Source organism: Enterobacter sp. E14S, assembly GCF_055666685.1.
This window is the reverse complement of record NZ_JBVODQ010000003.1, coordinates 398,791-608,742: the sequence shown is the minus strand read 5'-3', so window position 1 is coordinate 608,742 and position 209,952 is coordinate 398,791. Positions and strand designations below refer to the sequence as shown.

Genomic DNA, 209,952 nt, shown 5'->3' with positions numbered 1-209,952 from the left:
TTTTTTTTGTTCACTTTTTGTTTTATACAAAAATATTAGAGTCTTCCCTGTTATTTATAATGTGAACTGTTATGAAATGTATCTTAAGTTTTTCAAAGTTAACTCTTTTTTTATTCTTAATAACGAAGCTCTCCTTGGTTTACGCTGTTGGTGGTTCTGAAACATGTTTGTTTCAACAAGGTGTACAAAGTGTAATGAATATTAAAATAAATCCTGGTTTGATCAAGGCTGATGCTGTGGTTGGGTCGGTGCTATTCAAACAAGACTATCTGTATGATAATGTTTCTTCTCATCAGGCAATATATTGCGGTTCTGATGGTTCTTACTCCTTTAGCTTTATTTCAGCTATGGTGGGTAATTCTTCGTATGGTAGTCACGTTTACGATACGAATATTCAGGGTGTTGGTGTTCGTGTTTCAATGTATTCATCGCAAAACTATCACTCTTTCCCAACATCTCCCACGGCTTCCCCATTTAATGTGGGCATTACTTTTATAAATGAACCTTTTGGTGCAACTTTTGGTACGGGTTATCTTCATGTAATGGTCGAGTTGATAAAAACAACAAATTATATTGGCTCAGGCACATTGAATTATTCAGTAGGTAAATATTTCTATGCGAAAGCAGGTAATGAATTGCTCATGTCCGATCTAAATATAACTGCTAGCATTGAACCGGAGGCTTCTTGCAAGTTTGACCAATTAACGCCAAAATTGATTGAACTAGGTAATGTCGATGCGAATTCTTTATCTGCTCCTGGCTCCACAGCAAACGCAAAAGCTTTTTCTTTAGGGCTTAATTGCGATAAACCCGCTAACGTTAGCCTGGCTATTTCGGGGACCAGCGATCCTGCGGCTTCTGATGATGGTGTACTGAAACTTGATGGCTCAAGCAAAGCAAAAGGAGTAGGGGTGCAAATTTTACATGATGGAAAAGGCGTTGCTATCAATGGCAATCTTCCCTTAGGCCAACTCAACAGTGGAGCGTCTTCAGTCTCTTTGCAGGCCAGGGTTTACAGGACAAACGAAGCGCTGGTAGCAGGCCCATTTAGTGCTGTAACAACTGTCTCTATTGTTTATCAGTAAAAGATTGGGAATAAACGGGCAGGATGCCCGGCCGCGTATTCTTTACCCGCTTTTTATCGATTAACGCCATTAATTTTTTCAATTTTCGTAACTTACGAAGCGCCATCGCCGATACCACCTCTTTTATTTCTTGCTTCTCTACTTCGATAAACCTGCAAAACTGTGGCCCTGCGGCAAATGAGGCGACGGTGACATTTTCGGGGACACCTGATAGCGAAAATGGAGATCTATTTGCGCTTGAAAACGGGACTGACGCTGCGAAAGGTCTGGCGCTGGGAATTTATGACAATGATGGAAAGAGAATAGCCCCTGGTGGTACCAGCAGGGGGTTGTCCTGACAGCCGATCAAACATCGGTTTAGTTACGGTTCAGTGCCCGCTATGAGGCCGTGACGGAGGGGGTAACCGCCGGGAGAGCTGATGCGACGGCGACGTTTATTGGGAATTATAACTAGTTGATTATATTAATTTAGGTCTTGTTTGTTTTCGATTGTCCTAATTAAGATTTTTTATCGCTTTTTATTTTTTTTAAAAAATAATAAGGTTTCCATCTCGTTTGTAATGCGAAATAAATATGAAATATATATCAATTTTTTTTAAAGCTGATGTTTTTTTTGGCGATATTAATGAAGTTACCCTTTGCTTATGCTGTCGGTGGAACGGAGAAGTGTGTGTTCAACCAGGGGGCTTCAAGCGTAATAAATATAAGTCCTACTCTTAATGTGCTTAGCACCACTATCCCTGTTGGGGGAACAATCTATAGTCAAGCCTATTGGTATGATTCCATAGCATCACATCAGGCAATACTTTGCGGAACAGATCCTAATTATAACTTCAATTTTATAACCGTCATGAACGGAACGTCTTCCTTTGGAAGTAAGGTATATGATACAAATATTGAAGGCGTTGGTGTTAGGGTATCAATGTATTCTTCGCAATCCTACCATTCTTTTCCAACGTCAATAACCCCAGCGCCTTTTAATGTCTTGATTAACTTTTCCGGAGTGCCAGGCGCAACTTTTGGTACTGGTTATCTGTGTGTTTATTTCGAGTTAATCAAAACGTCTTCCTATGTAGGGACTGGTACACTGAGCTATTCAGTACCAAACTTCTTTTATGCACAGGGTAGTAATCAATTAACAATGGCTGATCTCAATATACGTGCTAACATTGAAGTTGATGCCTCCTGCAAGTTTGACCAATCAACACCGAGATCGGTTGAGTTAGGTAATGTCGATGCTAATTCATTATCTGCTCCAGGAACCACAGCAAACGCAAAAACTTTTTCTTTAGGGCTTAATTGTGTGAAACCCGCTAACGTTAGCCTGGCTATTTCGGGGACCAGCGATCCCGAGGCTTCTGATGATGGTGTACTGAAGCTTGATGGCTCAAGCAAAGCAAAAGGAGTAGGGGTGCAAATTTTACATGATGGAAAAGGCGTTGCTATTAATGGCAAGCTTCCTTTAGGTCAACTCAGCAGTGGATCGTCTTCAGTCTCTTTGCAGGCCAGAGTTTACAGGACAAACGAAGCGCTGATAGCAGGCCCATTTAGTGCTGTAACAACTGTATCTATTGTTTATCAGTAAAAGACAGGGAATAACCGGGCAGAATGCCCGGCCTCGTATTCTTTACCCACATTTTTTCTCGATTGACACCATTAGTTGTTCAATTTTCGCGACTTACGAAGAGCCATTGCCGATACCACCTCTTTTATTTCGGACTTCTCTACCTTTGGCAGCGCCGTCACCACCATTCTTCCCTCCTCAACGACAATCTCCACCTGCGTGCGGCAGTCGAAACCTGCCTCCAGCAGCCACTTGCCTTTGATACGTCATGAAGCAAATGGCATACAGCCTGGATAACTCGTCGCAGAACTCACCGTAAGTCGGCGGGGTTTATGCCCGGTGGTTTGATAGCGGTGCGGTGGTATTGGTGCAACGCCGTATCGAGCTCGTTACTGGATTTAACGACATGTAATTATAGCAAGAGGGAAAGGCTAGTCTGTTAAAAAATACTCAAACCTGAATTTTGGACCAACCTGAACATATAAAAAAGCCGCGTTAATAAACGCGGCTGAAAGAGATTGTGATCCTCTATGGTTTAAAACGGTCGTCCCACGGCATTAACCGATGCGCCCGTTGTTTTAATTTCTCTGCCTCAACCTTACGATCTAAAAAGAATAAGATATTAACCTCATCGTTCCAGGCATCTCCTTCCATATGCCATCTAATCCACTCGCCATTTTCTGTGGCATATCTTTCCAGCTCATCAATATCGCCCGCCTGGTTGAAATGCAATAAATGAAGCTGGCTAAGATCGCGCTGATAGCGCATCTGCATTAATTCCGGCACGTGCAAATTGATAATGCGCTCAGGTGAAGCAAGTCGTCCCGTTTCAAAATTGCCCAGCACAATACTGGTGTAAAAAAGCTGAGCAGACAGCACGACGCCATACAGTGCTATGAATGTCAGCTGCCAACGTAACCGCGAAGTGCATACCTGCAGTGTGCGGATCTGCCCGTCTGCTGAGGCCATCAAAATCAGAATGGCAAAATAGTGTGCCACGGAGTAGTAGAGTGGAAACTCTACCTGGGTGTGCAGCAGAATCGGTAGAGTGGCGAGCAGTGCCGCCCATTGCCACAGGCTTTTACGTCGAACGCAAAGAATTATCCAACCCCACAGCAGACATAGCCCGCCCACAAGCGCAAGCGCGCCGCCCTCCGCCCAAATAAACAGTGTTTCGTTGTGCGGATGCTGCATCATCTCCCGACTCGGGTTGTCGCCAGGTAACGCTGCCATGAAATGCTGAAAAGCCGATTCGAACGTTCCCAGCCCCCAGCCCTGCCATGGGTGAACCCAGATCATACGCAGCGTGTACTCCAGGGTCAGCCAGCGCTGCTGGTTGGAGCCTTCATGGATAAGTGAATTGACTACGGGCTGCTGAAGCATCAGTACACCGAGCAGACCGCCGAACGCGGGCAGGATCAGAATCAACACCCGTCGCCAGCGGGTGGTTCGATGTAGAAAACGGGGCTGAGCGAACAGCACAGACGAGCAACCCACTGCGGTGAGCCCGCCGAGCCAGCCGATGCGGGAATGGAACATCACCATTGTTGCTGTCAGCATCATGATGGCTATGCTTATCGCCACAAACCGTATGCGCTCGGCTCGAGGCCGATAAAGCCTGCGTCTTGCATCGGCGAAAAGATAGAGCAGGGCGGCAAACCCCGTCACAAGAAACGAGGCGGTCACGTTTACCTGTTGGAAGATGCCGGGTGCGTAGCCGGCATACTTTTCCGCCAGTGAATTCAGCGGGAAGGGTAAATATTGTGGGCAGTAAAAACCAGCCAGAGAGAGTACACACTCAATAACCGCTGCGGTAGCCAGCAGATAAAACAGAGCAACGGTTTCTTTTTCTCTGATGGGGTGCTGCAGGAGGGTAAGGTAAACGAAAACACCGCCCCAGATGCCGGCAAGCCTCGGCAGGGCGATGGGCAAGGCTTCGCGAGGCGACCAAAGAGCCGGGAGGGTAAACAGCAGCGCGCTTGAAAACAGCATTAAAAAGGTGGGGGTAACACGCACCGTTTTTGTAGCCAGAAACAGCCATACGATGAGTCCTGATAGCGAGATAATGGCCCAGCTCAACAGATTTGTCGGCAGGTTCATGCCGTAATCGCCGCTGTTTGGCCAGGGGATATGCATTATTATCAGCCAGTAAAGGCTGAAAACAATGATAAGCGGCAGGTGCGCAACGCGTTTGATACCGGTCTGCTGTAATAATACGGATGAATGAAGATGCATAATCATTAAAGGGGTAAAGCTTTATTCTATTTTTACCTGAGTAGGTCGCCTAATGAACTTGAGTCCAATTTAAGATTAGCTATCTGTCTTCTTTAATAACCATTTCCCGCAATAAATGTCTCGCATAATGACAATTAACTTTGAGTTGCAGGAAATGTATACGGTGTTATTCTCAGGGGGATGTTTTTTTGATGAATGATTCATATCTGGGTGTTATGATTTACGTAATCAATTTCCTTCATAATTAACTTTAATGACAGATCGTCGTTTACCCCAAGTTTTTTCATGATCCTTCGCTTGTGCGAACTGATGGTTTTTTGACTTCGGAAAAGTTCATAAGAAATTTCCGTTCCTCTTTTACCAGAATGTAGTCCTGAAAGTATCCGCATTTCTGCTGCTGTAAACTCTATGTTTTTATACAGCTGCGCATATTTATCGACCATCTTAACGGTCATTGTACTTGTAAAACGACGTTTTTTAAGACTGCTTTCTACCAGTTCGCGAATGTGAAACTGTAATTCGTCTACGCAGAGCATAGAACAGGTGTAGTAGTTTTGTAACGTATAGGCTAGTGCCGATTGTTCACCTTTCAGTAGAACAAGGGTTTTATATCCCTGTTTTTTTTGAATAAGTTTATTTTCTTCCGGCGTTATTTCTCTAATGCTCTCGTAATTTGTGAAGTCAATAAGTGTTAAATGCGCTTTTTCAGATGCTGGCTCTGCTTTATTAATTAATGAATAGCTCCATCCAGGGTTGTTTTTTAATAAATTATTTAAGGCGATAGTGAAGCCGTAAAGATAAATATGGTTTGATAGAGTATTTTGTATTTTATAAATAAACATTTTCGCCTCAGAAAGTAATGGATTTGATTTGTGATATTGTGGCTAATATTCCTAACCATTCAGGAGCATCCAATCCAATCCGAGTGCAGGCGTTCCTTTTTAAGGAGTAAATGGTTTTTTGACTGCAGCGTCTTAGATTGGCTATGCTGGCAATGTTCATACCTTTCGATATATCCAGAAGTGTGGCAAGCTCGTTATTTGTTAACTTCGTCCTGTGGAGGTTTTGGGCTGTTCAGGACAGCGTGTCGGGAAAGAATATTTAGCAGCAAAGTCAGTTAATTCTTCATATAGCGTAGTCTCTGTAAAAATATAACTGACCCCAAGAGAAATTAACAATTTTTTAAAAGCATCATCCTGTTTGGACATCCATACTACAATTTGATAATCCATGGATGAGAAGTGATGTATTGCTCGTAAAAAAGGAATAATATCCTTCCCTGTACCATCAATGCCGAGAGCAACCAGCGCAGATTGATCTGCAATGCTACAAAAATCTTCAATAAACATCTCGGCTCTGATGTCAAAGACATCCCATCCATATTCATCGAAAATATGGGTTACAGCGTTATGTAATAAAAGTCGTGGCTCATAGAGCACGACTTTGGGTCTCGATTCATGAGGAAGTGTATTCATCGGTATAATAGTCCATATGTGGTTAGCGCTTCCTAAGTATCCTTTTTTTGGCACTATTTTTTGTTAGTGTCTCATTGTTATTTAATGAAATGAAGAAAAGCATTGAAAAAAAATACTCTTCGTCTACTTAGTAGAAAGGCATAAAGTATTATTGTAAATTTCCTCCGATTTGAGTGTCTAATTAACTCGGGTCCAATTTAAGATCTGGTTTCATGATCGCCAATCAAATCATCCAGTGGTACGTCTATCAGCGGGAAGAACAATTTTTCTGCTGCGGATGTTTATCAGGAATACGCAAGATATGCCCTCAGCTGAACTTCGTGTGGCATTGAAACGACAGCAGGTGATGTTGGCTGAGAGAGAAGAATTATCGACTGGAATGAATTCGGAGCTGAACTGTTAAGCGCTTCAGAGGTTAAGGCTTCCTTAACGCGCTATGCGCCGGTGTGGGGGTTAAACATCCGCAGATTACAGTTTATTGAAAACAGGCACGCCGGAACCCAGCGTGCCGGTATGATCAGCACTCAGTCACAATCGTGCTCAGGGGCAGGCGAGACTTCGGCAGCGTGGCGTTGAAATCTTCCATGCTGTGGTGCCCAACCGGTACCACGACCAGACTGGTAAAGCCTTTCTCTTTCAGGCCAAATTCTTCGTCGAGAATGGCGGCGTCGAAACCTTCAATCGGTACCGCGTCCAGGCCCATCGCGCCTACGCCCAGCAGGAAGTTACCGACGTTCAGGTAAACCTGCTTCGCCATCCACTCGTCGTCATCTTTCAGATCCACGCGGTGCATGTCGGCGAAATAGGTGCGGCCCTTATGGTTTGCGGCTTTGGCTTCCGGCGTGTTGAAACGGCCATCGGCCTCTTCCTGATCCACGACGCGCTCCAGCCAGGCGTCATCCATCGCGGTTTTTGCGCAGAACACCACCACGTGGGAAGCATCCAGCATTTTGCGTTCGTTGAACACATAGGTGCCCGCGGCGGATTTTGCCACGCGCGCTTTTCCTTCCTCGGTGCTGGCTACAATGAAGTGCCACGGCTGGGAGTTGGTGCTGGACGGGCTGTACTGCAGCAGGGTTTTGATTTTTTCCGCTTCTTCCGCGGTCAGTTTTTTGCTTGCGTCGAACGCCTTGGTCGAGTGGCGTTTCAGGGCGACAGAAATGATATCCATAACAACTCCTGGTGATGAAATTCGCCCGCTCGCGGGCGCGAAAAGAATGCAGATTACAGCGGGACGCGGAAAAAGATAAGTGCAATTCGAGCGCTTAATCTGTTCGTCTCAGACGAACAATCAGACCGGCCGGATCCACTTCTGGTCTTTTTTCGGCAGCTTGTCTACCACCAGATTCCACGAGTCATTAATGAGGTCGGTCACCAGCTCCGGCGTCACGTCGTCGGTGCCGTAAAGGGAAATCCAGTGCTTTTTACTCAGATGGTAGCCCGGCTCTATCCCGCGATAGATCTGCTGATTTAACAGCGATTTCTCCGGGTCTGACTTCAGGCTGACGTGCGGTCGCCCGTGCGCGACCGCGACGATCATGAAAATCTTTCCGCCCACTTTAAACACGTCAAACTCCGGCCCAAACGGCCAGCAGTGTTCGGTGAAGGGCAACTCAAGGGCCACGCGCATTGCGTGTTCCTGCAAGGATTTACTGTCCATCGCTCTCTTCCTGGGCCAGCCCGCGCCACATCACTTCAAACCCGAGCGCTTTAAAATCAACGGCGCGGGAAGGGTCGCGAGTGGCAAATTCCATCGTGGATTCGGCCAGCGATAGGAAAAGCGCATCGCCAAACGTTTTAAATTCATCTGACATAAACACCTGACGCACCGAGCGGCGGCACAGCTCGTGGAGTTCCGGGAACATCTCTTTCACCGCCTGTTCCGTTTCGGCGCTCAGCTTTTCACTGACGCCGATCTGGCGGATAGCCGCATGAGAAACGGGGTTACGAATACCCCAGTCCACGTAGCTGTTCCAGATATTGCGGGTATGTTCTTTAGGCAGCGTGATGGTGCGATCGAGGTTTGCCAGCATGGCCTGGCAGAGATCCTGCTTCAGGTGCAGATAGAGGGCATTCAGCAGATCGTCTTTAGTGGGAAAGTAGCGAAACAGGGTCCCTTCGGCGACGCCCGCGTTACGGGCGATTAACGACGTTGAGGCGGCAATACCTGACTGTGCAAACGCCACCGTTGCGGCTTCCAGTAAGGCCTGTTTTTTATCTTCACTCTTCGGACGTGCCACTAAATTTTTCCCCCTGTCAATTATAAAAACCCTGATTGAAACACGTGCTTTGACACGCTGCAACGCGGAATGTCAAAGATCGAAAACGTCTTGACGACTTTATCATCATATCTATAATGAGTGCTTACTCACTCATAATCAAGTTTACCCCGCGCAAACTATCGGATGGGGCGCGTTTTCGGGTCTGGATATGAAAAAACCTCTCTTCATCTGCGTGGTGTTAATCATGATTATTGCTTCAGCCGCGAGTTTACCGTTTGTACTGAACGCCGGATTTGGTCAGCCACCGCAGGGTGAGCAGCTCACCGAAGTGGAGGCCTCCCCCCAGTATCGCGAGGGGAAATTCCACAATACGCTGCCGACGCCGGGTTATAACGGCGACAAAAACATGCTGGTCGCGACGTGGGATTTTCTGACCAAAAAAACCGAAAACGCGCGCCCGGCCCAGCCGCTGCCGCTGGTGAAAACCGATCTTGCGAGCCTGCCGCTGGAGCAGGACACCCTGGTGTGGCTCGGTCACTCCTCGTGGTACCTGCAGCTCGCGGGCAAACGCATCCTGATTGACCCGGTGCTCAGCAACTATGCCGCGCCGTTCTCGTTTCTGAATAAAGCCTTTGCCGGAGAGTATCCGTGGCGCGCTGAAAGCATGCCTGAAATCGACCTGCTGATAATCTCGCACGATCACTACGATCATCTGGATTACGCCACCATCCGGGCGCTACTGCCGAAGGTGAAGCGCGTGGTGACGCCGCTGGGAGTGGGATCCCATCTGCGCTACTGGGGGATGAAGCCTGAGATTATTGACGAGCGCGACTGGAACCAGTCGGTACGCATCAGCGATGAACTGACGGTGCATGTTCTGCCGGCGCGCCACTTCTCGGGGCGCGGCATCAAGCGCGATCGAACCCTGTGGGGCAGCTTTATGTTCGTCACGCCAGAGCAGAAGGTTTATTACAGCGGGGACTCCGGCTACGGCCCGCACTTTAAGGCCATCGGCGAGCAGTTTGATGGCGTGGATGTCGCCATCATGGAAAACGGCCAGTACGACCAGGACTGGAAGTACATCCACATGCTGCCGGAGGAAACGGCGCAGGCCTCGGTGGATCTGAACGCGAAAGCCGTGGTGCCCGGGCATAACGGACGCTTCGTGCTGGCGAAACATACGTGGAACGATCCGCTGATCCAGCTGGCTAAAGCCAGCAAGGATAAAAACTATCGGCTACTGACACCGGCGCTGGGCGAGCCGTCCGGGTGAGTGACGCCACGCAAACCTTTCGCGCGTGGTGGGAATAATGTTTAAGCGAGAAGCAGAGGGGGACAGCAGCATGACCATTTCCGCTCAAGTCATCGATACTATCGTCGAATGGATCGACGACAATCTGCACCAGCCATTACGTATAGAAGAGATTGCCCGCCACGCGGGCTACTCGAAGTGGCACCTGCAGCGGTTGTTTATGCAGTACAAAGGGGAGAGCCTGGGGCGTTATATCCGTGAGCGCAAGCTGCTGCTGGCGGCGCGCGATCTGCGTGAATCCGACGCTCGGGTCTACGACATCTGCCTGCGCTATGGGTTTGACTCGCAGCAGACGTTTACCCGTATCTTCACCCGGACGTTCAACCAGCCGCCTGGGGCGTACCGTAAAGAGAACCATAGCCAGACACATTAACATGTCGCGTGTAGGCCGGGTAAGGCGAAGTCGCCACCCGGCTTTTTTATTGGCTTACGAGGCCAGTGAAAACCAGCGGCGCCAGACGAAACGCAGGACGAAGAATTCGATGGCACCCAGCAGTAAAAACCACACGCAGAACAGAATGGTGTAAAGCTGGTTCAGATCGACCATGTGAAAGGTCTGAACCAGCTTCTGCGCCAGCACCAGACCCAGCGACGGCGCGGGCAACAGCAGGCAGGAGAGCAGGGCCAGCAATAAAATGCCGCCTGCCGTAAGCAGCGATTCTAACGGGTGTTTCATCGTAATGTTAATCGTCAGTTAAAAATGTCATTGTCCGGCATCCTGTAACGTAAAGCAATATCAGCGACTCAGGCGTTATTGAATAAAACGAAGATATTATTTAGCGAATAAATAACAAAATACGACCCGGCATTTATATTAATATCGCGTTATGTAAATAAACATCTTTATCAGGAAAATAATTTTACAAATGTATAGGTGCTATAACCAATTAACGTGGCAATAACAATGGCCGCGATAACGTATAACACCAGTCGGCGTCCGCGATAAATACCCCACATGGTTCCCCCTCGTTTAATGTTGGTTTAGAAATATTTTGTAAAAATCAGGCCATCGAAATAGTTTTAATCAGTTTTGAATAACCGAGAAGTCATTATATTGCGGTAGATCAATTTTACCCGCAAGACTTTAAAATGAATTTATTTAAGCCAGAAAGGAATTCAGGCTTCTGTTCACCGGATATTGAAGGAAAAATACGATGACCGAAAAAAAATTGTCCCCAAACATGCCGCCTTCCGGCGGGCTGGCATACCAGCAGACCGTAGAGCAGGTGCTTACCCACACGCAGAGCCAGGCCAGCGGCCTGGATCGTGCAGAGGCGCAGGCGCGTCTGCAAAAATCAGGTCCGAACGCGCTGCCGGAGAAAAAAGGCAAACCCGCCTGGCTGCGTTTCCTGGTCCATTTTAATGATGTGCTGATTTATGTCCTGCTGGCCGCCGCCGTATTAACAGCAGTAATGGGCCACTGGGTTGATACGCTGGTAATTCTGGGCGTGGCGGTAATCAATGCTTTAATTGGCCATATTCAGGAAAGCAACGCGGAAAAATCCCTGAAGAGCATTCGCAATATGCTCTCCAGCGAGGCGCGCGTTATTCGTAACGGCAATCACGAAACTCTACCCACAACTGAAATAGTCCCGGGCGATATTATTGTATTACGCGCGGGGGATCGTATTCCGGCGGATATGCGTTTAATCGAGGCGCATAATTTACGCGTGGAAGAGGCGATTCTGACCGGTGAATCTACCGTGGTGGATAAACATATTAATCCGCTGAGCGGCGAACTGCCGCTGGGCGACCGCACCAATATGGTCTTCTCCGGGACGACCGTAAGCGCGGGCGGTGGCGTCGGCGTGGTCACCGCAACCGGTAAGGACACGGAGCTCGGCCACATCAACCAGATGATGGCGGGCATCGAAAAGCACCGCACGCCGCTGCTGGTGCAGATGGACAAACTGGGTAAAGCGATCTTCGCGATTATTCTGGCGATGATGGCCGCGCTGTTTGTCTTCAGCCTGGTGTTCCGCGAGATCCCGATGGGCGAGCTGCTGCTCTCTCTGATTAGCCTGGCGGTGGCCTCCGTGCCGGAAGGTCTGCCGGCGATTATCTCCATCATCCTCTCGCTGGGCGTGCAGGCGATGGCGCGCAAGCGGGCGATTATCCGCAAGCTGCCGACGGTTGAAACCCTGGGCGCGATGACCGTGGTCTGCTCGGATAAAACCGGCACTCTGACTATGAACGAGATGACGGTCAAAGCCATTATCACCGCTGACGCCTGCTACCGCGTGGACGGCAACAGCTACGAGCCGGTCGGCAACATCTACCTGGAAGGCAGCGACGAGCCGGTCCACATCCAGCCGGGCACCGTGCTGGAGCACTACCTGCGCACCATCGACCTGTGTAACGACAGCCAGCTGATTCAGGACGAGCGCGGCCTGTGGGGCATCACCGGTGGGCCGACCGAGGGCGCGCTGAAGGTGCTGGCGGCGAAGGCCAGCCTTGAGCCGGTCATGACCACGCTGGTTAACAAGATCCCGTTCGACTCGCAGTACAAGTACATGAGCACCCACTACCAGATTGGCGGTGAGGAGCAGATCCTGATCACCGGCGCGCCGGACGTCATTTTCGCCCTGTGCGCGCAGCAGCAGACCCGCAACGGTGCGGAAGCCTTCAACCGCACGTACTGGGAAAGCGAGATGGAGCGTTACGCGCGTCAGGGGCTGCGCATGGTCGCCGCGGCGTTCAAGCCGGCGAACGGCGAGCAGGAACTGACGCACGACGACCTGAGCCACGGCCTGATCTTCCTCGGCATCGCCGGGATGATGGATCCGCCGCGTCCGGAAGCCATTGATGCGATTAACGCCTGCCAGCAGGCGGGGATCCGCGTGAAGATGATCACCGGGGATCACCCGCAGACGGCGATGAGCATCGGCCAGATGCTGGGGATCGCCAACAGCGAGCAGGCGGTCACCGGCTACGAGCTGGAGAAGATGGACGACGCCGCGCTGGCGGAAGCCGCGGTGAAGTATGACATCTTCGCCCGTACCAGCCCGGAGCATAAGCTGCGCCTGGTGAAAGCGCTGCAGGATAAAGGTGAAATCGTCGGCATGACCGGTGACGGCGTGAACGATGCCCCGGCGCTGCGTCAGGCTGACGTCGGCATCGCGATGGGCATCAAGGGCACGGAAGTGACCAAAGAGGCGGCGGACATGGTCCTGACGGACGATAACTTCGCTACCATCGCCAGCGCGGTGAAAGAGGGGCGTCGCGTTTACGACAACCTGAAGAAGACCATCCTGTTCATCATGCCGACCAACCTCGCGCAGGGGCTGTTGATTGTGATTGCGCTGCTGGCGGGGAACATCATTCCGCTGACGCCGGTGCTGATTCTGTGGATGAACATGGCCACTTCCGCCACGCTCTCCTTCGGCCTGGCCTTCGAAGCCGCCGAGCGCAACATCATGCGTCGTCCGCAGCGTCAGACCGGGCAGCACGTGATGGATGCCTACGCCGTCTGGCGCGTGGCCTTCGTCGGCACCATGATTGCCATCGCCGCCTTTGCGCTGGAAGCCTGGCTGGCCCCGCGCGGCCACAGCGCGGAGTTCATCCGCACCGTGCTGCTGCAGATGCTGGTCTGCGCCCAGTGGGTGTACATGATTAACTGCCGTAACACCGAAGGGTTCTCTCTGAACCGCGGTCTGCTGGCGAACAAAGGGATCTGGCTGGTGACGGGCGTGCTGTTCCTGCTCCAGGCGGCGATTATCTACCTGCCGTTTATGCAGATGCTGTTCGGCACCGAAGCTCTGCCGCTGCGCTACTGGTTTGTGACTCTGGCGGTGGCGGGCGTGATGTTCTTCGTCGTCGAAATCGAGAAGCGACTGACCCGCAGGTTCCGTAAGGCTGCATAACCTTTTGCCCTCACCCTAACCCTCTCCCACGGGGAGAGGGGACTGTGGCCTCCCTCTCCCTGTGGGAGAGGGCCGGGGTGAGGGGAGAAACAACGCTGAGGTACTCCCATGAAACTCCCACTCCTGTTCGCGCTCCTCGCCTGCACCTTGCAACCCGCATTCGCCGCCGCCATCCCCGTTCGTGTCGCCACCGTGGAGCAGACCGCCCACGCCGCCGAGCGCCAGATCCCGGGCCGCATCGAAGCCATCCACACCGTTGAGCTACGCGCGCGTACCGAAGGCGCGATCGCCAAAATCCACTTCCGCGACGGGCAGTACGTGAAAAAAGGTGACCTGCTGTTCGAGCTGGACGACGCCGAGCCGCGCGCCGCCCTGCGTCTGGCGCAGGCTGAGGTGAGAAGCGCCGAAGCCACGCTGCGCCAGGCGCAGCAGCAGCTGTCCCGCTTTGAAAGCCTGGGCAGCAGCAACGCCATTAGCCGTCACGACGTGGACAACGCCCGCATGCAAAGGGACGTGGCGAGCGCCGCGCTGGAGCAGGCTAAAGCCCGGCTCGAAACCCGTAATGTCACCCTGAACTACACCCGCATCACCTCACCGATCGATGGTCGCGTAGGGCACAGCCGGTTTCACGTCGGCAGCCTGGTCAACCCTGCCAGCGGCGTGCTGGTGGAGGTAGTACAGCTCGATCCCATCCGCATCGCCTTTGCGCTGGAAGAGGGCGCGTTTGCCACCAAAGCCGGACAGCATGCGGATATCAGCGCCATGAAGCAGGCCTGGCAGGCGTTCATTGACAGCAACGGCCAGCGCGTCAGCGGCGAGCTCACCTCAGTGGACAACCGCATCGATCCGCGCACCGCCAGCGTGATGCTGCGCGCCGAGTTTGCCAACCCGCGCCATCAGCTGCTGCCCGGCGGCAGCGTGAACGTGACGCTGCGCCCGGCCAGCGAGCTGCCGGTTCTGACCCTACCCGCGGCGGCGGTCCAGCAGAACGGCGACGGGTTCTTTGCCTGGGTGGTTAACGCCGACGGAAAAGCCGAAATGCGCCCGCTGAAGGTCGCCGGACAGATCGGCCAGCAGTTTCAGATTGCCTCCGGCGTGAAGTCCGGTGAGCGAGCGATTACTGACGGCGCGCAGCGCATGCAGCCAGGCGCGGCCGTCCAGATACTGAATTAAGGAGCCATCATGCTGACGTTTTTCATCAAACGCCCGCGCTTCGCGATGGTGATTGCGCTGGTCATCACCCTGGTGGGGGCCATTGCGCTGAGGATTATCCCGGTGGAGCAGTACCCGCAGATCGCGCCGCCGGTGGTGAATGTGTCTGCCAGCTGGCCGGGCGCCAGCTCGGCTGACGTGGCGGAGGCTATCGCCACGCCGCTGGAGACCCAGCTGAACGGCGTGGATCACATGCTCTACATGGAGTCCACCAGCTCGGACGAAGGCTCGTATAGCCTGAACATCACCTTCGCGGCGGGCACCGATCCGGACCTCGCCGCCATCGACGTGCAGAACCGCGTCTCGCAGGCCGTGGCGCAGCTCCCGACCGAAGCACAGCAAAACGGCGTGCAGGTGCGCAAGCGCGCCACCAACCTGATGATGGGGGTAAGTCTTTACTCACCGAACAACACCCATACGCCGCTGTTCGTCAGCAACTACGCCAGCACCCAGGTGCGCGAGGCGCTGTCCCGCCTGCCGGGCGTCGGGCAGGTGCAGATGTTTGGCGCGCGCGACTACAGCATGCGCATCTGGCTGCGTCCGGACCGCATGAACGCCCTGAACGTCACCACCGACGACGTGGCGCAGGCGCTGCGCGAGCAGAACGTGCAGGGGGCGGCAGGCCAGGTCGGCACGCCGCCGGTGTTTAACGGCCAGCAGCAGACGCTGACCATCAACGGCCTGGGGCGCTTAAGCCAGGCCGAAGACTTTGCCGACATCATCATCCGCGCGGGCGAGATGGGCCAGCTGGTGCGCCTGAAGGACATCGCCACCATTGAGCTCGGCTCGCGCAGCTACAGCTCCGGCGCGCGGCTGAACGGGCACGACTCCGCCTATCTCGGCATCTACCCGACGCCGTCCGCCAACGCCCTGCGCGTGGCCGACGCGGTGCGGGCGGAGCTGGAACACCTCTCGACGCGCTTCCCGGACGATCTGGTCTACGAGGTGAAATTCGACACCACTTCCTTTGTGGCTGCCACCATTAAAGAGATCGGCGTCTCGCTGGCGCTGACGATGCTGGCGGTGGTGGTCGTGGTGTCCCTGTTCCTGCAAAGCTGGCGCGCGACGCTGATTGTCGCGCTCGCTATTCCGGTATCGCTGGTGGGCACCTTCGCGGTGCTCTACACGCTCGGCTACTCCGCCAACACCCTCAGCCTGTTCGCCATTATTCTGGCGCTGACCATGGTGGTGGATGACGCCATCGTAGTGGTGGAGAGCGTCGAAACGCTGATGGCGGAAGGGCAGAGCCGCACGGCGGCGACCGCACTGGCGCTGCGCCAGATCGCCGGGCCGGTCATCGCCACGACGCTGGTGCTGCTGGCGGTGTTTGTGCCGGTAGCGCTGCTGCCGGGGATTGTCGGCGAGCTGTACCGCCAGTTCGCGGTGACGCTCTCGACGGCCGTGACGCTCTCAAGCCTGGTGGCGCTGACCCTGACGCCCGCCCTGTGCGCGATGCTGCTGCGTCCGCGCCCGGCGCAGCCCGCGGCAATTTTCCGTGGGTTCAACCGGGGGCTGGAGGCCACGCGTGGCGTCTACACCCGCATCGTGACCATCTTCAACCTTCGCCCGTGGCTGGCGCTGCTGGCCACCGCAGGCGCGGCGGCCGTGGTGGCGTTCAGCTTTACGTCGATGCCAAAAGGCTTCCTGCCGCAGGAGGATCAGGGCTACTTCTTTGCCAGCGTTCAGCTGCCTGAGGCGGCCTCGCTGGAGCGCACCGAAGCGGTGATGACCACGGCACGCGAACTCATCGCTAAAAATCAGGCGGTGGAGGACGTGATTCAGGTCTCCGGATTTAACATTCTCAACGGCACCGGCGCCTCCAACGGCGGGTTTATCTCCATCATGCTCAAGGACTGGAGCGAGCGTCCGCCGCTGGATGAGGTGATGGGTACCCTGCAGCGCCAGCTGCTGGCCCTGCCGGAAGCGACCATCATGACCTTCGCGCCGCCGACGCTGCCGGGGCTGGGCAACGCCTCCGGCTTCGACCTGCGCATACAGGCGCAGGCGGGGCAGAGCCCGGCAGAGCTGGAGCGCGTGACGCGTGAAGTGCTGGCGAAAGCCAACCAGCATCCGCAGCTGAGCCGCGTGTTCACCACCTGGAGCAGCAACGTGCCGCAGCTGACGCTGACCGTTGACCGCGAGCGCGCCGCGCGCCTCGACGTGCCGGTGTCGCGCATCTTCAGCAGCCTGCAAACCGCCTTTGGCGGCACACGCGCCGGGGATTTCAGCGTCAACAACCGCGTCTACCACGTGGTGATGCAGAACGAGATGCAGTGGCGCGAGCGCGCCGAGCAGATCGGCGAGCTGTTCGTGCGCAGCAACAGCGGCGAGCGGGTGCGCCTGAGTAATCTCGTCACCATTACGCCGACCGTCGGCGCGCCGTTCCTGCAGCAGTACAACCAGTTCCCGTCCGTGTCGGTGAGCGGCTCGGCGGCGGACGGTGTGAGCAGCAGCACCGCGATGGCGGTGATGGGCGAGATCCTGGCGGAAAACCTGCCAGCCGGGTACGACTATGCCTGGAGCGGCATGTCGTACCAGGAGCAGCAGACCGGCAATCAGGCGATATGGATTGTGCTGGCGGCGGTGGTGATGGCGTGGCTGTTCCTCGTTGCCCAGTACGAGAGCTGGACGCTCCCGGCGAGCGTGATGCTCTCGGTGCTGTTCGCCATCGGCGGGGCGCTGGTCTGGCTGTGGCTGGCGGGCTACGCCAACGACGTGTACGTGCAGATAGGTCTGGTGCTATTGATAGCCCTCGCCGCCAAGAACGCGATCCTGATCGTGGAGTTTGCCCGCGCGCGGCGCATGGACGGAATGGCGATTGTCGATGCCGCGCGGGAAGGGGCATCGCGCCGCTTCCGCGCGGTGATGATGACCGCCGTGTCGTTCATTATCGGCGTCCTGCCGATGATGCTGGCGACCGGGGCGGGTGCCCAGAGCCGTCGCATCATCGGCACCACGGTGTTCAGCGGCATGCTGGTGGCGACCGTGGTGGGGATTGTGTTTATCCCCGCGCTGTTCGTGCTGTTCCAGCGCCTGCGCGAGTGGGGGCACGGCCTTACGGACTCGTCGCCCACAGCTCGCAGTGCTTCTGAACCAGAGAAATCAGCGAGCCGCCGTCAGCGATAAACTCCCGCATGCGCTGCGCCTCGCTCTTGCCCTGCTTTAACAGCAGGGCAATTTCATTGATTGCGCTCGTCGCGCCAAGCTTCTCGGCCGACGGCGCAACCTGCTCCAGCAGCCACGCAATGTCTTCCGCCACGGTTTTGTGCTCGCCGGTATGCACGTCCGTCAGGATCCCCTCCAGCCCGTAGCGACAGGCCTGAAAACGGTTAAAGCGGTACAGCAGAAAATCTTTTTCCTGATGCTTATAGGGCCGCGCGGTCAGCAGCCAGTGCGACGTCGCCTGAATAAGCCCGGCGATGTTAATGGCGTGGCCGAGCGTCAGCGGCGTATCCATCACCCGCACCTCGACGGTGCCGAAGTGCGGGCTGGGGCGAATATCCCAGTGCAGATCCTTAATGCTGTCGATCATGCTGGTCGAACTCAGGCGGCGGAACAGCCCCTCGAACTCCTGCCAGCTGTTGACCCACGGCATCTGGCCGTTATCCGGAAATCCCGAGAAGATGTTGAGCCGCGACGAGGAGAACTTCGTGTCCGTGCCCTGCATGTACGGCGAGGCCGCCGCCAGGGCGATAAAGTGCGGCACGAATCGCGACAGGCCGTGCAGCAGGTAAATCGCGTCGTCCCCGGTCCGGCAGCCGACGTGCACGTGCTGGCCGAACACCGTCGCCTGCAAAATCAGGTAGCCAAAGCGCTCCAGCGTGACGTTATAGCGCTCGTCGTCGCACACCTCCTGCCGCTGCCACTTCTGGAACGGGTGAGTCCCGCCGCCGCAGATCTGGATATGCTGCTCCGCTGCCGCGCGCAGGATGCTCTGCTGCATCACCGAGAACTGCGCCGCCGCCTGGTCGATGTTCTGGCACACGCCGGTGGCGATTTCGAGCATGCTTTCGGTGATGTCGTGTTTGACCTCGCCGCCTTTGATGTCGTCTTTGACGGCGGCGATGAGCGCGGAGGAGTCCTGGCTCAGATCGTAACCCGGCGGGTTAACCACCTGCAGTTCGAGTTCGATGCCGAGGGTGAAAGGTTCAGAGGACTTAAAATCGGGTAAAGGCATGGCGCACTCCGTTGTCTGTTGTGTGTTGAGTATAGACAACGACGTGGCGCTCACTTTTCAGGGTGGTATAACTGTTAGCAGGCTTAGCGAAAAGGGGAGTTAACCATGTCTGACAATCCAGTGATTGCGCTGATTGGGCCTGGCGCAATTGGGACCACCATCGCCGCGGTGCTGCATGACGTTGGCCGCACGCCGCTGCTGTGCGGACGCACCGCGCACCCGGAATTACGCCTGCGCCACGACGAGGGGGAAACCGTGGTGCCCGGTCCGGTATTAACCGATCCGGCCGTCATCAGGCAGCCAGTGGCTCTGGTTTTCATCGCAGTGAAAACTACCCAGAACGCCGACAGCGCCGGGTGGCTGCGCGCGCTGTGCGATGAAAACACCGTGGTCTGCGCCCTGCAAAACGGCGTGGAGCAAAAAGCCCAGCTTGAGCCGTGGGTTAACGGCGCGACGGTGCTGCCGTCGGTGGTCTGGTTCCCGGCCCAGCGCGAGCCGGATGCCTCCGTCTGGCTGCGCGCCAAACCGCGCCTGACCCTGCCGGACGTGCCGCAGGCGCAGCGGGTGGTGGAGGCGCTTCGCGGTACGCGCTGCGCGGTTGAGCTCTCGACAGATTTCGCCTCCGTCGCCTGGCGCAAGCTGCTGCAAAACGCGGTCGCCGGGCTGATGGTGCTTTCTAACCGCCGCGCCGGGATGTTCAGGCGCGAAGATATCAGCGAGCTTGCGCTGGCCTACCTGCGTGAGGGGCTTGCCGTTGCCCGCGCCGAAGGGGCGAAGCTGGACGATGACGTGGCGCAGGAGATCCTGGCGAACTTCCAGCGTGCGCCAGTAGATCTGGGCACGTCGATCCTGGCCGACCGCCAGGCCGATCGCCCGATGGAGTGGGATATCCGCAACGGCGTGATCCAGCGCTACGGCCGCAAGCACGGGATTGCGGTGCCCATCAGCGATGTGGTGGTGCCGCTGCTGGCGGCGGGGAGCGAGGGGCCGGGCTAACGGCCGCTGTTTTTCCGTTCGGCAAAGTAGTGGGCGGGCGTGCTGCCCATCGCTTTTCGGAACATGGTGATAAACGCATTCACGGATTCGTACCCGAGCGTTGCCGCCACGTTCTGGACGGGTACGCCGCTTGCCAGCTCCCGCAGGGCAATAATCAAATGCAGCTGCTGGCGCCAGCGCCCGAAGCTCAGCCCGGTCTCGCGCTGCATCAGGCGGGCAAACGAGCGCTCGCTGAGGGCGAGCCGTTTCGCCCAGTCCTTCAGGGTGCTTCTGTCCTCAGGGCGGCTAACCAGCGCGTCCGCCATGGCGCGAATTTTCGGATCGGTTGAGACCGGCAGGCTTAGCTTCTGCTGCGGCATGCTGGCGAGCTCGTCCAGCGTGACACGGGTCAGCCTCGCGACGTGGCCGTCGGGGGGATAATCCACGCTTTCGCGCGTCAGACGATCGACCAGCTCCTTAATCAGCGGCGAGATCGCCAGCGTGCAGCATCTCTCCGGCAGCGCCGCCGCGCCGGGCTCAATAAACAGATAGTTAAGATGCGCGTTCCAGGTCGCCCTGGCGCTGTGCGGGATCCCGCCGGGGATCCAGACGGCGCAGTCCGGCGGCACGATCCAGATATCATTATCCGCGTAACAGCTGACCGCGCCGTATCGGGCAATGATCAGCTGGCCCTTGCGGTGGGTATGCACCGGCACTTCCGCGGCGTAGTCCACGAAGTCCAGATGACGAGCCACGGCAGGGGAGGCGGTGGCGTCAGGGTCATACAGCGTATGAGCGAGTTGAGGCTTCACGATTCTGGCAACATTTAGGTATTTTTTGACAGAATAGAGTATTTAAGCGGGTCTGCAAGCCGGTAATAATCCCGGCATGAATAAAATCTTCTCTCATCCCGTGCGTCTCCCCGCCGCGCTGCGAAACGATGCGGGCGCGCTGATCTACTCTGCGAAGAGCTTTGCCGCGGCGATGCTGGCTTATTATGTTGCGCTGTCGATCGGCCTCGAACGCCCCTCGTGGGCCATTATTACGGTTTACATCGTGTCGCAGACGTCGGTCGGCGCATCGTTGAGCAGAAGTCTCTACCGGCTGGCCGGTACCGTGGCGGGTGCCAGCGCGACCGTTGTGATTGTGCCCGCCTTCGCAAATACGCCAGTCCTGTGCAGCGTGGTGCTGACGGGCTGGATCGTATTCTGCCTGTGGCTCTCCCTGCTGGAACGCACGCCCCGGGCTTACGCATTTGTGCTGGCAGGCTACACCGCGAGCCTGATTGGTTTTCCGGCGGTGTCCGATCCCGGCGGCATCTTTAACGTCGCCATCGTTCGCGTGCAGGAGATCGCGATTGGGATTTTCTGCGCGGCGCTGATCCACCGCTACGTGCTGCCCGCGCGCGTATCGGGCCAGTTCAACGCTAAATTATCCCAGACGCTACAGGCCGCGCGCGGTCGGGTGGCGGATACCTTAGCAGGCAAACCCGACGCGGCTTCCGGCCCCCTGCATCTGGCCCTGGCGCTGCAGTTCCTGCAGGGCATCAGCCACCATATTCCGTATGATTTTGCCCTTTCAGCCCCGGTGCGGCAGGCCAGAAAAGCGATTCACGATCGGCTGGCGCGGCTGGTTATCGTCAACTGTGAACTACACGATCGCCTGCCAGCGATCGGAACCCTGCCCGCCGACGTGCAGGCGTTGATGGGCGACGTTCAGGCCTGGCTTGCCGCTGAAGGCGCTGATGCCGGCAGTACGGCAGAGTCGCTGCGGCTCCGCTGTACGCTTCTCATCGATCGGTATGCCGCGCAGGCGCAGACGTTTGACGACGCGCTGCAGGTCAGTTTTATCCGCTACCTCTCGGAGGCGATCGCGCTTCTGCAGCAGTGCGAACGTCTTTCCGGGGCCGTCCACCGTGCAAAACCCGTGTTTGGGGAGGTGCAAACCCGCGCGGTGAAAGGCTACGTTTTCCATCGCGATCCTCTTACTGCCGCCCGCACGGCGCTGGGGGCTTTCGCCATCATCCTGAGCGGCTGTCTGGTCTGGATCTTCTCGGCGTGGCCGGATGGCGGTACGGCGGTTTCGATACTCGGCGTCTGCTGCACGCTGTTTGGCAGCTTCGACACCCCGGCGCCGCACATCGTGAAATACATCATTGGCTCATTCTGGGGCATGGTCATTAGCCTGTTCTACAGCTTTGCGCTGCTGCCGCAGGTAAGCGATTTCCCGGTGCTGGTGGCGGTGCTTGCCCCGGCGTATCTGCTGGCCGGGTCGCTTCAGGCGCGCCCGCCCACCACGTTTATGGCGATGGGCATCACCCTGACCCTGCCCATTCTGTGCGAGCTGGGGGCGCACTACAGCGGAGACTTCGCCGTTGCGGCCAACACCGCCATCGCGCTCTTTGCCGCCACCGGCTTTGCCGCCGTCAGCATGAGCCTGCTGCAAACCGTGCAGGCGGACGGCGCCATCGCGCGTCTGCTGAACCTCTGCCAGCGCGACATTCGCCGCAGCGTGAAGGGCACGCTGCGGGTTGATGAAACGCACTGGATCAACCTGATGATAGACCGAACCGCCCTGTTGCTGCCGCGTTTGCAGCGCAGCGCGCGCGCGCCGGAGCAGGCGCTCGATCGGCTGCTGCACGCGCTGCGTCTGGGGCTGGCGGTCATGCATTTACGCCGCAGTGACGCACCGCCCGGCAGGGAGGTTGACGCGCTTTTTCATCGGATAAACGCTGCGGACCGCAACGCCTTGCGCGAACGCATCGCTGCCCTTATCGAACGTCATCTGCCTGCAGCAGATGAACATACGCGCCAGTTTGTCTTCAGGCTGGTGGATCTGCACTGTGCATTACGGGGGCCAGACCATGGTTAACGATCTCAATATCGGCGGGGTTTTTATTCCGGGGTTACTGATGGTCGCCCTCGCGGCGCTGGTCTGCACGCTGGGCCTCGTCGCGCTTTTCTCTCTCAGCAGGCTCTACCGTCGCTTGCCGTTTCGCCCGCTGATGGATGTTTCAACCTGGATTGTCACCTTTTTCCTGCTGATGCAGGGTCTGACCGCGTTGGGGTTATTGTCATGAAATCACTGCTCTCTTTACTGGCTCGCTATGCGCTGACGTTGAGCGCCGTCGCGGCGGCCACGCTTCTGGCCTTTATGATGTGGAAACACTACGCGCAAACGCCGTGGACCCGCGACGGCCGCGTGCGGGCGGACGTGGTGCAGATTGCGCCGGACGTCTCCGGGCCGGTCATCAGCGTGGCCGTGCGTGACAATCAGTGGGTGAACCGGGGCGATGTGCTTTACACCATCGATCCGCGCTGGCTTAAGCTGGCGGTGGTCAGCGCGCAGGCGGACGTCGAATCGAAACGCCATGAGATGCTGATGCGCCAGGATGCGGCCCATCGCCGCACGCTGATTAAAAACGCCATCTCGAGCGAGGATTTACAGCAAACCGGCAGCGCGGCGAACGTCGCGGCGGCCAATTATCAAGGCGCGCTGGCCGCGCTGGATCTGGCAGAGCTGAATCTGGCGCACGCCACCGTCCGTGCGCCGGTCTCGGGGTACGTCACGCACCTGCGGCTTCGCCCCGGGGACTACGCGACGGCGGGGGAGACGAAGGTCGCCATCGTTGATGCCCACAGCTTCTGGGTGGTGGGGTACTTTGAGGAGACCAAGCTGCGCCATATTCGCATCGGGGATGCCGCGCAGGTGGTGCTGATGGGTTACGAGCCGGTCATCACGGGCCATGTGGAGAGCATCGGGCATGGGATCGGGGACAGCAACGACGAAACGGGCGGGCTGGGTCTGCCCGACGTCGAGCCCACCTTTAGCTGGGTGCGCCTGGCGCAGCGCGTGCCGGTGCGCATTCATATCGACAGGTTGCCGGAGGGGGTTGAGCTGGTGGCGGGGCTGTCGGCGAGCGTGGCTGTAGGGAGATAGGGAGGGAAGGTGATAGATGTGAGTATGAATGTCTGTGTTGTGCCAGGAGCAGACGTTAAGGAAAGTATTATTTAGATGTGAAATATTTGCGTAATATTTTTTCTAATAGCGAGAAAACGACCGTGACCCTTTTGGGAGTAATCAGCTGGTAAGGTCGATATAAATAAAATTGCCATTTCTCCTGTCGCAGTTCTGGCAGTGGGGGAACAAGTTGGCCGCTTGCTAAGTACTCCCTACAGATAAAATCGCTGGATTGTACAACCGTTTTTCCGGCCAATGCAGCCTGAATTTCGGCGTATGGGTCTGTAGTATAAAACTCAATATGACGAGGGACAAAAGTATTCACTGCGTCACTCATAAACTCAAATGATTTCCCCGTTTCAGGATTAATTAAACCACTAAATGGATAACGCTGTCGAAGATCTTCTAAATCAGTTGGTGCTCCCAGGCGCGCAATGAGTTCAGGGGATGCAACCAAAATATGTTCAACTTGCCCGATATTTTTAATGATAAAGTTTGGATTAGGCTCTCGCCCTACGCGTATGCCTATATCGATACGATGCTCGATAGTATCAAGTTTCATCATATCTAAACGCCAGTCGATAAATAACTCAGGATATGGACGCAGTGCAGTCAACAGTTCATACAAGATTTGCTCGTGTTTTGGAAATCGAAGTAATGTGATACGAACAATACCTTTCATTTCATTATCATCTTTCGCCATCAGAAATAACTTTTCAGAATCTTCCAGCAGTCGCTTCGCTTGGGGTAAAAATAACTCACCGAAACTGGTGAGAAAGATCGACCGAGTATTGCGTTTGAAAAGAGGTTCACCAAGCTGTTTCTCCAACTCAGCGACTGTTCGGGTTACTACTGATGGTGAAACCGACAGCTTTATGGCTGCTTCGCGGAAGTTCAGGGTTTCAGAGGCAATGATAAAAAACTTTAGGGCATCAAGTTTGTTCATGATTGTTGTGAAAATTGCAATAATGTATTTTGATAATAGCAATTAATTTGCAACTATTCCACTCATATAATCGAACAATCAAATAAGTAACCTGTCTTAATTTTTATCAGAACTCAAAAGAGAAAATTATGTCAATTCAACCAGTAGAGTTAAACAAAGCCTATCGTTTATTGCAGGTCGGGCCAACGACGATGATATCAGCTAAAAATGATGGCATTGAAAATGTCATGGCAGCGGCCTGGGTGGGGTTAGTAGGAAATAATAAAGTAATGGCTTTTATAGGTCCACAGGCATTTACTCGCGGACTTGTAGAAAAAAGTGGATATTACGTTGTCCAGATCCCAGTAGTAAAACAGATGGAAATGGTTTTATATGCTGGAGGCCACAGTTATTCTGACACACCCGATAAAAACAGTAAAATTCCACTGTTTTATCAGAAAGAGTTTGACCTTCCTTTAGTTGAAGGTTGCGCTGGCTGGCTAGTCTGTAAGGTCATACCCAATGTAGAAAATGAAAAACAGCACAACTTGTTCATGGGGGAAATTGTCGGAGCATGGAGTGATGACCGCGTTTTCAGAAATGGGCACTGGATTTTTGATGATGCGCCTGATGAATTACGTACTGTCCATTACGTAGCTGGCGGACAGTTTTACGCCATTGGTAAAGGTACAAAATTCAATTATGGTCCAGGAAAAGACTAATCCTTACTGCTGTATAAATGTAGCCATATAACATGGCTACATAGAGGTAATAGTATAAATAAAAACAACCGACTTAAGATGTCCGCTTTTTGCTCTTAACGGACATTCAACAAACAACTTTGTACTTTGAGTAAGGCCGAAATCCTGCTTATTACCTCGCATATTTCCGGCCTTCAGTCACCCGCCTCAGTGCGCCGTTATATAAGGCTCCTTCACAAATTCAGCCAGCAGCCAGACCATATCATGCAGCAGCCCGGTGAGTTCTTTCGCCACGCTCGCAGGCAACGTTCCGCCCATCACCGCCAGCGTTAACGCCACAGCATAATCCACCTGCAACGCCGTTTCCTGCCAGCAGTCCGGCACACAGGAGGTAATCTTTTCCCCTGCGATCAACTGTTCAACCAGATACGACGGAAGCTCCGAGTCACAGCACTCACGCAGCCGCTTAAGCGCAGCCAGCAATCGCTTGCAGAGTGTGGCAAACGTCACCGTATCGTCAGTGTCCACCAGCACGCTAACATACGCAGTGCAGGCGTCAGCCAACTCAAAGAGATCAGCAGAATCGGGAAGTTGCAGGTGAAGAAGGTGATGAACAGCACTTTCCTCAGAAAGCGCGTAAGACAGGGAAGGGATAGTTGTCATGTGATTTTCCTTTTTAAACTTACTCCAGACCACCACATAAGTTCCTACGCTCATGGGTGGTAGCGCTGACGGAGGTAGGAATACCGCACATGACAAAGCGGCCAACCTTTCGGTTGCTCCGCCAGCGCGACCGTATTTTAACGGGATGAACGCTGTCGCGACAAAAATAATTGCCGAGTCATGTTAAACGGGTTCCTACGCCCGGTTACGGATGTGCCGCAACGCAGGCACTTTACGACCGCGAAGAAGGGATGAAAAGGGATCCTCCTGGATTACATAAGGTTACTTGCAGGTTTGCGAGGAGTCTTCCAGAAAGCCCTGTCATCAATATCTTTCCAAATGCCACTCCATGCGTTTATGGTGTTACTTCCCCTTCTACTTTATCAGGTTGCACATATGCCGAGCGCCAGCGAGAGCAAAGACTGGGTCAAATTTGCGCAAACGCCAGGGAAAATAGAGCGCATAGAGGCGTATTTCAGCGGACATGGCTATGAGCCACATCGGCATGACACCTACGCGATAGGCAGAACCTTGTCCGGGGTGCAGAGCTTTCACTATCGGGGCAGTCAACAACACAGCCTTCCGGGCGGGACGATGGTTCTGCACCCGGACGAAGTGCATGACGGAGAGGCGGGGACGACTGAAGGATTTCAGTATCGGATGCTGTATATCGATCCGGCGTTAGTTCAGAAAATCCTGGGCGGAAAACCGCTGCCGTTTATTCCCGGCGGGATCTCATCCGATCCCCGGCTTTTTGCGGCGACCGAATCCTTGCTAAAAGCACCAGAAGAACCTGTCGATACGCTGGAAGAAGAGGATGCGCTTTACGATCTGGCCAACACGCTGGCCATGGTGGGAGGACAACGCTTTCGTCGATGCGCATTCGATTATCGTCGCGCAGAGCGTGCACGCGAGTATATTCAAACAGAATTCAGCCAGGACATTACGCTCGACACGCTATCCGAGGTCAGCGGCAGGGATCGCTGGAGCCTGAGTCGGGATTTTCGTGCACTTTACGGAACAAGCCCGTATCGCTATGTGACGATGCTGCGTCTTGAATATTGCCGACGTTTGATTGAAAAAGGCCTGTCTCTTGCTGAAGCGGCCGTTGAGGCCGGGTTTTCTGACCAAAGTCATATGACTCGCCAGTTTATCAAAACGCTGGGGATCTCACCGGGACGCTGGCAGAAAATCATCCAAAACAGCCGCACCTGAGCTGCACAATCGTTCAAGACCGGCGCAACGGCCTTACTCTATCCTGGACACTTCTCAACCATAGGGAGTGTCACCATGTATCAACCCATTAATCTGGAAAATAAATTTTCCCTCTTCGACGCGCACTGGCAGCCGAAGGTCATCGCTCAGATGAATGACTACCAGTTTAAGATTGTGAAAATAGAGGGAGATTTTATATGGCACGCGCATCCTGAAACCGACGAAGCATTTATCGTGGTTGAGGGTGTGATACGTATTGATTTTCGTGACGGGCACGTGCTCGTTAATCCGGGGGAATTGTACGTTGTGCCGAAAGGCGTTGAACATAAGACGTCTGCTGAAACGACGGTAAAAATGATGATGATAGAACCTTGCGGGGTTCTGAATACGGGACACGAAGGCGGGGATCGCACCGCAGAGAACGATGTCTGGATTTGAGGACGAAGGATGACTTGCCGGGTGGCGGCTGCGCCTTACCCGGCCAACAAACCCTCAAAACCCCTATAAGCCGCTATGATTCCTCGCTCATCATCGTCAAAAACCGCTTCACCGTCCGCGAGCGTTCAAAGCGTCGCCAGCAGAGCGCGATATCGGTATAAAGCTCCGGCGAGCTCAGCGAGTGATAGGTCACATTCGGCGGTGAAATGGCCGCCATGGATTTGGGCACCAGCGCGAACCCGCCGCCCGCGGAGACCATGCTCAGAGAGGAGGAAAGCTGCGACGACTGCAGCGCGTGCTGCACGTCGATCCCGGCCCGCTCGCAGCAGCCGTGAACCCGTTCGTACAGCCCCGGCGCGACCTCCTGCGGGAACAGCACCACCGGCGTATCCCGAAGCTGCTCTAACGCCAGCGAATCGCACGCCGCCAGCGGATGATCGCGATGCAGCGCCACCACCATCGGCTCCCGGTCGAGGATTTTTAACTCGAACGCCTTGCTGCTCTCGCACGGCAGGCGCACGAAGGCGATATCCAGTTCACCCTCCGCCAGCATTGTCGTCAGCGACGACATATTGGCTTCCACCTGGTGAACCTGCACCGCCATGTTCTGCACCTGAAACTGGCGGATCAGCGCGAAAATTTTGGGATGAAAAGCGTCGGAGCTGGTGATGCCAATCGACAGGTTCCCGTTCAGCCCGCGCGCGATGCCGCGGGCCTTTTCCAGCGCGGCATCGCTCAGCGCCAGGATCTTGCAGGCGTCCTCGTAGAAGGCTTCTCCCGCTTCGGTCAGCTCCACGCCCCGCGTCAGGCGTCTGAACAGCGGCGTGCCCACTTCCTCTTCGAGCCGTTTGATCTGCTGACTCAGAGGAGGCTGTGAAATACCCAGCGCTTCGGCCGCCCTGGTGAAGTGTCGCTCGCGTGCAACCGCGACAAAATACCGCAGATAACGAAGTTCCATATCTAAAACGTCTCAAACCAGCATGGTTTCTATATTGGAACTCTCTGCTGAATCGGGTCAACATTTATTTAACCTTTCTAAATAAAGTTGAAGAGGACGAGCACGATGATGCATTCATCTGCCTGCGACTGTGAGGCCAGCCTGTGTGAGACCCTGCGGGGGTTCTCCGCCCGGCATCCTGACAGTGTGATCTACCAGACATCGCTAATGAGCGCCCTGCTAAGCGGCGTGTACGAAGGGGAGACCACCATCGCCGATCTGCTGGCACACGGTGATTTTGGCCTGGGCACCTTCAACGAGCTGGACGGCGAAATGATTGCCTTCAGCAGCCAGGTGTACCAGCTGCGCGCCGACGGCAGTGCGCGTGCCGCGAAGCCGGAGCAGAAAACGCCGTTCGCGGTGATGACCTGGTTCCAGCCGCAGTATCGTATCACTTTCAATGCGCCGGTCAGCCGTCAGCAGATCCATGACGCGATCGACCAGCAGGTCCCCTCCGACAACCTGTTCTGCGCGCTGCGCATTGACGGCAATTTCCGCCACGCCCACACCCGCACCGTACCGCGCCAGAAGCCGCCGTACCGCGCGATGACCGACGTGCTGGACGACCAGCCGGTGTTCCGCTTTAACCAGCGCGAAGGGGTGCTGGTCGGGTTCCGCACGCCGCAGCACATGCAGGGCATCAACGTGGCCGGCTATCACGAGCATTTCATCACCGACGACCGTCAGGGCGGGGGCCATCTGCTCGACTATCAGCTGGAGAGCGGCGTGCTCACCTTCGGTGAAATTCACAAGCTGATGATTGACCTGCCCGCCGACAGCGCGTTCCTACAGGCCAACCTTCACCCCAGCAATCTTGATGCAGCGATCCGTTCCGTCGAAAACTAACAGGAGAACTACCGTGAACAGTGAGAAACAGTCACGTCAGTGGGCGCACGGCGCCGATATGGTTGTCGGCCAGCTGGAAGCGCAGGGCGTGAAGCAGGTGTTCGGGATCCCGGGGGCGAAAATCGACAAGGTCTTTGACTCCCTGCTGGACTCCTCTATCGAGATCATTCCGGTACGCCACGAGGCCAACGCGGCGTTTATGGCGGCGGCGGTCGGGCGGCTGACCGGCAGGGCCGGGGTGGCGCTGGTCACCTCCGGGCCGGGCTGTTCTAACCTGATCACCGGCATCGCCACCGCCAACAGCGAGGGCGACCCGGTGGTCGCGCTGGGCGGGGCGGTGAAGCGGGCGGATAAAGCCAAGCTGGTGCACCAGAGTATGGACACCGTCGCCATGTTCAGCCCGGTCACCAAATACGCCGTGGAGGTCAGTTCACCGGACGCGATTGCCGAGGTGGTATCGAACGCGTTTCGCGCCGCCGAGCACGGCAGGCCGGGGGGGGCATTCGTCAGCCTGCCGCAGGATATTGTCGACCAGCCCGCGACGGGCGCGATTTTACCCGCCAGCGGCCCGGCGCTGATGGGCCCGGCACCGGAGTCAGCGATTAACGACGTGGCGAAGCTTATCGAAAACGCCAAAAATCCGGTTATCTTACTCGGCCTGATGGCCAGCCAGCCCGCGAACAGCGCCGCGCTGCGCAAGCTGCTGGAGAAAAGCCGCATTCCTGTCACCAGCACCTATCAGGCCGCCGGGGCGGTAAACCAGGAGCACTTCACCCGCTTTGCCGGCCGCGTCGGCCTGTTCAATAACCAGGCGGGCGACCGGCTGCTGCATCTGGCGGACCTGATTATCTGCATCGGCTACAGCCCGGTGGAGTACGAGCCGTCCATGTGGAACAGCGGCGACGCGACGCTGGTGCACATTGACGTGCTGCCCGCCTATGAAGAACGCAATTACGTGCCGGATCTGGAGCTGGTGGGGGATATCGCCGAAACGCTGAACCTGCTCGCTAACCGGATCGACCGTAAGCTCGAGCTGAGCCAGCGGGCCTCCGAAATTCTGGTCGATCGCCAGCATCAGCGCGATCTGCTCGACCGCCGCGGCGCCTCGCTCAACCAGTTTGCCCTGCACCCGCTGCGCATCGTGCGCGCCATGCAGGACATTGTGAATAACGACGTGACGCTCACCGTGGACATGGGCAGCTTCCACATCTGGATCGCCCGCTACCTCTACAGCTTCCGGGCGCGTCAGGTGATGATCTCCAACGGTCAGCAGACCATGGGCGTCGCGCTGCCGTGGGCGATTGGCGCGTGGCTGGTGAACCCGGGCCGCAAGGTGGTTTCGGTCTCCGGCGACGGCGGCTTCCTGCAGTCGAGCATGGAGCTGGAAACCGCGGTGCGCCTCAACGCCAACGTGCTGCACATCATCTGGGTGGATAACGCCTACAACATGGTGGCGATTCAGGAAGAGAAAAAATACCAGCGCCTTTCCGGCGTCGAGTTCGGCCCGGTCGATTTCAAAGCGTATGCCGACGCCTTCGGTGCGAAAGGCTTTGCCGTGGAGAGCGCCGAGGCGCTTGAGCCGACGCTGCGTGCGGCGATGGATGTGGATGGCCCGGCCGTGGTGGCCATTCCCGTCGACTACAGCGATAACCCGCTGCTGATGGGTCAGCTCCATCTCAGCCAGATTTTGTGACTCAATATAAGGACAGAGAAATGCAAAAAGTTGCTCTCGTAACAGGCTCAGGCCAGGGGATTGGTAAAGCGATCGCGCTTCGCCTGGTGAAAGACGGCTTTGCCGTCGCCATCGCCGACTATAACGTTGAGACGGCAAGAGCCGTCGCCGATGAAATCATCCGTAACGGCGGCAACGCCGTTGCCGTGAAGGTCGATGTCTCTGACCGCGAGCAGGTGTTTGCGGCGGTGGAGAAAGCCCGCACCGCGCTGGGCGGCTTCGACGTGATCGTTAACAACGCCGGGGTTGCGCCGTCCACCCCAATCGAATCCATCACCCCGGAGATTGTTGACAAGGTCTACAACATCAACGTGAAAGGGGTGATCTGGGGGATCCAGGCCGCGATTGACGCGTTTCGCAAAGAGGGGCACGGCGGCAAGATCATCAACGCCTGCTCCCAGGCGGGCCACACCGGCAACCCGGAACTGGCGGTCTACAGTTCCAGCAAGTTCGCAGTGCGCGGCTTAACCCAGACCGCGGCACGGGATCTCGCGCCGCTGGGGATCACCGTTAACGCCTACTGCCCGGGCATCGTCAAAACGCCGATGTGGGCGGAGATCGACCGTCAGGTGTCCGAGGCGGCGGGTAAACCGCTCGGCTACGGGACCGAAACCTTTGCCAAACGCATTACGCTTGGCCGTCTGTCCGAGCCGGAAGATGTCGCCGCCTGCGTCTCATACCTGGCAGGCCCGGATTCCGACTACATGACCGGCCAGTCGCTCTTAATCGATGGTGGAATGGTGTTTAATTAAATTCTAATAAGCTCTGACATGAGTTTTCCCCTGCACCCATGCAGGGGCTTTTTTTTGTCTCCTCCTTCATTGTGCATTACACTGCGCGCTGCAAAACTTTAGTCATTACGATCTGACAGGCGGTAACAGCGATGAACGGTACAATCACAACGTGGTTTAAAGATAAAGGCTTTGGATTTATCAAAGATGAAAACGGCGACAACCGCTATTTTCATGTGATTAAGGTCGCGAACCCCGATCTGATTAAAAAAGATGCCGCGGTGACCTTCGAGCCAACCACCAATAACAAAGGCCTTTCCGCCTACGCGGTGAAGGTGATCCCCGAAAGTAAGCACCTCTATATTGCGGGCGAGCGCGTGAAGCTCACCTCGATCAAATCCTTCGTGGTGTTCAGCGAAGAAGAGCCGGTTGATGCCAAAATCGACAAAGAGAACGCGGTGCTGTCGGTCGGGCTGCTGATGAACAGCATCAAGCCGAAGTCCGATAAAAAGCCGGGCGAAACGCGTTCGGTGAAGAAGCTGGCGATCACCACCTTCCAGAACACGACGCTGATCTTCACCGAAGATGAGATCGACATCGATGCCACGGTGAAGCTGCTGAAGTGATTTTTTGCCGGGTGGCGGCGACGCCTTACCCGGCCTGCGAAACCCGCGCGGCGCTCGCCGCCGCACGGTTTACCCCATCCTGTGCTCGCCCCTCAACATCGCCTCACGGTCAAACACCCTCTGGATCTCACCGTGCGCCATAAACGCCGCCCGGTCGGACATATGCGCAACCACGTCCGCGTCGTGGCTCACCAGCAGATAGGTCATGCCGTGCTCGGCTTTCAGGCGGTTGAGCAGGTTCAGGATTTCCGCCTGCACCGACATATCCAGCGCCGAGGTCGGCTCGTCCAGCAGGAGTAGCTGCGGGCGCAGCAGCAGCGCGCGGGCAATGGCAACGCGCTGGCGCTGCCCGCCGGAAAGCTGATGCGGATAACGCCTGCCCGCGTCGGCGGAAAGCCCCACCTGCTGCAGCGCATCCGCCACCTTTTCGGCAATCCGCGTTTCGCCGTGGATGTTTAACGGCTCCGACAGGGTGCGCGCAACGGTGTGGTTCGGATGCAGCGAGGCCCACGGATCCTGAAACACCATCTGCACGTTGCGGCGAAGCTCGCCTTCAAAACGCCGTCCTGGCCGTAGCGCGTCTCCCAGGATCGAAATGCGGCCGTTCCACTCGCGCTGCAGCCCCGCCAGCACGCGTAGAATAGTTGATTTCCCGCAGCCGGATTCACCTATCAGGCTGAAGGTTTCCCCTTTTTCAATGGCAAAGCTGGCGGCGGACACCGCCGTTTTCTCCCCGAATCTCACCTGGAGATCCTTAACTTCAACGAGCGCCATTATCGGCCTCCTTCCACGGCTGCGTGCGGTCCAGCGTCGGCAGCATCTGGCCGAACGTTTGCGCATTGGGTCGGCAGGTCCACAGGGTGCGGGTGTACGGATGCGTCGCCTGCGGGAGCCGGCTTGCCGCCATCTCATCGACCTTCTCGCCCTGGTACATCACCAGCACGCGGTTGCAGTGTTCCGCCACCAGCGGCAGATCGTGGCTGATGAGCAGCATCGCCATCTGGCGCTCTTCGCTCTGCTGCACCAACAGCTCGAGGATCTGATTGCGCAGGCGGGCGTCCAGCGCGGAGGTGGGTTCGTCGGCAATCAGCACCTGCGGGTTGTTGATCAGCGCAATGGCGATCATCACCCGCTGGCCCATGCCCCCGGAGAGTTCGCCGGGGTAGCGCGTGAGGGCGTGTTCGTTGAGCCCGACGGCGCGGATGATGTCGTGAATGCGCGCCAGGCGCTCGGGGCGGGGCAGACGCTGGTGCAGGGTCAGCGCTTCATCAAGCTGAGCGGCGACGTTTTTCGCCGGATTCAGCGCGTAGCGCGGGTCCTGCAGGACCATCGCAATCCCGTTGCCGCGCAGCGCCTGCCAGCGGCGGGTGTTCAGGGTCAGCAGGTCGTTGCCGAGCACGTTAAGCCGGTTCGCGCTCACGATGCCGGGCTTACGCACCAGCCCCATCAGGGCGCGGGCGGACATTGACTTGCCCGAGCCGGATTCCCCCACCAGCGCCAGCCGCTCGTTGCCCAGCGTGAAGCTCAGGTTGTTGACCACGCGCGCGGCGGGGTAGTCGATATTCAGCGCATCGACGATGACGCGTTGTTCAGTCATGCTGTGGCTCCAGTACGTCGCGCAGGCCATCGCCCAGCAGGTTAAAGGCCAGGCTGGCAAACAGGATCGCTCCGCCCGGAATGGCGGCAATCCACCACTGGTCGAAAATCACCTGCATGCCGTCGGCAATCATCGCGCCCCATTCGGCCATTGGCGGGCGTGCGCCAAGGCCGAGGAAGCCCAGCCCGGCGGCCGCCAGAATAATGCCTGCAAGATCCAGCGCCAGCCGCACAATTGCGGACGGCAGACACAGGGGCAGAATATGGCCGACCAGCAGGCGCGGGCCGCGAATGCCCATCATCCCGGCGGCGGCGAGGTAGTCGCTGTGGCGCAGGCGCTGAATTTCACTCCGCGCCTGACGCGCGTAGGCGGGCCAGGTGGTTAAGGCCAGCGCCAGCGCGCCGTTGACCAGCCCCGGGCCAAGCATCGCCACAAACGCGAAGGCGAGGATCAGGCGCGGCATCGACATCACCACGTCGGTAAAGCGCATCAGGATGCGCTCCATCCAGCCGCCGTAGTAGCCGGACAAAATCCCCACCAGCAGCCCGGCGGGCAGGGTGATAACGGTGACTAATGCCACCAGTCCGAGCGCCGGTCGCGTGCCGTAAATCAGGCGCGAAAGCAGGTCGCGCCCGTAGCTGTCGGTGCCCAGCCAGTGCTGGCTGTTCGGTGCCTGCAGGCGCGCGGCGGCGTCCTGCCAGTTCGGGTCAAGCGGCGCGAGCCACGGCGCGAACAGGGCGATAGCCACCAGCAGCGCGATAGCAGCCAGCCCGCAAAACGCGGCAGGGGAGCGGCGCAGGCGGCGTAAGAAAAGATAAAACGGCATCAGCGCACCCTGGGATCGGTCGCCCGCACGAGCAGGTCGGTAAGGTTATTGATCAGCACAAAGCAGACGCCAATCAGCAGCGTGCCGCCCATGACGGCGGTGGTATCTCCGGCGAACAGGGCGGTGGTGAGGTAGCGCCCGATCCCCGGCCAGGAGAAGACGGTTTCGGTCAGTACCGCGCCTTCCAGCATGCTGGTATAGGCGAGGGCGATCACCGTCAGCAGGGTGCCGCGAATGTTCGGCAGCACGTGGCGCAGCAGGATGGCCATCTCCCCGGCGCCCTTGGCGCGGGCAAGCAGGATGTACTCTTTGTTCATTTCGCTCAGGCAGGCGGATCGCGTCAGGCGCGTGATGCTCGCCAGCGAGTAATAGGCCAGCAGCAGCACCGGCAGCACCAGGTGGCTGAGGGCGTTGCGGAACGCCTCGCGATCGCCGGAAAGCCAGGTATCCACCAGCGCAAAGCCGGTGTGCGGCTCGACGGTGAACTGCCAGATATCGTCCAGCCTGCCGGGACCCGCGCTCCACTGCAGCTTCGCGTAGAACAGGGCCAGCATCAGCAGGCCGAGCCAGAAAATCGGTACCGAGTTGCCGAGCAGGGTGAGCGTTCTGATGGCTAAATCGAGCGGCGAACCGGCGTAGCGGGCGCACAGCACCCCGGCAATCACGCCGAGCACGGCGCCGATGATTAACGCCAAAGTCGCCAGCTCCAGCGTGGCGGGGAACGCGTGCAGCAGATCCTGCAGCACCGGCTGCCCGGTGGCGCTGGCGGTGCCTAAATCACCGTGGGCAAGGTTTTGCAGGTAGTGCCAGAACTGCACGGGCAGGGGACGATCCAGCCCAAGCTGGTGGCGAACCTGATCGTAGGTTGACTGGCTGGCGTGATCGCCCACGATCTGCAGCACGCGATCGACCGGTGAGAATGCCGAGAGCGCAAACGTGACGAGCAGCAGCCCGAGGAGCGTGAGCAGCAGGGTCAGCAGACCCTGGAGCACGCGGGTGGAAAGATGTGGCATGGGAAAATCGTTATCCTGAAAATATGCACGGACGACCCCCTCTCCCACGGGAGAGGGAGAAGCAGAAGGGCTACTTCGTGACGCGATCGTACCAGACCATATCCGCGTTCAGCCCCTGCTGATACCCCTTCACGTTATCGCGCACCACGATCTGGGTTTTACCCTGATCGACGAACACGTACGGCGAATTCTGCTGCAGCTGCTCCTGCATCTTCTTGTAGAGATCAAGACGCTTCGCCGGATCCGGCTCGGCTACCGCCGCCAGCGTGGCTTTGTTCAGCTCCGGGATTTTCCAGCCGTTCAGCCCGGCCACGGTGCTGGATTTACCGTCGTTCCACGCGAAGGCGCTGGCGTTAGAGTGCGCGTCGAAGTAGTCCGGGATCCACAGACGAATCGCCGCCTGATGCTGCTTTGCGCGCACGCGGGCATAGACCTGGCTCCCGGCGGCAGGCAGCAGATCGACCTTCACCCCCCCCTGAGCAAAGCTCGCCTGCATCGACTGGGCGATGGTGATAAACGGCGGCTTGTTCTCCACGTCCAGCGTGAAGTGCGCGTCTTTAATGCCCGCTTTGGCGAGAATGGCTTTCGCTTTTGCCGGGTCAAATTTAAACGGGTTGTCTTCCAGCGCGCCCGGCAGGCCGACCGGCAGGAAGCTCTGATGAACAAAGTACTGGCCTTTCAGCAGATTTTTGGTGATGCCTTCATAATCGACCAGCCAGCGCGAGGCTTCCCAGAACGCCGGGTTGTTCAGCAGCGGGTTGGCGCTGTTGCCAGTGTTAAACACCAGGTAATTTTGCTCGGCGGACGGAATGCTCAGCACCTTCACGCCCGGCTTGCCGTCGAGCGCGCTAATCTGGTCTGCGCCCAGATCGCGCGCCACGTCCGCATCACCCTGCTGGATCAGCAGGCGGCGTGAAGCCGGATCGGGGACGTTTTTAATGATGATGCTTTTGAGCTTCGGCGCGCCGCCGGGCGCTGATTCGTTAGCTTCCAGCACGATAGCCTGATGCGGCTGATAGACGCGCATTTTGAACGCACCGCTGCCCGCCGAGTGCATTTTCAGCCAGGCGTTGCCGAAGTCATTATCCTTCACGTTTGCCGCGACCTGCTTTTCATCCACTATGGAGGCAATCGGCGTGGAGAGAATATTCAGCGCCACCGACGGGCTAACGTCCGCCGTCCAGTGAAGCTGGAGGGTATGGTCGTCCACCTTTTTCAGCTGGCTGGCGATGTTGCTCGCGTCCCAGCCCAGCACGTTGAGGATAAAGGCCGGGGATTTGTTCAGCGTCACGGCGCGGGTGTAAGAGAAAATCACGTCTTCCGGGCGCAGAGGGTTACCGGAGGCGAATCTGGCATCGGGCTTAAGCTTAATCGTCAGGGTTTTTGCTGCCGCGTCCGCTTCCCAGCTTTCTGCCAGAATCGGGGTGATTTTTTCCGGGTTATCGCGGTCCGGCTGGACCAGACGCTGATACAGGCTCGGCACGGTCTGGATGCTGGAAAGCTCGTTGGCTTCGGCCGGGTCGAGGCTCACGATGTCATCCAGCCCCTGGGCAACAACCAGCGTGTTGGGCGGAGTAGCGGCGTGGACAGCGCCTGAGAGCGCAGCCAGCACCAGTAACGGCAACAGTTTTTTCGTCATAGCGATCCCTGAGAAGAATATATTGTGATTGTTTTATGCTCCGCTACGTTAGGGCGACTCTTAAATTCCGCAAAGTCGAAATTCAGCTTTGCTTATATCTTGCGGGAATATCGCATGCGCTCGGGCTATTAAAATACGCTGCTTTTCGCCCGCTTTTTAACCTGCTATAACAAACTCCTTACCTTTCAGGGAGTCACCACCGTGCCCGAAATCAATCAACATGGTCAAACCGTTAACGATATCGTTCCCGACTGGAGAGGCGCGCGCGTATTAACCCGCACGCCGCTGTTCGGCCAGTATTGCCGCCTGGAGCCGCTGGATGCCGATCGTCACGCGGCCGATCTCTATGAGGCCTACGCGCTGGGCGACGACAGCGACTGGACGTGGCTTGCCAGCACGCAGCCAGCGAGCGTGGAAGCCACCGCCCACTGGATCGTGGCTAAGGTGATGGACGATGAGCTGGTGCCGTTTGCCGTCATTGATTTACGCACCGAACGCGCGGTGGGGCTGGTGAGCTATATGGCCAACGAGCGGCTGCTGGGGTCGGTGGAAATTGGTCACGTGACCTGGTCGCGCAGGATGAAAGGAACCCGGATGGGCACCGAAACGGTGTGGCTGCTGCTGAAAAATGCGTTTGAGCACGGCTACCGGCGCGTCGAGTGGAAGTGCGATTCCATGAACGTTGCGTCACGCAATGCGGCGGAGCGGCTGGGGTTTGTCTGGGAAGGACGCCTGCGCCAGAAGCTGGTGCGCAAAGGGCGCAACCGCGACAGCGATATGCTTTCTATTATTGACGCCGAGTGGCCGCAAAGAGACGCCGAGCTGCGCGCCTGGCTGGCGGCGGAGAATTTTGACGGAGAAGGGCGGCAGATTAAGCGGCTTGAGGCGTTTCGGTTATAAGTGTTTTATGTAGGGTACATCTGAAACGGTCGATCAATCTGCGGAAATGGCAATTTCAATCAAATTGGTTTTTCCTGACTGTAGCCCCTGCGTCACCGCCGTGGCGATATCCGCGGTCTGGGTCACCCGGCAGCAGCGGATACCCATCGTGGTGCCCAGCGACTGGAAATCAATTCGCGGGTTAATCAGATCCATCCCGATAAAACGACCCAGCTTTGTCGAACTGTAGCCCGGCTGTCCTTTCATGAAGTTTTTCAGGATGTTGTACTCCAGGTTATTCATCACGATAAAGGTGACGGGCAGATTTTCGTGCGCCGCCGTCCAGAGCGCCTGCGGCGAGTACAGGGAGGCGCCGTCGCCAACCAGACACACAACCGGCTCGCGCCCCAGCCCCAGCGAGTGACCTACTGCTGCAGGCATTCCCCAGCCCAGACCACCGCCGCGCATAAAGTAGTAGCGCGGGTGCTGCTGGTCGGAGATAAACCGGCGAACGTGTCTGGCCGTTGCAATCGCTTCGTCGACAATCGTTATGCCCGGTGGAACAGACTTTATCACCTCGTAGGCCGCGACCATCGGCGAAATCGCCGGCCGCAGCCGCTCGGCTGCCAGACGTTCTTCCTGCAGTTGCCACTCTTTTTCACGTTCAGCGCGTGCCGCTTTGAGCAGCCGCTGATGCGTCAATTTGCTTGCCACCCGGCGCTGCTCAAGCTTCGGCAGCAGTTCCTTCAGGGAGAGCTTTATATCCCCCATCACCGAGAGGCGGGTGGCGTAGGTGCGGCCAAGTTCGTTCATATCCGCCGAGAGCTGATACACCGCGCAGGTTTCCGGAATCGCCTCGCCCTCGCTATACAAAATGGTAATCAGGCTTCTGCCGCCGATGATAAACACCGCATCGTAGGCATTAACGACGCTGGCGATTTCATTTGCGGTGGTGGGCATATTGCCTCGCCAGAGCGCGTGCTGCGTGGGGAAGGGCAAATTCAACGGCCAGGAGGAGCCGTAGACGTGAGCGCCGAGCGCTTCAGCAAGCTGGACAATCTCCTGCGTCGAGCCGCTGGAGTGAACTTCATCCCCCGCCACAATCATGATCCTGCCGGGGGTGACTTCGCTTAGCGCCTGCGCCAGTTCGTCCAGCGAGCCCGCCACGGTGTGGTAGTTCACTTTAGAGGCCGTTTGTATCCCGGCGTCGCTCAGCTCTTCCATCACGTTCATTGGCAGGGATAGCAGCACCGGACCGGCCGGAGGATAGCTGGCGGCATGAAACGCCCGACGCACCAGCACCGGAAGCTGGTCGGCGCTGGTGACCTCCTGCGCCCATTTCACCACCGGCGATCCAATGGAGACAATGTCATCGTACAGGAGCGGGTCGCGCACGTAGTGCCGCGTGTCCTGCTGCCCGACGGTGACAACCAGCGGCGTTTTCATGATCCGCGAATTAATGAGATTCCCCATGCCGTGCCCAAGACCGCTGGCGGTATGCAAATTGATAAAACCGGTCTTGCCGGAGGCTTTCGCGTAGCCGTCGGCAATGGCGACCACGCTGCTCTCCTGGAGTGCCAGAATATAGTGAATATTTTCATGGCGAAGAAGGGCATCAATGAGCGGAAGTTCGGTGGTGCCGGGGTTGCCAAAAATATATTCCACACCTTCACTCTCCAGCACTTCAAGGAGAATGTCGGCACCCGAACGCATATTTAAATCTGATATGGACGTTAATGATTTAATCATAATGACACCTCAATCAGCGTTATTTAACTCATGCTAAAATTCTTCCTGAGTAGGACGGACAATTATTTCATTTACATCAACGTCTCCAGGCTGTTCGATAGCAAATAATACGGCTCTGGCAATCGACTCTGCCGGAATAGCCTGCTTATAAAATTCATGCAGGAACTGTTTGCTCGGGGCATCAGAGCTGCCAAACTGCAGCTCGCTTTCAACGGCGCCGGGTGAAATAAGGGTCGTCCGAACGGTTTTCCCCGCTTCCTGACGTAACCCTTCACTCAGGGCGCGGACGGCGAATTTCGTGGCGCTGTACACCACGCCGCCGGGGGCAAGGACCTTGATACCCGCCACGGAGGCCACGTTAATAAAGTGTCCGCTCCTCTGGCGCTGGAATACCGGGAATGCCGCTGCGATCCCGTACAGCACGCCTTTGATATTGGTATCGATCATCCGGTCCCACTCGTCGGTTTTCAGCTCGCTGAGGGGAGCAATCGCCATAAAGCCCGCGTTGTTGATCAGCACGTCGACGCGCTGGTATGCGGCAACGGCAGCGTCAATCGCGCGCTGAACCTCCTCCTGTCGGGTCACGTCCGCCTTTACGGCAATCGCCTGGCCGCCCTGCTGAATAATGCGATCCACCAGGGCGTTAATTCTCTCCAGACGACGGGCAACCAGCACCAGTGAAAACGGTTTATTTGCCAGATGAAGGGCAATGGCCTCACCAATACCGCTACTGGCACCGGTGATAACAACAACTTTGTTTGCACTATTATTCATGATCTTATCTCGCCGTTGAGTGATGCAAAAATAAAGGCAGGGAAGAATTAAAGAATAATGACAATATCTTTAATTTTGGATTTGAATATATTGTATATTTCGAATGGAACCACATTCGATTAAACATAGATGAGTTGCAGGAACAGTGTCAATACACTTTTAAATAATCAAAATAATAGCAGAGTAATATTTATTTCTTATAGCTAACGAAAAATATTATCGTAATGAAGGGAAGTATTGAAAACCCTCCCCTTTTACAGAGAGGGCAGGATATTAAACTTTCTGTCGCGCCTGACGAACCGGCGCCCCGTTCGCCACATAATACGCCGCCGTGCTCTTCGCCAGCGGCTCGCGCCCGCGGATCGCGTCGGCAATTTTTTCTCCAATCATGATGGTGGTGGCGTTCAGGTTGCCGGTAATAATCTGCGGCATAATCGACGCATCCACCACGCGCAGCCCTTCCAGCCCGTGAACGCGGCCTTCGCCGTCGACCACCGCCATCTCGTCATAGCCCATCTTGCAGGTGCCGCACGGGTGGAAGGCGGTTTCGGCGTGGTTACGCACGAACTCGTCGAGCTGCTCGTCGGTCTGGCATTCGACGCCCGGGCTGATTTCGCGACCGCGATATTTGTCCAGCGCGGGCTGGTGCATGATCTCACGGGTGATGCGGATAGCGTCGCGGAACTCCTGCCAGTCCTGCTCGTGAGACATATAGTTGAACAGGATCGCCGGATGCTGGTGCGGATCGCGCGACTTGATGCGCACGTGGCCGCGGCTCGGGGAGCGCATGGAGCCAACGTGGCACTGGAAGCCGTGCTCTTTAACCGCGTTCGAGCCGTTGTAGTTAATCGCTACCGGCAGGAAGTGGTACTGAATGTTCGGCCACTCGAACTCTTCGCGGCTGCGGATAAAACCGCCCGCTTCGAAGTGGTTGCTCGCGCCCACGCCGGTGCCGCCAAACAGCCACTCGGCGCCAATCTTCGGCTGGTTCCACCACTGCAGGGCAGGGTAGAGGGAGACCGGCTCTTTGCATTCGTACTGGAGGTACATTTCCAGGTGATCCTGCAGGTTTTCGCCCACGCCGGGCAGGTCGTGCACCAGCGGGATATCGAACTGCTTCAGCAGCTCCGCGCTGCCCACGCCGGAGCGCTGGAGGATCTGCGGGGAGGCAATCGCGCCTGCGCACAGCAGCACCTCTTTATTTGCCGTCGCTCTGGACGGGATAGTGCTTTCGCCCTCCAGCCACTCGACGCCCGCCGCGCGCTTGCCGTCAAAAATAATATGATCGGTCATGGCGTGGGTGCGGATGGTCAGGTTCGGGCGCTTTTTGGCCTGGTCCAGATAGCCGCGCGCGGTGCTGGCGCGTCGGCCCTGCGGCGTGACCGTGCGGTCCATCGGGCCGAAGCCTTCCTGCTGATAGCCGTTGAGATCGTCGGTGCGCGGGTAGCCCGCCTGCACGCCCGCTTCCACCATCGCCTCAAACAGCGGGTTCACGCCCGGTTTCGAGGTGGTGACGCTCACCGGACCGTCGCCGCCGTGGTAGTCGTTCGGCCCCACGTCGCGCGTCTCCGCCTTGCGGTAGTAGGGCAGGCAGTTGAGGTAGCTCCAGTGCTCAAGGCCAGATTCTTTGGCCCAATTGTCCAGATCCATGGCGTTACCGCGCACGTAGCACATACCGTTGATCAGCGACGAGCCGCCCAGCCCTTTGCCGCGTCCGCACTCCATGCGGCGGTTGTTCATGTACGGCTCTGGCTCGGTTTCGTACGCCCAGTTGTAGCGCTTGCCCTGCAAAGGGAACGCCAGCGCGGCGGGCATCTGGGTGCGGAAGTCAAAGCGGTAGTCCGGCCCGCCCGCCTCAAGCAGCAGGACGGTGGTATTCGGATCTTCAGTCAGTCGCGTTGCCAGTACGTTGCCGGCAGAGCCGGCCCCGATAATGATGTAGTCAAATTGCAAATAAACCTCCCGGTTAAAATATGGACTGGAATTTACCCATCTCAACCTGGATGGACTTCACCTGGGTGTAGCTCTGCAGCGTCATCACGCCGTTCTCGCGGCCAATGCCGGAGTGTTTGTAGCCGCCAACCGGCATCTCTGCGGCGGATTCACCCCAGGTGTTGATCCAGCAGATGCCCGCTTCGAGCTGATGAATGGCGCCGTGCGCGCGGTTCAGGTCGGCAGTGACGATGCCCGCCGCCAGACCGTAGTCGGTGTCGTTGGCGCGGCGAATGGCTTCTTCATCGGATTCATAGGTGAGGATGGACATCACCGGGCCGAAGATCTCTTCGCGCACGATGGTCATTTCGTCGGTGCAGTCGGTGAACACGGTCGGGGCGACCCACGCGCCGTTGTCGAAGCCTTCGCCCTTCAGCACGTCGCCGCCGCACAGCACGCGCGCGCCTTCCTCTTTACCTTTGGCGATGTAGCGCAGCACGCTGTCGCGGTGCGGGAAGCTGACCATCGGGCCAAAGTTGGTGCGTTCATCGAACAGATCGCCCGCGCGGATGCGGCCCACGCGCTCAACGATTTTCTGCTCAAACGCGGCCTTGAATTTCGCGGGCACGAACACGCGGGTGCCGTTGGTGCACACCTGGCCGGAGCTGAAGAAGTTCGCCATCATGGCGATGTCTGCCGCGAGATCCAGATCGGCGTCGTCGAAAACGATCAGCGGGGATTTACCGCCCAGCTCCATCGTCACCTCTTTCAGGGACGAGGCCGCCGAGTTGGCCATCACCTTTTTGCCGCTGGCGACGCCGCCGGTGAAGGAGACTTTCGCGATGCCCGGATGCTCGGTCAGGTACTGGCCGGTCTCCGCGCCCACGCCCGGCAGGACGTTAAACACGCCGTCCGGCAGGCCCGCTTCGGTGTAGATTTCTGCGAGCTTCAGGGCGGTGAGCGGCGTCACTTCGCTCGGCTTGAAGATCATCGCGTTGCCCGCCGCCAGCGCCGGGGCGGATTTCCACAGGGCGATCTGGATCGGGTAGTTCCACGCGCCGATGCCCGCCACTACGCCCAGCGGCTCGCGGCGGGTGTAGACGAACGAGGTCTCACGCAGCGGGATCTGGCTGCCTTCCAGCGCCGGGATCAGCCCCGCGTAGTACTCCAGCACGTCCGCGCCGGTGATGATATCGACGGTGGAGGTTTCGGAATACGCTTTACCGGTGTCGAGGGTTTCCAGCTTCGCCAGCTCATCGTTGCGCTCGCGCAGGATATCGACGGCGCGACGCAGAACGCGCGAGCGCTCCATGGCGGTCATCGCCGCCCAGATTTTTTGCCCGCGTTTTGCGCTTTCAACGGCGCGATCGACGTCTTCGCGTCCGGCGGCCTGTACGCTCGCCAGAACTTCACCGTTGGCCGGGTTGATGGTCTCGAAGGTGCGACCGCTGGTGGCGGAGGTATAACCACCATTGATATAAAGCTGCTGTTCTGCCATTCGGGACATAAATTCTCCTCGGTTATTCGGTCGGTAAATGCTGGCTGATGAAGTGGCTGGTGAGCGACTGCGCCAGGGTTTTATCCAGCGGCTTGCCGCTCAGCGCGGCGCGCAGCCACAGCCCGTCGATCAGCGCCGCCAGGCCGTAGCCCGCCTCTTCTGCCTGTTCGCGCGGCAGCTCACGGCGGAACTCGTACACCAGGTTTGACAATAAACGACGGCTGCTCACCTGCTGCAGGCGGTAGAGCATCGGCTGGTGCATGCTGCTCGCCCAGAAGGCCAGCCAGGCCTTCATTGCCGCGCCGCTGACCTGGGTTTCATCGAAGTTGCCGCTGACAATCGCCTGCAGGCGCTGCTCCGCGCTGCCGCCCGGCAGGGCGCGTAAGCGGCTCAAAACCGCGTCGCGCAGCTGGCCGGTGATGTCGCGCATGGTCGCTTCCAGCAGACCGTTTTTGTCTTTGAAGTAGTGACTGATGATCCCCGTGGAAACGCCCGCCCGACGGGCGATCTGCGCGATCGTCGCGTCATGCATTCCCACTTCATTTATTGCTTCCAGCGTGGCGTCGATAAGCTGCCTGCGCCGGATCGGCTGCATCCCCACTTTGGGCATTTTTGCCACTCCATTCATCAGCGTTGGTAATACATTAAAGCGGTTTTTGATTGGACGTTCAATATAAAATGTGTCTTAATTGTTGCGGATTTGGATTTTAATAGTTACAAAAACAGTGGGGATACTGGATGACAGACCTTTCACAAGACAGAGAAAAAGACAAAATCAACCCGGTCGTTTTTTATACGTCCGCCGGGCTGATTTTGTTGTTTTCCCTGACGACCATCTTCTTTCGTGATTTTTCTGCCGAGTGGATTGGGCGCACCCTCAACTGGGTGTCGAAGACCTTCGGCTGGTATTATCTGCTGGCCGCGACGCTCTATATCGTCTTCGTGGTCTGCATCGCCTGCTCGCGCTTCGGCTCGGTGAAGCTCGGGCCTGAGCAGTCCAAGCCCGAGTTCAGCCTGCTGAGCTGGGCCGCGATGCTGTTTGCCGCGGGCATCGGCATCGACCTGATGTTCTTCTCCGTGGCGGAACCGGTCACGCAGTATATGCAGCCGCCGGAAGGGGCAGGGCAGACGATGGAGGCGGCGCGCCAGGCGATGGTCTGGACGCTGTTCCACTACGGCCTGACCGGCTGGTCGATGTACGCCCTGATGGGCATGGCGCTCGGATACTTTAGCTATCGTTATAATTTACCCCTCACCATCCGCTCCGCGCTGTATCCGATTTTCGGTAAAAAAATTAACGGCCCGATTGGCCACAGCGTCGATATCGCGGCGGTGATCGGCACCATCTTCGGTATTGCGACGACGCTCGGGATTGGCGTGGTGCAGCTCAACTACGGGCTGAGCGTGCTGTTTGATATTCCGGATTCGATGGCGGCCAAAGCGGCGCTGATTGCGCTCTCCGTCATTATCGCCACCATCTCGGTGACGTCGGGCGTGGATAAAGGCATCCGCGTGCTGTCCGAGCTGAACGTGGCGCTGGCGCTGGGCCTGATCCTGTTCGTGCTGTTTATGGGCGATACCTCGTTCCTGCTCAATGCCCTGGTGCTCAACGTGGGCGACTACGTAAACCGCTTTATGGGCATGACGCTGAACAGCTTCGCCTTCGACCGTCCGGTGGAGTGGATGAACAACTGGACGCTGTTCTTCTGGGCGTGGTGGGTGGCGTGGTCGCCGTTTGTCGGCCTGTTCCTGGCGCGTATTTCGCGCGGGCGCACCATCCGCCAGTTCGTGATGGGCACGCTGATTATCCCGTTCACCTTTACCCTGCTGTGGCTGTCGATTTTTGGCAACAGCGCGCTGCATGAGATCATCCACGGCAATGCAACCTTCGCGCAGGAAGCGATGGCGCACCCGGAGCGCGGCTTCTACAGTCTGCTGGCGCAGTACCCGGCGTTTACCTTTAGCGCCTCCGTGGCGACCATCACCGGCCTGCTGTTCTACGTTACCTCGGCGGATTCCGGCGCGCTGGTTCTGGGCAACTTCACCTCGAAGCTCAAAGACATCAACAGCGATGCGCCGAACTGGCTGCGCATCTTCTGGTCCGTCGCCATCGGCCTGCTGACGCTCGGCATGCTGATGACCAACGGTATCTCGGCGCTGCAGAACACCACGGTGATCATGGGCCTGCCGTTCAGCTTCGTCATCTTCTTCGTGATGGCCGGGCTGTATAAATCGCTCAAGGTGGAAGACTACCGCCGCGTCAGCGCCAGCCGCGACACCGCGCCGCGGCCGATGGGCGCGCAGGACAGGCTGAGCTGGAAGAAACGCCTCTCGCGCCTGATGAACTACCCGGGCACGCGCTACACCAAACAGATGATGGAGACGGTCTGCTTCCCGGCGATGGAAGAGGTCGCGCAGGAGCTGAAGCTGCGTGGTGCCTACGTGGAGCTGAAAAACCTGCCGCCGGAGGAGGGCGAGACCCTGGGGCACCTGGATCTGCTGGTGCACATGGGCGACGAGCAGAACTTTGTTTATCAGATCTGGCCGCAGCAGTATTCGGTACCCGGGTTTACCTACCGGGCGCGCAGCGGGAAATCGACCTACTACCGGCTTGAGACCTTCCTGCTGGAAGGGAGCCAGGGGAATGATTTGATGGACTACAGCAAGGAGCAGGTGATCACGGACATTCTGGACCAGTATGAACGGCACCTGAACTTTATCCATCTGCACAGGGAAGCTCCGGGGAATAGCGTGATGTTCCCGGATGTTTGAGATTTGAGCTGAATAACCTATAAAGGCATCGCCGTCGCCCTCAAGCCGGGTGGCGGCGATGCCTTACCCGGCCTACAAAACCGGTTTACCGCAGGCCTGATAAGCGCAGCGCCATCAGGCATTTAGCAGCGTCCACACGTTCCCGTTATCATGCTGCCAGACGAGGGTGAAGCGTTTACCCTCAGGATATTGTCCAGCCGGGCGCGAAAGCGCCAGCGTGATTGTTTTTTCCGTTAACTCTGTGACTCTCGCCCACTCAAACCCCATGTAAATTTTTACCTTCGGAAAGAGGGCTTTAAACAAACTCTCTTTGGCGCTAAAAGCGAGCGTCAGCGCCAGCGCAAAGGGGGAGCACGAGTGCGTCAGGCACATTGCTTCCTGCGCATCAACGATGCCGTCCTGGATTTCGCGGGCTTCGTGGTCTGGAAGAATGGCTTCGCAATCAATACCTACGAGCGCATCTGGATGACGGACGACAACCGCCATGGCCTGCGTGCCGCTGTGGGTGATGCTGCCGGAAATACCGTCCGGCCAGAGCGGTTCGCCGCTGGGGCCGATGCCGGGGATCGCGCGTTCATTTATCGCACCGAGCGCATGCGCGGCGGCGATGCGGCCTGCCAGATGCTCGGCTTTGCGTTTGTGTCCGGCGTTTGCAAACTCAGCGTAGTGGGGGAGCCAGAGAAGGTCGGCGTCGGTGAAGGTGGTGGGATCGAAGGTGACGTGGTGGACGGTGTGGCCGGCAAGAGAAAATGTGCTGTGGATGGTGTGCATGGTTTTCCTCTATCAGCAAATAGTGCGGCCTGATGCCCTCACCCCGGCCCTCTCCCACAGGGAGAGGGGGGAGTTACTGCCTGTATCAGAATCGCGTATTCACGCTCATGTACCAGGTACGGCCAGGTTCATTATATGTGTATGCCCCCGCACCGTACATATACGCACCGGTGGTGGAATTTCCGGTCGTCTGGGCATTACCCGCGCGCCACTGGCGTTTGTCGAAGACGTTATCAACGCCGCCGGTCAGACTAACGTTTTTGGTCATATCCCAGGTCGCGCTCAGGCCAACGATGCTGTAAGGGCTGACTTCGTCTTTCTCAGACCCGGTCACCGGCTGGCCTTTGTAGTTGTACTTCTTCGGCTGCTGCTTGCCGTACCAGGTAAAGGTCGACTGGAGCGAGACGTCCTGATGCACCTGCCAGCTCAGGGTTGAGTTCAGCGTGTACTCCGGAATGATCGACAGACGGTCGCCGGTCTCCTTGTTCTTGCTCTGCAGCATCCAGGTGATGTTGTTGGTCCAGTTGATCGTGTCGCTGACCGGCACGTTCAGGGAGCCTTCCAGCCCTTCGACGACTGCTTTCGGAACGTTTTCCCACTGGTAGATATCCGTCTGCACTTTACCGGAAGAGGTATGGCCAATCGGCGCGTAGCCCGCTTCAATCTTGTCGCGGTAGTCGTTGCGGAACCAGGTCACACCCGCCAGCCAGCCGTCGCGTTTCCACTCCAGGCCAATCTCTTTGTTGATGCTGGTTTCGGCTTTCAGGTCGTCGTTGCCCATCATGTAGCAGCCCACGCCGTCCGAGCTGGCGTAGCAGCCCTGGCCTTTGCTGTACAGCAGGTAGTTCGGGTTGGTCTGGTACAGGCTCGGCGCTTTATAGGCGCGCGCGATCCCCATCTTCAGCGTGAAGTCATCCCCCAGCCCCTGCGACAGGTTAAGCGACGGGCTCCAGTTGTTGCCGACGATGGTGTGATGGTCGAAGCGCAGGGCAGGGGTCAGCATGGTGCTGTCGGTCAGCTCCATGTTGTTTTCGGCGAACAGGGAGAAAATCTCCGCCGAGGTGTACGGGCTGCGGTCGTTGCTCATGCCCGGAATGGTGCCGCCCTGCAGGGTTTGCGTAAAGGAGGTGGAGTCCTTCATGCGCTGCTGGTTCCACTCGGTGCCGAGAGTCAGGTTCTGGTTGACGAGGAAATCGATCGGCAGGTTGATTTCGCTGTGCAGCATCACGTCGGCCAGGTCGGTGTCTGTGAATTTATCGCTGTTGAACAGGCCTTCCGTACCGCCCGCTAGCCCTTCGCCCAGGCGGGAGTTGCGGGTGTGTTCGTACTGCGCCCAGCTGCTGGTGGTAATGCCGTTGTCCCAGCCGCCGTTCCAGGTCACCGCGAAGTTCTGGCGATAAATACGGTTCGTCTCTTTGCCGTAGTTCTTCTTCACCAGCGCGCTGTCGTTGTTGGTGTTCTGCGTATCGCCCGCATAGAGGTTGTTCTGGCGGCTGTAGCCCGCCTCAAACTCCAGAGACTGCATCGGCGCGAAGTCCCAGCGCACCACGCCGTTGATGTCTTTGTTCTCCACCCCTTCACGGCCCGCAGGGAGGGTGTTGGCGTAAGCGCCGGTACGCTCAGACTGGTGGCCCTGGTTGATGTCCCACGCGTCGGCCTGGGTCTTATCCAGGTTACCGAACATGCGGAAGCTGAAGTCGCCGCCCAGCGGGCCGCTCAGGCTGAAGTTGGTGCGTTTGGTGGAACCTTCGTCCTTGTGTTCAGGCGCGTTCAGGTAGGTGTTCCAGGAACCGTGCCACTGGTCGTCGAATTTTTTGGTGATGATGTTTACCACGCCGCCTGCCGCGCCGTTGCCGTAGCGCGCGGCGGCCGGGCCTCGAATGACCTCAATGCGCTCGATCATCTCCGGCGGCACCCAGCCGGTATCGCCGCGCGTATCGCGCTCGCCGCGCCAGCCCAGACGGATGGAGTTACGGCTGGTGACCGGCTTGCCGTCGATCAGGATAAGGGTGTTTTCCGGGCCCATGCCGCGAATGTCAATCTGGCGGTTGTTTCCGCGCTGGCCGCTGGTGGAGTTACCGGTCAGGTTAACGCCCGGCATGGTACGGATGATTTCCGCCACGTCGCGCGCGGGCGGATTTTTGCGGATCTCGTCGGCGGTGATGGTCGACACGCCCGGCGCCTGTAAATTCTGCTCGGCGGCAGTGATCACCATGGTGTCTTCGTGCTGCGCAGAGGCGGTGTTGTCGTCTGCCACGGCGGGCAGCGCGACACCATAAATCCCTAAATTGACCAGCAAGGCCAGAGAGTGAATCTTCTTATTCATTGTACGTCCCGCTTTTATGGTTATTTAATGAGCGCGCTTCCCACAGCGCGGGCATTACGCTATTGCAAATGCAAATAGTTATCAATAATATTATCAATAAAATTTGCTCTGAAACAAAAAAGACTGTGAAACATGGGGTTATAAGGGTGACGACGTTAACAACCGGAAGTGAAGCGTGGTGGCAGTCGAAAAATGGACCTGAATGGGAACGTCAGAAGGAGAAGTGTTGCGTCACCTTCTGGTGGCGGGATCCGGCAGGAACGAAGAAAACCTCATCGGTCAAACGCGTCTGGCTCTACGTTACCGGCGTGACCGATCACCATCAAAATGCCCGCCCGCAGTCCCTCGAGCGCATCCCGGATACCGACGTCTGGCAGTGGCAGGGCGAATTCAGCCCCGAGTGGCGCGGGAGCTACTGTTTTATCCCTTCTGTAAATGAAAACGATTTTGCCGATACCGTGTTTGAAGGCGAGCTGCCGGACCGCATGGCGCTGCGCGAAGGCTGGCGCAAGCTGCTGCCGCACGCGGTTTCCGACCCGCTGAATCGGCAGAGCTGGCGCGGCGGGCGCGGTCATGCCGTCTCGGCGCTGGAGATGCCGGACGCGCCCGTTCAGCCCGGCTGGAATCAGCCCAAAACGCCCTTCAAGGCGCCGAGTTGCATTGAATGGGAAAGCGCGCGCCTGAAAAACCACCGTCGCGTCTGGATTTTCACCACCGGGGATGACGGCCCGGAACGTCCGCTGGCGGTGCTGCTCGACGGTCAGTTCTGGGCCGAAAGCATGCCCGTCTGGCCCGCGCTGGCGTCGCTTACCACCGAGCACAAACTGCCGCCTGCGGTCTACGTATTAATTGATGCGATCGACATGGAACACCGCAACCGCGAATTGCCCTGTAACCGCGATTTCTGGCTGGCGGTGCAGGAAGAACTTCTCCCTCATGTAAAACAGCTCGCGCCTTTCAGCGACCGCGCTGACCGTACCGTGGTCGCGGGCCAGAGCTTTGGCGGACTCTCTTCGCTTTATGCTGGCCTCAGCTGGCCGCAGCGGTTTGGCTGCGTGCTGAGCCAGTCCGGCTCGTACTGGTGGCCGCACCGCGGCGGGCAGCAGGAAGGGCGCCTTATCGAACAGCTCAGAGCCGGTGAGCTAACCGCGAGCGGGTTGCGTATCGTCCTCGAAGCCGGGCGCAACGAGCCGCTGATTTTCAATGCCAATCAGGCGATTTATGCCGAACTACACGCGCAGCAGGTGACCTGGCGTCAGGTTGACGGCGGACACGATGCGCTTTGCTGGCGCGGTGGGCTGACGCAGGGGCTGATGACCCTCTGGCAGCCGCTCATTCACTAACGGAGTCTGTATGGAATTCAGCAATCCTTTCGATAATCCGCAGGGACAGTTCGCCATTTTGCAAAACGACCAGGGGCAGTACAGCCTGTGGCCGCAGCAGTGCGAATTGCCGGCGGGGTGGCGCGTGGTGTGCGAAGCGCAGTCTCAGGAGTCGTGCCAGCAGTGGCTGGCCGGGCACTGGCGCACGCTTGAACCGTCCCATTTTGCGGAGGGGAGCGCATGAACCGTCTTCCTCTCGTCGCCGCCCAGCCGGGTATCTGGATGGCGGAACAGCTTTCTTCCCTGCCAAACGCCTGGAGCGTGGCGCACTACACCGAACTGAAAGGCGATATCGACGCGCCGCTGCTGGCAAAAGCCATCGCTGAGGGCATGACGCAGGCCGATACCCTGCGGATGCGTTTTGCCGAGGAGAACGGCGAGGTGTGGCAGTGGGTGGATGACACCTACGTTCTGCCGGAGCCGTCCATCGTTCGCGTTACCTCTCATGAAGATGCCGTGGCGCTGATGGAGGCCGATCTCAATCAAAACCTGCGCGTCGACAGCGGCCAGCCGCTGGCGTTTCACCAGCTGATTCAGGTGGGTGAAAGCCACTGGTACTGGTATCAGCGCTATCACCATCTGGTGGTGGATGGCTTCAGCTTCCCGGCCATTACCCGCCAGATCGCCGCGATTTACGCCGCGTGGAAAAAGGGTGAACCGACTCCTGACTCCCCGTTTACGCCATTTGCCGAAGTGGTGGAGGAGTATCAGCGCTATCGCGACAGCGAGGCGTATCAGCGCGACGGCGCCTTCTGGGCGGAGCAGCGCAGGCAGCTTCCTTCTCCGGTCTCGCTCTCTTCCGCGCCGCTGCCGGGACGCGCCGCTACTACCGATATCCTGCGCCTCAAAATCGCCGCCGACGACCGCGCCTTTAGCCAGCTTGCGCAGGCGGCAGGGCAGGCGCAGCGTACCGATTTGGCCCTTGCGCTGGTGGCGCTGTGGCTGGGCCGTCTGACCGGAAGGCTGGACTACGCCGCCGGGTTTATCTTTATGCGCCGCATGGGCTCCGCCGCGCTGACCGCGACCGGGCCGGTGCTCAACGTCCTGCCGCTGGCGGTCAGTATCAACCCGCAGGAGAGCCTGCCGGAGCTGGCGCTGCGCCTGGCCAACCAGCTGAAAAAAATGCGCCGCCACCAGCGCTATGACGCCGAGCAGATCGTGCGCGACAGCGGGCGTGCCGCAGGCGACGAAGCCCTGTTTGGCCCGGTGCTGAACGTGAAGGTATTCGATTATCAGCTGGATATCGACGGCGTGGAGGCCATCACCCACACGCTCGCAACCGGCCCGGTGAACGACCTTGAGCTGGCGCTGTTCCCGGACGAACAGGGCGGATTGAGCATTGAGATCCTCGCCAGTAAGCAGCGTTACGATGAGGCGACGCTTTCCCGTCACGTCGCGCGCCTGAACGCGATGCTGATGCAGTTTGCGGCCAACCCGGACCTGCGCTGTGGCGACGTGGAAACCGTTTCAGAGCAGGAATATCAGCAGCTGGCGCGCATCAACGATACCGGACTGGCGCTGCCGGCCACCACGCTGGCGGATCTGGTGGCAGAGCAGGCGAGTAAACGCCGGACGCCCCCGCGCTGGCGGACGCGCATATTGAGCTCAGCTATCGTCAGATGCGCGAGCAGGTGGTCGCGCTGGCAAACCTGCTGCGCGCGCGCGGTGTGAAGCCGGGCGACAGCGTGGCGGTGGCCCTGCCGCGCTCGGTGTTCCTGACGCTGGCGCTGCACGGCATCGTCGAGGCCGGTGCCGCGTGGCTGCCGCTCGATACCGGCTATCCGGACGACCGCCTGAGGATGATGCTGGAAGACGCGAAGCCATCCCTGCTCATTACCACCGACGAGCAGCTTCCGCGCTTTAGCGATCTGCCGATTACTGCCTTTAGTTACAACACCCTTTTACGGGCTGCGGGTGCTGAACCGCTGCGCCTGGCGACGCCGGAGCAGACGGCGTACATCATCTTTACCTCCGGTTCGACGGGCCGCCCGAAAGGCGTGATGGTCGGCCATACCGCCATCGTTAACCGCCTGAAGTGGATGCAGGACCACTACCCGCTGGACGTGACTGACGTGGTGGCGCAGAAAACGCCGTGCAGCTTTGACGTGTCGGTGTGGGAGTTCTGGTGGCCGTTTATCGCCGGGGCGAAGCTGGTTATGGCCGAGCCGGAGGCGCACCGCGACCCGCAGGCGATGCAGAGCTTCTTCGCCCGGTACGGCGTGACTACTACCCACTTCGTGCCGTCGATGCTGGCGGCGTTTGTCGCCTCGCTGACGCCGGAAAACGTCGACTGCTGCAGGACGCTTAAACAGGTGTTCTGCAGCGGCGAAGCGCTGCCGACCGAGCTGTGCCGCGAGTGGGAGCAGTTGACCCATGCGCCGCTGCACAACCTCTATGGCCCAACCGAAGCGGCGGTTGACGTCAGCTGGTATCCGGCGTTTGGCTCCGAACTGGCGGCGGTGGAAGGCAACAGCGTGCCGATCGGCTTCCCGGTTTGGAACACGGGGCTGCGCATTCTGGACGCGATGATGCGCCCGGTGCCGTTCGGCGTGGCGGGCGATCTGTATCTCACCGGCATTCAGCTGGCGCAGGGGTATCTTGGCCGTCCGGATCTCACCGCCAGCCGCTTTATTGCCGACCCGTTCGCCCCCGGCGAGCGGATGTACCGCACCGGCGACGTTGCCCGCTGGCTGGACAACGGCGCGGTGGAATATCTCGGCCGCAGCGATGACCAGTTAAAAATTCGCGGACAGCGCATCGAACTGGGCGAAATCGACCGGGCGATGCTGTCGCTGCCGGACGTGGCCCAGGCCGTGGCGCACGCCTGCGTGTTCAACCAGGCGGCGGCCACCGGCGGCGATGCCCGCCAGCTGGTGGGCTACGTCGTCTCCGAATCCGGCTTACCGCTGGATCGCGACGCGCTGCGGGAATCGCTCAAAGCGCAGCTGCCGCCGCATATGGTCCCGGTGGTGCTGCTGCAAATCAGCGCGCTGCCGCTCAGCGCGAACGGCAAGCTTGACCGCAAGGCGCTGCCGCTGCCGGAGCTGACGAGTAAATCCTCCGGCCGTGCGCCGGAGACGGAAACCGAAGTCGCCGTCGCGCAGGCGTTTTCCGCCCTGCTGGGCTGCGAGGTCAACAACATTGAGGCCGACTTCTTTGCCCTCGGCGGACACTCGCTGCTGGCGATGCGCCTGGCGGCACAGCTTAGCCGCGCGTTCGGGCGAAGGGTGACGCCGGGGCAGATTATGGTCGCCTCCACTGTGAGCAAGCTCAGCGCGCTGCTGGACTCGCAGATGAGCGACGAGCAGGCGCAGCGACTGGGGTATGAAACACTTCTGCCGCTGCGCGAAAGCGACGGCCCGACGCTGTTCTGCTTCCACCCGGCCTCCGGCTTTGCCTGGCAGTTTAGCGTGCTGGCGCGCTATCTCAGCCCGCGCTGGTCTATCGTCGGCATTCAGTCGCCGCGTCCGGACGGGCCGATGCAGCAGCGTGCGGATCTGGATGGAGTCATTGAGCATCACCTGGCTACGCTGCGTAATCAGCAGCCGCAGGGGCCATATTATCTGTTCGGCTATTCTCTCGGCGGCACGCTGGCGCAGGGCATTGCCGCCCGTCTGCGCGAGCAGGGTGAAGAGGTGGCCTTCCTCGGCCTGCTGGACACCTGGCCGCCGGAAACCCAGAACTGGTCGGAGAAAGAGGCCAACGGCCTCGACCCCGAGGTGCTGGCGGAAATCGAACGCGAGCGTCAGGCGTTTATCGCCGCCCAGCAGGGGCAGGGCTCCAGCGAGCTGTTTAACGCTATCGAGGGCAACTACGCCGACGCGGTGCGGCTGCTGACCACGGCGCGCAGCGCGCGGTTTGACGGCAAAGCGACGCTGTTCGTCGCCGAGCGCACCCGAACGATGGATCCGCAGGTCGCGTGGGCGCCGTGGGTGGCGGAGCTTGAGGTGTACAGCCAGGACTGTGCCCACGTGGATATCATTTCACCGCAGGCGTTTGAAAAGATAGGGCCGGTGTTGAGGGAGATATTGGGGTAACGTCAAAAGCGCCTCCCAAAGGGCGAGGAGAGGGGTTGCTCCCTCTCCCTGTGGGAGAGGGCCGGGGTGAGGGCATCAGACCGCACGCCTGCCCAACGGCACCACCAGCGGCGTACCCGCCACCGGATCGTCAATAATCATGCAGCGCATGCCGTAGATCCGCTCGATCAGATCCGGCGTCACAATCTCTTTCGGCGCGCCCTGCTCCACGATCTCACCGTCGCGAAGCGCAATCAGATGCGTGGCGTAGCGGCACGCCTGGTTTAAGTCGTGCAGCACCGCCGCCAGGGTGTATCCCTGCGTGCGGTTCAGCTCGCTCAGCAGCTCCAGCAGGTCAATCTGATGGCTGATGTCGAGCCAGGTCGTCGGCTCGTCCAGCAGCATGATCGACGTTTCCTGTGCCAGCACCATCGCGATCCACGCCCGCTGACGCTGCCCACCGGAGAGGGTGTCCACGCTCTGCTGGGCGAGATCGGTGATGCCCGTCGCCTGCATCGCGCGGTTCACCGCCTCGTCATCCTCTTTACGCCAGCGGGTAAACAGCGGCTGGTGCGGGTAGCGCCCGCGCGAGACCAGCTCCTGCACCGTGATGTCTCCCGGCGTGGTGGCGTTTTGCGCCAGCAGACCGATGCGTCTGGCCACCTCTTTGCTGGCGAAGCGCTGGATCTGCTCCCCGTCGAGGAACACGCTGCCCTCAGCCGGCGTCATCAGGCGGCTCATCGTCCGCAGCAGGGTCGATTTGCCGCAGCCGTTCGGGCCGATAATCGCGGTGAAATGGCCGTCCGGAATGGCGACGGATAAGTCACGGGCAATGATTTTTTTGCCGTAGCCGAGGGTGAGGTTTTCGCCGCGCAAGCGGGTGGTTGTATCTGTCATTTCCTGCGTGACTCCTGAACGAGCAAGACGATGAGGTAAATCCCGCCGAGGCTGACGGTCACGACGCCCACCGGCAGTTGATAAGGCATAAACAGCCGCTGGGCGCAGAGATCGGCGGCCAACAGCAGCAGCGCACCGCACAGCGCCGCCTGGGTTAATCCCCAGCGCGCCGTGCCGCTAAGTCGCCGGGCGATGTGCGGTGCCACGAGGGCGATAAAGGAGATTGGCCCGGCAATCGCGGTGGAGGCGGCGGTCAGTAGTACGGCGACCAGCATCAGCATCAGGCGCGAGCGCTCGACGCCCACGCCCAGCGCGCAGGCGCTGTCGTCGCCCATCTCAAGCAGACGCATGCGCCGCACCAGCAGCAGCGCGCCGATAAACATCAGCAAAATCAGCGGCGCGGCGGGCCAGGTTTTGCCCCACGTCAGGCCGTTGAGCGACCCGGCGTACCACAGCCCGGCGGAGAGCGCGGTTTCCAGCGAGGCCTGCAGTAAAAGCCAGGTGTTAAAGGCCATCAGCATGGCGCGGATGCCGATCCCGATGATGATCAGGCGAAAGGTGTCGATACCGTTGCGCCAGGCCAGCGTCCAGATCAGTAATGACGTCAGAATGCCGCCCGCCATCGCCGTAAAGGTAATGGCCGTCAGGTACTGACCAAACAGCACCATTGCCACCAGCACGCCGCTCCAGGCCCCGGTGTTAAGGCCCATCACGTCCGGGCTGCCGAGCGGGTTGCGCATCAGCGACTGGAATATCGCACCGCTCACGCCGAGCGCCGCGCCGACCAGAATCGCCATCGCCACGCGCGGCAGTCGCCACTCCGTCACCACCATGGTGATGTTGCGCGGCGCGCTGCCGAGCAGGGCGTCAAAGACCTGGACAAAATCGAGCGTCACCGCGCCGCTGCGCAGGCTCCAGACCGCCAGCAGCAGAATGACAATAGTCAGCAGGCATACGCTGGTGAGTAAACGCCGGGACGGGGCCATCATGCGCCACCTCCGCGTTTACGGCGTACCAGGAAAATCAGCACCGGCGCGCCGATAAAGGCGCTGACCACCGAGACGCGCAGCTCGCCGGGCACCAGCAGGCGACCGAGCACATCGGCAAACAGCAGCAGGGCAGGGGTGGCAAGCAGCGTCACCGGCAGCGACCAGCGGTGATCCGCCCCCACCAGCCAGCGCGCCATGTGCGGCATCATCAGGCCGATAAAGGCGATCGGACCGACCACGGCGGTCGCGCTGCCGCACAGCACGGTGATGGCGAACAGACCAATCAGCTGCGTGCGCGCCACCCGGTTGCCGAGGGCGGTCGCGGTGTCGCTGCCGAGGCTCAGGCTGTTGAGCGACCGGCTTAAAAACAGCGCCATGGCGGCGGCGATAATGACCGGGATCGCCACCACTTTTAGGGTTTCAAGGGTGCGGATATCCAGCGAACCGGCCTGCCAGAAGCGCAGCTGGTCGTAAACGTCCGGGTTGAGCAGGGCGATGCCGTTGGACAAGCCTTCCAGCACCGCCGCGAGCGCCACGCCCGCAAGCGTCAGGCGTACCGGGCTCAGCTGCCCGCCGCCCTGGCTGCCGGTAAAGGCGACCACCAGCGAGGCGGCCAGCGCGCCGCAGAAGGCCATCACCAGCTGTTCGGAGGGCGAGGTCAACCCGAACAGCGCCGCGCCGAGCACGATGGCAAAGCTGGCGCCGGAGTTAACGCCGAGGATGCCGGGGTCCGCCAGCGGGTTACGGGTGAGGGTTTGCATCAGGGCGCCGGCAAGGCCCACGCGCGCCACCGGCCAGCAGTCCGGCAAGCGTGCGGGGCAGTCGGGCGTCGAGCACGATGACGCAGTCGGCGCTCTGGCAGGTGCCGGAGAGCGCATCAACGATAACGGACGCGGGCAGCGGCTTCGCGCCGACCAGCAGGCTGAGTGCAGTCGCAAGGATCAACAGCAGCAATAAAACGGGCACGGCAACGGCGCGCACCGAAGAAGAGGAAAACGACATAGCAACATCCATGATTTGATAATGATAGTGATTATCGTTATCTATCTTATTTGGCTATGTTAGCATGTGCGCCCATGGAATGGGTAGAAATAGACTCAAGGCTTTGTCATGAATCAAAAATCCTGGCTGCTCAACCTCAGCCTGCTTAAAACGCATCCGGCGTATCGCGCCGTTTTTATCGCTCGCTTTATCTCAATATTGTCCCTCGGGCTGCTCGGCGTGGCCGTGCCGGTACAGATCCAGACCATGACGCACTCCAGCTGGCTGGTGGGGTTATCCGTCACCTTAACCGGCGGGGCGATGTTCATCGGCCTGATGGTCGGCGGCGTGCTGGCGGACCGCTACGAGCGTAAAAAGCTGATCCTGCTGGCGCGCGGCACCTGCGGCGTGGGCTTTATCGGGCTGTGCCTTAACGCGATGCTGCCGGAGCCGTCGCTGATCGCCATTTATGCCCTGGGGCTGTGGGACGGCTTCTTCGCCTCGTTAGGCGTGACGGCGCTGCTGGCGGCGACGCCCGCGCTGGTCGGGCGTGAGAATCTGATGCAGGCGGGGGCGATTACCATGCTCACCGTGCGTCTGGGCTCGGTGATTTCGCCGATGGTGGGCGGCCTGCTGCTGGCGACCGGCAACGTGGCCTGGAACTACGGGCTTGCGGCGGCGGGGACCTTCATCACCACGCTGACGCTGCTGCGCCTGCCGCTGCTGCCTCCTCCGCCGCAGCCGCGCGAGCATCCGCTGAAATCGCTGATGGCCGCGATTCGTTTCCTGTTCAGCAACCCGCTGATTGGCGGGATTGCGCTGCTCGGCGGCCTGCTGACCATGGCGAGCGCCGTGCGCGTGCTCTACCCGGCGCTGGCGGGAGAGTGGCAGATGAGCGCCTCGGAGATTGGCATTCTCTACGCCGCCATTCCGCTCGGCGCGGCGTGCGGGGCGCTGACCAGCGGCAACCTGGCGCAGAGCGCGCGTCCGGGATTCATTATGCTGCTTGCCTCGCTGGCCTCGTTTATCGCCATCGGCTTCTTCAGCCTGATGCCGGCGTGGGCTCTCGGGGTGCTGTGTCTGGTGATTTTCGGCTGGCTGAGCGCCATCAGTTCGCTGCTGCAGTACACCCTGATCCAGACCCAGACGCCGGAAGGGATGCTCGGGCGCATTAACGGCCTGTGGACGGCGCAGAACGTCACGGGGGATGCGATTGGCGCGGCGATCCTCGGCGGGCTGGGGGCGATGATGACTCCAGTGGCCTCGGCGAGCTGCGGCGGGTTTGTACTGGCAATTATTGGCGTGATTTTGTTAGTGGCGCTGGTGGAATTGCGGCGGTTCAGGCAGGAGAGTGTGTTGAACGACGGTGCGGCCTGATGCCCTCTCCCAGAGGGAGAGGGAGGGGAAATGCCTACTTAAACAACGCATTCAATCTGTCTAACACCAACATCGCGCTGTAATAATCAAGGCGGAACGTCTCGGTTCCCAATGCCCAGACCCGTTTGTTTTTCACCGACGGCAAATGCGCCAGCAGCGGGTTGGCGTAAATCGCATCCACGTCTTTCTGGTCGCCGGCAAACACAAACAGCCCTTCGCCGTTCAGCCCCGTCGCCAGGTTTTCCCCTCCCAGCTGAATGATGTCGTGGCGTTTGCCCTGGCTTTTTGAGGTGTGCAGTCCGGCGGGCAGTTCCGCCAGCGTAAAGCCCAGCTGGTGCAGCAGCTTGCCCTGCGCCGATTCCGCGGTCCACAGGTTGGCGCTGTGCGCGGCGGCGGTGTAGACGATGGCGTTCACCGGCTGCGGCGGCAGCTTCATCTGCTGTTTCACCTGCGCGAGCTGTTTATCAAACGCGGCAATGCGCTCTGCGGCCTGTTTTTCCTGCCCGGTGAGGGTGCCCAGCTGGGTCAGCAGTTCCTGCCAGCTCTTGTCGTCGTAGTTGATGATAAGCGTTGGGGCGATGGCGGAGAGCTGATCGTACAGCGCCAGCGCGGAATCCCCGCCGGTAGCGCTGATCAAAATCAGATCCGGCATTTGCGCGGCGACCGCTTCGGCGCTCGGCTCGCCGATGTACAGCCGCGCAACCTTGCGCTGTTTCGCAATATCACCCCACTGGCGCAAAAAGCCCTGCGCATCCGCCACGCGGTTGTTCGGCGTGGTCGCGCCGCTGGCAACGACCGGCGCGTCAATCGCCAGCAGGGAGCCGGTTAAGGTCACGCTGGTGGAGACAATGCGCGTCGGTTTGCTCTCTAGCGTGTGAACGCCTCGGCTGTCGGTCACCTGACGCGGCCAGTCGGCGGCAGCGGCTGAGGCAAGTCCTAAAACAAAAAGTCCAGATAAAAGCAGGGTATTACGGAATAGAGCAGGGAATTTCACAGCGCGACATCCTGTTTTTGTTGAAGATAATGCTTCTCATTTTCATGGTTGCCGCGAAGGGATGCAAGCTTTTGTCGCACAAGTTATTTGTCCGACGGTTGACAGCGAAGCGATGTGGGATTAGGTTAGCCGACGAAAATATAAATGATAATCATTATTGCTTCTTTTATCATTTTGAGGAGGATGATATGGACACGTCCCTGGCTGAGGAAGTTCAGCACACCGCGACCGCGCTGCAATCAGACAGCTTTTTCTTTATGTCGCCATACCGCAGTTTTACTACCTCAGGCTGTTTTGCCCGCTTCTCTGAACCCGCCGTGGGCGGTGACGATCCGGCCGGGCAATTCCAGCAAAAATTAGCCCAGGCCTTCCGGAATGCGAAAGCCAACGGTATCGCTCATCCGGTAATGGTAGGGGCTATTCCGTTCGATACCCGCAAGCCATCTTCTCTGTTTATTCCGCAGCGCTGGCAGACCTTTTCCCGCCCGGCACGTCAGCAGTCCGCACGCTATTTTTCCGGCTCGCAGGCACTGAAGGTGGAACAACGCACCGAGATCCCGCCGCAGCCCGTGTTCGAAGAGATGGTCGCGCGCGCCGCGTCGCTCACCGCCACGCCGCAGGTGAATAAGGTGGTGCTGTCGCGCCTGATTGATATCGCGACCGACAAACACATGGACAGCGGCGCGCTGATGGAGCGGCTGATCGCCCAGAACCCGGCGAGCTTTAACTTCCACGTGCCGCTGGAAGACGGCGGCGTACTGCTGGGCGCCAGCCCCGAACTGCTGCTGCGTAAAGAGGGCGCGCACTTTAGCTCGCTGCCGCTGGCAGGCTCTGCGCGCCGTCAGCCGGACGACGTGCTGGATCGCGAAGCGGGCAATAAGCTGCTTGCCTCCGAAAAAGACCGTCACGAGCACGATCTCGTAACCCAGGCGATGAAGGCCATTCTGGCACCGCGCAGCCACCACCTGAGCATGCCGTCTTCCCCGCAGCTCATCACCACGCCGACGCTGTGGCATCTGGCGACGCCGGTTGAAGGTGACGCGCGTGAAAATGAAAACGCCCTGACGCTGGCCTGCCTGCTGCACCCGACCCCGGCGCTGAGCGGCTTCCCGCATGAGGCGGCAAAAGAGCTGATTGCCGAGCTGGAGCCGTTCGACCGCGAGCTGTTCGGCGGCATCGTCGGCTGGTGCGACAGCGAAGGCAACGGCGAGTGGGTGGTGACCATCCGCTGCGCGCGTTTGCAAAAAAATACCGTTCGCCTGTTTGCCGGCGCGGGCATTGTGCCTGCCTCTTCGCCGGTGGGCGAATGGCGCGAAACGGGCGTGAAGCTCTCCACCATGCTCAACGTGTTTGGCTTGCACTAAGGATCGCTCATGACCATTCCTTTTACCCGCTGGCCTGAGGAATTCGCCCGCCGCTACCGTGAAAAAGGCTACTGGCAGGATCTGCCGCTGACTCACATCCTGACGGATCGCGCGGACAGCGATGCCGTGGCGATTATCGACGGCGAGCGGCACATCACCTACCGCGCGTTTAATCAGGCGGTAAACAATCTGGCGTCCGCTCTTCAGGCGCGCGGGCTGCAGCGCGGCGAGACGGCGCTGGTGCAGCTCGGAAACGTGGCCGAGTTCTACATCACTTTCTTCGCGCTGCTGCAAATCGGCGTCGCGCCGGTGAACGCGCTCTTTAGCCATCAGCGCAGCGAGCTGAACGCCTACGCGGAGCAGATCAAACCCGCCGTGCTGATTGGCGATCGCGACCACGCGCTGTTTGCGGGCGATGATTTTCTTAACACCTTTGTGGATGCGCACCGCTCGGTTCGCGTCGTGCTGCTGCGCGGCGATCAGGGCGAACACGCCCTGGAAGCGGCAATTGCGCGTCCGGCGGACAACTGCATCCCGAACCCGACGCCCGCCGACGAAGTGGCGTTTTTCCAGCTTTCCGGCGGCAGCACCGGCACGCCGAAGCTGATCCCGCGCACGCACAACGATTACGACTACAGCATTCGCCGCAGCAACGAGATTTGCGGCATCACCGCCGAAACGCGTTACCTGAACGCGCTGCCCGCAGCGCATAACTACGCCATGAGCTCGCCGGGATCGTTAGGCGTCTTCACCGCGGGCGGCTGCGTGGTGCTGGCGAACGATCCGAGCGCCACGCTCTGCTTCCCGCTGATTGAACGGCATCAGATTAACGTCACCTCGCTGGTTCCTCCGGCGGTGAGCCTCTGGCTGCAGGCGATTGCCGACGGCGCGGGCAACGCGCAGCTCAAATCCCTCAGGCTGCTGCAGGTGGGTGGCGCACGCCTCTCCGCCACGCTCGCGGCGCGCATTCCGGCGGAAATCGGCTGCCAGCTTCAGCAGGTGTTCGGCATGGCGGAAGGACTGGTGAACTACACCGCGCTCGACGACGCGCCGGAGCGCATCATCAACACCCAGGGCCGCCCGATGTGCCCGGACGACGAAGTGTGGGTGGCGGACGAGCACGGTAACTCGCTGCCGCGCGGTGAGGTCGGGCGTCTGATGACGCGCGGGCCGTATACCTTCCGCGGCTATTTCAACAGCCCGGAACACAACGCCAGCGCCTTTGACGACGACGGCTTTTACTGCTCAGGCGATCTCATCGCCATCGACGAGCAGGGCTACATCACCGTGCAGGGGCGTGAGAAGGATCAGATCAACCGCGGCGGCGAGAAGATCGCCGCCGAAGAGATTGAAAACCTGCTGCTGCGCCACGAGTCGGTGATCCACGCCGCGCTGGTGAGCATGGAGGACAGCCTGCTGGGCGAAAAAAGCTGCGCGTATCTGGTGGTGAAACAGCCCCTGCGCGCGGTCGAGGTGCGCCGCTTCCTGCGCGAGCAGGGCGTTGCCGAATTCAAGCTGCCGGACCGCGTGGAGAGCGTGGATGCGCTCCCGCTGACGCCGGTCGGCAAAGTCGATAAGAAACAGTTGCGCCTGTGGCTTGCTGAACGCGCCCGGGGCTGAGGAACAGAGTATGGCCATTCCAAAATTAACCGCTTACGCGCTGCCGACCGCCGCAGAGCTGCCAACCAGTAAAGTGAACTGGGCGTTTGAGCCTGAGCGCGCCGCGCTGTTGATCCACGATATGCAGGAGTATTTCCTGAACTTCTGGGGCGAAAACAGCGCGATGATGCAGCAGGTGGTGGCGAATATCGCCAGACTGCGCGCTTACTGCAAAGCGCACAATATTCCCGTGTACTACACCGCTCAGCCGAAAGAGCAGAGCGACGAAGACCGCGCCCTGCTGAACGACATGTGGGGGCCGGGCCTGACCCGCTCGCCGGAGCAGCAGCGCATTGTCCGTGAGCTGACCCCGGACGAAGCCGACACGGTGCTGGTGAAGTGGCGCTACAGCGCGTTTCACCGCTCGCCGCTGGAGCAGATGCTGAAAGAGACGGGACGAAACCAGTTGCTGATTACCGGCGTGTACGCCCACATCGGCTGCATGACCACCGCCACCGATGCCTTTATGCGCGACATCAAGCCGTTCTTTATTGCCGACGCGCTGGCGGATTTCACCCGCGACGAGCACCTGATGTCGCTCAACTACGTGGCCGGACGCTCGGGCCGCGTGGTAATGACCGACGAGCTGCTGCCGTCCGTTCCGGCGACCAAAGCCGCGCTGCGTGAGCTGATCCTGCCGCTGCTGGATGAGTCCGACGAGCCGATGGATGATGAAAACCTGATCGACTACGGTCTGGACTCGGTGCGCATGATGGCGCTGGCCGCCCGCTGGCGCAAAGTGCACGGCGATATCGACTTCGTGATGCTGGCAAAAAATCCCACAATCGACGCCTGGTGGGCGCTGCTCTCCCGCGAGGTGAAGTGATGGGGCTGGATTTCACCGGTAAAACCGTCTGGGTGACGGGCGCGGGGAAGGGGATTGGCTACGCGACGGCGCTGGCGTTTGTGGAGGCGGGCGCGCAGGTTACCGGGTTCGATCTGGCGTTTCCGCTGGGGGATTATCCGTTCGCCACTGAAACCCTGGACGTGGCGGATACCGCGCAGGTGCATGAGGTGTGCGGGCGCGCGCTGGCGTCGCTTGAACGGCTGGACGTGCTGGTCAACGCGGCGGGCATTCTGCGCATGGGGGCGACGGACCAGCTTTCGCAGGAGGACTGGCAGCAGACCTTTGCGGTCAACGTCGGCGGCGCGTTCAACCTGTTCCAGCAGACGATGGGCCAGTTCCGCCGCCAGCAGGGCGGGGCGATAGTCACCGTGGCGTCCGACGCGGCGCACGCGCCGCGCATCGGCATGAGCGCCTACGGCGCGTCGAAGGCGGCGCTGAAAAGCCTGGCCCTGACCGTCGGGCTGGAGCTGGCGGGCAGCGGCGTGCGCTGTAACCTGGTGTCGCCGGGCTCAACGGATACCGATATGCAGCGCACCCTGTGGAAAAGCGACGATGCGGAGCAGCAGCGTATTCGCGGCTTTGGCGAGCAGTTCAAGCTCGGCATTCCGCTGGGCAAAATCGCTCGTCCGCAGGAGATAGCCAGCACGGTGCTGTTCCTTGCTTCCGATGCCGCCAGCCATATCACCCTGCAGGATATCGTGGTGGACGGCGGCTCCACGCTGGGAGCGTAAGATGATCTGGAAACGTCATTTACCGCTCGAGGAGCTGAACGCGACCAGCCTGAATACGCTGGTGGCGCATCTCGGCATTGTCTATACCCGTATCGGTGACGACACGCTGGAAGCGGAGATGCCGGTGGATGCGCGCACCCATCAGCCGTTTGGCCTGCTGCACGGCGGCGCGTCGGCGGCGCTGGCGGAAACGCTGGGATCGATGGCCGGTTTTCTGATGACCCGGGACGGGCAGAGCGTGGTGGGGACGGAGCTTAACGCCACGCACCATCGTGCGGTCTCTCACGGCAAAGTGCGCGGCGTTTGCCAGCCGCTGCATCTGGGGCGTTCGAGCCAGAGCTGGGAGATTGTGGTATTCGACGAGCAGGGGCGGCGGTGCTGCACCTGTCGGTTGAGCACGATGGTGTTGGGCTAAGCCAGGCAGATCAAAGTGATCGGCTTAACACTGTGGTGTAAATCTCTGGTTTGACCACGCATTATTGCGTTTCAAAGTTGTTAAATTTTTCCGGTTGTTCTAGAAACAAAATGTAACATCTCACTGTTTCACAACAACGGACAACAACTATGAACAACTCAGGGAAATACCTTATATGGGCAGGGCTCTCCGTTGTGGGAGCCTTTGCCCTGGGCTATATCGCCCTCAACCGGGGGGAACAGATCAATGCGCTCTGGATCGTCGTCGCCTCCGTCTGCATTTATCTGATCGCGTACCGTTTTTATGGCCGCTATATCGCGAAGAACGTTCTGGGCGTTGACGCTACGCGCATGACGCCTGCCGTCCGCCATAACGACGGGCTGGACTACGTGCCGACCGACAAAAAAGTGCTGTTCGGTCACCATTTTGCGGCGATTGCCGGAGCGGGTCCGCTGGTGGGGCCGGTGCTGGCGGCGCAGATGGGCTACCTGCCGGGGATGATCTGGATCCTCGCGGGCGTGGTGCTGGCGGGCGCGGTGCAGGACTTTATGGTGCTGTTCGTCTCGACCCGCCGCGACGGGCGTTCGCTGGGTGAGCTGGTAAAAGAGGAGATGGGGGCAACCGCCGGGGTGATTGCGCTGGTGGCGACCTTTATGATCATGGTGATCATCCTCGCGGTGCTGGCGATGATCGTGGTGAAAGCGCTGACCCACAGCCCGTGGGGGACCTATACCGTTGCCTTCACCATTCCGCTGGCGCTGTTTATGGGGATCTATATTCGCTACCTGCGCCCCGGCCGCATTGGTGAGGTGTCGGTAATTGGCCTGGTATTCCTGGTGTTCGCCATTATCTCCGGCGGCTGGGTGGCGGAAAGCCCGACCTGGGCGCCGTTCTTCGACTTTACCGGCGTCCAGCTGACCTGGATGCTGGTGGGCTACGGCTTTGTGGCGGCGGTGCTGCCGGTATGGCTGCTGTTGGCTCCGCGTGACTATCTCTCTACGTTCCTGAAAATCGGCACCATCGTCGGGCTGGCGATCGGCATTCTGATTATGCGCCCGACCCTGACCATGCCTGCGTTAACCAAATTCATCGACGGTACCGGCCCGGTCTGGACCGGTAACCTGTTCCCGTTCCTGTTTATCACCATCGCCTGCGGCGCGGTGTCCGGCTTCCACGCGCTGATCGCTTCCGGAACCACGCCGAAGATGCTGGCGAATGAAAATCAGGCCTGCCTGATCGGCTACGGCGGCATGCTGATGGAGTCTTTCGTGGCCATCATGGCGCTGGTCTCTGCCTGTATCATCGACCCGGGCGTATATTTCGCGATGAACAGCCCGATGGCGGTACTGGCACCGGCTGGCACCGTTGACGTGGTGGCGTCCGCCGCGCAGGTGGTGAGCGGCTGGGGCTTTGCGATTACCCCTGATACGTTGACGAGCATCGCCAGTGAAGTGGGCGAGCAGTCGATTATCTCTCGTGCGGGCGGGGCGCCGACGCTGGCGGTCGGCATGGCGTATATTCTGCACGGCGCGCTGGGCGGGCTGATGGACGTGTCGTTCTGGTATCACTTCGCCATCCTGTTCGAGGCGCTGTTTATCCTGACGGCGGTGGATGCGGGAACCCGTGCGGCGCGCTTTATGCTGCAGGACCTGCTTGGCGTGATCTCCCCGAACCTGAAGCGTACCGATTCGCTCCCGGCTAACCTGCTGGCGACGGCGCTGTGCGTGCTGGCGTGGGGCTACTTCCTGCACCAGGGCGTGGTCGATCCGCTGGGCGGGATTAACACCCTGTGGCCGCTGTTTGGTATCGCCAACCAGATGCTGGCGGGCATGGCGCTGATGCTCTGCGCGGTGGTGCTGTTCAAGATGAAGCGCCAGCGTTACGCCTGGGTGGCACTGGTGCCAACCGCGTGGCTGCTGATCTGTACCCTGACGGCGGGCTGGCAGAAGGCCTTCAGCCCGGACAACAAGGTGGGCTTCCTGGCGATTGCCAACAAATTCCAGGCGATGATCGACAGCGGTAAGATCCCGGCGCAGTACACCGAGTCCCAGCTGTCTCAGCTGGTGTTTAACAACCGTCTGGACGCCGGGCTGACCATCTTCTTTATGGTGGTGGTCGTGGTGCTGGCGTTGTATTCTCTCAAGACCGCGCTGGCGGCGTTGAAAAACGATCAGCCAACGGCGAAAGAGACGCCGTACGAGCCGATGCCTGAAAACCTGGAAGAGATTGTGACCCAGGCGAAAGGGGCGCATTAACCTGTGTGCCGGGTGACGGCTTCGCCTTACCCGGCCGCCTACATTTTTTCTCGGCCCTCTCCCTCCGGGAGAAGGCCGGAAACAAACGAGACACTGATTATGTTCGACACCCTTTCCAAAGCAGGTAAGTACCTTGGCCAGGCCGCCAAAATGATGATTGGCGTGCCGGACTACGACAACTACGTTGAGCACATGCGCGTCAACCATCCGGACCAGACGCCAATGACCTATGAAGAATTTTTCCGCGACCGCCAGGACGCCCGCTACGGCGGCAAGGGCGGGGCGAAGTGCTGTTAACCCTCTTTCGGTAGATAGAGGCTGATCTGCTCCTGCTTGCAGCCGTAGATCGCCGCCAGCTTTTCGCGGGTGCGCTTTTGCGGACGGGAGTCGAGCGCTTCCAGCTGTGATACGGCGGACTGGGTGATGCCGAGCTTCTCAGCCACCTCCTGCTGGGACATGCCGCGCAGGATACGCCACGCGGCCTGCAGGCTAACGTTCTGCCAGGTCATGATGCTGCACACTTCTCCGGGCAATTCCACGTCATCATAGCAATCGTGTTCGACTTCAATATCCTCCAAATCATCGTCGGTTTCGTCGTCAATCTCTGCCATCTGTAAGCACATACGGAAGTATTCGTCATAGGGCATGACCACGAACTGTGTTTTCCCATTATTGTCCTTAATCAGCTGAACAGCCATAGGGAGCTCTTTCCTCATGCAGGTAAGTGGTTGATGTTTTGCGTTTAACGTCCACAACATAACAATCGTTATCGGGATCGTCCCGCAGCGTAATAAGGATGCGGTAATCGCCTACGCGTAACCGGTAATGATTTTCTAAAACCGATATTTTTATGATATCGGGCCGGGAAGCCGAGCGGTCATCCAGTTCAGCCAGTTTTGTTTCAATGCGTTGTCGATAGCGACTATCAATTCGGGACAACGACTTCTTTGCTACCTTTGACCACACAATCTTCATCCGTACCTCCACTGTACGCCCACACAAAGTATAAGGAAATAATAAGGCTATTAGATAAATTCCGAATTTCTAATGGGATACTGTAGAGCGGAGAAAAAACGGGAGAAAGCGGCAAAACGCGAACCGTCGAGGGCGCTCGGAAACGCCTCTGCCGGGCGACAGAGGCTTGCAGGGCGATTGCGATCAGGCGTTCAAACCTCCGTCCACGTCCAGGCCGGTACCGGAGATCTGCCCGGCCGCCGGGCTGGCAAGAAACGTGACCGCCGCCGCGACGTCTTCCGGCTGACCGTAATGACCCAAAGCAATAAGCTGACGCTGAGAGTCAGCCTGTTCCCCGTCTTCCGGGTTCATATCGCTGTTGGTGGGGCCGGGGTGCACCAGGTTAACGGTAATGCCGCGCGGCCCCAGATCGCGCGCCAGCCCGCGGGTGAGGGAGTTAAGGGCAGATTTGGTCATCGAGTAAACGGCAATGCCCGGCTGCGCCACGCGGTTTGCCAGACAGCTGCCGATGTTGATAATGCGCCCGCCGTCGGACATGTGTACCAGCGCTTCCTGAATGGCAATCACCACGCCGCGAATGTTGACGTTGATTAGGGCGTCAATGTCCGCCAGCGTCATAGACTCCAGCGGGCCGCCGCGCGCGATCCCGGCGTTGTTGACCAGAATGTCCAGCCCGCCAAGGGAACGCGCCGCATGGGTGACGGCATCCTGAATCGCCTGCGCGCTGGCGCTGTCGGCCTGCACGGCTTCGCTGTGTCGTCCCAGCGCCTTAATTTCATCGGCGACCGCCTGGGCTTTATCGGCAGATTTTTCATACGTAATAATCACATCCGCACCGGCGCGCGCCAGCGACAGGGCAATCGCACGACCCAACCCGCGGCTGGCACCGGTAACCAGCGCCTTTTTACCTGTTAAATCGATCTGCATGATGACCTCGTTACGAGAGTGGTAAGAATCATCATTAGGTATAGCCTGTCGGCGCGATCAGCGGCTGAAGGATTCCACTTTCTCAAACGCGGCGCGCAGAACGTCAGGCGTTAACGTAACAGGTAAATAGTGAATCGACTCCACCGGGCGCAGGGTGTGGGCGATGACCCGATCCAGCTCGTCGCGGTTAGTGATGTCGACGTCCAGCTCGCGAAGCGTGGTCGGCAGGTTAAAACGCTGGTACGCCGCCACCAGCTGCGACAGCACGTCGTCCTGGCCGAGCAGGGCGCTCTGCACCAGAATGCCGTAGGCCACCTTGGTGCCGTGCAGGTATTTTTCCGTCTGCGGCAGCACGGTTAAGCCGTTGTGTACCGCATGCGCCGCCGCCACGCGCGTATAGCGCTCGCCCAGGCCGCCGACCATCCCGCCGCCGGCGATGATTGCATCGACCACGTCCCGGAACGCCTGCGTCTGTTCGCCGCGCTGCTGGTCGACCAGCGCCTCTTCGCTGCGCGCCAGCAGCACGTCGCGGATCGCCAGCGCGCCGTTGATGCCCAGCCGCACGGTCAGCGGCAGGTTTTCCGGCTCAGGTGCCAATACCACCGCTTCGTACCACTTCGCCAGCGTATCGCCGATGCCCGCCAGCAGGTACTCCGCCGGAGCGTTAAGGACGATCTGCGGCTCCACCAGCACCAGGAAGTTGGCGTCGTCGAAGATCTCAAAATGCAGCGCCTGACCGGCATCGTTGTACCAGACGGAGAGCGGGGTCCACGCCGCACAGGTCGCGGCAATGGTGGGGATACCCACGAACGGCACCCCTAAGCGGCGCGCCACGGCCTTGACGGTATCCATCACCGCGCCGCCGCCGACGCCAATCACCACGCTGGCGTCGCTGCCGGATTCATTCACCAGATGGGTGACGTCCCGCTCGCTGCAGTGGCCTTTAAACAGCAGGCGTTTCGCTCCCGGCGCGTTAAAGCTCTCGGGCAGGAAAGGGCGCGCGCCTTCGATAGCGCGCTCGCCGTAAATCCACACCGCGCGGGAAAGCTGTTCCGGGGTAAAAAAGTTATCCAGCTGCGCAAGGCTTCCGGGATGAGAGAAGTAGTTCGCCGGGCCAGGCACGACGCGGATATCGGTGTTGCTCATGATGGTGTCCTTATTGCGGAAGCGCTAACCCGATGTTATGTCTGGACATCCGGATGGCTAATAATATTTCGCTTTAACTTATGCCTTTTCCGTCGTTGTCAGTCAACCAGAGCTGTGAAAAATTCGATAAATCAGAAGAGTAATGAAGGATTTACGCGGATGGTTTCCAGTCGCCTTGAGATGCGCGGTATCAGCCTGGCCTTTTCCGGCTTTCAGGCGCTGTCGCGCGTGAATTTCACCTTAACCGGCGGATCCGTACACGCGCTGACCGGTGCCAACGGCGCGGGAAAATCGACCCTGATGGCGGTGCTGTGCGGGACGCACGACCACTATGAGGGCGAGATCAGCATCAACAACCAGCCGGTGAGCATCCGCGAACCGCTTGATGCCAAACGGCTGGGGATCCACCTCGTTCAGCAGGAAGTGGACGTAGCGCTAATCCCGGGGTTAAGCATTGCCGAAAACATCATGCTCGACCAGCTGGCGCAGCCGGGGCATCGCTTCAGCTGGCGCGCGATCCGCCAGCAGGCGAGACAGGCGCTGGCGCAGCTCGACGTGACGCTGGACGTTCGCCGTTCCATCGACGGCTGTTCGCTGGCCGAAAAGCAGCAGATTTTGCTGGCGCGCGCCCTGTCCCACCACTGCCGTTTTTTGATTCTTGATGAGCCCACCGCGCCGCTGGACGCGCATGAGAGCGAGCGCCTGTTTGCGGTGGTGAGACGTTTAAAGCAGCAGGGCATCGGCGTGGTGTTTATCTCTCATCGTATTCACGAGCTGAAGGCCATCTGCGACACCCTGACGGTGCTGCGCGACGGCAAGCTGATCGAGTCCGGCCCGATGGCCGATCTTAGCGGCGAAGCGATCGTCGAGAAGATGCTCGGCCACGTGCTGAGCGATATCTATCCGCCCGCGCGGCCGCCGCACGGCAACGAAACGCTGTTACGCGTTGAGGGGCTTCACGACGACGCGCTGCTGAAAGATATCTCCCTGCACCTGCGCAAAGGTGAAATTCTCGGGATTGCCGGGCTGGCGGGCGCGGGAAAAACCGAACTCTGCAAGGCGCTGTTTGGCGCCAGCAAAAGCCGCGTGACGCGCGGTGAGCTGAATCATCAATCCTGGCAGCCGCGCGACCCGGCCGACTCCGTGCTGCGCGGGCTGGCGCTGGTGCCGGAGGAGCGGCGGAAAGAGGGCATTTTTATCGACGAGCCGGTGAGCATGAACCTTGCCGTGTGTGCCGATAACAGCTTTTCGCGCTGGAGCCTGTTTGGCCATCGTCAGGCGTGGCGCTGGGCGGAAGAGGTCATCGCCCGCGTCGGCGTGCGCGCCCGTGGACCAGGGCAGGTGCTGCGCCGCTTATCTGGCGGCAACCAGCAGAAGGTCGCCATCGGTAAATGGCTGCGCAATGACGCCAGCGTGCTGATATTCGACGAGCCGACCAAAGGCGTGGACGTGAAGGCCAAAACCGACCTGTTCCAGCTGATTGACGGCCTGGCGCGCGAGGGCAAAGGGGTGATATACGCCTCGGGCGAGTTTGCCGAGCTGGTCGGGCTGTGCGACCGCATCTGCGTCCTGTGGGACGGGCGCATCGTGGCGGAAATCGCCGGGGCCGAGGCCCGCGAAGAGATACTACTTTATTATTCAACCGGAGGAACGGCGTCGTGAGCAAGGCCCTTTCAGTGAACGCGGCGGCGTCTGGCCGCCAGCAGATTTTCGATTTTCTCTACAGGTGGGGCATGCTGTTGACCGTCGTCGCGCTGGTGGCCGTCTTTGGCCTGGCGTCGGACAGCTTCCTCGATCCGAACAACATCATCAATATTTTGCGCTCGATTGCCATCGTGACGGTGATTGCCATTGGCGTGTCGATCTCGTTGACCATCGGCGGGTTCGATCTCTCTGTCGGATCCACCGCCTCGCTGGCGAACGCGCTGGTGATTTCCCTTTTCGTCTGGCACGGCTTTGGTACCACCGAGTCGATTCTGATCACCCTCGCGCTCTGCACGCTGGTGGGGCTGTTTAACGCTTTTCTGATCGTCATCCTGCGCATTCCGGACATGCTGGCGACGCTTGCCAGCCTGTTTGTGATCCAGGGCGTGGCGATGACCTACAGCTACGGCGGGTCGATTACCGAGAACATGGTGCTGCCGAGCGGCGACATGGCGGAAGGGACCATTCCGGCGGCGTTCAGCCTGCTGGGGCAGGTGCCGACCATCGTGATCGTCATGCTGGTGGTGACCGTGCTGGCGCAGCTGGGCCTGTCGTTGACCACTCACGGGCGCCGGATGTACGCCATCGGCGGCAACCCCGAAGCGGCGCGTCTCTCCGGCATTCGCACCACGCGCTACAAGGTGGCGGCCTACGTGATTGCCTCTCTGCTGGCGGGCCTGGGCGGGATTTTGCTGGCTTCGCGCATCGGCTCGTCGCAGGTGAATGCGGGCGGCGGATACCTGATGGATGCGGTGGCGGCGGCGTGGATTGGCTTCTCGCTGGCCGGGTCCGGCAAGCCGAACGCGCTGGGAACCCTGGTCGGGGCGGTCATTCTCGGCGTGCTGTCGAACGGGCTGGTGATGCTCTCCGTGCCGTATTACGCCATGGACATTATAAAAGGGCTGGTGCTCGCGGTAGCGCTGGCGATTACCTACATACAAAAACGCTGACAACACAACGGGATAAAAAAATGAAAAAGATAGCACTCTCTTTGGTGGCACTTGGGTTGCTCACGGCTCTGCCAGGCTTCGCGGCTACGCCCGCGCCGCTTCCGGCTGCCATTGCGAACCATGACGGCCCGATCCGCATCGCGGTGATCCGTAACCTCGGCTCAGACGACAACACCACGCAGTTTATTGCCGGGGCAATTCAGGAAGGGAAGAAGCTCGGCTTTAAGGTCAGCACCTTTTTAAGCAACGGGGACGACGCCAAATTCCAGGACTTCGTGAACCAGGCGATCAGCCAGAAGTATGACGGGATTATCCTGTCCCAGGGGCGCGATCCGTACTCCACCGCGCTGGTGAAGAAAGCGGTGGATGCCGGTATCAAAGTCTCCGTCTTTGATACGGCGGTTAACGGCGAGATCCCTGGCGTGACCGTCACCCAGCAGGACGATGCCTCCCTGACGAACCTCTCCTTCGGCCAGCTGGCGAAAGATTTCAACGGCAAGGCCAATATCGTCAAGCTGTGGGTGGCGGGCTTCCCGCCAATGGAGCGTCGTCAGGCGGCCTATAAAGAGCTGCAAAAGCAGTATCCGGACATCAAAGAGCTGGAGTCTATCGGCGCCGTGTCCTCTGACGTGCAGGGCGATACCGCCAACAAGGTGGGCGCAATCCTTGCGAAATATCCGAAAGGCAAAATCGACGCTATCTGGGGAACCTGGGACGCCTTCAGCCAGGGCGCGTATAAGGCGCTGAAAGAGAACGGCCGCACCGAGATCAAGCTCTACAGCATCGACATCTCTAACCAGGATCTGCAGCTGATGCGCGAGCCGGGCAGCGCGTGGAAGGTGAGCGTGGCGGTGGATCCGAAGCTGATTGGCGCGACGAACGTGCGCCTGGTGGCGAACAAGATTGCCGGGGAAGCGACGCCTGCGACCTACGATTTCAAAGCGGCGGCCATTCCTCAGGCGCTGCTGACCGCCCAGCCGGGCCCGGTGAACGTGGCGTCGCTGGGGAAAATCATTCCGGGCTGGGGCCAGACGGAAGATTTTATCGCGCCGTGGTTTGCGACGCTGGAAGCGAAAAACAAGTAAAACCAGGCCGGGTGGCGTCAGGTGCGGCCTGATGCCCTCACCCCGGCCCTCTCCCACAGGGAGAGGGGGAAAACCAACAGCACCCGTAGGCCCGGTAAGCTTAGCGCCAACGGGCGAAAGGAGTTCAAGGTGTCTCAATTACCCCCACCCGAATACAGCCGCAATATGCGGCTGATTGGCCATAGCGATCAGGGCGGTCGCCCGGACGGCGTGCAGCTGATGGTGCATCGCGGTTTCGCCTATATCGGCCATATGGTGTCGCAGGGCTTTTCGATTGTCGACGTGCGCGACCCGAAAAACCCGAAAGCGGCGGGCTACGTGCCCGCGCCGCCCGGCACCTGGAACGTGCATCTGCAGGCGCATGACGACCTGCTGCTGGTAATTAACGCCCGGGATCTGTTTGCCGATGCCCGCTTTGCCGACGAGAAAGTCTACTACACCCGCCAGGTGGGGGAGACCGTCAGCGACGTGCAGGACAAAGGCTGGAGCGCCGGGCTGCGGGTGTTTGATATCTCCACGCCCGACAGGCCGCGCGAAATCGGCTTTCTGTCGCTGAGCGGCATCGGCATTCACCGCATCTGGTACGTCGGCGGCCGCTGGGCGTACGTGTCGGCGCTGATTGACGGCTTTACCGACTACATCTTTCTGACCATCGACCTGGCGGACCCGCGCAAGCCTGAAGTGGCGGGGCGCTGGGGGCTGCCGGGGATGAACCAGGCGGAAGGGGAGAAGCCGAACTGGCCGGAAGGGAAACGCTACGCGCTGCACCACGCGATTATCGTGGGTGATACCGCCTACGGCAGCTGGCGCGACGGCGGCCTGACGCTGCTGGACGTGAAGGACCGCACCCGGCCGAAGCTGATTAGCCACCGCAACTGGAGTCCGCCGTTTGGCGGCGGGACGCACACCGCGCTGCCGCTGCCGGACCGCGATTTGCTGGTGGTGCTGGACGAAGCGGTGCTGGATAACCAGGAGGACGGCGAAAAGCTGATCTGGCTGTTTGATATCCGCGAGCCGTCGAACCCGGTCAGCATCTCGACCTTCCCGCAGCCGGATGAAACCGACTACGTGGCGAAAGGGGCGCACTTCGGGCCGCATAATCTGCATGAGAACCGGCCGGGGAGCTTTATCAGCTCGACGCTGATTTTTGCGACCTATCAGAATGCGGGCGTGCGTGCATATGACATTTCCAATCCGTATCGACCAGTGGAAACGGGGGCGCTGGTGCCCGCCGCGCCGGAGAGAATGATGGACACGCGGCCGAATCGCCCGCAGGTGATCCAGTCGTGCGACGTGTTTGTGGATGCGCAGGGGATTATTTACAGCACGGATTATAACGGCGGACTGTCGGTGATTGAGTATCTGGGGTGAGTGCGGTTTTATGCCCTCACCCCGGCCCTCTCCCACAGGGAGAGGGAGAAAACCAAATGTAATCAGCTGTACTGACGCACTCGTGCCACCAGATCTTCCGCGCTGTCGATGCGGTCGGCAATGACAATCAGCGCTTTACCGAGCGTTATCGCGTGGCGCAGGCACTCGTGGCGCATCGCCTCGTCCTGAATGGTGTCGATATCCGCGACGTGGGAAAGCCCGACGCTGCGGCGAATCAGCTCGGTGCCGCAGAAGCCGATGGCGTCATGCCAGACCTTTTTCAGGAACGCGGAGGCATAGCCCGGCGCGCCGAGCGCGGCGTCGCGCGTTTTCTCGTTTGCCAGCGCCTGGAAGCGTTCCGCGAAGGTGTTCCACAGCTCCTGAATATCGGTCAGGCGCTGCTCGCGCGCGGCGGCGGCATCGCGAATGCCCAGGTGCCCCGGCAGCCCGCAGAAGTTCAGCAGCAGGTTGCCGATGGCGGTGCCGACGTCAAAGCCAATCGGGCCAAAGTAGCCGAACTCGGCGTCGATGGCCTTCAGGCTGCCGTCGGCCACAAAAATCGAGCCGCTGTGAATATCGCCGTGCAGGAGCGCTTCGGCGTGCGAGAAGAAGCGGTGCTTCAGGGAAGCTACGGCAATTTTAAGCTGAGCGTCGTCGCGCAGGGCCGCGACGTCATTTTCCAGCTCGGCCGGGTAGCTGTTGCGCTCGTGGATCTGGTACGGATCGTTGAAGAACAGATCTTCGGTGATCTCGCACATCTCCGGGTTGATGAATTTCGCTACCTGCGCTTTTTTCGCGTGCGGGTGCAGGAAGAAATCGCTGGTGTGGAACAGCGCGTGCGCGAGGTATTCACCCAGCTGACGGGCCGCCTGCGGGTAGTAATTGTTTTTAATCAGCTCGCCGCGCCAGATGCGATGGCTTGAGAGATCTTCCATCACCATCACCGCCAGCTCCGGGTCAAAGTGGTGGATTTTCACGGTGTGCTGCGGGCTGTGCTGGTAGTGCTCGACCAGGGTTTGCGCTTCAAGGCGGGCGCGGTCCAGCGTCAGCGGCCAGGATTCGCCGACGCAGCGCACGTAGGGCAGCGCCTGCTTAACGACGATGCGGCTCACGCCCGCGCCGTCGAAAATTTTGAATACCAGATTGAGGTTGCCGTCGCCTACTTCCTGCGCCTCTACCAGCGATGAAGGATCGTCAAGTCCGCCAAACTGCCTGGCATACTCCACGGCGTCCTGAGCGGTAAAGGTACGGTATTGCGACATGGCCTGCTCCTCACGAGTTTTCTAATTAAGACATGTAGACGTCTATACATCTGGATTTCATCCTGACACAATGTGCTACAACAACGCAACAGGGAATTAACGACATGCAGACATTACAGACGACCAGCCTGCGGGTGACGAATAATCAGCTCTTTATTCTCGATCAGCAGGCGCTTCCGCAGGAGAAACGCTGGCTGGATGCCACGACGGTAGAGGCGCTGGTCGGGCATATCCACGCCCTGCGCGTGCGCGGCGCGCCGCTGATTGGTCTCTCTGCAAGCCTGCTGCTGGCGCTGCTGGCGGAAAACGGCAAAAGCCGCGACGAGCTGGCGGCGGCGCTGGAAACCCTGCGCGCCTCCCGCCCGACGGCGGTGAACCTGATGAACAATCTCGACCGCATGAAGATTGCGCTGTGGCAGGAAGAGTATGTTCCGGCGCTGGTGGCCGAAGCGCTGCACCTGATTGACGAAGACAAACGGCTTTGCGACGCGATTGCCAAAGCCGGCAGCGCGCTGGTGAAGCCCGGCAGCCGTCTGCTGACCCACTGCAACACCGGCGGGCTGGCAACGGCAGGCGTCGGCACCGCGCTGGGCGTGATTGCCCGCGCGCATCAGGACGGCAACGTCAGCAGCGTCTGGGTGGATGAAACCCGTCCGCTGCTGCAGGGCGGTAGACTGACCGCGTGGGAGCTAGGCGAGCTGGGGGTGCCGTATCAGCTGATTACCGATTCCATGGCTGCCAGCCTGATGGCAAAAGGGCTGGTGGACGCCGTGTGGGTGGGCGCAGACCGCATTGCCGCCAACGGCGACGTGGCGAACAAGATCGGCACCTATTCTCTGGCGGTGCTGGCGAAATTCCACGGCATTCCGTTTTATGTGGCTGCCCCGCAAACGACCCTCGATCCGGACTGCCCGAACGGGGACGCGATCCCGATTGAGCAGCGCGCCGCCAGCGAGGTGACGGGCGTGGCCGGAAGCTTTGGCGCGGTGCAGTGGGCGCCGGAAAACGCGCAGGTCTATAACCCGGCGTTTGACGTCACCCCTGCCTCGCTGATCAGCGGCTGGGTGCTGGATACGGGCGTAGTCACGCCGGAAGCGGTGGCAAACGGGAAATTCGCCTGAGTCCGGCTATCCTTTAAGGGGTTCCCTTGAGAGGACAATATCGTGACGCTGGATCCTGAAACTGACTTAAAACTGGAGCGCGTGGTGGACGCACCGCGCGACCTGCTGTGGCTCTGCTGGACCACGCCGGAACACATCAAAAACTTCTTCATTCCTGCTCCCCATAAGGTGACCGAATGCGATCTCGATCTCCGCGTGGGCGGGCGGTTCAACACCGTGTTTGAGGTGGACGGGCAGCGGATGGATAACCGGGGCGTATTTCTTGAAATCGACCCGGGTAAAAAGCTGGTCTTTACCGACGGCTATACCGAAGGCTGGAAACCGGCCGAGAAGCCGTTTATGACGGCGATCCTGCTGCTGGAGGATGTGGGCGAGGGCAAGACCCGCTACACGGCGATTGCGCGTCATCCGACGAAGGAAATCCGCGAACAGCATGAGCAGATGGGCTTCCACGAAGGGTGGGGGATTGTGCTGGATCAGCTGGTGGGGTATGCAAAAGGGCTTAACGCGTAGTGCGCGCTGATGCCCTCACCCCGGCCCTCTCCCACAGGGAGAGGGAGAAAAGATCATGCCAGCCTTGGATACGCATCCGCGATCGCATCGCCCGTAAACTGCGCCACCCAGCCTTCCGGGTTATCGAAAATACGGATCGCCGTAAAGTTCGGCTCTGAGCCCATATCAAACCAGTGCGGCGTGCCCGCGGGAACGGAAATCAGGTCGTTTTTCTCGCACAGCACCTGATACACCTCATCGCCAATGTGCAAGCAGAACAGCCCCGCGCCTTCCACGAAGAAGCGCACTTCGTCTTCGCCGTGGGTGTGTTCGTTCAGGAACTTCGCGCGCAGCGCCTCTTTCTGCGGGTTGTCGGCGCGCAGGCTGATCACGTCCCAGCTCTGATAGCCTTTTTCCGCCACCAGTTTGTCGATCGCATGCTGATACGCCGCGATCACGGCTTCAGGGGCGGGATCGGGTCCTAAATCGCGATCCGCCGCCCAGCGTTCAAACCGCACGCCTTTGGCATTGAGCTGCTGGGCGATCTCGGCGGCGTCGGTGCTGTGCCACTGGTGTTGACTGGCGTCTTTATCGGAATAAATGGTCAATGCGCTCATGAAGGGATCTGCTCCGGATTAATCTCGTCAAACTGGTGGACCTGATGGTGATGGCTTGCGCCGTCATCATCACCGCGAATCAGCTGCAGGGTGCGAAAACCTGCCTGTTCAGCCGCGTCCAGCTCCTGATGAATATCGGACAGGAACAGGATCTGCGACGGGGCGATGCCCGTTTGTGCCGCAATGTTCTGATAGGACTGCACCTCGCGCTTGGCGCCGATGTGGGTATCAAAATAGCCGCTGAACAGATGAGTAATATCACCTTCGTCGCTGTAGCCAAATAACAGTTTCTGCGCGGCGACGGAGCCAGAGGAATAAACATAGAGATCAATCCCTTGCGCTTTCCACTTTTCCAGCGCAGGCAGTACGTCCGGATAGAGGTGGCCGGTAAAGTCACCGTTCACGTAGCCGTCATGCCAGATAATCCCCTGCAGGGCTTTGAGCGCCGTGGATTTGCGGTCCTCATCCATAAAGGCAAAAAGGGCCTCGATAAGCTCGCTGACGCTGGCGTGCGGGTTACCGATTTCATCACGCAGGTTGTCCAGAATGGATTTGACCGGCTCGGCGTACTGCTGCGCGGTCACGAAGGCCGCCAGCCGCTCACGCGCGTAGGGGAACAAAACATCATGGACAAAACGGATATCGCTGGTGGTCCCTTCAATATCCGTCACAATCGCGCGAATCATACTCTCTCCAGTTGTCGTAAACGCATTTCGCATTCAAATAAGAATTCTAGTCCTTCCAGATGACGGCGGGCTTCGGCCACGTCGCGTCCCCAGCAGGTTAAGCCATGACCGCGCAGAAGAAAACCATAATTAAGCGGGCGTTCCTGTGCGTAATGGGCGATTCGGGAGGCGAGGGCGTCAATATCCTGGTCGTTATCAAAGACCGGGATAGCCACCGTATCCTGATGCGTGGTCTGCCCGGTGAGGGATTTTTGCATCTCAAAGCCGCTGATGTTGAGCTCGGCTTCTTTGACCAGACGCGACAGCACCGTGGCGTTGACGGTATGAACGTGCAGGACGGCGTTGGCTTCCGGGAACAGGCGATAAATCAACGTGTGAAGACCGGTTTCCGCCGACGGCCTGCGGCCAGACGGCGCGCGGTTGGTGGCGATTTCAACCTGCAGAAAATCCGCCGTTGTCAGGCTGCCTTTGTCTTTGCCGGATTCGCTGAGCCAGCAGAGGCGCTCGTCCTGACGCACCGACATGTTGCCCCCGGTGGCGGGTGCCCAGCCTTTGGCGCCAATCCAGCGGCAGGCGTCGACAAGATGTGTGAGTTGCAGGTTGTCTGTCATTTCCTTTTACCCTCGCGGCCAGGAATATTCATATGGTTTAGACGTCTAAGCGTCTTGATTGCCAAAGACTAGCATCGTGTTATAGTGGCAGCAACATAAGTATTACAAGCAGGCACGACACAATGAGCAATAACACATTGATTCCTCAGAGTAAACTTCCCAATCTCGGTACTACCATCTTTACGCAGATGAGCGCTCTGGCGCAGCAGCACAGCGCCATTAACCTTTCTCAGGGATTCCCGGATTTCGACGGCCCGACCTATCTGCAGGAGCGTCTGGCGTACCACGTGGCGCAGGGGGCGAATCAGTATGCGCCGATGACGGGCGTGCAGGCGCTGCGGGAAGCCATTGCGGATAAAACGGCGGAGCTGTACGGCCATAAGCCCGATGCGAACAGCGATATTACGGTGACGGCAGGGGCGACCGAAGCGCTCTATGCGGCCATTACCGCGCTGGTGCGTACGGGCGATGAAGTTATCTGCTTTGATCCGAGCTACGACAGCTATGCGCCTGCGGTTGAACTCTCCGGCGGCGTGGTGAAACGCGTGGCGCTCCAGCCGCCGCATTTTCGCCCTGACTGGCAGGCGTTTGCTGCGCTGCTGAGCGACAAAACCCGGCTGGTGATCCTGAATACCCCGCACAACCCGTCGGCGACGGTGTGGCAAAAGGCCGATTTCGCCGCGCTGTGGCAGGCGATTGCGGAGCGTGAAATTTACGTGCTCAGCGATGAAGTCTACGAGCACATCTGCTTTGCAGAAGAAGGACACGCCAGCGTGCTGGCCCATCCGCAGCTTCGCGAGCGTGCTATCGCCGTCTCATCGTTCGGTAAGACTTACCATATGACCGGCTGGAAAGTGGGCTACTGCGTCGCACCGGCGGCTATCAGCGCAGAGCTGCGCAAGGTGCACCAGTACCTGACCTTTGCCGTGAACACGCCGGCTCAGCTGGCGCTGGCGGATATGCTGCGCGCCGAGCCGGAGCACTATCGCGAGCTGCCGCACTTCTATCGTGAACGTCGGGATCTGTTTGTGACGGCGCTCAGCAAAAGCCGTCTGGAGATTTTGCCCTCAGAAGGGACCTATTTCCTGCTCGCCGACTACAGCGCGATATCGGATCTGGACGACGTGAGTTTCTGCCAGTGGCTGACGAAAGAGGTGGGCGTAGCCGCCATTCCGCTGTCGGTATTCTGCGCCGATCCCTTCCCGCATAAGCTGATTCGTCTTTGCTTTGCGAAGCAGGAATCGACGCTGCTGGCGGCGGCAGAGCGCCTGAACACGCTCTGATTATTTCACCGTCCAGGCTTCTGAGTAACGACGGTCTGCAAACAGCTCCAGCAGACCGTTGATTTGCTTGAGGCGCAAGACTTCATCGCCGTCCATTCCCAGCTCCTTGCTTATTCTCTCGTCATTCCAGCCAAGCTGAACCAGCTCGCGAACGATCTCTGACATGGCGTTAATCTGGTGTCGACCCCGCGCCCGGTTGTGACGAATAGTGGCAGCCATACGGTCATGTTTATCCTGTCGGTCCTGGCGCAGGAAGGTCACAGGGAGATAACCCTTGAGCTGGTGCTTCAGTGCCGCCCGATTTGTACCGATTTCATGGCGATGAAAACCATCCACAATTTCGTAGTGTTGCGGTTCACTTTCTGTCACAACGATAGGTTGGGTGAATCCATCGAGTTCCAGCGACTTACTGAGCAGCCGTTTTTCTGGCGGGGCAACATTATTGGGGTTGTAATCGTTAGCGGTAATAGCGTCCTGTCTGATCCAGAGGACGCAGTCTATCGGTTGCGCACGAAACGGACTGTGTTTATGGATCGCTTCGCGAAAGGCATTTATGGCGTTAATGCGTTCCTCTTCGGGAAGTGACTGAAGGTACGTTTCCATCTCGTTGATTAGTTTTTGTCGCATAATATGCCCCACTCCTTGCGTTTCGCCTTCACTCTGTCGCTGTAGCGCTGATAATGTTTGGGTTTATTTGGGCTGAACGATAGCGCCCTGCACCAGTAGTCGTTATTCAGGAGAACCTTACAAATACGGCGCCATGAGGGAATATCTTTCGCACCGATATCACCGTCCTGCGTGTCGGGAATATTCTCTATGCCTCTCTTCTTATACCAGTGCAGATAAATGGCGATTTTATTGCGGTAATGCTCAGCCGTTTTTTGCGGCATGCTGTCGAGAAGCAGCATGGCATATTCGCGCCAGCACAGGTGTTCGGGTTTCAGAATTTTTCGGTGACCATAAAAATGGTTATCGTGTCCGGCGTACATCCCCCCGCTGCGCGCACCGCTCACGCGCTCACACATGGCCGCCCAGCGATCGGGCTCAACAACGTGGTAGAGCCATAAGCCCTGGCGCTGCTCCGGACCAAAGGGTTCACAAATCCGCATGTAGCGTAGCGGCACGCCGGCCTGAAACATCAGGTCATAGAGCGGGTTATAGCAACACCCTGATTTGGCGAACCAGGTCCATATATCGGCGGTTTTCCAGTCGTAGAGAGGGTAGATATACCAGGCATGTCCTCCCGGTGCGACGGTTGTCCAGGGTTTATCGTCGGCAAACCGCTGTTTACGCGCCGACGCGACAGCCAGAAAACGGTTGTAAGACTCATCGGCGCGGATGCCAATCAGTACCGCCGCCGGGCGATTGCGAGAGAACCAGTCGGAGAAACCGCGGACAAAGGTTTCAAACGTCATGCCTGGCTGGTAGAAGGGAAAAAAAGCGGGATCGGTTATCGCATCGTCAGGAGGCTGGCGGACCCATTGGGTGCCGGGTTCCCAGCATTGCCATTCCGGCTGGAATTGCGACAGTGAATTTTGCGTTGTCAGGGGGAGCGCGACCCACCAGAAATGGTCGATGACATCGCTGTACAACTCGCGCATATGTTCCACATGGGTAATGGTATCGGAAAACTGCGCTTCCCAGTCGATAAAGAGCACATCTATTTTGATGTTCATCAGTCGCGCCTGCTGGGCAACGAGATGCAGCATGACGGTGGAGTCTTTACCTCCTGAAAAAGAAACACAGATTCTGGGTAAGTTTTCGAGCGTCCATTTTATTCGCTCCCGAGCAGCAGTAAGAACATCCTGGTCTAAAGGGTATTTAAAAATTGACATGCTTATTCTCATCCTGATGAATAAATACCTGGCTGTAGCGTCAATACTAATGAGAGGATTATATCAGTCAATAATTAATTGGATGTGTAACGGTAATGCCGCGTCATTATATAACGGTGGTGTATGTTTTAACGGTGTGGTTCCCATTTTGTGCGAGAACCACAGCAATATCTCACGGTAAGGATATTTCTTCAATAAAGCTCGCGAATGCCGAGCTATTGAGCGCGGAACGATTGTACATCATGTAAATATCAATGCTGGGGAATGGAATGTCAGTTTCCACTTTTCGCAGGTTGAGCGCTGGCCCATATTGTTCGAAGGCCGGCGCGGGCACTAATCCTATGAGGTCGGACGAACCTGTCACCGACAGAAGGGATATAAAAGAGTCGCTACGATAGACGATATTTCTTTCGGTTAACAGGTTTTCGGCCTTTTCCTGATAGTCTTTGAAGCTGTTTTCATCGTTCAGGTAGGCGGTGAAGTTTTCATTCAGAATCTCTTCACGCGTGGGATTTTCACTGAGACGGGGATGGCCCTCCCGACAAACGAGTACGAAAGGAAGTTTATGGTAGAGGCTACAGGCGACAGAATGATTGTTAGAAGAAGAAAACGAAAATATCAGGTCGGCTCTTCTGTAGGCTAAGAGATCTTCTGCTGAATCAGACGAAAGAAAAACATCATGTAATTCAATTGAATAGTTATGTTTTTCCATCAGCAGTTTTATAGGGTCAAGCGTTGCTTTCGTACTCATAAAATGCGGGCAATAAATGACAAAGTTCTTCTTCAACCCGCTGCTGTGCATGATATTGATAGTCTGCTCCAGCTGGTTCAGGTTCTGTTCCAGATGATGATGCAAATTGACGCCGACGGTCGTGGGCGTGATCCCTTTACCGGAACGGATAAACAGCGGATCGTTGAGTTGTCCTCTCAGACGCTGCAGTGACTGGCTCACGGCAGAGGGGGTGATATACAGCGTCTCGGCGGCTTTACTGATACTAAGGTGCTGGTAAATGCACTCGAAAATGACTAACAGATTAAGATCGAATTTTTTAAGGTCATACAGGTTTGCCATGTTTCGTCCTGAGGGTACTGCGTTTGCTGTGGTTATCATATAACTGATAACAATAGTTTAAGGCTAACCATTTATAACTCTTTCGGTTAGCTCTCTTAGTTTTAAATTAAAATCATCTTAATATATCACGGTGGCAGATTATTGAAATAGCGCTTCAAAAGCGATTGAGATAATTTTATCTTAGGAAAGGGAGCAATCATTTTAAATGACAACCGTCATTTATATATTGCGATACTTTTATAATAAAAATAAATTTATAACGCACCGGAGTGATGTTCGACACAACCTATCACAGCCATAGGCAGGAATGTATCTCTTATGGATTGCTCAATCCCTGCGCGGGTGATGTAATCAAACGGCTGTTACCGCCTTGATATAAAGGGTTGTAGAGCGCAACGCAACGCCAGTTTCGGCTGGCACTGAATGTACCTGCGGGGAATTCAGGTATCAGGGCCGCCCGTTGAGGCGGCCTTTTTACTTTTAGGCTTTCCTGTAAAAGGTTCACCTTGTTGTCTTGTCGATGTTGTAAGGTTTGGCTGATTGATTTGATAAAGCATACGCATTAGCCCCGATGAATAAAGTTGGTTACCTTACATCTCAACGAAAACACGGAGGAAGTACAGATGTCTTTGATTAACACCAAAATTAAACCTTTCAAAAACCAGGCGTTCAAAAACGGTGAGTTCATCGAAGTTACCGAGAAAGATACCGAAGGCCGCTGGAGCGTCTTCTTCTTCTATCCGGCTGACTTTACCTTCGTTTGCCCGACTGAACTGGGTGACGTTGCGGACCATTACGACGAACTGCAGAAGCTGGGCGTAGACGTTTACTCTGTCTCTACCGATACCCACTTCACCCACAAAGCATGGCACAGCAGCTCCGAAACCATCGCGAAAATCAAATACGCGATGATCGGCGACCCGACTGGCGCCCTGACCCGTAACTTCGACAACATGCGTGAAGATGAAGGCCTGGCTGACCGCGCCACCTTCGTTGTTGACCCGCAGGGCATTATCCAGGCTATCGAAGTTACCGCTGAAGGTATCGGCCGTGATGCTTCTGACCTGCTGCGTAAAGTGAAAGCCGCTCAGTACGTGGCTTCTCACCCAGGCGAAGTATGCCCGGCGAAATGGAAAGAAGGCGAAGCGACGCTGGCTCCATCCTTAGATCTGGTTGGTAAAATCTAAGTTTTGCCCATTCGGCAATCAATGGGCGCACCCGCGCCCATTTCATTCCAGCACCATGATGCAAGTTGCATTCAGGCCACCCGTATAAGGCAGCTTGCATGATGACGTCTTAAGAGAGGGAAGAACAATGCTCGACACTAACATGAAAACCCAGCTCAAGGCCTACCTTGAGAAACTGACCAAACCCGTTGAGCTGATTGCCACGCTGGACGACAGCGCCAAATCGGCAGAGATCAAGGAACTGCTGGCGGAGATCGCCGAGCTGTCGCCGAAAGTGACCTTCAAAGAAGACAACGCGCTGCCGGTCCGTAAGCCCTCTTTCCTGATTACCAACCCAGGCTCAGACCAGGGACCGCGCTTTGCCGGCTCGCCGCTGGGTCACGAATTTACCTCACTGGTGCTGGCGCTGCTGTGGACCGGTGGTCATCCGTCAAAAGAAGCGCAGGCGCTGCTGGAGCAGATCCGCGATATCGACGGTGATTTCGAATTTGAAACCTATTACTCGCTCTCCTGCCACAACTGCCCGGACGTGGTGCAGGCGCTGAACCTGATGTCGGTCCTGAACCCGCGCATCAAGCACACGGCGATTGACGGCGGTACCTTCCAGAATGAAATCACCGATCGCAACGTGATGGGCGTTCCGGCGGTCTACATGAACGGCAAAGAGTTCGGCCAGGGCCGCATGACGCTGACCGAAATCGTTGCCAAAGTGGATACCGGTGCTGAAAAACGTGCGGCGGAAGAGCTGAACAAACGCGATGCCTACGACGTGCTGATCGTCGGTTCCGGCCCTGCGGGCGCGGCGGCAGCGGTGTACTCTGCGCGTAAAGGCATTCGTACCGGCCTGATGGGCGAACGCTTTGGCGGCCAGGTGCTCGATACCGTGGACATCGAAAACTACATTTCCGTGCCAAAGACCGAAGGCCAGAAGCTGGCGGGGGCGCTGAAGGCGCACGTCAGCGACTACGACGTGGACGTGATCGACAGCCAGAGCGCCAGCAAGCTGGTTCCGGCAGCGGTCGAAGGTGGTTTACACCAGATTGAAACCGCGTCCGGCGCGGTGCTGAAAGCGCGCAGCATTATCATTGCCACCGGCGCGAAATGGCGCAACATGAACGTTCCGGGCGAAGATCAGTACCGTACCAAAGGCGTGACCTACTGTCCGCACTGCGACGGCCCGCTGTTTAAAGGTAAACGCGTGGCGGTGATCGGCGGCGGTAACTCCGGCGTGGAAGCGGCTATCGACCTGGCGGGGATTGTTGAGCATGTTACCCTTCTGGAGTTCGCTCCAGAGATGAAGGCCGACCAGGTTCTGCAGGATAAAGTTCGCAGCCTGAAAAACGTCGACATCGTACTGAACGCGCAGACCACGGAAGTGAAGGGCGACGGCAGCAAAGTGACCGGCCTGGAATACCGCGACCGCGTGAGCGGCGACGTGCACAGCGTTCAGCTGTCAGGGATCTTCGTGCAGATTGGTCTGCTGCCAAATACCACCTGGCTGGAAGGCGCGATTGAGCGCAACCGCATGGGCGAAATCATCATCGATGCGAAATGTGAAACCAGCGTGAAAGGCGTGTTTGCGGCGGGCGACTGCACCACCGTGCCGTACAAACAGATCATTATCGCCACGGGCGAAGGGGCGAAGGCGTCTCTGAGTTCCTTTGACTACCTGATTCGCACCAAAACCGCATAACAGAAGAAAGTAAGGCTACACCTGCAATAGCGAGAGGCCACCGAAAGGTGGCCTCTTTTTTTATCTTACGACCATCACCGGTATATGGGTGTGGCGGATCACGCTGGAGGCGTTAGAGCCCAGCAGATGCGTGGTAATGGAAGGGTTGCGCGAACCGATGACCACCACGTCTGCTTTAAGTTCGTTCGCCAGTTCGTTTACCGCATCGCGTACGCTGCCGAATCTGACGTGCGTTTTGATGCGAGAAGGGTCGATGCTGAAGTGGCTGACCATGGTTTGCAGGCGAGTTTCCGCTTCATGCTGCAAATGCTCCTCGAAGCGACGCACGTCGGCGGCAAAGCGGTGCAGGCTCAGGCTGGCGGAGCCCGGCAGTACGTGCAAAAGATGGATAACACCGTCCTGCTGCGCCAGGAACTCCGCATGGCGAACGGCCTTGTCGCTCAGCTCCATCTCAAAAACATCAACCGGCATAATGATTCTCTGATACATACCCGTTTCTCCTTGTTTATAAACGCTGAACTCATTCAACCATAAAAAATAAATGGTTTCTGTAAGCGCCCCGTCAGTTTTCTTATCTCACCAGGATAAATCTCAAAAGCCCCGTATTTCAGGGCAGACCTTCAGGGGTAGCTACCCTTATACACTTACCTGGAACCTTTCGGAGGTCGCATGAAAGCACTTACGTATCACGGTCCGCACCATGTACGCGTCGAGAATGTCCCCGATCCCATTATCGAACAGCCCGACGATATCATTCTGCGCGTCACGGCCACGGCTATCTGCGGCTCCGATTTGCATCTCTATCGCGGAAAGATCCCGAAGGTGCAGCACGGCGACATTTTTGGCCATGAGTTTATGGGGGAAATCGTCGAGTGCGGCGCAGAGGTGAAGAATTTGCAAAAAGGCGATCGCGTGGTGATCCCCTTTGTCATTGCCTGTGGGGACTGTTTCTTCTGTCGGTTGCAGCAATACGCGGCCTGTGAGAATACCAATGCCGGGCAGGGCGCCGCGCTGAACAAAAAGCAAATCCCCGCGCCGGCCGCGCTGTTTGGCTATAGCCATCTCTACGGCGGCGTGCCGGGGGGACAGGCGGAATATGTCCGCGTGCCAAAAGGCAACGTCGGGCCGTTTAAGGTCCCGCAACTCCTCTCCGATGATAAGGCGCTGTTCCTGTCCGATATTTTGCCCACGGCCTGGCAGGCCGCAAAAAATGCGCAGATTGAAAAAGGCTCAAGCGTTGCGGTTTTCGGCGCCGGGCCGGTGGGGCTCCTGACTATTGCCTGCGCGCGGCTGTTAGGGGCTGAGCAGATTTTTGTTATCGATCACCACCCGTACCGTTTGCGATTTGCCGAGGCGCGTTACGGCGCAATCCCCATCAACTTTGATGACGATAACGATGCAGCGGAAAAAATCATCGAGCAGACCGCTGGCCAGCGCGGCGTTGATGCCGTGATTGATGCGGTTGGGTTTGAAGCGAAAGGCAGCACCACCGAAACGATCCTCAGCAATCTTAAAATTGAAGGTAGCAGCGGCAAAGCGCTGCGGCAGTGCATTGCTGCCGTTCGACGCGGTGGCGTGGTTAGCGTACCCGGCGTGTACGCCGGGTTTATTCATGGCTTCCTGTTTGGCGATGCCTTTGATAAGGGGCTGACGTTTAAGATGGGCCAGACGCACGTCCATGCCTGGCTCGGTGAACTGCTGCCGCTGATCGAAAAGGGGCTGCTTACCCCGGAAGAGATCGTGACCCATTATCTCCCCCTTGCTGATGCGGAACGCGCCTATAAGGTATTCGAAAAACGGGAGGAGGAGTGCCGGAAGGTGATTCTGGTCCCCGGCGCAGAAACGCCCGAGGCCGCAGAGCAAAAAGTTAAGGGCCTGGTGAATGCTTTCCCGGGTGGGGTTGCATGAGTGCTCGGTTACCTGTGGCGTTCAAGGTAGAGCACGGCCGTGACGATAATCGCCACAAATATCAGAAAAATAAGTGTGATAGCCAGTATCTCACTCATGACCGTCCCCGCGGCACCAAAACAGATTAAGCGTGGATGAAGGCCGCTTTGCGCGATATAGGAAAATGGGGTGAATTTGCGGAAAGAGGATGCGGCTGCATCCTCTGTGCAACGCTGAGGCGCTTGTTCAGAAGAGGTTAACGCAGGTAATCGCCCGCGGCTTCTGGCTGGTAGAGCAACGCCAGCACTTCAAGATGGGCAGAGGCGCCGCCCGGCAATTCCCAGTGGATGGTATCGCCCGTGCGCAGACCCAGCAGCGCGGCACCCACAGGCGCAAGCACGGAAAGCTGTGCGCTGCTGTCGGTCATCTGAGCCGGGTAAACCAGCGTGCGGGTCAGCTCTTCACCGGTGGTCAGGTTGCGGAATTTTACCTGGCTGTTCATGGTGACCACGTCATGTGGCATCGACTCAGGCGTGCACATCTGCGCCCGGTCGAGCTCCTCATTAAGGGCGTCGGCCACGGGAAGTGAGGCAAACTCTGCTTTTTCCAGCAATCTGTCGATACGTTCTGCGTCGAGCTCATTGATGATAATTGTAGGTCTGGACATTTTTACTCCATGTCGTTAATGCTGCGTGTCACGCAGAAACCGATCCAAAAGAAAACCCTCGCCGTCTGGCAGCGAGGGTTTAACTCTCCCGATGATACTGGCTGAGCGCCCAAGTTTGAAGTGATGAAGGTCACATTCATGGTCCATATGAATTTTTGCTGAAATTTATTCAGTCATCATTCCGGGAGGAATACGTTACGCTGAGATCCTGAACCAGGGCGTTGCCCACCAACGAGAGAGAACGATGTACTTCTACCAACCGTCTCAGGGTCACGGCCTGCCGCACGATCCGCTGAATGCCATTATTGGTCCACGTCCGATCGGCTGGATCTCCTCATGCGATAAGGCCGGTCAGATGAACCTCGCGCCGTATAGCTTCTTTAACTGCTTTAACTATCGACCGCCGATCATCGGCTTTTCCAGCAACGGCTGGAAGGACAGCGTGCGTAATATTTCCGAAACAAAGGAATTTGTCTGGAATCTGGCGACGCGCGACCTCGCGCAAGCAATGAACCAAACCTCAGCGATGCTTCCCCACGATCGGGATGAATTTAGTTTCGCCGGACTCACGCCAGCGGCCAGCCGGTTGGTTAATGCGCCCCGCGTCGCAGAAAGCCCGGTGAACTTTGAATGCCGCCTGTCGCAGTGCATTCAGCTTACCAGTGCCGACGGCACGCCGGTCGATACCTGGCTGGTATTGGGGGAGGTGGTCGGTATCCATATTGCCGAAACGCTGCTGGAAGAGGGGGTATACCAGACGGCAAAAGCGCAGCCCATCCTGCGCGCGGGTGGGCCGACTGCGTACTATGGCATCAGTGACGAAAACCGGTTTGATATGGTGCGCCCGACCGTGGGTCAGTAACCGGCTTTATCAATCACGAACTGTTTTCCGCAGTTACCCGGATGTGGCTGCGGTGCAAATGACGCCGCTGAAAGCGGGTTGTTAATGGCGTCTGCCTTCAGGGAAATCTGCATCTCGGTCAGATACGCCGGATTGCCGTTGCAGGTCAGCTTGATCGCCTTGATGTTCTCTTTGCCCCAGCTTTTGGCAACGGCACTGTCAAAGTCGCTGCGATTGACGGGTTTCCCGTAGTTGTCGGCGAGGAATTTACCGACCGCGCTGCTTTTAACTTCCTGATTCATTCGCACCATCGTGCCGAAATAGGCATCCGGATCGAACCCAAAGCAGACGCCATGTTTGGCATATTCGTAGCGTTCCAGGCAGGAATTCCCGCCCGCGCCCGGCATCACGTCGTTGAGCTTTGCGGCAGCGGAAAGCGACAGTCCGGTTTCGGCGGCATTGCATTTGCGGCTGGCCTTCACTTCCGGCATGTTCGGAATCGGACGCGTGGCGCAGCCAAAACGCATCCATCGACGTTCGTCCACGCCGCGTGCGGCAATAGATTTCGGCAGGCCGGGCCATAGCCCGTGAACGGTCAGCAAATCGGCTTTATTCTCGCGCTCTTTTTGCAGGCGACATTCGTCAGGTTCATTACGGTTGCGCTCGACCATGCTCTGGCAAAACCCGGTTTGCCAGGAGAGCGCCAGCACATAGCGATCGAAATCGCCATACTGGGTTGCCTTCAGCGGTTCCGCCTGTGCGGAGAAGAAACAGAGAGCAAGCGCCATTGCGCCAGACGGGATGACGATATCCTTCCTGAACATATGATTTCCTGATCGAATGAGCACGATTAATTTCTGGAAGTTATTAAAGCACAAAAAGCGCCCGCAGGCGCTTTTTGGATATCCCTAATTTAGCTTAGGCCGCGCCGGGTACCAGCACTTCCGTGGCGATAATCACGATAATCAGACCAACTATAACGGGCACTGAGGTGCGTTTGACGACTTCGAATGGCGAAATTTTCGCCATCCCGGCAACGGCGACGACCACACCCGACACCGGCGAAATGGTCCGGCCGAGGTTTGACGCCTGCAGCATGGGAATGGAGAGGTAGGCCGGGTTAATACCGGAAGAGTGAGCCAGTTTCGGGATCATCTCAACGAAAGCGTAGAAAGGCGCATTACCGGAACCGGTGGTCATCGCCGCCAGCATGGTGAGCACCACCAGAACCAGCATCAGGATAATACTGGCGGAGCCGAACGAGGTGGCGATAGAAATCAGGCTCTGGATAAAGCCGATCGTGCTCAGACCCTGGGCAAAAACGCCCGCTGCAACCAGCAGGATAACCACGCCAGCGAAGGCATCCGCCATACCGCGATACGCAACTTCCAGACCCGAGAAGACTTTTTGCGTGTTAAAACCGCGCACAAACTCCAGCACGGCGGCCAGCAGCATGCAGATGACCAGAATGGTGATGATGTGCAGCTGTGGACCCCATTTGCCGTCAAAAATCAGCACTCCGACAATCGGGGTGAACGGCAGAATGGCATAGAACGCGGGAGCGGTCGTGGTGATTTCACTCACGTCCATCATTTCATGGCTGATGTTTTCTTTCTTATCGAGATAGCGCTGCCAGAAGAAATGCGCGATCCCCATGCCCACGATGGCAACAATCGAGATCGGTAACGTGGTTTTAAAGGCGAAGTCGATGAGTGACATCTCCGCCGCCTTTGCCGCCAGCACAACGTCGCCGGAGGTCGGGGAGAGAATAATCGCTGCCGGAGACGCGCAAATTGCCGCAGCCGCGCCACGGCTGATACCGACGTTCACCATGACCGGGAACAGCGTCGCCATGAGCAGTACGCCAAGTCCGGTAGCTGACGAAACGGCCAGCGACATCAGGCAGGCGAGGAAATAGGCGGCGACCATCAGCAGATACGGCGAGTTGATGTATTGCAGGGGTTTAGAGGCAAGCTTAACGACCATGTCGTTGGCGCCGATGTGGGTCATGTAGGCTGCAAAACCGCACAGCATCATGATCATCATACCCAGGTCACCGCCGCGACTCATGAGCAATATTTTAATGTATTCAACAATATCTGTAGCAGTGTAACCGGTACTGGTCGCGCTGGCAGGTAACACCTGGTGCCCCATTATTGCGCTGATAATCAGCAGCGTTAAACCGCCGACAAATAATACGCCCGTGGCCGAGTAGCCTTTAATGATGTAGCGTGCGACGCCGACAATGACGACGACTCCAATAAGGAGTTCGAATAACGTAAGCATGATTTCCCCTGTATCTTTGCTGCTATGGAGCACAAAAAATCAATAAAAAAAAGAAGGATGAAAATGTGCCGAATAATTGGCCTGTTCTTGCTGATTAAAATCAATAAACAGACGACTAGAGAACCGAACAACCGTGTTTTGCCATGGCCAGTACATTTATGTCATGCGGCCCTTGACCGTCAGAAATAGCGCAACATGCCTCATTAATGATAACAAATTGTTAATGTTTTGTATGGTTTTGCATATTACTGATTAACAAAGAGTAATGTGAAAAGTCACACCCCTTGTGGGCTTATTTGCACGTATCTCTCGCTTTCTTTAAGAATATTCCCGGAAAGAGCCCGAATAATTAGGAATAACGCTGATGTCGTTAAGCATTGATTCAACTACTTTATGGTAAACTTTGCCTCGAATACTAAGAATGGTAATTGCATTGTGATTGTACGTAATACATTTTTCTCTATTTTGTTGTTTATTTTTGGGCAGTTAACGTTTTCTTCTGTTGCACAGGCAGAAGGCAACGCGACGGATAAAGGCTGGTTCTCAACCTTTACGGATAATGTTTCCCAGACATGGACGGCACCTGAACATTATGATCTCTATGTCCCGGCAATAACGTGGCATGCGCGTTTTGCTTATGACAAAGAGAAAACCGATAAATACAACGAGCGTCCGTGGGGCGCGGGTTTTGGCCAGTCGCGCTGGGATGAAAAGGGAAACTGGCATGGCATCTATCTGATGGCCTTCAAAGACTCGTTTAATAAATGGGAGCCGATTGGGGGGTATGGTTGGGAGAAAACCTGGCGTCCGCTAGCGGACGAGAACTTCCACGTCGGTTTGGGCTATACCGCCGGGGTCACTGCACGTGACAACTGGAACTACATTCCGATCCCGGTCCTGCTGCCTTTGGCCTCTATTGGCTATGGTCCCGCAACGTTCCAGATGACCTACATCCCGGGTACGTACAACAACGGTAACGTTTACTTCGCCTGGATGCGTTTTCAGTTTTAACTGACAAAACGTTACATGCTGGTGATAAAACGCGCAGTTGTTGATTCATAAGCGATAAAAATCTGTCAGTGAAAATTAACGCGACTTTAGTCACCTTTTATCAAAGATCCGCTGGACAAAAGGTCCCACAATTGATGTACTGATAACCGACACAGCATTTGTGTCGTTTTTTAATGTAAAGGTAATTTTGATGTCTAAGATTAAAGGTAACGTTAAGTGGTTTAATGAGTCCAAAGGATTCGGTTTCATTACTCCTGAAGATGGCAGCAAAGACGTGTTCGTACACTTCTCTGCAATCCAGTCTAATGGTTTCAAAACTCTGGCTGAAGGTCAGCGTGTAGAGTTCGAAATCACTAACGGTGCCAAAGGCCCTTCTGCTGCTAACGTAATCGCTCTGTAATTCAGACGCGTCAGCAAGAATTTCAAAACCCGCTCACTGAGCGGGTTTTTTTCGTTTTGAATCAGCCAAGCAGATACATTTTCAGGAAGCTGGCTACGATCAGCACGCTCAACAACACCATTCCTGCGCTCATCAGACTCTGTTTCATTCTGTCACCCTCGTTCAGTATTGCATTCAGAGTGACAGAGAAAAATTAAGCCAACATTAACGGTTCGGCTGTTAATGCGCGCTTGCGGAAGAAAATAGCCAAAATGCGATCCCCGTCATCGCAAACGAGCCGAACATATTGATCGCCATATTCATCAGTGCCCAGCCAATGCGGCCTTCCTGAAAGAGAAAAACCGTTTCCGCAGAAAAGGTTGAGAAGGTGGTCAAACCGCCGCAGAATCCGGTGGTAATCAATACCTTCCACATTGGGTCGATGTGCGTCATTCGGTTAAACCAGGCCAGCCCCATGCCAATGATAAAGGCACCAATCAGGTTTGCGGCGAGCGTCCCCATGGGAATCGCCTGATGCAGGTGGTTAAACCGCATACTCAGAAACCATCGCGCAACGCTACCCGTTCCCCCACCAATAAAAACGGCTAAAAGTAGTTGTAACACGCTAAATACCTGCTATTTGATGTGTAAGAGTAGCGAGTTTAACGCCGTTTATGATGAGGGGACAAATATGTATGTAGCGGTAGGGCAGTTTGCCGTCACGCCTGACTGGCATGAGAATACGAGAACATGCGTCAACCTGATGATGCAGGCCCGGCAGAAAGGCGCGTCGCTGTTGGTTCTCCCCGAGGCGCTGCTGGCCAGAGCTGATAACGACCCGGATTTGTCCGTGAAGTCCGCGCAGCCGCTGGATGGCGAATTCTTACAGCAATTGCTCGCCCAAAGCGCAGGCAATACGTTGACGACGATATTAACGATCCATGTTCCCTCCACGCCGGGTCGCGCAGTGAATACGCTTGTGGCGATTCGTGACGGGGCCATCGTCGCACGCTACGCCAAGCTTCACCTCTATGATGCGTTCAGCATCCAGGAGTCGCGACGCGTTGATCCCGGAGACAGTATCCCTCCGCTGCTGGAGATTGACGGATTTAAGATCGGACTGATGACCTGCTATGACCTGCGTTTTCCCGAGCTGGCGCTGCATCTGGCGCTGCAGGGGGCTGACATGCTGGTACTGCCTGCCGCGTGGGTCAGAGGGCCGCTAAAAGAGCACCATTGGGCAACGCTGCTTGCGGCGCGCGCGCTGGATACAACCTGCTATGTCGTTGCCGCAGGGGAATGTGGCACGAAAAACATCGGGCAAAGCAGGGTGGTTGATCCGCTGGGGGTGACGATCGCCGCCGCCGCTGAAGCCCCGCATTTGCTGGTGGCGGAGATAAACTTAGAGAGAATCGCGCTTGCGCGTCAGCAATTACCCGTTCTTCGCAATCGTCGGTTTGCGCCACCGCAATTATTGTGATGTTTTTTTCAACAATGCTTGATTCACCTTGTTACAGATTGCTATTGTGTGCACGCGCAAAATGACCGTTAATACAGTCAGGTTTTGGCGCTGAATGCAGCCTGTTTTAAGTAAAGAAGGTATCTATGGGTGAGATTAGTATTACCAAACTGCTGGTGGTTGCCGCACTGGTCGTCCTGCTGTTTGGTACCAAGAAGTTACGCACGCTGGGTGGTGACCTGGGGGCTGCCATCAAAGGCTTTAAGAAAGCGATGAACGATGATGATGCAGCGGCGAAGAAAAGCGCCGAGGATGACGTCCCGGCAGACAAGCTTTCTCACAAAGAGTGACAGCAACGCCTGAGGGCTTGCGAAAAAAAACCGGCTCATGAGGCCGGTTTTTTTGTATTACTGTAAATGAATATTACAGCATTATTTGACTTCTTCGCCTTTAGCCTGCATATCGGCATGATATGAGGAGCGAACGAATGGGCCGCAGGCAGCGTGGGTGAAGCCCATCGCCATCGCTTCGGCTTTCATTTCATCGAACTCGTCCGGGCTCACGTAGCGCTGTACCGGCAGGTGGTGGCGGCTTGGCTGCAGATATTGTCCCAGGGTCAACATGGTCACACCGTGGCGACGAAGATCGCGCATCACCTCGATGATTTCATCATTGGTTTCACCCAGGCCCACCATCAGACCAGACTTGGTCGGAATATGTGGATGCGCTTCTTTGAAACGCTCCAGCAGCCTCAGGGACCAGTTGTAGTCTGCGCCTGGACGCACCTGACGGTAGATACGCGGCACGTTCTCCAGGTTGTGGTTAAAGACATCTGGCGGCGTCGCGGTCAGGATATCCAGCGCGCGGTCCATACGGCCGCGGAAGTCAGGCACCAGCGTCTCGATTTTGATGTTAGGGCTTTTCTCGCGAATGGCCGTAATGCAGTCGGCGAAGTGCTGAGCACCACCGTCACGCAGGTCGTCACGGTCAACGGATGTGATAACCACATAACGCAGCGCCATGTCGGCGATGGTCTGCGCCAGTTTCTGGGGCTCGTTAGCATCAGGTGCGACTGGACGGCCATGAGCAACATCGCAGAACGGGCAGCGGCGGGTACAGATAGCACCCAGAATCATAAACGTCGCGGTACCGTGATTGAAACATTCAGCAAGGTTCGGACAAGAGGCTTCTTCACACACGGAGTGAAGGCCATTCTTGCGCATCGCCGCTTTGATCCCCTGGATACGCGAAGAGTCGGCCGGAAGTTTGATTTTCATCCATTCCGGTTTTCTTAACAGCGCCTCGCGCTCTGTAGCCACGTTTTTAACCGGGATAAGGGCCATTTTATCGGCATCGCGGTATTTAACACCGCGTTCCATCACAATGGGTTTACTCATAGCGTGCGTGTTCCAGTTGCGAATATCGAAGGAAAGCGTTTCAATTCAAGGGAATGTTGTATTTATCAACTATTTTTGAACGAACGACAGGCAGTATATCATTGAAACGGTCGTTAAAGCAGCCTGCCAGATCGCCAATTTGTAAAATAGTTGTTGTTTTGTGCCTTTTGCCCTGCGGGTTGCAGGGGCTTGTGCTGGCAAAACCTGTCAGAAGGCCTGACGGATAATGCGGATGACGTTTTCCAGGACCGGATCGCGCAAACTCAGCTTGTTGTAATGCAGTGAAATCTCGATAGATTCCGCATTAAGCTGACTGAGCGGGATGCTTTCCAGCGGCCAGCATTTTTGTAGCAGGCTGTACAGGCGTGATGGCATAACGCACAGCATGTCGCTGCTGCCGATCAGGGATGCGGTGGTAAACATATTGTAACTGCTGAAGCTGATCTGACGTTCCGGGAAAATTTCATCAATACGCTGACGAAGTGCATGATTAGATTGCCCTTCGGTCATGAAAGATGAGTGATCGTAGTTGCGCAGGTTTTCGATGGTTAACGGCTCGCTAAGAGCAGGATGCTGCTGGCGGCAAACCAGTACCAGGTTATCCGCATAAAGCACATTTTGCCCCAGCGCTCTTGCACTGAAGCTGCCGCTCTCAATAATCAGGTCCGTCTGGAACTGGGCAAGCTGAATGTCTGGTTCATTGAGAGGCACATTGCGAAGCAGGAGCTGCGGAGCATGTTCTTTCACGGCCTGGAAGATCGCCGGCATCACCAGCACCCCTACAGAAGGGGAACAGCCGATGGTGATGGTTCTCTGCTTATCATAGCTCCCGGTTAAATCCAGTGCGCCCAGAATCGACTCCAGCCCCTGGCTGATGTACTCGTGGAGATGCGTGGCGTAAGCCGTCGGCGTTACCCCCTGGCCCTTACGGATAAATAACGGGTCGGGAAATATAGCGCGTAGCTTTTGGATTGACTGGCTTATTGCTGATGGCGTGAGATTAAGAATTTTCGCAGCGTTAACGATACCCTTATGGACATATACCGCCTCAAAAATAGTCAGTAAATTGAGATCAATATTACGTAAAGTCCGAAAAATTTGCGGCTTGTCTTCGCCACCGGGTTCATTCAGTCGTTTGGCTGGTAAATTATTATACTCCACGCTTTCACTCCGTATACATTCACAATATGAATGATAGTTGAATTTATTTATTATGCTTGTAGAGATTCGTAAAGTGTTGGTTTTGTTTCACTTGTTTATCAAGGGCAAACGGTTGTGTGATAATTGCTCACCTTACTTATGCCGTGTTTGCTATGCTTACTGGAGGCTAAATAATATGTGGCGGTAATATTCGGGCGCTTCGAAAATATAGAATCTGTGGATTATTGTAAAGTGCAAAAGCGGTAAATAAACAGTGGCCCGCCAAATTATCGAGCCATGTTGTATGATGTATTAAGCAGGGATATATTCGTATGGGGGATTGTTAAGTAGCGCTAACATCTGCTTTAAAAGCACGGGACGAATATGTTCTGGCGTAGCGGTTTCAACCCACTGACGCATTTGCGTCATTTCCATGCCGGCGTAGCCGCAGGGGTTAATGCGCTGGAAAGGCGCAAGGTCCATATTAATATTCAAGGCCAGGCCATGGAATGAGCAACCTTTACGAATACGCAGCCCCAGAGAGCAGATCTTCATTTCCCCAACGTAGACGCCAGGCGCATCGGCGCGTGGATGCGCGTCAATACCATATTCCGCCAGCGTGTTGACGACAGTTTGTTCCAGTAAGGTAACCAGTTCACGCACGCCCAGCTTTCTGCGCTTCAGATTGAGCAGGACGTACATCACCTGCTGCCCGGGGCCATGATAAGTGACCTGACCGCCGCGATCGCTCTGAATAACCGGGATATCTCCCGTCATTAACAAATGCTCTGCTTTACCCGCCTGGCCCTGCGTAAATACCGGCAGGTGTTCGACCAGCCAGATCTCATCTGGGGTGCTGTCATCGCGAGAATCGGTGAAGTCATGCATAGCCTGGGAGACAGGCTCATAAGGTTGCAGGCCGAGATGACGGACCAGAATTTTATCCTGATACAAAACTGCGTCTCCGAAGACGAGGGACAAAAGATGTGGGGGAGTATATCACAGCGGGGGAGAGGGGTTACCCGGCAAACCGGGTAACCGCAAAGGGACTACAGCACCATACGAACAATTTCGATATTGCCGAGCTCTTCGTACAGCGTTTCAACCTGCTCAATGTGTGTCGCAGTGATGGTAATAGAGACAGAGTGGTAGTTGCCCTTGCTGCTTGGTTTTACTGACGGAGAGTAGTCACCCGGCGCATGGCGCTGTACCACTTCAACCACCTGATCAACCAGCTCAGGTTTCGCCAGACCCATTACTTTGTAGGTAAATGAGGTAGGGAATTCAAGCAGTTCGTTAAGTTTGGTTTTCATGTCAGCTCCGGCGTAACGTCAAAAAATAATAACTCCCACGTCAGGTGGGAGTTATCAGGATACTTAGTATATGGGGATCAAAATCACACTTTCAAGTGTTCAATTTTTAACCAAACCAGTGGTGGAACATCAATTTAATGTAATCAATGATTTTGCCGAAGAAATTGCCTTCAGGAATTTCTTGCAGGACAACCAGCGGACGCTGATCGATCGTTTTTCCATCCAGCTGGAAGTTGATCGTGCCCACAACCTGGTTTTTCTGCAGTGGGGCATGCAGCTCGGTGCTGTTCAGCACGTAGCTGGCTTTCAGATCCTTCATACGACCGCGCGGAATGGTCAGGTAGAGGTCTTTATCAACGCCGAGTGAAGCACGGTCGTTGTCGCCGAACCAGACGGGTTCAGACGCAAACTCTTTGCCTGCTTTCAGTGGATTCACGGTTTCGAAAAAGCGGAAGCCCCAGGTCAGCAGTTTCTTGCTTTCTGTTTCACGACCTTTAAAGGTGCGGCCGCCCATCACGGCAGAGATCAGACGCATCTGACCTTCAGTGGCAGAGGCCACCAGGTTGTAGCCCGCTTTGTCGGTGTGGCCAGTTTTGATGCCGTCAACGTTCAGGCTGTTATCCCACAGCAGGCCGTTACGGTTGGTCTGGCGAATACCGTTGAAGGTGAACTCTTTCTCTTTATAGATAGAGTATTCATTAGGGACATCGCGGATCAGCGCCTGACCAATCAGGGCCATGTCACGTGCGGAGCTGTACTGACCGTCTGCGTCCAGGCCGTGTACGGTCTGGAAATGGCTGTTTTTCAGACCCAGCGCGTTAACGTAACTGTTCATCAGGCCCACGAAGGCATCCTGGCTGCCGGCGGCGAAGTCGGCCATCGCCACGCAGGCATCGTTACCAGACTGCAGGTTGATACCGCGAATCAGCTGGGAAACAGGAACCTGCATACCCGGCTTCAGGAACATCAGAGAGGAACCTTTGAAAACAGGGTTCCCGGTTGCCCACGCATCGTTACCGATGGTGACCAGATCCGATTCTTTGAATTTACCTGCCTTCATCGCCTGGCCGATAACGTAGCTGGTCATCATTTTGGTCAGGCTGGCCGGGTCACGGCGGGCATCGGCATTCTGTTCTGCCAGCACTTTGCCAGAGTTGTAATCGATCAGGATGTAGGATTCCGCGTCGATTTGCGGAACGCCAGGGATCATGGTCTTGATATTCAGGTCATCGGCGTGAGCTGCAGAGAGCGCAGCAGCGCAAAGGGCCGTGGTCAGCGCCATGCGCTGCACAAAACGAGCAGAAAAAGTGGTCTTCATGGTCAGAACTACGACATCCGTGATGGAATTAAAAAAAGTGCCTTACTATAGCAAATGCTATTCAGGCAGGCATCCGACTTTAAGCATGAGTTTGTGAATGTGTTTTACACTAACTGACAATTCGGATACCGCCGGTTAATTATTTCGCAACAGCGATAAATGACTGAAGTTGAGCTTCATTCTGCAGACGCTGCTGCAGGGACGCGGCCTGCGATTTGCTGGCAAACGGCCCCATCTGAATGCGCCAGACCGCGCCGTTCTGCTCAACGCGTCCCGGTACGCCAAACTGCTGGCTCAGACGCTGTTGATACTGCCTGGCCCGGGCCTGATCGCTCACTGCGCCTACCTGAACCACATAGCTGCCGCTTGCCGCTGCTGGAGCCGCTACCGCCGCGCTTTGCGTGGCTGCCGGCGCCGTTACGGGAGCCGGCTGGGTTGCTGGCGCAGCAACGGGAGCAGGGGCTGGAGTCGGCTCACTGCCTTCCAGAACGCCCGAGGCTAAGGTCGTCGGTGCGCCAAGAAAGCCGCTACTCTTTACCGGCGCGCCGGTAGCATCCTCGCTTTGCAGCGTGTCATTGCTGATCGGGCGTATTTCTCCCCCCGGCTGAGCAGGCTCTGCCGGAGACGAGACGCTTCCCATTCCGCCGTCAAGATTTGGGCGGTCAGGAAGGGCATAGGTCTGTTTTGCCACCGTCGTACACGCGGTACCCGGCCCGGAGAGCGAACCATCCTGTGCGACGATAATCGGGTCAATACGAACTTTGGTGTTGTTTGAGGTGTTCAGGCGATCGGCAGACGCGCGCGAGAGGGAAATCACCCGGTCATTCCCGTAAGGACCACGGTCGTTGATACGCACGACGATCATACGGCCATTCGCCAGGTTGGTGATACGGGCGTAGCTCGGGATCGGCAGCGTCGGGTGTGCTGCCGTCAGCTGCATTGGGTCGAACGCTTCCCCGGAAGCCGTCAGGTTACTGCCCGGCTCGGCATCATAAATGGCGGCAAAGCCCGCCTGACTGAAACGGGAAGGATCCTGAACAATTCTATAGCTTTTGCCGTCGCGCTCATAATCCTGGTTGGCACTGGTATTCAGCGGTTCATAAACGGGATCGGCACCGCTAATTTCAACGATCGGGCCATTACACACCGCAGGCTGCGGCGGCGCGACGGTTGCCTGTTGCTGACCATCATCACTTGTGCAGGCCGCAAGTAAACTTGCCGCGATGCAGATCCCCAGCCACTGCTTACGCATTCCGATCCCCTTATTTTTATACGCTTTTTGACAACATTTTTCTGTGGGTATGGATCGACATCACGATACCAAACCCGGCCATCAACACGATCAGTGCCGAGCCTCCGTAACTCACCAGCGGCAGCGGTACGCCTACCACCGGCAGAATACCACTCACCATACCAATATTTACGAAGACATAAACGAATAAAATCAGCATCAACCCGCCGGCCATGACGCGACCAAAAGTGGTTTGCGCGCGTGCTGCAATCCACAATCCCCGCATGATCAGCAGTACGTACAGCGCCAGCAATATTAAGATGCCAACCAGCCCCAGCTCTTCCGCCAGTACCGCAAAGATAAAGTCGGTGTGGCGTTCCGGTAAAAACTCCAGCTGCGACTGCGTGCCGTGCAGCCAGCCTTTACCGCGCAGACCGCCGGAGCCAATCGCAATCTTGGACTGAATAATATGATAGCCCGCGCCCAGCGGATCGGTTTCCGGATCGAGCAGCATCATGACGCGCTGGCGCTGGTAGTCATGCATCAGGAAGAACCAGAGGATAGGAATGAACGCTGCAATCAGCACCACTGCGATACCAATCAGGCGCCAGCTCAGTCCCGACAGGAAAAGGACAAACAGGCCGGAAAGGGCGATAAGAATTGAGGTGCCAAGGTCAGGCTGCGCCGCAACCAGCAGCGTCGGCAGGAAAATCAGCACCAGCGCGATGGCGGTGTTTTTCAGCGACGGCGGACAGACGTCGCGGTTGATAAAGCGTGCCACCATCAATGGAACGGCGATTTTGGCAATTTCCGAGGGCTGGAAGCGGACAACGCCCAGATCCAGCCAGCGCTGCGCCCCTTTTGAAATGGCGCCAAACGCATCTACCGCAACCAGCAAAATAATACAGAAGATGTAGAGGTAGGGCGCCCAGCCTTCGTAGACGCGCGGCGGGATTTGCGCCATCACCACCATGATGATCAGACCCATGGCGATCTGGCCAATTTTGCGCTCCATCATGCCGATGTCCTGGCCGCTGGCGCTCCAGATAACCAGGGCGCTGTACACCAGCAGAGCCAGCAGGATCAGCAGCATGGCTGGGTCGATGTGGATTTTATCCCACAGCGATTTTTTATTTGGATTATCCGTCATGATTATTGGTCCTCCGCCGCAGCGGCGGCCGGGTTTTCAGCCGGCAGTTCGGTGTTGTTATCACCCAGCATAATGTGGTCAAGGATCTGGCGCATGATGGTACCTACTGCTGGCCCGGCACCGCCGTTCTCCAGAATCATCGCCACCGCGACCTGCGGGTTATCATAAGGGGCAAACGCCGTCATCAGCTTATGGTCACGCAGACGTTCAGCAATGCGGTGCGCGTTATAGGTTTCGTTGGCTTTCAGACCAAACACCTGCGCAGTACCGGATTTCGCGGCCACTTTGTACGGTGTACCCGCGAAGTACTTATGCGCGGTACCGTTCGGGCGGTTTGCCACGCCGTACATACCGTCTTTCGCAATTTCCCAGAAGCCGGAATGGATGTCACCCACCGGGGCCTCGTGCGGCTGGTTCCACGGTACTTTTTTGCCGTCTTCAACCGTGCTCTGTAGCAGATGCGGCACTTTCACCACGCCGTCATTGATGAGGATCATCATGGCCTTGTTCATCTGAAGCGGCGTCGCCGTCCAGTAGCCCTGACCGATACCCACAGGAATGGTGTCACCCTGATACCACGGTTTTTTAAAGCGCTTCAGCTTCCATTCACGCGTTGGCATGTTGCCAGAACGTTCTTCTGAAAGGTCCACGCCGGTGTAATGCCCGTAGCCGAATTTGCTCATCCACTCTGACAGGCGATCGATACCCATGTCATACGCCACCTGATAGAAGAAGGTATCCGCAGATTCTTCCAGCGATTTGGTGACGTTGAGATGACCGTGGCCCCATTTTTTCCAGTCACGATAGCGCTTATCTGAACCCGGCAGCTGCCACCAACCCGGGTCAAACAGGCTGGTATTACGGTTGATGACGCCGGCACTCAGCGCAGAGACCGCCACGTACGGTTTAACCGTCGATGCCGGCGGGTAAACCCCTTGCGTCGCGCGGTTCACCAGCGGCGTGTTAGGGTCATTCAGCAGACCTGAATAGTCTTTGCTGGAAATGCCGTCAACAAAGAGGTTCGGGTCATAGCTAGGCATGGAGACCATTGCCAGGATGCCGCCGGTACGAGGATCGGTGACCACAACGGCTGCACGGCTGCCCGCCAGCAGGGTTTCGATATACTGCTGAAGCTTGAGGTCGAGCGTCAGATAGACGTCATGCCCCGCCTGAGGCGGCACTTCTTTCAGCTGGCGGATCACGCGGCCGCGGTTGTTAACCTCAACCTCTTCATAGCCGGTTTGGCCGTGCAGGACGTCTTCGTAGTAACGTTCGATCCCCAGCTTACCGATATCGTGCGTAGCAGCGTAGTTGGCCAGCTTGCCGTCTTTATCAAGGCGGTCGACGTCTTTGTCGTTAATCTTGGAAACGTAGCCAATCACATGCGTCAGCGCGGAGCCGTAGGGATAGTAGCGACGCTTATATCCCTTCACTTCCACGCCGGGGAAACGATACTGATTCACCGCAAAGCGGGCCACCTGGACTTCCGTCAAATTGGTTTTAACCGGAATCGAGGTGAAGCGGTGAGAGCGGGCGCGCTCTTTTTTGAAGGCCGCAATATCGTCATCGTTAAGGTCGACAACGCTTTTCAGCGCTTCCAGCGTATCCTGAACATTATCGACTTTTTCCGGCATCATCTCGATTTGATAGATGGTGCGGTTCAACGCCAGCGGGGTGCCGTTACGATCGTAAATAATGCCGCGGCTGGGTGCGATAGGCACCAGCTTAATGCGGTTTTCGTTTGAACGCGTCTGGTAGTCGGTAAAGCGGACAATTTGCAGATTATAGAGGTTGGCGATCAGCACGCCGGTAAGCAGCAAAATCCCGGTAAAGGCGACCAGCGCCCGGCGCACAAACAGCGCGGACTCAGCCGTATAGTCGCGAAAAGAATTCTGTAGTTTCATCCGCTGCTTAATCTACCCTGGTCAGTCATTACTCGCGGTGATAGGGGTGGTTGGTAGTAATGCTCCACGCGCGATACAGGCTTTCTGCCACCAGTACCCGAACGAGCGGGTGGGGAAGCGTCAGCGCGGAGAGGGACCAACTTTGTTCAGCCGCCGCTTTGCAGGCAGGGGATAACCCTTCTGGTCCGCCAATCAACAGACTGACGTCACGACCATCCTGCTTCCAGCGCTCCAGTTCTTGCGCCAGCTGCGGCGTATCCCAGGGTTTACCTGGAATATCGAGGGTGACGATGCGGTTTTTGCCAGCGGCAGCCAGCATCAGTTCGCCCTCTTTATCGAGAATACGTTTGATATCAGCGTTCTTGCCGCGCTTCCCGGCGGGAATTTCCACCAGCTCGAACGGCATGTCTTTTGGAAAACGACGCAGATATTCAGTAAAACCGGTTTGTACCCAGTCCGGCATTTTGGTGCCGACGGCGACCAGCTGTAACTTCACGCATTAACCCCAGAGTTTTTCCAGCTCATACAGGCGACGGCTCTCGTCCTGCATGACGTGGACAATCACATCGCCGAGGTCGACTACCACCCAGTCAGCCGTCGCTTCACCTTCAACACCCAGCGGCAACAGCCCTGCTGCACGCGATTCCTGAACCACGTGATCGGCAATTGAAACAACATGACGCGTCGATGTACCGGTGCAGATGATCATGCAGTCGGTAATACTGGATTTACCCTTAACGTCGATAGCGATGATGTCCTGACCTTTCAGGTCATCAATTTTGTCAATAACAAAATCCTGGAGTGCTTTACCCTGCAAGTTTTCCCCCTGGGGTGAATGAGATTGTAAAACTTTGAATTCGTAGCCAGACAGTATACCTGAACTCACGCCTGCGTCGGGACAAATGTCTCCGGCCGGGCTTTTGAAGGCGGGTATCATCCCACCCTCCGCCTGAGATTGCATTGCCATTTTTGTAAAACAATTTCTGTAAAGCAATGATCGGCGGGAAAGTCTGGCAGCGGAGAATAACAGTATGGCTTACCCTGTCAAGGCAGGATAAACAATAAGCCGCTTTTTATGCTCTCCGGCTATTCATCTGCGCTTTTCTGATACAAACCGTGCGCATGGATATAGGCCAGCACCGGGGTCGGCAGCAGATCGTCACACGCTAAACCCTGCTGTAAACGCTCGCGAATGAGGGTTGCAGAGATATCAAACCACGGCGTTTCCGCCAGATAGATCTTTCCGGCAGGCTGGTTGTGAAGATCTTCAACATTATCGGTGAGATGGTCTTCCAGCCACTGCTGGTACTGCTCTTCGCGCATGGTCAGCGGATAGCCGGGACGGCGGCAGACGAGCAGGTGGCTGTTCTCCAGGATGGTTTCATACTGATGCCACGTAGGGAAATTCAGCAGGGAATCCTGGCCGATGATAAAAGCCAGCGGCTGGTCTGGTCCTTGTTCGGCGCGCCACTCCTGAAGCGTCTGAGACGTCCAGGAGGGCGTGTCGCGACGCAGCTCACGCTCGTCAAGGCGGAATAGCGGTTTATCTGCGATGGCAAGGGCAAGCATCTCTTTTCGCTGCTCGCTGGTCGCCTCGGGCTGTGGACGATGGGGCGGGACATTGTTGGGCATGATGGTGACGCGCTGAAGGCCGATCAGATTTGCCAGAATTTCAACCGGCTTCAGATGCCCGTAATGTACCGGGTCGAAGGTGCCGCCATATAAGGCCTGTAAAGAATGCATACTATCCATTAAATAAAAACGTCTGCCAGCGCCTTGTGGCAGAGCAGGAGAGAAAGACTTTCCAGCTCCGCCCAGACCGACTGACCGTAATCTTGTTTTAACGTGAGCTCAGCGCGCATCAGAAGCTGTACAGCCTGACGAAGCTGTTCGTGACTCAGGCGGTTGACGGCCTCGGTGGTCAAAGCCCGGCGATTTTGCCACACGCGGTGTTTATCAAAGAGCGAACGCAGCGGCGTATGGGCAGACTGACGCTTGAGCGTAATCAGCAGCAGCAATTCGCGCTGCAGCGTACGCAGCAGAATAACCGGTTCGCTCCCTTCGAGACGCAGCTGTTGCAGAATATGAAGGGCGCGTTTGCTTTTCGCCGATAGCAGCGCGTCCACCCAGTGGAACGGCGTGAAGTGCGCCGCGTCGTTAACGGCCTGCTCGACGCGCGGCAAGGTCAGCTTGCCATCTGGCCAGAGCAGTGAGAGTCTGTCCAGCGCCTGCGCCAGGGCCAGCAGGTTACCTTCATAGCAGTAGCAGAGCAGTTGGTTCGCCGCATCATCCAGCTGAAGGTTGTTCTGCTTCGCTCTCGCTGCCACCCATTTTGGCAGATGCGCCTGTTCAGGCGTCTGACAGGTAACCTGTACCGCGTGGGCTGCGAGTTGGGTGAACCACGCCGCATTTTCCTGCGCTTTGGTGAGCTTGTTGCCGCGCACAATCAGCAGCAGATCGCTGTGAAGCAGGCTGACCAGCGTCGCCAGCTGTTCATTGATGGCCGCGTTAGGGCCGTTCTCAGGCAGCAGGATCTGAATAGTCTGGCGCGACGCAAAAAGGCTCATCGCCTGACAGAGTGAGAAGAGGGCATTCCAGTCGGTGCTGTTATCCAGCTGGACGGTGTGGTGTTCATCGAAACCCTGAGAGGCGGCTTCATGCCGCACGGCATCCAGGCTTTCCTGAAGCAATAACGGATCGTTTCCAAGAAGCAGATATGCCGCGCGCAGCCCTTCTTTGAGCTGCGCGCGGAGTTGTTCAGGATACAGCCTGATCATCATTTACCCAGAGAGTTAGCAGCAGGAAGCGTGCCGGCAACCGGTTTTTCAACAATGTCAGAGCCTTGTCGGGTAGACGCTGCAATACCTGGCAGTTTACGGATCAGCTGTTCCGCCGCCTTGTCGTACATTTCGTTGATGATAATCTGCTGTTCGGCATCTTTTGCCAACGCCGTCTGCGGGTTATCGAAGAACGAACGATACACTTTCGCGCTGATCGGATAGATGTCTTTACCCGGGATCAGGACCGCTGCGTTGACCGTCAGCACCATCTGATATTCAGCTGTACGACCGTCCTGGAAGATAGAGGCCGTATCTCTCGACAGACCTGCTCCGATGATACGCAGAGACGGCACATCCTGGCGCAGCGTTTGTTTCTCAACAAGCTCAACGCCGTTCAGACGCAGCTGATTACGAACTGCCCGGCTGAGTGGACCATTCGGATCCGATGAGTCGAAAATCATCGTTTTCATCTCAGCAGGCACCGCCGTGGTATTGCGCAGGTGCCAGCCACAGCCAGCGGTGACAAGCACCGCCAGTGATAAGAGTATTGTTGCCAGTTGTCGCACGTTTCCTCCCGCGCTTAGCCAACGACCAGATTGAGCAGTTTACCCGGTACGTAGATCACTTTACGTACGGTAACGCCCTCAAGATATTTTGCGACCAGAGGTTCCTGGCCCGCGCGCTCGCGAACCTGTTCTTCGGTTGCATCGACCGCCACGGTAATTTTACCGCGGACTTTGCCGTTTACCTGGACCACAACCAGCGTCGTGTTTTCCACCATCGCTGCTTCGTCAGCCTGCGGCCACGGCGCGTTGTCAATATCGCCTTCGCCTTTCAGCTCCTGCCACAGGGAGAAGCTGACGTGCGGAGTGAACGGGTTGAGCATGCGAACAACAGCAAGCAGCGCTTCACGCATTAAGGCACGATCCTGCTCGCCGTCCTGCGGAGCCTTCGCCAGCTTGTTCATCAGTTCCATAATAGCCGCAATTGCGGTATTGAAGGTCTGACGACGACCAATATCATCGGTCACTTTCGCAATCGTTTTATGAACATCACGACGCAGCGCCTGCTGATCTTCAGTCAGTGCGGCGGCGTTCAGCGCCGGGGCATCGCCCAGTGCAGTGTGTTCGTAAACCAGTTTCCAGACGCGTTTCAGGAAGCGGTTCGCGCCTTCCACGCCAGACTCCTGCCATTCCAGGGTCATGTCGGCCGGAGAGGCAAACATCATGAACAGACGCACGGTGTCCGCACCGTAACGCTCAACCATTACCTGCGGATCGATGCCGTTGTTTTTCGACTTGGACATCTTGCTCATGCCGGTATAGACCAGTTCATGACCTTCGGCGTCTTTTGCCTTAACGATACGGCCCTTCTCGTCGCGCTCGACGATCGCATCAACCGGAGAAACCCAGTTACGCTCGCCGTTAGCACCGACGTAATAGAACGCATCTGCCAGCACCATGCCCTGACACAGCAGCTGTTTTGCTGGTTCGTCAGAGTTCACCATGCCTGCATCACGCATCAGTTTGTGGAAGAAGCGGAAGTAGAGCAGGTGCATGATGGCGTGTTCGATGCCGCCGATGTAGATATCAACCGGCAGCCAGTAGTTCGCCGCATCGGAATCGAGCATACCGTCCTGATACTGCGGGCAGGTGTAGCGCGCATAGTACCAGGATGACTCCATAAAGGTGTCAAAGGTGTCGGTTTCACGCAGCGCAGGCTGACCGTTGACGGTGGTTTTTGCCCACTCAGGATCGGCTTTGATCGGGCTGGTGATACCGTCCATGACCACGTCTTCCGGCAGGATCACCGGGAGCTGATCTTCCGGCGTTGGCATCACAGTGCCATCTTCCAGCGTCACCATTGGGATTGGCGCGCCCCAGTAACGCTGACGGGACACGCCCCAGTCGCGCAGACGGAAGTTAACTTTACGCTCGCCCACGCCCAGAGAGGCCAGCTTATCGGCGATGGCGTTGAAGCCCTCTTCGAAGCTCAGGCCGCTGAATTCACCGGAGTTGAACAGGGTGCCTTTTTCGGTCAGCGCGTGTTCGGACAGATCGGGTTCAGAACCATCGGCGGCCAGAATAACGGCTTTAATCGGCAGGCTGTATTTGGTGGCAAACTCGTAGTCGCGCTGATCGTGACCCGGAACGGCCATTACCGCGCCTGTACCGTACTCCATCAGCACGAAGTTCGCTGCCCAGACAGGAATCGCTTCGCCAGTCAGCGGATGCTTCGCATAGAAGCCTGTCGCGACGCCTTTTTTCTCCATCGTCGCCATGTCGGCTTCGGCCACTTTGGTGTTGCGGCACTCGTCGATGAAGGTCGCCAGCTCCGGATTGTTTTCCGCTGCTTTCTGCGCCAGCGGGTGACCTGCGGCTACGGCCAGGTAGGTCGCGCCCATGAAGGTGTCCGGACGGGTGGTGTAGACAGTCAGAGTCTGGTCGTAGTTCTCAACGTTGAAGGTAATCTCCACGCCTTCAGAACGGCCGATCCAGTTGCGCTGCATGGTCTTAACGGTATCTGGCCAGTGATCGAGGTTATCCAGATCGTTCAGCAGCTCATCAGCGTAAGCGGTGATTTTGATAAACCACTGTGGGATCTCTTTACGCTCAACTTTGGTGTCACAGCGCCAGCAGCAGCCGTCGATAACCTGTTCGTTCGCGAGAACGGTCTGGTCATTCGGACACCAGTTAACGGCAGAGGTCTTCTTATACACCAGGCCTTTTTTGTACAGCTCGGTGAAGAACTTCTGCTCCCAGCGATAGTATTCCGGGGTACAGGTCGCCAGCTCGCGGCTCCAGTCATAGCCAAAGCCCAGCATTTTGAGCTGGTTTTTCATGTACGCAATGTTGTCGTACGTCCACGGCGCCGGTGCGGTGTTGTTTTTGACCGCCGCGCCTTCCGCAGGAAGACCGAACGCATCCCAGCCGATAGGCTGCAGAACGTTTTTGCCCAGCATGCGCTGGTAGCGTGCAATCACATCGCCGATGGTGTAGTTACGCACATGGCCCATGTGTAGTCGACCAGAAGGATAGGGAAGCATCGACAGGCAGTAATACTTCTCTTTGCTCTCGTCTTCGGTTACTTCAAAGGTGCGCTTCTCGTCCCAGTGTTGCTGGACTTTTGATTCTATCTCTTCCGGGCGGTATTGCTCTTGCATGGCAGCCAGTGGTCCTGTTTTCAATACAGCTACAAATGTAGCCAATGGATGTGGTAATTCAGATCCGCATAGCATAGCCCAAACGCCCGCGTCAAAACAGCCTTTCGCACAAATGCGCTTTGCAGGAATTTACCGGGTCTGTGCTTCACCTGACAAAGCGGCGATGAAATAAGGTCTATTATTAGAAATAGTTACTTACCCGGGAGGCAAAATGATGAACAAGGTTGCTCAATTTTACCGCGAACTGGTGGCGACACTGACGGAACGGCTGCGTAACGGCGAGCGAGATATCGACGCGCTGGTGGAGCAAGCGCGTGCCCGCGTGACGCAAACGGGTGAGTTAACGCGAACCGAAGTGGAAGAGGTGACGCGCGCCGTGCGTCGCGATCTGGAAGAGTTCGCGCGCAGCTACCAGGAGAGTCAGGAGGAGGTCACGGACAGCGTTTTTATGCGGGTGATTAAAGAAAGCCTGTGGCAAGAGCTGGCCGACATCACGGATAAAACGCAGCTGGAGTGGCGTGAGGTCTTTCAGGATTTGAACCATCACGGTGTTTATCACAGTGGTGAGGTGGTCGGCTTGGGAAATCTGGTGTGCGAGAATTGCCACCACCATATTGCGGTATATACGCCGGATGTTCTACCGATGTGCCCGAAATGCGGCCACGATCAGTTCCAGCGTCGGCCGTTTGAGCCCTAAATAAAAGCAAAACTCTCAGCTCCCTCTCCCCGTGGGAGAGGGTTGGGGTGAGGGCATCAGGCCGCACTATAGTAAGCCAGCCTCTCCGCCAGCAAATCCACAAACGCCTCGCGGTCGATGTCCACCATCACCGTGGTATTCGGTTTATTCCCCGTCAGCGAGTAGTAATCCACCACCGTCATTCCCTGGGTGTATTTTCCCTGCGTCTCAACACCAACCCATCTGTCCACCGTGGTGAACATCTCCGGCTTCAGTAGCCAGGCAATGGTGCACGGGTCGTGCAGCGGCGCGCCGTGGAAGCCCCATTTCTCGGCTTTGTGATACTCCATAAAGTAGTCGAGAAGTTCGGCCACGGTTGTCGCGACCGTATTACCCACGGAGCGGAATCGCTCAATATCGTCCGCCATAATCTGCGCGCGATGGGTAACGTCCAGCCCGGCCATCACGATCGGTAAGCCGGACTGAAAGACGATTTCCGCCGCTTCCGGGTCGACAAAGATGTTGAACTCCGCCGCAGGCGTCCAGTTCCCCAGCCCCATGGCCCCGCCCATAATCACAATACGGGCAATTTTATTAAGCAGCTCAGGATGGCTGTTCAGCAGCAGCGCAACGTTGGTTTGCGGTCCGGTTGCCACCAGCGTTACCGGTTCTGCGCTTTCGCGCAGAACCTTCGCCATCAGCTCGACGGCGGTACAGTTTTGCGGCGTGAAGCCCGGCTCCGGCAGTGCCGGACCGTCCAGCCCGCTTTCACCATGAACGTTGTCGGCAATAATCAGCTCGCGCATCAGCGGCTTCACGGCCCCGCCGGCGACAGGAATATCGGTGCGTTTGAGCAGCGTGAGCATGCGCAGCACGTTGCGCAGGGTTTTGTCAGGCGTCTGGTTTCCGGCGGACGAGGTGACGGCTTTTACCTCGAGTTCAGGGGAGGCAAGAGCGAGGACGAGCGCGATCGCGTCGTCATGACCCGGATCGCAATCGAGAATAATAGGCTGTGCCATAGCGTTCTCCATACGTAGCGTTATTTTGTGACAAGGTTAACGCTGCAATGTGACGCCGACGAGAGGAACTGAGTGAAAGCGTGAAGCAGTGCGCAATCCGCAGATTGCGCACCGGGAAGGTTAGTGCAGGATTTTCGCAAGGAAATCTTTCGCACGCTCGGATTTCGGGTTAGCGAAGAACTCTTCTTTCGGTGAGTCTTCGACAATTTTCCCTTCGTCCATGAAGATCACGCGGTTGGCCACTTTTCGGGCAAAGCCCATTTCGTGGGTCACCACCATCATAGTCATCCCTTCGTGCGCCAGCTCGACCATCACGTCCAGCACTTCGTTGATCATCTCTGGATCGAGCGCCGACGTTGGCTCATCAAACAGCATTGCCACCGGATCCATACACAGCGCGCGGGCTATCGCCACACGCTGCTGTTGGCCACCAGAAAGCTGTGCCGGGAACTTATCGGCATGCGCCGAAAGCCCAACGCGTTCCAGGAGTTTCAGACCTTTCTCGCGCGACGCTTTTTTATCACGCTTCAGCACTTTTACCTGCGCCAGCGTCAGGTTCTCAATAATGGAGAGGTGAGGGAACAGCTCAAAGTGCTGGAACACCATGCCAACGTGAGAGCGAAGCTGGGCGAGGTTGGTTTTCTTTTCGTTGACTTTGGTGCCGTTGACAACGATCTCACCCTGCTGCACCGGCTCCAGTCCATTGACGGTTTTGATCAGCGTTGATTTACCGGAGCCGGACGGCCCGCACACTACCACCACGTCGCCTTTTTTCACTTCTGTGGAGCAGTCGGTCAGCACCTGAAAGTGCCCATACCATTTAGAAACATTTTTCAGGGAAATCATTATACCGTCCTTTTCTTCAGCCAGCTGACCAACAGCGACGCGCTTAAACTAATCACAAAATAGACCGCACCCGCAAAGAGCACCATCTCGACCTGCGTACCATCACGTTCACCGATGGTTGACGCGGTACGGAAGAAGTCTGCCAGACTCAGAACGTAGACCAGCGAGGTATCCTGGAACAGCACGATGCCCTGGGTCAGCAGGAGCGGAACCATGGCGCGAAACGCCTGCGGCAGAATAATGAGCTGCATGGACTGCCAGTGCGTCATCCCCAGCGCTAGCGCGGCGCTCGATTGCCCGCGGGAGATACTCTGAATGCCCGCGCGGATAATCTCCGAATAGTAAGCGGCCTCGAACATTGAGAACGCCACCATGGCGGAGATCAGACGGATATCGGTTTTCGGCGACAGCCCCAGCACGTTCTGCAGGAAGCCGGGCACAATCAGGTAAAACCACAGCAGCACCATCACCAGCGGGATGGAGCGGAACACGTTAACGTAGGCGGTCGCAAACCAGGCGAGCGGCTTAAAGCTCGACAGGCGCATAACGGCCAGCAGGGTGCCCCAGACGATACCAATGATGATGGCAATAACGGTGATTTTTAAGGTAATCACCAGGCCATCAAGCAGGTAAGGCATGGATGGAACGATAGAACTCCAGTCAAATTCGTACATTATTTGCCCCCCAGATTACCCGGCAGGCGGATTTTGCGTTCAACCAGGTTCATCACCAGCATGATGAAAGCGTTAATCAGAACATACGCGAGCGTGATCGCGGTAAAGGATTCCCACGCGTGGGCGGAATAATCCAGCAGCTTGCCCGCCTGCGCGGCCATATCCACCAGGCCGATAGTTGAGGCGATGGCCGAGTTTTTCACCAGGTTCATCATCTCAGAGGTCATCGGTGGAACGATTACGCGGTAGGCGTTAGGCAGCAGCACGTAGCGGTAGGTTTGGGGCAGCGTCAGGCCCATCGCCAGGCCAGCGTTTTTTTGTCCGCGCGGCAATGACTGAATGGCGGCACGCACCTGCTCGCAAACGCGCGCAGCGGTAAACAGCCCCAGACACATCATGGAGGAGACAAAGAATTGCACGTTCGGATCCAGCTCCGACTTGAACCACATGCCAATATTTTCCGGCAGTAGTTCCGGAATGACCAGATACCAGGTAAAGAATTGCACGATCAGCGGAACGTTACGGAACAGTTCCACATACAGGGTGCCAAGCGTTGAAAGAAAACGGTTAGGGACGGTGCGCAGAATACCGAACAGAGAACCGACAAGAAACGCGATAATCCACGCCGTTATCGATAATGCCACGGTAACCTGAAAGCCGCTCCATAGCCAGCCAAGATAGGTGGTGTTGCCGAACGGGGCTTGTTGCAGGAATATGCCCCAGTTCCAGTCTATTGACATAATAAACTCCAGAAAAAAAAGGGTAGCAGCGCTACCCTCGAAGATTGGTGAGAAGCTCATTTTTCGCGCTGAGTGGGGAACGACCACTCAACGTATAGTCTGTCCATGCTTCCCGACAATCGAGAGGGCAGGAGATCCCGCCCCTGTAGTTCTAATTAGTTAAGAGCCTTGTCATTTGGAGATTTGAACAGCGCTTTCATGTCGTCAGACAGTTCAAAATTCATGTTCAGGTTTTTTGGTGGAATTGGGTTCTTGAACCACTTGTCGAACCATTTCTCCGCTTCGCCGGAGGTCTGCACCTGAGCGATGGTGTCATCGATCAGCTTTTTGAACTGCGGATCGTCTTTACGCAGCATACAGCCGTAGGCTTCTTTGGACTGCGCGGTACCAACGATATCCCAGTTGTCTGGTTTCTTCGCTTTCGCACGTTCGCCCGCCAGCAGGGCGTCATCCATCATAAACGCGACGGCACGACCGCTTTCCAGGGTACGGAAGGAGTCGCCATGGTCTTTCGCGCTGATGATGCGCATATCCATTTTCTTCTCGTCGTTCAGCTTGTGCAGCAGCACTTCTGACGTGGTACCGGAGGTGACAACAACCGCTTTGCCTTTCAGGTCAGCGAAGTCTTTGATCTCACCGCCTTTCTTCGTCAGCAGACGGGTGCCCACGACAAAGATGGTGTCAGAGAAGGCAGCCTGTTTCTGACGCTCGAGGTTGTTAGTGGTGGAGCCACACTCGAAGTCAAAGGTGCCGTTTTGCAGCAGTGGAATACGGTTCTGTGAAGTGATTGGGATCAGCTTCACCTGCAGGTCAGGTTTGTTCAGCTTTTTCTTCACAGCTTCAACGATGGCGTTGGAGTAATCCTGTGAATAGCCCACGACTTTTTGCGTGTTGTCGTAGTAAGAGAACGGGACAGAAGATTCACGGTGGCCGACCACGATGACGCCGTTTTTGGCAATCTTGTCGAGAGTGCTGCCTGCTGCCGGCGCATCTTCAGCGTGAACCACGCCTGCAGACATTCCCATAACCAGCATTGCTGTGGCCAGTTTACGTAATTGCATACCCAACTCCTTTTTTATCAGCGCCAGAGACGCTTTGATACCCATTGTGATGTTGTTATATCTCGCGCAATGCGAGTGCAGTGTTATGCAAGCTTGTTAACATTTAGTCTGGCTTAATGTAAAGATTTTGCTGCGTTATTGTTTATTTTTGCGAAGCGCGCCGCACCATTCAGAGGCAAATATCTCCCGTTGCACCGTTTCGGTGCTACCGATGATCTACGCTGGTGCGACAAAGTTGCACGTTAAGCCAAACTGCGTTTACCTGAATAAACAAAGCAATAGGCGTGCCAGAATTGGCATTTGGAGGGAATTGTCGGGTGGCGGCTACGCCTTACCCGACCTACAGCATGGGAAAGTAGGCCGGATAAGCGTCAGCGCCACCCGGCAACAGAAGGGAAGGTTATTTCCGACGCTGACGCAGGCTCATCAGCACCGCGCCAAAGCCGAACAGCACGGTCAAAATCCACAGCGGCCAGTTGCCGGTACGAGCGTATGGCGTCAGCCCCGTGGTTGGCGTGACTTTAGTGGTCAGTACCTCACGGGTAAACTGCGGGATCATCGCCTGAATTTCACCCTGTGGACCAATCACAGCGGTGATGCCGTTGTTGGTGCTGCGCAGCAGCGGACGCGCCAGCTCCAGAGAGCGCATACGTGCCATCTGGAAGTGCTGCCACGGGCCGATTGACTTACCAAACCAGGCATCGTTGGAAATGGTCAGCAGATAGTCGGTATCCGGGCGGAAGTTATCGCGTACCTGCTCGCCGAGAATGATTTCGTAGCAGATGGCCGCCGTCAGGGCAAAGCCGTGCGCGTGCAGCTGAGGCTGTACGTACGGGCCGCGGCTGAAAGAGGACATCGGCAGGTCAAAGAACGGGGCCAGCGGGCGCAGAATCGACTCCAGCGGGACAAATTCACCAAACGGCACCAGGTGGTTCTTATTGTACCTGTCAGTGGAGTGGTAGCTGTACTCGCTGTCTTTCCCGAGCGTAATGATGCTGTTGTAGGTGTCATAGCGGTTCTGCTGATTCAGACGCGCATCGACAATCCCGGTGATCAGCGTGCTGCCGCGCGCCAGCAACAGGTCGTTCATCATGTTGAGGAACGGCTGCTGGTTAATTTCCAGATCGGGAATGGCAGATTCCGGCCAGATGATCAGCTGGGATTTACCCATTACCTCTTCGGTGGCGTTGGCGTAAATCTTCAGCGTATTCAGCAGCTCTTTCTCATCCCACTTCATGGACTGCGGGATATTCCCCTGCACCATGGAAACCTGCATGGCGCGATCGGGCTCGGGCGTGAACCACTGGATATAGCGCAGCGGGAAGGGCAGGGCAAACAGCACCAGCGCTACAGCCAGCGGCTTCCAGCAGCGTGTGACCAGCGCTAATACCAGCAGGCCGCTCACCACCATCAGCAGGAAGTTGATGGCCTCAACGCCCATTACCGGCGCCAGGCCTTTCAGCGGGCCGTCAATCTGGCTGTAGCCGAACTGCAGCCACGGGAAGCCCGTCAGCACCCAGCCTCGCAGGAACTCGGTTATTTGCCAGACCACCGGTGCGGCAATAGCGACGCGCAGCCAGGTGGTTTTTGGCCACAGGCGAGAAAGGATGCCGGCGAACAGACCGATATAGAGCGAGAGATACGCGGCGAGCAATACCACCAGGAAGACGTTAACCGGGCCAGGCATTCCGCCAAACTGGGCGATGCTGACATAGACCCAGTTGATGCCTGAGCCAAACAGCCCCAGCCCCCAGAAGTAACCGACGGCAGCAGCCTGTACCGGACGACGATTCAGGGTCAGGCCCTGAAGCCCCATCAGGGAGAGAATGGCCGCAGGCCAGATATCGTAAGGAGAGAAAGCCAGCGTACCGCTGGCTCCAAGTAACAGCGCCAGCAGCAAACGGACGCGCTGGCGTTCAAGCAGTGGGGCAAATGCCATTTACATTAATCTTCCAGTTTTGGCACCGGTGAGTCGTCCGGCGTTCTGACGTGAACCTGTATAATACGTCGGCTGTCGGCCATTGCCACTTTGAACTGGTAACCGTCGATGTCAACGGTCTCACCGCGCGCCGGGAGGTGGCCAAAGGCCTGCATCACCAGCCCGCCAATGGTATCGACCTCTTCATCGCTGAAGTGGGTACCGAAGGCGTCGTTGAAGTCCTCAATCGAGGCCAGCGCACGCACGGTCCAGGTGTGGCGGCTAAGCTGACGGAAGTCGATATCTTCTTCTTCGTCGTACTCGTCTTCGATTTCGCCCACGATCAGCTCAAGAATATCCTCGATCGTGACCAGACCGGAAACGCCACCAAATTCATCAATAACAATCGCCATGTGGTAACGCTGAGAGCGAAACTCTTTCAGCATCCGATCCACACGTTTACTCTCCGGCACAACCACGGCCTGGCGTAACACTTTTTCCATGCTGAAGGCTTCGGCATCGCTGCGCATAAACGGCAGCAGATCTTTGGCCATCAAAATCCCTTCGATGTGATCTTTGTCTTCGCTGATGACCGGGAAACGCGAGTGGGCTGATTCGATGATCACATCGAGGCACTCGTCCAGGGTCTGGTTACGTTTCAGGGTGATCATCTGCGAGCGGGGGATCATGATATCGCGAACGCGCTGGTCGGCGATGTCCATAACCCCTTCGAGCATTTCGCGCGTATCTTCATCGATAAGGTCGTTCTGCCCGGAATCACGAATCAGCTCCAGCAGTTCATCACGGTTTTTGGGTTCGCCGTGGAAAAGCTGGTTCAGAATGAGGGAGAAAAATCCCTTTTTACTGGTTGTCGTGTCGCTACTGTGTGAATTGTCGTCGCTCATGGCGTTTGTTAAGGGTTCTCTTGTTAGTTCAACGTTTACCGCCACGCGATGTCCTTTCGTGGCGGCATGTGAGTCAGTCAGATGACGGACTATTCTTTCTCGGCAATGTACGGATCCTCATAGCCCAGAGCAAGCATTATCTCTGTCTCGAGGGACTCCATCTCTTCCGCTTCGTCATCTTCAATGTGATCGTAGCCGAGCAGATGCAGGCTGCCGTGTACCACCATATGCGCCCAGTGGGCCTCGAGCGGCTTTTGCTGCTCTTTTGCTTCCTGTTCAACCACCTGACGGCAGATGATCAGATCGCCCAGCAGCGGCATCTCAATGCCCGGAGGCGCTTCGAACGGGAAAGAGAGCACGTTGGTCGGCTTATCTTTCCCGCGATAGGTCAGGTTAAGCTCATGGCTTTCTGCTTCATCCACCAGGCGAATCGTCACTTCTGATTCTTCCTGAAACTGAGGAATAACGGCATCCAGCCATTTCTGAAACTGTGCCTCATCTGGCATGCCGGAATTGTCTTCACAGGCCAGCTGTAAATCGAGGATCACCTGACTCATTTCTGTTCTTGCTCCTGCGCTTCGCGCTTACGTTCTGCGGCCAGTTCGGCCTTACGCTTCTGATCCGCCTCTTCCCAGGCTTCATAGGCGTTAACGATACGCGCGACCACCGGGTGGCGTACCACGTCTTCACTGTGGAAGAAGTTAAAGCTGATTTCTTCGACCTCGGCCAGCACCTCAATCGCGTGGCGCAGTCCTGATTTGGTACTGCGCGGCAGGTCGATCTGGGTGACGTCACCGGTAATGACCGCTTTCGAGTTAAAGCCGATACGCGTCAGGAACATCTTCATCTGTTCGATGGTGGTGTTCTGGCTCTCATCGAGAATGATGAACGCATCGTTCAGCGTACGACCGCGCATGTAGGCGAGCGGGGCAACTTCGATAACGTTACGCTCAATGAGCTTCTCGACCTTCTCAAAGCCGAGCATCTCGAACAGCGCATCGTATAAAGGGCGCAGATACGGGTCGACCTTCTGGCTCAGATCGCCCGGCAGGAAGCCGAGTTTTTCACCCGCTTCGACGGCAGGGCGGGTCAGCAGGATGCGACGGATCTCCTGGCGTTCCAGCGCATCTACCGCAGCGGCAACGGCCAGATAGGTTTTACCCGTACCCGCCGGACCCACGCCGAAGGTGATGTCGTGGTCGAGGATATTGGCGATGTACTGCGCCTGGTTTGGCGTACGCGGCTTAATGACGCCACGTTTGGTCTTGATGTTAATGGCCTTGCCGTAGTCCGGCACGCTTTCCGCGCTCTGCTCAAGCACGCGCGCCTCTTTAATGGCGAGGTGGATCTGTTCCGGCTCGATATCCTGAATTTCGCCGCGCATTGGGGCGGTATCAACATAAAGGCTACGCAGAATGTCCGCAGCGGCGTTGACGCAGATAGGGCGTCCGGTAAGTTTGAAATGATTATCGCGACGATTGATTTCGATACCCAGACGTCGCTCCAGTTGTTTGATGTTGTCATCAAACGGCCCGCACAGGCTCAGCAGGCGAGCGTTGTCTGCTGGCTCAAGGCTAATTTCACGCGTATCTATATTCAAACTGTTCCTCTTTAATTGTTTAACTGACCCATTGCGATAGGGCGTAATAAAACGGTCATTACCGAAATTATTCACGCCACAGAATAAAGGCGCAAGCGTTGCGGAAGATATTGGGGACGATGAGAGGAAATACAAGGCCTGCCGGAAAGGCAGGCCAGGGGGATTAAGGCTGGTAAATCCCCACGCCAGAATCGTTTTCTTTACGGGTACGAGAGATCACGGATTCCGGTGACTCGGCAATACGCAGGCCCATTTCGTCCTCGGTGCGTACCAGCTTCGCGCGCAGCGAGTTGGTCAGCACTTCAACAATCTCGACGTCCACGAATTTACCGATCATATCCGGGGTGCCTTCAAAGTTCACCACGCGGTTGTTTTCGGTACGACCGGAGAGTTCCATAATGCTCTTGCGGGAGGTGCCTTCCACCAGAATGCGCTGAACGGTGCCGAGCATACGACGGCTCCACGCGTTGGCCTGCTGGTTAATACGCTCCTGCAGAATATACAGACGCTGCTTTTTCTCTTCTTCCGGTACATCGTCAACCATATCGGCCGCAGGTGTTCCAGGACGCGCAGAAAAGATGAAGCTGTAGCTGACGTCAAAATTCACTTCACCGATGAGCTTCATGGTGCGCTCGAAGTCATCAGCGGTTTCGCCAGGGAAGCCGACGATAAAGTCGGAGCTGATCTGGATATCCGGACGCGCTTCACGCAGCTTACGAATGGTGGACTTGTACTCCAGCACCGTATGCGGGCGGCCCATCAGGTTCAGCACGCGGTCAGAGCCACACTGAATCGGCAGGTGCAGGAAGCTCACCAGCTCTGGCGTATCGCGATACACGTCAATGATGTCGTCGGTAAACTCCATCGGATGACTGGTGGTAAAGCGAATGCGGTCGATACCGTCAATCGCGGCCACCAGACGCAGCAGCTCGGCAAAGCTGCCGGTGGTGCCGTCGTAGTTTTCCCCGCGCCAGGCGTTTACGTTCTGGCCCAGCAGGTTCACTTCGCGAACGCCCTGTGCGGCAAGCTGCGCAATTTCAAACAGAATATCGTCTGCCGGACGGCTGACTTCTTCACCGCGGGTGTAAGGCACCACGCAGTAAGTGCAGTATTTGTTGCAGCCTTCCATGATAGAGACGAAGGCGGTCGGGCCATCGGCGCGCGGCTCTGGCAAACGGTCGAACTTTTCGATTTCCGGGAAGCTCACGTCAACGACCGGGCTGCGGTTGCCGCGAACCTGATTGATCATCTCCGGCAGGCGGTGCAGGGTCTGAGGGCCAAAGACAATATCCACATACGGGGCTCTCTGGCGGATCAGCTTACCTTCCTGCGACGCAACGCAGCCACCCACGCCGATGATCAGGTCCGGATTTTTTCGCTTGAGAAGCTTCCAGCGGCCTAACACGTGAAAGACTTTTTCCTGCGCTTTTTCACGAATCGAACAGGTGTTCAGCAGCAGCACGTCCGCTTCTTTCACATTTTCTGTCAGCTGGTATCCGTGGGTTGAATCCAGCAGATCGGCCATCTTGGATGAATCGTATTCGTTCATCTGACAGCCCCAGGTTTTTATATGGAGTTTTTTAGTCATCGACTTGCTCAGCTCAGGATTGCAAGCCGCGTATTGTAATGCTTTGGTGGGGTTGTGACCAGTATGAAGGTTATGTGTCTCAGGACCGCAAAAATCCGGTAAACTTAAGGGATTCTCCAATAAGGAAAATTGACCATGACACTCCTACACACCGAAGTTGCCGTTGTCGGCGGCGGTATGGTCGGCGGCGCGCTGGCGCTGGGGCTGGCGCAGCAGGGATTTGAGGTAACGGTAATTGAACAGGCTGCTCCGCCGCCCTTCGATCCCGCCAGCAAACCGGATGTGCGCATTTCCGCGATCAGCGCGGCGTCCGTCGATCTGCTGCGCGGGCTGGGCGTCTGGGAGGCGGTGCTGGCGATGCGCGCCCATCCTTACAGCCGTCTTGAAACCTGGGAGTGGGAAAATGCCCACGTCGCGTTTGATGCCGCTGAGCTGAAGCTGCCTCGCCTGGGTTATATGGTGGAAAACAATGTGCTCCAGCAGGCGCTCTGGCTGTCGCTGGAGGCGCATCCGAAGGTGACGCTGCGCGTTCCGGCGTCGATTAAGGCACTGCATCCTCACGAGAGCGGGTATTTGCTGACGCTCGACAGCGGCGATGAACTGGCCGTGAAGCTCGTCGTCGGAGCGGACGGCGCTAACTCGCAGGTCAGACAGATGGCGGGAATTGGCGTTCATGCCTGGCAGTATGAGCAGTCCTGCATGCTGATTACCGTCGAGTGCGAGAATGCGCCGGGAGAAAGCACGTGGCAGCACTTCACGCCGAATGGCCCGCATGCGTTTTTACCGCTGTTTGATAACTGGGCATCGCTGGTCTGGTACGACAAACCGGCACGCATTCGCCAGCTGCAGGGGCTTTCAATGGAACAATTGCAGCGGGAAATTCGCCTGCATTTTCCGAGCCGTCTGGGCAACGTTACGCCGGTGGCTGCCGGGGCGTTTCCCCTCACGCGGCGCCATGCTTTGCAGTATGCCCGTGAAGGGCTGGCGCTGGTGGGCGATGCAGCGCACACCATTCATCCGCTGGCCGGGCAGGGCGTGAATCTGGGGTACCGTGATGTCGATGCGTTACTGGATGTGCTGGGCAGCGCCCGCGGGCACGCGGAAAACTGGGCCAGCCATCAGGTGCTGAAGCGTTACCAGACGCGGCGCATGGCGGATAACTTTATTATGCAGTCGGGGATGGATCTGTTCTATGCCGGATTCAGCAATGACTTAGCCCCGGTGCGCATTCTGCGTAATATTGGACTGATGGCAGCGGAGCGTGCAGGTGGTCTGAAGCGTCAGGCGCTGAAATACGCCTTAGGACTTTAATCTTTTCCCCCTCTCCCAGTGGGAGAGGGTCAGGGTGAGGGCATCAGGCCGCATCATCCTGAACAACAAAAACAAAAAAGCCCGCAGAGCGGGCTTTTTTGTTACTTAAGTGGCTGGGGTGCAGGGATTCGAACCCCGGAATGCTGGTATCAGAAACCAGAGCCTTACCGCTTGGCGACACCCCAATTGCGTTAAACAAACTGCTTAACGACTTTTAAATTGGCTGGGGTACGAGGATTCGAACCTCGGAATGCCGGAATCAGAATCCGGTGCCTTACCGCTTGGCGATACCCCAACAATTTGTCTTGATTACCGAAAAATCGACAATCTTAATTTGGTGGCTACGACGGGATTCGAACCTGTGACCCCATCATTATGAGTGATGTGCTCTAACCAACTGAGCTACGTAGCCAGTACTGCAATCTTCGATGGCTGGGGTACCTGGATTCGAACCAGGGAATGCCGGTATCAAAAACCGGTGCCTTACCGCTTGGCGATACCCCAATACCGCGGAGAACCGCAAAATCGAAGAAATATGGCTGGGGTACCTGGATTCGAACCAGGGAATGCCGGTATCAAAAACCGGTGCCTTACCGCTTGGCGATACCCCATCCGTGCAACGCTTACCCGGGAATGGTGCGGGAGGCGAGACTTGAACTCGCACACCTTGCGGCGCCAGAACCTAAATCTGGTGCGTCTACCAATTTCGCCACTCCCGCAAAAAAGATGGTGGCTACGACGGGATTCGAACCTGTGACCCCATCATTATGAGTGATGTGCTCTAACCAACTGAGCTACGTAGCCATCTTTTTTCGCGTTACCTTATCGGCGTTGCGGGGCGCATTATGCGTATAGACCCTTGCAGCGTCAACACCTTTTTCAACGAAAATAGCCTGAATGTGACTGTTTGGTTAGGTTGCGAACAGCGTGGCCGAATATTCGGCAATTATTGGTTATTAATCAGATTTAGACGGTGAAATGTGAGGCAAAAAAATCAGGCCCCTGAAGGGCCTGATTGCGATCTGAATGATTATTTGTAGGCTGACTGGTGAACGCCTACCGCGCGTCCTGACGGATCGTTCATGGATTTGAAAGATTCATCCCATTCAATCGCTTTGGCAGAAGAGCAGGCGACGGACGGGCCACCCGGTACGCACTCCGCGGCGCTCGGTACCGGGAACAGCTCTTCAAAAATTTCACGGTACAGATAGGCCTCTTTCGAACCCGGCGTGTTGTACGGGAAGCGGAAGCTCGCGGTTTCCAGCTGTTGGTCAGAAACCTGTTTCGCCGCGACCTCTTTCAGGGTGTCGATCCAGCTATAGCCTACGCCATCAGAGAACTGCTCTTTCTGACGCCATGCCACGCTCGCCGGCAGGTAGGATTCAAAACACTCACGCAGGATATGTTTTTCCATTTTGCCGTTGCCGCACATCTTGTCCTGCGGGTTGATGCGCATCGCCACGTCGAGGAATTTCTTATCCAGGAACGGCACGCGCGCTTCCACGCCCCAGGCCGACATCGCTTTGTTGGCACGCGCACAGTCGAACATGTGCAGCGCCTGCAGCTTACGCACGGTCTCTTCGTGCAGCTCTTTGGCGTTCGGCGCTTTGTGGAAGTACAGGTAGCCGCCAAACACTTCGTCAGACCCTTCGCCGGAGAGCACCATCTTGATGCCCATCGCTTTGATCTTACGCGACATCAGGTACATCGGCGTTGAGGCGCGGATGGTGGTCACGTCATAGGTTTCAATGTGATAGATCACATCGCGGATCGCATCCAGACCTTCCTGCACGGTGAAGTGAATCTCATGGTGCACGGTGCCGAGGTGGTTCGCCACTTCCTGCGCGGCTTTCAGGTCAGGTGCGCCTTCCAGGCCAACGGCAAAAGAGTGCAGCTGTGGCCACCAGGCTTCTGAGCGCTCCTGATCTTCCACGCGACGGGCCGCGAATTTCTTGGTGATCGCGGAGATCACGGAGGAGTCCAGACCGCCGGAGAGCAGCACGCCGTACGGCACGTCGGACATCAGGTGGCTTTTCACGGAGTCTTCCAGGGCCTGACGCAGCTCGGCTTTGTCCGTGACGTTGTCTTTTACCGCATCATAGTCGAACCAGTCACGCTGGTAATAGGAACGGATCTCGCCGTCTTTGCTCCACAGATAGCTACCCGCCGGGAACTCTTTAATGGTGCGGCATACCGGCACCAGGGCTTTCATTTCAGAGGCCACGTAGAAGTTGCCGTGCTCATCGTGGCCCATGTACAGCGGGATAATGCCGATGTGGTCACGGCCAATCAGGTAAGCGTCTTTTTCGCTGTCGTACAGGGCGAAGGCGAACATGCCCTGCAGGTCGTCCAGGAACTCGGGCCCTTTCTCCTGATACAGCGCCAGGATCACTTCACAGTCAGAACCGGTCTGGAAAACGTAGCGGTCGCCGTATTCGGCGCGCAGCGCCTGGTGGTTGTAGATCTCACCGTTGACAGCCAGCGCGTGCGTTTTTTTCTCGTTATACAGCGGCTGTGCACCGGCGTTGACGTCAACAATGGACAGACGTTCGTGAGCCAGAATCGCTTTATCACTGGCGTAAACGCCTGACCAGTCCGGACCGCGGTGACGCATCAGGCGGGACAGTTCGAGTGCCTTTTTACGCAGTTCGCCCGCGTCAGTTTTAATATCCAGTACGCCAAAAATTGAACACATAACCTTCTCCGTTAACCCTGTTGCTTTGTAATGTTGCTTGCTTATGAAAATGCCGCAAAGGGGCAGGGCGCGCAAGCGTTTTACGGGTGAAAACGGAAAAAGTGCAATAGTGATTGCGGAATAGTGAAAAAAGAGTATGCCATGAATTCTTTTATTGATGATTATGCAATAAAACGTGCTTTTTGTTAGATGTGGTTTTATTTGTGCAGGCCATAAATGAAAAACCACGCCCTGAGGCGTGGTTCGGTATCAGATGATGTCGATTTCATCGACGGAGGGGTAAATCCAACTTGGCCGGAACGGCATCGAATCAATGTCATCAAGTTGAGAGACGCCGGAGAGGACCAGAATCGTCTCCAGACCCGCCTGGAATCCGGCCAGAATATCGGTGCGCAGGTTATCGCCGACAATAACGGTTTCTTCAGAGTGGGCCTGCATCTTGTTGAGCGCGGCACGAATGATCCACGGGCTCGGTTTACCGACCACAAACGGCTGACGACCTGAGATTTTTTCGATACCGGCGCACAGCGCGCCGCAGGCCGGATAAAAACCACGGCCGTGCGTATCCGGGTTGGTCGCGATAAAGCGCGCGCCGCTGGCGACAAAGTATGCTGCCTTATGCATCATCTCCCAGTTAAAGGAGCGCGTTTCGCCGACAATCACAAAGTCCGGGTTCACGTCAGTGATGGTAAAGCCAGCTTTGTACAGCTCGTGTATCAGCGCACCTTCACCCACTACGTAGGCTTTTTTACCTTCCTGACGCTTCAGAAAATCCGCCGTGGCCATTGCCGAGGTATAAAACACGCTGTCCGGAACGTCGACGCCCGCCGTGGCAAAGCGGTTAGCCAGATCCTGACCGGTTTGGGAAGGGTAGTTCGTGAGCAGAACCAGAGGCATTCCTTTGTCGATGATGCGGTGAAGAAACTCCGCAGCACCCGGCACGGCAACGTTGTCGTGCATCAGCACGCCGTCGATATCACAAATTACATTCTTAATGGTCATGGACAGTCCGACATCAAAAAAAGAAGGCGTTACTATAAGGTCCGATCAACTTTCCAGCAAATGCTGCAGCAGAATTCCGTTGAGCATGGCGCGTTTGACCAGCGCGAACGCGCCAATCGCCGAGCGATGGTCAAGCTTTGAACGAACCACCGGGAGGTTCTGGCGGAATGCTTTCAGCGCCTGGGTGTTAATACAGCCTTCAATGGCGGGGAGCAGCACCTTTTCCGCCTCCACAATTTCACCGGCGATAACCACTTTCTGGGGGTTAAACAGGTTAATGGCGATGGCGATGGTTTTCCCCAGATGACGGCCTACCTGCTCGATCACTTCACAGGCCAGCGCGTCGCCTTTATTGGCGGCTTTGCAGATGGTGCCTATCTTGCAATCGTCCAGCGTGACGCGGCTTTGGTAACCCTGTTCAAGGAGATGGCGAACGCGCTGCTCGATGGCCGTGTTGGCGGCAATGGTCTCAAGACAGCCGAAGTTGCCGCAGTGGCAGCGCTCTCCGAGGGGCTCAACCTGAATGTGGCCGATCTCGCCGACGTTACCGTTGCGACCAATAAAAATACGGCCGTTAGAGATAATACCGGCGCCCGTTCCGCGGTGAACGCGCACCAGAATAGAGTCTTCACAGTCCTGGCTCGCACCAAAGTAGTGCTCTGCCAGCGCCAGAGAGCGAATGTCGTGGCCCACAAAGCAGGTCACCTTAAAACGCTTTTCCAGCGCGTCGACCAGCCCCCAGTTTTCAACCTGAATGTGCGGCATATAGCGGATCACGCCGCTTTCCGGGTCGACCAGGCCGGGCAGAATCACGGAGATGGCAATGAGTTCACGGATCTTGCGCTGACAGCTTTCAATAAACTGCGCGATGGTATTCAGCAGCGCATGCTCCAGCGTCTCCTGAGTGCGCTCCGGAAGAGGGTAGTGCTCTTCCGCAATCGCTTTACTGCTCAGATCGTACAGCGTGAGCGTGGTGTCATGACGGCCCAGACGGACGCCAATGGCCTGAAAATTGCGGGTTTCGGTGATAATGGAGATGGCGCGGCGGCCCCCGGTAGAGGCCTGCTGATCGACTTCTTTGATAAGACCGCGCTCAATGAGCTGGCGGGTAATTTTTGTCACGCTGGCGGGAGCAAGCTGGCTTTGTTCGGCTATCTGAATTCGCGAGATTGGTCCGTGCTGGTCAATCAGGCGGTATACCGCCGCACTGTTAAGTTGTTTAACGAGATCGACATTACCGATTTGAGCTTGTCCGCCAGGTGTCATACTTTTACTTACTCAGTGACGACCTCGTTACCATTAACGATGGTCTTAATAATTTTATAATCGTGTGTGAATGCCGTCAGGTTTGCAACCATACCTGGTGCAATTCCGCCGAGCTGTTTATCCACGCCCATTGCGCGAGCCGGATAAAGGGTGGCCATACGCAGGACTTCATCAAGCGCAATCCCGCAATGTTCAACCAGGTTACGCACCCCTTCAATCATGGTTAAAGAGGAACCGCTCAGCGTACCGTTTTCATCCACACACAGTCCATTGCGGTAGTATATTGTTTTACCGGCAAAAATGAACTGCTCAATATTTGCACCTGCCGGTGCGGTTGCATCCGTCACCAGACAAAGCTTGTCACCTTTCAGCCGCTTAGCGTTGCGAATGTTGGTGTAATCGACGTGTAAGCCGTCAGCAATAATGCCGCAGTAGACGTCTGGCTCATCCAGAATCGCCCCGACCAGACCCGGTTCACGGCCTGTGATATACGGCATAGCGTTGTAAAGGTGCGTTGCGAAAGTAATGCCCGCGCGGAAACCGGCTTTCGCTTCTTTCAGCGTCGCGTTTGAGTGGCCAGCTGAAACGATAATCCCGGCACCAGCCAGTTTGCTGATGACATCCGTACCCGTCATTTCAGGTGCCAGCGTCACTTTGGTGATCACATCGGCGTTCGCACACATGTAGTCAACCAGTTCCGCATCAGGTTTACGCACGTAATTCGGGTTATGCGTTCCTTTCTTGACCATATTCAGCCATGGCCCTTCAAGGTGCAGACCCAGCGCCTGATTAGGGTGTTTGGCCAGGTATTCGCGCATCACGCGGATACCCTGCTTCATGAGATCATCACTGCTTGTGATGAGCGTTGGCAAATAGCTGGTGCAGCCCGATTTCTCGTTGGCTTTCTGCATGATCTCCAGCGTTTCGACCGTCACCGCATCCGCGGTGTCATTGAATTGCACACCGCCGCAGCCGTTGAGCTGTACGTCGATGAAACCGGGGGAGATTACTGCTCCATTGAGTGAGCGCTGTTCAATCTCCGGCGGCAGTTCTGCCAGCGGGCAAACACGTTCAATCAGGCCATCAGCGATAACAATCGCATGGTCATCCAGAATTTCATGGCCGGTATAAATCCGACCGTGGGTTAAAGCGTACATAACGACCCCCGGTTAAAAAAAGCGGCCGCCTCTTGATGAAGAGGCGGTTATTCAATTACAGACCTTTGATGTTCTCAGCTTCTAACTCGTTGAAGTATTTCAGCGTTTTAACCTTCAGCTCCATCGTGGACGGTTCGTCGCAGACGATGACTGATTTCGGATGCAGCTGCAGGCAGCTGATGGTCCACATATGGTTAACGTTGCCTTCAACGGCAGCCTGGAGCGCTTGCGCTTTCACGCCGCCCAGCACCAGAATCATCACTTCTTCGGCATCCAACAGGGTGCCTACGCCTACGGTCAGGGCGTATTTTGGAACCTGGTTAACATCGCCGTCAAAGAAGCGGGAGTTTGCCACGCGCGTGTCATGGGTCAGCGTTTTAATACGGGTGCGGGAAGCCAGAGATGACGCCGGTTCGTTAAACGCGATATGACCATCATTACCTACACCACCCATGAACAGATGGATCTTACCGTAAGAACGGATTTTTTCTTCATACTGACGGCATTCTGCGTCAATATCAGGCGCGTTTCCATTCAGCAGGTTAATATTTTCAGATGGAATATCAACGTGATCAAAGAAATTGCGGTGCATAAAGCTATGGTAGCTTTCCGGGTGGTCTTTCGGTAAGCCAACGTATTCATCCATATTGAAGGTCACAACATGTTTGAAGCTAACCTGGCCTGCTTTATGCATCTCAACCAGCGCCTTATAGGCGGTCAGCGGCGTGCCGCCTGTCGGAAGTCCAAGAACGAAAGGACGATCGGCGGTCGGTTTAAAGGCGTTAATACGGTTAACGATATGGCGAGCGGCCCATTTACCGACTTGTTCAGCAGTTGCCAGGGGAATCAGTCTCATTGTTCACCTCAAGAGTTAAAGTAGAAGAGTGGGCGGATGGCTATCGGGACCTGATACTTAAGCGTAACCTGGAAACTTTCAGGCCGGATCAATCCGTCTTGATTTTTTGAATGATAAAATAAGTTTTCGCTGTTAGCCAGTATAAGGGAGGGTGAATAACGATATTTGGTGACAAAAATCACAAAAAGTACGCGTTTAATTTGCGATACGAATTAATTTTTCACACACTCACAATGCCAGTGAAGCATCAACTGTATCTATAGTTCGTGACACAATAAAAAACAGAGCTGAGAACATGCCTTAAACGGGGTCTCATAGGGGGAAGAAAGTGAGTATTCTAGGTTATTTACAAAAGGTTGGCCGCGCGCTTATGGTGCCGGTCGCCACGCTGCCGGCCGCAGCCATCCTGATGGGTGTCGGCTACTGGATCGACCCCAACGGCTGGGGTAATACCAGCGCGCTGGCGGCGTTCTTTATCAAGTCAGGTTCCGCCATTATCGACAACATGTCCGTGTTGTTCGCGATTGGTGTGGCTTACGGTATGTCCAAAGACAAAGACGGTGCCGCTGCGCTGACCGGTTTTGTCGGTTTCCTCGTGTTAACCACCCTCTGCTCGCCTGCAGCGGTGGCCATGATCCAAAAAATTCCGGCGGACCAGGTTCCGGCGGCGTTCGGTAAGATCAGCAACCAGTTTGTCGGTATCCTTGTGGGTATCATCTCCGCCGAACTGTATAACCGCTTCAGCAGCGTAGAGCTGCCAAAAGCGCTCTCCTTCTTTAGCGGTCGCCGCCTGGTTCCTATCCTGACCTCGTTTGTGATGATCGTTGTTGCGTTCATCATGATGTACGTCTGGCCGATGATCTTCGACGGTCTGGTGAACTTCGGTGAGCACATCCAGAAACTGGGTTCTGTCGGTGCGGGCGTGTACGCGTTCTTCAACCGTCTGCTGATCCCGGTCGGTCTGCACCACGCGCTGAACTCCGTATTCTGGTTCGACGTTGCCGGTATTAACGATATCCCTAACTTCCTGGGTGGCGCACAGTCCATCGAAGCAGGTAAAGCGGTAGTCGGTATCACCGGTCGTTACCAGGCGGGCTTCTTCCCGATCATGATGTTTGGACTGCCGGGTGCTGCGCTGGCTATCTACCACTGCGCGCGTCCAGAGAACAAAGCAAAAGTGTTGGGTATCATGATGGCGGGGGCGTTCGCGGCCTTCTTCACCGGTATCACCGAGCCGCTGGAGTTCTCCTTCATGTTCGTGGCGCCGGTTCTGTATGTTATTCACGCCGTGCTGACCGGTATCTCCGTGTTCATCGCTGCCAGCATGCACTGGATTGCCGGTTTCGGCTTCAGCGCCGGTCTGGTGGATATGGTGCTGTCGTCCCGTAACCCGCTGGCGACCCACTGGTGGATGCTGATCCCGCAAGGTCTGGTGTTCTTCGCGATCTACTACATGGTGTTCCGTTTCACTATTACCAAATTCAACCTGATGACCCCGGGTCGTGAACTGGCCGTGGCCGGTAGCGAAGCGGATGGTCAGGATGTGAACGTGAGCGGTGCTCAGGATCAGGACGTTTCAGGCCTGGCGCGTCAGTACATCGCCGCTGTCGGCGGTTCTGACAACCTGACCGGTATCGACGCCTGTATCACTCGTCTGCGTCTGAACGTCAAAGACTCTTCCCTGGTGAACGAAGCGCTGGCCAAACGTCTCGGTGCTTCCGGTGTTATCCGCCTGAACAAAACCAGCGTGCAGATTATCGTTGGCTTCGTGGCAGAGAAAATTGCTAACGCCATGAAAACCACCGGTCCGGTAGCCGCAGCAGACGCTTCTGCCGCACCTGCCGCCGCGCCAGCGGCTGCAAAACCGCAGGCGGTACCGAACGCCAAAACGGTAGCCGCGCTGGTTTCACCGGTAACAGGTGAAGTGGTTGCGATTGAGCAGGTGCCTGACGAAGCCTTCGCCAGCAAAGCGGTTGGTGACGGTGTGGCGGTGAAACCAACGGACAAAACCGTTGTGTCTCCGGCGGCCGGTACCATCGTGAAAATCTTCAACACCAACCACGCGTTCTGCCTCGAAACCGAAAATGGCGCGGAGATCGTTGTCCATATGGGTATCGATACCGTTGCGCTGAACGGTCAGGGCTTTACTCGCCTGGTGGAAGAGGGCGCTGAAGTGGTGGCCGGGCAGCCGATTCTGGAAATGGATCTGGACTTCCTGAACGCCAACGCGCGCTCAATGATAAGCCCGGTCGTTTGCAGCAATATCGATGACTTCAGTGGCCTGGTCATTCAGGCGAAAGGTCAGGTTGTTGCGGGTCAAACACCGCTGTATGAGATTAAAGGCAAGTAATCGCTCCTGAGTAGAGTCATGCCTTAAGCGGCGGGGGATATCCTCCGCCGCTTTTTTTGCAGCAAAAGCCCCCATTATTTTCTTCAGAGACGTTTTAAGGGTTGTCACTACGTCCGGCTTATAAGATCATATGCCGTTATACGTTGTTTACGCTTTGAGGAACCCACGATGAGTGAGGCAGAAGCCCGCCCGAGTAACTTTATTCGTCAGATCATCGATGAAGATCTGGCCAGTGGTAAGCACACCACAGTTCATACCCGTTTCCCGCCGGAGCCGAACGGCTACCTGCATATCGGGCATGCGAAGTCCATCTGCCTGAACTTTGGCATTGCGCAAGACTACAAGGGACAGTGCAACCTGCGTTTCGATGACACCAACCCAGTAAAAGAAGACATCGAATACGTTGAGTCCATCAAGAATGACGTGCAATGGCTGGGCTTCAACTGGTCTGGCGATATCTGCTACTCCTCTGACTATTTTGATCAGCTGTACGCCTACGCGGTTGAACTGATCAACAAGGGTCTGGCGTATGTTGACGAACTGTCTGCTGATGAAATCCGTGAATATCGCGGTACGCTGACCGCGCCGGGCAAAAACAGCCCGTTCCGCGATCGCAGCGTGGAAGAGAACCTTGCGCTGTTTGAAAAAATGCGTGCCGGTGGCTTCGAAGAAGGCAAAGCGTGCCTGCGTGCCAAAATCGACATGGCGTCTCCGTTCATCGTGATGCGCGATCCGGTGCTGTACCGCATTAAGTTTGCGGAACACCATCAGACCGGCAACAAGTGGTGCATCTACCCGATGTACGACTTTACCCACTGCATTAGCGATGCGCTGGAAGGCATTACGCACTCCCTGTGTACGCTGGAGTTCCAGGACAACCGTCGTCTGTACGACTGGGTTCTGGACAACATCACCATTCCTGTACATCCGCGCCAGTACGAGTTCTCTCGTCTGAATCTGGAATACACCGTGATGTCCAAGCGTAAGCTGAACCTGCTGGTGACCGACAAGCACGTTGAAGGCTGGGATGACCCGCGTATGCCAACCATCTCGGGTCTGCGCCGTCGTGGTTACACTGCCGCCTCTATTCGTGAGTTCTGCAAACGCATCGGCGTGACCAAGCAGGACAACACCATCGAGATGGCCTCCCTTGAATCCTGCATTCGCGAAGATCTCAACGAAAACGCCCCGCGCGCGATGGCCGTTATCGACCCGGTGAAGCTGGTTATCGAAAACTATCCGCAGGGTGAAAGCGAGCTGGTCTCCATGCCTAACCATCCGAACAAACCGGAAATGGGTAGCCGTGACGTGCCGTTCAGCGGTGACATCTGGATTGACCGCGCTGACTTCCGCGAAGAAGCCAACAAGCAGTACAAGCGTCTGGTGCTGGGTAAAGAAGTGCGTCTGCGTAATGCCTACGTCATCAAAGCCGAGCGCGTAGAGAAAGATGCGGAAGGGAATATCACCACCATCTTCTGTTCATATGACGCTGAAACGCTGAGCAAAGATCCGGCGGATGGCCGCAAGGTGAAAGGCGTGATTCACTGGGTGAGCGCTTCCCACGCGCTGCCGGTAGAAATCCGTCTGTACGATCGTCTCTTTAGCGTGCCTAACCCAGGTGCAGCGGAAGACTTCCTGGCGACCATCAACCCGGAATCTCTGGTGATCAAGCAGGGTTATGCGGAGCCTTCTCTGAAAGCCGCTGAAGCGGGCAAAGCGTTCCAGTTCGAACGTGAAGGTTACTTCTGCCTGGACAGCCGTTACAGCACGGCGGAAAAACCGGTATTCAACCGTACCGTAGGTCTGCGTGATACCTGGACGAAGATCGGCGAATAATATTGCTGGTCTGGTCAATGAGAGACAAACGCCGCACCATGCGGCGTTTTTTTATTTAACGATCAGGGTATTAAGACAGGGCCTAAAGAGGCGTGATAAAAATATCAGGTCAATGAGGTGCTACTTATTTTTCAAAAAAAAAGTTTGTGTCATTACGAAAATTAAAAAGGTTATAAAAAAAGGAGAATGTTCCACGTCTAGTCACTGAAATTCCTGATAATTCCCCGCCATTCCTCGCCTCACCGCAAATGTTACAAAGCACTACTAATTATGTGCACTTCGTCATAATCCTGACTTTTGTCCGCTAAAAAGCATTGATAATTCGCGTCGCGAAAAATAACCTAAAGACGGTAGTTAATTCGAGGGTATTTAAAACTACCCCTGACCATTTGGTCTTTTTTATTTACGCCGCTTCAGGCGTTTTAATTCGTCAAAGAGGAATAATCTATGCGTACGTTCAGTGGCAAACGTAGTGCGCTGGCGCTGGCTATTGCCGGTGTGACAGCAATGTCGGGCCTGGTGGTGACACCAGAGGCGAAAGCGGCAGGCTTCATCGATGATTCTACCCTCACGGGCGGTATTTATTACTGGCAGCGTGAACGTGACCGTAAAGACGTCACCGAAGACAAATACAAAACCAACCTTTCTCACTCCACCTGGAACGCCAACCTGGACTTCCAGTCAGGCTATGCCGCGGATATGTTCGGTCTGGATATTGCTGCGTTTACCGCGATTGAAATGGCGGAAAACGGCGACAGCGCCCACCCGAACGAAATTGCCTTCTCCTCCAGCAACAAAGCCTATAAAGAAGACTGGTCCGGCGATAAGAGCGGTATCAGCCTTTACAAAGCCGCAGCAAAATTTAAATACGGTCCGGTTTGGGCGCGCGGTGGTTATATTCAGCCAACTGGCCAGACTCTGTTAGCACCGCACTGGAGCTTTATGCCGGGTACCTATCAGGGTGCGGAAGCCGGGGCGAATTTTGACTACGGTGACGCGGGGGCGTTGAGCTTCTCCTATATGTGGACCAACGAGTACAAAGCGCCGTGGCACATCGAAATGGACAAGTTCTACCAGAACGATAAAAAAACCAAAGTTGATTACCTGCACTCGCTGGGCGCGAAGTACGACTTCAAAAACGATCTGGTGCTTGAAGCGGCATTTGGTCAGGCACAAGGCTATGTCGATCAGTACTTTGCCAAGGCCAGCTACAAATTCGATGTCGCGGGTAGCCCGCTGAGCACCAGCTACCAGTTCTACGGTACGCGCGACAAGGTCAGCAACGGTGGCGTCAACGACATTTATGACGGCACCGCGTGGCTGCAGGCGTTAACCTTCGGCTACAAGGTCGGTCAGGTTGATTTACGTCTGGAAGGCACATGGGTGAAGGCGGAAGGGCAGCAGGGCTACTTCCTGCAGCGTATGACCCCGACCTACGCCTCCTCCAACGGTCGTCTTGATATCTGGTGGGATAACCGCTCTGACTTCAACGCCGACGGCGAGAAAGCGGTCTTCTTCGGCGCCATGTATGACCTGAAAAACTGGAACCTGCCTGGCTGGGCGGTGGGTGCTTCTTACGCTTACGCCTGGGACGCAAAACCTGCCGATATGGCCACGCCGGACGCATACTACGATCCCAACTATCGCCTGAAAGAGTCTTCCTACAGCCTCGATGCTATCTATACACTGCAGGATGGCCGCGCGAAAGGCACGATGTTCAAACTGCACTTCACCCAGTATGACAACCACTCCGATATCCCGAGCTATGCGGGCGGTTACGGCAACATCTTCCAGGATGAACGTGACGTGAAATTCATGGTTATCGCCCCATTCACCATCTTCTGATGAACGCACCGGCGGGCTGAGTCCCGCCGGTATGGAGACTGCACATGATGAAAAAAATCGTAATCGTCGCGCTGCTGGCATCAGGGCTGGTGGCGTGTGCTCAGAATCAGGCGCCGAAAGAGGACTCCCGTCTGAAGGAGGCGTATAGCGCCTGCATAAATACTGCGGAAGGATCGCCGGAGAAAATTCAAGCCTGTCAGAGCGTGCTGAACGTGCTGAAGAAAGAGAAAGCGCATGAGCAGTTCGCGACGCAGGAAAACGTCCGCGTGATGGATTATCAGGCCTGTATCCAGGCGCGTAAAACCGGTAACGATCAGGAAGTGGCGAAGCGTTGCGACCAGATTTGGAAAGAAATACGAAGCAATAACAGTAACTAATTCGCTGTTATCATGCCCGCTGGCGCAGTGCCAACGGGCTTTTTTAGGCAAAAAAAAGCCAACCTTGCGGCTGGCTCAGAGTATGAATACTGATTATTTCGCGTCGTGCGCGTGATCGTCTTCGCGGCAGTCGCCTTCAGCGCAGTGACCGTAAAGGTACAGGCTGTGGTTCGTCAGGCGGATGCCATGACGCGCCGCGATTTCACGCTGGCGCGCTTCGATGGAATCATCGCTGAATTCAATGACCTTGCCACAATCGAGGCAGATCAGGTGATCGTGGTGCTGCTGCTGGGTCAGTTCGAAAACGGATTTACCGCCTTCGAAATTATGACGGGTAACAATGCCCGCGTCATCAAACTGGTTCAGCACGCGATAGACGGTAGCCAGCCCAATCTCTTCACCCATGTCGATAAGACGTTTATAGAGGTCTTCCGCACTGACATGGTGATTGTCTGGACCCTGAAGCACTTCAAGGATTTTTAACCGAGGAAGCGTAACTTTCAGGCCAGCCTTCTTTAATGCGGTATTGTTGTCAGTCATGCGGAATCTGTCCTGTTGCTAAACGATTCACTTCTGTAGGAAGTGACAGAAAATGCACCCGGGATAATGCGTCTCATTATAGAACTGCCATGGCTAAATGAAAACTGCAAGTCTCAGGCAAAATATGCTTATAAAAACGTGGTATCACCAACAAACTTGCTCAATGGAAAACCACGTTTTATCAGGGAGACATTGTACAGGTCTGGGCGAAAAAGTTAAAAGATTGTAGCGATTAATTTAATCGGTTTGACCTGGAGCATGGGCGCAACCGCAGTTGCGCCGCGATAAAATCAGGCGTTCAGAATATCGTCCAGGTGCAGTTCTTCACGGATCTGCTTCACCCACTTCTCAACACGCTCTGCGGTCAGTTCTGGCTGACGGTCTTCGTCGATGGCCAGGCCTACGAAATGATCGTCATCGGCCAGGCCTTTAGACGCTTCGAAGTGGTAACCGGCGGTCGGCCAGTGGCCTACGATAACCGCGCCGTTCGGCTCAATGATATCGCGGATGGTGCCCAGCGCGTCACAGAAGTATTCGGCGTAGTCTTCCTGATCGCCACAGCCAAACAGGGCGACCAGCTTACCGTTGAAGTCCACTTCTTCCAGCGTCGGGAAGAAATCATCCCAGTCGCACTGGGCTTCACCGTAGTACCAGGTTGGGATACCCAGCAGCAGAATGTCATAGCCTTCCAGATCTTCTTTGCTGCTCTTGGCGATGTCATGCACATCAGCAACGTCTTTACCGAGCTGTTTTTGAATGTTTTTTGCGATATTTTCGGTATTGCCGGTATCACTGCCAAAGAAAATGCCGATGATTGCCATGAGTAAAATAACCTCTTGAAACTTAATAGTATGGTGGCGCAATTTGGCCACGGATAAGGGCAATAATAGCAGAACTGGCAACCCTGCGGAAACAGCTATCGCGCAGGACTGCACTCTGTGCTACATGAAAAGGGCGATAAAGGGGATTTTCAGACTTATGCCTGGCTGCGTAACGTCTCAAGCTGGACGAGCAACATCTCTTCAATGAGCTCGCTGCGGCTGATATTTCGCGCGTCAGCCAGCTCGTTCAGCGCATCGACGGCGTCGGCGTTAAGCTTCAGTTCGACACGCTTAAGCCCACGATTTTTATCGCGTTTAAGCTGGTTGCGTTTATTGATACGCAGCTGTTCATCGCGCGAAAGCGGATTCGTCTTGGGTCGTCCCGGGCGACGCTCATTCGCGAACAGATCTAGTGTCGTACGGTCCGTTTGTTCTTTGGCCATGATTCTGAGACTTCGGGGGAAACACGCCGCCCTGCTAATGCCCGGGCGATAAGCGCGCCATCATACATCACCAAAAACGGCACGCCAACGACTGGAAGCCCGCAGCCTTCCAGTCGCTTTTTTTTTAATCAATTTGCAGTATCAGCAAGATAGCGGCGAATGGCGCGCAGCACAGCATCCGGTTTTTCCGCATGCACCCAGTGCCCTGCACCGGCAATCACGTGCGCGCGAGCCTGCGGGAATTGGGCCAGCAGCGTGTCGCGGTACGCGTCGGTAACGTAAGGCGAGTTGCCGCCGCGAATAAAGAGAGTAGGGTGTGGCCAGGCGGGGACGGTTTCCCAGCCGACGATGTTATTGTACTGATCCCAGAGCACCGGCACGTTAAAACGCCATTGCCCGTCAACAAACGACTTCAGCAGGAACTGCACGACGCCTTCTTCATCAAGATGTTCACGCATGACGGCAGCCGCCTGTTGGCGCGTCGCGACACCCGATTCGGTGACCGCATTGATGGCGGCAAAAATCTCGTCGTGACGACGGACGTCGTAATCCACGGGCGCAACGTCAATCACCACCAGGCCGCTAATACGGTCCGGGGCCAGTGCCGTCAGGGCCATCACCGCTTTGCCACCCATTGAATGCCCGATGAGGGTCACCTTTTGCAGGTCTTGGGCATCCAGCGTATCCAGCAGATCCTGCGCCATCGCCGCGTAGGTCATCTCGTCGGAACGCCCGGAAAGACCATGATTGCGCATATCGACCTGTAAAATATCGTGGTCGGTAACCAGATCGCGCGCCAGCACGCCCAGGTTATCCAGACTACCAAAAAGCCCGTGAACCAGTACGATGGGAGAATTATTGTTCGGCGATTGTGCAGTTTGCGCTCGGGTATTCAATTTCATGGCAAAGTTCTTTTTTTACGTATGTCAGGTTAGGGTATCATGTTGACCATTCTGCCGCCCGGCTGCAAGGTTCCAGTTTAATCTGACTTTTGCGGCCAACCTGGTTTGACGCTATCCGCTGTTGGGATTTGACCTTATAATCCCAATGACTTGTATTCAGATAAGATATCGCACTGGATTAAGATGAAAACAATCGAAGTTGATGACGAACTCTATCAGTATATTGCCAGCCAGACGCGGCATATCGGGGAGAGCGCGTCCGACATTTTACGGCGCATGCTTAAAATTTCCGCCGCTTCACAGCCTGCTACCCCAGTCACCAAAGATGTCGTGTCTCAGCCGAGCGTTGTTGCACAAGCAAAACCTGCCGTGACGCCGGCAAAAGATAAAGTGCGCGCGATGCGCGAGCTGCTGCTCTCCGATGAATACGCGGAGCAGAAAAAGGCCGTTAACCGCTTTATGCTGGTGCTGTCTACACTTTACTCACTGGATAACAAAGCGTTTGCTGAAGCGACCGAGTCGCTTCACGGCCGTACTCGCGTCTATTTCGCGGGCGACGAGCAGACGCTGCTGCAAAATGGCAATCAAACCAAACCCAAACATGTTCCTGGCACCCCGTACTGGGTGATCACCAATACCAATACGGGCCGCAAGTGCAGCATGATTGAACACATCATGCAGTCCATGCAGTTCCCGGCGGAATTGATTGAAAAGGTTTGCGGTACAATTTAACCCTTGCATCAGAAGGACCCGGTAATGGCAAATCACAGCCGTGCAGGCCAACCTGCACAACAAAGCGATTTGATTAACGTCGCTCAGCTGACCGCGCAGTATTACGTGCTGAAACCGGTCGTGGGCAACGCAGAACACGCAGTGAAGTTTGGTACATCTGGTCACCGCGGCAGCGCGGCGCGCCACAGCTTTAACGAACCGCACATTCTGGCCATTGCTCAGGCCATTGCGGAAGAGCGCGCTAAAAACGGCGTTACCGGTCCGTGCTATGTGGGGAAAGATACCCATGCCCTGTCTGAACCGGCGTTCATCTCTGTTGTGGAAGTGCTGGCGGCAAACGGCGTCGATGTGATTGTTCAGGAGAACAATGGCTTCACCCCAACGCCTGCGGTCTCTAACGCCATCCTGGTGCACAACAAAAAAGGTGGTGCGCTGGCTGACGGTATCGTTATCACGCCATCCCACAACCCGCCGGAAGACGGTGGTATCAAATACAACCCGCCTAACGGTGGCCCGGCCGACACTAACGTCACCAAAGTGGTGGAAGATCGTGCAAACGCGCTGCTGGCTGACGGTCTGAAAGGCGTGAAGCGCATTTCTCTGGATGCTGCCATGGCGTCCGGTCACGTGAAAGAGCAGGATCTGGTTCAGCCGTTCGTGGAAGGGCTGGCGGATATCGTCGATATGGCGGCCATCCAGAAAGCCGGCCTGAAGCTGGGCGTGGATCCGCTGGGCGGCTCCGGTATCGAATACTGGAAACGTATCGCCGGGCACTACAAGCTGGATCTGACCATCGTGAACGATCACGTCGATCAGACCTTCCGCTTTATGCACCTGGATAAAGACGGCGCGATCCGTATGGACTGCTCATCCGAGTGCGCGATGGCGGGCCTGCTGGCGCTGCGTGATAAATTCGATCTGGCGTTTGCTAACGACCCGGATTATGACCGTCACGGTATCGTCACCCCAGCCGGGCTGATGAACCCGAACCACTATCTGGCCGTCGCGATTAACTACCTGTTCCAGCACCGTCCGCAGTGGGGCAAAGAGGTGGCCGTCGGTAAGACGCTGGTTTCCTCCGCGATGATCGACCGCGTGGTCGAGGCGCTGGGTCGCAAGCTGGTGGAAGTGCCGGTGGGCTTCAAATGGTTCGTTGACGGTCTGCACGACGGCAGCTTCGGCTTCGGCGGTGAAGAGAGCGCGGGCGCATCTTTCCTGCGTTTCGACGGCACGCCATGGTCAACCGATAAAGACGGCATCATCATGTGCCTGCTGGCGGCGGAAATCACCGCGGTCACCGGTAAGAACCCGCAGGAACATTACAACGACCTGGCGGCACGCTTTGGTGCACCAAGCTATAACCGTATTCAGGCTGGCGCGACGTCAGCCCAGAAAGCGGCCCTGTCCAAACTCTCTCCGGAGATGGTCAGCGCAAGCACCCTGGCGGGCGATCCGATCACCGCGCGTCTGACGGCTGCACCGGGCAACGGCGCATCCATTGGTGGTCTGAAAGTGATGACTGAGAACGGCTGGTTCGCCGCGCGTCCGTCCGGTACGGAAGATGCGTACAAAATCTATTGCGAAAGCTTCCTCGGCGCTGAGCACCGTCAGCAGATTGAGAAAGAGGCGGTAGAGATTGTCAGCGAAGTGCTGAAAAACGCGTAAGTGATGTTCGGGGGCGGGCTGATGCCCTCACCCCGGCCCTCTCCCACAGGGAGAGGGAGAAAACACTAAAAACGGCAACCCCTGGGTTGCCGTTTTGCTTTTACTTAACTGTGCTTGTTCTTCAATTCAAACCGTGGTGACACCAGACCGTACAGCGTCCAGCCCATAAAGGTCACCATTGCCCCGTAGAGCATCGCTTCCTGGCCTGATGAGTAGAGCGCATAGAAGCTGTAGATTGCCCCGATCAGCGCCACGATATTGGCCGCACGCGCTTTGCGTGGATCCACCTTCGCTACCTTCTGAATGATCACCAGCGCTGCCATCGACAGGATATACGGAATGATGTTCGTCACCACCGCCAGGTTGACCAGCACGTTGAACTGGCTGTTCAGCGACGGGCTAATGGTCATCAGCGACAATCCGCTCTGGAAGATAACAATCGCCAGCATGCCCTGCACCGGCGCATCCGCTTTGGTTACGCGGGAGAAGATTTTTGGGAAGTAACCTTCATCAGCCGAGGATTTAAACACCTGTGCGATGGTGAACTGCCAGCCGAGGAGTGAACCGCAGCAGGACATCACCATCAGACCCATGATCACCTTCCCGACTTCCGGGGTGAACATCTGCGCGAAGGCCAGCCCGAACGGCGCCGTGGAGTTAGCCAGATCCATATTCGGTACGATGCCCGCAATCACGTTAGTCGAGACGATATAGATCACCGCCGCGCCCAGCGTGCCGCCGAGGACCGCAATCGGCACGTTCTTTTCCGGATTCTCTACCACTTCCGCGTTCGCGCAGGCGGATTCCAGTCCCAGGAAGGCCCAGAGCGTCATGGCGATTGAAGAGCCGACCGCAGTAAAGAACGGCACATGGTGCGGGTTCCAGGAGTTGGCGTAGAGTGTCGGGCTAAACCAGAACCAGCCGATGATGCACAGGCCAACAACCGGGATAATCACGCCCCAGACGGTGATGCTGGAGAGCTGCCCGGTGATACGCGCGCCGCCAAAGTTAGCCACGGTACAGATCCACAGCACCCCGATGGTCGCCAGCCCAATTTGCACCGGGCTGAGCGTCGCGCCAAACAGCTCCGTACCGTAACCCACGGCGGAGATGGCAATCGCCACGTTGGCGATCAGCAGCGACACCCCGTAGGTATAGTTGGCCATAAAGTTGCCCGACTTGCCAAAAGCGTATTCGGCATAGCCGCCCATGCCGCCTGACTTACGGCTGAACATCCCGCACTTGGCGAACGCCCACGCCAGCGCCATGGAGCCGACTGCCGTCACCAGCCAGGAGATGATAGAGATGGTACCCACCTCTGCCAGTTTGGTAGGCAGCATGATAATCCCGGAGCCCATCATGTTCACCATGGTGAGGATGGTCAGCTGCACCACGCCCATCTTATTGGACTTACTCATAATTTCTCTCCTTTCAGCAGCGCGGGCTGAGCGGCGGGTTGTTTGATGACGTTACAGCGAACCTGTTTGCGACCCTCACACTCCTCGACGTACACACCCTGCAGCTCCGGCGCGAAGCCCGGCAGCAGGTTGATGCCTTCTTCCAGCGCGGCAAAGTAGCGCAGCACGGAACCGCCCCACACTTCCCCTGGAACCACGCACAGCACCCCCGGTGGATAAGGGAGTGCGCCTTCGGCGGCGATGCGGCCTTCCGCGTCGCGCAGGGAGACCAGTTCAACCTCACCGCGCAGATAGGCGTAGTTTGCGTCCTGCGGGTTCATCATCACGCGCGGGAAGTGAGACTTGCGAAACATCTCTTTCTGCAGCTGCTTCACGTTGTGGCGGGCGTACAGGTCATGCATTTCCTGGCAGATCTGGCGCAGAGTATAATCCGCGTAACGTTCCGGATGTTGTTTGTAGAGAGAAGGCAGGACGTCTTTCAGCGGAACATCGCTCTCGAGCAGTTTTTCGAAGCGCACCAGCTGCGCCACCAGCTGCTGCAGTTTGCCCATATCTTCCGCAGGCGTGAGCAGGAACAGGATCGAGTTGAGATCGCATTTTTCCGGCACGATGCCGTTTTCACGCAGGAAGTTGGCAAGGATAGTGGCGGGCACGCCGAAGTCGTCATACTCTCCGGTGCGGGCGTTGATGCCCGGCGTGGTCAGCAGGAGCTTGCACGGGTCGATAAAATACTGATGCTCAGCGTAGCCTTCAAAAGCGTGCCAGTTTTCACCCGGTACGAAGTGGAAGAAGCGCAGATCGGTCGCAATTTCCGCCGTGTCCCAGCTTTCCCACGGGCGGCCATCCACCGTTTCCGGCACGAAGGGGCGCAGATACCGGCAGTTCTCCAGGATCAGCTTGCGCGCTTCGATACCGTTCACCACGCAGTCCATCCACATGTTGCGGCCGCTCTGGCCTTCATGCATACGGGCGTTAATGTCCAGCGCAGCGAACAGCGGATAAAACGGGCTGGTGGAGGCGTGCATCATAAAAGCATTATTCAGCCGCTTATGCGGGACATAGCGCTGTTGCCCTTTGATGTGGCTGTCTTTCTTATGGATTTGCGAGGTCTGCGAGAAGCCGGCCTGCTGTTTATGCACGGACTGGGTGACCAGGATCCCCGGATCGTTTTCGTTCAGCTCCAGCAGCAGCGGAGAGCAGTCGGCCATCATCGGAATAAACTGCTCGTAACCCACCCAGGCCGAGTCAAACAGGATGTAATCACACAGGTGCCCAATCTTATCCACCACCTGACGGGCGTTATAGATGGTGCCATCGTAGGTACCCAGCTGGATCACCGCCAGACGGAACGGACGCGCATCGCGTGCACGGCCAGGCGCCACCTCTGCCACCAGCTCGCGCAGATAACTTTCTTCAAAACAGTGGGCGTCAATGCCGCCAATAAAGCCGTACGGGTTGCGCGCGGTTTCCAGATAGACCGGCGTTGCGCCAGCCTGGAGGAGAGCACCGTGATGGTTAGATTTGTGGTTGTTACGGTCAAAAAGCACCAGGTCGCCCGGGGTGAGCAGAGCGTTAAGCACCACTTTGTTGGATGACGAGGTGCCATTCAGCACGAAGTAGGTCTTATCGGCATTAAAGACCTTTGCCGCATGCTGCTGGGCGATGCACGGCGCGCCTTCGTGGATCAGCAGATCGCCCATTGCCACGTCGGCGTTACACAGGTCGGAGCGGAAAAGCGTCTCACCAAAGAAATCGACAAACTGATTACCGGCAGGATGACGGCGGAAGAACTGGCCACCCTGATGCCCCGGGCAGTCAAACGCGCTGTTGCCCTGCTTCACATAGTCGACAAGGGCGCGGAAAAACGGCGGGCGCAGCTGGGTTTCATACTTCTGGGCGGCCGCTTCCAGCTGGCGTCCATAAAAGTCGTTGCTGGTGTCTGAATACTCAAATACGCCGTGAATGCGCGATAAATAGTCTGCCGGGATGAACTCTTCTTTGTGCGTCGCGACAAAAACAGGAATGCCAAAACCGGTGGCTTCTATTTCGTCCAGTATACCGCTGGCAATATCCGTGACCGCCAGAACAATGGCGGCAACATCAATATAATCAGAGGCGCGGACATCTACCAGTTCACGCTGGATAGTAAAGCAATCCGGACATGCTCGGCTGGCTGCAATTTTTAAACTTTTCATCTTTCTCTCTTTATTTTAGGTAATAAGCGTCCCTCGATTTCTTGCAAGAAAGAAATCGATAATTTACCGGAAAAAAAGCAAAGGGTGGCCGCTGATTAAAATCAGTGAATTGCTTTTTTGATGATTGAAATTCAGTCCGCCCGGTGCGGATGAGTCTGAATTAAAATGAATGAGCGCACGAGTTCACAGGCAATGGCCTGTAAAATAAGGTGTTTCAGGATAACCTGTAAGCGGGTGCGCCAGAAGTCGAAGGACTACCGGGCATTAAAGAGATGAAAGTCAAAGCAGTTTCGGTGGGCAAACATCATGATATGTGTTGTCCGCCTTATATGGGGCATTAAGCGATTGTTGTTTTCCATGTTTCATTTTCCTTTCAGTAATTGAAAGCATGGTCATTTTATCCAGGGAAAGGCGATTAACCGTGAGGTAGATCACCGTTAACCGATCAAATCAGAAATAAATATTCGTTTTAGATGAATATCGCAGATCAAAATTCTGATTTGTTGGTGTTACGTTAACAGGTTGTGTTATCAATGTTTTAAATGAGCAAGAATAACCCGTAAAAATAATGTATGGGTTATTTATGAAATATTTTCTGAGGTGTTTTGATTTTATTTAAAAATAAAATGAATAGTTATTCAAAGCATAAACCGATAACCGATACCGGTTTCAGTTAATAAATGGCGAGGGCGAGCGGGGTCAACTTCGAGTTTCTGACGAAGATGTCCCATATATATGCGTAAATAATGACTATGTTCCACCGCGTTGGGCCCCCACACCTGACTTAACAGCTGGCGTTGGGTGAGAACCTTGCCGTGGTTGTTGAGCAGAACGGCGAGCAGGCGAAATTCTATTGGCGTCAGATGGATTTCTTCTTCACCGCGCACAATGCGTCGCGCGGCCAGGTCAACCCGGATATCCCCAAACGTGTAGGTTGGGTCAGCAGGCGTGGTTGCGCTGTGGCGACGCAGCGCCACGCGAAGACGAGCCTGTAACTCGCCGATACCAAAAGGTTTAATCAGATAGTCATCCGCCCCGGCATCCAGCGCCGCGATTTTATCCGTCTCTTCCGTACGCGCGGAGAGCACGAGGATCGGCATCTGGCTCCACTGACGAACTTCCCGGATAAAATCGATGCCGTCGCCGTCCGGCAGACCAAGATCGAGGATCACCAGGTCCGGCTTGCGGGTGGCGGCTTCAATTAAACCCCGTTGAAGCGTGCCCGCATCATGAACGCGCAGACCGTCCCCTTCCAGCGCAGCGCGCAGAAAACGGCTAATGGCGATCTCATCTTCAACAATCAGAACGTTGATCACAAATCCTCTGGTAATTCATTAAGTTCTGGCGGGGTTTCCAGAGGAAGTGTAACACAAAACCGCGCGCCGCCTTCCGGACGATTCTCTGCGGAGATGGACCCACCGTGGACGTCAATGATTGCCTGGCAAATCGCCAGCCCAAGCCCCACGCCCGGAATGGCAGACTCCTTATTGCCGCGCGCGAATTTTTCGAAAATAGCCAACTCCTGCCCGGCGGGAATGCCGGGTCCGGTATCCCAGACGTCAAGGCGAAGCGTGCCGTCGTCCACCGTCGCATCCACGCCAATTTGCGCGCTGGCGCCCGCATATTTTCCGGCATTTTCCAGCAGGTTGATCAGCACTCGTTCAAACAGCGGACCATCAACGTGAATTAAGGTCAGGGGCTCGGGCATGTTCAGCGCAATATGCCGCCCGCCCAGGCCGGGTTCGAGCATTTTCAGGGCGCTGCCCACTACCTCTTCAAGCGTGAGCCACTCTTTTTTGAGGTTAAAACCGCCTGACTGGATACGCGCCATATCGAGCAGGTTATTCACCAGACGCGTGGTATTCAGCACATGCTGGCGGATCTCGCTGGCCTGAAGCGCGTGTTTAGAGCCTTCGGCCGCCAGGTCCAGCGTCAGGATTTCTGACTGACCAAACAGGACGGTGAGCGGGGTTCGCAGATCGTGAGAGAGCGCCGCCAGCAGCGAGTTACGAATGCTTTCACGCTCGCTCGCCAGCCGGGCCTGCTCTTCGCTGGCGGTGAGGGCCAGCCGCTCCAGCGCGCTGGCAACCAGCAGCGTAAAGGTCTCCAGCAGCCGCTGCTGTTCGGGGATCATCAGCTGGCGCAGGTTTGAGGGCTCGACAATCACCAGCCCCTGATTTTTATCGGCGCTGCGCAGCGGCAGAATTTGGTAGGGCACGCCGGGCAGGGTGTCGGTCCCTGCGCCCGCAGGCAGCCCTTTATCAAAGCTCCAGCGCGCGATGGCTTCGTCCCAGGGCGTCATGCCTGAGGCCGACGTCAGCGGGCGCAGCTTGCCGTGTTCGTCCGGGAGCAAAATCAGGTTGCTGGCATGAAACGTCGAGCGAATGAACTGCTCGCTGGTCTGCACGATATCCAGCGGCGTGCGGCCCACCGCCAGCGATTTCGACATCTCATAGAGATGGCGCGTGCGCTGTTCGCGATAGCGAGCGATACGCGCCTGGTAGCGCACGCCCGCCGTCAGATTCCCGATCACCAGCCCGACGGTGAGCATTACCGCGAAGGTAAGAATGTACTGTACGTCCGACACCGCGAGCGTCCCGCGCGGGGCAATAAAGAACAGATCGAAGCTGATAACGTTGATGACCGTCGCCAGTACCGACGGCCAGCGCCCGTAAAAGAGCGCCACCACCACTACGCCAAGCAGGTAGATCATCACCAGGTTGGCGGCATCAAACGCGATCAGCCACTGGCTGGCAATCACGGTAATCAGTGCGCAGAGCACGACGGCGACAAGACAGCCGCGGAGCTGAATGCGCCATTTATCGCTGAAGGCACGGCTGTCCGGCGCGCGGCTGGGTAACGGCGTGGGCTTATCATCCAGCGCCACGATCACCAGGTCCAGATCCGGTGCACGGCGGGCCAGCTTGTCGGCAAACGATTCGCGGCTAAACCAGCGGCGATGCTGGCGACGGCCAATCACGATTTTCCCGAGATTGTGCTCACGGGCGTAGCGCAGGATAGCTTTATCTTCCTGAGGGTCGGAAAGGGTGGCGGTTTCGGCACCCAGCTCCTGCGCCAGGCGAAGCGAACTCAATATCGCGCGGCGCTGGTTCTCGGGGAGCGCGTGCAGCTGCGGCGTTTCGACATACACCGCATGCCAGACGCTGCCAAATTTAGCAGCCAGGCGGGCAGCGGTGCGGACAAGCTTTTCATTGCCGCTGCCGTGCCCTACGCACAGCAGGATGGCATCTCGCGTATGCCAGACGCGCTCCTGGCCCTGCAGATCGCGCCAGGCGCGCATCTGATCGTCGACGCGATCGGCAGTACGACGCAGGGCCAGCTCGCGCAGGGCAATCAGGTTGCCTTTACGGAAGAAATGTTCGATGGCGCGCTCGGCCTGGCCGGCGATATAAACCTTGCCTTCATGCAGGCGCTGGCGCAAATCGTCGGGGGGAAGGTCGACCAGCACCACTTCATCGGCAGAATCAAAGAAGGGGTCGGGCACCGTCTCGCGCACCTGAATGCCGGTCACGCCACTGACCACGTCGTTCAGGCTCTCCAGATGCTGAACGTTAACCGTAGTGAAAACATCGATGCCGGCTTCGAGCAGCTCTTCTACATCCTGCCAGCGTTTTGGATGGCGTGAGCCTGGCGCATTGCTGTGCGCCAGTTCGTCCATCAGGATAAGGGCGGGACGGCGGGCGAGGGCGGCATCGAGATCGAATTCGGTGACTAGCCGACCGCGGTGGCTGATACGGCGGGGCGGCTGGGTGGCCAGCCCCTTCAGCAGCGATGCGGTCTCTTTGCGTCCGTGGGTTTCTACCACGCCTATCAATATATCGAGCCCCTGCGCCCGAAGCCGCTGGGCTTCCGTCAGCATGGCGAAGGTTTTCCCGACGCCTGCGCAGGCGCCAAAGAAAATTTTCAGTTTGCCGCGATGGGCTTCGGCCGTCTGTTCAAGCAGCCTGTCCGGATCCGGGCGCATGGGCTCGTCGGTCATTTAGTTTTTCCTTAGCGCGTCCAGCGCCAGATTCAGCTCAACAATATTCACCACGGGCATGCCGATAAAGCTGACCAGCGGCTTTTGCGTGTGCTCCGCAACCAGCTGGCTAACCTGTTCGACGGTCAGCTGACGGGCCGCGGCGACGCGCGGGATTTGCCATGCCGCGGCTGCCGGCGTCAGGCTGTAGTCCAGCCCGCTGGCCGAGGCGGTCACCAGCTCTACGGGCACCTCACGGCTGGCCTGCGGATTAGCGGCGCGCAGGGCTGCCACGCGCTCAGCAACGGCTTTGTCCAGCTCGGGGTTGCTGCCCGCCAGGTTACTGCCGCCGGATGCCATCGGATTATACGGGCTTTCGGCAGTGGCGGAAGGGCGCCCCTGGAAGTAACGGGCATCCGTAAAGTTCTGACCAATCAGGCGTGAACCGCGGCTTTCACCGTTTTGCATAATCAGCGAGCCGTTGGCCCGATCCTTAAACCACCACTGTCCCAGCGCGGTGGTCACCAGCGGGTACAGCCCGCCGGTAATGAGAGACAGCAGAATAAACAGAAGTATAGCGGGGCGTAACATCGTCATTTGATTCACCTTTTAAACCAGGCCGAACAGCGTCAACAGCAGGTCGATAACCTTGATACCGATGAAAGGCACCACCAGCCCGCCCAGGCCGTAAATCCACAGGTTGCGGCGCAGCATGGCGGCGGCGGTGAGCGGCTTATAACTCACGCCTTTTAGCGCCAGCGGGATCAGGAAGACAATAATCAGGGCGTTAAAGATCACTGCGCTCAGAATGGCCGATGCCGGAGAGTGCAGGTGCATCACGTTCAACGCGTTTAATTGCGGGTAGGTCGCAGCAAACGCCGCCGGAATGATGGCGAAATATTTCGCCACATCGTTGGCGATACTGAACGTGGTCAGCGACCCGCGCGTCATCAGCATCTGCTTGCCGATGTGCACCACTTCAATCAGCTTGGTCGGGTTTGAGTCGAGGTCGACCATGTTGCCCGCCTCTTTTGCCGCCTGGGTACCGGAGTTCATCGCCACCGCCACGTCGGCCTGCGCCAGGGCAGGGGCGTCGTTGGTGCCGTCGCCCGTCATCGCCACCAGACGGCCTTCCGCCTGATACTGACGAATCAGTGCCAGTTTCGCTTCCGGTGTGGCTTCAGAAAGAAAATCATCCACGCCCGCTTCGGCGGCAATCGCCGCGGCGGTAAGACGGTTATCCCCGGTGATCATCACCGTTTTGATCCCCATTTTACGCAGCTGGGCAAAGCGCTCCTTGATACCGCCTTTGACTATATCCTTCAGGGCAATTACCCCCAGCACGTGTGCGCCTTCGGCCACCACCAGCGGCGTCGCCCCCTGACGGGCCACGCTTTCGACCAGGCTGTCCACTTCCGGTGGGAAGTGGCCGTTGTTGGCCTCAATGTGGCGACGGATGGCGTCAACAGAGCCTTTACGGATCATGCGATCCTGAATGTTAATGCCGCTCATGCGGGTTTGCGCCGTGAAGGGCACGAAAGTGGCGTGAAGGCTCTGAACGTCGCGCTGGCGCAGGTTAAAACGCTGCTTGGCGAGGATCACGATACTGCGGCCTTCCGGGGTTTCATCGGCTAGCGAAGAGAGCTGTGCGGCATCCGCCAGCGTTTTTTCATCCACGCCCGGGGCGGGTAGGAAATCTGACGCCTGGCGGTTACCGAGGGTAATAGTCCCGGTTTTATCCAGCAGTAAGACGTCCACGTCACCGGCGGCTTCCACCGCGCGCCCGCTGGTGGCGATGACGTTGGCACCGAGCATACGGCTCATGCCGGCCACGCCGATGGCTGACAGCAGGCCACCAATGGTGGTTGGGATCAGGCAGACCAACAGCGCCACCAGCACCGTAATGGTGACCGCGGTGCCGCCATAGGCGGAGAACGGCCACAGCGTCGCGGTTGCCAGCAGGAAGACGATGGTCAGGGCCACCAGCAGGATGGTCAGGGCAATTTCGTTCGGCGTTTTACGGCGCTGGGCACCTTCCACCATGGCGATCATCCGGTCGAGGAAGGTTTCTCCCGGGTTAACGCTACACTGGATCACCAGCCAGTCGGAGAGAATGCGCGTCCCGCCCGTCACGGAGGCGAAATCGCCGCCGGACTCACGGATAACCGGCGCGGACTCCCCGGTAATGGCGCTTTCATCCACCGAGGCGCCCCCTTCGATGACTTCACCGTCGCAAGGGATAATGTCACCGGCTTCCACCAGCACCACATCGCCTTTACGCAGTTCATCAGCCGGAACGTGGTCCATCTGCGCGCCGTATTTCGGTTCACGTAGCTTGCGCGCAAAGGCGGTTTTCTTCACCCCTTTCAGGCTGTTGGCCTGGGCTTTACTCCGGCCTTCCGCCAGCGCTTCCGCAAAGTTGGCGAACAGCACGGTAAACCACAGCCACAGGCTGATGGCGCCGGTAAACATCGCATTTCCCGGCATGTGGCCCGTTCCCATGGCAATCGCCAGGGCGGTGGTCAGCACGCTTCCCGCCCAGACAATAAACATCACCGGGTTGTGCCACTGCACGCGCGGGCTCAGCTTTTTCACCGCATCCATGAGCGCCTGGCGAACTAATGACGGTTCGAACAGGGCCAGTTGTTTACGACTCATGACAATTTCTCCGCAAAATCAGCGTAAAGAGAGGTATTCCGCGACCGGGCCTAACGCGAGGGCGGGGATAAAGGTCAGGGCGCCGACCAGTAACACGGTGCCCGTCAGCAGGCCGATAAACAGTGCGCCGTGGGTAGGTAATGTCCCGGTGGTGGTCGGCTGGATTTTTTTATTCACCAGCGATCCGGCAATCGCCATGACCGGCACAATAATCCCAAAACGACCCACAAACATGCAGAACGCCAGCAGGCAGTTCCAGAACGGTGAGTTGGCGCTTAAGCCCGCAAACGCGCTGCCGTTGTTGTTGGCGGCAGAGGAGACGGCATACAGCACTTCGCTAAAACCGTGAATGCCGGGGTTAAAGATGCCGCTGCGTCCGGCCTCGGTCATCAGCGCCAGCGCGGTGCCGAGCAGCACAAGCGCAGGGGTGACCAGAATCGCCAGCGCGGTTAATTTCATCTCGCGAACGTCGATTTTTTTACCGAGGTATTCCGGGGTGCGGCCAATCATCAAACCGGCAATAAACACCGCCAGCAGTACGAACAGCAGCATGCCGTAAAGACCCGAGCCCACGCCGCCAAAGACGACTTCGCCAATCTGCATCAGCCACATCGGGATCATGCCACCCAGCGCCGTAAAGGAATCATGCATGGCGTTGACTGCCCCGCACGAAGCCGCCGTGGTGACCACCGCATACAGGCTGCTGGCGAGAATGCCAAAGCGGCTCTCTTTACCTTCCATATTGATATTGCTGTTGGCCCCAAGCTGCATGAAATGGCCGTTGCCGCTCCATTCAGCCCACATCACCAGCGCCACGCAGACCACAAAGATAAGTGACATGGTCCAGAGCAGGGTGCGGCCCTGACGACGATCGTTAACCACATCACCAAAGGCGAAGCAGAGCGCGGCGGGGATCAGGAAAATCGCCAGCATCTGCACAAAATTGGTCAATGCGGTAGGGTTTTCAAACGGATGCGACGAGTTGGCGTTGAAGAAGCCCCCCCCGTTCGTCCCGAGCATTTTGATGGCTTCCTGTGACGCCACTGGCCCCATCGGCAGGAGCTGTTTTGCACCTTCCAGCGAGGTATAGGGCGCGTAAGGCATCAGGTTTTGCAGGGTGCCCTGCTGGATGAAGAACAGCGCGATCAGCAGCGCAATTGGCAGCAGGATCCACAGCGTAATGCGGGTTAAATCCACCCACGCGTTACCCAGGGTATTGATTTTCTGACGCGCAAACGCACGCGTCAGCGCGAAGATCACCGCGATACCGCTGGCGGCCGAGAGGAAGTTTTGCACGGTTAACCCGACCATCTGGCTGAAATAGCTCAGCGTGGTTTCACCGGCGTAGGACTGCCAGTTGGTGTTAGTGACAAAGCTCACCGCTGTGTTCAGCGCAAGATGCCAGGACAGGCCCGGTAACTGTTGCGGATTCAGCGGCAGGATGCCCTGCAACATCAGCATGGCAAAAAGCGCAATGAGCCCAACGATATTCAGCAGCAGAATGGCGATCAGATACTGACGCCAGTTCATCTCCCGATCGTCTATTCCCAGTACGCGCCAGATCCCTTTTTCAACGCTTCCCGTGCCGGGCAAAGGGACGTTGTTGATCAATCGTGCCAGTCCCGATCCCAGTGGCCTTGCCAGAATGAACAGTACCACTAAGAAGCTGGCAATAAGCAGAAACGCCTGAGCAGCCATCAGAAGGCCTCCGCATTTATCAGGGCATAGACCAGATAACCCAATAACAGGAACACCAGCACGATGCCGGCAATAAGACCTGCACTCACAATCCACCTCCGGGTGACTTTCGTTGTTGTACTAACGGTAGGATTTTCGGCGCAAAGATTTCGCAAAAATGGGGAGGGCGGGTGTAAAAAAAGTATAAAAATGGCAAAGCCCACAATTTAACTGTTGATAAGTAAATCGTTAACTTTTTTGTAACTTAATTACGGAGAGAATGTAAATATTCACTAAATGGGCAAAAATAAGTGGTCGGATGAGTAGTAAAATTACAAACAAAGCGATATTATTTTAGCCAGGTCACAGATTTTGAATTTTCCGGATGACGTTTCCGGCCAACTATAGGGGAGAAAAATATGGATCTTTATAAAGAGTATCCGGCTCATATCGTGTTCTTGCGCCGCGCTTTCGCCGTAGTGGCTGGCGTCCTGGCTCTGCCGGTGATGCTGTTCTGGAAAGATCGTGCACGTTTTTACAGCTATCTGCACCGCGTCTGGGCGAAAACCAGCGAGAAGCCGGTGTGGATGGATCAGGCCGAGAAAGCGACCTGCGATTTCTACTGATACTAAGACTACACATAGCAATAAAAAAACCGCCAACAGCAATGTGGCGGTTTTTTTGTCCCTCGGGATTCGCGGTCCGTTGGGTGGTTTTGCAGCCCCTACCCGGGATTTTTATCATACCCTCCTGTAAGCAGATGGCAATCCCTCGAAGCCTTTATAAATTCCTAATTTTATTCGAGTATCTTACCTTCGCAGCGGATGTTAATTATGATGCTGCGTCCCTTTCCGCCATCTCGCAAATGGGCATCGGTCCTGGGAAAGGTGTATTTACAGCCGTAAAGCAGCCCGCCTACCCGGGCTTGTGTCCACCGCCTTATCACCGGTGGTGAACGGTGGAGCGGTTAGCAGCAGGGACCGCATAATGAAACGCTATTTTTGCATCGCGTTCATTGTCGCCAGCGTACTCGTTGTAAAGAGCGATGAGCCGAATGGGTTTGTCGCTTTATCCACGATAGCGCAGGACAAGTAGCGCTAAGGCCGCCTCGGGCGGCCTTTTTTATTTCATCCCGTCTACACTTCATGGCAAAGTAGTTCAATGCATGCTTTTTCCTTTTACGGCATGCCCTTACGGACATAATGGATAATTGCCTGGAGTTTTATGCCCACCCATCTGGTTTGGTTTCGCGCGGACCTGCGCGTACATGACAACATCGCCCTTGCGGCAGCCTGCCGCGCCAAAGACGCTAACGTACTGGCCCTGTTTATGGCCACGCCCGAGCAGTGGCGGCAGCACGATATGGCCCCCCGGCAGGCGGCCTTGCTCCGGGCGTATCTGAACGATCTGCAGCACTCGCTCGCTGGAAAAGGCATACCGCTTCTCTATAAAGAGGTGAGTGATTTTGCCGCACAGCTTCAGACGGTGCAGGAGATATGTAAGCAGCACAAGGTCACGCATCTTTTTTACAACTATCAGTACGAATTCAACGAGCAGCAGCGCGACCGTCAGCTGGAGAAGATGCTGGAAGGGGTGGTCTGCGAAGGGTTTGATGACAGCGTGATGCTGGCACCGGGCAGCGTGATGACCGGCAACCACGAGATGTATAAAGTATTTACGCCGTTCAAAAATGCCTTTATCAAACGTCTGAAAGAGGCGCTGCCGGAGTGCGTTGCCGCGCCTGCCGTGCGAGGCGAAGCCATAAAAGAGCTGCCTGAGCTGACGTTTGATTACCCTCAGCAGCCGTTTGATGAAACGCTGTTCCCCGCCGATGAGAAAGCGGCCATCGCCCAACTGCGCCAGTTCTGCAAGCAGGACGCGGCCAGTTACGACGCGCGTCGGGATTTTCCCGCCATCGAGGGTACCAGCCGCCTGTCGGCCTGTCTGGCGCTGGGCGCGATCTCACCGCGCCAGTGTTTGCATCGTCTGCTGGCGGAGCAGCCGCAGGCGCTGGAGGGGGGCGCAGGGTCTGTCTGGCTGAATGAACTTATCTGGCGCGAGTTTTATCGTCATCTGATGACCTTTCATCCAGGTTTATGTAAGCATCGGCCCTTCATTGGCTGGACCGATAATGTAAAGTGGCAATCGAATGATAATCAGCTTAAAGCCTGGCAAACAGGGCAGACGGGCTATCCGATAGTCGATGCCGCCATGCGTCAGCTTAATGAGACGGGGTGGATGCACAACCGCCTGCGGATGATTACCGCCAGCTTTCTGGTGAAGGATCTGCTTATCGACTGGCGTATCGGAGAGCGCTATTTTATCTCTCAGCTGATCGATGGCGATCTCGCGGCGAATAACGGCGGCTGGCAGTGGGCGGCCTCTACCGGTACCGATGCCGCGCCCTATTTCCGGATTTTCAATCCGACCACGCAGGGGCAAAAATTTGATGCGGACGGCGAGTTTATCCGCCGCTGGGTTCCTGAACTTAACGGTATACCTGCTAAAGCGATCCACGAACCGTGGGCATGGGCGGATAAACAGCGTGTAAAGCTGGATTACCCTCGTCCGATTGTCGACCATAAACAGGCGCGTGTCGCCACGCTGGCGGCGTACGAAGCTGCCCGCAAAGCATAAGAGAGTGATGATGAAAAACAGCGAACTGGAAAGCCTGATTAACGAAAAACTGAACAGTACCTCCTTCAGCGATTACGGCCCGAACGGGCTCCAGGTTGAAGGCCGTGAGACGGTGCAAAAAATTATCACCGGCGTAACGGCAAGCCAGGCGCTGCTGGACGAGGCCGTTCGTCAGAACGCCGACGCGGTGATTGTTCATCACGGTTACTTCTGGAAAAACGAATCGCCGATTATTCGCGGGATGAAGCGCAATCGTCTGAAAACGCTGCTGGCTAATGACATCAACCTGTACGGTTACCACCTGCCGCTGGATGCGCACCCGGAGCTCGGCAACAACGTCCAGCTGGCGCAGCTACTGGGGATTACCGTGATGGGTGAAATTGAGCCGCTGGTGCCGTGGGGCGAGCTGGCGATGCCGGTTCCGGGGCTGGAGCTGGCCTCGTGGATTGAAGCGCGCCTGGGCCGTCGTCCGCTGTGGAGCGGGGATACCGGTCCGGATACGGTGAAGCGTGTTGCATGGTGTACCGGCGGCGGTCAGGGCTTTATCGACAGCGCCGCGCGTTTCGGCGTCGATGCTTTTATCACCGGCGAAGTTTCCGAGCAGACCATTCATTCGGCGCGTGAACAGGGGCTGCATTTTTACGCGGCTGGCCATCATGCCACCGAGCGCGGCGGCATTCGCGCCCTCAGCGAGTGGCTGACGGAAAATACCGATCTGGATGTGACCTTTATTGATATCCCTAACCCAGCCTGACGAGAGGTAGTTAAGTGCAGCGAGCGCGTTGTTATCTTCTGGGTGAAACCGCCGTGGTTCTGGAGCTTGAACCACCGGTGACGCTTGCCACGCAAAAGCGTATCTGGCGGCTGACCCAGCGTCTGGCCGAACTACCGGAGGTGGTTGAAGCCATTCCGGGGATGAATAACATCACCGTGGTGCTGCGTAGCCCGCATACCCTGGCGCTGGATGCCATTGAGCGTTTGCAGCGCTGGTGGGAAGAGAGCGAGGCGCTGGAGCCGGAATCGCGCGCCATTGAGATCCCAGTCGTTTATGGCGGTACGGGTGGGCCGGATCTTGGCGTGGTGGCAGACCACTGCGGATTAACCGAAAAGCAGGTTGTTGAACTGCACAGCTCGGTTGACTACGTGGTCTGGTTCCTGGGATTTCAGCCTGGATTCCCGTATCTGGGCGGATTATCCCCTCAGCTGCATACGCCACGCCGTGCCGAGCCGCGCGTGAGCGTGCCGGCGGGGACGGTGGCTATCGGCGGCGAGCAGACCGGCGTTTATCCGCTGACATCGCCCGGCGGCTGGCAGCTTATTGGGCATACCGCTACACCGTTATTTGAACCCGGGCTGGAGACACCAATACTCTTGCGTCCCGGGGATACCCTTCGATTTATCCCGCAGAAGGAGGGGGTATGTTAACGCTTATTCGCGCCGGGCTTTACACCTCCGTACAGGATGCCGGTCGCTTTGGTCTGCGCCAGTCGGGCGTGAGCTACTGCGGTGCGCTTGACCGTCCTTCGCTGGAGATTGCCAACCTGCTTGTGGGCAACGCAGGCAGCACGGCGGCGCTAGAAATTACGCTGGGTCAGTGTGTGATTGAGTTTGGTCAGGAAACTTGGTTTGCCTTAACCGGCGCAGGGTGTGAGGCGACGCTGGATGGCAAAGCGGTGTGGACCGGCTGGCGGCTGCGGGCGAAAGCCGGGCAGCGCCTGACGCTCAAACGTCCGCTGCACGGCGTGCGTAGCTATCTCGCCGTGGCTGGCGGCATCGACGTGCCGGAGGTATTAGGTTCATCGAGTACCGATCAAAAAGCCGGGATCGGCGGTCACGAAGGACGTTTGTTGCGCGACGGCGATCGGCTGGCAATCAAAGCCTCCGCGCGCCATTTCTCGACCACGCAGGGCGTAAAACAGCTGCTGTGGGGAAACCAGATCCGAGCCTTACCGGGGCCGGAATATCATGAGTTCGACGAGGCTTCTAAAGAGTCCTTCTGGCGCGCGCGTGGAAGATCAGCCCGCAGAGCAACCGCATGGGCTACCGCCTTCAGGGGCAGCCGCTGACCCGCACGACGGACCGGGAACTGCTCTCCCACGGTTTATTGCCTGGGGTTATTCAGGTGCCGGGAAACGGTCAGCCCATCGTGTTAATGAACGATGCGCAAACTACCGGCGGCTATCCGCGCATTGCCTGCATCATTGAAGCGGATCGCTACCATCTGGCGCAAATTCCCCTCGGCCAGCCGATTCACTTCGTGCAGTGTTCGCTGGAGGAGGCGCTTAAGGCGCGGCAGGATCAGCAGCGTTATCTTGAACAGCTGGCGTGGAGGCTTGATGGTAAAGATTGATTTGAATGCCGATCTGGGCGAGGGCGGAAGCGCAGATGCTCAACTGATGATGCTGGTCACCTCGGTCAATATCGCCTGCGGCTTTCACGCGGGTGATGCCCAAACCATGCTGGAGAGCGTGCGTAATGCCATTAAAAACGGCGTCGCGATTGGGGCTCACCCCAGCTTTCCCGATCGGGAAACTTTGGCCGTACGGCGATGGATCTGCCCCCTGAGACGGTCTACGCTCAGGTGCTCTACCAGATCGGCGCGCTGGAGGCGATGGTGCGCGCCCAGAACGGCGTGATGCGCCACGTGAAGCCGCACGGCATGCTCTACAACCAGGCGGCGAAAGATGCGGATCTGGCGGACGCCATTGCCCGCGCGGTGTGGGACTGCAGCCCGCAGCTGATCCTTGTGGGTCTGGCGGGCAGCGAGCTGATTCGCGCCGGACAACGGCTGGGGCTGACCACGCGTCAGGAAGTGTTTGCCGATCGAGGATACCAGCCGGACGGCAGCCTGGTGCCGAGGACGCAAGCCGGGGCGCTGATTACCGATGAAGGCAAGGCGCTGGCGCAGACGCTGGAGATGGTGCGCGCCGGGCGGGTGACCGCCGTGGATGGAACACCGGCAAACGTGCAGGCCGATACGGTATGTTTACACGGCGATGGCGAGCATGCGCTCCAGTTCGCGCGCCGCTTGCGGGCAGCGTTTTCTGAAGAGGGTATCCTCGTCAGCGCCGAATAATGACGATAAGGACACAAAAATGCCTGAAGGTCCGGAGATCCGCCGCGCGGCGGATAGCCTGGAGGCGGCGATAAAGGGCAAACCCCTGACGGATGTCTGGTTTGCTTTTCCTCAGCTAAAACCGTTTGAATCACAGCTGGTGGGCCAGACGGTGACCCATATTGAAACGCGCGGTAAGGCCTTGCTTACGCACTTTTCCCATAACCTGACGTTATATAGCCATAACCAGCTTTACGGCGTCTGGCGCGTGGTGGAGGCCGACGAGCAGCCGCAAACCACCCGCGTGCTGCGCGTCAGGCTGCAAACGGCGGATAAGGCGATCCTGCTTTATAGCGCGTCGGATATCGAAATGCTTACGCCGGAGCAGCTGCTGACGCACCCGTTTCTGCAGCGGGTCGGGCCGGACGTGCTGGACATGCGCCTGACGGCGAGCGACGTGAAGGCCCGGCTGTTATCACCTAAATTCCGTAACCGACAGTTTTCCGGTTTGTTCCTCGACCAGGCCTTTCTGGCCGGGCTGGGCAACTACCTGCGGGTAGAGATCCTCTGGGAAGTCGGGCTGGCGGCGCAGCATAAAGCGTCTGAGCTGAATGATGAACAGCTGGAGGCGTTGTCCCACGCGCTGCTGGATATTCCGCGGCTCTCGTACAACACGCGCGGCGTGGTGGATGAGAACACGCATCACGGGGCGTTGTTCCGGTTCAAGGTGTTTCATCGGGCGGGGAAAAAGTGCGAGCGGTGCGGCGGGATTATCGACAGGATTATGCTCTCTTCCAGACCTTTTTACTGGTGCCCGCACTGCCAGAAATAAAAGTAAAACGGTAACCCTTGGGTTACCGTTTTTAATGTTTTCACCCTCTCCCTGTGGGAGAGGGCCGGGGTGAGGGCATCAGGCCGCACCCAACATCTTTTAGCGCTTCAGGTCAGACTTAAAATCACGCTGCTCGTAGCCGGTATACAGCTGACGAGGACGGGCGATTTTCATGCCTTCGCTGTGCATTTCGTTCCAGTGCGCAATCCAGCCTACGGTACGGGCCATAGCGAAGATCACGGTGAACATGGAAGACGGAATGCCCATCGCTTTCAGAATAATGCCAGAGTAGAAATCGACGTTCGGGTAGAGTTTCTTCTCGATGAAGTACGGATCGTTCAGCGCGATGTGCTCCAGCTCCATCGCCACTTCCAGCAGATCATCTTTGGTACCCAGCTCTTTCAGCACTTCGTGGCAGGTCTCACGCATGACGGTGGCGCGCGGGTCGTAGTTTTTGTAAACACGGTGACCGAAGCCCATCAGGCGGAAGGAGTCATTCTTGTCTTTCGCGCGACGCACGAACTCAGGAATGTGCTCAACGGTGCTGATCTCTTCCAGCATCTTCAGTGCCGCTTCGTTCGCGCCGCCGTGCGCCGGTCCCCACAGGGAGGCGATGCCCGCAGCGATACAGGCGAACGGGTTCGCGCCTGAAGAGCCCGCGGTACGGACGGTAGAGGTAGAGGCGTTCTGTTCGTGGTCAGCGTGCAGGATCAGAATACGGTCCATCGCGCGTTCCAGCACCGGGTTCACTTCGTACTCTTCGCACGGCGTGGAGAACATCATGCGCAGGAAGTTACCCGCGTAGGAGAGGTCGTTGCGCGGATACACAAACGGCTGGCCGATGGAGTATTTGTAGCACATCGCCGCCATGGTCGGCATTTTGGACAGCAGGCGGAACGCCGCGATATCGCGGTGACGCGGGTTATTCACGTCAAGGGAGTCGTGGTAGAACGCCGCCAGCGCACCGGTGATACCGCACATCACCGCCATCGGGTGAGAGTCACGACGGAACGCATGGAACAGACGGGTAATCTGCTCATGGATCATGGTGTGACGGGTCACGGTGGTTTTGAATTCATCGTACTGTGCCTGCGTCGGTTTTTCGCCGTTCAGCAGGATGTAGCACACTTCCAGATAGTTGGATTCGGTGGCTAACTGATCGATGGGGAAGCCGCGATGGAGCAGGATACCTTCGTCACCGTCAATGTAGGTGATTTTGGATTCGCAAGATGCGGTAGAGGTAAATCCAGGGTCAAAGGTGAATACACCTTTAGAGCCCAGCGTACGGATATCAATAACATCCTGACCGAGCGTGCCTTTTAGCACATCCAGTTCAATAGCAGTGTCACCATTTAGGGTGAGCGTTGCCTTTGTATCAGCCATTTACGGTCTCCTTAGCGCCTTATGCTTAAGACTGCGCTTTACCGGATTTGCTTTCAGCTGTTAATCACCGTTACCAGATTGTTATTTGGCTTACCGCTCAGCTCACGAGGACAAACCAGGGTACAGAGCTATGGCGCCTTGCAGGTAAACGAATGAAATATCAGTGAAACAACAGCAAATCAGCGTTTTTGCAGTCCGAATTATTCAAACCTGTATATCACTAATAACTGTCCTGATAACTTCGGTCAATACCATCACACTGTTACATAACTATTTGTCAGGTGAAAGAGAGACCTCATAACTTTTGCGCATTATATGCCTTTTCTGATGACGTTTGTAACAATATTGTTTAACATTTGTCAAATCAGATGATTAAAAATTAAAAAGATGTTGTTATCGTGACCCTGATCACTGTTCCAGAGAAAACCCGACAAACTGTATGTAGGTTAATTGTAATGATTTTGTGAACGGCCTATACTGCCGCCAGGTCTCCGGAACACCCTGCAATCCCGAGCCACCCAGCGTTGTAACGTGTCGTTTTAGCATCTGGAAGCAATGTTTTGCATGACGCGCAGTTATAGAAAAGGAACGCTGCTTGACCCGCATCGCAGTCCGGAGGAAGGAAACAATAAGAACAGCATGTGGGCGTTATTCATGATAAGAAATGTGAAAAAACAAAGACCTGTCAATCTGGATCTCAAAACGATCCGGTTCCCTGTAACAGCAATAGCGTCCATTCTGCACCGTGTGTCCGGTGTGATTACGTTTGTGGCGGTCGGTATTCTGCTGTGGTTGCTGGGGACCAGCCTCTCTTCTCCTGAAGGATTCCTCCAGGCCTCTGCCATCATGAACAGCTTCTTCGTGAAATTCATCATGTGGGGCATTCTGACCGCGCTGGCATACCACGTCGTTGTGGGTGTTCGCCATATGCTGATGGACTTTGGCTACCTGGAAGAGACTTTCGAAGCCGGGAAACGCTCCGCTAACATTTCATTTGTGATTACTGTCGTGCTTTCACTTCTCGCAGGAGTTCTCGTATGGTAAGCAACGCCTCCGCATTAGGACGCAACGGCGTACATGACTTCATTCTGGTCCGTGCTACCGCCATCGTTCTCACTCTTTACATCATCTATATGATCGGTTTCTTCGCGACCAGCGGCACGCTGACGTGGGAAATCTGGAGTGGGTTCTTCGGATCCGCCTTCACCAAAGTGTTCACCCTGCTGGCTCTGTTCTCCATCCTTATTCATGCGTGGATTGGCATGTGGCAGGTGTTGACCGATTACGTTAAACCGCTGGCGATTCGCCTCCCACTGCAGCTGGCCATTGTTGTTGCACTGGTGGTTTACGTTATTTATGGATTCGTTGTGGTGTGGGGTGTGTAATGAAACTGCCAGTCAGAGAATTTGATGCTGTTGTAATTGGTGCCGGTGGCGCAGGTATGCGTGCCGCACTGCAAATTTCCCAGAGCGGCCAGACCTGTGCGCTGCTCTCTAAAGTTTTCCCGACCCGTTCCCACACTGTGTCTGCGCAGGGCGGTATCACCGTTGCGCTGGGTAACTCCCATGAAGATAACTGGGAATGGCACATGTACGACACGGTAAAAGGTTCCGACTACATCGGCGACCAGGATGCCATCGAATATATGTGTAAAACCGGCCCGGAAGCGATTCTGGAGCTGGACCACATGGGACTGCCGTTCTCCCGTCTGGAAAATGGCACCATCTATCAGCGTCCGTTTGGCGGCCAGTCGAAAAACTTCGGCGGCGAGCAGGCGGCACGCACCGCGGCGGCGGCTGACCGTACCGGTCACGCACTGCTGCACACCCTGTATCAGCAGAACCTGAAAAACCATACCACCATCTTCTCCGAGTGGTACGCGCTGGATCTGGTGAAAAATGCCGATGGCGCAATCGTCGGCTGTACCGCGCTGTGCATCGAAACCGGTGAAGTGGTTTACTTCAAAGCCCGCGCTACCGTGCTGGCTACCGGCGGCGCAGGCCGTATCTATCAGTCCACCACTAACGCCCACATCAACACCGGTGACGGTGTCGGCATGGCTATCCGCGCGGGCGTGCCGGTGCAGGATATGGAGATGTGGCAGTTCCACCCAACCGGTATCGCCGGTGCGGGCGTTCTGGTAACAGAAGGCTGCCGCGGTGAAGGTGGCTACCTGCTGAACAAGCACGGCGAGCGCTTCATGGAGCGTTATGCCCCGAATGCGAAAGACCTGGCGGGTCGTGACGTGGTGGCGCGTTCCATCATGATCGAAATTCGTGAAGGCCGCGGCTGTGACGGCCCATGGGGTCCACACGCGAAGCTGAAGCTTGACCATCTGGGTAAAGAAGTTCTGGAATCCCGTCTGCCGGGCATCCTGGAGCTGTCCCGCACCTTCGCACACGTCGACCCGGTCAAAGAGCCGATTCCGGTTATTCCAACCTGCCACTACATGATGGGCGGTATTCCGACCAAAGTGACCGGTCAGGCGCTGACCGTAAACGAGCAGGGCGAAGACGTGGTTATTCCTGGCCTGTTCGCGGTAGGCGAAATTGCCTGCGTATCCGTACACGGTGCAAACCGTCTGGGCGGCAACTCCCTGCTGGACCTGGTGGTGTTTGGTCGTGCAGTCGGTCTGCATCTGCAGGAATCCATTGCCGAGCAGGGCGCGCTGCGTGACGCAACCGACGACGAAATTGATGCCTCTCTTGAGCGCCTTAACCGCTGGAACGGTAACCGTAACGGCGAAGATCCGGTGGAAATCCGTAAAGCGCTGCAGGAATGCATGCAGCACAACTTCTCGGTATTCCGCGAAGGCGACGCGATGGCCAAAGGTCTTGAGCAGCTGAAAGCGATCCGCGAGCGTCTGAAAAATGCCCGTCTGGACGACACCTCAAGCGAATTCAACACCCAGCGCGTTGAGTGCCTGGAGCTGGATAACCTGATGGAAACCGCGTTCGCGACGGCGATGTCGGCAAACTTCCGTACCGAAAGCCGTGGCGCGCATAGCCGCTTCGACTTCCCGGATCGTGATGACGAAAACTGGCTGTGCCATTCCCTGTATCTGCCAGAGTCGGAATCCATGACGCGTCGTAGCGTCAATATGGAACCGAAACTGCGTCCGGCGTTCCCGCCGAAGATTCGTACTTACTAATGCGGAGACAGGATAATGAAACTCGAATTCTCAGTTTATCGTTATAACCCGGATGTTGATGACGCTCCGCGTATGCAGGACTACACCCTGGAAGCGGAAGAAGGTCGCGACATGATGCTGCTGGATGCCTTAATCCAGCTGAAAGAAAAAGATCCTACGCTGTCGTTCCGCCGCTCCTGCCGTGAAGGGGTTTGTGGCTCTGACGGTGTGAACATGAACGGCAAAAATGGCCTGGCCTGCATCACGCCAATTTCAGCGTTGCAGCGTCCTGGTCAGAAAATTGTTATCCGTCCTCTGCCAGGCCTGCCGGTCGTGCGTGATTTGGTGGTAGACATGGGGCAATTCTATGCACAATATGAGAAGATTAAGCCTTACTTATTGAATAATGGGCAAAATCCACCCGCTCGCGAGCACTTACAGTCTCCTGAGCAGCGTGAAAAACTCGATGGGTTGTACGAGTGTATTCTCTGCGCATGCTGTTCAACGTCCTGCCCGTCGTTCTGGTGGAACCCGGACAAGTTTATCGGCCCGGCCGGTCTGCTGGCTGCCTATCGCTTCCTGATCGATAGCCGCGACACCGAAACCGATAGCCGTCTGGAAGGGCTGAGTGACGCTTTCAGCGTATTCCGCTGCCATAGCATCATGAACTGCGTCAGTGTGTGTCCGAAGGGGCTGAACCCGACGCGCGCCATCGGCCATATTAAGTCGATGCTGCTGCAGCGCAGTGCGTAAGTAGTGAGAGGGGAGCGCTGTTCCCCTCACCCTAACCCTCTCCCTAAGGGAGAGGGGACAGATTGCAGGAAATCTTTAAAAACTGCCGACGGCATTCCCCCTCTCCCTTAGGGAGAGGGTAGGGGTGAGGGTAAAGACCCTTAGACAGTTTCTAAAGGTTCCTTCGCGGGCCACAAAGAGCTCGCAGGTGAACCCCGGCACGTACACGTGGTGTGCGTGGTAGTTTCTACGGCGAAAGTAAGCATAAAAATGCTTAAGGGATCACGATGCAGAACGGCGCAATGAAAGCCTGGCTGGACTCTTCTTTCCTTTCTGGTGCGAACCAGAGCTGGATTGAACAGCTCTATGAAGACTTCTTAACCGATCCTGACTCAGTGGACGCAAACTGGCGTTCCATGTTCCAGCAGTTGCCTGGCACAGGGGTCAAACCGGATCAATTCCATTCCAAAACACGTGATTATTTCCGTCGTCTGGCGAAGGATGCCTCACGTTACTCTTCTGCGATTTCCGACCCTGACACCAATGCGAAGCAGGTTAAAGTCCTGCAGCTTATCAACGCTTATCGCTTCCGCGGTCACCAGCATGCGAATCTCGATCCGCTGGGACTGTGGCAGCAAGACCGTGTGGCCGATCTCGATCCGGCGTATCACGATCTGACCGAGGCCGATTTCCAGGAAAGCTTTAACGTAGGTTCCTTTGCCATCGGCAAAGACACGATGAAGCTGGGCGATCTGATTGACGCGCTCAAGCAAACCTACTGCGGCTCCATCGGCGCGGAATACATGCACATTACCTCTACCGAAGAGAAACGCTGGATCCAGCAGCGCATCGAATCCGTAGCGGGCCACGCGACCTTCTCGGCTGACGAGAAAAAACGCTTCCTGAACGAACTGACCGCAGCTGAAGGGCTTGAGCGCTATCTGGGCGCGAAATTCCCGGGCGCAAAACGCTTCTCGCTGGAAGGCGGCGACGCGCTGGTGCCGATGCTGAAAGAGCTGATTCGTCACGCAGGCAAGAGCGGCACCCGTGAAGTGGTACTGGGCATGGCGCACCGTGGTCGTCTGAACGTGCTGGTCAACGTGCTGGGTAAAAAACCGCAGGACCTGTTCGACGAATTCGCGGGCAAACATAAAGAACACCTCGGCACCGGCGACGTGAAGTACCACATGGGCTTCTCGTCGGATATCGAAACCGAAGGCGGTCTGGTTCACCTGGCGCTGGCGTTTAACCCGTCACACCTGGAAATCGTTAGCCCGGTGGTTATCGGTTCCGTGCGCGCGCGTCTGGATCGTCTGGACGAGCCGAGCAGCAATAAAGTTCTGCCAATTACCATCCACGGCGATGCGGCGGTAACAGGGCAGGGCGTGGTTCAGGAAACCCTGAACATGTCGAAAGCGCGTGGTTATGAAGTGGGCGGTACCGTTCGCATCGTGATCAACAACCAGGTGGGCTTCACCACCTCTAACCCGCTGGACGCGCGTTCTACCCCATACTGCACCGACATCGGTAAGATGGTGCAGGCACCGATCTTCCACGTTAACGCGGATGACCCGGAAGCCGTTGCTTTCGTTACCCGTCTGGCGCTGGACTTCCGTAATACCTTTAAACGCGATGTGTTCATTGACCTCTTCTGCTACCGCCGTCACGGCCACAACGAAGCGGACGAGCCAAGTGCAACCCAGCCGTTGATGTATCAGAAAATCAAAAAACATCCGACCCCGCGCAAAATCTATGCTGACAAGCTGGAGAGCGACAAAGTGACGACGCTGGAAGATGCGACCGAAATGGTCAACCTCTACCGCGACGCGCTGGATGCGGGTGAATGCGTGGTGAAAGAGCTGCGCCCGATGAACATGCACTCCTTTACCTGGTCGCCGTACCTCAACCACGAGTGGGATGAGAGCTACCCGAACAAGGTTGAGATGAAGCGCCTGCAGGAGCTGGCTAAACGCATCAGCACCGTACCGGACGCTATCGAGATGCAGTCTCGCGTGGCGAAAATCTACGCTGACCGTCAGTCCATGGCGGCAGGCGAGAAGCTGTTCGACTGGGGCGGCGCGGAAACGCTGGCTTACGCAACGCTGGTTGACGAAGGTATTCCTGTTCGTCTGTCCGGTGAAGATGCGGGCCGTGGGACCTTCTTCCACCGTCACGCGGTTGTTCACAACCAGTCCAACGGTTCAACCTACACCCCGCTGCAGCACGTGCACAACGGTCAGGGCCAGTTCAAGGTCTGGGACTCCGTGCTGTCTGAAGAAGCGGTGCTGGCCTTCGAATACGGTTATGCCACCGCTGAACCACGCACCCTGACCATCTGGGAAGCGCAGTTCGGTGACTTCGCCAACGGTGCGCAGGTGGTTATCGACCAGTTCATCTCCTCCGGCGAGCAGAAGTGGGGCCGTATGTGTGGCCTGGTGATGCTGCTGCCGCACGGTTATGAAGGTCAGGGTCCGGAGCACTCCTCCGCGCGTCTGGAACGTTATCTGCAGCTCTGCGCCGAGCAGAACATGCAGGTCTGCGTGCCGTCCACCCCGGCTCAGGTCTACCACATGCTGCGTCGTCAGGCGCTGCGCGGTATGCGCCGTCCGCTGGTGGTGATGTCGCCGAAATCCCTGCTGCGTCACCCGCTGGCGGTGTCGAGCCTGGAAGAACTGGCGAACGGAACCTTCCTGCCAGCCATCGGTGAAATTGACGAGCTGGATCCGCAGGGCGTGAAGCGCGTGGTGATGTGTTCTGGTAAGGTTTATTACGACCTGCTGGAACAGCGCCGCAAGAACGATCAGAAAGATGTCGCCATCGTGCGTATCGAACAGCTTTATCCGTTCCCGCATCAGGCGATGCAGGAAGTGCTGAAACAATATGCTCACGTACATGATTTTGTCTGGTGCCAGGAAGAGCCGCTTAACCAGGGCGCATGGTACTGCAGCCAGCATCATTTCCGTGAAGTGATTCCATTTGGGTCAGCCCTGCGTTATGCAGGTCGCCCGGCCTCCGCCTCTCCGGCGGTAGGGTATATGTCCGTTCACCAGAAGCAGCAACAAGATCTGGTCAATGACGCGCTGAACGTCGATTAATTAAAGGATACAAAATGAGTAGCGTAGATATTCTTGTTCCCGACCTGCCTGAATCTGTAGCAGATGCGACCGTCGCTACCTGGCACAAAAAACCAGGCGATGCCGTTAAGCGCGATGAAGTGCTGGTAGAAATCGAAACTGACAAAGTGGTACTGGAAGTACCGGCTTCGGCGGATGGCGTTCTGGACGCGGTGCTGGAAGATGAAGGTACCACCGTAACCTCTCGTCAGATCCTGGGTCGCCTGCGAGAAGGCAACAGCGCGGGCAAAGAGTCCAGCGCGAAATCTGAAGAGAAAGCCTCTACGCCGGCTCAGCGCCAGCAGGCTTCTCTGGAAGAACAGTCTAACGACGCCCTCAGCCCGGCGATCCGTCGCCTGCTGGCTGAACACAGCCTTGACCCGGCAGCCATCAAAGGCACCGGTGTGGGCGGTCGTCTAACCCGCGAAGACATCGACAAACACCTGGCGAAAGCGCCTGCTCAGGCAGAAGCGAAAGCCCCTGCGGCAGCACCAGCAGCACAGCCTGCTCTGGGTGCCCGCAGCGAAAAACGCGTGCCGATGACCCGCCTGCGCAAGCGCGTGGCCGAGCGTCTGCTGGAAGCGAAAAACTCCACCGCGATGCTGACCACCTTCAACGAAGTGAACATGAAGCCAATCATGGACCTGCGCAAGCAGTACGGTGACGCCTTTGAAAAACGTCACGGTATCCGTCTGGGCTTTATGTCCTTCTACGTGAAAGCGGTTGTTGAAGCGCTGAAACGCTACCCGGAAGTGAACGCGTCTATCGATGGCGATGACGTGGTTTACCACAACTATTTCGACGTCAGCATGGCGGTTTCTACTCCACGCGGCCTGGTAACGCCGGTTCTGCGTGATGTGGATACCCTGGGTATGGCTGACATCGAGAAAAACATTAAAGAGCTGGCTGTAAAAGGCCGCGACGGCAAGCTGACCGTAGACGACCTGACCGGCGGTAACTTCACCATTACCAACGGCGGCGTATTCGGCTCGCTGATGTCTACCCCGATCATTAACCCGCCGCAGAGCGCGATCCTGGGTATGCATGCCATTAAAGATCGCCCTATGGCGGTAGACGGTAAAGTTGAGATCCTGCCAATGATGTACCTGGCGCTCTCTTACGACCACCGCCTGATCGACGGCCGCGAGTCCGTGGGCTTCCTGGTCGCGATTAAAGAGCTGCTGGAAGATCCAACCCGTCTGCTGCTGGACGTCTAGTTTTGCAGTCTTGCCCGGCGGCGTATGGCTGCCGGGCCAATAAAAGCACGACCTAACGATTACCTGAAGGATGGATAGAACACATGAACTTACATGAATATCAGGCCAAACAGCTGTTTGCCCGGTATGGCTTACCGGCTCCGGTGGGTTATGCCTGTACTACCCCGCGTGAAGCAGAAGAAGCCGCATCTAAAATCGGTTCCGGCCCTTGGGTAGTTAAGTGTCAGGTTCACGCTGGTGGCCGTGGTAAAGCGGGCGGTGTGAAGGTTGTTAAGAGCAAAGAAGAGATTCGTGCGTTTGCTGAACATTGGCTCGGCAAGCGTCTGGTAACGTACCAGACAGATGCGAACGGCCAGCCGGTTAACCAGATCCTGGTTGAAGCGGCGACCGACATCGCGAAAGAACTGTACCTGGGCGCGGTTGTTGACCGTAGCTCCCGTCGCGTGGTGTTCATGGCGTCTACCGAAGGCGGCGTGGAAATCGAAAAAGTGGCGGAAGAAACCCCGCACCTGATCCACAAAGTGGCAATCGATCCGCTGGCGGGCCCGATGCCTTATCAGGGTCGCGAGCTGGCGTTCAAACTGGGCCTGGAAGGCAAGCTGGTTCAGCAGTTCACCAAGATCTTCATGGGGCTGGCGAACATCTTCCTGGAGCGCGACCTGGCGCTGATCGAGATCAACCCGCTGGTGATCACCACCCAGGGCGACCTGATCTGCCTCGACGGCAAGCTGGGCGCTGACGGCAACGCGCTGTTCCGCCAGTCCGATCTGCGCGAAATGCGCGACCAGTCTCAGGAAGATCCGCGTGAAGCACAGGCTGCACAGTGGGAGCTGAACTACGTAGCGCTGGACGGCAACATCGGCTGCATGGTTAACGGTGCGGGCCTGGCAATGGGCACCATGGACATCGTTAAGCTGCACGGCGGTGAGCCAGCAAACTTCCTCGACGTAGGCGGTGGCGCAACCAAAGAGCGCGTAACCGAAGCGTTCAAAATCATTCTCTCTGACGACAACGTGAAGGCCGTTCTGGTTAACATCTTCGGCGGCATCGTTCGTTGCGACCTGATCGCCGACGGTATCATCGGTGCGGTAGAAGAAGTGGGCGTGAACGTTCCGGTGGTTGTGCGTCTGGAAGGTAACAACGCTGAACTCGGCGCGAAAAAACTGGCTGACAGCGGCCTGAATATTATTGCAGCGAAAAGTCTGACGGATGCAGCTCAGCAGGTTGTTGCCGCAGTGGAGGGGAAATAATGTCAGTTTTAATTAATAAAGATACCAAGGTTATCTGCCAGGGCTTCACCGGTAGCCAGGGGACTTTCCACTCCGAACAGGCGATTGCCTACGGCACGCAGATGGTTGGCGGCGTAACGCCAGGTAAAGGCGGCACCACGCACCTGGGCCTGCCGGTGTTCAACACCGTGCGTGAAGCCGTAGAAGCGACGGGCGCAACCGCGACCGTGATCTACGTTCCGGCACCGTTCTGCAAAGACTCCATTCTGGAAGCGATCGACGCAGGCATCAAACTGATCATCACTATTACTGAAGGCATCCCGACGCTGGATATGCTGACCGTGAAGGTGAAGCTGGATGAAGCAGGCGTGCGCATGATCGGCCCGAACTGCCCAGGCGTTATCACCCCGGGCGAATGCAAAATCGGCATCATGCCGGGCCACATTCACAAGCCGGGCAAAGTGGGCATCGTGTCCCGTTCCGGTACCCTGACCTATGAAGCCGTTAAGCAGACCACCGACTACGGCTTCGGCCAGTCCACCTGTGTGGGCATCGGCGGTGACCCGATCCCTGGCTCTAACTTCATCGACATCCTGAAGCTGTTCCAGGAAGATCCACAGACTGAAGCGATCGTGATGATCGGTGAGATCGGTGGTAGCGCGGAAGAAGAAGCCGCTGCTTACATCAAAGAACACGTGACCAAGCCAGTTGTCGGTTATATCGCGGGTGTGACCGCGCCGAAAGGCAAGCGTATGGGTCACGCAGGCGCGATCATCGCCGGCGGTAAAGGTACGGCTGATGAGAAATTCGCAGCGCTGGAAGCCGCAGGCGTGAAAACCGTTCGCAGCCTGGCGGATATCGGCGAAGCACTGAAATCCATCATTAAGTAAGTCCTCTCTGCGCCCTGAATGGGGCGCGTTGAAATAAAAAAATGTCCGTTTCGACATGGTTGGCCGCTGTAAAGCGGCCTTTTTTATTGCCTGCCGGGCTACATGCAATAGTCACTAAATGGTGTTAATTAGAGAGGGGGATAAAAGTAAAATAATTGTTATTTATTTACTTTAAAGAGAGCGGATGGAAAAAAACGAAAAACGCACTAAAATTTATGTCCTGAATAAATTAGGCATTCGGGCTTCTGAGTTAATAAAAATCACTTCTGTTTATATACATCAATCGACTTGCTAACCTTAATTGTATTTTATATACATATCTTTAACATGGTTTTTACTATGTTCACCGCATCAAAACACATTTAACACAACGGATTGTTTTTGATTTAAATCAATGTTTAATCCTTGGAAAAACCCATCAAAAGGCGGTAAATTGTCCCCGATCAAAATGGCCGAAAAGTGGTAATTTTGCTATAAATTGATCGCCGTCGAAAAACGTAAATGTGATTCAATAAAAACCTGTTTATTGTAAGGGTTTTGCAGCGTATTATATTTGCGGGATCAATTTGAGTTTTTTATTAACGTATTTGTAACCTCACGTCATCGTTTTTATCCTCCTTCAGGGTAATAACGACGACAAGGATGCGAATAATTTGTATTGGGGCATGCGTGTGGATCTCTCTCTGACGGGGTTCACTCTCGGAGTCTTCATGCGATGAGCAAGGAGTCATGATGTTAGATATAGTCGAACTGTCGCGCTTACAGTTTGCCTTGACCGCGATGTACCACTTCCTGTTTGTGCCACTGACGCTCGGTATGGCGTTCCTGCTGGCCATTATGGAAACGGTATACGTTCTCTCCGGCAAACAGATTTATAAAGATATGACCAAGTTCTGGGGCAAGTTGTTTGGTATCAACTTCGCGCTGGGCGTGGCAACCGGTTTGACCATGGAGTTCCAGTTCGGGACTAACTGGTCTTACTATTCCCACTATGTCGGGGATATCTTCGGTGCGCCGCTGGCCATTGAAGGTCTGATGGCATTCTTCCTCGAATCCACCTTTGTAGGTCTGTTCTTCTTCGGCTGGGATCGTCTGGGTAAAGTCCAGCATATGGCGGTGACCTGGCTGGTGGCATTAGGTTCGAACCTGTCCGCGCTGTGGATTCTGGTGGCGAACGGCTGGATGCAGAACCCTATCGCATCTGATTTCAACTTCGAAACCATGCGTATGGAGATGGTCAGCTTTGCCGAGCTGGTCCTGAACCCGGTTGCGCAGGTTAAATTCGTTCACACCGTCGCTTCTGGCTACGTGTGCGGCGCGATGTTTGTACTGGGCATCAGCTCTTACTACATGCTGCGCGGCCGTGACTTCGCCTTTGCTAAGCGCTCCTTTGCTATCGCGGCAAGCTTCGGTATGGCTGCAATCCTCTCTGTTATCGTTCTGGGTGATGAATCCGGTTACGAAATGGGTGACGTGCAGAAAACCAAACTGGCTGCCATCGAAGCCGAATGGGAAACCCAACCGGCGCCTGCTGCCTTTACGCTGTTCGGTATTCCCGATCAGGATGCGCAGGAAAACCGCTTCGCCATTCAGATCCCTTATGCGCTGGGTATCATCGCCACCCGTTCTGTTGATAAGCAGGTGACCGGTCTGAAAGAGCTGATGGTTCAGCACGAAGAGCGTATCCGTAACGGTATGAAAGCCTACTCGCTGCTGGAACAGCTGCGTGCCGGTTCTACCGATCAGGCCGTTCGCGACCAGTTCAACAACGTGAAGAAAGATCTGGGTTACGGTTTGCTGCTGAAGCGTTATACCCCGAACGTTTCTGATGCGACAGAAGCACAGATCCAGATGGCAACCAAAGACTCGATTCCACGCGTTGCGCCACTGTACTTCGCATTCCGTATCATGGTGGGCTGCGGCATCATCATGCTGCTGATCATTGCGGCGTCCTTCTGGTCCGTGATTCGTAACCGCATCGGCGAGAAAAAATGGCTGCTGCGCACCGCGCTGTACGGTATTCCACTGCCGTGGATCGCGATCGAATCCGGCTGGTTTGTTGCGGAGTACGGCCGTCAGCCATGGGCGATTGGTGAGGTACTGCCAACGGCGGTAGCGAACTCTTCCCTGACAGCGGGCGACCTGATCTTCTCCATGCTGCTGATCTGTGGTCTGTACACCCTGTTCCTGGTGGCTGAACTGTTCCTGATGTTCAAGTTCGCGCGCCTTGGCCCAAGCAGCCTGAAAACCGGTCGCTATCACTACGAGCAGTCCACTGCGACTACTCAGCCGGCACGCTAAGACAGGAGTCATCAAATGATCGATTATGAAGTATTGCGTTTTATCTGGTGGCTGCTGGTTGGCGTTCTGCTGATCGGTTTTGCCGTCACGGATGGTTTCGACATGGGGGTGGGGATGCTCACCCGTTTCCTCGGTCGTAATGACACCGAGCGTCGAATCATGATCAACTCCATCGCCCCTCACTGGGACGGTAACCAGGTGTGGCTGATCACCGCTGGCGGCGCGCTGTTCGCTGCCTGGCCGATGGTCTACGCGGCTGCGTTCTCCGGCTTTTATGTGGCGATGATTCTGGTGCTGGCCTCTTTATTCTTCCGTCCGGTCGGTTTCGACTACCGTTCCAAGATTGAAGACACCCGCTGGCGCAACATGTGGGACTGGGGCATCTTTATCGGTAGCTTCGTTCCACCGCTGGTGATCGGCGTGGCGTTCGGTAACCTGCTTCAGGGCGTACCGTTCCACCTGGACGAATACATGCGTCTTTACTACACCGGTAACTTCTTCCAGCTGCTGAATCCGTTTGGCCTGCTGGCCGGCGTGGTGAGCGTGGCGATGATCATCACTCAGGGCGCAACCTATCTGCAGATGCGTACGGTTGGTGAACTGCACCTGCGTTCTCGCGCGACGGCTCAGGTCGCTGCGCTGGTAACGCTGGTCTGCTTCGCACTGGCCGGTGTGTGGGTGGTGTACGGCATTGATGGTTATGTGGTGACCTCTGCAATTAACCACTCGGCACCGTCTAACCCGCTGACCAAAGAAGTGGCGCGTCAGGCTGGCGCATGGCTGGTGAACTTCAATAACACCCCTGCGCTGTGGGCTATCCCGGCTCTGGGCGTATTGCTGCCGCTGCTGACCGTGTTGACGTCTCGTCTGGAGAAAGGCGCGCTGGCGTTCGTGTTCTCTTCGCTGACCCTGGCGTGCATCATCCTGACGGCGGGTATTGCGATGTTCCCATTCGTCATGCCATCCAGCACCATGCTGAATGCTAGCCTGACCATGTGGGATGCCACGTCCAGCCAACTGACGCTGAACCTGATGACATATGTTGCTTGCGTGTTCGTACCGATTATCCTGCTCTACACCACCTGGTGTTACTGGAAAATGTTCGGTCGCATCACTAAAGAACATATCGAAAGCAACACCCATTCTATGTACTAAGTAAGGAGCTGAATATGTGGTATTTCGCATGGATTTTAGGGACGCTTCTTGCCTGTGCATTTGGTGTCATCACTGCCCTGGCGCTTGAGCACGTCGAAGCGACCAAAGCGGGTGAAGAAAAACACTGATGAATATTATCGCGACGCTTTACGCGGTAATGGACAAGCGCCCGTTACGGGCGCTTTCTTTAGTGATGGCATTACTGCTGGCAGGTTGTATCTTCTGGGACCCTTCGCGCTTTGCAGCGAAAACCAGCGAGCTTGAAATCTGGCACGGCTTTCTCATTATGTGGGCGGTGTGCGCAGGTGTGATCCACGGCGTCGGCTTTCGTCCGAAAGCCGTTCACTGGCAGGGAATTTTTTGCCCGCTGATTGCCGATCTGGTGCTTCTCGCCGGTTTGATTTTCTTCTTCTTCTGAATAAGAAATGTCCGTTAACGTTATGGGCTTACCCGAGCCCATAAAAATTTACTCTCCGTTTACTTTCTCCCATTCCCAACCCTCTTTCCCGCGCGTATAGTAGCGAAGTTTAAAAGCATTAACTTTTGTTGCATTACCGGGATGTAAAGTGAATACAACGCTGTTTCGATGGCCGGTTCGTGTCTATTACGAAGATACTGATGCCGGTGGTGTGGTTTACCACGCCAGCTACGTTGCTTTTTATGAACGGGCACGCACAGAGATGCTGCGCCATCATCACTTTAGTCAACAGGTGCTGTTGGCTGAGCGAGTTGCCTTCGTGGTACGCAAGATGACGCTTGAGTATTTTGCGCCTGCCAGACTCGACGATATGCTCGAAGTCCAAACTGAAATTACATCAATGCGCGGGACCTCACTGGTTTTCACGCAGCGGATAGTCAACGCAGAGAATACCGTACTGAACTCAGCTGAGGTGCTGATTGTTTGTGTTGATCCAACCATAATGAAGCCTCGTGCGCTTCCTAAGTCTATTGTCGCGGAGTTTAAGCAGTGACTGACATGAATATCCTTGATTTGTTCCTGAAGGCAAGCCTTCTGGTTAAACTTATCATGTTGATTTTGATTGGTTTTTCAATCGCATCCTGGGCCATCATCATCCAGAGAACGCGTATCCTCAATGCCGCTGGCCGTGAAGCTGAAGCGTTTGAAGATAAGTTCTGGTCGGGTATTGAGCTTTCTCGTCTTTATCAGGAAAGCCAGGGGCGCCGTGAAAACCTTACAGGCTCCGAGCAAATTTTTTATAGCGGTTTCAAAGAGTTTGCTCGTCTGCATCGTGCAAACAATCATGCGCCGGAAGCGGTTGTAGAAGGTGCCTCGCGTGCGATGCGTATCTCTATGAACCGTGAGCTGGAAAATCTCGAAACGCATATTCCATTCCTCGGCACTGTCGGTTCCATCAGCCCGTATATCGGCCTGTTTGGTACCGTGTGGGGGATCATGCACGCCTTTATCGCGCTGGGCGCGGTGAAGCAGGCGACGTTGCAGATGGTTGCACCGGGTATCGCTGAAGCACTGATTGCGACCGCTATCGGTCTGTTTGCGGCAATTCCTGCGGTTATGGCTTACAACCGTCTGAACCAGCGCGTGAACAAACTGGAACTGAACTACGACAACTTTATGGAAGAGTTCACTGCGATTCTGCACCGTCAGGCGTTTACCAGCACCGAGAGCAACAAGGGGTAAACCATGGCCAGATCGCGTGGACGAGGTCGTCGCGAGCTCAAGTCCGAAATCAATATCGTTCCACTGCTGGACGTCCTGCTGGTACTGCTGCTGATCTTCATGGCGACAGCGCCAATCATTACTCAGAGCGTGGAAGTGGATCTGCCGGATGCGACAGAATCACAGGCGGTGAGCACCAATGACGATCCTCCGGTTATCATTGAGGTTTCCGGCGTAGGGCAATACAGCGTCGTGGTAGAGAAAGATCGTATGGATCAGCTGCCGCCTGAGCAGGTTATTGCTGAAGCGCAGCGTCGTCTGGAGTCAAATCCGAAAACGGTCTTCTTAATCGGTGGCGCGAAAGACGTACCCTACGATGAAATTATTAAAGCGCTGAACTTGCTACATAGTGCGGGTGTTAAGTCAGTTGGCTTAATGACCCAACCTATTTGATCATCCGCGTAGTTTTTGGGAACCGATAGTGTCAAAGGCAACCGAACAGAACGACAAGCTTAAGCGAGCGATAATCGTCTCCGCAGTGCTGCACGTGATTCTCTTTGCAGCGCTGATCTGGAGTTCGTTCGACGAGCATATTGATGCATCAGCCGGTGGCGGTGGAGGGTCTTCCATTGACGCCGTGATGGTGGATCCCGGTGCGGTAGTACAGAACTATAATCGCGAACAGCAGCAGAAGGCGAGTGCCAAACGGGCTGAAGAGCAGCGTGAAAAACAGTCGCAACAGCAGGCGGAAGAACTGCGTGAAAAGCAGGCCGCAGAGCAGGAGCGTCTGAAGCAGCTTGAGAAAGAGCGTTTGCAGGCGCAGGAAGCTGCGAAAGAGCAGGCGGAACAGCAGAAGCAAGCCGAAGAGGCCGCGAAGAAAGCACAGGAACAGCAAAAGCAGGCGGAAGAGGCGGCAGCAAAAGCCGCAGCGGACGCGAAAGCACAGGCTGATGCCCAGGCAAAATTAGCGGCAGAAGCGGCGAAGAAAGCCGCTGCTGATGCTCAGAAGAAAGCTGAAGCGGAAGCCGCGAAGAAAGCCGCTGCCGATGCTCAGAAGAAAGCCGAAGCGGAAGCCGCGAAAAAAGCCGCTCAGGAAGCAGAGAAGAAAGCTGCTGCCGAGGCCGCGAAGAAAGCGGCTGCTGCTGAGAAAGCGGCCGCTGAAAAAGCCGCTGCCGATAAAAAAGCTGCAGCTGAGAAGGCTGCCGCCGATAAGAAAGCTGCAGCTGAGAAGGCCGCTGCCGATAAGAAAGCTGCTGCTGATAAAGCGGCGGCCAAAAAGGCCGCGGCTGCTGAAAAAGCCGCTGCTGCCGCAGGGGTTGACGATCTGCTGGGCGATTTGAGCTCCGGTAAGAATGCACCGAAAACGGGCGGTGGGGCGAAAGGAAACAACGCAGCGCCGACGGGAAGTGGTAACACTAAGAGTAACGGTGCGACAGGGGCTGAAATCAACGGTTATGCCGCGCAGATTAAATCCGCTATTGAAAGCCGATTCTATGATGCGTCTTCCTATACCGGTAAAACGTGTACGTTGCGTATAAAACTGGCTCCGGACGGCATGCTGCTGGATATTAAGTCTGAAGGTGGCGACCCGGCTTTATGTACTGCGGCCCTGGCTGCAGCGCGTCAGGCGAAGATGCCTAAACCGCCGTCTCAGGCAGTTTACGAAGTCTTCAAAAATGCGCCGCTGGACTTCAAACCTTAAGTTACATTTTCCCCGTGCAAACGGGGAAAAATAGACCAGGTTTAGTCACAGGGTTCTGGTAGTTTTGTCTATTTGAGTTTGTTAACATTCTGCTAAATTATCGTGGGTAAGGTTATCCGGATAAGGGAGATATGATGAAGCAGGCATTACGTGTAGCATTTAGTTTTTTAATGCTGTGGGCAGCAGTACTGCACGCAGAAGTACGTATCGAGATCACCCAGGGGGTGGACTCGGCACGCCCAATCGGTGTTGTTCCGTTCCAGTGGGCCGGTCCTGGCGCTGCACCTGAAGATGCCGGTGGCATCGTGGCGGCTGACCTGCGTAACAGCGGTAAATTCAACCCGTTAGATCGTTCTCGTCTGCCGCAGCAGCCGGGCAGCGCGCAGGAAGTACAGCCTGCAGCATGGTCTGCACTGGGTATTGATGCCGTGGTTGTGGGTCAGGTTACGCCTAACCCGGACGGCTCTTACAACGTGGCCTGGCAGCTGGTGGATACCGGCGGTGCACCGGGTACCGTTCTGGCACAGAACTCTTACAAGGTCACTAAGCAGTACCTGCGCTACGCGGCACACGCTGCCAGCGATGCGGTATTTGAAAAACTGACCGGCATTAAAGGGGCGTTCCGTACCCGTATTGCTTATGTGGTACAGACCAACGGTGGTCAGTTCCCGTATGAGCTGCGCGTATCTGACTACGACGGCTACAACCAGTTCCTGGTGAAACGTTCTTCACAGCCGCTGATGTCTCCAGCCTGGTCTCCGGACGGTTCTAAACTGGCCTATGTAACCTTCGAAAGCGGTCGTTCAGCGCTGGTTATCCAGACGCTGGCAAACGGTGCTGTTCGTCAGGTGGCGTCTTTCCCACGTCACAACGGTGCACCTTCCTTCTCTCCGGACGGGTCTAAACTGGCGTTTGCGCTGTCAAAAACCGGTAGCCTGAACCTGTACGTGATGGACATTGGCTCTGGCCAGATCCGTCAGGTGACCGACGGTCGCAGCAACAACACTGAACCTTCATGGTTCCCGGATAGTCAAAACCTGGCGTTTACTTCTGACCAGGCTGGCCGTCCACAAATCTATAAAGTCAACATCAACGGCGGTGCTCCGCAGCGTATTACCTGGGAAGGTTCGCAGAACCAGAACTCAGACGTGAGCAGCGACGGTAAATTTATGGTAATGGTGAGCTCCAACGGTGGGCAGCAGCACATTGCCAAACAGGATCTGGTAGCGGGTGGCGTTCAAGTTCTGTCGTCAACGTTCCTGGATGAAACGCCAAGTCTGGCACCTAACGGCACGATGGTAATCTACAGCTCTTCTCAGGGGATGGGATCTGTGCTGAATCTGGTTTCTACAGATGGGCGTTTCAAAGCGCGTATTCCGGCAACTGATGGACAGGTAAAATCACCTGCCTGGTCGCCGTATCTGTAAATAATAATTAATTGATTACTAAAGGAATCATAGAAATGCAACTGAACAAAGTGCTGAAGGGGCTGATGATCGCTCTGCCTGTAATGGCAATCGCAGCGTGTTCTTCTAACAAGAACGCCAGCAATGACCAGAGCGGCGAAGGCATGATGGGTGCCGGCACCGGTATGGACGCGAACGGCAATGGCAACATGTCTTCTGAAGAGCAGGCGCGTCTTCAGATGCAGCAGCTGCAGCAGAACAACATCGTTTACTTCGATCTGGATAAATACGACATCCGTTCTGACTTCGCTGCGATGCTGGATGCTCACGCTAACTTCCTGCGTAGCAACCCATCTTACAAAGTCACCGTAGAAGGTCACGCGGACGAACGTGGTACTCCAGAGTACAACATCTCCCTGGGTGAACGTCGTGCTAACGCTGTTAAAATGTACCTGCAGGGTAAAGGCGTTTCTGCTGACCAGATCTCCATCGTTTCTTACGGTAAAGAAAAACCTGCAGTACTGGGTCACGACGAAGCGGCTTACTCCAAAAACCGTCGTGCCGTACTGGTTTACTAAGAGAATTGCATGAGCAGTAACTTCAGACATCATCTGTTGAGTCTGTCGTTACTGGTTGGAATAGCGGCCCCCTGGGCCGCTTTTGCTCAGGCACCAATCAGTAGTGTCGGCTCAGGCTCGGTAGAAGACCGGGTCACTCAACTCGAGCGTATTTCTAACGCTCACAGCCAGCTTTTAACCCAACTCCAGCAACAACTTTCTGATAACCAAAACGATATTGACTCTCTCCGCGGCCAGATTCAGGAAAGCCAGTATCAGTTGAACCAGGTTGTGGAACGTCAGAAGCAGATTTTGCTGCAGATAGATAGCCTGAGCAGCGGTGGTGCAGCAGCACAAGCACAGCCAGCCGCGGGCGATCAGACCGGTGCGGCGACATCAGCTCCGGCTGCGGATGCTTCTGCTGCAACAGGTGCGCCTGTACAGAGCGGTGACGCGAATACGGACTACAACGCGGCCATTGCCCTGGTGCAGGATCAATCTCGTCAGGATGACGCGCTTGCTGCGTTTCAGAACTTTGTTAAGAAATACCCTGATTCCACTTATCAGCCAAATGCGAATTACTGGCTCGGTCAGTTGAATTACAACAAGGGTAAAAAGGACGATGCGGCGTTTTATTTTGCCTCAGTGGTGAAAAATTACCCGAAATCGCCAAAAGCGCCTGATGCGATGTATAAAGTGGGCGTCATCATGCAGGACAAAGGCGACACTGCGAAAGCCAAAGCGGTTTATCAGCAGGTGGTCTCTAAATTCCCGGGTACCGAAGGTGCTAAGCAGGCGCAAAAACGTCTGAATTCGATGGGATGATTATCGCATGACCAGAAATCGCGTTATTTCTGGTCGTGCCGCATGATTCGTAAGCAGTTAAGTGATCTTCATCGAAATTTTTGTTGCGCTGAATTCTTAAATCAGTAATATATGCCGCCGTTGCCACGGGATATCAAACAACGTGAAAACAGCGTAAAAGTGGGTCGTTAGCTCAGTTGGTAGAGCAGTTGACTTTTAATCAATTGGTCGCAGGTTCGAATCCTGCACGACCCACCACTTAACGCACACCAGCAGTACAGAGTGGGTGATTAGCTCAGTTGGTAGAGCATCTCCTTTACACGGAGGGGGTCGGCGGTTCGAGCCCGTCATCACCCACCACTCGGGTCGTTAGCTCAGTTGGTAGAGCAGTTGACTTTTAATCAATTGGTCGCAGGTTCGAATCCTGCACGACCCACCAATTTTAATGTCTTACTCAGATATTAAACGTGAAGGATAACGTTGCTTTAGCAACGGCCCGAAGGGCAAGGCGAAGCCGAGTCATCCTGCACGACCCACCACTCTCCGGTGGTACCGAGTAAAAATCTTCGAAGTCAGCACCCGAATGGGTCGTTAGCTCAGTTGGTAGAGCAGTTGACTTTTAATCAATTGGTCGCAGGTTCGAATCCTGCACGACCCACCACTTCGAAGATAAAATCCCGCAAGGGGTCGTTAGCTCAGTTGGTAGAGCAGTTGACTTTTAATCAATTGGTCGCAGGTTCGAATCCTGCACGACCCACCAGTGTAGAAAGGCGCCCTAAAGGCGCCTTTTTGCTATCTGCCGTCTGTGCAGGTCGGGCAAGGCGAAGCCGCTGGCCGACAAATGCTATCCGCACCTATTTCCGGTGACTTTTCCTCTCATATTCGCTATCTTGTTTAGTATACAAAACACAATTGCCATGCGTTTTGCTATGTCATGCAAAAGAAAGGCAATATTGTTAAGCCCGTAAAACGAGAAGCCATAATGAGTGTGATGTTTGATCCTGAAGCCGCAATCTATCCGTTTCCGCCAAAGCCTGTCCCGCTGAGCCAGGACGAAAAGCAATTCTACCGTGAGAAGATCAAACGTCTTCTCAAAGAACGAGATGCGGTGATGGTAGCCCATTACTACACCGACCCGGAAATTCAGCAGCTGGCGGAAGAGACCGGCGGCTGTATTTCTGACTCACTGGAGATGGCACGCTTCGGTGCAAAACATCCTGCTTCCACGCTGCTGGTTGCTGGCGTGCGTTTTATGGGCGAAACGGCAAAGATCCTGAGCCCTGAAAAAACCATTCTGATGCCGACGCTTAACGCGGAGTGTTCGCTGGATCTCGGCTGCCCGATTGACGAATTCACGGCCTTCTGTGACGCCTACCCTGACCGGACCGTGGTGGTTTACGCCAACACCTCTGCGGCGGTAAAAGCGCGGGCAGACTGGGTTGTCACCTCCAGCATCGCCGTTGAGCTGATTGAACATCTGGATAGCCTGGGCGAGAAAATTATCTGGGCGCCTGACCGCCATCTTGGAAATTATGTCCAGAAGCAGACGGGGGCTGACGTTCTCTGCTGGCAGGGGGCCTGCATTGTGCACGACGAATTCAAAACCCAGGCGCTGGCGCGCATGAAGGCACTTTATCCTGACGCCGCGATTCTTGTTCACCCTGAATCACCGCAGTCGATTGTCGACATGGCGGACGCCGTGGGCTCAACCAGCCAGCTTATCAACGCGGCCAGAACGCTGCCTAACAGGCAGCTCATCGTGGCGACCGATCGCGGTATCTTCTATAAGATGCAGCAGGCCGTGCCGGAGAAAGAGCTCCTGGAAGCGCCAACGGCAGGTGAGGGCGCAACGTGCCGCAGCTGTGCGCATTGTCCGTGGATGGCGATGAATGGCCTGAAGGCCATTGCCGAAGGGCTCGAGACGGGCGGGGCAGCACATGAAATCCATGTGGATGCCGCCCTGCGTGAAGGTGCATTAATTCCGCTTAACCGCATGCTGGATTTTGCGGCTACACTACGTACTTAATTCAAAACGACCGGGGAAAAGATGGATTTTTTTAGCACGCAGAACATTCTGGTTCATATACCGATTGGTGCAGGTGGCTATGACCTGTCATGGATTGAGGCCGTTGGCACGCTGGCGGGATTACTCTGTATCTGGCTGGCAAGCCTGGAGAAGATCGGCAACTACGCGTTCGGGCTGATTAACGTTACGCTGTTTGCGATTATCTTCTTCCAGATCCAGCTGTACGCCAGTCTGCTTTTGCAGTTGTTCTTCTTCGCCGCCAATATTTACGGCTGGTACGCGTGGTCGCGTCAGAACAGCCAGCAGGAGGCCGAGCTGCAGATCCGCTGGCTGCCCTTGCCGAAAGCCATCGCCTGGTTTGTCGCCTGCGTGGTCGCCATTGGCTTAATGACCGTCTATATCAATCCGGTGTTTGCGTTCCTGACCCGCGTTGCCGTTTCGGTCATGTCCGGTTTCGGCCTGAATGTGACGATGCCCGAGCTCCAGCCGGATGCCTTCCCGTTCTGGGATTCCTGCATGATGGTGCTGTCGATTGCGGCGATGATCCTGATGACCCGTAAATACGTTGAGAACTGGCTGCTGTGGGTCATCATCAACGTGATCAGCGTGGCGATCTTCGCCCTGCAGGGCGTCTATGCGATGTCGCTGGAATATCTGCTGCTGACCTTCATTGCGCTGAACGGCAGCCGGATGTGGATTAAAAGCGCGCGTGAGCGAGGTTCTCACGCGCTTTCCAGCTAGTGGTTATGATGATGTGAATGTCCGGACTGCGCCTCGTTAAGGTGGCAGTCCGGCCCGTTACAGGGCTGATACTCCATCTGGATGGTGGCGTGGCCAATTTCGTAGTGATGTTCAAGAAAATGCTGGATGCGCTCAAGCAGCGCATCGTGGTCGTGAGGCGGGATCACCTGGACGTGCAGCGTCATGACCGGTTTTTCCCCCACCAGCCAGACGTGAACGTGATGAACGTTGCGCACTTCCGGAACTGAACGGCGCAGGTTGCGCTTTAGCTCGTCAATATCCATCGATGCCGGTGCCCCTTCAAGCAGTTCATTCACGCTCTCCTTCAGCAGCCGCCAGGCGCTGCGTAAGACCAGACACGACACCAGCACGGACAGAATCGGATCGACAGGCGTCCAGCCGGTGTAGAGGATCACCAGCGCGGCGACAATCGCCCCGACTGAGCCGAGCAAATCACCCAGAACATGCAGAGCCGCAGCGCGTACGTTGAGGTTCTTTTCCCCGCTGCCGCGGTGCAAAATCCAGAAGGCGAGGATATTTGCCAGCAGCCCCGCCACGGCAATCACCATCATTGTCGCCCCGGCGATAGGCTGCGGGTGTCTGAAGCGCTGTACGGCCTCCCAGACGATAAGAACGGTAATGACCACCAGCGCAATAGCGTTAACAAACGCGGCGAGGGTTGTCAGCCTCAGCCAGCCGAAGGTATGGCGCGCATTGGGAGGACGACGCGCAAACTGCACCGCCAGCAGGGCGAAGAGCAGCGCTGCGGCATCGGTCAGCATGTGTCCGGCATCAGCCAGTAGCGCCAGAGAGTCGGAAATCAGGCCGCCAATGACCTCGATGACCATAAACGTTGCCGTGACGCCAAAGGCCAGCATCAGTCGTTTAGCGTTGTCGTTGCCGGGAGAGGGTGAGTGGGAATGGGAGTGAGCCATGTCTGCTTTCCTGATATGTTATTGTTTTTAGTGTAGCGTTTTTAATAGGTTACTCCAAAAAGAAAGGAGAGCCAGAGCTCTCCTTTTTCTTCCCGAACCCCCCGTTACTGGGTGGTGCCATCGGTTTTGGTATTCGCGTCGTTTCCTACTTTGTCATTAGGGTCAGGGCATTTACCGTCCTTGCACATTGAGTTCTTATGAACCTCGTCCGAACTCATATTGTCATGATTCATGGTACCGGAACCGCTGCCGTTGGGATGCAGCATGGTGCCGCCGGTGTTGGTATTACCGGTATTGATCTGGCTGTTGTCGACATTATTCGGGGCGATATTCTGTTTCGCATCAGGGGCGGGCTGGCCTGCTGCTGCCGCGGCATTCGCATCACCGTTGCTGTCAGATGTGCCCGTTTCCGCGGCCAGGACGCTGCCGCTGGCCAGAGTGAGTGTGGCGGTCAGGAAGAGGGTTGCCAGTTTTGTCATTTTCATCATGGTGCTCCTGTTCTTGTCGTTACGCTGGATAACATTCTCCAACAGTGCATCTTTTTCTGAGGCGAAAGATTCCGCCTTACGGACTTACGTCAGTAGGGAATCGCGTTTAAGCGTGTAAAATTGGTTGTTACAGTTAAAAAGCTTAGGTTAGATCTCGTTTTTCGCTATTTTGTGGCGATTTTTAGGCGAATTCCAGGAATTATCTGCGTGAAGTGTAAAACCGTGTTTACACTTCCTGATCGACAAGATAGATTGAAAGGATTGCTTTCATTACTAAAGATATGGCAGAGCTGGAAAGAAAATGAATTATCAGAACGACGATTTACGTATTAAAGAGATCAATGAGTTATTACCTCCTGTAGCGCTCCTTGAGAAATTCCCCGCCACTGAAAATGCCGCAAATACGGTTTCTCATGCTCGTAAAGCGATCCATAAGATCCTGAAAGGTAATGACGATCGTCTTCTGGTGGTGATTGGCCCGTGCTCCATTCACGATCCTGCAGCTGCGAAAGAGTACGCTGCCCGTCTGTTCACCCTCCGTGAAGAGCTGAAGGACGAGCTGGAAATCGTGATGCGCGTTTATTTTGAAAAACCGCGCACCACCGTGGGCTGGAAAGGGCTGATTAACGATCCGCATATGGATAACAGCTTCCAGATCAACGACGGTCTGCGCATTGCGCGCAAGCTGCTGCTGGAGATCAACGACAGCGGCCTGCCTGCGGCCGGTGAATTCCTGGACATGATTACGCCACAATACCTGGCAGACCTGATGAGCTGGGGCGCAATTGGTGCGCGCACGACTGAATCTCAGGTGCACCGCGAGCTGGCGTCCGGTCTTTCTTGTCCGGTGGGTTTCAAAAACGGCACTGACGGCACCATTAAGGTGGCTATCGACGCCATTAACGCAGCGGGCGCGCCGCACTGCTTCCTGTCCGTAACCAAATGGGGCCATTCAGCAATCGTTAACACCAGCGGTAACGGTGACTGCCATATCATTCTGCGCGGCGGCAAAGAGCCGAACTACAGCGCGAAACACGTGGCAGAAGTGAAGGTCGGGCTGGAAAAAGCCGGGCTGCCACCGCAGGTGATGATCGATTTCAGCCATGCCAACTCCAGCAAGCAGTTTAAAAAGCAGATGGAAGTGGGTGCAGACGTCTGCCAGCAGATTGCCGGCGGTGAGAAGGCGGTGATTGGGGTAATGATCGAAAGCCATCTGGTTGAAGGTAACCAGAACCTGGAAGGCAGCGAGCCGCTGGTGTATGGCAAAAGCGTCACCGATGCCTGCATTGGCTGGGACGATACCGATACCATCCTGCGTCAGCTGGCGAATGCGGTAAAAGCGCGCCGCGGCTGAATTCTCAGGCACAAATAAAAAAGCGCGGAAGGCTCCGCGCTTTTTTTATGCCTTGCGAAAATTACTTCGCTTTACCCTGGTTCGCGACAGCCGCTGCTTTCGCCGCGATCTCTTCTGCGTTACCCAGATAGTAATGTTTGATTGGCTTGAAGTTTTCGTCGAACTCATACACCAGCGGTACGCCGGTTGGGATGTTCAGTTCGAGGATTTCGTCTTCACCCATGTTGTCCAGGTATTTCACCAGCGCACGCAGGGAGTTACCGTGAGCAGCGACGATCACGCGCTCGCCGCTTTTCAGGCGTGGCAGAATGGTTTCGTTCCAGTAAGGCACAACGCGGTCGATGGTCAGCGCCAGGCTTTCGGTGGTTGGCAGCTCAGCGTCGGTCAGCTTCGCGTAACGCGGGTCGTGGCCCGGGTAACGCTCGTCATCTTTGGTCAGCTCTGGTGGGGTGATTGCGAAGCCGCGACGCCACTGTTTAACCTGCTCGTCGCCATATTTCTCAGCGGTTTCCGCTTTGTTCAGGCCCTGCAGCGCACCGTAGTGACGTTCGTTCAGTTTCCAGGACTTCTCAACCGGCAGCCAGGCCTGATCCAGTTCGTCCAGCACGTTCCACAGGGTGTGGATGGCACGTTTCAGCACAGAGGTGTAAGCAAAATCAAAGCTGAAGCCTTCTTCCTTCAGCAGTTTACCCGCTGCTTTTGCTTCGCTTACGCCTTTCTCAGACAGATCAACGTCGTACCAACCGGTAAAGCGGTTTTCGTTGTTCCACTGGCTTTCGCCGTGACGCACCAGGACCAGCTTAGTTATAGCCATCTCTTACTCCTCAAGCATTTTTAGAATGATAACAATTCTCATTATATTGCCGTGGCCGTGCCACCAGCAACGCTTAACCCTAACCATAGCGAAAATAGTCTCTGAGTGTAAGATGCTTGTGAATCCAGGGTTATGATTTTGTCTGCGATCGGCGCTATTTTCAGCAAGGCGTGCAGAAAAAAGCCCTCCGGAGGGAGGGCTGGATATTAATGTGGAATAAAATGATATTCCGTCACGCTCACGTACTCTTTACCCGGGCGCAGCACGCAGTCCGGCTGCGGCCATTCCGGATGGTTCGGGCTGTCCGGCAGGAACTCGCTCTCCAGCGCCAGGCCTTGCCAGTCGCTGTACTCATCATGTTCGCGCGCCGTCGTGCCGCCGAGGTAGTTGCCTGAGTAAAACTGCAGTGCAGGGGCTGTGGTATAAACCGTCATCTGCAGTTTCTCATCCGCAGACCAGACCTGTGCGGCAGGCTGTTTCACATCGCCTTTGGCCTGCAGCAGGAAAGCGTGGTCGTAGCCTTTTACCTTACGCTGATCGTCATCGCTCATGAAATCCTGGGCGATGGACTTCGCGCTGCGGAAGTCAAAGCTGGTGCCGCTCACGTCTTTGAGGCCCTGATACGGAATGCCCATCTCGTCAACTGGAAGATATGCATCCGCCAGGATCTGCAGCTTGTGGTTACGCACGTCGCACTGGCTACCGTCCAGGTTGAAATATGCGTGATTGGTCAGATTGACCGGACACGGCTTATCGACCGTCGCACGGTATTCGATGGCGATACGGTTGTCGTCGGTCAGCGTAAAGCGCGCGGACGCGACAAGGTTCCCCGGGAAGCCCTGGTCGCCATCAGGCGAATCCAGCGAGAACAGCACTTCGCCATCGTTTTGACGAACAATCTTCCAGCGGCGTTTATCAAACCCGTCCGGTCCGCCGTGCAGCTGGTTCTCACCCTGGCTTGGAAGCAGGGTGTACTGCACGCCGTCGAGTTCAAAACGGCTCTTCGCGATGCGGTTAGCATAGCGCCCGACGGACGCGCCCAGATAGGCGGACTGATTGACGTACTGCTCAGGCGAGGCGCAGCCGAGCAGGGTCTCACGCACGCTGCCGTCCGGCATCGGTACGCGGGCAGAAAGAAGGGTAGCCCCCCAGTCCATCACCGTAACGACCATCCCCGCGCTGTTGCGCAGGGTTAACAGGCGATACGGCAGACCATCCGGTGCAAGGGTAGGTGTTTCGTTTAGCACTGTCCGGCTCCTTGTGATGCTTTACAAACATAGAAGGTTTCTTTGATGCCCGTTTTTGCTTCGTACTGCTTCGCCACGGCATCCTGTACGGCAGGGACCAGCTCTTCTGGCACCAGCGCAACGATACAGCCGCCAAAACCGCCGCCCGTCATGCGCACGCCGCCTTTCTCGCCGATGGTGGCTTTAACGATGTCCACCAGGGTGTCGATCTGCGGAACGGTGATTTCAAAATCATCGCGCATGGAGGCGTGAGATTCCGCCATCAGCTCACCCATGCGTTTCAGGTCACCTTTCGCCAGCGCGGACGCGGCTTCAACGGTACGGGCATTTTCCGTCAGCACGTGACGAACGCGTTTGGCGACTACCGGATCCAGCTCGTGCGCCACTTTGTTAAATTCATTGAGCGTCACGTCGCGCAGAGCAGGCTGCTGGAAGAAGCGGGCGCCGGTTTCGCACTGCTGGCGGCGGGTGTTGTATTCACTGCCCACCAGCGTGCGCTTAAAGTTGCTGTTGACGATCACCACAGCCGCGCCTTTTGGCAGGGGAACGGCTTTGGTGCCCAGCGAGCGGCAATCAATTAACAGGGCATGCTCTTTTTTGCCCAGCGCGGAGATCAGCTGGTCCATAATGCCGCAGTTGCAGCCCACGAACTGGTTTTCTGCTTCCTGACCATTCAGGGCGATTTGCGCGCCGTCCAGCGGCAGATGATAAAGCTGCTGGAACACGGTGCCAACGGCGACTTCCAGCGACGCAGAGGAGCTTAAGCCCGCACCCTGCGGCACGTTGCCGCTGATGACTAAATCCGCACCGCCAAAGTTCTTGTTGCGCTTCTGAAGGTGTTTCACCACGCCGCGCACGTAGTTAGACCACTGCTGGCTGTCGTGCGTCACAATCGGGGCATCGAGGGAAAACTCGTCCGTCTCATTACCGTAATCCGCCGCAATCACGCGAACATTACGGTCGTCGCGCCTCGCGCAGCTGATGACGGTCTGGTAATCGATGGCGCACGGCAGCACGAAACCGTCGTTATAGTCGGTGTGTTCACCGATCAGGTTAACGCGGCCTGGCGCCTGGATAACGTGGGTGGCAGGGTAGCCAAATTTCTCAGCAAACAGGGATTGTGTTTTATCTTTCAGACTCATTTTTTAGACTCCTGATTCGCGATAGTGGACGTCGCTAACGGCACGCAGACGTTCTGCCGCCTGTTCCGCCGTCAGGTCACGCTGGGTTTCCGCCAGCATTTCATAGCCCACCATGAATTTACGCACCGTCGCAGAGCGCAGCAGCGGCGGATAGAAATGGGCGTGCAGCTGCCAGTGTTGATTCTCTTCGCCGTTAAACGGGGCGCCGTGCCAGCCCATGGAGTACGGGAAAGAGCACTGGAACAGGTTGTCGTAACGGCTGGTCAGCTTTTTCAGCGCCAGGGCAAGGTCGTCGCGCTGCGCGTCGCTGAGATCGGTGATGCGCTGCACGTGTGCTTTCGGCAGCAGCAGCGTTTCAAACGGCCAGGCGGCCCAGTAAGGGACGACGGCCAGCCAGTGTTCAGTTTCCACCACGGTGCGGCTGCCGTCGGCCAGCTCGCGCTGGGTGTAGTCCACCAGCATCGGCGAACCGTTTTCCGCGTAATACGCTTTCTGCAGACGGTCTTCACGCTCGGCTTCGTTAGGCAGGAAGCTGTTCGCCCAGATCTGGCCGTGCGGGTGCGGGTTTGAGCAGCCCATGGCCGCGCCTTTGTTTTCGAACACCTGCACCCACGGATAGCTCTGCCCCAGCTCTGCGGTTTGCGCCTGCCAGGTGCTGACGACCTCTTTCAGCGCGTCCACGCTCAGCTCGGGCAGCGTTTTGCTGTGATCCGGCGAGAAGCAGATCACGCGGCTGGTTCCGCGCGCGCTTTCGCAGCGCATCAGCGGATCGTGGCTTTCCGGCGCGTCCGGCGTGTCGGTCATCAGGGCGGCAAAATCGTTGGTGAACACGAAGGTGCCTTGGTAGTCAGGGTTTTTGTCCCCGGTGACGCGCGTGTTGCCCGGACAGAGGAAGCAGTCCGGGTCATGCTGTGGCAGCGTCTGTTTTGCAGGCGTCTCCTGAGCCCCCTGCCAGGGGCGCTTGGCGCGATGCGGAGAAACCAAAATCCATTGCCCGCTTAACGGGTTAAAACGACGATGAGGATGATCGACGGGATTGAATTGCGTCATGACGGATCCTTAGTCCGGATAGCCTTGCGGGTGGCGTGACTGCCAGTGCCAGGTATCCTGTGCCATTTCATCAAGCGTGCGCGTCACACGCCAGTTGAGCTCTTTGTCGGCTTTGGTGGCATCGGCCCAGTAAGCCGGCAGATCGCCATCACGACGCGGAGCGAAGTGGTAGTTCACCGGCTTACCGCAGGCTTTGCTGAAGGCGTTAACCACGTCCAGCACGCTGCTGCCGACCCCGGCGCCGAGGTTGTAAATATGCACGCCCGGCTTGTTGGCCAGCTGCTGCATGGCCGCAACGTGACCGTCGGCCAAATCCATCACGTGGATGTAGTCGCGCACGCCGGTACCGTCTTCGGTCGGATAGTCATTGCCAAAAATCGCCAGCGAGTCGCGGCGACCCACGGCAACCTGGGCGATATACGGCATCAGGTTGTTCGGGATGCCCTGCGGATCTTCACCCATGTCGCCGGACGGATGCGCGCCGACCGGGTTGAAGTAGCGCAGCAGCGCGATGCTCCACTCCGGCTGTGCTTTTTGCAGGTCGGTCAGGATCTGCTCCACCATCAGCTTGCTTTTGCCGTACGGGCTTTGCGGTGTACCGGTCGGGAAGCTTTCAACGTAAGGGATTTTGGGCTGATCGCCGTAGACGGTGGCGGAGGAGCTAAAGATGAAGTTTTTGACGTTCGCAGCGCGCATGGCGGAGATGAGACGCAGAGTACCGTTGACGTTGTTGTCGTAATACTCGAGCGGCTTTGCAACGGATTCACCGACCGCTTTCAGACCCGCGAAGTGGATCACCGCTTCGATGGCGTGGTCGTGAAGGATCTCGGTCATCAGCGCTTCGTTGCGGATGTCGCCTTCCACGAAAGTCGGTTGTTTACCGCCAAGGCGTTCAATCACCGGCAGCACGCTGCGCTTACTGTTGCACAGGTTGTCGAGGATGATGACGTCGTGACCGTTTTGCAGCAGTTGCACGCAGGTATGACTACCTATGTAACCGCTACCACCTGTTACCAGAACTCGCATATTTCGCTCCATTGGGCTTATGATATGTAATAACCATAGCATAACAGAGACGCGAAAAGTGTGACATCGGATAAAATAGTGGAATCGTTTACACTCGTTTTCACACTCGCTTTTTCAATGACTGAGTGCATTTTAGATCAAAGAGATAGCGATGTATTGATGCAAGTTATCTGAAAAAGAGGAGGGCAGAGCCCTCCACGGTTAATCGACGTTGCTGAGAAGGTAGCGATAACCCTCACCGTCGGGAACAAACTCCAGGCGATGCGTGATGCAGGCGGGGGCATCTTCGGCATGATGTGAAACGAACAGCAGCTGCGTTTCACCTTCGCTAATCAGCACGTCCACAAAGCGGCGGATAAGCTGGCGATTCAGCGGATCGAGTCCCTGCAGCGGTTCGTCGAGGATCAGAAGCGTAGGGTGTTTCACCAGCGCGCGAACGATCAGGGCCAGACGCTGCTGCCCCCACGACAGACTATGAAACGGCGCGTCAGCGACCCGGTTGTCCATGCCCAGGATATCCAGCCACTGTTGGGCCAGCTTTTGCTGTTTGTCAGACACCGCCTGATAAATACCGATGGAATCAAAATATCCGGAAAGGATCACGTTGCGTACCGTGGTACTGACCCGGTAATCCAGATGCAGGCTGCTGCTGACGTAGCCGATATGTTTTTTAATATCCCAGATGGTTTCGCCGCTGCCGCGACGCCGACCAAACAGCGTCAGATCGTTGCTATAGCCCTGCGGGTGATCGCCGGTGATAAGGCTCAGCAGCGTGGATTTTCCCGCGCCGTTAGGGCCGACAATCTGCCAGTGTTCGCCGGGATTGACCGTCCAGCTAAGACGGTTGAGGATCGGGCGATCGTCATAAGAGACCATCCCATCCCGCAGCACGATGCGCGGCTGGTGGGGATTGAGCGCATGGCGGGCCGAAGGGGCGTCAGGTTCCGGAAGCGTAATTCCGTCGAGTTGTTCACTGTGCGCGAGCTGGGCAATGAGCGCCTGCTTGAGCAGCGCTGTTTTTTCACCGGTCTTGGTCAGGTTACAGTCGGCCAGTACGCCCGCGTGCTGAATAAAGTCCGGAATTTCATCGAAGCGGTTAAGCACCAAAACCAGGGTATAGCCCTGCTGATTAAGCGACTCCAGCAGGGCCGCCAGCTGCGCACGGGACTGCACGTCAAGGCCGTCAAACGGTTCGTCGAGGATAAGCAGCTCGGGCTCGCTCATCAGCGCCTGACAAAGCAGCGTTTTTCGCGTCTCGCCGGTAGAAAGGTATTTAAAGCGCCGGTTCAGCAGGGCGGTGATGCCGAACCGTTCTGCCAGGCGCTGACAGCGGGCGGGATCTTTCACCTCATCCTGAATAATTTCCGCCGTCGTACGGCCGGTATCTTCTTCGCCTGGGCTGAGTAAATCAGTGTTATTGCGCTGCCACTCGTCGCTTACCAGCTTTTGCAGTTGTTCAAATGACAGGCGCGTCAGGCGCGTAAAGTCGCTCTGGTATTCGCCCTTGAGGAGTGGGAGCTCGCCGGCCAGCGCGCGGGCCAGCGCGGATTTACCGCTGCCGTTAGTGCCGACAAACGCCCAGCTTTCGCCCGCGCGTATCGTCAAATCAGCAATCGTCAGCGTTCGGGTATCGCTAAGACGAAACGTGCCTTGCGAAATATGCAATGATGACATGATTTATCCCTGTTTTTGCAGCAATAGATATCAGGGATACGCACTGTCGGCGCGATTGTCAATGCGCTCAGCACAATGTGGCGATAATCACCCGGTCTGCGTTGAACCAGGCGGTAACGACAGAACCTTCTTCTAAACCTTCCGCTTCGCTAAGCGGTATCGTCGCGCAAAGCTGTTGCCCGTCTGCCAGGGTCATCAGCACTTCGCACTGCGCCTGGCCGCGTTCGATATGGCTAATTGCGCCCTGGAGCTGGTTATCGGCCGCCTTTGCGGCGTCGGGATCGCGCGTGATATTGACCCAAGGCGCTTTCAGCAGCACCAGCACCTCTTTACCTTCATCGAGCTCAAGCCGCTCTGCGCTCTGCGCCGTTATTGCGGCTTTCAGACGGGTGGTGCCATCGGCAAGCAGGATCTCAATATGCTGCTGTACCTGGAGATTGTCGCGCGCCGTCACCGTACCAAACCACTTGTTGCGGGCGCTGGTTTGTAACGAGAAGCGGGAAATGGCGGCCAGCAAGCTGTCCAGCGGAACGTTATCGTCGTCGCTCAACGCGTCAAACGCCTTTTGCTGGATCTGGGCCAGCAGATCGTAAAGCTGAATAAGGCGCAGGCCATAGCGCGTCACGATCGCACCGCCGCCGCCTTTGCCGCCTGTGGCTCTGTCCACCAGCGGTTGTTCGCTCAGGGTGTTCATTTCGTTGATGGCGTCCCAGGCACTTTTGTAGCTGATGCCCGCGTTTTTCGCCCCCTGGCTAATCGAGCCCGTTTGTTCTATTTGTTTAAGCAGGGCGATACGTCGCGGATCGGCGAAAAGCTTCTGCTGAAGTCGTAGAGTGAGGAGAATTTCGGCCTGCATAACAGTGTCCTGGCAAAAAGAGTATTGTGACCCAAATGGTGCAGGGCGCAAAGGGTACCGCACAAAAGGGGATGCTTTTCTCACTTGAAAAGGTAGAATGAGCCATTCACAATATCTGGAGAAAACCATGTTAGAGTTGTTGAAAAGTCTGGTATTCGCCGTGATCATGGTACCAGTAGTGATGGCCATCATCCTCGGTGCCATCTACGGCCTGGGTGAAGTGTTCAACGTCTTTTCGAACATTGGTCACAAAGACCAGGCTAAAAAGCAGCATTGATTCCCCACAAAACGCCCGGCGAGTCCGGGCGTTTTGCTCTCAAGATTTTCCCGTTTACGCCGATATTATTTAACGCATCACGCCGGTTTACCCCTTCAGCGGTACGATTAAACGCTGGGATCTCCCTGACGTTACCGTTATATTAATATGTATATAACGCTACTCACAGGAGTTACAGATGGCACGTTCATGGGTACGCCTTTTCGCAGGGGCAATGCTGACGCTTTCACTTACCGGACACGCGCTGGGGGACGAGGGTAAAATTACGGTCTTTGCCGCGGCGTCGCTGACCAACGCGCTGCAGGACATCGCGGCGGCGTATAAAAAAGAGAAAAACGTCGAGGTGGTCTCCTCTTTTGCCTCTTCCTCGACGCTGGCGCGCCAGATAGAAGCGGGCGCACCGGCGGATCTGTTCATCTCGGCTGACCAGAAGTGGATGGATTACGCGGCGGAGAAGAAATCGATTGATGCCACAACCCGCGAAACGCTGCTGGGGAATAGCCTGGTTGTCGTGGCGCCAAAAGCCAGCGCGCAGGCGGACATCACCATCAACAAACAGACCCACTGGACGAGCCTGCTGAACGGTGGCCGTCTGGCGGTGGGCGACCCGGAGCACGTTCCGGCCGGGATTTATGCCAAAGAAGCGCTGCAAAAGCTGGGTGCATGGGAGACATTGTCACCGAAGCTGGCCCCGGCGGAAGACGTGCGCGGCGCGCTGGCGCTGGTTGAGCGCAACGAAGCCCCGCTGGGCATTGTGTATGGCTCTGATGCCGTTGCCAGTAACGGTGTAAAAGTGGTCGCAACGTTCCCGGAAGACTCCCACAAGAAAGTGGAATATCCTGTTGCGATTGTTGATGGACATAAAAATGCGGCCGTGACGGCCTTCCGCGATTACCTGAAAGGGCCGGAGGCGTCCGCAATCTTTAAACGTTATGGATTTACGACTCACTGATGATATTGACCGATCCTGAATGGCAGGCTGTTCTGCTGAGCCTAAAAGTCTCTTCCCTGGCGGTTGCGCTGAGCTTGCCCTTTGGGATCTTCTTTGCCTGGCTACTGGTTCGCCGTCAGTTTCCCGGCAAAACGCTGCTCGACAGCGTGCTGCATCTTCCGCTCGTTTTGCCGCCCGTGGTGGTCGGTTACCTGCTGCTGATTTCGATGGGGCGACGCGGTTTTATCGGCGAGAAGCTCTACGACTGGTTTGGGCTGACGTTTGCGTTCAGCTGGCGCGGTGCGGTGCTGGCGGCGGCGGTGATGTCATTCCCGCTGATGGTGAGGGCGATACGCCTCGCGCTGGAAGGCGTGGACATGAAGCTCGAACAGGCGGCCCGCACGCTGGGCGCTGGGCGCTGGCGCGTCTTTTTCACCATCACGCTCCCGCTTACGCTGCCGGGCATTATTGTCGGGACGGTGCTGGCCTTCGCCCGCTCGCTGGGCGAGTTTGGCGCGACGATCACCTTTGTGTCGAACATCCCCGGCGAGACGCGAACCATCCCGTCGGCAATGTATACCCTGATTCAAACGCCGGGCGGTGAAGGCGCGGCGGCGCGGCTGTGTATTATTTCAATTGTGCTGGCGCTGGTATCGCTAATGGTGTCTGAATGGCTGGCGCGGCTCAGCCGCGAGCGGATGGGGAAATAAGCATGCTGGAACTCCATTTCACCCAGACGCTGGGAAACCATACCCTGACGCTTAACGAGACGCTGCCGGCAAGCGGAATCACCGCCATCTTTGGCGTGTCGGGGGCGGGAAAAACGTCGCTGATTAATGCCATCAGCGGCCTGACCCGCCCGCAGTCTGGCCGTATTGTCCTGAATGACCGCGTCCTGAATGACGTGGAGAACAAAATTTACCTCTCGCCGGATAAACGCCGCATCGGCTATGTTTTCCAGGACGCACGCCTGTTCCCGCACTACAGCGTGCGCGGCAACCTGCGTTACGGCATGGCGAAAAGCATGGCCGGGCAGTTTGACAAGCTGGTGACGCTTTTAGGCATTGAGCCTCTGCTCGACAGGCTGCCATCGTCGCTCTCCGGCGGAGAAAAACAGCGTGTGGCCATTGGCCGCGCGTTGCTCACCGCCCCCGAGCTGCTGCTGCTCGACGAACCGCTGGCCTCGCTCGATATTCCGCGTAAACGCGAACTTCTGCCTTATCTACAGCGCCTGACGCGCGAAATTAATATTCCGATGCTCTACGTCAGCCATTCGCTGGATGAGATCCTCCATCTGGCCGATAAGGTGCTGGTGCTGGAAGAGGGCAGCGTGAAGGCCTTCGGCAACCTGGAAGAGGTGTGGGGCAGCAGCGTAATGCACCCGTGGTTACCCCGCGAACAGCAGAGCAGCATCCTGAAAGTGAGCATTCTGGAACATCACCCGCACTACGCAATGACCGCCCTGGCGCTGGGCGACCAGCATCTGTGGGTCAATAAGATCGACAAACCGCTACAGTCCGCGCTGCGTATTCGCATCCAGGCGTCGGACGTCTCGCTGGTGCTGCAGCCGCCGCTGCAAACCAGTATTCGAAATATTCTGCGCGCCAAAGTCGCGGAGTGTTTTGATGATAACGGCCAGGTGGAAGTGAAGCTTGAAGTCGGCAGCAGGACGCTCTGGGCGCGCATCAGCCCGTGGGCGAGGGATGAGTTAGGGATCAAACCCGGCCTGTGGCTTTACGCGCAAATTAAGAGCGTCTCGATCACCGCCTGATTACAGCAGGTGGGTGTAAATGTACTGCGCGATGCTGTCGGTGGTGTTGTCACCAATCACCACGTTGGCGCGGGCTTTTACCGCGTCGTCGGCATTGCCCATCGCCACGCCGGTACCGGCGGCTTCCAGCATGCTGATGTCGTTGTAGTTGTCGCCGAAGGCGATCACGTCACGCATCGACCCGCCCTGTGATTCCACATACTGCGTCAGGCGCTTGCCTTTGCTGTTGCCTTTGCGGGCAATGTCCACCTGGTCATGCCAGGACCATTCGCACTCCAGGCCCAGCGTCTGTTCCACGTGTTTTGCGAAGGTATTCAGTTTGGCGGTGTCTTCATCCGTCAGGGCGAATTTCCAGATAGCCTCAACGTCCTGGGCTGCCTGACGCAGGGAGGAAACCTGGGTAAAGACCGGACGCTGCGCTTCAGGCAGGGACAACGCCCAGTTGCTGGTGCGCACCACGTGGCCAGTAGGGCGCTCGTACACCATCGCGTTATCCACGTACATCAGGCCGTGAACGGCATGCTCATCCAGCAGATCGATCAGCTGCAGCGCCTGGGGAACCGGCAGCGGGTCGGATTCTAAAACCTTTTTTGCCTGATAATCATACAAATAAGTACCATTACAACAAATTGCAGGTGTATCTAACGCCAGTGCCTGATAAAAAGGGTGAATGGCAACGTGATGTCGACCCGTTACGATAAGGAGTTGATATCCCACTTCCTGCGCGCGTTTTAGCGCCTCAAGGGAGGAGGGGAGAAGGGTTTTTTGCGGCGTCAGTAAGGTACCGTCTAAATCCAGAGCAATCACACGCGAGGTCATCTGTTTTCCCGGGTTAATATTGAATTTACGTTTTGATGGGATGGTACACCGAGAGGCGAACGCTTCAAAACTCCTGTCGACAATTCAGCATTCACCGTCAAAAGTTAACTACTTTCATGCGCAGTGAGGAGTGAATATTCATGAAACAAACCGTTTATACCGCCAGTCCTGAAAGCCAGCAGATCCACGTCTGGCGTTTAAATACCGAAGGGACACTCACGCTGGTTCAGGTTGTTGATGTGCCAGGCCAGGTGCAACCGATGGTCATCAGCCCGGATAAACGTTTCTTGTACGTGGGTGTGCGCCCGGAGTTCCGCGTGCTGGCCTATCGCATTTCTCCGGACGATGGCGCGCTGACGTACACTGCCGAAGCCCCGTTGCCGGGCAGCCCAACCCATATCTCGACCGATCGTAAAGGCAACTTTGTCTTCAGCGGCTCGTATAACGCGGGCTGCGTCAGCGTAACGCGTCTGGAAGATGGTATTCCGGTCGAAACCGTGGATGTGGTGGAAGGGCTTGAAGGCTGCCACTCGGCGAATATCTCTCCGGATAACCGCACGCTGTGGGTGCCTGCGCTGAAGCAGGATCGTATCTGCCTGTTCACCCTGAGCGACGATGGTCACCTGGTGGCGCAGAATCCTGCCGAAGTGACTACCGTTGAAGGCGCCGGTCCGCGCCATATGGTTTTCCATCCGAACCAGCAGTACGCCTACGTGGTCAATGAGCTGAACAGCTCTGTGGACGTATGGGAGCTGAAAGATCCAAACGGTCAGATTGAGTGCGTGCAGACGCTGGACATGATGCCGTCTGATTTTTCCGACACCCGCTGGGCGGCGGATATCCACATTACGCCAAATGGTCGCCATCTGTACGCCTGCGACCGTACCTCCAGCCTGATTACCGTCTTTAGCGTCTCTGAAGACGGTAGCGTGCTGGCGATTGAAGGGTTCCAGCCAACGGAAACCCAGCCGCGCGGCTTTAATATCGATCACAGCGGTAAATACCTGATTGCGGCGGGGCAGAAATCCCACCACATCGCGCTGTATGAAATTAAAGGCGAGCAGGGGCTGCTGGAAGAGAAAGGGCGTTATGCCGTAGGCCAGGGGCCAATGTGGGTGGTGGTAAACGCTCACTAAGCGGCTAAAAACAAAAAACCTCGCGAATGCGAGGTTTTTTTATCTCTGTAGGCCGGGTAAGGCGAAGCCGCCACCCGGCAAAACAGCTTACTGCTTAGGCTCAGCAACCACTTTGCTACCCAGACCGCGGTTATTGTATTCCCACATGCGGTTGAAGTTAGCGTCGTTCAGGTTGCGCTGCACGTTCCCTTTATCATCCACCGCGCCGGTATTGCCGGAGAATGGACGTTTGGAGATCGCGGCATCAGCCCACGGCTTCGCCATGTTGAAGCCTTCGTTGATCACGCTGTCGCGGATCACGACCTGACCGTTGGTCGCAGAGTCCACGTCCAGGGAGCGTCCCAGCTGCGCCACGCCGTCACCGGCAGCATTAAAGCGGCTGTTCACGGCCAGGAAGCCGTAGAAGAGGTTAGACTGGGTTGCCGGAGCAAACACGTAACCTTCCTGCTGAGTGCGTGAGTTCACCACGCGGAAATCGGTATTATCAAACACCACCGCGCCGCGACCGGACACCAGATCCACGTCACCTTCAACGTAGCTGTTGGTCACCAGGGTACGGGTCAGGCGGTTATTCTGCAGGGTGTTCTGCACGCCGCTGTTGGTCACGAAGAAGGTGTTCTGACGGCCCAGAATGTTGACGTTGTTAATCTGCACCTTATCGCCATCGCTACGCAGCGCAACGGCCTGGTGGCTGCCGGCATCAACGCTGTCGCCCAGGGTATTCTGAATGGTCAGGTTCTGCAGCTGCAGACCGTTATTCTGAGACCAGAATACCGCCGAGCACATCACGCCAATGGTGGCGGAACGCTTGCTCTGGCAGTTATCAAACATATACCACGCAGGTTTGCCCGGCATATATTTACCGGCCGGATTCACCAGGTGACGCCAGGCGTTGCTGTCGATTTCGGAATCAATCGCCAGGCCAATTTTTACGTCGATCGCTTTTTCGCCCAGACCGTAAAGCGTAATGCTGCCAGGGGCCGCCGGAACATACACGGTGCCTTCATATTCACCCGGCAGGATCGCGATGTACTGGCGAGACGCGCTGTGTTTAGTGATGGCAGCATCAACCGCAGCCTGAATAGAGGTATGCGTTACGCCCTGCGCACCCGCCGGGCCAACCACGAAGTCAGGCTGTTTAGGCAGGTTGATAGAAGACGGTGTCCACGGCGCAGCGTTAGGATCCATCGCCGAGAAGTAGTGCGCACGATCGAAGTTCTTCGCTTCATCAGCGGACAAAATCGGGCGGGAGGCGGTACCGGGCGCAACCTGCTCAGAAGGGCGCTGATCCGGTGGTGTTGAACTGCATGCGGATAAGGTCACGCCAAAGGCGAGTGCTAACGCCAGACGGGAAATCCTGGAAATGTTCAAGGTAGAGCTCCTGGGTATGCAAGTCTTAAACGGGATAGACGAAATAGCCTGCTTTTTTATACTAAGTTGAGCGAAACGGGAAGATAAAAAGGGTAAAAGTTGCATTTTTAGCCCCGGAGCGGCAGGTAGGTGATCACAAATAAATAACATTTTCCGTCAAGGCGGTTGACAGTAGACGGTGGATACAAATAAATGTCTATACAACCTAAGACAAGTGGAATGCCCCATGCAGCAGATTCATCCCGACGATGTAATATGGCGAAATGCGCGACTGGCTACGATGGCGTCGGACGTACCTGCGCCTTATGGACTGAAAGAGCAACACGCCCTGGTCGTGCGCGGCCACACTATTCTGGCCGTGATCCCTGAATCTGACATTCCTTCCGGACACCGACACTGTGTCGATCTTCAGGGACGTCTGGTCACGCCTGGCCTGATTGACTGCCATACCCACCTGGTATTTGGCGGCGACCGCGCGGCGGAGTGGGAGCAGCGTCTGAACGGCGTCTCTTATCAAACTATCAGCGCCCAGGGGGGCGGGATTAACGCGACCGTGACGGCGACGCGCAGCAGCTCAGCCGAAACCTTGCTGAAACTGGCGCAGCAGCGGCTCCAGCGTCTCATGAATGAAGGCGTGACGACCGTTGAAATCAAATCGGGATACGGGCTCAACGCCGAGGCCGAAGAGAAGATGCTGCAGGTTGCCCGCCAGCTGGGCCTCAATAATCCGATTGATATCAGCCCAACGCTGCTGGCGGCCCATGCGGTTCCACCGGAATACCGGCAGGATCCGGATGCCTACCTCACGCTGGTCTGCGAGCAGATACTGCCTACGCTGTGGCAAAAAGAGTTATATGAAGCAGTCGACGTGTTTTGTGAAAACGTCGGCTTTACCCCGTCGCAGACCGAGCGTCTTTTCCAGGCTGCCGCCGCGCTCGGTATCCCGGTGAAAGGGCATGTCGAGCAGTTGTCGAATCAGGGCGGCGCGGCGCTGGTCAGCCAGTATAAGGGCCTTTCCGCCGATCATATTGAGTATCTCGACGACGCAGGCGTTCAGGCGATGGCGGAAAGCGGCACGGTTGCCGTCCTGTTGCCGGGTGCGTTCTATTTTCTGCAGGAGCGCCAGCGTCCGCCGGTTGAACAGCTCAGAAAACAGGGCGTGCCGATGGCCGTCGCCACCGACTATAACCCCGGCACCAGCCCGTTTGCGAGCCTGCACCTGGCGATGAACATGGCCTGCGTTCAGTTTGGCCTGACCCCGGAAGAAGCCTGGGCTGGCGTCACGCGCCATGCCGCGCAGGCGCTGGGCCGTGACGCAACCCACGGGCAGCTGCGGGCAGGGTTTGTCGCCGATTTTATCGTCTGGGATGCTCATCATCCGGTTGAGATGGTCTACGAGCCGGGACGCAATCCGCTGTATCAACGTATTTTCCGTGGGGAGGCAGTATGAGGTTATGGCGGCCCGTAGCCGAAACCGTCTGGCAGGGGCGCGATGACAGCGCCGAGGCCAGCAGTGCAAAGCGCATTTTCCAGACGATAAAGCAGCAGGGCCAGTTCACGCCGCTTTCATCCGGCATCGCGCTGATAGGCTTTGAATGTGATGAAGGGGTAAAACGCAATCAGGGCAGGCCCGGCGCCGTGCAGGCACCGGATATGCTGCGAAAAGCGCTGGCAAATATGGCTAGCCATCAGGGGCATGACCGGCTGGCGGATATGGGCTCGGTGTACGTTGAAGGCGGCGAGCTGGAAGCGGCACAGCAGGCGTTAAGCGATGCCGTCACGGCCTGTCAGCAGTCCGGGATGCGGACGCTGGTGTTTGGCGGCGGGCACGAAACCGCTTGGGCGCACGGTCGCGGCGTGCTGGAGGCCTTCCCGAACGAGCGGGTTGTCATTATCAACCTTGATGCCCATCTCGATCTGCGCAAGGCCGACCGGGCCACATCCGGCACCCCGTTTCGCCAGCTGGCGCGCTACTGCGATGAGCGCGGGCGGGAATTTCACTATGCCTGCCTTGGCGTGAGCCGGGCGGCGAACACGCTGGCGCTGTGGGATGAGGCCGAACGCCTGAACGTCACGCTGGTGGAAGATCTCCATTTCAGGCGCGATGCGCTATCCGCCCTGGAAAAGGTACTGGCGCAGGCCGACCGTATCTATCTGACGATCGATCTGGACGTCCTGCCCGCCAGCGAAATGCCTGCCGTGTCCGCACCGGCTGCGTTAGGCATACCGGCGCTGGATCTTCTCCCGGTTATCGAACAAATCTGCCGTAGCGGTAAGCTCCAGGCCGCCGATCTGGTAGAGTTTAACCCACAGTACGATCGGGACGGGCAGGGCGCTAAGCTCGCCGCCCGCCTGGCATGGCAAATTGCTCACTGGTGGGCATAACACTATTCAAGGAGTCACGATGTTTTCACGCTCACCTCTGCCGCAGTCGAGCCCTCCCGCGCCTTTCTATGAAAAGGTGAAGCAGGCGATCAGCGAAAAAATCGCAACCGGCGTCTGGCGCCCGCACGACCGCATTCCGTCGGAGGCCGAGCTGGTAGCCAAGTTCGGTTTTAGCCGGATGACCGTCAACCGGGCGCTGCGCGAGCTGACCGACGAAGGGCTTCTGGTGCGCCTGCAGGGCGTGGGGACGTTTGTGGCGGAACCGAAAGGACAGTCGGCCCTGTTTGAAATCCGCAGCATCGCGGACGAAATTGCCGCGCGTAATCATCATCACCGGTGCGAAGTGCTGGTGCTGGAAGAGACTCAGGCCAGCGCCGAGCAGGCCACGGAGCTTAACGTCAAGGAAGGAAGCCGCATCTTCCACTCCGTGATGGTGCATTTCGAGAACGACATTCCGGTGCAGATTGAAGATCGCTGCGTTAACGCCGAACGGATACCGGACTATCTGAACCAGGATTACACCCAGACCACGCCGCACGCCTATCTCTCGCTCGTCGCACCGCTGACGGAAGGGGAGCACATTGTGGAGGCCGTGCGCGCCACGCCGCAGGAGTGCGAAAGGCTACGCATTAAAGAGCACGATCCGTGCCTGCTGATCCGCCGTCGAACCTGGTCCTCGTCGCACATTGTGTCGCATGCCCGACTGCTTTTCCCGGGGAATCGCTACCGGCTGCAGGGCCACTTCATGTCATAAGTTTTATAAGCGTGATCGCTAACGCAATATAACAAAATTGTATCTTTTTTGTTAAATCTGACCTTGTGTGTGCTTGTCTATACAAGTATATCTAAATGCATCATCTGTCCCCTATGAGGAGCACACAATGTCGTCAGGTAAATACCGCCAGCAGGACGTCCGCGCCGCGCGCGGCACCACGCTTACCGCCAAAAGCTGGCTCACCGAAGCCCCGCTGCGCATGTTGATGAACAACCTCGACCCTGAGGTGGCGGAGAACCCCCACGAGCTGGTGGTCTACGGCGGCATAGGCCGCGCCGCGCGCAACTGGGAATGCTATGACGCAATTGTAAAATCCCTGACCGAACTCGAACACGACGAAACCCTGCTGGTGCAGTCCGGCAAGCCGGTTGGCGTGTTCAAAACGCACAAAAACGCGCCGCGCGTGCTGATCGCTAACTCTAACCTTGTGCCGCACTGGGCCACCTGGGAACACTTCAACGAACTGGACGCGAAAGGGCTGGCGATGTATGGCCAGATGACCGCGGGGAGCTGGATCTACATCGGCAGCCAGGGGATCGTGCAGGGCACCTACGAAACCTTCGTGGAAGCCGGTCGCCAGCACTATAACGGCTCGCTCAAAGGCCGCTGGGTATTGACCGCAGGTCTTGGCGGTATGGGCGGCGCGCAGCCGCTGGCCGCCACGCTTGCCGGCGCGTGCTCGCTCAACATTGAGTGCCAGCAGAGCCGCATTGATTTCCGTCTGCGCACCCGCTACGTCGATGAACAGGCAACCGATCTGGACGATGCGCTGGCGCGCATCAAAAAATACACCTCCGAAGGCAAAGCGGTGTCGATTGCCCTGTGCGGCAACGCGGCGGACATTCTCCCGCAGCTCGTCGCCCGCGGCGTGCGCCCGGACCTGGTCACCGACCAGACCAGCGCCCATGACCCGCTGCACGGTTACCTGCCAAAAGGCTGGACGTGGGAGGAATATCAGAAAAAAGCGGAAACCGACCCGGAAGGTACGGTACTCGCCGCAAAACGCGCCATGGCAGAACACGTCTCCGCCATGCTGGCCTTTAGCCAGATGGGCATTCCGACCTTTGACTACGGCAACAACATCCGCCAGATGGCGAAAGAGATGGGCGTAAATAACGCGTTCGACTTCCCGGGCTTTGTTCCTGCCTATATTCGCCCGCTGTTCTGCCGCGGCATCGGTCCGTTCCGCTGGGTTGCCCTGTCCGGTGACCCGGAGGACATCTACAAAACCGACGCTAAAGTGAAGGAAATCGTCGCCGATGACGAGCACCTGCACCGCTGGCTGGACATGGCCCGCGAGCGCATTAACTTCCAGGGCCTGCCGGCGCGTATCTGCTGGGTAGGGCTGGAGTGGCGTCAAAAACTGGGCCTGGCCTTCAACGAAATGGTGCGCAGCGGTGAAGTTTCCGCGCCGATCGTCATTGGCCGCGACCACCTGGACTCCGGCTCCGTCGCCAGCCCGAACCGCGAAACGGAAGCCATGCGCGACGGCTCGGATGCGGTCTCCGACTGGCCGCTGCTGAACGCTCTGCTCAATACCGCCAGCGGCGCGACCTGGGTATCGCTGCACCACGGCGGCGGCGTGGGGATGGGCTTCTCCCAGCATTCCGGGATGGTCATCGTCTGCGACGGAACCGATGAAGCCGCCGCGCGTATCGCTCGCGTGCTGCACAACGACCCGGCAACCGGCGTGATGCGTCACGCGGATGCGGGTTATGAGATTGCCATTGACTGTGCCAAAGAGCAGGGCCTTAACCTGCCGATGATCCCTGCCACACAAGGAAAGCATTAATGAACGCGTTAACACTCACTCCCGGCTCGCTGACGCTCAAACAGCTGCGTAACGTCTGGCGTAAACCGGTCACCCTGTCGCTGGATGCAACTGCCCACGACGCCATTAACGACAGCGTCGCCTGCGTCGAAGCCATCGTTGCCGAAGGGCGCACCGCCTACGGGATTAACACCGGCTTTGGCCTGCTGGCGCAGACCCGCATCGCGACACACGATCTGGAAAACTTACAGCGTTCGCTGGTGCTGTCACATGCGGCGGGCGTGGGTCAGCCGCTGGATGATGAGATTGTCCGTCTGATGATGGTGCTCAAAATCAACAGCCTGGCGCGCGGCTTCTCCGGCATTCGACTGAGCGTGATTCAGGCGCTGATGGCGCTGGTGAATGCGGAAGTCTATCCGTGGATCCCGGCAAAAGGCTCTGTCGGCGCATCCGGCGATCTTGCGCCGCTGGCGCACATGTCTCTGCTGCTGCTGGGGGAAGGTAAAGCTCGCTGGCAGGGCGAGTGGCTTCCTGCGAAAGAGGCGCTGAAAAAAGCCGGGCTAAACCCAATCACCCTGGCGGCGAAAGAGGGGCTGGCGCTGCTGAACGGCACGCAGGCATCGACAGCCTTCGCGCTGCGCGGCCTGTTTGAAGCGGAAGATCTGTTTGCCTCGGCGGTGGTGTGCGGTGCGCTGACCACCGAAGCCGTACTGGGCTCGCGTCGCCCGTTCGATGCCCGCATCCACGAGGTGCGCGGTCAGCGCGGGCAGATTGATGCCGCCGCGATGTACCGTCATGTGCTTACCGACACCAGCGAGATCGCGGATTCACACCACAACTGTGAAAAGGTGCAGGATCCGTATTCCCTGCGCTGCCAGCCGCAGGTGATGGGCGCGTGCCTGACGCAGCTGCGTCAGGCGGCAGAAGTGCTGCTGGTGGAGGCCAACGCGGTGTCCGACAACCCGCTGGTGTTCGCTCAGGAAAACGAGGTGGTCTCCGGAGGCAACTTCCACGCCGAGCCGGTGGCAATGGCGGCGGATAATATCGCCCTGGCGATTGCCGAAGTCGGCGCGTTGTCCGAGCGCCGCATCGCGCTGATGATGGATAAACATATGTCCCAGCTGCCGCCGTTCCTGGTGCGTAACGGCGGGGTCAACTCGGGCTTTATGATTGCCCAGGTGACCGCTGCGGCGCTGGCGAGCGAGAACAAAGCCCTGTCGCACCCGCACAGCGTGGACAGCCTGCCAACGTCAGCGAACCAGGAAGATCACGTTTCGATGGCGCCAGCTGCCGGGCGTCGTCTCTGGGAAATGGCCTCCAACACCCGCGGCGTGCTGGCGGTGGAGTGGCTGGCGGCATGTCAGGGTGTCGATCTGCGTGAAGGGCTAAAATCCAGCCCGCTGCTGGAGCAGGCGCGTCATGTGCTGCGCGAGCACGTATCGCACTACGATGACGACCGCTTCTTTGCGCCGGATATTGATAAGGCGATGCAGCTTCTGGAAGAGGGAAGCCTTGTAGGACTGCTACCTTCAGTGCTGTGATTTTTTGCCCTAACCCTCTCCCACAGGGAGAGGGAATTGCCCTGTTTTCTCCCTCTCCCTGTGGGAGAGGGCCGGGGTGAGGGCATCAGCCCGCACTATTATGAATACATTGCCGTAATCGACGCGCTGCCCAGCGAATGGAAATGCACGTTAAACCCTACCATCGCGCCGCTCGCCCCTTCATCGACCTCAATCTTCTCCACATCCAGCGCGTGCACCGTGAAGATATAGCGATGGGTTTCCCCTTTTGGCGGCGCCGCGCCGCCGTAGCCCGCTTTACCAAAGTCAGTTCGCGTCTGAATGGCGCCTTCAGGCAGGGCAACCAGGTCTGAACCGGAGCCCTGTGGCAGGACGCGCGTGTCGGCAGGCAGGTTCGCCACAATCCAGTGCCACCAGCCGGAGCCGGTCGGCGCATCCGGGTCGTAGCAGGTCACGACAAAGCTTTTTGTTCCGGCCGGAACCTCGTCCCACGCCAGGTGCGGGGAGATGTTGTCTCCCTGATACCCCATGCCGTTGAATACGTGGCGTTGCGGGAGCTTTTCGCCGTCGCGCAGATCTTTACTGATGATTTTCATACGGTTTACCCTCGTTGATCGCTCGTTCAGCAAGTGTAATGCATAGGGTTACATCGTGAAATGCGCGGGAATGTTAACGGCTGTTACAACCGCGTCGGTTAATTTACGCAGCTGCTCCGGCGTAATGCTGTAC

General features: G+C 56.7%; 191 protein-coding genes, 12 tRNA genes and 5 pseudogenes (1 of these 208 only partly in view). 99 read left to right on the top strand and 109 right to left on the bottom strand.

Going from position 1 to position 209,952, the window contains the following annotated elements; all coding sequences use genetic code 11:
* The first annotated feature begins 71 nt into the window (after positions 1 to 71).
* From ACZ6J2_RS11070 to ACZ6J2_RS11060, 3 genes are all read left to right on the top strand, one after another.
* Positions 72 to 1,085, top strand: coding sequence for a fimbrial protein (locus tag ACZ6J2_RS11070; RefSeq protein ID WP_471725717.1), 1,014 nt, complete (start codon positions 72 to 74; stop codon positions 1,083 to 1,085).
* Between the two features lie 23 nt (positions 1,086 to 1,108).
* The gene (locus tag ACZ6J2_RS11065) at positions 1,109 to 1,423 is read left to right on the top strand and encodes a fimbrial protein (protein ID WP_471725716.1); all 315 of its coding nucleotides are present in this window, start codon (positions 1,109 to 1,111) and stop codon (positions 1,421 to 1,423) included.
* Positions 1,424 to 1,710: 287 nt separating this feature from the next.
* Positions 1,711 to 2,670, top strand: a complete 960-nt coding sequence (locus ACZ6J2_RS11060) for a fimbrial protein (RefSeq protein ID WP_471725715.1) — start codon at positions 1,711 to 1,713, stop codon at positions 2,668 to 2,670.
* Positions 2,671 to 2,741: 71 nt separating this feature from the next.
* On the opposite strand, the gene ACZ6J2_RS11055 is transcribed toward ACZ6J2_RS11060, so the two are convergent.
* The 7 genes from ACZ6J2_RS11055 to ACZ6J2_RS11025 all read right to left on the bottom strand — a co-directional run bounded on the left by ACZ6J2_RS11055 (position 2,742) and on the right by ACZ6J2_RS11025 (position 8,599).
* The gene (locus ACZ6J2_RS11055; protein ID WP_471725728.1) at positions 2,742 to 2,912 is read right to left on the bottom strand and encodes a SymE family type I addiction module toxin; all 171 of its coding nucleotides are present in this window, start codon (positions 2,910 to 2,912) and stop codon (positions 2,742 to 2,744) included.
* 265 nt (positions 2,913 to 3,177) lie between these two features.
* The gene (locus ACZ6J2_RS11050; protein WP_471725714.1) at positions 3,178 to 4,890 is read right to left on the bottom strand and encodes a PglL family O-oligosaccharyltransferase; all 1,713 of its coding nucleotides are present in this window, start codon (positions 4,888 to 4,890) and stop codon (positions 3,178 to 3,180) included.
* A 194-nt stretch (positions 4,891 to 5,084) separates the two neighbouring features.
* Positions 5,085 to 5,726, bottom strand: coding sequence for a helix-turn-helix domain-containing protein (locus tag ACZ6J2_RS11045; RefSeq protein WP_471725713.1), 642 nt, complete (start codon positions 5,724 to 5,726; stop codon positions 5,085 to 5,087).
* Between the two features lie 201 nt (positions 5,727 to 5,927).
* Positions 5,928 to 6,359, bottom strand: coding sequence for a hypothetical protein (locus ACZ6J2_RS11040; RefSeq protein ID WP_471725712.1), 432 nt, complete (start codon positions 6,357 to 6,359; stop codon positions 5,928 to 5,930).
* 517 nt (positions 6,360 to 6,876) lie between these two features.
* Positions 6,877 to 7,530, bottom strand: coding sequence for an oxygen-insensitive NAD(P)H nitroreductase (gene nfsB / locus ACZ6J2_RS11035; RefSeq protein WP_471725711.1), 654 nt, complete (start codon positions 7,528 to 7,530; stop codon positions 6,877 to 6,879).
* Positions 7,531 to 7,650: 120 nt separating this feature from the next.
* A complete protein-coding gene (locus tag ACZ6J2_RS11030) occupies positions 7,651 to 8,019 on the bottom strand; it encodes an MmcQ/YjbR family DNA-binding protein (RefSeq protein ID WP_032662927.1) in 369 nt (122 codons plus the stop codon).
* Positions 8,009 to 8,599, bottom strand: a complete 591-nt coding sequence (locus ACZ6J2_RS11025; protein ID WP_039264021.1) for a TetR/AcrR family transcriptional regulator — start codon at positions 8,597 to 8,599, stop codon at positions 8,009 to 8,011. The genes ACZ6J2_RS11030 and ACZ6J2_RS11025 overlap by 11 nt, the downstream gene beginning before the upstream one ends.
* 190 nt (positions 8,600 to 8,789) lie before the next feature.
* On the opposite strand from ACZ6J2_RS11025, the pseudogene ACZ6J2_RS11020 reads away from it, so the two are divergent.
* Both ACZ6J2_RS11020 and ACZ6J2_RS11015 read left to right on the top strand, forming a co-directional pair.
* Positions 8,790 to 9,892: pseudogene (locus ACZ6J2_RS11020) on the top strand (MBL fold metallo-hydrolase).
* Positions 9,893 to 9,924: 32 nt separating this feature from the next.
* Complete coding sequence (locus tag ACZ6J2_RS11015; protein WP_010428317.1) at positions 9,925 to 10,266, top strand: RamA family antibiotic efflux transcriptional regulator; 342 nt, start codon at positions 9,925 to 9,927, stop codon at positions 10,264 to 10,266.
* 54 nt (positions 10,267 to 10,320) lie between these two features.
* Here ACZ6J2_RS11015 and ACZ6J2_RS11010 read toward each other — a convergent pair whose 3' ends face one another.
* Positions 10,321 to 10,569, bottom strand: a complete 249-nt coding sequence (locus ACZ6J2_RS11010) for a DUF1158 domain-containing protein (RefSeq protein ID WP_013097677.1) — start codon at positions 10,567 to 10,569, stop codon at positions 10,321 to 10,323.
* 478 nt (positions 10,570 to 11,047) lie between these two features.
* Between ACZ6J2_RS11010 and ACZ6J2_RS11005 the strand changes: the two genes are divergently transcribed.
* From ACZ6J2_RS11005 to ACZ6J2_RS10995, 3 genes are all read left to right on the top strand, one after another.
* On the top strand, positions 11,048 to 13,756 hold the full coding sequence (locus ACZ6J2_RS11005) for a cation-transporting P-type ATPase (protein WP_471725710.1): 2,709 nt from the start codon (positions 11,048 to 11,050) through the stop codon (positions 13,754 to 13,756).
* Between the two features lie 108 nt (positions 13,757 to 13,864).
* Entirely contained in the window at positions 13,865 to 14,929 is a 1,065-nt protein-coding gene (locus tag ACZ6J2_RS11000; protein WP_471725709.1) for an efflux RND transporter periplasmic adaptor subunit, read from the top strand.
* A gap of 9 nt (positions 14,930 to 14,938) precedes the next feature.
* The gene (locus tag ACZ6J2_RS10995) at positions 14,939 to 18,094 is read left to right on the top strand and encodes an efflux RND transporter permease subunit (RefSeq protein ID WP_471725708.1); all 3,156 of its coding nucleotides are present in this window, start codon (positions 14,939 to 14,941) and stop codon (positions 18,092 to 18,094) included.
* Here the strand turns inward: ACZ6J2_RS10995 and ACZ6J2_RS10990 are convergent.
* A complete protein-coding gene (locus ACZ6J2_RS10990; RefSeq protein ID WP_029741715.1) occupies positions 18,024 to 19,145 on the bottom strand; it encodes a YbdK family carboxylate-amine ligase in 1,122 nt (373 codons plus the stop codon). The genes ACZ6J2_RS10995 and ACZ6J2_RS10990 overlap by 71 nt on opposite strands.
* 105 nt (positions 19,146 to 19,250) lie before the next feature.
* Between ACZ6J2_RS10990 and ACZ6J2_RS10985 the strand changes: the two genes are divergently transcribed.
* The gene (locus ACZ6J2_RS10985) at positions 19,251 to 20,141 is read left to right on the top strand and encodes an oxidoreductase (RefSeq protein WP_422714827.1); all 891 of its coding nucleotides are present in this window, start codon (positions 19,251 to 19,253) and stop codon (positions 20,139 to 20,141) included.
* Here the strand turns inward: ACZ6J2_RS10985 and ACZ6J2_RS10980 are convergent.
* Entirely contained in the window at positions 20,138 to 20,932 is a 795-nt protein-coding gene (locus ACZ6J2_RS10980) for an AraC family transcriptional regulator (RefSeq protein ID WP_471725707.1), read from the bottom strand. The genes ACZ6J2_RS10985 and ACZ6J2_RS10980 overlap by 4 nt on opposite strands.
* A gap of 76 nt (positions 20,933 to 21,008) precedes the next feature.
* On the opposite strand from ACZ6J2_RS10980, the gene ACZ6J2_RS10975 reads away from it, so the two are divergent.
* The 3 genes from ACZ6J2_RS10975 to ACZ6J2_RS10965 are packed head-to-tail and all read left to right on the top strand — an operon-like array spanning position 21,009 to position 24,059.
* Positions 21,009 to 22,991, top strand: coding sequence for an FUSC family protein (locus tag ACZ6J2_RS10975; RefSeq protein WP_471725706.1), 1,983 nt, complete (start codon positions 21,009 to 21,011; stop codon positions 22,989 to 22,991).
* On the top strand, positions 22,984 to 23,199 hold the full coding sequence (locus ACZ6J2_RS10970; RefSeq protein ID WP_033144858.1) for a DUF1656 domain-containing protein: 216 nt from the start codon (positions 22,984 to 22,986) through the stop codon (positions 23,197 to 23,199). Before ACZ6J2_RS10975 ends, ACZ6J2_RS10970 begins: the two co-directional genes overlap by 8 nt.
* Positions 23,196 to 24,059 (top strand): efflux RND transporter periplasmic adaptor subunit, encoded by an 864-nt coding sequence (locus tag ACZ6J2_RS10965; protein ID WP_471725705.1) that lies wholly within the window; start codon positions 23,196 to 23,198, stop codon positions 24,057 to 24,059. The genes ACZ6J2_RS10970 and ACZ6J2_RS10965 overlap by 4 nt, the downstream gene beginning before the upstream one ends.
* Positions 24,060 to 24,126: 67 nt before the next feature.
* Here ACZ6J2_RS10965 and ACZ6J2_RS10960 read toward each other — a convergent pair whose 3' ends face one another.
* The gene (locus ACZ6J2_RS10960; protein WP_045374596.1) at positions 24,127 to 25,026 is read right to left on the bottom strand and encodes a LysR family transcriptional regulator; all 900 of its coding nucleotides are present in this window, start codon (positions 25,024 to 25,026) and stop codon (positions 24,127 to 24,129) included.
* A gap of 128 nt (positions 25,027 to 25,154) precedes the next feature.
* Between ACZ6J2_RS10960 and ACZ6J2_RS10955 the strand changes: the two genes are divergently transcribed.
* On the top strand, positions 25,155 to 25,727 hold the full coding sequence (locus tag ACZ6J2_RS10955; RefSeq protein WP_049056778.1) for a flavin reductase family protein: 573 nt from the start codon (positions 25,155 to 25,157) through the stop codon (positions 25,725 to 25,727).
* 186 nt (positions 25,728 to 25,913) lie between these two features.
* Here the strand turns inward: ACZ6J2_RS10955 and ACZ6J2_RS10950 are convergent, their stop codons facing one another.
* Positions 25,914 to 26,369 carry a hypothetical protein gene (locus ACZ6J2_RS10950; RefSeq protein WP_320721080.1) on the bottom strand — a complete coding sequence of 152 codons (456 nt, stop codon included), beginning with the start codon at positions 26,367 to 26,369 and terminating at the stop codon, positions 25,914 to 25,916.
* Between the two features lie 396 nt (positions 26,370 to 26,765).
* Between ACZ6J2_RS10950 and ACZ6J2_RS10945 the strand changes: the two genes are divergently transcribed.
* Positions 26,766 to 27,584, top strand: a complete 819-nt coding sequence (locus ACZ6J2_RS10945; protein ID WP_471725704.1) for an AraC family transcriptional regulator — start codon at positions 26,766 to 26,768, stop codon at positions 27,582 to 27,584.
* Between the two features lie 75 nt (positions 27,585 to 27,659).
* Positions 27,660 to 28,022, top strand: a complete 363-nt coding sequence (locus ACZ6J2_RS10940) for a cupin domain-containing protein (protein ID WP_471725703.1) — start codon at positions 27,660 to 27,662, stop codon at positions 28,020 to 28,022.
* 73 nt (positions 28,023 to 28,095) lie between these two features.
* Here ACZ6J2_RS10940 and ACZ6J2_RS10935 read toward each other — a convergent pair whose 3' ends face one another.
* Positions 28,096 to 28,980, bottom strand: coding sequence for a LysR family transcriptional regulator (locus ACZ6J2_RS10935; RefSeq protein ID WP_471725702.1), 885 nt, complete (start codon positions 28,978 to 28,980; stop codon positions 28,096 to 28,098).
* A 105-nt stretch (positions 28,981 to 29,085) separates the two neighbouring features.
* Here ACZ6J2_RS10935 and budA point away from each other — a divergent pair, with 105 nt between their 5' ends.
* The 4 genes from budA to ACZ6J2_RS10915 all read left to right on the top strand — a co-directional run bounded on the left by budA (position 29,086) and on the right by ACZ6J2_RS10915 (position 32,954).
* A complete protein-coding gene (gene budA / locus ACZ6J2_RS10930) occupies positions 29,086 to 29,865 on the top strand; it encodes an acetolactate decarboxylase (RefSeq protein WP_471725701.1) in 780 nt (259 codons plus the stop codon).
* A gap of 13 nt (positions 29,866 to 29,878) precedes the next feature.
* The gene (gene alsS / locus ACZ6J2_RS10925; RefSeq protein WP_471725700.1) at positions 29,879 to 31,558 is read left to right on the top strand and encodes an acetolactate synthase AlsS; all 1,680 of its coding nucleotides are present in this window, start codon (positions 29,879 to 29,881) and stop codon (positions 31,556 to 31,558) included.
* A gap of 20 nt (positions 31,559 to 31,578) precedes the next feature.
* Positions 31,579 to 32,349 (top strand): (S)-acetoin forming diacetyl reductase, encoded by a 771-nt coding sequence (locus ACZ6J2_RS10920; protein ID WP_023334821.1) that lies wholly within the window; start codon positions 31,579 to 31,581, stop codon positions 32,347 to 32,349.
* A 131-nt stretch (positions 32,350 to 32,480) separates the two neighbouring features.
* Positions 32,481 to 32,954, top strand: a complete 474-nt coding sequence (locus tag ACZ6J2_RS10915; RefSeq protein WP_109081117.1) for a cold-shock protein — start codon at positions 32,481 to 32,483, stop codon at positions 32,952 to 32,954.
* Positions 32,955 to 33,023: 69 nt separating this feature from the next.
* On the opposite strand, the gene ACZ6J2_RS10910 is transcribed toward ACZ6J2_RS10915, so the two are convergent.
* The 5 genes from ACZ6J2_RS10910 to ACZ6J2_RS10890 all read right to left on the bottom strand — a co-directional run bounded on the left by ACZ6J2_RS10910 (position 33,024) and on the right by ACZ6J2_RS10890 (position 38,029).
* Positions 33,024 to 33,728 (bottom strand): ABC transporter ATP-binding protein, encoded by a 705-nt coding sequence (locus ACZ6J2_RS10910; protein ID WP_471725699.1) that lies wholly within the window; start codon positions 33,726 to 33,728, stop codon positions 33,024 to 33,026.
* Positions 33,715 to 34,551: an ABC transporter ATP-binding protein gene (locus ACZ6J2_RS10905; protein WP_471725698.1), complete on the bottom strand. Its 837-nt coding sequence runs from the start codon at positions 34,549 to 34,551 to the stop codon at positions 33,715 to 33,717. Before ACZ6J2_RS10905 ends, ACZ6J2_RS10910 begins: the two co-directional genes overlap by 14 nt.
* On the bottom strand, positions 34,544 to 35,377 hold the full coding sequence (locus ACZ6J2_RS10900) for an ABC transporter permease (RefSeq protein ID WP_471725697.1): 834 nt from the start codon (positions 35,375 to 35,377) through the stop codon (positions 34,544 to 34,546). The genes ACZ6J2_RS10905 and ACZ6J2_RS10900 overlap by 8 nt, the downstream gene beginning before the upstream one ends.
* Positions 35,377 to 36,390, bottom strand: coding sequence for an ABC transporter permease (locus ACZ6J2_RS10895; RefSeq protein WP_471725696.1), 1,014 nt, complete (start codon positions 36,388 to 36,390; stop codon positions 35,377 to 35,379). Before ACZ6J2_RS10895 ends, ACZ6J2_RS10900 begins: the two co-directional genes overlap by 1 nt.
* Before the next feature lie 70 nt (positions 36,391 to 36,460).
* Positions 36,461 to 38,029, bottom strand: coding sequence for an ABC transporter substrate-binding protein (locus tag ACZ6J2_RS10890; RefSeq protein ID WP_087822149.1), 1,569 nt, complete (start codon positions 38,027 to 38,029; stop codon positions 36,461 to 36,463).
* A gap of 201 nt (positions 38,030 to 38,230) precedes the next feature.
* Between ACZ6J2_RS10890 and ACZ6J2_RS10885 the strand changes: the two genes are divergently transcribed.
* The gene (locus ACZ6J2_RS10885; protein WP_471725695.1) at positions 38,231 to 38,929 is read left to right on the top strand and encodes a GNAT family N-acetyltransferase; all 699 of its coding nucleotides are present in this window, start codon (positions 38,231 to 38,233) and stop codon (positions 38,927 to 38,929) included.
* 33 nt (positions 38,930 to 38,962) lie between these two features.
* Here ACZ6J2_RS10885 and ACZ6J2_RS10880 read toward each other — a convergent pair whose 3' ends face one another.
* From ACZ6J2_RS10880 to betI, 5 genes are all read right to left on the bottom strand, one after another.
* Positions 38,963 to 40,657, bottom strand: coding sequence for a thiamine pyrophosphate-binding protein (locus ACZ6J2_RS10880; RefSeq protein ID WP_471725694.1), 1,695 nt, complete (start codon positions 40,655 to 40,657; stop codon positions 38,963 to 38,965).
* 33 nt (positions 40,658 to 40,690) lie between these two features.
* Entirely contained in the window at positions 40,691 to 41,431 is a 741-nt protein-coding gene (locus tag ACZ6J2_RS10875; RefSeq protein WP_471725693.1) for an SDR family oxidoreductase, read from the bottom strand.
* Between the two features lie 273 nt (positions 41,432 to 41,704).
* Positions 41,705 to 43,384: a choline dehydrogenase gene (betA, locus tag ACZ6J2_RS10870; RefSeq protein ID WP_471725692.1), complete on the bottom strand. Its 1,680-nt coding sequence runs from the start codon at positions 43,382 to 43,384 to the stop codon at positions 41,705 to 41,707.
* A gap of 13 nt (positions 43,385 to 43,397) precedes the next feature.
* On the bottom strand, positions 43,398 to 44,870 hold the full coding sequence (betB, locus tag ACZ6J2_RS10865; RefSeq protein WP_471725691.1) for a betaine-aldehyde dehydrogenase: 1,473 nt from the start codon (positions 44,868 to 44,870) through the stop codon (positions 43,398 to 43,400).
* A 13-nt stretch (positions 44,871 to 44,883) separates the two neighbouring features.
* Positions 44,884 to 45,471 (bottom strand): transcriptional regulator BetI, encoded by a 588-nt coding sequence (betI, locus tag ACZ6J2_RS10860; protein WP_471725727.1) that lies wholly within the window; start codon positions 45,469 to 45,471, stop codon positions 44,884 to 44,886.
* Between the two features lie 128 nt (positions 45,472 to 45,599).
* On the opposite strand from betI, the gene betT reads away from it, so the two are divergent.
* Complete coding sequence (betT, locus tag ACZ6J2_RS10855) at positions 45,600 to 47,633, top strand: choline BCCT transporter BetT (protein ID WP_029741651.1); 2,034 nt, start codon at positions 45,600 to 45,602, stop codon at positions 47,631 to 47,633.
* Positions 47,634 to 47,747: 114 nt separating this feature from the next.
* Here betT and entD read toward each other — a convergent pair whose 3' ends face one another.
* Both entD and ACZ6J2_RS10845 read right to left on the bottom strand, forming a co-directional pair.
* On the bottom strand, positions 47,748 to 48,404 hold the full coding sequence (gene entD / locus ACZ6J2_RS10850) for an enterobactin synthase subunit EntD (protein WP_471725690.1): 657 nt from the start codon (positions 48,402 to 48,404) through the stop codon (positions 47,748 to 47,750).
* Between the two features lie 85 nt (positions 48,405 to 48,489).
* Complete coding sequence (locus ACZ6J2_RS10845) at positions 48,490 to 50,730, bottom strand: TonB-dependent siderophore receptor (protein WP_471725689.1); 2,241 nt, start codon at positions 50,728 to 50,730, stop codon at positions 48,490 to 48,492.
* Positions 50,731 to 50,876: 146 nt separating this feature from the next.
* Between ACZ6J2_RS10845 and fes the strand changes: the two genes are divergently transcribed.
* The 3 genes and pseudogenes from fes (at position 50,877) to entF (ending at position 56,149) form a co-directional block, all read left to right on the top strand.
* Positions 50,877 to 52,073, top strand: coding sequence for an enterochelin esterase (gene fes, locus ACZ6J2_RS10840; protein ID WP_471725688.1), 1,197 nt, complete (start codon positions 50,877 to 50,879; stop codon positions 52,071 to 52,073).
* Between the two features lie 10 nt (positions 52,074 to 52,083).
* Positions 52,084 to 52,296 (top strand): MbtH family protein, encoded by a 213-nt coding sequence (locus ACZ6J2_RS10835; protein ID WP_262768194.1) that lies wholly within the window; start codon positions 52,084 to 52,086, stop codon positions 52,294 to 52,296.
* A pseudogene (gene entF / locus ACZ6J2_RS10830) lies at positions 52,293 to 56,149 on the top strand (enterobactin non-ribosomal peptide synthetase EntF). Before ACZ6J2_RS10835 ends, entF begins: the two are co-directional and overlap by 4 nt.
* A gap of 75 nt (positions 56,150 to 56,224) precedes the next feature.
* Here entF and fepC read toward each other — a convergent pair.
* The 3 genes and pseudogenes from fepC to fepD all read right to left on the bottom strand — a co-directional run bounded on the left by fepC (position 56,225) and on the right by fepD (position 59,016).
* Positions 56,225 to 57,025, bottom strand: coding sequence for an iron-enterobactin ABC transporter ATP-binding protein (fepC, locus tag ACZ6J2_RS10825; protein ID WP_471725687.1), 801 nt, complete (start codon positions 57,023 to 57,025; stop codon positions 56,225 to 56,227).
* Complete coding sequence (fepG, locus tag ACZ6J2_RS10820) at positions 57,022 to 58,011, bottom strand: iron-enterobactin ABC transporter permease (RefSeq protein WP_471725726.1); 990 nt, start codon at positions 58,009 to 58,011, stop codon at positions 57,022 to 57,024. Before fepG ends, fepC begins: the two co-directional genes overlap by 4 nt.
* Positions 58,011 to 59,016, bottom strand: a pseudogene (gene fepD, locus ACZ6J2_RS10815) (Fe(3+)-siderophore ABC transporter permease). Before fepD ends, fepG begins: the two are co-directional and overlap by 1 nt.
* Before the next feature lie 108 nt (positions 59,017 to 59,124).
* Here fepD and entS point away from each other — a divergent pair.
* The gene (gene entS / locus ACZ6J2_RS10810) at positions 59,125 to 60,372 is read left to right on the top strand and encodes an enterobactin transporter EntS (RefSeq protein WP_471725686.1); all 1,248 of its coding nucleotides are present in this window, start codon (positions 59,125 to 59,127) and stop codon (positions 60,370 to 60,372) included.
* 34 nt (positions 60,373 to 60,406) lie between these two features.
* Here the strand turns inward: entS and fepB are convergent, their stop codons facing one another.
* Complete coding sequence (gene fepB / locus ACZ6J2_RS10805; protein WP_181594571.1) at positions 60,407 to 61,366, bottom strand: Fe2+-enterobactin ABC transporter substrate-binding protein; 960 nt, start codon at positions 61,364 to 61,366, stop codon at positions 60,407 to 60,409.
* A gap of 188 nt (positions 61,367 to 61,554) precedes the next feature.
* Between fepB and entC the strand changes: the two genes are divergently transcribed.
* The 7 genes from entC (at position 61,555) to ACZ6J2_RS10770 (ending at position 68,934) form a co-directional block, all read left to right on the top strand.
* Positions 61,555 to 62,730, top strand: a complete 1,176-nt coding sequence (gene entC / locus ACZ6J2_RS10800; RefSeq protein WP_471725685.1) for an isochorismate synthase EntC — start codon at positions 61,555 to 61,557, stop codon at positions 62,728 to 62,730.
* A gap of 9 nt (positions 62,731 to 62,739) precedes the next feature.
* Positions 62,740 to 64,350 (top strand): (2,3-dihydroxybenzoyl)adenylate synthase EntE, encoded by a 1,611-nt coding sequence (gene entE / locus ACZ6J2_RS10795; protein ID WP_471725684.1) that lies wholly within the window; start codon positions 62,740 to 62,742, stop codon positions 64,348 to 64,350.
* 10 nt (positions 64,351 to 64,360) lie between these two features.
* Entirely contained in the window at positions 64,361 to 65,215 is an 855-nt protein-coding gene (locus ACZ6J2_RS10790; RefSeq protein ID WP_033144898.1) for an isochorismatase, read from the top strand.
* Positions 65,212 to 65,967 (top strand): 2,3-dihydro-2,3-dihydroxybenzoate dehydrogenase EntA, encoded by a 756-nt coding sequence (gene entA / locus ACZ6J2_RS10785; protein ID WP_471725725.1) that lies wholly within the window; start codon positions 65,212 to 65,214, stop codon positions 65,965 to 65,967. The genes ACZ6J2_RS10790 and entA overlap by 4 nt, the downstream gene beginning before the upstream one ends.
* A 1-nt stretch (position 65,968) precedes the next feature.
* Complete coding sequence (gene entH / locus ACZ6J2_RS10780; protein WP_029740111.1) at positions 65,969 to 66,382, top strand: proofreading thioesterase EntH; 414 nt, start codon at positions 65,969 to 65,971, stop codon at positions 66,380 to 66,382.
* 149 nt (positions 66,383 to 66,531) lie between these two features.
* Positions 66,532 to 68,637 carry a pyruvate/proton symporter CstA gene (gene cstA / locus ACZ6J2_RS10775; RefSeq protein WP_033144900.1) on the top strand — a complete coding sequence of 702 codons (2,106 nt, stop codon included), beginning with the start codon at positions 66,532 to 66,534 and terminating at the stop codon, positions 68,635 to 68,637.
* A 99-nt stretch (positions 68,638 to 68,736) separates the two neighbouring features.
* Positions 68,737 to 68,934: a YbdD/YjiX family protein gene (locus tag ACZ6J2_RS10770; protein ID WP_006809671.1), complete on the top strand. Its 198-nt coding sequence runs from the start codon at positions 68,737 to 68,739 to the stop codon at positions 68,932 to 68,934.
* Here ACZ6J2_RS10770 and ACZ6J2_RS10765 read toward each other — a convergent pair.
* The 4 genes from ACZ6J2_RS10765 to ACZ6J2_RS10750 all read right to left on the bottom strand — a co-directional run bounded on the left by ACZ6J2_RS10765 (position 68,931) and on the right by ACZ6J2_RS10750 (position 71,685).
* Positions 68,931 to 69,335 carry a helix-turn-helix domain-containing protein gene (locus tag ACZ6J2_RS10765; protein ID WP_039264079.1) on the bottom strand — a complete coding sequence of 135 codons (405 nt, stop codon included), beginning with the start codon at positions 69,333 to 69,335 and terminating at the stop codon, positions 68,931 to 68,933. The genes ACZ6J2_RS10770 and ACZ6J2_RS10765 overlap by 4 nt on opposite strands.
* Positions 69,316 to 69,612 carry a type II toxin-antitoxin system RelE family toxin gene (locus ACZ6J2_RS10760; protein ID WP_471725683.1) on the bottom strand — a complete coding sequence of 99 codons (297 nt, stop codon included), beginning with the start codon at positions 69,610 to 69,612 and terminating at the stop codon, positions 69,316 to 69,318. Before ACZ6J2_RS10760 ends, ACZ6J2_RS10765 begins: the two co-directional genes overlap by 20 nt.
* Before the next feature lie 183 nt (positions 69,613 to 69,795).
* Positions 69,796 to 70,539, bottom strand: coding sequence for an SDR family NAD(P)-dependent oxidoreductase (locus ACZ6J2_RS10755; protein WP_032661029.1), 744 nt, complete (start codon positions 70,537 to 70,539; stop codon positions 69,796 to 69,798).
* Between the two features lie 57 nt (positions 70,540 to 70,596).
* Positions 70,597 to 71,685: an oxidoreductase gene (locus ACZ6J2_RS10750; RefSeq protein WP_471725682.1), complete on the bottom strand. Its 1,089-nt coding sequence runs from the start codon at positions 71,683 to 71,685 to the stop codon at positions 70,597 to 70,599.
* A gap of 159 nt (positions 71,686 to 71,844) precedes the next feature.
* On the opposite strand from ACZ6J2_RS10750, the gene ACZ6J2_RS10745 reads away from it, so the two are divergent.
* From ACZ6J2_RS10745 to ACZ6J2_RS10730, 4 genes are all read left to right on the top strand, one after another.
* A complete protein-coding gene (locus tag ACZ6J2_RS10745) occupies positions 71,845 to 73,347 on the top strand; it encodes a sugar ABC transporter ATP-binding protein (RefSeq protein ID WP_471725681.1) in 1,503 nt (500 codons plus the stop codon).
* Positions 73,344 to 74,339: an ABC transporter permease gene (locus tag ACZ6J2_RS10740; protein WP_023334863.1), complete on the top strand. Its 996-nt coding sequence runs from the start codon at positions 73,344 to 73,346 to the stop codon at positions 74,337 to 74,339. The genes ACZ6J2_RS10745 and ACZ6J2_RS10740 overlap by 4 nt, the downstream gene beginning before the upstream one ends.
* 20 nt (positions 74,340 to 74,359) lie before the next feature.
* Complete coding sequence (locus ACZ6J2_RS10735; RefSeq protein WP_023310718.1) at positions 74,360 to 75,424, top strand: sugar ABC transporter substrate-binding protein; 1,065 nt, start codon at positions 74,360 to 74,362, stop codon at positions 75,422 to 75,424.
* A gap of 129 nt (positions 75,425 to 75,553) precedes the next feature.
* Positions 75,554 to 76,795, top strand: coding sequence for an LVIVD repeat-containing protein (locus ACZ6J2_RS10730; RefSeq protein WP_471725680.1), 1,242 nt, complete (start codon positions 75,554 to 75,556; stop codon positions 76,793 to 76,795).
* 62 nt (positions 76,796 to 76,857) lie between these two features.
* Here the strand turns inward: ACZ6J2_RS10730 and mtnK are convergent, their stop codons facing one another.
* Complete coding sequence (gene mtnK, locus ACZ6J2_RS10725) at positions 76,858 to 78,057, bottom strand: S-methyl-5-thioribose kinase (protein ID WP_348560749.1); 1,200 nt, start codon at positions 78,055 to 78,057, stop codon at positions 76,858 to 76,860.
* Between the two features lie 104 nt (positions 78,058 to 78,161).
* On the opposite strand from mtnK, the gene mtnA reads away from it, so the two are divergent.
* Together mtnA and ACZ6J2_RS10715 are read left to right on the top strand one after the other, a co-directional pair.
* Positions 78,162 to 79,178: an S-methyl-5-thioribose-1-phosphate isomerase gene (gene mtnA, locus ACZ6J2_RS10720; RefSeq protein WP_471725679.1), complete on the top strand. Its 1,017-nt coding sequence runs from the start codon at positions 78,162 to 78,164 to the stop codon at positions 79,176 to 79,178.
* A 42-nt stretch (positions 79,179 to 79,220) separates the two neighbouring features.
* Complete coding sequence (locus ACZ6J2_RS10715) at positions 79,221 to 79,691, top strand: SRPBCC family protein (RefSeq protein ID WP_348940306.1); 471 nt, start codon at positions 79,221 to 79,223, stop codon at positions 79,689 to 79,691.
* 53 nt (positions 79,692 to 79,744) lie between these two features.
* Here ACZ6J2_RS10715 and ACZ6J2_RS10710 read toward each other — a convergent pair whose 3' ends face one another.
* From ACZ6J2_RS10710 to ACZ6J2_RS10700, 3 genes are read right to left on the bottom strand one after another with little or no spacing between them, the layout of a single operon-like run.
* A complete protein-coding gene (locus ACZ6J2_RS10710) occupies positions 79,745 to 80,287 on the bottom strand; it encodes a 1,2-dihydroxy-3-keto-5-methylthiopentene dioxygenase (protein ID WP_471725678.1) in 543 nt (180 codons plus the stop codon).
* Positions 80,284 to 80,973, bottom strand: a complete 690-nt coding sequence (gene mtnC / locus ACZ6J2_RS10705) for an acireductone synthase (protein WP_029740121.1) — start codon at positions 80,971 to 80,973, stop codon at positions 80,284 to 80,286. The genes ACZ6J2_RS10710 and mtnC overlap by 4 nt, the downstream gene beginning before the upstream one ends.
* Positions 80,970 to 81,584 carry a methylthioribulose 1-phosphate dehydratase gene (locus ACZ6J2_RS10700; protein WP_217072458.1) on the bottom strand — a complete coding sequence of 205 codons (615 nt, stop codon included), beginning with the start codon at positions 81,582 to 81,584 and terminating at the stop codon, positions 80,970 to 80,972. Before ACZ6J2_RS10700 ends, mtnC begins: the two co-directional genes overlap by 4 nt.
* A 122-nt stretch (positions 81,585 to 81,706) precedes the next feature.
* On the opposite strand from ACZ6J2_RS10700, the gene ACZ6J2_RS10695 reads away from it, so the two are divergent.
* Positions 81,707 to 82,867 (top strand): pyridoxal phosphate-dependent aminotransferase, encoded by a 1,161-nt coding sequence (locus ACZ6J2_RS10695; RefSeq protein ID WP_471725677.1) that lies wholly within the window; start codon positions 81,707 to 81,709, stop codon positions 82,865 to 82,867.
* Here ACZ6J2_RS10695 and ACZ6J2_RS10690 read toward each other — a convergent pair whose 3' ends face one another.
* The 3 genes from ACZ6J2_RS10690 to citR form a co-directional block, all read right to left on the bottom strand.
* Positions 82,868 to 83,494 carry an IbrB-like domain-containing protein gene (locus tag ACZ6J2_RS10690; protein ID WP_033144915.1) on the bottom strand — a complete coding sequence of 209 codons (627 nt, stop codon included), beginning with the start codon at positions 83,492 to 83,494 and terminating at the stop codon, positions 82,868 to 82,870.
* The gene (locus ACZ6J2_RS10685; protein ID WP_471725676.1) at positions 83,479 to 84,702 is read right to left on the bottom strand and encodes a phosphoadenosine phosphosulfate reductase; all 1,224 of its coding nucleotides are present in this window, start codon (positions 84,700 to 84,702) and stop codon (positions 83,479 to 83,481) included. The genes ACZ6J2_RS10690 and ACZ6J2_RS10685 overlap by 16 nt, the downstream gene beginning before the upstream one ends.
* A 172-nt stretch (positions 84,703 to 84,874) precedes the next feature.
* A complete protein-coding gene (citR, locus tag ACZ6J2_RS10680; protein WP_471725675.1) occupies positions 84,875 to 85,774 on the bottom strand; it encodes a DNA-binding transcriptional repressor CitR in 900 nt (299 codons plus the stop codon).
* Positions 85,775 to 86,397: 623 nt separating this feature from the next.
* On the opposite strand from citR, the gene ahpC reads away from it, so the two are divergent.
* Entirely contained in the window at positions 86,398 to 86,961 is a 564-nt protein-coding gene (gene ahpC, locus ACZ6J2_RS10675) for an alkyl hydroperoxide reductase subunit C (protein WP_008501015.1), read from the top strand.
* Between the two features lie 127 nt (positions 86,962 to 87,088).
* Positions 87,089 to 88,654, top strand: coding sequence for an alkyl hydroperoxide reductase subunit F (gene ahpF / locus ACZ6J2_RS10670; RefSeq protein ID WP_058841803.1), 1,566 nt, complete (start codon positions 87,089 to 87,091; stop codon positions 88,652 to 88,654).
* Between the two features lie 60 nt (positions 88,655 to 88,714).
* Here the strand turns inward: ahpF and uspG are convergent, their stop codons facing one another.
* Complete coding sequence (gene uspG, locus ACZ6J2_RS10665; protein WP_023310731.1) at positions 88,715 to 89,143, bottom strand: universal stress protein UspG; 429 nt, start codon at positions 89,141 to 89,143, stop codon at positions 88,715 to 88,717.
* 180 nt (positions 89,144 to 89,323) lie between these two features.
* On the opposite strand from uspG, the gene ACZ6J2_RS10660 reads away from it, so the two are divergent.
* A complete protein-coding gene (locus ACZ6J2_RS10660; protein ID WP_032661072.1) occupies positions 89,324 to 90,562 on the top strand; it encodes a zinc-dependent alcohol dehydrogenase in 1,239 nt (412 codons plus the stop codon).
* A gap of 8 nt (positions 90,563 to 90,570) precedes the next feature.
* Here ACZ6J2_RS10660 and yldA read toward each other — a convergent pair whose 3' ends face one another.
* Entirely contained in the window at positions 90,571 to 90,660 is a 90-nt protein-coding gene (gene yldA / locus ACZ6J2_RS10655) for a small membrane protein YldA (RefSeq protein ID WP_471725674.1), read from the bottom strand.
* 137 nt (positions 90,661 to 90,797) lie between these two features.
* The gene (gene rnk, locus ACZ6J2_RS10650) at positions 90,798 to 91,208 is read right to left on the bottom strand and encodes a nucleoside diphosphate kinase regulator (protein ID WP_023334880.1); all 411 of its coding nucleotides are present in this window, start codon (positions 91,206 to 91,208) and stop codon (positions 90,798 to 90,800) included.
* Positions 91,209 to 91,452: 244 nt separating this feature from the next.
* On the opposite strand from rnk, the gene ACZ6J2_RS10645 reads away from it, so the two are divergent.
* Positions 91,453 to 92,070 carry a flavin reductase family protein gene (locus tag ACZ6J2_RS10645; RefSeq protein ID WP_471725673.1) on the top strand — a complete coding sequence of 206 codons (618 nt, stop codon included), beginning with the start codon at positions 91,453 to 91,455 and terminating at the stop codon, positions 92,068 to 92,070.
* On the opposite strand, the gene rna is transcribed toward ACZ6J2_RS10645, so the two are convergent.
* Both rna and dcuC read right to left on the bottom strand, forming a co-directional pair.
* Positions 92,064 to 92,873 (bottom strand): ribonuclease I, encoded by an 810-nt coding sequence (gene rna, locus ACZ6J2_RS10640; protein ID WP_471725672.1) that lies wholly within the window; start codon positions 92,871 to 92,873, stop codon positions 92,064 to 92,066. The genes ACZ6J2_RS10645 and rna overlap by 7 nt on opposite strands.
* Before the next feature lie 94 nt (positions 92,874 to 92,967).
* Positions 92,968 to 94,335 (bottom strand): anaerobic C4-dicarboxylate transporter DcuC, encoded by a 1,368-nt coding sequence (gene dcuC, locus ACZ6J2_RS10635; RefSeq protein ID WP_023310737.1) that lies wholly within the window; start codon positions 94,333 to 94,335, stop codon positions 92,968 to 92,970.
* A 393-nt stretch (positions 94,336 to 94,728) separates the two neighbouring features.
* Here dcuC and pagP point away from each other — a divergent pair, with 393 nt between their 5' ends.
* Together pagP and cspE are read left to right on the top strand one after the other, a co-directional pair.
* Complete coding sequence (pagP, locus tag ACZ6J2_RS10630) at positions 94,729 to 95,346, top strand: lipid IV(A) palmitoyltransferase PagP (RefSeq protein WP_080298633.1); 618 nt, start codon at positions 94,729 to 94,731, stop codon at positions 95,344 to 95,346.
* A 190-nt stretch (positions 95,347 to 95,536) separates the two neighbouring features.
* Positions 95,537 to 95,746 (top strand): transcription antiterminator/RNA stability regulator CspE, encoded by a 210-nt coding sequence (gene cspE / locus ACZ6J2_RS10625; RefSeq protein WP_002439184.1) that lies wholly within the window; start codon positions 95,537 to 95,539, stop codon positions 95,744 to 95,746.
* A gap of 219 nt (positions 95,747 to 95,965) precedes the next feature.
* Here cspE and crcB read toward each other — a convergent pair whose 3' ends face one another.
* Entirely contained in the window at positions 95,966 to 96,349 is a 384-nt protein-coding gene (crcB, locus tag ACZ6J2_RS10620) for a fluoride efflux transporter CrcB (RefSeq protein ID WP_471725671.1), read from the bottom strand.
* Between the two features lie 67 nt (positions 96,350 to 96,416).
* Between crcB and ACZ6J2_RS10615 the strand changes: the two genes are divergently transcribed.
* Positions 96,417 to 97,205, top strand: a complete 789-nt coding sequence (locus ACZ6J2_RS10615; protein ID WP_471725724.1) for a deaminated glutathione amidase — start codon at positions 96,417 to 96,419, stop codon at positions 97,203 to 97,205.
* Between the two features lie 125 nt (positions 97,206 to 97,330).
* Positions 97,331 to 97,534, top strand: a complete 204-nt coding sequence (tatE, locus tag ACZ6J2_RS10610) for a twin-arginine translocase subunit TatE (RefSeq protein WP_023310742.1) — start codon at positions 97,331 to 97,333, stop codon at positions 97,532 to 97,534.
* Between the two features lie 81 nt (positions 97,535 to 97,615).
* Here tatE and lipA read toward each other — a convergent pair whose 3' ends face one another.
* From lipA to leuS, 14 genes are all read right to left on the bottom strand, one after another.
* Positions 97,616 to 98,581, bottom strand: coding sequence for a lipoyl synthase (gene lipA, locus ACZ6J2_RS10605; protein WP_471725670.1), 966 nt, complete (start codon positions 98,579 to 98,581; stop codon positions 97,616 to 97,618).
* 207 nt (positions 98,582 to 98,788) lie between these two features.
* Complete coding sequence (locus tag ACZ6J2_RS10600) at positions 98,789 to 99,742, bottom strand: YbeF family transcriptional regulator (RefSeq protein WP_032665064.1); 954 nt, start codon at positions 99,740 to 99,742, stop codon at positions 98,789 to 98,791.
* 291 nt (positions 99,743 to 100,033) lie between these two features.
* On the bottom strand, positions 100,034 to 100,675 hold the full coding sequence (lipB, locus tag ACZ6J2_RS10595; protein ID WP_033144925.1) for a lipoyl(octanoyl) transferase LipB: 642 nt from the start codon (positions 100,673 to 100,675) through the stop codon (positions 100,034 to 100,036).
* Positions 100,676 to 100,770: 95 nt separating this feature from the next.
* Positions 100,771 to 101,034, bottom strand: coding sequence for a DUF493 family protein YbeD (ybeD, locus tag ACZ6J2_RS10590; protein ID WP_006177135.1), 264 nt, complete (start codon positions 101,032 to 101,034; stop codon positions 100,771 to 100,773).
* A gap of 106 nt (positions 101,035 to 101,140) precedes the next feature.
* Positions 101,141 to 102,352 (bottom strand): D-alanyl-D-alanine carboxypeptidase DacA, encoded by a 1,212-nt coding sequence (gene dacA / locus ACZ6J2_RS10585; RefSeq protein WP_032638844.1) that lies wholly within the window; start codon positions 102,350 to 102,352, stop codon positions 101,141 to 101,143.
* A 139-nt stretch (positions 102,353 to 102,491) separates the two neighbouring features.
* Positions 102,492 to 103,604: an endolytic peptidoglycan transglycosylase RlpA gene (gene rlpA, locus ACZ6J2_RS10580; protein ID WP_471725669.1), complete on the bottom strand. Its 1,113-nt coding sequence runs from the start codon at positions 103,602 to 103,604 to the stop codon at positions 102,492 to 102,494.
* A 16-nt stretch (positions 103,605 to 103,620) separates the two neighbouring features.
* Positions 103,621 to 104,733 (bottom strand): peptidoglycan glycosyltransferase MrdB, encoded by a 1,113-nt coding sequence (gene mrdB / locus ACZ6J2_RS10575; protein ID WP_023310746.1) that lies wholly within the window; start codon positions 104,731 to 104,733, stop codon positions 103,621 to 103,623.
* Between the two features lie 2 nt (positions 104,734 to 104,735).
* Positions 104,736 to 106,637, bottom strand: a complete 1,902-nt coding sequence (mrdA, locus tag ACZ6J2_RS10570) for a peptidoglycan DD-transpeptidase MrdA (protein WP_032638848.1) — start codon at positions 106,635 to 106,637, stop codon at positions 104,736 to 104,738.
* Between the two features lie 28 nt (positions 106,638 to 106,665).
* A complete protein-coding gene (gene rlmH / locus ACZ6J2_RS10565; RefSeq protein ID WP_023310748.1) occupies positions 106,666 to 107,133 on the bottom strand; it encodes a 23S rRNA (pseudouridine(1915)-N(3))-methyltransferase RlmH in 468 nt (155 codons plus the stop codon).
* Between the two features lie 3 nt (positions 107,134 to 107,136).
* The gene (rsfS, locus tag ACZ6J2_RS10560; protein ID WP_023334893.1) at positions 107,137 to 107,454 is read right to left on the bottom strand and encodes a ribosome silencing factor; all 318 of its coding nucleotides are present in this window, start codon (positions 107,452 to 107,454) and stop codon (positions 107,137 to 107,139) included.
* A 269-nt stretch (positions 107,455 to 107,723) separates the two neighbouring features.
* Complete coding sequence (nadD, locus tag ACZ6J2_RS10555; protein WP_029740134.1) at positions 107,724 to 108,389, bottom strand: nicotinate-nucleotide adenylyltransferase; 666 nt, start codon at positions 108,387 to 108,389, stop codon at positions 107,724 to 107,726.
* A complete protein-coding gene (holA, locus tag ACZ6J2_RS10550) occupies positions 108,389 to 109,414 on the bottom strand; it encodes a DNA polymerase III subunit delta (protein WP_471725723.1) in 1,026 nt (341 codons plus the stop codon). Before holA ends, nadD begins: the two co-directional genes overlap by 1 nt.
* Positions 109,414 to 109,983: an LPS assembly lipoprotein LptE gene (gene lptE / locus ACZ6J2_RS10545; RefSeq protein WP_471725668.1), complete on the bottom strand. Its 570-nt coding sequence runs from the start codon at positions 109,981 to 109,983 to the stop codon at positions 109,414 to 109,416. The genes holA and lptE overlap by 1 nt, the downstream gene beginning before the upstream one ends.
* Before the next feature lie 14 nt (positions 109,984 to 109,997).
* On the bottom strand, positions 109,998 to 112,580 hold the full coding sequence (gene leuS / locus ACZ6J2_RS10540; protein ID WP_471725667.1) for a leucine--tRNA ligase: 2,583 nt from the start codon (positions 112,578 to 112,580) through the stop codon (positions 109,998 to 110,000).
* A 214-nt stretch (positions 112,581 to 112,794) separates the two neighbouring features.
* Between leuS and ACZ6J2_RS10535 the strand changes: the two genes are divergently transcribed.
* Complete coding sequence (locus ACZ6J2_RS10535) at positions 112,795 to 113,277, top strand: zinc ribbon-containing protein (protein ID WP_029740138.1); 483 nt, start codon at positions 112,795 to 112,797, stop codon at positions 113,275 to 113,277.
* A 56-nt stretch (positions 113,278 to 113,333) separates the two neighbouring features.
* Here the strand turns inward: ACZ6J2_RS10535 and rihA are convergent, their stop codons facing one another.
* From rihA to miaB, 10 genes are all read right to left on the bottom strand, one after another.
* Positions 113,334 to 114,275: a pyrimidine-specific ribonucleoside hydrolase RihA gene (gene rihA, locus ACZ6J2_RS10530; protein ID WP_471725666.1), complete on the bottom strand. Its 942-nt coding sequence runs from the start codon at positions 114,273 to 114,275 to the stop codon at positions 113,334 to 113,336.
* Between the two features lie 120 nt (positions 114,276 to 114,395).
* Positions 114,396 to 115,121, bottom strand: a complete 726-nt coding sequence (locus ACZ6J2_RS10525; protein ID WP_471725665.1) for an amino acid ABC transporter ATP-binding protein — start codon at positions 115,119 to 115,121, stop codon at positions 114,396 to 114,398.
* Positions 115,121 to 115,795 (bottom strand): glutamate/aspartate ABC transporter permease GltK, encoded by a 675-nt coding sequence (gltK, locus tag ACZ6J2_RS10520; RefSeq protein WP_014883002.1) that lies wholly within the window; start codon positions 115,793 to 115,795, stop codon positions 115,121 to 115,123. Before gltK ends, ACZ6J2_RS10525 begins: the two co-directional genes overlap by 1 nt.
* A complete protein-coding gene (locus ACZ6J2_RS10515; RefSeq protein WP_023310756.1) occupies positions 115,795 to 116,535 on the bottom strand; it encodes an amino acid ABC transporter permease in 741 nt (246 codons plus the stop codon). The genes gltK and ACZ6J2_RS10515 overlap by 1 nt, the downstream gene beginning before the upstream one ends.
* A gap of 155 nt (positions 116,536 to 116,690) precedes the next feature.
* Positions 116,691 to 117,596, bottom strand: a complete 906-nt coding sequence (locus ACZ6J2_RS10510; protein WP_008501049.1) for an amino acid ABC transporter substrate-binding protein — start codon at positions 117,594 to 117,596, stop codon at positions 116,691 to 116,693.
* A 400-nt stretch (positions 117,597 to 117,996) separates the two neighbouring features.
* Positions 117,997 to 119,535, bottom strand: a complete 1,539-nt coding sequence (gene lnt / locus ACZ6J2_RS10505) for an apolipoprotein N-acyltransferase (protein WP_471725664.1) — start codon at positions 119,533 to 119,535, stop codon at positions 117,997 to 117,999.
* A 5-nt stretch (positions 119,536 to 119,540) separates the two neighbouring features.
* Positions 119,541 to 120,419, bottom strand: coding sequence for a CNNM family magnesium/cobalt transport protein CorC (gene corC / locus ACZ6J2_RS10500; RefSeq protein ID WP_021242574.1), 879 nt, complete (start codon positions 120,417 to 120,419; stop codon positions 119,541 to 119,543).
* An 89-nt stretch (positions 120,420 to 120,508) separates the two neighbouring features.
* On the bottom strand, positions 120,509 to 120,976 hold the full coding sequence (gene ybeY / locus ACZ6J2_RS10495) for an rRNA maturation RNase YbeY (RefSeq protein ID WP_008501052.1): 468 nt from the start codon (positions 120,974 to 120,976) through the stop codon (positions 120,509 to 120,511).
* A complete protein-coding gene (locus ACZ6J2_RS10490) occupies positions 120,973 to 122,019 on the bottom strand; it encodes a PhoH family protein (RefSeq protein WP_471725663.1) in 1,047 nt (348 codons plus the stop codon). The genes ybeY and ACZ6J2_RS10490 overlap by 4 nt, the downstream gene beginning before the upstream one ends.
* A 163-nt stretch (positions 122,020 to 122,182) precedes the next feature.
* Entirely contained in the window at positions 122,183 to 123,607 is a 1,425-nt protein-coding gene (gene miaB, locus ACZ6J2_RS10485; RefSeq protein WP_032641703.1) for a tRNA (N6-isopentenyl adenosine(37)-C2)-methylthiotransferase MiaB, read from the bottom strand.
* Between the two features lie 135 nt (positions 123,608 to 123,742).
* On the opposite strand from miaB, the gene ubiF reads away from it, so the two are divergent.
* Positions 123,743 to 124,918, top strand: a complete 1,176-nt coding sequence (gene ubiF / locus ACZ6J2_RS10480; RefSeq protein ID WP_471725662.1) for a 3-demethoxyubiquinol 3-hydroxylase — start codon at positions 123,743 to 123,745, stop codon at positions 124,916 to 124,918.
* Positions 124,919 to 125,028: 110 nt separating this feature from the next.
* Here the strand turns inward: ubiF and ACZ6J2_RS10475 are convergent.
* The 12 genes from ACZ6J2_RS10475 to nagB form a co-directional block, all read right to left on the bottom strand.
* A tRNA-Gln gene (locus ACZ6J2_RS10475) sits at positions 125,029 to 125,103 on the bottom strand.
* A gap of 35 nt (positions 125,104 to 125,138) precedes the next feature.
* Positions 125,139 to 125,213 (bottom strand) — tRNA-Gln (locus ACZ6J2_RS10470).
* 40 nt (positions 125,214 to 125,253) lie between these two features.
* A tRNA-Met gene (locus ACZ6J2_RS10465) sits at positions 125,254 to 125,330 on the bottom strand.
* Between the two features lie 17 nt (positions 125,331 to 125,347).
* Positions 125,348 to 125,422, bottom strand: a tRNA-Gln gene (locus ACZ6J2_RS10460).
* Positions 125,423 to 125,454: 32 nt separating this feature from the next.
* Positions 125,455 to 125,529 (bottom strand) — tRNA-Gln (locus ACZ6J2_RS10455).
* 23 nt (positions 125,530 to 125,552) lie between these two features.
* A tRNA-Leu gene (locus ACZ6J2_RS10450) sits at positions 125,553 to 125,637 on the bottom strand.
* An 8-nt stretch (positions 125,638 to 125,645) separates the two neighbouring features.
* Positions 125,646 to 125,722, bottom strand: a tRNA-Met gene (locus tag ACZ6J2_RS10445).
* 226 nt (positions 125,723 to 125,948) lie between these two features.
* Entirely contained in the window at positions 125,949 to 127,613 is a 1,665-nt protein-coding gene (gene asnB, locus ACZ6J2_RS10440; protein ID WP_246947298.1) for an asparagine synthase B, read from the bottom strand.
* Positions 127,614 to 127,862: 249 nt separating this feature from the next.
* On the bottom strand, positions 127,863 to 128,615 hold the full coding sequence (gene nagD, locus ACZ6J2_RS10435; RefSeq protein ID WP_023310763.1) for a ribonucleotide monophosphatase NagD: 753 nt from the start codon (positions 128,613 to 128,615) through the stop codon (positions 127,863 to 127,865).
* Positions 128,616 to 128,660: 45 nt separating this feature from the next.
* Positions 128,661 to 129,881: a DNA-binding transcriptional regulator NagC gene (gene nagC, locus ACZ6J2_RS10430; protein ID WP_021242995.1), complete on the bottom strand. Its 1,221-nt coding sequence runs from the start codon at positions 129,879 to 129,881 to the stop codon at positions 128,661 to 128,663.
* An 8-nt stretch (positions 129,882 to 129,889) separates the two neighbouring features.
* On the bottom strand, positions 129,890 to 131,038 hold the full coding sequence (gene nagA, locus ACZ6J2_RS10425) for an N-acetylglucosamine-6-phosphate deacetylase (RefSeq protein WP_029740146.1): 1,149 nt from the start codon (positions 131,036 to 131,038) through the stop codon (positions 129,890 to 129,892).
* A 55-nt stretch (positions 131,039 to 131,093) separates the two neighbouring features.
* Entirely contained in the window at positions 131,094 to 131,894 is an 801-nt protein-coding gene (nagB, locus tag ACZ6J2_RS10420) for a glucosamine-6-phosphate deaminase (RefSeq protein ID WP_023310765.1), read from the bottom strand.
* 328 nt (positions 131,895 to 132,222) lie between these two features.
* Between nagB and nagE the strand changes: the two genes are divergently transcribed.
* The 4 genes from nagE to chiQ all read left to right on the top strand — a co-directional run bounded on the left by nagE (position 132,223) and on the right by chiQ (position 138,302).
* Entirely contained in the window at positions 132,223 to 134,244 is a 2,022-nt protein-coding gene (gene nagE, locus ACZ6J2_RS10415) for an N-acetylglucosamine-specific PTS transporter subunit IIBC (protein ID WP_071891616.1), read from the top strand.
* A gap of 168 nt (positions 134,245 to 134,412) precedes the next feature.
* The gene (gene glnS / locus ACZ6J2_RS10410; RefSeq protein WP_471725661.1) at positions 134,413 to 136,080 is read left to right on the top strand and encodes a glutamine--tRNA ligase; all 1,668 of its coding nucleotides are present in this window, start codon (positions 134,413 to 134,415) and stop codon (positions 136,078 to 136,080) included.
* Positions 136,081 to 136,527: 447 nt separating this feature from the next.
* Entirely contained in the window at positions 136,528 to 137,925 is a 1,398-nt protein-coding gene (gene chiP, locus ACZ6J2_RS10405) for a chitoporin ChiP (RefSeq protein ID WP_023310769.1), read from the top strand.
* 47 nt (positions 137,926 to 137,972) lie between these two features.
* On the top strand, positions 137,973 to 138,302 hold the full coding sequence (gene chiQ / locus ACZ6J2_RS10400; protein ID WP_047061876.1) for a ChiQ/YbfN family lipoprotein: 330 nt from the start codon (positions 137,973 to 137,975) through the stop codon (positions 138,300 to 138,302).
* A gap of 93 nt (positions 138,303 to 138,395) precedes the next feature.
* Here the strand turns inward: chiQ and fur are convergent, their stop codons facing one another.
* The 4 genes from fur to ybfF all read right to left on the bottom strand — a co-directional run bounded on the left by fur (position 138,396) and on the right by ybfF (position 141,008).
* A complete protein-coding gene (gene fur / locus ACZ6J2_RS10395; RefSeq protein WP_014169146.1) occupies positions 138,396 to 138,842 on the bottom strand; it encodes a ferric iron uptake transcriptional regulator in 447 nt (148 codons plus the stop codon).
* Positions 138,843 to 139,132: 290 nt separating this feature from the next.
* Positions 139,133 to 139,663, bottom strand: a complete 531-nt coding sequence (gene fldA, locus ACZ6J2_RS10390) for a flavodoxin FldA (protein ID WP_008501067.1) — start codon at positions 139,661 to 139,663, stop codon at positions 139,133 to 139,135.
* A gap of 155 nt (positions 139,664 to 139,818) precedes the next feature.
* Entirely contained in the window at positions 139,819 to 140,106 is a 288-nt protein-coding gene (gene ybfE, locus ACZ6J2_RS10385) for a LexA regulated protein (protein ID WP_028019455.1), read from the bottom strand.
* A gap of 128 nt (positions 140,107 to 140,234) precedes the next feature.
* On the bottom strand, positions 140,235 to 141,008 hold the full coding sequence (gene ybfF, locus ACZ6J2_RS10380) for an esterase (RefSeq protein WP_471725660.1): 774 nt from the start codon (positions 141,006 to 141,008) through the stop codon (positions 140,235 to 140,237).
* Positions 141,009 to 141,191: 183 nt separating this feature from the next.
* Between ybfF and seqA the strand changes: the two genes are divergently transcribed.
* Together seqA and pgm are read left to right on the top strand one after the other, a co-directional pair.
* On the top strand, positions 141,192 to 141,740 hold the full coding sequence (gene seqA, locus ACZ6J2_RS10375) for a replication initiation negative regulator SeqA (RefSeq protein ID WP_008501070.1): 549 nt from the start codon (positions 141,192 to 141,194) through the stop codon (positions 141,738 to 141,740).
* Positions 141,741 to 141,764: 24 nt separating this feature from the next.
* A complete protein-coding gene (pgm, locus tag ACZ6J2_RS10370; protein ID WP_471725659.1) occupies positions 141,765 to 143,405 on the top strand; it encodes a phosphoglucomutase (alpha-D-glucose-1,6-bisphosphate-dependent) in 1,641 nt (546 codons plus the stop codon).
* A gap of 104 nt (positions 143,406 to 143,509) precedes the next feature.
* Here the strand turns inward: pgm and potE are convergent, their stop codons facing one another.
* The 9 genes from potE to kdpF all read right to left on the bottom strand — a co-directional run bounded on the left by potE (position 143,510) and on the right by kdpF (position 155,442).
* Entirely contained in the window at positions 143,510 to 144,823 is a 1,314-nt protein-coding gene (gene potE, locus ACZ6J2_RS10365; RefSeq protein ID WP_014831099.1) for a putrescine-ornithine antiporter, read from the bottom strand.
* Positions 144,820 to 147,018 (bottom strand): ornithine decarboxylase SpeF, encoded by a 2,199-nt coding sequence (gene speF, locus ACZ6J2_RS10360; RefSeq protein WP_471725658.1) that lies wholly within the window; start codon positions 147,016 to 147,018, stop codon positions 144,820 to 144,822. Before speF ends, potE begins: the two co-directional genes overlap by 4 nt.
* Before the next feature lie 254 nt (positions 147,019 to 147,272).
* Positions 147,273 to 147,377, bottom strand: coding sequence for a leader peptide SpeFL (gene speFL, locus ACZ6J2_RS10355; RefSeq protein ID WP_003858645.1), 105 nt, complete (start codon positions 147,375 to 147,377; stop codon positions 147,273 to 147,275).
* A gap of 279 nt (positions 147,378 to 147,656) precedes the next feature.
* On the bottom strand, positions 147,657 to 148,334 hold the full coding sequence (gene kdpE / locus ACZ6J2_RS10350) for a two-component system response regulator KdpE (protein ID WP_008501074.1): 678 nt from the start codon (positions 148,332 to 148,334) through the stop codon (positions 147,657 to 147,659).
* Positions 148,331 to 151,018: a two-component system sensor histidine kinase KdpD gene (gene kdpD, locus ACZ6J2_RS10345; RefSeq protein WP_033144942.1), complete on the bottom strand. Its 2,688-nt coding sequence runs from the start codon at positions 151,016 to 151,018 to the stop codon at positions 148,331 to 148,333. Before kdpD ends, kdpE begins: the two co-directional genes overlap by 4 nt.
* A complete protein-coding gene (gene kdpC / locus ACZ6J2_RS10340; protein WP_033144943.1) occupies positions 151,019 to 151,594 on the bottom strand; it encodes a potassium-transporting ATPase subunit KdpC in 576 nt (191 codons plus the stop codon).
* Between the two features lie 12 nt (positions 151,595 to 151,606).
* Positions 151,607 to 153,655: a potassium-transporting ATPase subunit KdpB gene (kdpB, locus tag ACZ6J2_RS10335; protein WP_023310779.1), complete on the bottom strand. Its 2,049-nt coding sequence runs from the start codon at positions 153,653 to 153,655 to the stop codon at positions 151,607 to 151,609.
* Positions 153,656 to 153,673: 18 nt separating this feature from the next.
* Positions 153,674 to 155,353, bottom strand: coding sequence for a potassium-transporting ATPase subunit KdpA (gene kdpA, locus ACZ6J2_RS10330; protein WP_039261302.1), 1,680 nt, complete (start codon positions 155,351 to 155,353; stop codon positions 153,674 to 153,676).
* Positions 155,353 to 155,442, bottom strand: coding sequence for a K(+)-transporting ATPase subunit F (gene kdpF, locus ACZ6J2_RS10325; protein ID WP_014069365.1), 90 nt, complete (start codon positions 155,440 to 155,442; stop codon positions 155,353 to 155,355). The genes kdpA and kdpF overlap by 1 nt, the downstream gene beginning before the upstream one ends.
* 309 nt (positions 155,443 to 155,751) lie before the next feature.
* Between kdpF and ACZ6J2_RS10320 the strand changes: the two genes are divergently transcribed.
* From ACZ6J2_RS10320 to nei, 7 genes and pseudogenes are all read left to right on the top strand, one after another.
* Positions 155,752 to 155,958 carry a YbfA family protein gene (locus ACZ6J2_RS10320; protein ID WP_023310781.1) on the top strand — a complete coding sequence of 69 codons (207 nt, stop codon included), beginning with the start codon at positions 155,752 to 155,754 and terminating at the stop codon, positions 155,956 to 155,958.
* A gap of 598 nt (positions 155,959 to 156,556) precedes the next feature.
* Complete coding sequence (gene phrB / locus ACZ6J2_RS10315) at positions 156,557 to 157,969, top strand: deoxyribodipyrimidine photo-lyase (RefSeq protein WP_471725657.1); 1,413 nt, start codon at positions 156,557 to 156,559, stop codon at positions 157,967 to 157,969.
* 10 nt (positions 157,970 to 157,979) lie between these two features.
* Complete coding sequence (locus ACZ6J2_RS10310) at positions 157,980 to 158,723, top strand: type 2 GTP cyclohydrolase I (RefSeq protein WP_023310783.1); 744 nt, start codon at positions 157,980 to 157,982, stop codon at positions 158,721 to 158,723.
* Between the two features lie 14 nt (positions 158,724 to 158,737).
* Positions 158,738 to 159,394 (top strand): 5-oxoprolinase subunit PxpB, encoded by a 657-nt coding sequence (pxpB, locus tag ACZ6J2_RS10305; RefSeq protein WP_471725656.1) that lies wholly within the window; start codon positions 158,738 to 158,740, stop codon positions 159,392 to 159,394.
* Positions 159,388 to 160,319 (top strand): annotated as a pseudogene (gene pxpC, locus ACZ6J2_RS10300) (5-oxoprolinase subunit PxpC). The gene pxpB and the pseudogene pxpC overlap by 7 nt, the downstream one beginning before the upstream one ends.
* Positions 160,306 to 161,045 (top strand): annotated as a pseudogene (gene pxpA, locus ACZ6J2_RS10295) (5-oxoprolinase subunit PxpA). The pseudogenes pxpC and pxpA overlap by 14 nt, the downstream one beginning before the upstream one ends.
* A gap of 19 nt (positions 161,046 to 161,064) precedes the next feature.
* Complete coding sequence (gene nei, locus ACZ6J2_RS10290) at positions 161,065 to 161,856, top strand: endonuclease VIII (protein WP_217072528.1); 792 nt, start codon at positions 161,065 to 161,067, stop codon at positions 161,854 to 161,856.
* A gap of 99 nt (positions 161,857 to 161,955) precedes the next feature.
* On the opposite strand, the gene ACZ6J2_RS10285 is transcribed toward nei, so the two are convergent.
* Positions 161,956 to 163,239, bottom strand: coding sequence for a citrate synthase (locus tag ACZ6J2_RS10285; protein WP_023310788.1), 1,284 nt, complete (start codon positions 163,237 to 163,239; stop codon positions 161,956 to 161,958).
* A gap of 639 nt (positions 163,240 to 163,878) precedes the next feature.
* On the opposite strand from ACZ6J2_RS10285, the gene sdhC reads away from it, so the two are divergent.
* The 26 genes from sdhC to pnuC all read left to right on the top strand — a co-directional run bounded on the left by sdhC (position 163,879) and on the right by pnuC (position 185,881).
* Positions 163,879 to 164,283, top strand: a complete 405-nt coding sequence (sdhC, locus tag ACZ6J2_RS10280; RefSeq protein ID WP_020684965.1) for a succinate dehydrogenase cytochrome b556 subunit — start codon at positions 163,879 to 163,881, stop codon at positions 164,281 to 164,283.
* Positions 164,277 to 164,624, top strand: coding sequence for a succinate dehydrogenase membrane anchor subunit (gene sdhD / locus ACZ6J2_RS10275; protein ID WP_008501088.1), 348 nt, complete (start codon positions 164,277 to 164,279; stop codon positions 164,622 to 164,624). The genes sdhC and sdhD overlap by 7 nt, the downstream gene beginning before the upstream one ends.
* A complete protein-coding gene (gene sdhA / locus ACZ6J2_RS10270; protein ID WP_023310789.1) occupies positions 164,624 to 166,390 on the top strand; it encodes a succinate dehydrogenase flavoprotein subunit in 1,767 nt (588 codons plus the stop codon). Before sdhD ends, sdhA begins: the two co-directional genes overlap by 1 nt.
* 15 nt (positions 166,391 to 166,405) lie before the next feature.
* Complete coding sequence (gene sdhB / locus ACZ6J2_RS10265) at positions 166,406 to 167,122, top strand: succinate dehydrogenase iron-sulfur subunit SdhB (protein WP_008501090.1); 717 nt, start codon at positions 166,406 to 166,408, stop codon at positions 167,120 to 167,122.
* Between the two features lie 266 nt (positions 167,123 to 167,388).
* Entirely contained in the window at positions 167,389 to 170,196 is a 2,808-nt protein-coding gene (gene sucA / locus ACZ6J2_RS10260) for a 2-oxoglutarate dehydrogenase E1 component (protein WP_033144953.1), read from the top strand.
* A 14-nt stretch (positions 170,197 to 170,210) separates the two neighbouring features.
* Positions 170,211 to 171,431 carry a 2-oxoglutarate dehydrogenase complex dihydrolipoyllysine-residue succinyltransferase gene (odhB, locus tag ACZ6J2_RS10255; RefSeq protein WP_008501093.1) on the top strand — a complete coding sequence of 407 codons (1,221 nt, stop codon included), beginning with the start codon at positions 170,211 to 170,213 and terminating at the stop codon, positions 171,429 to 171,431.
* 83 nt (positions 171,432 to 171,514) lie between these two features.
* Positions 171,515 to 172,681, top strand: coding sequence for an ADP-forming succinate--CoA ligase subunit beta (gene sucC, locus ACZ6J2_RS10250; RefSeq protein ID WP_023310791.1), 1,167 nt, complete (start codon positions 171,515 to 171,517; stop codon positions 172,679 to 172,681).
* The gene (sucD, locus tag ACZ6J2_RS10245) at positions 172,681 to 173,550 is read left to right on the top strand and encodes a succinate--CoA ligase subunit alpha (RefSeq protein WP_008501094.1); all 870 of its coding nucleotides are present in this window, start codon (positions 172,681 to 172,683) and stop codon (positions 173,548 to 173,550) included. The genes sucC and sucD overlap by 1 nt, the downstream gene beginning before the upstream one ends.
* 732 nt (positions 173,551 to 174,282) lie before the next feature.
* Positions 174,283 to 175,851 (top strand): cytochrome ubiquinol oxidase subunit I, encoded by a 1,569-nt coding sequence (cydA, locus tag ACZ6J2_RS10240; RefSeq protein WP_023310795.1) that lies wholly within the window; start codon positions 174,283 to 174,285, stop codon positions 175,849 to 175,851.
* Positions 175,852 to 175,866: 15 nt separating this feature from the next.
* Positions 175,867 to 177,006 carry a cytochrome d ubiquinol oxidase subunit II gene (gene cydB, locus ACZ6J2_RS10235; RefSeq protein ID WP_047061368.1) on the top strand — a complete coding sequence of 380 codons (1,140 nt, stop codon included), beginning with the start codon at positions 175,867 to 175,869 and terminating at the stop codon, positions 177,004 to 177,006.
* A 14-nt stretch (positions 177,007 to 177,020) separates the two neighbouring features.
* Positions 177,021 to 177,134 carry a cytochrome bd-I oxidase subunit CydX gene (gene cydX, locus ACZ6J2_RS10230; protein WP_003858598.1) on the top strand — a complete coding sequence of 38 codons (114 nt, stop codon included), beginning with the start codon at positions 177,021 to 177,023 and terminating at the stop codon, positions 177,132 to 177,134.
* A complete protein-coding gene (gene ybgE / locus ACZ6J2_RS10225) occupies positions 177,134 to 177,424 on the top strand; it encodes a cyd operon protein YbgE (protein ID WP_010428735.1) in 291 nt (96 codons plus the stop codon). The genes cydX and ybgE overlap by 1 nt, the downstream gene beginning before the upstream one ends.
* A gap of 148 nt (positions 177,425 to 177,572) precedes the next feature.
* Complete coding sequence (gene ybgC / locus ACZ6J2_RS10220) at positions 177,573 to 177,977, top strand: tol-pal system-associated acyl-CoA thioesterase (protein WP_003858593.1); 405 nt, start codon at positions 177,573 to 177,575, stop codon at positions 177,975 to 177,977.
* A complete protein-coding gene (gene tolQ / locus ACZ6J2_RS10215) occupies positions 177,974 to 178,666 on the top strand; it encodes a Tol-Pal system protein TolQ (protein ID WP_008501101.1) in 693 nt (230 codons plus the stop codon). Before ybgC ends, tolQ begins: the two co-directional genes overlap by 4 nt.
* Positions 178,667 to 178,669: 3 nt before the next feature.
* Entirely contained in the window at positions 178,670 to 179,098 is a 429-nt protein-coding gene (gene tolR, locus ACZ6J2_RS10210) for a colicin uptake protein TolR (RefSeq protein WP_003858589.1), read from the top strand.
* Between the two features lie 28 nt (positions 179,099 to 179,126).
* Positions 179,127 to 180,347, top strand: a complete 1,221-nt coding sequence (tolA, locus tag ACZ6J2_RS10205; RefSeq protein ID WP_471725655.1) for a cell envelope integrity protein TolA — start codon at positions 179,127 to 179,129, stop codon at positions 180,345 to 180,347.
* A 134-nt stretch (positions 180,348 to 180,481) separates the two neighbouring features.
* Complete coding sequence (gene tolB, locus ACZ6J2_RS10200) at positions 180,482 to 181,774, top strand: Tol-Pal system beta propeller repeat protein TolB (protein WP_008501103.1); 1,293 nt, start codon at positions 180,482 to 180,484, stop codon at positions 181,772 to 181,774.
* Positions 181,775 to 181,809: 35 nt separating this feature from the next.
* Positions 181,810 to 182,331 (top strand): peptidoglycan-associated lipoprotein Pal, encoded by a 522-nt coding sequence (gene pal / locus ACZ6J2_RS10195; RefSeq protein WP_003858578.1) that lies wholly within the window; start codon positions 181,810 to 181,812, stop codon positions 182,329 to 182,331.
* Between the two features lie 9 nt (positions 182,332 to 182,340).
* On the top strand, positions 182,341 to 183,135 hold the full coding sequence (cpoB, locus tag ACZ6J2_RS10190; protein WP_048976319.1) for a cell division protein CpoB: 795 nt from the start codon (positions 182,341 to 182,343) through the stop codon (positions 183,133 to 183,135).
* Positions 183,136 to 183,296: 161 nt separating this feature from the next.
* Positions 183,297 to 183,372 (top strand) — tRNA-Lys (locus tag ACZ6J2_RS10185).
* Positions 183,373 to 183,398: 26 nt separating this feature from the next.
* A tRNA-Val gene (locus ACZ6J2_RS10180) sits at positions 183,399 to 183,474 on the top strand.
* Positions 183,475 to 183,477: 3 nt separating this feature from the next.
* Positions 183,478 to 183,553 (top strand) — tRNA-Lys (locus ACZ6J2_RS10175).
* Between the two features lie 146 nt (positions 183,554 to 183,699).
* A tRNA-Lys gene (locus ACZ6J2_RS10170) sits at positions 183,700 to 183,775 on the top strand.
* A 23-nt stretch (positions 183,776 to 183,798) separates the two neighbouring features.
* A tRNA-Lys gene (locus ACZ6J2_RS10165) sits at positions 183,799 to 183,874 on the top strand.
* A gap of 222 nt (positions 183,875 to 184,096) precedes the next feature.
* The gene (gene nadA, locus ACZ6J2_RS10160; protein ID WP_069303829.1) at positions 184,097 to 185,140 is read left to right on the top strand and encodes a quinolinate synthase NadA; all 1,044 of its coding nucleotides are present in this window, start codon (positions 184,097 to 184,099) and stop codon (positions 185,138 to 185,140) included.
* A 21-nt stretch (positions 185,141 to 185,161) separates the two neighbouring features.
* The gene (pnuC, locus tag ACZ6J2_RS10155) at positions 185,162 to 185,881 is read left to right on the top strand and encodes a nicotinamide riboside transporter PnuC (RefSeq protein WP_471725654.1); all 720 of its coding nucleotides are present in this window, start codon (positions 185,162 to 185,164) and stop codon (positions 185,879 to 185,881) included.
* Here pnuC and zitB read toward each other — a convergent pair.
* Together zitB and ACZ6J2_RS10145 are read right to left on the bottom strand one after the other, a co-directional pair.
* Positions 185,878 to 186,816, bottom strand: coding sequence for a CDF family zinc transporter ZitB (gene zitB, locus ACZ6J2_RS10150; protein ID WP_471725653.1), 939 nt, complete (start codon positions 186,814 to 186,816; stop codon positions 185,878 to 185,880). The genes pnuC and zitB overlap by 4 nt on opposite strands.
* Before the next feature lie 104 nt (positions 186,817 to 186,920).
* A complete protein-coding gene (locus ACZ6J2_RS10145; protein ID WP_032661161.1) occupies positions 186,921 to 187,301 on the bottom strand; it encodes a protein YbgS in 381 nt (126 codons plus the stop codon).
* A 304-nt stretch (positions 187,302 to 187,605) separates the two neighbouring features.
* Between ACZ6J2_RS10145 and aroG the strand changes: the two genes are divergently transcribed.
* Positions 187,606 to 188,658, top strand: a complete 1,053-nt coding sequence (gene aroG, locus ACZ6J2_RS10140) for a 3-deoxy-7-phosphoheptulonate synthase AroG (RefSeq protein WP_471725652.1) — start codon at positions 187,606 to 187,608, stop codon at positions 188,656 to 188,658.
* A 61-nt stretch (positions 188,659 to 188,719) separates the two neighbouring features.
* On the opposite strand, the gene gpmA is transcribed toward aroG, so the two are convergent.
* The 7 genes from gpmA to modE all read right to left on the bottom strand — a co-directional run bounded on the left by gpmA (position 188,720) and on the right by modE (position 196,467).
* A complete protein-coding gene (gpmA, locus tag ACZ6J2_RS10135) occupies positions 188,720 to 189,472 on the bottom strand; it encodes a 2,3-diphosphoglycerate-dependent phosphoglycerate mutase (RefSeq protein ID WP_033144959.1) in 753 nt (250 codons plus the stop codon).
* 206 nt (positions 189,473 to 189,678) lie between these two features.
* The gene (gene galM / locus ACZ6J2_RS10130) at positions 189,679 to 190,719 is read right to left on the bottom strand and encodes a galactose-1-epimerase (protein WP_217072554.1); all 1,041 of its coding nucleotides are present in this window, start codon (positions 190,717 to 190,719) and stop codon (positions 189,679 to 189,681) included.
* Positions 190,713 to 191,861 carry a galactokinase gene (gene galK, locus ACZ6J2_RS10125; RefSeq protein WP_471725651.1) on the bottom strand — a complete coding sequence of 383 codons (1,149 nt, stop codon included), beginning with the start codon at positions 191,859 to 191,861 and terminating at the stop codon, positions 190,713 to 190,715. Before galK ends, galM begins: the two co-directional genes overlap by 7 nt.
* A gap of 3 nt (positions 191,862 to 191,864) precedes the next feature.
* Entirely contained in the window at positions 191,865 to 192,911 is a 1,047-nt protein-coding gene (galT, locus tag ACZ6J2_RS10120; protein WP_471725650.1) for a galactose-1-phosphate uridylyltransferase, read from the bottom strand.
* Positions 192,912 to 192,920: 9 nt separating this feature from the next.
* On the bottom strand, positions 192,921 to 193,937 hold the full coding sequence (gene galE / locus ACZ6J2_RS10115; RefSeq protein ID WP_023334950.1) for a UDP-glucose 4-epimerase GalE: 1,017 nt from the start codon (positions 193,935 to 193,937) through the stop codon (positions 192,921 to 192,923).
* Positions 193,938 to 194,138: 201 nt separating this feature from the next.
* Positions 194,139 to 195,611, bottom strand: coding sequence for a molybdate ABC transporter ATP-binding protein ModF (gene modF / locus ACZ6J2_RS10110; protein WP_471725649.1), 1,473 nt, complete (start codon positions 195,609 to 195,611; stop codon positions 194,139 to 194,141).
* Between the two features lie 67 nt (positions 195,612 to 195,678).
* Positions 195,679 to 196,467 (bottom strand): molybdenum-dependent transcriptional regulator, encoded by a 789-nt coding sequence (modE, locus tag ACZ6J2_RS10105; protein WP_471725648.1) that lies wholly within the window; start codon positions 196,465 to 196,467, stop codon positions 195,679 to 195,681.
* Between the two features lie 127 nt (positions 196,468 to 196,594).
* On the opposite strand from modE, the gene ACZ6J2_RS10100 reads away from it, so the two are divergent.
* From ACZ6J2_RS10100 to modC, 4 genes are all read left to right on the top strand, one after another.
* Positions 196,595 to 196,744 carry an AcrZ family multidrug efflux pump-associated protein gene (locus tag ACZ6J2_RS10100; RefSeq protein WP_023310811.1) on the top strand — a complete coding sequence of 50 codons (150 nt, stop codon included), beginning with the start codon at positions 196,595 to 196,597 and terminating at the stop codon, positions 196,742 to 196,744.
* A gap of 178 nt (positions 196,745 to 196,922) precedes the next feature.
* Complete coding sequence (gene modA / locus ACZ6J2_RS10095) at positions 196,923 to 197,696, top strand: molybdate ABC transporter substrate-binding protein (protein ID WP_471725646.1); 774 nt, start codon at positions 196,923 to 196,925, stop codon at positions 197,694 to 197,696.
* Positions 197,696 to 198,385 (top strand): molybdate ABC transporter permease subunit, encoded by a 690-nt coding sequence (modB, locus tag ACZ6J2_RS10090; protein WP_471725645.1) that lies wholly within the window; start codon positions 197,696 to 197,698, stop codon positions 198,383 to 198,385. Before modA ends, modB begins: the two co-directional genes overlap by 1 nt.
* 2 nt (positions 198,386 to 198,387) lie before the next feature.
* Positions 198,388 to 199,446 (top strand): molybdenum ABC transporter ATP-binding protein ModC, encoded by a 1,059-nt coding sequence (gene modC / locus ACZ6J2_RS10085; RefSeq protein ID WP_471725644.1) that lies wholly within the window; start codon positions 198,388 to 198,390, stop codon positions 199,444 to 199,446.
* Here modC and ACZ6J2_RS10080 read toward each other — a convergent pair whose 3' ends face one another.
* On the bottom strand, positions 199,447 to 200,265 hold the full coding sequence (locus tag ACZ6J2_RS10080) for a pyridoxal phosphatase (protein ID WP_471725642.1): 819 nt from the start codon (positions 200,263 to 200,265) through the stop codon (positions 199,447 to 199,449). It lies immediately after the preceding gene.
* A 140-nt stretch (positions 200,266 to 200,405) separates the two neighbouring features.
* On the opposite strand from ACZ6J2_RS10080, the gene pgl reads away from it, so the two are divergent.
* Positions 200,406 to 201,401 carry a 6-phosphogluconolactonase gene (gene pgl / locus ACZ6J2_RS10075; protein ID WP_023292974.1) on the top strand — a complete coding sequence of 332 codons (996 nt, stop codon included), beginning with the start codon at positions 200,406 to 200,408 and terminating at the stop codon, positions 201,399 to 201,401.
* A gap of 87 nt (positions 201,402 to 201,488) precedes the next feature.
* Here pgl and ACZ6J2_RS10070 read toward each other — a convergent pair whose 3' ends face one another.
* Positions 201,489 to 202,772 (bottom strand): putative acyl-CoA thioester hydrolase, encoded by a 1,284-nt coding sequence (locus tag ACZ6J2_RS10070; protein WP_048976073.1) that lies wholly within the window; start codon positions 202,770 to 202,772, stop codon positions 201,489 to 201,491.
* 226 nt (positions 202,773 to 202,998) lie between these two features.
* Between ACZ6J2_RS10070 and hutI the strand changes: the two genes are divergently transcribed.
* The 5 genes from hutI (at position 202,999) to hutH (ending at position 209,244) form a co-directional block, all read left to right on the top strand.
* Positions 202,999 to 204,222: an imidazolonepropionase gene (gene hutI / locus ACZ6J2_RS10065; protein WP_471725640.1), complete on the top strand. Its 1,224-nt coding sequence runs from the start codon at positions 202,999 to 203,001 to the stop codon at positions 204,220 to 204,222.
* Positions 204,219 to 205,157 carry a formimidoylglutamase gene (hutG, locus tag ACZ6J2_RS10060; RefSeq protein WP_047061392.1) on the top strand — a complete coding sequence of 313 codons (939 nt, stop codon included), beginning with the start codon at positions 204,219 to 204,221 and terminating at the stop codon, positions 205,155 to 205,157. Before hutI ends, hutG begins: the two co-directional genes overlap by 4 nt.
* A 19-nt stretch (positions 205,158 to 205,176) precedes the next feature.
* Complete coding sequence (locus tag ACZ6J2_RS10055; RefSeq protein ID WP_471725639.1) at positions 205,177 to 205,911, top strand: histidine utilization repressor; 735 nt, start codon at positions 205,177 to 205,179, stop codon at positions 205,909 to 205,911.
* Between the two features lie 127 nt (positions 205,912 to 206,038).
* On the top strand, positions 206,039 to 207,724 hold the full coding sequence (gene hutU / locus ACZ6J2_RS10050; RefSeq protein WP_471725638.1) for a urocanate hydratase: 1,686 nt from the start codon (positions 206,039 to 206,041) through the stop codon (positions 207,722 to 207,724).
* Positions 207,724 to 209,244, top strand: coding sequence for a histidine ammonia-lyase (gene hutH, locus ACZ6J2_RS10045; protein WP_471725637.1), 1,521 nt, complete (start codon positions 207,724 to 207,726; stop codon positions 209,242 to 209,244). Before hutU ends, hutH begins: the two co-directional genes overlap by 1 nt.
* Before the next feature lie 98 nt (positions 209,245 to 209,342).
* Here the strand turns inward: hutH and ACZ6J2_RS10040 are convergent, their stop codons facing one another.
* Entirely contained in the window at positions 209,343 to 209,819 is a 477-nt protein-coding gene (locus tag ACZ6J2_RS10040; protein ID WP_471725636.1) for a kinase inhibitor, read from the bottom strand.
* A 48-nt stretch (positions 209,820 to 209,867) separates the two neighbouring features.
* Positions 209,868 to 209,952, bottom strand: the end of a protein-coding gene (bioA, locus tag ACZ6J2_RS10035; RefSeq protein WP_471725635.1) for an adenosylmethionine--8-amino-7-oxononanoate transaminase. The gene runs 1,205 nt beyond the window's last position; only the last 85 of its 1,290 coding nucleotides appear in the window; the start codon falls outside the window, past its right edge — the gene reads right to left on this strand; it ends in the stop codon at positions 209,868 to 209,870.

Bases quoted from the DNA above. Each gene is read 5' to 3' on its own strand.
- ACZ6J2_RS11070 (WP_471725717.1), top strand. From the start codon at position 72: ATGAAATGTATCTTAAGTTTTTCAAAGTTAACTCTTTTTTTATTCTTA.
- ACZ6J2_RS11065 (WP_471725716.1), top strand. From the start codon at position 1,109: ATGCCCGGCCGCGTATTCTTTACCCGCTTTTTATCGATTAACGCCATT.
- ACZ6J2_RS11060 (WP_471725715.1), top strand. From the start codon at position 1,711: ATGAAGTTACCCTTTGCTTATGCTGTCGGTGGAACGGAGAAGTGTGTG.
- ACZ6J2_RS11050 (WP_471725714.1), bottom strand. From the start codon at position 4,890: ATGATTATGCATCTTCATTCATCCGTATTATTACAGCAGACCGGTATC.
- ACZ6J2_RS11045 (WP_471725713.1), bottom strand. From the start codon at position 5,726: ATGTTTATTTATAAAATACAAAATACTCTATCAAACCATATTTATCTT.
- ACZ6J2_RS11040 (WP_471725712.1), bottom strand. From the start codon at position 6,359: ATGAATACACTTCCTCATGAATCGAGACCCAAAGTCGTGCTCTATGAG.
- nfsB (WP_471725711.1), bottom strand. From the start codon at position 7,530: ATGGATATCATTTCTGTCGCCCTGAAACGCCACTCGACCAAGGCGTTC.
- ACZ6J2_RS11030 (WP_032662927.1), bottom strand. From the start codon at position 8,019: ATGGACAGTAAATCCTTGCAGGAACACGCAATGCGCGTGGCCCTTGAG.
- ACZ6J2_RS11015 (WP_010428317.1), top strand. From the start codon at position 9,925: ATGACCATTTCCGCTCAAGTCATCGATACTATCGTCGAATGGATCGAC.
- ACZ6J2_RS11010 (WP_013097677.1), bottom strand. From the start codon at position 10,569: ATGAAACACCCGTTAGAATCGCTGCTTACGGCAGGCGGCATTTTATTG.
- ACZ6J2_RS11005 (WP_471725710.1), top strand. From the start codon at position 11,048: ATGACCGAAAAAAAATTGTCCCCAAACATGCCGCCTTCCGGCGGGCTG.
- ACZ6J2_RS11000 (WP_471725709.1), top strand. From the start codon at position 13,865: ATGAAACTCCCACTCCTGTTCGCGCTCCTCGCCTGCACCTTGCAACCC.
- ACZ6J2_RS10995 (WP_471725708.1), top strand. From the start codon at position 14,939: ATGCTGACGTTTTTCATCAAACGCCCGCGCTTCGCGATGGTGATTGCG.
- ACZ6J2_RS10990 (WP_029741715.1), bottom strand. From the start codon at position 19,145: ATGCCTTTACCCGATTTTAAGTCCTCTGAACCTTTCACCCTCGGCATC.
- ACZ6J2_RS10985 (WP_422714827.1), top strand. From the start codon at position 19,251: ATGTCTGACAATCCAGTGATTGCGCTGATTGGGCCTGGCGCAATTGGG.
- ACZ6J2_RS10975 (WP_471725706.1), top strand. From the start codon at position 21,009: ATGAATAAAATCTTCTCTCATCCCGTGCGTCTCCCCGCCGCGCTGCGA.
- ACZ6J2_RS10970 (WP_033144858.1), top strand. From the start codon at position 22,984: ATGGTTAACGATCTCAATATCGGCGGGGTTTTTATTCCGGGGTTACTG.
- ACZ6J2_RS10965 (WP_471725705.1), top strand. From the start codon at position 23,196: ATGAAATCACTGCTCTCTTTACTGGCTCGCTATGCGCTGACGTTGAGC.
- ACZ6J2_RS10960 (WP_045374596.1), bottom strand. From the start codon at position 25,026: ATGAACAAACTTGATGCCCTAAAGTTTTTTATCATTGCCTCTGAAACC.
- ACZ6J2_RS10955 (WP_049056778.1), top strand. From the start codon at position 25,155: ATGTCAATTCAACCAGTAGAGTTAAACAAAGCCTATCGTTTATTGCAG.
- ACZ6J2_RS10950 (WP_320721080.1), bottom strand. From the start codon at position 26,369: ATGACAACTATCCCTTCCCTGTCTTACGCGCTTTCTGAGGAAAGTGCT.
- ACZ6J2_RS10945 (WP_471725704.1), top strand. From the start codon at position 26,766: ATGCCGAGCGCCAGCGAGAGCAAAGACTGGGTCAAATTTGCGCAAACG.
- ACZ6J2_RS10940 (WP_471725703.1), top strand. From the start codon at position 27,660: ATGTATCAACCCATTAATCTGGAAAATAAATTTTCCCTCTTCGACGCG.
- ACZ6J2_RS10935 (WP_471725702.1), bottom strand. From the start codon at position 28,980: ATGGAACTTCGTTATCTGCGGTATTTTGTCGCGGTTGCACGCGAGCGA.
- budA (WP_471725701.1), top strand. From the start codon at position 29,086: ATGATGCATTCATCTGCCTGCGACTGTGAGGCCAGCCTGTGTGAGACC.
- ACZ6J2_RS10920 (WP_023334821.1), top strand. From the start codon at position 31,579: ATGCAAAAAGTTGCTCTCGTAACAGGCTCAGGCCAGGGGATTGGTAAA.
- ACZ6J2_RS10915 (WP_109081117.1), top strand. From the start codon at position 32,481: ATGAACGGTACAATCACAACGTGGTTTAAAGATAAAGGCTTTGGATTT.
- ACZ6J2_RS10910 (WP_471725699.1), bottom strand. From the start codon at position 33,728: ATGGCGCTCGTTGAAGTTAAGGATCTCCAGGTGAGATTCGGGGAGAAA.
- ACZ6J2_RS10905 (WP_471725698.1), bottom strand. From the start codon at position 34,551: ATGACTGAACAACGCGTCATCGTCGATGCGCTGAATATCGACTACCCC.
- ACZ6J2_RS10900 (WP_471725697.1), bottom strand. From the start codon at position 35,377: ATGCCGTTTTATCTTTTCTTACGCCGCCTGCGCCGCTCCCCTGCCGCG.
- ACZ6J2_RS10895 (WP_471725696.1), bottom strand. From the start codon at position 36,390: ATGCCACATCTTTCCACCCGCGTGCTCCAGGGTCTGCTGACCCTGCTG.
- ACZ6J2_RS10890 (WP_087822149.1), bottom strand. From the start codon at position 38,029: ATGACGAAAAAACTGTTGCCGTTACTGGTGCTGGCTGCGCTCTCAGGC.
- ACZ6J2_RS10880 (WP_471725694.1), bottom strand. From the start codon at position 40,657: ATGATTAAATCATTAACGTCCATATCAGATTTAAATATGCGTTCGGGT.
- ACZ6J2_RS10875 (WP_471725693.1), bottom strand. From the start codon at position 41,431: ATGAATAATAGTGCAAACAAAGTTGTTGTTATCACCGGTGCCAGTAGC.
- betB (WP_471725691.1), bottom strand. From the start codon at position 44,870: ATGTCCCGAATGGCAGAACAGCAGCTTTATATCAATGGTGGTTATACC.
- betI (WP_471725727.1), bottom strand. From the start codon at position 45,471: ATGCCCAAAGTGGGGATGCAGCCGATCCGGCGCAGGCAGCTTATCGAC.
- betT (WP_029741651.1), top strand. From the start codon at position 45,600: ATGACAGACCTTTCACAAGACAGAGAAAAAGACAAAATCAACCCGGTC.
- entD (WP_471725690.1), bottom strand. From the start codon at position 48,404: ATGCACACCATCCACAGCACATTTTCTCTTGCCGGCCACACCGTCCAC.
- ACZ6J2_RS10845 (WP_471725689.1), bottom strand. From the start codon at position 50,730: ATGAATAAGAAGATTCACTCTCTGGCCTTGCTGGTCAATTTAGGGATT.
- ACZ6J2_RS10835 (WP_262768194.1), top strand. From the start codon at position 52,084: ATGGAATTCAGCAATCCTTTCGATAATCCGCAGGGACAGTTCGCCATT.
- fepC (WP_471725687.1), bottom strand. From the start codon at position 57,025: ATGACAGATACAACCACCCGCTTGCGCGGCGAAAACCTCACCCTCGGC.
- fepG (WP_471725726.1), bottom strand. From the start codon at position 58,011: ATGGCCCCGTCCCGGCGTTTACTCACCAGCGTATGCCTGCTGACTATT.
- entS (WP_471725686.1), top strand. From the start codon at position 59,125: ATGAATCAAAAATCCTGGCTGCTCAACCTCAGCCTGCTTAAAACGCAT.
- entC (WP_471725685.1), top strand. From the start codon at position 61,555: ATGGACACGTCCCTGGCTGAGGAAGTTCAGCACACCGCGACCGCGCTG.
- entE (WP_471725684.1), top strand. From the start codon at position 62,740: ATGACCATTCCTTTTACCCGCTGGCCTGAGGAATTCGCCCGCCGCTAC.
- ACZ6J2_RS10790 (WP_033144898.1), top strand. From the start codon at position 64,361: ATGGCCATTCCAAAATTAACCGCTTACGCGCTGCCGACCGCCGCAGAG.
- entH (WP_029740111.1), top strand. From the start codon at position 65,969: ATGATCTGGAAACGTCATTTACCGCTCGAGGAGCTGAACGCGACCAGC.
- cstA (WP_033144900.1), top strand. From the start codon at position 66,532: ATGAACAACTCAGGGAAATACCTTATATGGGCAGGGCTCTCCGTTGTG.
- ACZ6J2_RS10770 (WP_006809671.1), top strand. From the start codon at position 68,737: ATGTTCGACACCCTTTCCAAAGCAGGTAAGTACCTTGGCCAGGCCGCC.
- ACZ6J2_RS10765 (WP_039264079.1), bottom strand. From the start codon at position 69,335: ATGGCTGTTCAGCTGATTAAGGACAATAATGGGAAAACACAGTTCGTG.
- ACZ6J2_RS10760 (WP_471725683.1), bottom strand. From the start codon at position 69,612: ATGAAGATTGTGTGGTCAAAGGTAGCAAAGAAGTCGTTGTCCCGAATT.
- ACZ6J2_RS10755 (WP_032661029.1), bottom strand. From the start codon at position 70,539: ATGCAGATCGATTTAACAGGTAAAAAGGCGCTGGTTACCGGTGCCAGC.
- ACZ6J2_RS10750 (WP_471725682.1), bottom strand. From the start codon at position 71,685: ATGAGCAACACCGATATCCGCGTCGTGCCTGGCCCGGCGAACTACTTC.
- ACZ6J2_RS10745 (WP_471725681.1), top strand. From the start codon at position 71,845: ATGGTTTCCAGTCGCCTTGAGATGCGCGGTATCAGCCTGGCCTTTTCC.
- ACZ6J2_RS10735 (WP_023310718.1), top strand. From the start codon at position 74,360: ATGAAAAAGATAGCACTCTCTTTGGTGGCACTTGGGTTGCTCACGGCT.
- mtnK (WP_348560749.1), bottom strand. From the start codon at position 78,057: ATGTCGCAATACCGTACCTTTACCGCTCAGGACGCCGTGGAGTATGCC.
- mtnA (WP_471725679.1), top strand. From the start codon at position 78,162: ATGCAGACATTACAGACGACCAGCCTGCGGGTGACGAATAATCAGCTC.
- ACZ6J2_RS10710 (WP_471725678.1), bottom strand. From the start codon at position 80,287: ATGAGCGCATTGACCATTTATTCCGATAAAGACGCCAGTCAACACCAG.
- mtnC (WP_029740121.1), bottom strand. From the start codon at position 80,973: ATGATTCGCGCGATTGTGACGGATATTGAAGGGACCACCAGCGATATC.
- ACZ6J2_RS10700 (WP_217072458.1), bottom strand. From the start codon at position 81,584: ATGACAGACAACCTGCAACTCACACATCTTGTCGACGCCTGCCGCTGG.
- ACZ6J2_RS10695 (WP_471725677.1), top strand. From the start codon at position 81,707: ATGAGCAATAACACATTGATTCCTCAGAGTAAACTTCCCAATCTCGGT.
- ACZ6J2_RS10690 (WP_033144915.1), bottom strand. From the start codon at position 83,494: ATGCGACAAAAACTAATCAACGAGATGGAAACGTACCTTCAGTCACTT.
- ACZ6J2_RS10685 (WP_471725676.1), bottom strand. From the start codon at position 84,702: ATGTCAATTTTTAAATACCCTTTAGACCAGGATGTTCTTACTGCTGCT.
- citR (WP_471725675.1), bottom strand. From the start codon at position 85,774: ATGGCAAACCTGTATGACCTTAAAAAATTCGATCTTAATCTGTTAGTC.
- ahpC (WP_008501015.1), top strand. From the start codon at position 86,398: ATGTCTTTGATTAACACCAAAATTAAACCTTTCAAAAACCAGGCGTTC.
- ahpF (WP_058841803.1), top strand. From the start codon at position 87,089: ATGCTCGACACTAACATGAAAACCCAGCTCAAGGCCTACCTTGAGAAA.
- uspG (WP_023310731.1), bottom strand. From the start codon at position 89,143: ATGTATCAGAGAATCATTATGCCGGTTGATGTTTTTGAGATGGAGCTG.
- ACZ6J2_RS10660 (WP_032661072.1), top strand. From the start codon at position 89,324: ATGAAAGCACTTACGTATCACGGTCCGCACCATGTACGCGTCGAGAAT.
- yldA (WP_471725674.1), bottom strand. From the start codon at position 90,660: ATGAGTGAGATACTGGCTATCACACTTATTTTTCTGATATTTGTGGCG.
- rnk (WP_023334880.1), bottom strand. From the start codon at position 91,208: ATGTCCAGACCTACAATTATCATCAATGAGCTCGACGCAGAACGTATC.
- ACZ6J2_RS10645 (WP_471725673.1), top strand. From the start codon at position 91,453: ATGTACTTCTACCAACCGTCTCAGGGTCACGGCCTGCCGCACGATCCG.
- rna (WP_471725672.1), bottom strand. From the start codon at position 92,873: ATGTTCAGGAAGGATATCGTCATCCCGTCTGGCGCAATGGCGCTTGCT.
- dcuC (WP_023310737.1), bottom strand. From the start codon at position 94,335: ATGCTTACGTTATTCGAACTCCTTATTGGAGTCGTCGTCATTGTCGGC.
- pagP (WP_080298633.1), top strand. From the start codon at position 94,729: ATGGTAAACTTTGCCTCGAATACTAAGAATGGTAATTGCATTGTGATT.
- cspE (WP_002439184.1), top strand. From the start codon at position 95,537: ATGTCTAAGATTAAAGGTAACGTTAAGTGGTTTAATGAGTCCAAAGGA.
- ACZ6J2_RS10615 (WP_471725724.1), top strand. From the start codon at position 96,417: ATGTATGTAGCGGTAGGGCAGTTTGCCGTCACGCCTGACTGGCATGAG.
- tatE (WP_023310742.1), top strand. From the start codon at position 97,331: ATGGGTGAGATTAGTATTACCAAACTGCTGGTGGTTGCCGCACTGGTC.
- lipA (WP_471725670.1), bottom strand. From the start codon at position 98,581: ATGAGTAAACCCATTGTGATGGAACGCGGTGTTAAATACCGCGATGCC.
- ybeD (WP_006177135.1), bottom strand. From the start codon at position 101,034: ATGAAAACCAAACTTAACGAACTGCTTGAATTCCCTACCTCATTTACC.
- dacA (WP_032638844.1), bottom strand. From the start codon at position 102,352: ATGAAGACCACTTTTTCTGCTCGTTTTGTGCAGCGCATGGCGCTGACC.
- rlpA (WP_471725669.1), bottom strand. From the start codon at position 103,604: ATGCGTAAGCAGTGGCTGGGGATCTGCATCGCGGCAAGTTTACTTGCG.
- mrdB (WP_023310746.1), bottom strand. From the start codon at position 104,733: ATGACGGATAATCCAAATAAAAAATCGCTGTGGGATAAAATCCACATC.
- mrdA (WP_032638848.1), bottom strand. From the start codon at position 106,637: ATGAAACTACAGAATTCTTTTCGCGACTATACGGCTGAGTCCGCGCTG.
- nadD (WP_029740134.1), bottom strand. From the start codon at position 108,389: ATGGATAGTATGCATTCTTTACAGGCCTTATATGGCGGCACCTTCGAC.
- holA (WP_471725723.1), bottom strand. From the start codon at position 109,414: ATGATCAGGCTGTATCCTGAACAACTCCGCGCGCAGCTCAAAGAAGGG.
- leuS (WP_471725667.1), bottom strand. From the start codon at position 112,580: ATGCAAGAGCAATACCGCCCGGAAGAGATAGAATCAAAAGTCCAGCAA.
- ACZ6J2_RS10535 (WP_029740138.1), top strand. From the start codon at position 112,795: ATGAACAAGGTTGCTCAATTTTACCGCGAACTGGTGGCGACACTGACG.
- rihA (WP_471725666.1), bottom strand. From the start codon at position 114,275: ATGGCACAGCCTATTATTCTCGATTGCGATCCGGGTCATGACGACGCG.
- ACZ6J2_RS10525 (WP_471725665.1), bottom strand. From the start codon at position 115,121: ATGATTTCCCTGAAAAATGTTTCTAAATGGTATGGGCACTTTCAGGTG.
- gltK (WP_014883002.1), bottom strand. From the start codon at position 115,795: ATGTACGAATTTGACTGGAGTTCTATCGTTCCATCCATGCCTTACCTG.
- ACZ6J2_RS10515 (WP_023310756.1), bottom strand. From the start codon at position 116,535: ATGTCAATAGACTGGAACTGGGGCATATTCCTGCAACAAGCCCCGTTC.
- ACZ6J2_RS10510 (WP_008501049.1), bottom strand. From the start codon at position 117,596: ATGCAATTACGTAAACTGGCCACAGCAATGCTGGTTATGGGAATGTCT.
- lnt (WP_471725664.1), bottom strand. From the start codon at position 119,535: ATGGCATTTGCCCCACTGCTTGAACGCCAGCGCGTCCGTTTGCTGCTG.
- corC (WP_021242574.1), bottom strand. From the start codon at position 120,419: ATGAGCGACGACAATTCACACAGTAGCGACACGACAACCAGTAAAAAG.
- ybeY (WP_008501052.1), bottom strand. From the start codon at position 120,976: ATGAGTCAGGTGATCCTCGATTTACAGCTGGCCTGTGAAGACAATTCC.
- miaB (WP_032641703.1), bottom strand. From the start codon at position 123,607: ATGACTAAAAAACTCCATATAAAAACCTGGGGCTGTCAGATGAACGAA.
- ubiF (WP_471725662.1), top strand. From the start codon at position 123,743: ATGACACTCCTACACACCGAAGTTGCCGTTGTCGGCGGCGGTATGGTC.
- asnB (WP_246947298.1), bottom strand. From the start codon at position 127,613: ATGTGTTCAATTTTTGGCGTACTGGATATTAAAACTGACGCGGGCGAA.
- nagD (WP_023310763.1), bottom strand. From the start codon at position 128,615: ATGACCATTAAGAATGTAATTTGTGATATCGACGGCGTGCTGATGCAC.
- nagC (WP_021242995.1), bottom strand. From the start codon at position 129,881: ATGACACCTGGCGGACAAGCTCAAATCGGTAATGTCGATCTCGTTAAA.
- nagA (WP_029740146.1), bottom strand. From the start codon at position 131,038: ATGTACGCTTTAACCCACGGTCGGATTTATACCGGCCATGAAATTCTG.
- nagB (WP_023310765.1), bottom strand. From the start codon at position 131,894: ATGAGACTGATTCCCCTGGCAACTGCTGAACAAGTCGGTAAATGGGCC.
- glnS (WP_471725661.1), top strand. From the start codon at position 134,413: ATGAGTGAGGCAGAAGCCCGCCCGAGTAACTTTATTCGTCAGATCATC.
- chiP (WP_023310769.1), top strand. From the start codon at position 136,528: ATGCGTACGTTCAGTGGCAAACGTAGTGCGCTGGCGCTGGCTATTGCC.
- chiQ (WP_047061876.1), top strand. From the start codon at position 137,973: ATGAAAAAAATCGTAATCGTCGCGCTGCTGGCATCAGGGCTGGTGGCG.
- fur (WP_014169146.1), bottom strand. From the start codon at position 138,842: ATGACTGACAACAATACCGCATTAAAGAAGGCTGGCCTGAAAGTTACG.
- fldA (WP_008501067.1), bottom strand. From the start codon at position 139,663: ATGGCAATCATCGGCATTTTCTTTGGCAGTGATACCGGCAATACCGAA.
- ybfE (WP_028019455.1), bottom strand. From the start codon at position 140,106: ATGGCCAAAGAACAAACGGACCGTACGACACTAGATCTGTTCGCGAAT.
- ybfF (WP_471725660.1), bottom strand. From the start codon at position 141,008: ATGAAATTGAATACCCGAGCGCAAACTGCACAATCGCCGAACAATAAT.
- seqA (WP_008501070.1), top strand. From the start codon at position 141,192: ATGAAAACAATCGAAGTTGATGACGAACTCTATCAGTATATTGCCAGC.
- pgm (WP_471725659.1), top strand. From the start codon at position 141,765: ATGGCAAATCACAGCCGTGCAGGCCAACCTGCACAACAAAGCGATTTG.
- potE (WP_014831099.1), bottom strand. From the start codon at position 144,823: ATGAGTAAGTCCAATAAGATGGGCGTGGTGCAGCTGACCATCCTCACC.
- speF (WP_471725658.1), bottom strand. From the start codon at position 147,018: ATGAAAAGTTTAAAAATTGCAGCCAGCCGAGCATGTCCGGATTGCTTT.
- speFL (WP_003858645.1), bottom strand. From the start codon at position 147,377: ATGGAAAACAACAATCGCTTAATGCCCCATATAAGGCGGACAACACAT.
- kdpD (WP_033144942.1), bottom strand. From the start codon at position 151,018: ATGACCGACGAGCCCATGCGCCCGGATCCGGACAGGCTGCTTGAACAG.
- kdpC (WP_033144943.1), bottom strand. From the start codon at position 151,594: ATGACGATGTTACGCCCCGCTATACTTCTGTTTATTCTGCTGTCTCTC.
- kdpB (WP_023310779.1), bottom strand. From the start codon at position 153,655: ATGAGTCGTAAACAACTGGCCCTGTTCGAACCGTCATTAGTTCGCCAG.
- kdpA (WP_039261302.1), bottom strand. From the start codon at position 155,353: ATGGCTGCTCAGGCGTTTCTGCTTATTGCCAGCTTCTTAGTGGTACTG.
- ACZ6J2_RS10320 (WP_023310781.1), top strand. From the start codon at position 155,752: ATGGATCTTTATAAAGAGTATCCGGCTCATATCGTGTTCTTGCGCCGC.
- phrB (WP_471725657.1), top strand. From the start codon at position 156,557: ATGCCCACCCATCTGGTTTGGTTTCGCGCGGACCTGCGCGTACATGAC.
- ACZ6J2_RS10310 (WP_023310783.1), top strand. From the start codon at position 157,980: ATGAAAAACAGCGAACTGGAAAGCCTGATTAACGAAAAACTGAACAGT.
- nei (WP_217072528.1), top strand. From the start codon at position 161,065: ATGCCTGAAGGTCCGGAGATCCGCCGCGCGGCGGATAGCCTGGAGGCG.
- ACZ6J2_RS10285 (WP_023310788.1), bottom strand. From the start codon at position 163,239: ATGGCTGATACAAAGGCAACGCTCACCCTAAATGGTGACACTGCTATT.
- sdhC (WP_020684965.1), top strand. From the start codon at position 163,879: ATGTGGGCGTTATTCATGATAAGAAATGTGAAAAAACAAAGACCTGTC.
- sdhD (WP_008501088.1), top strand. From the start codon at position 164,277: ATGGTAAGCAACGCCTCCGCATTAGGACGCAACGGCGTACATGACTTC.
- sdhA (WP_023310789.1), top strand. From the start codon at position 164,624: ATGAAACTGCCAGTCAGAGAATTTGATGCTGTTGTAATTGGTGCCGGT.
- sdhB (WP_008501090.1), top strand. From the start codon at position 166,406: ATGAAACTCGAATTCTCAGTTTATCGTTATAACCCGGATGTTGATGAC.
- sucA (WP_033144953.1), top strand. From the start codon at position 167,389: ATGCAGAACGGCGCAATGAAAGCCTGGCTGGACTCTTCTTTCCTTTCT.
- odhB (WP_008501093.1), top strand. From the start codon at position 170,211: ATGAGTAGCGTAGATATTCTTGTTCCCGACCTGCCTGAATCTGTAGCA.
- sucC (WP_023310791.1), top strand. From the start codon at position 171,515: ATGAACTTACATGAATATCAGGCCAAACAGCTGTTTGCCCGGTATGGC.
- sucD (WP_008501094.1), top strand. From the start codon at position 172,681: ATGTCAGTTTTAATTAATAAAGATACCAAGGTTATCTGCCAGGGCTTC.
- cydA (WP_023310795.1), top strand. From the start codon at position 174,283: ATGTTAGATATAGTCGAACTGTCGCGCTTACAGTTTGCCTTGACCGCG.
- cydB (WP_047061368.1), top strand. From the start codon at position 175,867: ATGATCGATTATGAAGTATTGCGTTTTATCTGGTGGCTGCTGGTTGGC.
- cydX (WP_003858598.1), top strand. From the start codon at position 177,021: ATGTGGTATTTCGCATGGATTTTAGGGACGCTTCTTGCCTGTGCATTT.
- ybgE (WP_010428735.1), top strand. From the start codon at position 177,134: ATGAATATTATCGCGACGCTTTACGCGGTAATGGACAAGCGCCCGTTA.
- tolR (WP_003858589.1), top strand. From the start codon at position 178,670: ATGGCCAGATCGCGTGGACGAGGTCGTCGCGAGCTCAAGTCCGAAATC.
- tolB (WP_008501103.1), top strand. From the start codon at position 180,482: ATGAAGCAGGCATTACGTGTAGCATTTAGTTTTTTAATGCTGTGGGCA.
- pal (WP_003858578.1), top strand. From the start codon at position 181,810: ATGCAACTGAACAAAGTGCTGAAGGGGCTGATGATCGCTCTGCCTGTA.
- cpoB (WP_048976319.1), top strand. From the start codon at position 182,341: ATGAGCAGTAACTTCAGACATCATCTGTTGAGTCTGTCGTTACTGGTT.
- nadA (WP_069303829.1), top strand. From the start codon at position 184,097: ATGAGTGTGATGTTTGATCCTGAAGCCGCAATCTATCCGTTTCCGCCA.
- pnuC (WP_471725654.1), top strand. From the start codon at position 185,162: ATGGATTTTTTTAGCACGCAGAACATTCTGGTTCATATACCGATTGGT.
- zitB (WP_471725653.1), bottom strand. From the start codon at position 186,816: ATGGCTCACTCCCATTCCCACTCACCCTCTCCCGGCAACGACAACGCT.
- ACZ6J2_RS10145 (WP_032661161.1), bottom strand. From the start codon at position 187,301: ATGAAAATGACAAAACTGGCAACCCTCTTCCTGACCGCCACACTCACT.
- aroG (WP_471725652.1), top strand. From the start codon at position 187,606: ATGAATTATCAGAACGACGATTTACGTATTAAAGAGATCAATGAGTTA.
- gpmA (WP_033144959.1), bottom strand. From the start codon at position 189,472: ATGGCTATAACTAAGCTGGTCCTGGTGCGTCACGGCGAAAGCCAGTGG.
- galK (WP_471725651.1), bottom strand. From the start codon at position 191,861: ATGAGTCTGAAAGATAAAACACAATCCCTGTTTGCTGAGAAATTTGGC.
- galT (WP_471725650.1), bottom strand. From the start codon at position 192,911: ATGACGCAATTCAATCCCGTCGATCATCCTCATCGTCGTTTTAACCCG.
- galE (WP_023334950.1), bottom strand. From the start codon at position 193,937: ATGCGAGTTCTGGTAACAGGTGGTAGCGGTTACATAGGTAGTCATACC.
- modF (WP_471725649.1), bottom strand. From the start codon at position 195,611: ATGTCATCATTGCATATTTCGCAAGGCACGTTTCGTCTTAGCGATACC.
- modE (WP_471725648.1), bottom strand. From the start codon at position 196,467: ATGCAGGCCGAAATTCTCCTCACTCTACGACTTCAGCAGAAGCTTTTC.
- ACZ6J2_RS10100 (WP_023310811.1), top strand. From the start codon at position 196,595: ATGTTAGAGTTGTTGAAAAGTCTGGTATTCGCCGTGATCATGGTACCA.
- modA (WP_471725646.1), top strand. From the start codon at position 196,923: ATGGCACGTTCATGGGTACGCCTTTTCGCAGGGGCAATGCTGACGCTT.
- modB (WP_471725645.1), top strand. From the start codon at position 197,696: ATGATATTGACCGATCCTGAATGGCAGGCTGTTCTGCTGAGCCTAAAA.
- modC (WP_471725644.1), top strand. From the start codon at position 198,388: ATGCTGGAACTCCATTTCACCCAGACGCTGGGAAACCATACCCTGACG.
- ACZ6J2_RS10080 (WP_471725642.1), bottom strand. From the start codon at position 200,265: ATGACCTCGCGTGTGATTGCTCTGGATTTAGACGGTACCTTACTGACG.
- pgl (WP_023292974.1), top strand. From the start codon at position 200,406: ATGAAACAAACCGTTTATACCGCCAGTCCTGAAAGCCAGCAGATCCAC.
- hutI (WP_471725640.1), top strand. From the start codon at position 202,999: ATGCAGCAGATTCATCCCGACGATGTAATATGGCGAAATGCGCGACTG.
- hutG (WP_047061392.1), top strand. From the start codon at position 204,219: ATGAGGTTATGGCGGCCCGTAGCCGAAACCGTCTGGCAGGGGCGCGAT.
- ACZ6J2_RS10055 (WP_471725639.1), top strand. From the start codon at position 205,177: ATGTTTTCACGCTCACCTCTGCCGCAGTCGAGCCCTCCCGCGCCTTTC.
- hutU (WP_471725638.1), top strand. From the start codon at position 206,039: ATGTCGTCAGGTAAATACCGCCAGCAGGACGTCCGCGCCGCGCGCGGC.
- hutH (WP_471725637.1), top strand. From the start codon at position 207,724: ATGAACGCGTTAACACTCACTCCCGGCTCGCTGACGCTCAAACAGCTG.
- ACZ6J2_RS10040 (WP_471725636.1), bottom strand. From the start codon at position 209,819: ATGAAAATCATCAGTAAAGATCTGCGCGACGGCGAAAAGCTCCCGCAA.